Source organism: Candidatus Pristimantibacillus lignocellulolyticus, from assembly GCA_023639215.1.
GTDB lineage: Bacteria > Bacillota > Bacilli > Paenibacillales > Paenibacillaceae > Pristimantibacillus > Pristimantibacillus lignocellulolyticus.
On sequence record CP097899.1, the window covers coordinates 1,353,186 to 1,583,871 of the forward strand.

The window sequence follows — 230,686 nt, forward strand, 5'->3', positions numbered from 1 at the left end:
CCTTCATAATTAATTAATGTATTATTCAAATACCAAAGTTTTTTTGGGGCAGGATATACAGCTGTTTTCTCTCTTGTCTCTGGATTAACTGTGAATCCATGTCTAGCAAAATAACTACTTAAATCCATGCCAAGCACTTCTGAAGAAAACTCCACTAAATACTGTTGCTTAGAATTATCTCCGTTAGCAAGAGAAACCTTGCGTTCACGATACATTCTATTCAGCTCCGTCCAATATCCTGGATGAGCTAATTCTAACTGCCAATATGCTCCAAGGGCCGCGAAGAGAGGCTGATCATTCATTACTACTTTATTTTCTTCGATAACGTATTTATAGATAGTACTTTCATAAGGAATACGGTTATCTATTGCGACACGGTTATCTATAGAATTAGCATGAACCGACATTAACATGGATAGCATGTTATTCGTTATTTCTCCATATTCGCGTTCACCAACAGCTAAACGGTGCCCAATCTCGTGATTCAATCCCCAGCCAGGGTATGACTTATTAAAGTCAGCTAACATCGTGCTCACCGTTCCCATTTGGATACCGGTATGGTCACCTGCTGCATACATCGCTCCAAATGGTTGCATTAATCTAATATTTTCGCGAATCAATTTGGGATCATGAAGGATACTACTACCATCAAAACCGTAGAAGTCGAACATTGTCTTCATCCAGGCATCATAGCCAGTAATCGTATCCATAGGATTATTACCTTGCGTTATAAACGTGTTGTACGCTATTGTAGCTGTTCCTGTAAATATAACATGATCACTTACCATCTCTACGACATCGATTAATTGACGATCTTTAACGTTTGGATTTGCAGCTTTATCTGCATCTAATCTTTGTTTATAGTCAATTAAGAAAGTCTTAAATTCTTCTGGATCTGTATCTGCCGTCATAAATGGTATTTTCTCTAAACCTTCAAAGCGTATAAGCGGTGCTTTTCCTTGTTCCTCAGCCGTATATGGGTTAACAATATATACAGTACCACCTGGAGTTACATCATGAGCATAATAACTATTTTTTGCAAATCTAGGTACTGTAATTGTATTTTTACCTGGACGTAATTGTATTGATGTTGCCCAAACGTTCCAAGCAGCCTCTTGTTGAGAAAAGACGACTGAAGGCAGCTTATCTGTAGACTTTACATCTACATAGATATTAACTGTTTCTCCCGGCATAGCTACAAAGCCAGTCGGCTGATTATTCACGCCAAAATTCACTCTCAAATTTTGCTGTGCATGTTTTCGCATATCTCCACGTTGCTCAGCTGTTATGATTGTACCTTCAAGATCTACTTCACTGTTTACTAGCTTTTTAGCCAATTCTAGTTGATCTCTGAACATAGAATATAACGGATGAGCTTGCGCTTCCGTATCTAATGCATTAATTTTATCTACTTGATTGTATGCTGTTACAACTGAACTCATTGTGCCATCTGTGAAAATATCACTAATAGCATCTCTAACTTTATCTTCCATGTAGAAAGAAAATTCTGCAGCACTTGCCCAATCTTGATTCGCTTTTGTAAATACGAATTTAATTCGTTTGAATTCTGTCGCTGCAAATTTTATTTCAATAGTATGACCTGTTGATCCTTTGTACTCACCTGTCGATACAAGTGTAAAATCATCGCCATTATCTGTAGCAGAGCTATAAATTTCAAATTGCTGCGCAAAACCTTTGCCAGGAGCACCAGATTGTCTAGCAGCATAGACGATTCTATCTAATGATGTAGATTCATTAAGATTAAAAATGACTTCATTAGTAAATATTGCGCTATTTGGCTTGCCCGTTTCCCAATGGGTAGCCATATTTCCATCAATAGCTTTTTGAATCTGTGAATTAGGATAATTGCCACCGTTATTCGTAATTGATGCAATATTAGCGTTATCCATTTTGTACACTGCATTGTAATCCACTAGAACGTCTTTACCATAAAGATCAAATGGTGCTGTAGAAGCTTGGTTAACGTTATTCACGTTATTCTCTACTAGCGTTCTCACTTCGTAATTACTTTGAACTTGATTAGCAAATACTGGAACCGCGCCTATTGAAATATTAATTAACAGCGCTGCAGATGTCGCGATTGCGATCATTTTGTTCATGATTCTACCTCCCGATTAATGATTATGTATTGCCTCTCCACGAAAAAAAAGCTACCCCAGAGAGTAGCTAATCGTACGAAAAGTTAGACAATTAAGACGCCATAACATATGACGTCGGCTTTATTCAACTTTTAGAAACAAAAAGCATAATATACTCTTTGGCAACTGGCTGACATAGTTATTACATAACTTTAGTCCCTGTAGCTTTGCGTCCCTACATTTCTATAGGTTTGCCTATTAATAATACAAACAGTAACATAGCATGCCCGCATATTACATGAACAATTGGAATCAAATGAAAAGTAGGTATAATAACCTTTATTTTAATGATTTTTTATCGATAATCACGATATGATCACTTTTATCTATAACTTATCTCCTACACTTTTAAAAAATATGTTATTTTACCAATTAATTATTGTAAATAATGTATCTTTCGTACTGTATAGTTCATTAAGTTATACCTCAACTTCATATACATTTCACAATGACATCATGATATACAAATCAAAAACAGCATCCATTCGTTAGGATGCTGTTACTAAAGTAAATATTATTTTTTCATGTTCACTTTACGTCTAATTCTCAATCTCAATTACACTTTGAATTTATCTATTAATTTCCTCAAATCCTCTGCCATATGCCCTAAGTTAGCAGCAGATGTAGATACTTCTTCCATTGAAGCATTTTGCTCTTCCACGGACGCAGCTACACATTGTGTACTATATGAAGATTGTTGTGATATTGTAGATACCTGTTCCATAATACTAACCATCTCATGTGAATTAGCGTTAACTTCTTGTACGATAGCGGCAACTTCTTGACTTTGTGAAGAGATTTCAGCAATGGCTGTTACAATTTCATGGAATACAACACCCGTCTGATTAACTTGCTCCATCCCTTGCTTAACTACCTTCGTTCCGAGATTCATTGATTGAACTGCTTTATAAGATTCAGCTTGAACTTGTCCGATTAGTTCACTAACCTTGTCAGCTGACTTGCCTGATTGGTCAGCTAGTTTTCTTACTTCATCTGCAACAACAGCAAATCCTTTGCCGTGTTCACCTGCGCGTGCAGCTTCAATGGCTGCGTTAAGAGCTAATAAGTTCGTCTGACTAGCAATTTGTGTGATAACTTCAACCACTTCATCTATTTCTTTTGATTTCTCTTCTAACACATGAATTACTTTTGCCGTCTCATCAACCGTTCGATGTACTTGATTCATCTGAGCAATAGCTTGTGTGACCGTCTCCGTACCATATTGGGCATTATCATTAACGGTAGCAGAGTAATCTGCCATATTCTGAATTAATTGCGAAGCTTGATCCATGCCTCTAGAAATTTCTGCAACAGATTCATTAGCAAACGACAAATTCGTTAATTGTTTTTCTGAGCCTAATGCAATTTCTTGGATAGCAGTGCTTATTTGTTCAGATGCTTCACTCGTTTGTTCCGTGCTTGCCATTAGTTGTTCTGATGATGCCGCAACATGATGTGATGTATCTTGCACTCTAGTTAAAATAGCGTTAAGATCTTTCGTCACTTTATTAACAGATTTCATTAATACTCCTGTTTCATCGTTACTCTTAACTTCAACCTCTTTTTGAGAAAGATCGCCATTAGCGATAATTTCTAAACAATTAGCTGATGCTTTAATACGATTGATGATCGGTCGAGTAAGTAAGAAATAGAGTAACATTGCTATCGCAAGAATTATTATTGCTTCTATAATAACATCTCGAACAATCTCTTTAGATATATTTATAATTCTTTCATTCGCATCTGGAGCACCAACATACCATATTCCAATAACTGAACCCCCGTTATCTTTAATCGGCATATATGCTGCTTGATATGTATGGCCCACCACATTGGCTTGACCTAGATATATTTCCCCCTCTTTAAGCACTTTTTCCGCTACTGCATCCGAGACTTTTGTCCCAACTGCTCGCTTGCCATCTATCATAACATTGGTAGTAACACGTGTATCTCCAAGGAAAATAGTCGCTGTGTCTCCGTTAGTCAGCTCCCCAATTATATCCACAATATCATAGTTATCATTAATTAAAGTTTCACCTTTATATAACTTCCCTTCTTCGACATGCCAAGGCCCTGGGTGTCGAAGATCAATAATGGCATACCCTGTCTGCAAATCAGACTGTGCTTTCTCAAGCGCTTCTCCTTGAATCGTCTCCTTCATTCGGACCGACTCTTGATAACCCATCACAGCAAAAGATAAGATTAATATGAGTATAGATAGCGCAAAAAGCTTGGTACGGATCGAAAATGATGACATTTTCTTAAGTAATGGTTCCATTGTAATTCCCCTTTGAAATGATAGTTTCAGTTTTTAACCGTTATTGTAATGTAAGAGGTAAATATATTGATAATGATCAATAATTATTTGCAATATCAATAATTTACATATAACCCAATATCATAATGCAATTGATAGATAAGTCATATATGGATTGCATTATAAGTATACAATAAACTCCAAATCTTGCGAAGCAACCATAATGAATTACGTATAATTTCGAACTAAGTTAAGCATCTTATTAGTATAGTTTTTTCTAAATATTAACTACTAGGATGTGTTCAGATGAAGCCCCATTACTTTACATCGCCCCTAACAAATCGCGACAATAATGACATAGCTCAACAGTCTGAACCTATAATTACAACTGTTTTCCGTTCAATAGCAGAAAATATTAACTACCTTGAGATTAATTTTCTTAAATCACAGGACCTCAAAAACCGTCGCTTTGTATTTAATCAGAAAGAGTGTATTGCGTTTTATTTCGAAACACTTGTTGATCAAGATAAGCTACAACAAAACTTTTTTCTCCAGCTTTCTGAATTTACTAGCAAATTTAATGAAGCTAATTATCCTTTTAGAAATTTGTCAAATACAACAAGCCTAGATGAAGTAACACAAAAATTGCTTGCAGGATTTTCGGCTATCTATATCGATGGCGAACAACGTGTTTTTTTCATTGAAACAGCTGCTAATTTTGCAAGAAGTTCAAGTGAACCTGAGAACGAAAGAGTCATTAGAGGCTCGCATCAAGGCTTTGTAGAAAATTTAACAATTAATTTGAATCTGATTCGACATAGAATTGTTGATAAAAGTTTATATGTTGAATATATAACACTCGGTGATAGATCGAATACAAAGGTTGCCTTAACTTATATAAAAGGACTTGCTGATGAGAATATTGTAGAAACAGCGCTCACAAGATTAGAAAGCATTTCTACTGATATGGTGTTCAGCACAGAATTTTTAGAAGAGTTTATAGAAGATTCGACAGCTTCCCCATTTCCACAAATGTTAAATACGGAGCGCCCCGATCGAGTAGAAGCTAATCTGATGGAAGGTAAAATCGCGATATTGTCCGAAGGATCTCCTACAGCATTATTAATCCCTTCCACTTTCTTTGCGTTTTATCAATCTCCTGATGACTATAATAGCCGTGTTTATGTAGGTACTTTCATTCGTGTCATACGACTATTCAGCTTTGTCGTTGCCGTCACATTACCAGCTATCTATATTGCGGTGATCGGATTCCATTACGGAGTAATGCCGCAACAACTTGCTATTACTGTTAAAGGATCCATTGATAATATTCCTTATCCTCCATTGGTTGAAGCTTTTATTATGGAATTGACAATCGAGTTAATAAGAGAGGCTGGTATTCGGCTTCCTTCCGCAATCGGAACGACGATCAGTATTGTTGGAGGTCTTGTTATTGGCGATGCCATTGTGAAGGCCGGACTAGTTTCAAATACGATGATTGTCGTTGTTGCAATGACTGCTATTGCTTGCTATGTCGTTCCATCCAGTGAGATGAGTTCCGCTGTTCGATTGCTCAGATTCCCAATGATGCTTGCAGCATCCATATTAGGATTTGTTGGCATTGTATTTGGTTTGATGATTTTGTTAATCCATCTTTGTAAGCTAGAATCATTTGGTTCCCCATATTTCGCTCCTGTCGCGCCTTTTCGCTGGAATGGCTTAAAAGATGCCATTCTAAGAATGCCGATATTTTGGAACAAAAATAGACATATCAATCGTTACTCCAAAAAAATGAAGAAATAATCCGCATCGAGGAGCCCGATTCCAGTGATAAAAGCTGAAAATAAAATTTCTCAATTCCAACTTTTTTTTATCATCCTTCAATCTCAAATTGGCATTGGAGTCATATCCTTACCTTATAATGTGTATAGAACTTCAGGTAGTGATGCATGGATTTCAGTATTTATTGCAGGTCTGTTTATACAGTGTGCCATAGTTATTATATGGTTATTATGTAGTAAATACCCAGAACTTACCGTCTTTGAATTAATGGTTAATATTGTAGGAAAACCTGTAGCTTTTTTCTTGAAAATCGGATATATTATCTTCTTTTTTCTATCAGCAATATTAACTGCCTTTCAATTTGGCCAGAAGGTTAATTTATGGATACTTCCACGCACACCGATTTGGGTCATAACGGTTCTCCTTGTCGTAATTAGTGTATATTGCGTAAAAGAAAATTTGAAGGTAATGGCTCGCTTTTTTGTCGTGGTATCGCTATTGTTAGTAGTTCTACTCTCATTTACACTTTTTGTACTAAAGGATATTAACATTTTATATCTTTTCCCTATAGGAGAAAGCGGATTTTTCAATATGGTAAAAGGTTCGACGAAAGCTACATTCTCTTATCAAGGGTTTGAATTACTGTTAGTTGTATTCCCCTATTGCCTAGGAAAAAGTATCGGGAAATTGAAAGTTTCTCTTTCAGCTAATGGATTTGTTACTATCTTTTATACATACTTAACGTTTGTAACGATCACCTATTTTGGTCCCTCGGCACTAAAGTTTATACCTGAACCTATTCTATACCTTATGAAATTCAGATATTTCAATATTATTGATAGAGTAGACCTTCTGTTCTTTTCGATCTGGGTCGTATCTGTTTCCACTTCATTTATGATGTATCTATATTTGTCTTCGCTCGGTATCACTCATTTGTTCCGCAAAAAAGATCGTACGACCTTTGTATATTTCTCAGGAGCTGCAATGTTAATTGTTGTACTATTGATACCAGTTAATAGTAAGGTCATTCATATATTAGAAAATTTCATTAATTACTATGGAATTGTTTTCATCTTTATAGTACCTACTCTCCTTTTAATCGTGTCAGTAATTCGCAGTAAAAAAGAAAAGGAGGATACACCTGTATGAATCCATCTCGGAAGCTCCTACTCGTATGCTTCTATATTGTTTTGTTAACTGGTTGTTGGGATCAAAATTTACTTAAAGATACAAAATTAGTTATGACCTCAGGATTTGATGTGACTAAGGAAGGAAAGTTACTAGGTACAATTGTCATTCCTATATTTACTTCAAGTGAAGGAGGGGCTAAGGTTGCAGAGAGTCAAATCGTATCAGGAGAAGGCGATACAACGATGGATATCGAGAAAGAACTTGATCTTAAAATCTCAGGGCAATTCGATGCCTCAAAAATGATCGTCATTTTATTTGGTGAAGAGTACGCGAAGCAAGATATTCGGCCAGGGCTTGATCTATTTTATCGAGATTCCAAACGTACCCTCGTTTCTAATGCTGCTGTTGTAAAGGGGCGTGCAAATGACCTTCTCAATATTAAACTTAATGAAAAGGGTAGTATTAGCGCATATCTTGATGGTCTATTTGAAGGTGCTCAAACGGATAGCGTCATACCGCGACAAACTAGACCTATGTACTCTGATCTTTACGATCCAGCAACTGACATTATATTACCCTTCATTGAATCCAAGGGAAATGAAGCACAATTCATTGGATTGGCTTTGTTCGATGATGCAAAATATACCGGGCAAAACTTAGATACTACTGAGTCCACAATGTATATGTTATTAGCTGATATGAGGAATAAATACGCAGAAATTAAAGTCAAAGTACATGAGAACGAAGTTCCAGAAAGTAATAACTATATTTATATTAGTGTATTAAAATCAGATCGCAAATTAACTGTTAGGGGACAAGATCCTGACAACATTTCTGCCCACATTCAGTTAAATTTAAAAATCGAAATAATCGAAGATCCAAAAAATAATTTAGACTCTTTCAAAAAAATTGATGACTTAGAGAAGGTAACTACTGAAAAGTTAACGGAGCTAGCAAATACAGTTATTCAGAAACTTCAAGAAGCAAATTCAGATAGTCTCGCAATCGGAAGGAGATTAATTGCATATCATCATAATACTTGGGAAAAAATTAATTGGACCGAAAAGTATCCGACCATCGAGTTTGATACAAACGTTAAGGTGGAAATCGTGAAACACGGGATTTTCAATTAATCTAATTTCCGTAATTGAATAGATAATCGGAGTAGATGATAAGTGCCGCTTAACCTTGTTCAACGATTTATTGTTTAGATGAATTGCAAATAAATCGTTGAACAATAGTTTTATGAAGCATAAACACATGCTTGTAGTCGAAATAGAACTTACATTTATTCCGTTAATTCCAACTCTATCTTACACTTACACGCAGCTTTGCTATAAAACGATTTAGCTGCTCCGTACACAATAACATCGCTATTGCAAATATCGTAATAAATATAGGGAAAATTCCGATATTTATATTGGTTGCCAGCAATCCTAGTAGCGGAGGAACTAATGTACTACCCGTATAAGCAGCAGCCATCTGGAATCCCATAATTGACTGCGCATTCTTTTTCCCAAAGCGTGCAGGTGTCTCATGCAACATACATGGGAATATTGGTGCTAATCCTAACCCTACAATCATAAAGCCAATCAGAGAAATGATAGAAGGTAACGGTAATACAAGTAATATAGCACCTACTAAAGCAATCAACTGACCATATCTAATTAACATTCGGCTACTCATTGCGAATGTAATAAATCCAGTAATCATTCTGCCTACTGTAATGCCTATATAAAACCAAGATACCCACTGTGCTGCTGTTGCTGCAGGTAAGCCTTTCATATTTACAAGAAAACTACTACCCCATAATCCCATACTAGCTTCAATTCCACAGTAGAATAAGAAGGTTAACATTGCTAGTTTAACCCCTTTGATTTGCCATGGTTTTTTCGTCTTTGCATGTTGCTCAAGCTCTTCGTTTGTTCCTTCGCTTTGAGCTTCTGCCTTATTAGCCATACTTTTTTTCGCTACTTTATCCCACAGTGGCAAAGAAACGAATATTATAACAACAAGAATGAATTGAATACAAGCAACCGTGAAATAGCCTTGTCTCCAAACTTTATCTTCAGCAATAAACGAAGCCATAATAATTGGACCTAATGTCGCACCTACACCCCAAAAACAGTGCAACCAACTCATATGATGTGCCTTGTAATGGAGCGCTACATAGTTATTAAGACCAGCATCTACAGCACCCGCTCCAATACCAAGTGGAATCGCACAAATGATTAGCCAAATAAGCGAAGGTGACCATGAAAATCCGAGTAAAGCTACTGCTGTCAGTAGGCAACTCACTAATGTCACTTTACCTGTACCAAACCGCTCGATAATGACACCACTGAATAAACTAGATACAATCGTACTTCCTGCAATAACCATAGAAATAATGCCCGCTGTACCTAATGATGCATTGAGATCTCCTCGCATGACAGGCCATGCAGATCCTAGTAATGAATCGGGCAAACCCAAACTAATAAAAGCTAAATAAATAATAATAAGAAAAAACGTTGCCATTGGTATCTGTACTCCCCTGTGTTAGTCTTCTATTCGTTGCGACATCAATACACTTAATCCCAAACTCTGTAATCCACTCAAATAATCATGTTTCAAGTTACTTGAGGCTAATAATGGAAGATGTTCTTTCGGTACGTACACCGCACTTTGCTCAGTAATTTGTTGAAGCATAGAAGTGTCGATTTCCTCTTCACACAAAATAAAATAATGAGGATTTAAGATCGATGTAACTGTTCCTACTAATCGACTAATCGCATCTATTCGCTTATCTATGTGTAAGTTTTTTGTCGCTTCAGTTTCTTCGGTTATTAATGCTTCTAAGAAGGTTTGCTCATTATATTGTGGAATAAATTGAACTTCCCCCGAGAAGAACGTTTTCCCACGTACAATACGACCATTAACAACGATACCTGCCCCAGGTCCATTCTGCCCTAGATACAAATAAAACATTGATACATCTTCACTCGATTTTCGCTGTGCCATATAACCGATAACTGCAGCATTCATATCATTTTCAACGACAGTAGCTATCGATAATTGCTCCTCCACTAACTGCTTCAAATCAACATTTTGATAATGTTCATACCCTTGGATATAAAATGCTTTCCCATTATCAACCGCACCAGGAACTCCAATCGATACCGTCTGAATGGTTGGATGGAACTCTTTTTTATTGCTAATAAACGTTATTAAATGTGATACCTCTTTCATGAGAATACTATCTGTACTACCTTGCTCAATAACATCTCCTAAGCAATTAAAAACGGTATAACTCGTTTCGCTTTTCTCCAAAATGATAGCTAACCCTAGCATGTAATTCGAATTATAGGTGTATCGCTTTGCTCTTCTGCCCCCACTAGATGTATCAAATCCAACAGATACTACTTCACCTTTACTTTCCATTAGAGCGAGAAATTTGCTTATCGTCGGAAAACTAATGTCTAGCTTCTGGCTCAATTCAATCTTCGTAGCATTTCCTTGTGCTAACAATACAGACCGAATACCACCTACAATAGTTAATTTCGTATGTTGCGAAGTAAGTCGTTGATCGCTCACTGTACTCCCCACCTATTATCATAGTGACTTATTAAATGCGTTTAATAAGTCACTATGATAATATCAGCAATCTGTTTTGCTGACAAGAGAATAATTACATTTTTTAAGTCGGCGAATAATAAATAAAGGAGGTACCTATAAAGGCACCTCCTTTTTATTCACCTACAGCCATTGAACATTACTCAAAACTCTTGATGATCGCCATTGCATCTTCATTATCAGGCTCAAGTTCAAGTAATTTTCTCGTATATTCTAATCCCTCTTCAGCTAATTCCATTTCGAAGCAGCAAACTGCTAGACCGTAATATACCGTTGAGACAATCTCATCTTCGTCTGAGTTAACCGATATTTCTAAGAAATATTTCGACTGCTCATACATGTCCATCTCAAATAGTATTAATCCTGCATCGAGTGCCAAGTCGTACTTTTGCTCCATCACATAGTACGAAGACCACATAATTTGTATCCCACTTGCAAGATCAGCTAATTCTTCATCGTTGGCATCTGGCAATAAACTTGAAATCTGCCTAGCACTTTGAATGAAAAATTCCGCATCGTATCCACCCAAACGCCAGAAGCTTAAAATCTGCTGTATACCCATCGTATCAATTCGATGATCTACCCATTCTTTCAAACTGAAAAATTCTTCTGGACCAAATCGTTCAACAAATCTATGATACGCTAATCTTGTATTCGTATAACTCATTGGATTGTCCACATTAATAAAGCATCCAACATTTAAATTTTTATAGTGATGAGGAGGAAATAACACCATTGCTCCACTCTCTTCATAAGCTTGTACAAAAGCATGGTAGTTAGCTGTAAATGAAAATGCTCCATGGAGAACCAACTCTGGCGGTTCTGCAAATTTAAAGCTATCTAAGAGATTATCTCCTTTGTCCGCGGTTATTAATACAAATCCTGACTGAGTTAGATCGTTCAGACGTTCTAAACATTTGAAGCCAGATGATGGCCATAGAATATGTGAATCTTCTAATTGCTCCTGATATGTGGCAATGACATTACGATATGGGAAATCTTCTTGTTCATACTCCGGTGTGAGACGATACTCATAACGTAAAGATAGTTGATCCAATACTTCTGATGGTTTAAGTGAATCCGCCTGTTCTGGATAATCAACAAACACATCTGCTTCATATATATGACCGTCACCAACATAAAGCAATTCTTGTGGAATACCGTCAAAGAAGTAATTGGCCACAATAATTAATGGCTGCTGCAGTTCTCCTGCACTAATCGTAATGTTTGATGCAACTAAATTCAGCTCAGTGTCATTAACAGCATCGAATTTTGCGAAGTCCACAATACCTTCCGCAATGAAATCTTGCAGTGCAGGATGTTCCTTCCATGCTATAACGTTATTCATCGCCAAATCCGTCATAACATAGCGGAATGGTGGTAGTACTATCCCTGCAAAATCTCTTAACTTACATAGCTCTACAAGCACATGATACGCAAGTCGGCCAGCTCCTGCACCTAACTCAACGATCACAACTGGCTCAGTAATGTTTCCTTTATTCGCCTGATCTTGCAGTAAGCCAAAGATCATTTCTGCATATACGGTTGCGATCATAGGGTTACTCGTTATATATTGAGGAACTTGGTCATTATTCCATGCCTTAAGTCCTTCTTCTTCATAGTAACTTCGGTTAAGTCCCCATATTGGTGCTTCACTAAAGCGGTAACGCTGTTGCTGATTATCTGTCATTCCATTATATCCTGCTCTCTACCAGTTATTTATTAGATGAATGATACCTCATCTACCTTACTACAATCATAACCTTTTTTACACTCCCACACTAATCCGATTATGAAATTAGCTTAATATTATTTTGTTTTTATTTGCAACACAATCAAAATCAACTAACTCGCAACAACAATAAAAAGACCGCCTGCACTAGCTGATGCTGTAATAGCTTCAACTTTTGCAAGCGGTCTTTTTCAATTCAATACAAACTTTTATTTTTGTTCAAAGAAACCTTCATATACTTTCACTAACTCATCTGCTTTATCAGAAATAACCATCATGACATAATTACCTTTTGTAATCAGCTTATAGTTTTTAGCATTTTCATATTGATCAGGAAGATACATTTCAAATGGCTTTTGTGCAGCTTCAGCTCTTGCTTTAAACGCTGCTTCAATTTCAGCAATATCTTTAGCATCTTTTACTTTCACAATGGCAAGCTCATTTGAGTGTACATTCATCACTGGAATTCTAATCTGGTAATCTTCAAGCTTAGCAACGTCTACATTGTAAATCGTTTGAACATCTTCTGCTGTTAATTCCATTAGATTTGGTTGTTCAACTTCCTTAAACATTTCATCTGCCATTTCTTTCGCAGTTAACTTCGACTCCACCGTAGGTGCATTGTTTCCAGAACAAGCTGTTACAATTACACTTAACACTGTAATTAACATAATAAACATCATTTTTTTATTCATTATATACACTCCTATATTTTTATTTATTGAACTTCATAATTAATAAACGTAAATACATAATAAAATGTTTCATGAAACTAAATAAAATATTTTATAGTTGTACTTATTCATTATTTTATTCAGTAAATTATTAAGTAATATTTCATAGTAATATTATGTCGCTTTTCAGTGATTGCATGCAACAAAACCGCTTACCTTATTGAGGCAAGCGGTTTGCAGAAAAAATGTTATAATATAAATTAATTACTTATTACATAATAAATTCCCAATTTCGTTAATAATCAGTTCAGATCCTTCACCGGTAGCTATTACCGTAATTTCTTCCTTATATCTTACTCCCATGGATAGGATCATTAATAAGCTTTTCGCATTATACATTTGTCCACCTTTAACGAGATGAACTTCCTCTGCATACTTTTGTGCAACTTCAGCAATTTTTTGCGCAGGTCGAGCATGAATCCCCGACATACTCATTACCTGATATGTTTTTTGCAACTATAGCACTCCTTACAACTTTTTGTTTACCTTCTGAATAAACTTCTCCGTTAACAAAAAGTTCACCTCGAAAGCATAAACTATAATTTAGTTTTAATATAATCTTTAAGTTTTTCAGCTTCCATCCCAAACACAACTTGAATGGAGCCTCCACCTAGGTGAATGACTCCTGCTGCACCTAGTTCTTTCAATCTCTTATCATTAACACCTAGCTCACTACGTACTACGACCCTCAATCTGGTAATACATGCATCAATACTCTCTATATTCGTTACGGCTCCAAGAGCCTCTATCACTTTATTAGCATGTTCATTAAATGTCTTGTTTTTCGTACTTTTTGTCGCTGTTACAGTAGCAAATGCAGGTTGTATATTGTTATCAATCCCCAAGTTCGATTCCCTACCTGGCGTAATAATATTAAACCGCACAATCATAAAACGGAATAGTGTGTAATAGATGGCGCTAAACACTAATCCTATTGGTATAAGCAATAACGGCTTCTCGGCTAGCGGATAATTAAGCACGTAATCAATAAAACCTGCTGAGAAACCAAAGCCATGTCTAATTTCTAATTCCGTCACTACATAAGCGCTAATACCCGCTAATAAAGCATGCGCAGCATAAAGTAATGGGGCAGTAAACATAAAGGCAAACTCTAAAGGTTCTGTAATTCCAGTAAGAAATGAAGCCAACGCTGCACTAATAAATATAGAAGATACATACTTTTTATTTTCTTTTTTGGCTGTATGCACAATAGCTAATGCCGCAGCAGGAAGAGCAAACATCATAATCGGGAAGAATCCTGTCATATATAATCCTGCTTGCGGGTCTCCACCAAAGAAACGATCAATATCTCCTTGAAATACTTGTCCCGCTTCATTCACATATGTCCCTACTTGAAACCATGCGATATTATTAAGGACATGATGTAGACCAAACGGAATCAGTAAACGATTCAGTGTCGTGTAGATAAAAGCACTTATGCCACCCAAATCTGTAATGTTTTGCCCTATTGAATTAAATGTAGCTTGAACTGGTCCCCAGATTAAGCCTAATCCGATAGCAATAAATACCATAGCAATAGAAGTTACAATAGGGACAAAACGCTTCCCTGAGAAAAAACCGAGCCAATTGGGTAGTTGAATTTGATGAAATCGCTTGTAAATATACGAAGCTATAATACCCGCTATAATGCCCCCCATGACTCCCATATCAATTTCATCATTCAACATCGGCCAGTCACCAAAAACGATAATTACATTTTGAAAAACATAATCCATGACCAGAAATGCTATGACAGCTGATAATGCAGCTACAGCATCCCCACCAATTCCTATACCGATGCTTATAGCGAAAATAAGCGGCAAGTTGTCAAATATCGCAGAGCCTCCTGCATCTAAAAAGGGAGCAATATATGTATTTATCCACACGCCTACACTACCTAGATGAAAATCAGCTGCATAATCAATTTTACCAAATCGAAATAGAATAGCTGCCGCAGGTAGTACTGCCACCGGTAACATTAACGACCTTCCAATGCTTTGCAAATATTTAAACAACATTACGAATGCCTCCGCTCTGATTTAGCTCAATACAACCCGGAATGCATGGGGTTCAGCAATAATAACATTACGAAAATTACATTCTATATGATCAATATTCCTTTCTCCGATAACAACAACGAGTACATGGGGCTTATACCCTGCTGACTTAATATGATCGAGATCGAATGTAATCAGTAGTTCTCCCTCTGACACTTGATCTCCATATTTCACGAAAACTTCAAAGCCTTCACCTTGTAAATCGACGGTATCTATACCGACATGAATAAGAAACTGCAGTCCTGAGGCATGTTCTATTACTATCGCGTGCTTCGTCTCTACAACATAAGATATTCTACCGCTAATTGGTGCCTTAACCGTTCCTTCGATTGGATCAAAAGCCACTCCTTCTCCCATATATCCACGTGAAAAAGCTTCATCCTGTACTTCATCTATAGAAAACATATTCCCTGTAACTGGTGCAGTAATCGAAACGTAAGAAAGCAGATCTGAATCTCTTTTTATGCGCTTTACAAACATTCGAATCCCTCTCTCTCATCTAGTGAATAATTCAATCTGAAATAAACGATATAAATGAATCGCTATATAACCTATTTCATCTTCAGAAACGACCACATCTAATTCGTCACTTATAATTTCAGCTAACTCTACTGCGAATTCATAAATATCAGAGTGAAGGGTTCTAATTTCTGCCGTAAATGGATTAACAATATGTTGACCTTCTATAATACGTTCCACTGCACCTCTAAGATGTGTTATAAGCCTGACATAATCTGTACTTGTTCTTTGAAGTTTGAAGCCCATTTTATCTTCAATATAATCAACTATTTTATTAAGCAGTCCTCTTACTTTGACTAACTGTCCTACCGATACCGTTTCTGTACAGGTATGAATATGTAACGTTAAAAAGCCAATTTCATCTTCAGGAATTTGCAATTGAAAATGTTGGTTAATCATGTCTACTGCTTCTGTTGCAATTTCATATTCTTGAGGAAAGCTTAATCTGGTCTCTGATAAAAATGGATTGCTAATCTCCATCTCATTTTTTAAACGATAAATGACGAATTGAATATGATTGGGAAGCGCGAAATAAACTTTCGGCTGAACTGGAGTTCCTAACCGATCTTTTACTTTATCGATAATCTGTTCAGAAATTTGGATGACTTGAGGATCAATGTTTTCTATAAGTGCTTGGAACTGACTACTTGGCTGTTCTTCATCCAATCGATACCGTCTTTCTATTTGAGGGTCATTCATATGAATGCTTTGATTTCCTTTTGAGGTAAAACCTAGTCCTTTACCAAAAAGTACATATTCTTTGTTTGTGATTGCATGAGAAGTGAGGATTACATTGTTACCTACAATACGATCGATTTTAAGTAAACTATCTTTACTCAACTCCCAAGCCCCCCTGTGGAAATCAACATCGCTATTCCTTATATTTTTTCTCTTATTATAAAAAAGAGCCGAAAAAGCCAACAAAAAGAACAGTTGGTCTTTCTCGGCTCATGCCTAGTATACTAGTAACACGCCTTCTAACTACTAATTATCATTTTATTGTAAATTTTTTATGAAGTCAATTAATACATCTTATGTTTTAATATAATAAAAATTACATTCCTTATTGACAATGTAAATTTGTGGATGTATGCTATGATCAATCCAATAGATAAGAACACATAACGTGTAACCGAGAGGGCATTAGTTATGTAAGCAGTAGTATTATGCTTACACGACTTATGTCCTTTTTTGCTTGTACACCTACTTATCTATGAGATGTCGTTCAAAAAGCTGACTTTGATAATGAAGTAATGCAGGAAGCATAATCGGCATCGAATATGAAGCCAACTTTTTGAACATGGATTAAATGAAAATATTATAAAAAAGGGAGCTAACACAATGAAATTGAAAACATTATTGTTATGCAGCGTAATTTGTATCCTATTAACTACAGTAGCATGCGGTAACAACGCTACTAACACAAATGGTAACGGCACTAATACTGAAAAACCAGCTACTACAGACACTAATAAGGATCCGGAAGTTACTACTACTGGTCTAAAGGGCGATTTTGAAATTCAATACTTTGTAGGCGGATATGGAGATGCTTGGTGGTTAGAAGTAATTGAAGGCTTCCAAAAAGCAAATCCCGATTTGAAAATTACGCAAAGCGCTGGTCCAAAAATTAATGAGCAAATGCAACCTCGATGGATTTCAAATGATCCACCAGATGTTGTATACATTGATGGCGCTGGCTCCAATGAACGTCAAATGATTGTTGATGATCAATTAATGGATATTACTAGTTTCCTTGAAACGGCAGTAAATGTTGACGGCGAAAAAATTAAAGATATTCTAATTTCACAACCGTCCATATTTAACGGTGATAAAAATTATAACCTTCCACTAGTATTCGGTTCATGGGGACTATTCTACGATAAAGCACTATTTACGCAAAATAACTGGGCTGTACCAACAAACTGGGATGAGTTCATTGCTGTAAGCGAACAAATTAAAGCTTCTGGTATGCCTGCACTACTTCATACAGGCGTTTATCCTTATTATATTAATGGTGGTCTATTAGATTCAGCAATGGTTGCTGCTAACGGTGGCGATACTTCCATTCTGACAAGTCAAGTAAATCTTGAAGAAGGTAGCTTCTCTAACGATGCTGTTAAAAAAGCTTTAGCGCAATTTATGCAACTAGTTGACAAAAACTTAATCGATCCAGGTTCTGTGGCATTAAATCATACAGATTCACAAGCACAATGGCTACAACATAAAGCTGCTTTCATTCCTAACGGTCTATGGTTAGAAAATGAAATGAAAAACGATATTCCTGCAGGTTTTGACTTTGGATTTATTCCTTCTGTTGCACAAGCAGCTGGTGAAAATAACATCGTTATCCCGTACACAGCTACTATCGCTATCGCTAAAGATGCTAAAAACCCTGATGCAGCTAAAGCTTTCCTTCAATATGTATTCACGAAACAAAATGCTCTTCGTTGGGCAGAGATCACTGGTGCGATTATGAACGTTAAAGCTGATCTAAGTAACTCTTCAGCAAGTGGAGTTGTTAAAGATGCTATGGACTTCTTCAACTCTGATACTACAACAGTGGCTCCTGTAACTGTACTTAATGCAGACGTAGAAAAAGTGAAACAAGATTCTATTATCGCATTATCCATTGGTAAAATTACACCTGAAGAATGGATGACACGTCTAGAAGAGGCAGCAGCTAAAGCTCGTAAATAACTTAAATTAACCAAACATATGAAGCGCTACTTGTGGAAGAAGTTCGGTACTTGTGTACATATTTCATACACAAATACTTACCTTCCCAAGTGCGCTTCATATTCAATATTGAATCCAGATGAATGGCATGACAAAGAGGAGGAACAACATGTCTCCACGCCTTAAGCGAACAGGCTTTATTACTATATTTTTATTACCTACTTTTATATTTTTCTGTTTATTTACACTTTATCCGATTGTTAAGGGCATCCAGATCTCATTCTTTGATTGGTCTGGTAGAACGAAGGAAATGGATTTTATCGGTATACAAAATTTCCTCGATCTATTCTCTGACCCCATTATTTGGACTGCAATTAAAAATGACTATTTTTTAGTTGTAGGTAAAGTACTTGGAATTATGCTACTAGCTACCATCTTTGCAGTCAGCGTAACTCGATTAAAAGTTGTAGGTAGAAATATTTTTCGAGTTATATTTTTTATTCCAAATGTTATTTCTGTTGTCGTTATTGGCGTATTATTCCGATTTGTTTACAACCCTAACTTAGGGTTTATTAACAGTTTTTTGTCATTGTTCACTGAAAATCCGGTACAAATCTCTTGGCTTGGGTCTGAGAATCTAGCTATGTGGTCATTATTATGGCCATCGATATGGGCTGGTATAGGTTTTTATATGATTTTGTTAATTGCTGCGATTTTAAGTATACCGACTGAACTTTACGAGGCTGCAGACTTGGATGGCGCCACGCAAAGCCAACAATTTTGGAGTTTAACACTACCTCTCATCTGGGAGCAAATGAAGGTTAGTATTTTACATATTGTGATGACCACATTAAACGGTTCATTTATCATTGTATGGATTATGACTGAAGGTGGTCCAGATAATTCTACACAAGTTATGGGCTCTTACCTGTATCAAATGGGCTTCCGACAATATCATATGGGATATGCAGCTGCCATTGGCGTTCTTATTCTAGTATTATCTCTTATCACAACTATGGCACTTCAAAAATTATTAAGTAAAAATACAACTGAATTAGCCTAAGGGGTGAACGCTTCATGGTACTCAATAAGCAGCATCCGATTGCTCGGATATTGACCTATCTTATCTTAATTATATGGACTGTGGCCGTTGTTTATCCACTAGTCTGGACATTACTAGGAGCATTAAAAAACAATCAGCAATTTATGTTAGACAAACCGTGGGCTCTTCCTGATTTTCCATTATTATGGTCTAATTTCAGCTACGTATGGACCAAATATGGCTTTGGAGGATTTTTCACAAACTCTATCATTGTTACGGCAGGCAGTATTTTCGTCTCATTATTTCTATCAGCTACATCTTCATATATTTTAGCACGATTCACATTTAAAGTTGGGAAAGCACTATATTCACTATATTTATCGGCAATGATGATTCCGATGATACTAGGATTAATTCCACTCTTCTTCTTATTAAATGATCTTGGATTAATTAATAACTTATTCGGACTAATCATTGTCTATTCAGCAAGTTCTTTACCGTTTGGAATATTCGTCCTAGTAAGCTTTTTCAAAATGCTACCAAGGGAATTAGAAGAAGCTGCTTATATTGACGGCGCAGGTTACTCCAGAACATTCTTCTCAGTCATGCTTCCACTTGCTAAGTCAGGATTAATTTCAGTAGCCATTATGAACGGGTTAACGATTTGGAACGAGTATATTATGGGTACAGTATTTACGAATAAGCCTGATCTCTACACGCTGCCTGTTGGTATGGCAGTAATGCAGACAGAAATGCAATATCGAACGGAATGGGGTCCACTATTTGCTGGATTGTTTTTATCCATTGTCCCTGTGCTTATTTTATACATTATCTTTCAGAAGCAAATTGCAGAAGGCGTTACGGCAGGTGCTGTTAAATAGGCTGGGATGTATATACTGCCTATTCTTATTACAAAACAAAGGCATGAACCAAGGTTAGTCCTTGATTCATGCCTTTGTTTTTATATCAAATCATTAGTTACGTTTTGGCGATTTTACATTTAGATTAAGCACTTCTGCTGTTGAAGCATGAATTTCGTTGAAAAGCTCTCGGTTTTGCGCTAATGACTTTCCATAAGAAGGAATCATTTCTTTTATTTTCGGTTCCCACTCTTTCATATGCTGCGGGAAACATTTATTAAATAGATCTAGCATGACGTGAACAGCAGTAGAAGCACCTGGAGAAGCACCAAGCAATGCAGCTACTGAGCCATCGGCAGCACTAACCACTTCGGTACCAAACTGCAGTGTTCCTTTTCCACCGGCCACAGTATCTTTGATTACTTGCACGCGCTGACCTGCTACTACGATGCCCCAATCCTCGCTTTTCGCATTAGGGATAAACTCGCGTAAATCCTCCATACGCTTTTCATTCGATAACAACACTTGTTGGATCAAATATTTTGTTAACGACATTTCTTTCACACCTGCCGCTAACATCGTCAACACATTATTCGGTTTAACAGAACCAATTAAATCAAACATTGAACCTGTTTTTAAGAATTTCGGTGAGAAGCCAGCAAATGGTCCAAACAGCAATGATTTTTTATTATCGATGAATCTAGTATCAAGATGCGGAACGGACATTGGCGGAGCGCCAACTTTAGCTTTACCGTATACTTTAGCATGATGCTGCGCTATGACATCAGGATTGTTACATACCATGAATAGTCCACTAACCGGGAATCCACCAATATGTTTCGATTCTGGAATACCTGTTTTTTGTAATAACGGTAGACTTCCACCACCTCCGCCGATAAAGACGAATTTTGCAGTATGACGTTCTACTTTATTACTATTAAGATTTTTCACTTTCAATTCCCATGATCCGTCACTTGTACGATTAAGGTCACTTACACTATGGTTGTAATTTATTTGAACATTTTTACTCTTCAAGTGGTCAAACATCATGCGTGTTAAAGCTCCGAAGTTGACATCTGTGCCAGAGTCAATTTTAGTTGCTGCTATCGGTTCTTTAGATGTACGGCCTTCCATAATAAGTGGAATCCATTCCATCAATTTATCTGGGTCGTCGGAAAATTCCATACCTTGGAACAATGCATTGTCTGATAACGCTTCATAACGTTTTTTCAAAAACGATACATTTTTTTCGCCTTGTACCATACTCATATGAGGTATTGGCATAATAAAGTCCTGAGGATTACGGATCAGATTGTTATTAACTAGATAAGACCAAAACTGTCTTGAAAGCTGAAACTGTTCATTAATCTGGATAGCTTTGCTAATATCTATTGACCCATCCGATTTTTCGGAGGTATAGTTAAGCTCGCACAGTGCAGCATGCCCTGTTCCCGCATTATTCCATTCGTTAGAGCTTTCCTCTCCTGCGTCTGAGAGCTTTTCAAATACTTTAATTTCCCATTCTGGCGCTAATTGTTTCAGTAATGATCCTAAAGTAGCACTCATGACACCGGCACCAATTAAGATAACGTCTGTTTTTTGCTGTCTGTCGCTCATTTTAACCTTCCTTATCCCCTATAATTTTCAAAAAAGACGTAGGCGTTCCTTCATAGCAGTTACAACAAGCCGATTTCCGACCTAGTCACATACTTTATATGTATTCATTATAATCTTTTCAAAATTATTTAAGGATTAAAAATATCTATCACTACAATAATAATTATATATTGTTTAAACATTTCATTAATTCTATTTTACTTGATCTTACATCATTGTCCAAGTTACCTTCAACCTAATTTCGTTTGATACGACAACCAGCATTCTTGAAAAAGTTAAAACAAGGAGACCCCGCTTCCTTCCAACCAATTAAACTATGGAGAAATCATTACATCGAATGATATCCGAAGCTGGTTGTCTAAAGAAAAAAAGATAAGAAACTAGCCAATATGACTAGTCTCCTATCTTTTATAAAATTATATATTTCGTTTCTCATATTCAAACGGTTTTTCACACGAATAAATTTCATCGAAAAAACCCCGATAAGGGATATCGTCTTCTAGACATTTTATGCAATACGATAACTCCTCGTCACACTGGGGCTCTTCACCGTTGTTCCACATTACCTCGAATGTATCTACAATACCTTCCATGAGGGTTACTTTAATAAACAAATGCAACTTATCCAACATTGAATCTTCGATCATGGTCTCGGATCTATATCCCTCGAGGACTGTCTCAAAATAATCATCCATAAACTTTTTACGTTTATTAACGTCTGGTTCAAATTGTATCCAGCCCATTCCGCTTATCCAAAGATCTGCCAGGTCATACATATACCAACCGAAACATGAATTATCAAAATCATATACAGTAATTTGCCCAGTATCAAAATCTATCGAATAATTTCCATCATTATAATCAAAATGAATCATACCAAAATTGTCCTGATTGTTGTCTAATCCATTTAAAGTATCGAGAATCTCTATCAGCTTTTCCTTTAGCAGGAATAAGGAGTCGGGAATCAATCTATTGAGATATTCAGTATTAAATTTATCAAAAAAACTATACCGGCGATGGACAGGCGTATATCCTTTCGATATTTGGTGCAGTTTCCCCAGGACTTTACCGCAATTATAATAATATTCGGAAATCGGAACGCCTTCACGGTATCGATAATTATTTTCTACAAACATTTTTCCTCTGGCCTTTTTAAATAGGCAAACAAAAATGGTGTAATTATTATAAGTTATCTCTTCCAGCATATTTCCTTGCCTGGAAATGACTACATCTGAGACATTTCCACCATGCTCAAATAAATACCTGATATACTCAACTTCGCCTAGGATATCTTCTCGGCTCCTGTCAGATAAGTAAGAGATTCTGAGTATTTTAGCATCCTCACCCTCTTTCTCACAGATGTATACGACATTTCGCCCTCCATCATGTGCCGGAATCAGCCCAATTTCATAGCCCTCTAATTCGAATAAATTTAATACCAATGTAAGTAAATAGGTATCTCCGATTGAAACAACTTCGTTATAATTTATAACTATCTCTCCTTTTCGTACAAACATCTACTTATGAATACAAAAAAAGCATACCTTAATCGCGGCATGCTCAATGGACTTTTTTGATCATTTTAAGTATTTTTCAATCTAATAGGTGCAAACCATTCCATTTGACAATATTGCCCATCATATGCATCCGTGTCAATTTTTTCGAAGTAGAATTCTCTATCTAGAAGTTCATATTTCCCGTTGTGCTCCTTGGCAAGCCTATCGATGGCAGTATACAGCTCCTCTGCACGTAGTCCGCTAATCTCTTCATAATGATGATTTCCAATATAGCGAAATCCCACGCACATGGAAGCAGGGACAGTGTCGCTTGTAAAGCCATCAGGAATATCGTGTAGATTCTTTACACGCATAGACGGCAAATAGTACGTCCAACTAAACGATGGATCAGGTGTCCTCGTTAGACCGTAATAGATATTGGATTCCACCTGATTAGGCACAAGATGCCGCTTGTTCCACCAAAACTGTTTGGCAGCTTCGGGAGCTTTGGTCAGTGATTGAGCGATCTCAATTTGATATCTTTTCCCGATTACATGAAAGGATGGAATCATCACCAGATCCGGACCATATATCATATTTCCACAAACATCATTTTTGGGAAATAGATACAGAGGAGGCGTTAAGTGAATGTTTTTGCCAGATTCCCTGCATTCGCCGGGTGTTATTCCATATTCGCGTTTAAATGCACGTATATAAGTTTGCTCATGTTCATAACCGCATTCGATGGCAATGTCCAGGACCCTCTTCTCACTTTGTATCAAATTCTCTAAGCTAACGGCCAGCTTTCGAGAGCGGATATAGCTTTGTAGTGGCACACCGAAAACAAACTTGAAAAGCCGACGCAAATGAACCGTGGAGACCGGAAGATCATTCAGATATTCTGTCTCGCTCGTCCCAGAAATATTCTCTTCTATACGTGATAGTAATACAGATAGCAGCTTGTATGGTTCTATAGCCTATGTCACTCTCCTAGTATATTTTGCATCTTATCTTAACCATAACAACAAACTCAGTGTGTTACACATAATTGTTACTAGTTAAATGATACCACATTATGTAATTTTTTGTCGTTTTATACATAAAAAAGCCATAACCAATTCATTGGTTATGGCTTACAATATTAAGGCAAATCGTCCTTCGGTTTCGCCCTACCTCTCGAAACAGTCACCACTCTATAGCGGCTCCACTTACAAATCTGTACACGGCTAATTGTTCATTCATCCCTCAAGTGAGAGCGTATCATTCACCCAAAAAAGATTCAACAATTGTTCCTTGCCTTGATCTGTTAGATACATCCGGTTTCCCTCATTTACTGATTGTTGTAACTGTTCAGTAAACATCATTAACATAAAAATCTATAATTTCAGTAAGATTATATCGTAATATAACACACCATCATATTAGTTTTATATTCAAATTTCATTCGAAATTTTACAACAATTATTATCGATACATTATATTAATGTAATAATAGTTGCTTCAGTTACTATGGTATGTGATTCTCACAGCCGCATATTCACATATTTAAGTAGTTAATTTTCATATTAATCTTCAGTTTTATGTAAGCAACGACTTCCCATAAAACGTACATATATCTAACAGTAAATTATAATTATACCTTATTGTTGCAATTAAATCAAGTTATCGGATTTTTAACCAAAGATCAGTTCATTCTTAAGCTAATACAAATGATATACTGTAGTTGTCTATGCTACACTGAAATTATACATTCACTTACAAGTAGGTACATAAAATAAGTTTTAGAGGTGTTGCTTATGCCAGACTGGTCATATCATCCATTAAAAAAACTTTTTCTAAACAACTTAATTCCTTCATCAAGTAGAGAGTTTATTCATAAATCGATGAGTACAATCGCATCGATTCCTGGTGGGCGAGCACTTATTAACTTCTTAGGACATATGAACCCTCCATCGCAATTTAAGAAAGAAATTTCTAATACAACATTCCCTTCTCCTATAGGATTAAGTAGCCTCATTGATCCAAACCTATCGGGTATAAAGGCATTCCAAGAGTTAGGGTTCGGATTTATTGAAGTTGGCCCCATCGTCTTAAACGAACCTAAAAAACAATTCCCTCCAATTTTGCATAATAAGCAATTACAATTTGCTCATCATCAAGAAAAACTTCCACTTAAACTTGCACTCAAGCAATTTACAAATCTCAATAGTCGAGTACCCATATTTGCAAAGATCGACGAACAGGTGGACAGACAAGAATTGACGATCATTGCACAGCAATTAACACCGTATGTGGATGCTTTTGTTGCAACATGTGAGCAAATCAGCTTTTTCTATGAAACAAACACAATACCTACTCTTTATGCGTCATTTTCAGCTAATGAAATCAATTCAGAAGCATTCAAGCAGTTTCTAGAACAAACAAGTGTAGCTGGGATTGTTATCAATGCGCCTCGTCAAACGATAGATAATTACTGGCATGAGGAAGAAAAAGCGAATGAATGCTTAACCCGCTTAGTACGGCAAGTGAAAAACTTACATCCAGAGCTTGTCGTCATCACGTCAGGTGGCGTGGATAATCCAGATGATGCTTATGCTCTAGTTCATGCCGGCGCAGATCTTATGATGCTAACTGAAGGATATGTGATGACTGGACCGGGATTACCAAAGAGAACTCACGAACGATTATTATATGAAGAAGTCCAACCAACGAAAACTGTACCGTGGCACTGGTCATTATTATTTGGAATATCCATTTTTATTGGAGGATTAATCGCCTTATATTTCGCATTCACGAGTATCATCCTTCCCTATGATGAGTCATTTATTGGGCTAAGAAGAGCCGATATATTACAGATCAATCCACTCATCTTGTCGTTTATGTCTCATGACAGAATGGCTCTAGCTGGAACGATGATCTCTGGTGGCATATTGTATATTCAACTTGCACGCCACGGGCTGAAATACGGTATGCATTGGGCAAAGATTGCTTTTCATAGTGCTGCTATTATAGGGTTTCTTGGTATTTTCCTGTTTATTGGCTATGGTTATTTTGATTGGTTACACGGTTTATTTTGGCTAATTTTATTACCGATATATTATTTTAGCTATAAGGAAGGAAAAGCAGTAATAGGTACACCCTATTCCAATCATGGAAGTAATGATAGAGCTTGGCAACTTGGAAACTATGGACAGTTGATGTTCGTCCTACTCGGGTTTTCTATAGTAGTAGGAGGCATTGTAATTTCTATTATAGGTGTATCTAAAGTGTTTATCGCAACTGACTTAAGCTTTCTTTGTATGTCACCTGAAATGATAGAAAGTATTAATAATAAGTTGATTCCTGTTATTGCACATGACAGAGCAGGATTTGGCGGAGCCTTAGTAAGTGTAGGTCTGCTTGTTTTAATGCTTTCTTTATGGGGCTTCAGACAAGGGGAACGTTGGATTTGGAATACCCTTGCTATTGGTGCATTACCTGCTTTTATAACCGGAATTGGAACGCATATCTATATTGGATATACTACCTTTATCCATTTACTACCGGTTTATTTTTTAGTTATTTTATATTTGGTAGGATTAGTATTATCCTATCGTTATCTAAAACTACCTAGCACAAAACAGAGCTGATCTTCGATTACTTGAAGATCAGCTCTGTTTTTTATTTCTGTGTAGAAGTATTATCGATTTACTCATTTATTTTCAATAAGAAAATGCATATTTCTCGAATTGATTTCTTAGATTTGCTTCGAAAGGTATGACTACTCCTTTACTCCATATATTCATACAACGTAACACTCTCAATATAGTTTACAAAACGTCTTAACTCTTTTGCTTCTTCACTGCTAATCTCACCAGCTGCGAGCATACTATGAATTTCTTGGCGTTCGATGTCCATTACCATTAGACGAAGCGCTTCTTTTTGTTCTTCTCTTATCTCATAATTAGTCACTGCTTTTTCTTTGGAACGACTTAATATTCTTTTGTAATCTAATATGACTGCTTGGGCAATATCTGGCGTTTCACTTGTAACAGAATAGTCCTTAATTGTTGCAATAGCTGCTTGAATCGCTTTTAATTGAATATGCTTTCCTAGCCGTAATTTATCTGAATTAAGTCCTGTTTCTTTACGGTGCTTGCCATTAAACTGATACCAGCCTCTAATTGCTCGTCCAATAATATATTTCGCGCCACTACTAACATTAGTAGAAAGCATCTCTTCACGATGCTCTAGCGATTGTTCAAACGTATCAAACACTTCTTGATCGATTTGATTGTCTTCCATTAGATCATGGATGTATTTTCTCTCAGCTTTCAGCCCTAGTAATCTTATTTCCATAATTTTTTTACGATAGTGTTCTTTATCTTCTAAATGATCTAGATGCATACCCTCGAACATCATTCTATATTCACTCATAAGCTCATATACAACAGGTTCATTCTCTTCATTCATCTCATGTCTCATCTTCTTAATAGCTGCTAGTAAAATTTTCTGTTTTGCTTTAGCGATATTATTTTTATTGTTAACTCCTGCTTTTGACGAACTATCTTTACTTAATAACGGTAGAAAAACAGTGGCTACGATTAATGTGAATAAAATAACACCCGCTGCTATAAATAGTATCAACGAACGCTCGGGAAACAGTTCCCCGCTATTAATGATAAATGGAATCGATAGAACCCCTGCCATAGTTACTGCACCACGAACACCTGTCAAACTAATTAGTAAGCTTGTTCGGAAACTCGGTCGGTCTGCATCTGTTGTCTTAAGCAAATGAAATTGATAAAAGGAGAACACAAATGTCCATACAAAACGAATAGAAAGAATAACTACACCAATTGCAAGCACATATTCAATGGCCAACCAGTTATTTATGTTGGGATTAGCTACAGTGGCTAACATAGAGGAAGGAATATTAAGTCCTAGTAGCAGGAACACAACACCATTCAATACAAATAACACAATCGACCAAATATTTTCTGTCAGTACTTTCTCTTCTGCCACCAATTTCTCTGTTCGCGCTGAAGTTAAAGAGTGCGTTACCCCTGCTACGACAACGGCAATAACTCCCGATGCATGCAGTAACTCTTCAGTTACAATATAGATAATAAACGGCGTCAATACTTGGAGTAATGAATGGAAAGTTACATCGGTAATGCCTTTTTTACGCAAAACAAAAGTGATCCATGTAATTAATATTATTAATACCAAACCGATTATTGCACCTGCAATAAATACATATGTAAAATCAAAAAATGCTTCTTTAATCGAGAAATATCCTGTTACGACTGCAACTACTGCATAATTAAAGGCTACTAAGCCAGAAGCATCATTAATAAGAGATTCTCCTCTTACCAAATTCAATACTTTTTCGGGAATATGAATACGCTTCGCTATCCCGTTAACGGCTACAGGGTCAGTCGGTGAAAGAATCGCAGCTAATGCAAATGCTGCGGCAATCGGAATATCAGGAATCATCCAATGGATAAAGTATCCCCCACCGATCGTCGTAATAAGAACAAGGACAATAGCATTGCCTAGGATGGGTACTTTCATCTTCCACAACGCTTCACGTGGAAAGTGTCTACCGTCATTAAATAACAATGGCGCAATAAATAATAATAAGAACCATTCCGATTCTAGTTCAAATGAAATATCTTTAAAAATAAAAGTGAGGATAATGCCTAATGCAATTTGAATTAATGCAGTAGGTATAGAGGGGATATAATGACTAATTATATTTGAGACTAATAAGCAAACCAGCAGTAATAATACCATTACCAACAAATCCATACGGTTAACCCCTTATTCTCTAGTGTAAATATAGGTTAGTATTCTGTACTTTGTATATTATATGTATGATGAGAAGACCATTGTTCACACATCAATTGCGGTAAGTTAAGTTTATACTGTACGGAATAACTTGTATAGATTTTTATAAATGCTTTTAACCTACTTAATGGCTATAAAGCTTCAATGCGCAAAAAAAGACCTTCTAGTTATCGTTTTCTAACGACAATTAGAAGGTCTTTTAGTGTTAAAATCTGCATATTCGCTTGAGTGTAGCATGCAAATTAATCTATTTTGTATAGTTATCGAAGTACCCTTGAATGTAAACCATCGGAGTTCCTTTATCTCCACTACCTGAAGTTAGATCAGATAATGAACCGATAAGATCCGTTAATTTACGTGGTGTTGTACCTTGAGCTTCCATAGCACCTACAAGGTTCTCATTCTTGTTTATAATATATTCTGAAATTGCTTTTTGCAGCTCTTCTCCACGCAGGTGAGAGAAATTATTATCTGCTAAATATTTAAGTTTTATTTCATTTGGAGTACCGTCCAGACCCTTCGTGTAAGCTGGAGAAACAACTGGATCAGCAAGCTCCCATATTTTACCTACAGGATCTTTGAAAGCACCGTCTCCGTAAACCATAACTTCAACTAATTTACCTGTTTGCTCCAAGATTTTGGCTTGAATTCCATCGACAATCGGCTGACAGTTGTTAGGGAATAGCTTCACACTATCTTCTGTTGCTTTGTTTGAGCCGAGTAGACCGTAGGCTTCGTTGTATCCACTTCCGTTAATAGATTGAGACAGTATGTTATCAAGACCGTATACTTTCTCTGCTCCATTCGCTTCCAAAATACGTTTCGTACGGAATCTTGTATGGATATCACAAGTTAATACGCTTTTCGTATAATTTAGAATAGTTTTTGGGTTGTTGGAGAAGATCACTTCACAAGATGCACCTTCAGCTTCAATCAATGATTTATAGTAGTCTATATAATCCACGCCAGTGAATGTATGTTTTTTGTATCCAAAATGTTGACGGAATTCAGCTTCAGTTAATACATCAGTCCATGGATTAACGCCTTTTTCATCAAGTTCATCTAGATCGACAAGATGATTACCAACCTCATCAGAAGGGTAACTTAACATAAGTACAACTTTTTTTACGCCTTTTGCAATTCCTCTTAAACAGTTTGCAAAACGATTACGGCTAAGAATAGGGAATATAACCCCCACTGTATCCGTCCCGAATTTAGCACTCACATCAGCGGCAATTGCGTCTATCGTTGCATAGTTACCTTGTGCACGAGCTACAATTGATTCAGTTACGGTTACAATATCACGATCTTCAATAGAAAAACCTTCTACTTTAGAAGCATTCAATACAGTATCCACTACGATTTGCTCAATATTGTCACCATTATTAATGATCGGTCCACGAAGACCTCGAACTACTGTTCCAACTACTCTTTGCAATGTAAGTTCTCCTTTAACGGAATAATTATATATTTGCTAGTTATCTTTATTCATCTGTACAAGTTTACTATACCCTTATATCATGATATAAGTAAAATTAATATCTATAATATCCGCCATAAGGAGTACTAATGTGATTGGTAAATTAGATTTATATCGCGTATTTAAAGAAGTCGCTTTTCAAAAAAGCATCTCGAAAGCCGCAGAGCAATTATATTTAACACAATCGGCAGTTAGCCAAGCTATTCTAAAACTCGAGAAAGAGTTAGACATTATATTATTTTATCGGACAACGAAAGGTGTAACGTTAACAACGGAAGGTATACTCTTATACGAACATGTGAATTCTGCAATGAGTCTGTTAAGTATGGCAGAGGAGAAGATACTTGAATCCAAAAATTTATTAACAGGGGTATTAAATATAGGTGTAGGTGACACAATCTCTCGTTACTTTTTGTTGCCCTATTTAGAAGAGTTCTATACAAAATATCCTGGAATCAAACTTAATATTATAAACGGGACAACGATTGAAATATGTGATTTCATGAAAGAAGGCAAAGCAGATGTAGGCATTTGCAACTTACCTATTCAAGATACCAAATTCCGTTTCATCCCTTGCAAAGAAGTACGTGATATTTTCGTATGTGGTGAAAAATATAAATATTTAACAACAGAGCCGATTAGTTTAGATCAGCTCATAAGCATGCCATTAATTTTTCTCGAAAAAAATTCTAATTCCCGTAAATATGTAGAGCAATACTTAAAAGACCAAGGACATTTGCTTTCCCCAGATTTTGAATTAGGTTCCCATGAATTATTGTTAGAGTTTGCGAAAATTAATCTCGGTATAGCTTGTGTGACAAAAGAGTTTTCCGAACATTATTTGAGAAATGGCATTTTACATGAAATTCAACTCATAGAAGAAATTCCACGACGAAATATCGGTATCTGTTATTCAAAAATGTTCCCATTGTCACGCGCAACGAAAACATTTATTAAGATCATTGATCCCGCTACCAAGTTGTAAATTTAACGATATTAATTGAACAAATAATGCATATAAAAAACGGTTAGGTGTTTTTTCACCTAACCGTTTTTATTCATCTATATCATCGTACAGAAGTATTATTTTTCTTTAAACTGACTTAAAAACTGTTTCGGAATAGGTGTCTCAAAACGCATAATTTTCCCAGTGGTTGGATGCTCGAACGCAAGCACACGTGCATGAAGTCCAAGTCGGCCAATTGATTTTAACTTAGCTCCATACTTCTTATCACCAGCAATAGGATGTCCTAGATCCTGCATATGCACACGGATTTGATTTTTCCGTCCAGTCTCAAGATTCACTTCTAGCAAGGAGTAATCACGATTTGCATTCATAACTTTATAGTGAGTTACCGCGTGCAAGCCATCACCTGCATGTTGGCTAGAATACATCTTTAATGTTGATGTTTCCTTAAGATACGAAGATATTGTTCCTTGTTGTTTCTTAACAAAACCTTCAACTAAAGCGACATAAGTTCGTTCTTTCACGACATCTGTCCAAGCTGTTTGCATTTTCTGTTGAACTTTCTCACTCTTAGCAAACATCATTATCCCTGAAGTATCCCGATCTAGACGATGAAGGACAAATATACGACTATCTGGGTTAGTTGCACGAACATAAGCAGTTAGTTGACGATATGCAGTAAGTTCACCTTCTTGTTCAGAGGCTACAGACAGCAAACCAGTATCTTTATTAACAACGATTAAATCATCGTCCTCATGCACGATGCGTAAGCCGATAAGTTGTGGAGCAGCTGTAATTCTCTCTTTACTAACAGCAACCACTTGTCCAGCTTTAAGTGGATAGTTATAGAGTTTCTCTACACGATCATCTACAGATACTTGTCCACGCGCTAGTACAGACTTTATAGAATTTCTACCTTGACCAGCTATTTTATCAATCAAAAACACAAGTAACTCTGTATCTTCAGTTACCGTAAATTGTTTAAGTGGAGCAGTATTTCTTAAAGTACTTACATGGCGAACAGTTGGTTTCTTCGTACTCTTCACTGGTCCATCCTGACGGCGTGAAGGTTTTGGAGCAGATTTCTTATCAGACTTTTGGCGGAAAGAGGGCTTATTATTTTTCATATATTATTAATTTCTCCTCGGTTGTATCGAAATTTTGGCATCGATTATATTGTTCATTATAACCGTTATAGGATACATATTTATAGTATTCCATAACGATTATAATAAATTTATCTACTTTTTATTTCAGCTGTTATGTTATGTAATTTCCAGACAAAGAAAATTACCAATAAACTATTGGTAATTTTCTCATTATCTATGTAAATCCACTTATATATAATCTATTCCCTTGAAATTGGCTCTGGTCTACCGAAATAGTACCCTTGAAAAAGCTGATATCCCCTCTCTTTCAACCATTCAAAATCCTCTCTACACTCTACTCCTTCGGCTAGTGGTATCGATTGGATATTCATAGCTTTTTCTAGAAAGATGTTAGCAATTCGTTGTTTAGTAACATCTTGAGAGACACCTTGGACATATCTCATATCTAACTTCATATATTGAGGTTGAAGCTCAGATAACATCTCAATCGTACTATATCCCTCTCCCACATCATCTAATGCATATGAAAAACCTCGATTTTTATAGAAAGCCAATATTCTCTTCAAATGCTCAATATCTTCTACTTTTTCTGTTTCTACCACTTCAAAAACAAATATGGAGGGATCAATACCTAATTGCTCTGCTAATTGAACCGTTGACTGCAAACAAAATTCTGGTGAATAGATTGACGTAGGAATAAAGTTAATAAAGATCTTTTTATTTATTGTTGCTCCATGTTTTACTGCTGTCATTCTACATAATTTGTCCAGAGCATACAATCTGCCACGACTTCTTGCAGCAGAGAAAATTTCTTGTGGAAATATTAATGACCCATCAGTTCTTTGAAACCTTGCAAGACTTTCATAGGCATAGATTTCTTCTTTTACATTTACGATAGGTTGAAAATGACACAGTACTGTTTCGTTAAGTATGACTTCATCGATCCAATGAACATCCAGGATACGATTGATTTGCGATAATTCTATCCATTCTTTTCTATCGATACGAAAAGTAATATGATTAGCGTCCAGATGATCTTTACAAAAGTCTAGAAAATCTCGAACTCCGTTTTCTTTTATTGCTAATACAATTGACTCATTTGACTTAACTTTGATTAACGAATGTCCTCTCTCTAAATATTTTATTATTTCTGGTACAACTTTTAAGTTATTTTTACCGATTATTCTAAATTCGAAAGTCAACTCTTGCACTAAACAACTTTTACATTCCAAAGTCAACCCTCCAATCACTTTATTTATAGAGCTTGTTATATTAATTCACTAAGTACCTTAGCTTGATCATCTAGTGCTCTTGCTGCTTCACCAATCCCCGTAAATTCATCTACTGCCATTTGTGTACGAAGTTGACTATCGGAAATAACTATTTGAGCACGTTTCGTTCCTGTTGCAATTTCGGATACTTGGATTGCAATTCCCTCTAGATTAGCATTTACCTCTTTCGTTGCTTCTTCTGTTTGTTTCGCTAGTTTGCGAACTTCCGTTGCAACTACATTAAATCCTAATCCATACTCTCCAGCGTGAGCAGCTTCTATGGCTGCATTCAATGCTAACAAATTAGTCTGTGAAGAGATATCTCGGATAGCTTTCGTTGTTTGACGTACCAATTGAGCTTTTTGTTCTAATGATTGCAAAACTTGCATATTCCCATTGGACTCTTCAACTACCTTATTAATAGAGGATGCAACCTGATTACTACTAGCTATTCCTTCCTCTGCACGTTTTAGTAACTTTTGAGCCATATCCTGTAATTCGATAGTAACTTTAGCCGTCGTATTCTCTCTTTCCGTAATATCAGTGGCAATTTTAAGAACCGCTATGACTTTACCTTCATTATCAATAATAGGCGTATATGTCGCTTCAAACCAACGAATTTGTTTATTTTTTGTGATACGCATTATTTTTTCTTGAAAGGGTTTACCATTTTTCAGTTCATTCCATAACTTCGTATATTCAAAACTATTGACAAACTCGGGCGCACAAAACTGCTTATGTAGAAGACCTGGCATCTCCATTGCTTTATATTCCATAACTTTGGCAAAGTTTTCATTAGCCCAAAGAACCTTACCTTGGATGTCAAACTCTATCATTGCTAATGATTTTTCTATAGCTGACAACACAGCATTCTCATCCAGTACTTGAGTACTAGCTGTAATATAACTCATTATGATTCGCCTTCTTCCTATCATATGTATAGTTTTTGTATAACTTTATATTAAAAATATACATGTTTTGTATAACTTTATCAACATTTTCTTTTATTTTGTATAGGTTTAACCTATATCTAGCTACTTCACTTTCAATTTTGTATAGTTTATGTATAATAATATGTGAGGTGGACAAGACATGTATAGCATTAAAAAAGTTTCTGAAATACTAGACATTCCCACTGTAACGATTAGAGCTTGGGAAAATAGATACCAAATCATTACTCCAAAAAGGAGTAATGGAGGACATCGGATATATAGCGAAGCAGATATTAATATCCTTAGATGGGTTAAAAATCAAATAAATGAAAATGGGTTAAAAATTAGCGAGGCTGTTTATTTATTGAAGCAAGGCGTTTCTTCTAGTCCAGTCGAAGATACTGTAACAGCTGATATCAATCATAATTACTATGTTCTTATTAATAGGCTATACGAGGAATTAATCGACTTTAATACAACTGGTGCGCATGAAACAATCGACTTAGCATTTTCAATATATTATTATGAAGATGTTTTTCATCATCTATTTGTACCAATACTCATTCAATTAGGAACAGAGTGGGAAAATCATAATATAACTGTGGCTCAAGAACATTTCTCTTCACAGTTAATCATGCAACGGATTATTCAGTTTTTCAGGATTCTCCCTGTTCACCACCATCTCCCTAAAGCATTAGCGTTATGTCCTGAAGGAGAAAATCATTATATTGGCTTGATGTTATTTAGTTTATTTATGAGAAAAAAGGGAATGGAAGTAATATACTTAGGTCCCAATACACCATTAAACCAATTAGGTTCTATCATCAAAGAGAAGAATATTTCCGTTGTAGCTGTTTCTATTAATTCTCCTGAATATATTGGTATATTGGAAAAATGGATCGTAGAATGTCTTGCAGAATGTCCTAATCTACAATTTACACTGGGTGGACAAGGATTTAAGAACTGTACGTCATTCATTGCAACTTATGTTCAATCAGTAAATCAAGAACAGTGGGAACTATGGTATCAATCTTTACTTAAGAAGCTTAACATTTAGTTGCATCTATATTTATATATCATTTGGATATTCTCCTAGGCAAACACACATTTTATTCAGCGGTGCATAACCTATACCAATGAATATAAATTGTTTTAGGAGGAATTCTGTTGCTTATACATGTAGTAAGTGCTGGTGATACACTTTGGAAGCTTGCTCAAAACTATCATACGACTGTGAATGCTATTAATGAGCTGAATCAACTACCGAATCCCAATCAATTGCTGATTGGACAATCATTAGTTATACCTTCGCTTTATACCTCTCACAGGGTGAGAGCAGGAGAAAGTTTATGGTCTATTGCCGCGAAATATGGAGTTACGGTGGACGCTATCGTACAAACGAATCAAATCACGAATCCGAATTTACTTGAACTAGGTATGTCGCTCATCATTCCACCAATCCTACATGTTGTACAACCTGGCGAGACATTAATGGCGATCTCTAACCGATATGGTGTGTCTATTCAAACCATTATGAATGAAAATCATATTGACGATTCCAACAACATTACAATCGGAATGCACTTAATTATCCCTAGAAAAAAACCTGAGATTGAAGTCAATGCCTACACGTATCAATCCAACGAAGCTGCAGTTGAAACACTTGATAATATTAGTCATCTGCTTACTTACTTCAGTCCATTTGCCTACATGATTAAAGAAGACGGATCATTAGAGCCGTTTGACGACCAACAGATGGTTGAAGCAGCAATAGCCCACAATATCTCTCCGATGTTGTCGATTACGAATTTCACATCAACAGAAGCTGGTTCTAATCTATCTCATGTAGTGTTGTCTAATCCGGAGCTACGAGAAACGTTAATTAATAATGTCATCCAAGTCATGGAAGAGAAAGGTTACACTGTGCTTAATGTTGATTTTGAGAATGTATTGCCTGAAGATCGTGAGAACTACAATGAATTTCTGCAATTATGTGTAGAACGGCTTCATCCTAAAGGATATTTAGTGTCAACTGCCCTTGCTCCGAAAACGAGCGAACAACAAGGTGGGCTTCTTTATGAAGCGCATGATTACGAGGAACATGGGAGAATTGCTGATTTCGTAATTCTTATGACGTATGAATGGGGTTACCGCAAAGGACCTCCACAAGCAATATCTCCGATTAATAAAATGCGACAAGTGGTTGAATATGCGCTAACTGTAATCCCTGCTGAGAAAATATTTTTAGGATTCCAAATCTATGCTAGAGATTGGGTTGTTCCTCATATTCAAGGTCAAGAAGCAGAGACATTCAGCCCTCAGGAAGCAATTCGAAGAGCTTATCAATACGGTGCGCCCATCCTGTATAATGTGACAGCACAATCGCCATATTTTCGCTATGTGAATGAACAAGGGGTAAGTCATGAAGTGTGGTTTGAAGATGCACGTAGTGCGCAAGCTAAGTTTGATATGGTCAAACAATATAATCTTCGTGGCGTCAGTTATTGGGCACTTGGCTTCCCGTATCCACAAAATTGGGTACTACTGAATGATAACTTTACAATTAAGAAATTATAGCATTATAAACCATTACGATGTAAGTATTTCTAATCGCTCTTTCTTAGTGTTTAACGTGGAAATGCAGTCTACGGCGGGTACGTTATCATTATGAAAAAAAATATATATAGACGATTACGCTAACAGGGAACGATAGTGAGGGGCTCAAAATAGAGCTCCTCTTTTCCATTGAACTGGCTGAAATATTATCACAACAGTAAGCCTTGCATCTCTCTCAAAGAAATAGGTTATTATTGGAAAAATTACATAAGGAGAGATGCAGATGTCAGACATACAGGCAATTGTGTTAGACTTGAACGGAACATTACTGGGCAGTGAAAAATCCATATCACCTAGAAATTATGAGACAGTATGATTCAGGAATTCATATTATTGTTGCCACAGCGCGACCGCCTAGAGCGGTTAATCAACAGTTCATGGAGGGATGTTATCGAGCAATTCGGCGACCATGTGAACGTAATAGCAACCGATGGAGGAGTATTAATTCAAATCATGCACAGTTGCTGTTGCTCTTAAGAAATTTATGCTGTGAAGCACAAGCTGATAATGATTCAACTAACGGGACACGTTAGTTGAATCATTATCAGCCCTATGTGCAGTTTTTCTTCGGTCAAAAATCAATATAAAAATTTAACAGTAGCTTTTGGTTACCAACCGATATTTCCCCAGCCTTGCTGACGTTCTCTGCGGAATTTTTGTACCCACTCTTCAGCAACATCATCCGCTAATTTATCTAAAGAAGGTGGTGCTACGGCAACGTTGTCTGTTGGAATATCAAGATATTCTAATACGCTTCTGACCGTTCCCTCGTAATCTTGAATAAAGTCCTCGTAAACAATCGTTAGCGGTACAATTCCTTCTTCACTGAAAAATTGTTCCATACCCGCTTCACGAAAAGTAGCTTCTGTCAGTAAATGATTAATCGCATCAAAGTTATATTTATCTTCAATATCATGTTCTTGTGGCTTTTCACCATATTGTCTATGCCACTCGCCAGATACTATTGCACGCCACCAAGAAACAGCTAATCTTATTTTGTTTCTACGTGTCATCCATATATGCTTGTTGCTGTTTGGAAAAGCTGTACGCCATACTTCAGCCTGTGTTGTTGTAACTGGTAATTCATATAACTTTCTTAATCCTGTAATCCAGTTAGGTGAAAGAGCTGTTTTTATTCCGAATACTCCATTGGAAGTTGAACCGTAACTCCAGATAGACTCAATATCCTCTTTCATTATCGTATTTGGATCTCGGGATGTAATCCATTCTGCAGGATTACCCGCTACTCCAGTGGATGCAAGCGCATGATTAAGTAAAGTGCTTCCTGTACGTTGTGAAAACCATATTGTATAGCTTAATGTAGGTTTCATAGAACCTCTCCTCTATTATTTATTTACGTCATATTTCATATATTTTACTTTCTATCTTGTTTTGCTTCTCTATAAATTCTTTTTTAGTTAATCCAAATAGAATAAAGTCTTCTATCCCTATTACACGCAATCTTACTTGATCATCCTTCCTAAAATAATGACTATAATCTATATCTAGCATAGTATCCTCCAATAAGCTTTATTAGCTTTTAACTTTTACTTTAGACCGTATGTACGCTGTTAATCGATCCACACATTGTTGTAATGCTAACTGCTCTGTATCTAACTTGAGGTCTGGAGCAACTGGTGAATCGTATGGAGCAGATATTCCTGTAAAATTAGGAAGTTGGTCTGCTAGAGCGAGGGCGTACATCCCCTTTGGATCACGGCCTATACAAGTATCTAATGAACATTTTACATACAGTTCCGTATAATCTTCAGGCTGAAAGTGTTGTCTAATCATTGTTCTATAAGATTCTCTCGGCGTAATGAATGGTGCCAACACGAATATCCCTGCTTCTATGAACATACGCGTTACTTCAGCAGCACGACGAAGATTTTCCATTCGATCTTCTTCTGAAAATCCAAGATCACGGTTAAGTTTATGTCTTATGTCATCACCATCTATAATGACGCATCGTATATTGGATTGAAGTAATACATGTTGAACGTTATTAGCCAATGTAGTTTTACCCGATCCAGGCAACCCCGTAAACCAAATGACCCCGCCTTTATGTGTATTCATACTTTCAATCATCTGTCTTTGGATAACGCACTCCTCCTCTTGTTGGAGTAAAATTTATTACCGTTAATGCCATTATAGCTAAAGGAACACTAGATAAATATGTAAGAAATAACTCTAATAGTTTTATACATAAAAAGACACATCGGAAATTAATCCAATGTGTCTTCTATAAAACAATCTATACCAATTTCTTATACACTATTTTCTTAATGCTTTCGCAGGAAAGAAAATAGTGATCAGAGAGTTGATCAATATTAGTGCCTTGTAAGAAACGTTCACGAATTTGATCATTTCTTTGTGTTAAATATGTTCTATGTCCTGAATTTACACCCCATCCTTTTCTTGACCCTTTAGGCATAGGGATATAAATCATGCCACCATTAATATATTTTTGTACTTCTTTTAATAATTCTTCTGGCAAAATAGCGTCTGCATTAATATATTCCATAATTACTCTACCCCTTAAATAGTAAGAATTTTAAGGTAGCAAAGTCACATTATAAACATACCACGCCATTAAAGGCATTTAGGCGGTACTAATATCTTTCGCTCTATAAAAACAACCCGCCGTTGTTTATAGTGTAGACTTTGCATAGAGCGTGTTCTCTTTCATATTAAAATTCATGTACATAATGGTAACCTCCTTGGGTTAATGCATTACAATTCAACCAATACATGTAATAATATATAATACATTTCCATTATATTCAATTAGTTATTATTTATGTTTTCTTATGATTCAACAGTTTTAACTTGCTCCGAATTAGATTTATTAAGTATTGCAACGCCCACAATAATGAACAATAGCGCTGTTATTTTCAGTGCATTAATCTGCTCTTCAAATAGTAGAATGCCAATGCATGCGGTAAGCGCAGTACCAACTCCGGACCAGATTGCATAAGCGGTAGAAAGGGACATGCTTTTAAGTGCCAAGCCAAGACAAGTAAAGGATGTTAGAAAACCGATAACAACACCTATAGATGGCCAAAGTATAGTAAACCCTTCTGAATATTTCAACATGGTCGAACCGCAAACTTCAAATAATATAGCACATGTCAAATACATAGCGCCTTTTCTATTCATATCAATAGCCCTCTTCCTATAGGGATCAAAAAGTGTCAACTCAACTACAATGCATTACATCGTTATCAAAGTCCGCTTTTTGAACTACCCCTTATTTCGAAATATTAAGCAAAATAATGCCGATAAGCAGCAGCGTTATACCGAGTAATCCTTGGCGGTTGATCTTTTCACCAAACAAGATGACACCCATAACAGCAGTAAGTATGGTTCCGAGTCCACTCCATACCGCATAACTAAAACCTAACGGTAGTTCAAGTAATGTTAATGATAGTAGATAAAAACATAATCCATAACCAACAATAACACCTACTATCGGTAGTTTCTTTGTAAATCCGTTAGAGAGCTTCAACATCGTAGAAGCAAATACCTCAGTAATAATCGAAGTTAATAGAAGCAAATAAGCCATTATGTCGATTCCCCTTCCAATTGGTGCAATAGTTCCATAATAATTTTCTGCTCTTCATCTGCATCAATATGGGTCATGCTGAATAACCGTGAGAACCATAGACCGTCACATGTAGCTTGAATAAGTAAACAAAGCTCCCTACGGATTTGAGAATGATTAAAGTTTTCTTTAACCTGAGAGTAGTCTTCTTTCCATAGATCAAGTATCGCGTGGTTATTAGAGATTGCAGCTAACAAACTCGTACTTATATTAAGATACTCTGTGTCCTGCAAACTGCTTAATGAAGCGAGCAAGTAAGCTTTAGGATAAGATGCACCCGTAGCAAGTTCGCGATTAATACTCTCTCTAAATTGTTCCATCACACGTATGTTCATTGCTTTTATAAGCTCATCTTTCGTTCCATAGTGATATAACAATCCACCTTTGCTGATCCCAGCCTCTAACGCGACCGCTTCTAACGTTAAGCGATTGACTCCTTCTGCGAGTACAACTTTGGATGCTGCTTCTAGAATGAGCAGTTTTTTATGGTTAGGTTGTGAAACAGTACTATCCATCATCTAGGTTAACCCCCATTCATTTACTATACCGTCTGGATGGTTTTATATTAATATAAAAAGGAACTAATGTCTACATTACAGCAAATAGGAGTATATTCTCGAAAGAATATACTCCTATCCAACCTTATATATGTTCCCTATATAATACATATCGTAATTCCATAACTTATGCTGCTGATATAGTATCTTTACGTTTGTCAGGGGGAAGTAAGAAACCTATTAATCCTAGTAATGGCATGAAAGAACAAGCAATAATAACAGCTTGAATACTCGTTAAGTCAATAATAATACCTAACACCATTGAACCAAGTGCGCCCATACCAAATGCCAGACCAGTAATTAAACCTGATACCATCCCAACTTTACCAGGCACCATCTCTTGAACGTACACCACGGTAACAGAGAAGCTACTATGGTTAATTAGACCGAGCAAGAACAATAGTGGATATGCAGCAACAAGACCTGAGAAAGGTAATGCTATTGCAAATGGTACAGCTCCTAATAAGGAAAGTAGAATTACATTTCTGCGACCGACTTTATCCGATAACGGACCGCCAAGAAATGTTCCGATAATACCTGCTGCCATATACGTAAAGATATACATTTGAGCGTTCGGAATCGAAAGACCAAACTTATCCATTAGGAAGAAGACAAAGTAAGTCCCAATACTTGCACTAAACCATGAACGTGCAAACACTAGTACGATAACATAAAAGATAGATTTTCTTACTACTTTATCATTACTATCTGCAGTCTTTTTCTTTGCTTTTTTGCGTTCCAATGGAGGCAATAATTTCAACTGACTACTATACCATCTGGCAACAAAAGCTTGAATAACAAAACCTATACCCGCTAGAACGATGAACCAATAGGCTCCCTGTTGTCCAAATGGAAAGAAAATATATGCGGTCATAATTGGTGCAAGCGCACCACCCATATTTCCTCCAACCTGAAAGATAGATTGTGCAAGCCCACGCTTCGGGCCCGCAGCCATATAGGCAATTCTCGCTCCTTCAGGATGAAACATTGCTGATGCTATGCCCACGAGAAGAACAGCACCTAACACCGACCAATATCCGGGAGCGATACCAAGACCGAACATACCAAGTGCAGCCATAAGCATTCCTGCTGGTAATATCATTGGTGTCGGTCTTGCATCTGCAATCGCACCTACGAATGGTTGAATAACAGAAGAAGAAAAGTATAGAACAAATGTAATAAATCCTAGTTGCGTGAAAGACAAACCCAGTGCCTCTTGGAGTACTGGGTACGATGCTGGTATAACAGCTTGCATGGAATCATTAAGTAAATGAGCCATACTTACTAGGCCAAGAATTGGGAATAATGTTTTTGCCTGCTTTTTCGTAGCTTCTATTGCTGACAAGTTAATTCCCTACCATACCTTAGCTGCCCATAAGCCAGCTTGCTTAATCAATTGACGGAATGGCTTAACAGAGAAGCAGGAAAGCTGGTGACCGTTCATTAAGTATACAACTCTACCCATACCATACTCATGAGCCCAAGCCGCAGGCCACAGCTGGTTGTCATGCTCATATTGAGCCAGAATTGTCGTGTCAAAATGCGGAATCATGTCAAAGCGGTATGGCTCATCGTCTATCTCGAAAGGCTCAATACCTTTCATAATTGGGTGATCAGGCAATGTATTTTGGACAGGTAATGTTGTAAATTCCGGATGTCCTGTAAATTTCGCACCCATCATTGTCATTAATTCCTTATTTCGCTGAAGTGAAATTCCGTTATGAATAACAAGTAGACCACCACCATTTGCTACGTAATCTAGCAATGCTGCTACACGCTCTTGTGGTTCAGGTTGTTGAGAAAATTCAGTATACGAAATAAATAGATCATAACCTTCTAATGTTTCCTTGTTAAGCACACTGTAATCGCCTGTGCTCGTTACTTCTGCGACTTCTTCAAGACTACCTTCAATCTCACGATCTACTTTTTCAAATGGATGATATTTCACATCTGTATAGTTACCTAGTGCAAGTGCTTTAAATTTGCTCATCTCAATATCACTCCATTATCTCTATAGTATTATTTCTATTGAATTACCAAGGCCAAACTTGACCATCCATATCGAGGAAGATAGGTTCATCACCCATATATTGCTTATGATTTTCAATTAAACCAATAATTTTTAGCGCTGATTCATCCGGAGTTGTTGGCGCAATAGTACTTAATTGACCACTCATATAGGTTTGTAGCCATCCCGGATAGAATACCATCACTTGACCGCCTAGTTTTTTGAGATGCTCATGCACAATCGAGGATTGCATATTAAGCGCTGACTTTGACATACAGTAGCCATAGCCAGAAATGCGATGGTTACGAGCGACACTTCCTGCCTCCGAGGATATATTTATAACAAGTTTATCTTCACTTTGTAACAATAGCCCCATAATACTATTCGTTACTCGAAGAGACCCAAGAGTATTAACATTGAAGATAGTTTTCATATTTTCATAATCTAAATCTACTAATATATTGGAATGATCATCTCTTGTTCCAATAGCAGCATTATTGATTACCATGTCTAGATGTTCAGTTTTGGAAGCAATTTGGCGTGCAGCCTTCTTTACACTTTGATCATCACCAATATCTAACGGTACAATTTCAAGCGTGTCTGGATATTGCTCCTTCAGTTCACTTAGAAAATCCCAATCCGCGATAAATTGTCCCGCGAAAACTTTGTATTGCTTTTCAAGGAAAAATTTGGTGAATGAGAAACCTAATCCTCTATCTGCTCCTGTTACAAAAACTGTCTTAGTCATATTCTTCTCCACCTTACTTCATTAATTTGTTATTCCTTCACAGAACCTAATGTAATACCAGTAACAAAGTATCTTTGAAGGAATGGATATACAAGTAGAATTGGAATCATTGTTACTACAATTTTGGCTGCATTAAAGGTTTTCTCAGATAATTTCATAAGATCCTCTAGGCTTCCAGAACTCATATCTGCTAAAGCTGGTAAAACCACCAATGATCGAATATAAGTTTGTAAAGGTTGGCCAGACGGTGTATTAATTAGAATCATACCATCAAAGAACGCATTCCAATGATGAACAATACTAAACAACGTAACCGTAGCAATTGATGCCATGGACATCGGAATATATACTTTCCACATCGTAGTGAATATTCCTGCACCATCGATTTTGGCAGCTTCTCCAACTTCCTTAGGTATAGCACGGAAGAAGTTCATAAGCAATACCACGTTGAATACAGGTACTGCTCCCGGTAATACAAGTGCCCAAATACTATCCATAACACCCGTCATTTTAATAGTCATATACCACGGAATTAAACCTCCGTTGAACATCATTGTAAATATAAATATCCACATTATTTTATTACGAGCAGGAAACTCTGATGTTTCTTTCGATAGAGGGTATGCTGCTAGAATTGTCATTATAAAGTTAATAGCTCCACCTAGCAATACACGTTGTACCGAAACACCAAACGCTTGGAAGAATCTCTGATCTTGTAAAATAAATTCATAAGGTGTTAATGTAAATCCAACTGGAATAAATGTTACTTGCCCTGCTGAAACGGCAGAATTATCACTAAGTGATATGGCAACCATATGCCATATTGGTGCCAAACAAGCCAATGTAATTAGTATTAGAGCGATGAGAAGAAGCACATATGTTACTTTCTCACCAAAAGTTTGTTGCTTGCTAAACATTGATACTCCTCCTCATCAAAAGATACGGTAATTGGCCCATTTGTCTGCCAGCTTCCAAGAAAGTACAACTAAGATGAATCCTACAACTGACTTCAAAGTTCCTACGGCAGTAGCCAAACCATATTGATGTTGAGTAAGACCAATTCTGTATACATAAGTGTCAATAATGTCACCTGAAGCGTATACCGCTGGATTATATAGGTTAAAGATTTGTTCAAAGCCTGCATTCATGATTTTACCTACACCTAGACAAGCTAATAGTACAATCGTAGGAGCAATACCAGGTAAAGTTACGTAGCGTAGTTGATGGAATTTAGACGCACCATCAATTTTAGCCGCCTCATACAAACTTGGATTAATAGCTGTTAGTGCTGCCAAGAAAATAACCGCATTAAATCCAAATTCCTTCCATACATCACTTCCAATAATTACGATTGGAAACCATGTATTACTTCCTAAGAAGAAAATAGATTCAAAACCAAGTGCTGTAATAATATTGTTGAAAATCCCGTCCGAAGCTAATAGATTAGTTAGGACGCCCGCTAATATTACCCACGACATAAAATGTGGCAAATAAACAATGGTTTGAATCCAACGTTTTAACGTGTTTTGTAAAACTTCATTCAACATTAACGCAAAGATTAACGGTACAATCAAATTCAATACAATTTTACTCACAGCAATAAAGATTGTATTGTAAAAGATTTGGGAACTTTCCTTTAACTGGAACATGTAAATAAAATTGTCCAAACCGACAAAGGTAGAGCCAAACATTCCCTTGCCCGGCACAAAATCCTGAAAGGCAATGATTAAGCCGAACAAAGGGAATATCTCATAAATTAGCACTAGCAATATCGGTGGAGTAAGCATTAAATAATAGCCCCATACATTTCGTGATGTTCTCATATCGCTACTCCAATCCGCTCTTTACTGCATTACTTAACTGCTTCATTTACCTCGCTAGTAATTTCATCTCCGCCTTGTTTCTTCCAATCCGCTACGAATTGATCAAAAGCATCGATTGGTTTGTCACCCATAATAATTTGAATAAACGTTTCGTCTTCAAGCTTTTTCAGGTTAACCCATTTACGGTTCATCGTAGTTGTTTTCCCATAGAAAGCACCTGTTACTTTCTCAACGTTGCTTTGAATCATCCCTCTAGTTGTATCCACAGTTATCGAGCTTGCCCACGCAAGCAGATCTTTCTTAGGGTTTTCATTGTTGTATACGATGCGATCATATTGAATCTTCTCATGAGCTAGTAAAGTATCGTATTCTCTAGTACCAGCAAGTACTTCATCTACTTTAACAACCGCAATTTCCTTCTCATCGAATGGAGCCATCATATGACCGAATGGTAGATTAACACGGTTGTATCTCACGTTTTGATCAATGTAAAATTCATTTCCACGAGTTTGGTCAATAATGTATTCATGGTTCAAAATTCGGATAACTGCTTCTGGGTTAGCCATCTTTTTGCTGACAGCAAGATAGCTGGATGTCGGAGACATCGTGTGCGTTTTAAATTTACCTTCTTTGTCTAGTGGAACAGCTACTGTTACCCACTCTGCCTTCGGATCAAGCTTAAGGTTATCGATCATAATCCATGATGGCATCCAGAATGGTCCGAAGAACATACCCGCACGACCAGAAATAATCTTTTCACGACCACTTGAGCCAGTTTCAGCAACAAACTCTCTATGAATAACCCCATTAGCATACATATCGCGAAGTTTAGCAAGTGCTACCTTCGTCTCAGGCTGGATTGAGCCATATTCTACAGTACCATCGTCATTTTTAACCCATAGTTCCGGATAAGCATCAAAGTAACTGAATATCGTATCAAAACCAAATATACTGTTGCCTATATTAACAATATCTTGTTGGCCAACTAGACCAATCGTTTGATTGTTGCCGCCACCTAAGTTGTTATCAATAAATGCTCTCGCTGCCACTTCAATGTCTTCCAATGTTTTTGGAACTGGAAGACCTACTGCATCTAGCCAGTCTTTACGTATGAACAATGTATTCATAGCGTCAGCACCTGGAGATGAGTTAGGTACAGCCATCAATTTACCGTCAAACGTGGCAGATGCTAAACTTAGTTCCTTTGTTGATTCGAAAACTTCTCTAAGTTCAGGAGATATATTAGCCTCATATACGTCCGTCAGATCTGCAATTAGATCTGCGTCAACAAGAAGTTTCAATTGTGCTTCGTCAACGAGCATAACATCTGGAACGGATTCACTTACGATAACGAGATCCATTTTCTGTTTGTAAGGATCACCATCTGCTGTTTGCCAATCATAATTAAACTTTACGTTAAGCTCTTCCTCTATAAATCGAACATATTCATTGTTCTCTTGAGTATCACCAGGTGGCAATTCAATATCTACAGACATTGCCTTACCTAGACTTACAGTTATTGTCTCTTCAAAGCGACCAAATGGATCAGCTGCTACAACGGGAGTTTTTTCAACTACCTCTTTGTTTCCCTTACCATTCCCACCGCTTGAACAAGCTACTAACGTTGTACACATAGCAATTAATAAAACCGCTTTCATTTTTGTTCCAAATACCATGACTTGATCCCCTCCAAAGTCTGTAATTGATTTGTTCTCGTTAAGTATATCTTCAATAGCAGAAAACCCGACTTAGATTTCTGACCGCAAAGCGTATTATTCCTGTAAGCAAACAAATGCCGAAACGGACAAAATTCACCGTTTCGGCAACATTTTTCATAGGTTCATTGGATCTTGATTACGAAAATCAGAGGGTAGCATACCTACCTCTAATAAAAACTGACGACTGAAGTACTTCTCATCCTTAAATCCAGTTTGCTGAGCAATATCATATATGGGGCGATTCGTACTTAATAGTAATTGTTTCGACCTCATTAAACGCATATTTTTTAAATACTTATGAAAGCTCGTCCCCATAATATCCTTAAAGCATTGACTGAAATATCCTCTACTCATATTTGCAACCTTTGCGATGTGTTCCTGTGTAAAATTCATCTCATGCTGCTCCTGCATGTAGTTAACGGTTTTCTTAATTGATTGTACAATTTCTTCAGGATACTTCCCTCTGTACACAGTGTTTAGCTCCATAGGTTTAGATTGAGATATAGTGGAAAGGCGCTCATAATAGCGAGTGACAATTTGTTGAAGCATATCCTCCATCACGTCATTTTCCAACTGTGTTTTTAAAATATAATCGATAGCTCCGAGTCTCAGAGCCTCCTGCACGTATTCGAATTCTGGATGGCAAGTAAGAATAACAATTTGCACATTAGAATACTTTTCCTTTACTTCACGTATAAGTTGCATGCCGTCCATCTCCGGCATGTTCAAATCTGTAAATAGTAAATCTATCGGTTGTTCAGACATAATCTCTAAAGCACGTACCCCATTAGATGCCTCTGCTATGACCTCAATCGAAAACTTATCCCAAGGCATAATCGTGATAATACCTTTACGCACTAATTTTTCATCGTCAACAATACATGCTTTAATCATGATGTGTTCCCTCCTTGTTCAATGGCAATGTGACTTGAATAGATGTACCTTCACCCTTCTTACTCGTAATAATTAACTCTCCTTGTGCGCCATAATTACTTTTCACTGTTTTGTATACATAGTTAAGACCTATGCCAAACCCTGTCTTATTGACTCCATCGGAAAGTAACTGATCGATTTTCTGCTGATCAATACCAGCCCCATTATCCCGAACGATAATATTCAATCTATCGTGGTTTTTTTGTTCAATAATAACCTCAATCATCCCTCCAACATCACCAAGACCATGATATAGAGAATTTTCTACTAAAGGCTGCATAAGGAAACGTGGAACTTCAACATCTAGCATCGCTTCATCCACATGTAGACGAATATCATACTGATGGTCATATCGAACTTGCTGAAGAGCAATATAATCCTTTAAAGCTTCCAGCTCTTGATTTACAGTGACAATAATTCCATCCTTGCCCAAATTATAACTAAGTACTTTAGTAAAACTAACGATAAATTGATCAATCTCCTTCTGTCCATTCATTCGAGCTAGCCACTGTACCGTATTAAGTGTATTGTACAAAAAGTGAGGATTAATCTGGGCCATTAACTTGGCAACCTCTGTTTCCCTCTTCATTTTCTCTTCTACTTCAAGTTGTTTAATTAGCTCTTGAATTTTAAAGCCCATATTATTAAATTGGTCAATTAAATAATCAAATTCTAATAACCCACTATGCTCTAGCCTCGTATTAAAATTGTTAGCCGATACTAGGTACATTCCTTTTTTTATATTAATAAGCGGACGATATACATAATTACGAATCGTAATAGCAATAAGAATACTTGCCGTAATAGAAAGAATAATAACAATGATAAAGGACCCGATCCATTTATTAAACTCACTATTATAATCAGATCGATCTACAAAAACGACTAATCTTAGATCCTTTTGATCCATATCCTCAAATGCTACGTATTGTTCAAGCCCTTCACTATCATATAGACTACCAATGGGTAGTAAATCATTATTTTGCGAATAGGCAACATAACCCTGTTTGTCAACAAGTACGTGAAAAGCCCCCATGCCATACTGCGCTGAATTCAATATCTTTTCAAATACTTTAAAATTAGTTTCAACGTATATCTCTATATTCGAAGTTTGAGGAGTATGTAATCCTATATCAAATTTTCGAATAATGGATATCACCATATTCGTATTACTATACTTATAGTTAGAATAGTGTGGGCCATAATAACTTGCTCCGGAAATATTCGTTAACTTTGTCAAATCATTCAGTTTGAATTCTTTTACAAGTTGATTGGACATGACAACGCTTTCAGAATCTCGATTGTAATACATCGTAAGTCCAACAGTAGGATTGGTGAAATTAAATAAATTTATTTTTTTTTGGATATCACTACTTAATGTTAAGGAATCATGTAAATCTTCTATTTCAAGCCAATTAGCAAGATCGCTCCCAATTAAACCATTAATCGTAAACTGCTGTGACGAGTACTCCAAATTGTTCAGCATTGTAATCAAGTTTCCTCTAACTTGGTCTAAATGGTTCATTAATCCCTTGTCAATTTTATTGTCCAAAATAGATGAAATGGAATACATAGAAAGACTACCAATTAAAATGATTGGAATGGTGGAGCAAATAATCATTAGCGTATATAATCGAGATTTTAATGATGAAGTGAATAATCTATAGCTCATTTCTCTTAACTTCCTAGTTATTCCAGTTAGTATTTTCATATCCCTCTCCTTAACAAAACTGAATAAACAAACTTATCATACCATGGCTATATAATATTCTATATCTCCGGAAATGGCTGTTTCTTGTGCGATTTAGCGATATTCATTACCGTAACTAGATTTCATTGAAGGGGTAAATTTCATCTTATGACAACAATAAAAAGTCGTCGTAAAGTTATTGGAATAACTTTACGACGACTTTTTTAATATATTAAGTTATTGTTTATCAATGTAGGTGTAGTCTCTTGAAGTAGTGAATCTATCTTCTTGCACAACTTAACCCAGTCAAAATGTTCGCTAGCATCCCGCTGTGTACTATAGCAGACTGTTTCTAATCGCGTTTGATCATTGCATGTCTCGATCATTCTAAGCGCTAACTCATAGCTAAGACCAACCGTATGCAAAGAACCATACTCTAAATATCGATTTTGCAACTTATACTGATCATCAATGAAGTTTAATCTTAATTCATGTTTCGAGGCTGCATCTCGATTGGATTCAATATCTGAACCAATTAAATAGCAACCATGAACTTTTGCTTCAGACAAAACATTGGCATATCCTTCATAGGCTGAAGGAAAAACAAATATTTTCGCTTTTATGAACCAATCATTAAGTATTTCCCTATCACTCGTAAAACCTAAAAAAACAATTCTTTCATTTAATTCAGGGTTTTCTTGAGCAAACTTTTCAATATAAGGCTTAAATGATTCTTCAACGCTGCCTGCAAGAACGAGCCTCCAACTACTAGGTATGTGAGGGACTGCTAATCTGAATCCTTCTAGCAATACATCCGTCGCTTTCGCCGGATGTCCTAACCTGGCAGCAGTAAAAATAATATCTTCCTTTTCCTCGAAAGCAAATATTTTATCTAAACCATTCTCAGCATTACCCAATGAATAATATCCGTTAGGTATATAGTGAATAGGTACTGACCATTTTTGGCTAATATATTCCACCATTGTTTCACTCGAAATGATATCACAATTCCCCAGAAACTTGGTAAACTCATCCGTTAGTATCGTATTGTTAATCCAAATGATATTTGCATCAAGCTTCAAGTAAACTTTACCTGTTGGATTCAATTCTTTGTACTTATTAATAGCATTATAATAAAATTGATAAAACCCAAATATAAATAACACATTTATTTTTGATGCGTTACTTTCAATATATTGCTCCAAATCATTACCACAATCGTAAACGTTATTTGAGAAAACAGTATCCATAACATGTTCTGGATGGTACTCGAAACTCGGTTCGATATAATCAATTTCAATATCCTCAGAATACAACTGTAACGTAGGCCAAGTAACATTGCCATTAGGTGGTTTATATGTGGCGAATACTGCCTTATACCCTACATACTTTTGCATGATGTAAGGAATAATTCCTATATCTTTCGTTAGATGATTATCTGCCATATAAGGTGCTAGTAAGTAAAATGATTTTTTATTACTCATTAATTCACCTCTTCTAATCACCGAATAAATAAGCGTTTTTATGAAGCTTCTAATGAATACTATTCAAAATGGTCTGTCATTATACTTTTTACTCATATTGCCTTAAGCTACTTTCAAGCTGCTCCATTACTATATCCCTCAATTGTGGCGGGCTAATAACTTTGGCATCTGGTCCATATGCAAGTAGTTTCCTTGCTACAAATGGAAATTCCTCAAGCGGAATTTGACCACAATATCGGTTGTTCATAATAGATTTGAATAACGTATCCGATTGTGCGAGTCTTGCTCCAAACTCAGTAAATTGAATAATGACTTCGACACTTTGCCTACTATCCTTCGAATGAAGCCAATCATTCAGCGTGGGGACCGATTTCTCACTATGTTGAAGAATTTCCAATTGCCCCATCCGATCAACCCGATACAGCAACACGCTATCCCCTTTTTGGGCAGGCATATACCAATACCCATGCTCGTAGTAGACACCGAGCGGATAAGCTTGTACTTTCTTAGTGCCACTACGAGAGGCATAACTGAACTCAACTTCACGCTTTTCCACTGCCGCACTTAATATAAAAGTAGTCAATGGCTCTGGATGCATCCCATGATGTTGAACAAAGGCAATATGTTGCCTCATTCGCACAATCTCGTCCTGTACTTCTTGGGGTAAGCTTGTAAAATGTTGATCTGCTAATTGGGTACGTATAGAGCCGTACGGAAAGTCCGACACGTTCTCCAAATACTCAATCATCATAAACATCCCAAACGCCTCATGCTTTGTAAGCTGAAGCGGCGGCAAAATTCTGTTCGGCAGCACACGATAACCACCATTTGCACCAACTTCTGCATAGAGCGGAAAGCCCATTTTCTGTAAATGATCTAGATCACGCTGAATGGTACGAATCGAGACATTAAACCGATCTGCAAGCTCACGGGCAGTAAATTTTTTTCGTGAATCCAATAATCTCATCATGGTTAAAATTCTATTATTCAAGTTCATCACCTAATTACGTCATAATTTGTCATAATTATAATGTATCATAAGCGATACAAAGGAGGAAATGAATATGAACAATAATAAAGTCGTGCTTTATATTGCGACAAGTTTAGATGGTTATATCGCTAGACGAGATGGTTCGGTTGATTGGCTTGATCATGTAGAAGTGGGTGAAGGAGATGGCGGTTATAGTGAATTTTATAGTACTGTAGGTACGATTGTAATGGGTCGCATGACGTATGATGAAGTTCTCATACTGGCAGATGTATTTCCTTATGCGGACAAGCCATGCTACGTCCTTTCCAGATCGAAGCAAGCTTCTACTGCACATGTTACATTTACTGATGAATCAATTAACACGCTTATACCAAGATTAAAAGGTGACTCTAAGGGCGATATTTGGCTAGTAGGGGGAGGTCAGCTTGCTGCTGCCTTTTTGCAAGAGGGGCTGTTAGACGAACTGCACATCGCAATTATTCCAACCATACTCGGAGAAGGTATTCCGTTGTTCCAAGCAGGAGTTGCACCTACTAATCTTCATTTGATGAAAGTGGATAAGTTCGAACAAATGGTTTCACTCATATACAAAGTAAATAACAATTGATCACCCACAATTTTGTAACCACTGCCTATGTTCTATAACAAAATTAGCAATAAAAATGTATTCAAACTTAAAAAGGAGAGGCGTCTGCCAAGTACAGACGCCATCTCCTTAACTATATTTTCAAGAAGACTATCGTGGAGCTAATCACCATCACAATAATGATCTTTCTATTACTTACTCTTCACTTCTGGCGAGTTGTCCCAACATTCAACGTTTTCCACGCCTTTAATGCTATCTTTATAGAAAACAGGATCTTTACCCGCTCGTTTCTGTTGCTTGTAATCATGCAACGCTGCAAAGGCTACTTTTGATAACAGAAAAATCGCGATCAAATTCACGATGACCATTAAACCCATGAACAAATCAGCCAAATTCCATACCAATTGTACCTTGGCAACAGCACCAAACACTACCATTGCTAACACACTATAGCGATATAACCTCAACACTGACTTCTTGGAGTTTAAAAATTCAATATTTGTTTCACCATAATAGTAATTTCCGATTAGCGTACTGAAAGCGAATAAGAAAACCATAATAGCCAATGCTCCTGATGCCCATGACCCGATATGATCGCTTAAAGCAGCTTGTGTAAGTAATATACCGTCCAGTCCAGGCTGCTTGTATGCATCGGACAGTAATATAATAAAAGCAGTACTCGAACATATTAGTAAAGTATCCACCAGTACGCCAAGCGCTTGCATAAGTCCTTGCTTAACGGGATGACTTGTTGTAGCTGTTGCAGCCGCATTCGGCGCGCTACCCATCCCTGCTTCATTCGAGAACAGTCCTCGTTTTACACCTTGCAAAATAACGGCACCAAAAGTTCCACCAACCGCTTGATCAAATCCAAAAGCATTTTTCACAATAAGCGCTATCACTTCGGGCATTTTTTCAATATTAAGTAATACAATACAAAATGCTGCTCCTACATAGATAACAGCCATAACGACAACAATATATTCAGACATTCTAGCAATACGTTTTATACCACCAAAAATAACGATACCAAAGGCAACAGCCATGACTAAGCCAAGAATGACACGATTAGTGCCGAACGAATTTTCAAAAGCAACCGTTATCGTATTGGACTGTACAGCGTTAAATACAAGACCGAAAGACAACGTAATGAGTACCGCAAATATTGCTCCCATCCAACGTTTGTTTAAACCCTGTTCCATATAGTATGCAGGACCGCCACGGAATCCTGTCTTATCCTTGATTTTATATACTTGCGCTAATGTACTCTCGACAAAGCTAGATGCTGCACCAATAATCGCTATAACCCACATCCAGAAAATAGCCCCTGGTCCACCAATGGCAATGGCAATCGCAATACCCGTTATATTACCAGTTCCAACTCTTGCCGCCATACTAATACAAAATGCTTGAAACGATGAAATGTTATTAGGTGACTTTTCATTAGAACCTTTCAGAACGACAAACATCTCTTTGAACATGCCAAATTGTACGAATCTCGATCTAATTGTGAAATAAAGTCCACAAGCGATAAGTAGGATGATCAAAATCTTTGACCATAAAAAATCGTTTGTGACGTTAATTATATTATCTAAAACTTGTTGCATTAAATTCCGCCTCTCTTGCATGCTGTCGATACCCAGTTGCTAAACATTCTCCAACTTATTATTCTCAAATAAATCCGTCCTTATTTCAACAACCAAATAAAAACAATAATTTGTAAATATTTGAAGTAACTGATACTAATTTTCAATTCATGTATATGGACTATACCAGCAGTTCTGAATATAAACAAAAGAGATGGATAACCCTTTCGGTTATCCATCTCTTTTAAGTTCTTTTCTCTTATTTATAAAGGAGGTTATAAAGTACTTGTGCTACTTCAGCTCTTGTAGAAATCCCTTTTGGATCTAGTTTCGCGTTGTTACCTTTAATAGCACCGCTTTCTACAAAAACATTGAAAGCATCCTTAGCATATCCAGCAATTTGATCTGCATCACTAAAGCTTGATACGGAAGTATTTGTAGACTTAGTAGGAACTTCACCAAGCACATCAAGTGCACGATACAACAACGTGAACAAATCCTGACGTGAAATTTTGCTATTCGGATCAAACTTATTATCACCAATGCCAGTTGTAATGCCTAGAGACTTCGCTTTAGACAAGTATGGTGTGTAATACGTATTGCCTGCATCAGCGAAATTATTTGCAGAGTTCTCATCTGCCTCAATTCCATAAGCTCTTAGTAAGAATACAATAAACTGACCTCTTGTTACTTCAGCATTCGGACTATATTGATCAGCTGTAGTACCACTAGTAATATTTCTTGCAGCTAAGAAAGTAACTGCATCTTTATACCATGCTGACTGAGAAACATCCGCAAAGGATACCGGATTGTATCCAATGATATATTCAGAAAAATGTGTAGTAGTAAACTCTACAGATTTCGTTGATGCATGATATTGACCACGTATTGTTTCTAAATCACCTGATTCAGAAATATAGTACACAATAATTGCATTCGGATCTTCATTTGCTTGTAGGGTGTAAGGTAAACTAATGTGTACATTTCCTCCACCAAAGCTTGAAATAGCGGTCGTACCCGCAAATACAGAGAATGTATAAACAGGTCTGTCTCCCAATACTTGCTGGCCTTCCTCAGTTAGCGACGACTTTTCAATAATAATACTAATATCCCCCGGATCTGTGGAAGCTTGAATGGCGTCAATAGCCTTTGCGTCAAAGCTTACCGTTCCATAGCCAACATTAACTTGAACGTTAGCATCTGTGCTAGTAGCCAAACCTTTAAATGCATTTCTCGGTAACGTTAGTTGAGTATATTGCGAACCAGAATTACCTGCAACATTGAATACTACTACTGCAGAATCTCCTAGTTTCTCAACCTTTTTAGCGTGATCAATTAGATCTTGAACGCTTTTTTCAGTTACTACTGCTACAGCTTCACCTGTAGCTTTATCTATTGTTGCAGTGATTTGAACCTCTACCTTTGGATCAATATCACTATCAACAGGTGTAGTTGGCGTTGGTGTTGGTGTTACTGGTGCTGGCGTCGGTGTCACTGGTGTAGGAGTAGGTGTACTTCCTACATATGCAGGAACAACAATGTCAATAGATTGGCCAGGTTGATATGCTACTGCAACTGGAGCGATAGGTAATCTTGATGCTGTAACAGGACCTTGATATCCATTCTTAGCTCTATATCTAATCGTATACGTTCCAGCAGCCAAATTCGAAATCGAATCGCCATTTACAGGAACATACGTAGCATCATTTGCTCCAGCTAATTTGTACTCCAATGCTTTATTTGTAGTACCCGTAATTACTCCATTATTACCGTTAGATGAAGTTGGTGCTACCCCTACTAAGCCAGTTGGAATAGCTTCTAATCTTGAATAAAGTGAATGTAAAGCAGTGGCAAGCGCTTGATTATTATAACCATTTACAATGGTTCCACCGAATACATAATCAGGTGCAATATTTGATCCTGTACTGCTCGTTAATGAATACATTAATTCGACGTGTCCAAGAATCGGTGCACTACTATGATTTTCACCATATGAATTGTTTTTATTGTATGCAAATAAATATGGAACTTGCAGACGATCTGCTGTTACTGTATTACCACTACCATCTTGATAAGTAATTACAGTTGGCGTAGTAGCAGAATTGTTCTGAGTCTTAATATTTGTTAGATATTTAGATACCACATTTCCGTATAATTTAGCGTAGTCATGATTATTTGCTCTTACTTGAAGTTCCTCGTTATTATGAGGATGCAAATTACTTGCAACATCCACACCAGCAGTTAACTTCGTATCCCAAATGTAGATTTTATCGATATTATGCTCTTTCGCATATTTACCAATATATTTAATATCAGCTTGCGTATTTGGGCACCAAGAACCGCCGAATAAGATGAGATAATTACCGTCACTTTCAAGAATTTGAGTCAATTGATGATAAGTTACATGTTCAAATACATCGTAATAGCCATCAGCTTTATCAAAAATAGTCACTTTTGCATTTTCTTCTGTGTTAGAAGGATTATATTTGGGGTTCTCACTCCAAAATGTCTGATTGAACGCATTACCAATAAATTCCCAACTAGTTAGCGTGTTGTAATTAGCAGCAGGAACCTCGTTGAATACATCAAGAACTTGCGCTTTATATGCGTTCACCTTATCAGTATCCAGTGCATTTTCAGCTGTATTGAAATAACTCCAATCGTAGCTTCCTTCACCATTATGTTTTTCCAAAGACGCTATAATTGGTGCTGATTCCCCATCAACCACGTGGTCTTTATTATAAACGAATAAGAATGGGGATTGGAGCTTATTCGCTACAGTTGTAATCGTGTCTTTTGTATAACTAACATTCTCTTCAGCCACTTCATTCAGCGTCTCAATATTAGTCAAATATTTGTTGACTAAGTCAACATAGTAATGTGCATACTTGTTGCTGCTATCAGCAATTTGCAACTCGTTACCATCTAATTTTGTGTCAAAGTTATAAATCGTTTGAATACCGTATTCTTTGGCAACTTGATTAATAAAACCTATATCAGCTTGTGTCTCATTACTCCAAGCACCCCCGAATAGAATCGCATAGGTACCTTCACTTTTCAGAATTGTAACTAAGTCCTCATAAGGTATTGTTTTCAAAACATGGTTTGAATCGTTCAAATGCGGATATACCGCACTGAAGTAATCAAATTTAGTAACAGGAGTACTAGCTGAAGCTCCATTTGCGGCATAGGCACCATTAAGGTTGACGATTGGCAAGATAAGCACAGCTACTAATAGTAGTGCGACAATTTTCTGAATGGTATTATATTTCTTCATCGTTTTTCATCTCTCTTTCTTGGTCTAATTGCATAGCAGAATCTCTAGTCAACACACTTTCTTAGCTGTACTCTTTCTTAGCAATCCTCTTCATCAGATGTAGATGGCGTAGGTGCTGTTGGTGTAGAAGGAGCAGGTGCTGCTGGCGTAGAAGGCTCTGATGATGGAGCTGAAGGTATAGTTGTTGTAGTCTCCTTTGAAGAATTTGATGATGAAGTTGCTGGTTTATTTGTATCTGTTGTTGTTACTGCTTTAGGTTGTGAAGATGATTTATTTGTAAAAGTAACGGAGTTTGATTTTGTAGTTTCTGTTGTCGCTGGCTTAGTAGTTTCCGGTTGACTAGCTTCCTTTACTACCGGCGCTGCAGTCGGTGTTGCTACTAATTTTTCAGTTTCTTTAGATACTACTGGTGTGGAAGATTTTACAACTGGTTGTTGCTTTGTCTCTGTAGCTTTAACGTCTGTTGTAGAAGTCTTAATTTCTTTCGTTGTTGTCTTCACAGAATCATTCACTTGCTTAGTCACAGATTGCGTCCCTTCAGAACTTTGTGCTACTGGAGTTGTACTTTCCACTACTGCAACTTCCTCTCCAGAAGATAACGGCACTTCTACTTCGCTAGCCTCTGTAGTCACTTGTTCTACTGGTTGATCTACAGCGACCTCAGTTGCTTGCAATACTTCAGATGTCGTAGCCTCAGTAGTTACTTCAGTTGCTGTAGTCTGAACATTAGTAGGCGCAGCAGCTGAAGCTTCCTCCGTATTTTTATTTGCAGATACAGCTGCATAAGTCAAAATTCCAAAAGCAAGTGAAGCCGTAATAATTGTTGCTGTAATCTTTTTCATAATTAATCTTCCTTTCGCTCTTTGAGCTATTAATTAGTAGTACAATACAGCGTTATTGGCATAAAAAAAGAGACTTAACGCAGTGTATACTTACACACTCGCTAAATCTCTGGTCGTCCAGTTGACTTATGTCTTTTAATATCCAATACAACAGTTATTGTCCTTGGTTTATAATTCCATCTTATTCACTCGGGATTAAACTGTCAATACATTTTTAAATATTCCTATTGGTTTTATCGGAATTATTTTTAGAACCACTTTTTTCAAAAAAAAATCGATTGACTTTTATAACTAACGTATGTAAATTAAAGTTGTAATTCACATTAAACAACTTGGTTTAGGGGGAAATGTAATGGACACAATAAATAACAACTTTTTATTAGCAATCCAAACAAATTGGTATGGCTTTGTTACATCAATTTTTGTGTTTGGAATACTGTACTATTTGGCTCGTAAAAGGGTTAGTTTTGGTAAACGAGTACTAATAGGTTTAGGTATAGGTTTGGGAGTAGGTATCTTATTTCAAAGCCTGGGATCACTCGAATATAAAGCAATTAGTACATTCGGAAGCATCTATGTAAGTCTCATTCGGATGCTAGTTATCCCACTAGTTTTTGTTCTCGTATTAAATAGTATTTCATCCTTAACTAGTCTAGATTATTTACGTAAAATTGGTTTCAAAACGTTTGCTTGGTTCCTTGGCACAACCGGCGTTGCTTCGATAATCGGTTTATCTGTCGCTTTAATTATGAACCCTGGTAAAGGTATTCAAGAAGCAGCTCCAGCTGATTTCGTAGCACGCGAAATACCTACATTTTCACAGGTTATCTTAGATCTCGTTCCTTCGAATCCGTTCAACGAAGCAGCAACTGGTAAGGTTGTTCCTTTACTCATTTTCGCAATTTTCCTTGCAGTCGCTATTATTAAAGTTGGTTCTAAAAACGAAGAATCTGTAAAGCCGATTCGCGATATTATTCAATCAGCAACACTAGTACTACATCAAGTCGTTAAGTTTGTAATTCGCTTAACACCGTATGGTGTGTTTGCATTAATTGCTGGAATTACAGCTCGCTATGGATGGGACACACTACAAGAACTTGGTAGCATTATTGTCACTTCGTATGTAGCTATGATTATTCATTTCGTTCTTGTCTTTGGTGGTCTAGTATTCTTTGTTGCAAGAGTAAATCCGATTACATTTTTCAAGAAAATATATCCGACAATTGCGGTAGCATTTACAACTCGTAGTAGCTATGCGACGCTTCCTGTAAACCTTGAAGTTATTACGAAACGTTTGCATATTTCTCCACGAATCGCTAGTTTTGTAGCTCCGTTAGGGGCATCAGTTAACTTTAATGCTTGCGGTGGTATATGGCCAGCAATCGTTGCCGTATTTACAGCACAAGTTTACGGTATTACATTGACTGGAACAGACTACATTATTCTTGTTCTTGTAAGCATCATTTCTTCAATTGGTGTTGCCGGAGTACCTGGCCCTGCAGTTATTTCTACAACTGTTGTGCTAACCGCTCTTGGTTTACCACTAGAAGGAATTGGTATTGTCGCAGGTGTTGAGGCACTTATCGATATGGGTCGTACTGCTGTTAATGCAACGGGTACTACCGTTACATCTTTACTTGTAGCCAATTCAGAAGGTGAATTCGATCGCGAAGCCTTCAATCGTAATGACGATGAAGAGATTGAATTGCAAGCTGTATAATCATTTATACCCATATAAATGAACAAACTCTACCCTGTTTATAGCATTAAAAGCACTCAGAAGTTAGTTATAGCTAACTTTTGAGTGCTTTTTTCATGTATTAGAAAAATCCTATTCAAGGCGATTTATTGAATAGAGTTTTCTAGTAGGAGTGTCGTAGTTTCTCCTGTTTTATATTTAGTTTTCGTCTTTGTCTTCGCTATCAATAAATAACGTGAGAATGGAATCTAGTGGTTCATTTCCATTAGCTACCGCAATTACTTTATCAATATATTTCTCCTTAATTAAATATTTTAGCGGTTGCTCTACTGTATTGAAATACTCAAACGTTGTTTTTGCCATCTCATCCCATTCTGCATAACATATTACATAATCATTTGCCATTACTTTTGTTCTGGATGATCCTTCTTCAGGTATACATTCAAACTCTTCATCATCACCTAAAACTCCATAATCACATGTTAATTGATCGCCAGGTTGAATGTCTCTTGAAGCCAATTGAAAATCATAAGCTGTATCTACACAATTAGGATTGAAACTATGATTCATATATTTTGCGTGATCCCAATGAAGAAGATATAGACCGTCAGTATCTAAATAGGAGTATTTATAAATATACTCTTTTTGCAAATTATGCAGACTTTCAATATACTCCACTGTTAATATCATTTCTAATTTATCTTTAATCCAGACAATAGTTCCTTTAGGGATTAGTTTTGTTGCAAATACACCAACACCTATTTCATCACTTACAAACCGAATTTCTGTATCTGGATGAATCATTTATTATTCCTCCTTAAAAGTAATCCCCATTTAAATGATATGTTTCACTTCATGGGTAGGTGATGAATTTTTATTTGATAAACAAGTGCTACTATAGACTTGATGGATCACTTTTAAAAAGTTTTTATTTTAGTAATCTTCATAAAATAATCAATAAAAATTTCTTTTTTGGGAAAAGTAACGTTGTTGAAGAAATTACTTACTTTTAAGGATGGTGTATTAGTTGAAGAAATGGGATTCAATTTTTAGTTCTTTCAGAACAAGAACGATTACGAAAAAGGCTTTAGGAAAGTATATCGGAGGTTTTGCACTAGCCTTAATGCTCGTACTGTCGATGTCAAACGTAGCATTAGCTGTGGGGAAAGGTGCTCAAGGACCTGATGTATACGTTATTCAAGGGATGTTAAAATCTCTTGGTAGCTATGAAGGTAAAATTAATGGAAAGTTCGATAGAACTACTGCTCGTGGCGTAAAATACTATCAGAAACAACATGGTCTTCCTGTTACTGGTGCGGTTGATAACCTCACATTTCAATCAATCACATACTCTTATTCAACTTTGAAATTCCCCACATCTAAAGGTACTAGTAACGGTAAAGGTGCTGGACAAGGTCAAGGCGCTGGACAAGGTCAAGGTACTGGACAAGGTCAAGGTACTGGACAAGGTCAAGGTACTGGGCAAGGTCAAGGTGCTGGACAAGGTCAAGGCGCTGGACAAGGTCAAGGCGCTGGACAAGGTCAAGGCGCTGGACAAGGTCAAGGTACTGGACAAGGTCAAGGCGCTGGACAAGGTCAAGGCGCTGGACAAGGTCAAGGTGCTGGCAACGGTCAAGGCGCTGGACAAAATCAAGGTGCTGGACAAGGTCAAGGCGCTGGACAAGGTCAAGGTGCTGGACAAGGTCAAGGTACTGGCAACGGTAAAGGTGCTGGACAAGGTCAAGGTACTGGCAACGGTAAAGGTGCTGGACAAGGTCAAGGTACTGGCAACGGTAAAGGTGCTGGACAAGGTCAAGGTACTGGCAACGGTAAAGGTGCTGGACAAGGTCAAGGTACTGGCAACGGTAAAGGTGCTGGACAAGGTCAAGGTACTGGCAATGGTAATGGCGCTGGCAACGGTAATGGCGCTGGCAACGGTAATGGCGCTGGACAAGGTCAAGGTACTGGCAACGGTAAAGGTGCTGGACAAGGTCAAGGCGCTGGCAACGGTAATGGCGCTGGTAATAGCGCTGGACAAGGAAACAGCAACGCACCGAACAGTTCTCCATCGAAATTTAAGGTACAAGAATAAAATATTGATACAAGTAAGAGCCTTTCCCTTTGGAAAGGCTCTTGTCTATTTACTGCGCTACAATATGTACCCCTACAATTCCACCTACATATAATATAGCTATTCATTCTGATTATTTATCAACTAGATGGCAGAAAGGTGTATGTCCACAGCTATTCAGAATAATTCATTATTTACAATGTCGGATGAGAAATAAATGCCGAATACGAAAAAAAGAGGTCGACCATCCTTTTGGTCGGCCTCTAATTATTCTATTGTGCGGTCAGTATTTGTGGACCTTCTGCAGTGATCGCAATCGTATGCTCGTATTGGGCAGCTAGCTTGCGGTCAAGCGTCCGGGCAGTCCATCCGTCCGAATCGATTGTCATGTTGTAGGTACCTTCGGTAATCATGGGCTCGATCGTAAACACCATGCCTTCCTTAATTCGGAGACCTTTGCCTGGCTTTCCGACATGCACATAGTTCGGCGCCTCGTGCAGGTCCCGACCGATACCATGGGCGAGAAGATCGCGTACGACACCGAAGCCATTGGATTCGGCATGCCGCTGGATCGCACTCGTCACATCGCCGAGCCGATTGCCAGACTGTGCCTGCTCGATGCCGAGGTCAAGGCACTCCTTCGTGACGCGCATCAACTTCTCGGCCGTCGGCGATATTTTCCCGACCGCATAGCTCCAGGCTGAATCGCCGAGCCATCCGTCGAGCTCCGCGACAGTATCTATCGTCACAATATCGCCTTCCTCAAGTCGCTTATCTGTAGGGAAGCCATGTGCAATTACGTCGTTGACGGAGGCACAAGTCGCATATTGATAACCCTTGTAGCCCTTCGTGTATGGCTTGGCGCCGTGCTTCAAAATAATTTCCTCGAATATGCGCTCAATCTCGTTCGTCGTGATGCCCGGTTTGATGAGCGGGGCGATCGTACGATGGCATTCGGCCACCACTTGGCATGCCTTGCGGATAGCCTCGATTTCATGTTTGCTTTTTAAGATGATCATATTTGTATTAGGACTCCTTCGTAATAGCTTGCATCGCGAGCTGCGCAATTCGGTCGACGTCGAGCTCGGAAGTACTCGCATAGTAGTGAATCCCGCAACAGCCGACTAGCACGGCAAGCATATAGTCGACGCTATCGTCTTCGCGCTGGGTGATCGATTGGAGCGGAACGTATAGCCGTTCCATGAATCGCCTCTTGGCTGGGTACTGATCCTTTTCTGGCAAGCCTGCATAATGTTCTGCCGCCATCTTGTAGACTAGATATGCGCGGGTGTCTGACTGCCACAGCCTTAGCAGCACCTTGCAATATGCCAATAGCTGCCTGTTATCCGTAGCGCCATGGCTGATGTTCGCCCATTCTGCCAGTGCTTGCTCACATCGTTCGAAGCCGCTATCCAGCACATCTTCGATTAGTAAATGTCGGTTGGGGTAGTAATGGTATACCGTGCCGTAACCGAGCGCTGCCTCGCGGGCGACGTCACGAATATCAAAGCTGCCGCCCGTGAGAAAGTAGGCGCGCGCGGCGGAATCTAGAATCTGTTCTCTGCGCTGCATGCGTATGAGCTCATTTTGTTCTTTTGTACGGGGAGACATAGGCGAATGAACCTCCTTTTATAGACCTGCAAATTTGTCAATATAAAGAGTGTAACGCACGGGCCGGATAAATACAATTAAAGTATTGATATCGTCTCGTGGAATTTTACTCAATGTTGAACGCAATGTTGAATATCATAATTCGAAAGTCTGCATAATATTCTAGCGTACAATGCTTTCTAAATGCTATGCTAAAATAATTATTATTTGGGGGAATGAAGTTTGAAAGCAATGATTATTGATCAATATGGGAAAGTGCCTCTACGATTAGCAGAAATGCCTATGCCCGAAATGGGAGAATACGAGGTACTTACAGAAATTCATGCTGCTAGTATTAATCCAGTTGATTTTAAAATACGAGACGGAAAAGTGAAGCTATTACTCGCATATAAAATGCCATTGATTCTTGGAAATGACTTTTCAGGAGTTGTGACAAAGGTTGGTGCAAAGGTAACTCAATTTAAAGTGGGCGATGCTATTTATGGACGACCACGTAAAAATAAAATTGGTACTTTTGCTGAACATATCGCAGTTCATGAAGATGACATCGCGTTAAAACCTAAAAATCTAAGCTTTGAGGAAGCTGCCTCTATTCCATTAGTTGGCTTAACCTCTTATCAAGCGTTACATAACATACTGCACGTTCAAAAAGGCACAAAGGTTTTAATTCATGCTGGTGCCGGTGGTGTCGGAACATTTGCGATTCAACTCGCAAAAATAATGGGTGCCTATGTTGCAACAACTGCGAGTGAAGCTGGCGCAGACTTAGTAAAATCCCTCGGTGTAGATGAAGTTATTAATTACAAAACAGAACAATTTCAGGATAGACTACAAAATTACGATGGGGTATTTGATACACTTGGTGGTAAGTCACTCGAAACATCATTCCAGATTGTAAAAAATAATGGAAAAATTGTTTCTGTTTCAGGATTGCCTAATGCTCGTTTTGCTAAAAAATATGGATCAGGATTATTTAAAACGATGTTGTTTTCAGCTGCAAGCTATAAATTAACTAAACTTGAAAAAAAACATAATGTTCAATATACGTTTTTATTTATGGAGCCAAGCGGTGATCAATTACGTATTATTGCAGACTTTATTGAGACTGGCAAAATCAAACCTGTAATTGATCGCGTTTTTCCTTTTGAAGATGCTCAAAAAGCCATGGAGTATTCGGAAGAAGGAAGAGCTAAAGGGAAAATAGTATTGAAAATCCGGTAGTTATGCTAGTCAAGAAAAGGCGATAGGCCAGAGATAAAAGGCTGATCGTCTTTTTCGCGTTAATGTTTCTTATACCCTAACTTAGACTTAACCCAAAAATAAAATCCCATTCCCATTATCGCAAATAATCCTCCAATGATTTGCGAAGCATTAACAGATTCCCCCAAGATGAAGTATGCAAGGATTATTGCAAGGACTGGTTCACCAATAATACCAACAGAAACAGTAGTTGCGCCGATAGAATTCAGTAATATATTAAATATAAACTGACCAAAAATAGTTGGAATTAAGGCAAGTAATAAGAAATACATCCAGTCAGACGAACTATACTCTATCAAAGATGAGTTATTCATAACACTGTATATTAACATGACGCTACCACCAATGAAAAAAACAATAACGCTGTATATATTAGCTGGTATTTTATGACTCACTTTTTGCCCAACTAACATATAAGCAGCAATCGAGACAGTCCCCAATAATGAAAGTACATCTCCAAACAATGCTTCTCTTGAGACACCTATATCTCCCCAAGCAATAATAATAGAACCGAATAAAGCTGTTATCATGCTTACAATTACTAGTTTGTTCACTCTTTCCTTGAAAATAAAATATGAGCCAATCATTACGAACAGCGGTTGTAGTGTCAAAATAACCATTGAACTTGCTACTGAGGTGTAAGATAAAGATTCCATCCAAAACAAAAAATGTAACCCAAGAAAAATTCCTGCCGATGAAATAAGGCTCCAGTCATCCTTAGTTAATTGCATTAGTCTAAGCTTTTTCCAAGACACAAAAGGAAGCATGATTAATACAGTTATATATAATCTATACATTCCTGCAACGGACGGAGGAGTATTTGATGATTTAATTAAAATTGATGATATGGCAATCGCAAGTATACTAATACTTAGCAAAATATACGGATTAACTGCCATATTTGATTTGTTCGTATTCATGGGTAGTACCTTCTTAGATGTTTAAATTCTATGCTGATTATAATAGTGGAACTGCTAAAAAAATATAATAATATCATTATCGTGTATATAATTCCGTAAAAATATCTTTTAAATTTATGCACTAGGCTGGGAATATCGGTTTCTATTATGACCAGGCAGTTTTAAGAGGACTAGATTCTTCTAGTCCTCTTAAGTACGAAAAGTCATTCTCTAAACTAAACCACTTCAACTCTATTTTTGCTGATAAGTAGCTGTATAGGTAAGCACCATTTTTTGATCGTCTACTCGACGTAATTCATATCGGGCTGTAATGGTTTATTCTCTACCACTTGTGGCATAATCTTTTGCATATGCTCTAATGAGTCTTTTAGTTATGACCACACATGTTCGATTGGCGTATTTATTTCGATTTCGCTTGTCCATTTCTTCAATCTTGTTTCCCTCTAATTGTAACAATTACAATCATCTTCTAGCTGTCTCTTTGCATAAGATGCCCTGAAACATAATTTTTCATGATCTATTCATCTTCCTTGAGAAAGCTCTCTCTAACTGGTCGAAATCGGTATTTCTCCAGATCAATCAACCCATTTTCATCTGAAATAACACCTTCATCACGTAGATAGACTATCTGCTGAAATCGAGACTCATCATCCTTAATTGCAATTTCTCCTTTGGCATTAACGACTCTATGCCAAGGTAAATCATAAGATGTACTCATTGTATGTAGAATTCTTACTACCTGTCTTGCCCCTCTTGCACTTCCAGCTAGCTCCGCAATTTGCCCATAAGTCATTACATAACCTACTGGAATGCTTTTTATGATCTCAATTACTCTACTAGTAAATGGTTTCATTAATGAGATCACCTCCATGTTAAATTCGTAACCAATGAACAACTTATTATGAGTATATCATCATACCTGTTAAAATCCCTTCACATATCTAATTTATTCACTAAATTAGTGTATTGATTGCTTAAGGTAAATTGAGTAATATTAACACAATACTACAGTACGAGATAGGAGATTATTATGTTCAATTACTATAAGAAGCAAGATCGATTTGAAACTTATGTATTAGAAGATACCGCTAACGAAACGTATATTGAAGTGGTTCCTGAAAGAGGATCTATTATTAGTAAATATGTACATCATAATCAACCAATATTTTATTTAGAGCAAGAAACGTTAGACGACCAATCGCAACATGTACGTGGTGGAAATCCAATTTTGTTCCCTATTAGTAGTTACTTAGTTAATGAGACTTACGATTACAATGGAGTTGCTTATCAATTAAAGCAGCACGGATTTGCTCGTAATCTTGCAGGCAATGTCATTAATATCCATGCTGATGAGAATAGTGCTTCGATTACGCTTGAGATGGTTCATAATGATGAGACTTATGTCAGATATCCATTTCATTTTAGTCTAGTTATGCAATACACACTTAGTAACGATGGATTAAATATTCAAGCTACCGTCCATAATCATGACTCTAAAGTGATGCCTTTCTATTTGGGACATCATCCTTACTTCTATGTAGATGACAAAGACAACCTAGAGTTAAACATTCCATCTACTCATGTTAACGAATTGACCCCAAATAGTTTTGCTCAAAATAAATTTAACTTTAATCAATCAGAATCCAATACAATTCATTATGAATTGCAATCTAATGTATGTGAGATGATTGATCATACTAGACAACTCAAAATCTCGGTAACTTCAGATGAAATCTATCAGTATATTGTACTGTGGGCAATGGGAGAAAAACCGTTTGTCTGCATTGAGCCTTGGATGGCTCCTGTAGATGGCATGAATGTTGGCGAAGGTATCCAATACCTTGAAGCTAATCAAACTCATACGTCCACAATTCACATAAAAGCAGAATCAACTATTCAGTAATCTAGATGTATCCTCTATTACAGTTTACGATCATAGATATTAACAATGTCTAGGCATTGCGACACTCAAACGTCGCAGTGCCTTTTTCTACTTTGTCATATTGATGTAACATACGGGTACTATAATTGGCTTATTATCGTCACTCCGTTCAGCCAATTATAGGAGGTTCTAACCTTGAAAAAACTACCGAATGAAAATTTCACAATAAGTGTATTTTAATAAGAGATCATGCATCTCATTTTCTATAAGGAGCTCTTTATGAATATATTAATCGCAGATGATGAGCCCTACATGCTCAAAATACTACAAGCTTATTTAGAAAAAGAATCCTTTACAGTTTATCAAGCTCGAAATGGGGAAGAAGCACTCCATATTTTTTATACGAATAAAATTAATTTGGCTATCGTCGACTGGATGATGCCAAAGAGTAACGGCATACAAGTTTGCAAAGAGATTAAAAGCCAAAGTAAAACAACGAAAGTACTGCTGTTAACTGCAAAAGATGAGGCTGACGATGAACTGATCGCATTGCAATCAGGTGCGGATGAATATATTAGTAAACCCTTTGATCCGCGTGTACTAATAGTAAGAGTAAGAAAACTACTCCTGATGGAACGCCTCATTACGATTAGAGATCTACAAATCGATATGGACGGGCAACGTATTTATAGAAATCACGATGATGTACAAGCTACAAATACTGAGTTTCATCTTATGAAATATTTGATCGAAAATAGAGGAATCATCATATCTAGAAAAGCGTTGCTAGACCATGTATGGGGCTTTGATTATGTAGGTGAAGAAAGAACGGTCGATACGCATATCCGCAGATTGCGGTCGAAAATCGGTGACCATATCATTACAACACATAGAGGTATGGGGTACAGTCTGGATGAACCGCATGAATAAGCTGAATAAAAAACTCATATCACGCTTTTCACTTATGTTTTTGATCATTGTCATTTTATCGATTAGTATCAATACGTTTTTCTTACCTAAATATTTGTTATACGAGAAAAAGAATGAACTAGCAACCTTGACTACACAGCTTGAAACGATGGAAACGCAATATCTGATTGACCGTATTGAGTCTATAGAGAATGAGCACGATGTAACGATTGTACATACTTATCTAATTGACAATATAGATCTGCTTAATGATACGATTATCGATGAATTGCGAAAAAAAGGAATTACACTGAGTAAATTTTGGATAACTGATGAAAGCGTTGAAAAGCTTAATAACCATAAGATGGTTAGAAAAATTTATAACCAGCAAAAATTAAAGTCAAGCTTCCTTGTTACCTTTATGAAAAAGGATAATATAATTTTTGTAATTGGTGAATCGATCTCGCATTCCACAGAAACCGTTACCATCGTTAATACATTCAATCTTTATATTTTTACTGGCGAACTCCTGCTCTTAATTATACTGTCCGTACTGTTTGTGCGGCAGATTGTTCAACCGCTTGCCAAAATTCAAAAAGCAGCAGACGATATCTCCAAGCTCTCATTTGCAAAAGTTCATATTCAGACTGGTGACGAGATTGAGTCTTTAGCGGAGAGCATTAATGAGATGAGCGATAAATTAGAGCAAGCCCATCTAGAATTAGAAAGTAAAAATAAAAATCTAAGAACATTTATCGCAAATATTTCTCATGAATTGAAAACGCCACTTTCCTTAATTAAAGCCTATACTTCTGGAATACAAGATGGTATGGACGATGGGACTTATTTGGATGTCATTCAGAAACAGACTGATGATATCGCCAAATTGGTCAATGAACTGCTGGAACTGTCTAAGTTACAAATTGATATGTATCAGATGAGTTTATTTGACTTTGTAGCGTTGCTAGATGGAACTCTGAAGAAGTTTGAACTTGCAATTAAGCAGCAGGACATTGCTATGAACGTTCATAATAGTTCGCTCACCAACTCGTGGGTTATGGCAGATCAACAGAAAATCGAGATGGTACTTAACAATTTCATCTCCAATGCTATGAAATATACGACCAATGGACAAATTCAGATCACTCTTGAAAATAACGAACATCAGTTACTTTTTACCGTTAGCAATAGCATTACAGAAGTCGATCCCTTACAGTGGGACAACATCTGGGAACCATTCTTCGTAATGGAAAGCTCCCGCAGCAAGCAGCTAAGTGGAACCGGCTTAGGCCTCTCGATTGTTAGAACTATTTTGCAAAAACATAACTCGCCATATGGCTTCCAAGTTCAAAACGGTGAGATTTCTTTTCATTTCTCATTACCAACAACATCACAAAACTAATAAAAGGCATCGAAAAGATTAAAATTTTTCTGAAATATACCCAATAAGATAGACCCTTTAACGGAGTCTCTCTTATTGGGTCTTTTTTTCTATTGTCACCTTACTGTAACATTGAACGCCTATGATGGTCTTACTGTAATAAATAAGGACATCGGAGGTATTATGCTCTCAACATCTATGAGTAGACGTCAATTTTTGAAAAAGAGTATGCAACTTGGCATAGGTATAGTCGGTCTTGCTAGTCTATCCGGTGTATATACTCGCTATGTAGAACCTAACTGGATTGATACTAATGCGATAGCAGTGAAAATTGCTCATCTCCCTGCTTCTTTTGATCAGTTACGAATTGTTCATTTCAGTGATTTACATTTAGGCATTCATTCCAATTCGGATCATCTAAAGCATTTAATGGTGAAGATTCAGCGTTTGAAACCTGATCTTATTTGTTTTACTGGTGATTTATTAGATCATTCGTCAAGCTATATTTCAGAAGCAGTGTCACTCTTCTCGCAACTAGAAGCACCGTTAGGCCAATATGCTGTTATAGGCAATCATGACGCATTTGGTAATCGAAAAGCAGTTACGAAAGGACTAGCAAAAGCAGGCTTCCATCTCCTTCACAACGAACATATCGAACTCACTAGAGGAGAAGATCGACTATATATTGCTGGAATCGATGATCCTTGGGTTGGTAAGCCGGATATTAAGCAAGCATTGCTTCATATCCCTTCAAAGTCATGTACCATTCTACTTGCACACGAGCCTGATTTTGCAGATGAATATGGTCATCTACCAATCGATCTACAATTGTCAGGACATAGTCATGGAGGACAAGTTCGCATCCCATTCATTGGAGCATTATACACGCCTCCCTATGGTAGCAAATATCCGTATGGTCTATACCAGATTGAGAATAGCCGTTTGCAAGTTTACACGACGCGTGGTGTTGGTACGACTCGTCTACCTGTGCGATTCAATTGCCGACCTGAGATTAGCGTCATTACTTTGAATAAGGCTTAACTATATTTCATATCTTGAATACGTCTAATTTTTGAACATTTCCCAAAAAACTATACTTGACCTATAAGTGTGATATATTGGTAATTGAAACTATACATTGGGGTGAAGCAATGAGATCTCTTATTACTAAAATTAGTATCTTATTAACGCTAGTTATTATTGTAACGGCTTGTAGTTCACAAAACGAGGCAAACCATCAAGAACATACAAATGCAAATACCCACGAAGAGACGACCCCACATGAACATGTAAATGGAGATATCCAAGAAGAAACAGCTTCAGCAGATATATTACCTTCTTTTTTAGAGGGACAGGATGAACAGATTCGATTAGTATATGCGGCTGCTGGAAAGGCAACTGAAATTCTAAAGTGGATGCCATGTTATTGTGGTTGTGGTGAAAGCGCAGGACATAAAAGTAATTTGAACTGCTTTATTAAAGAAGTTAAAGCAGATGGAACTATTGTATGGGATGACCATGGAACGCGTTGTGGAGTATGCTTACAAATCGCAGTTAATTCTATAAGAATGACACAAGACGGTAAGTCACTGAAAGAAATTAGAACGATTATTGATGAGACATATGCAGATGGATATGCAGAACCTACCAAAACTGATTTCCCAGCATAATAATTTGCATCAATATGAGCACAGACCTCCCTTTCTCGGTTGAAAGGGAGGTTTTTTCTGTTTACAGGTACTTTTTAGTGCCTATATCACTTAAAAGTACGTACTATTCATTTACGCTTTAAGGTCTCATAATAGCAATTACTGGCCGGTAATACATTATGAAAGAAGCATTCACATGACACTAGATAAAAAAAGAAGTACGTTAGCACTGCTTGCATTAGCAATAAGTGCTTTTGCAATAGGGACAACAGAGTTTATCAGCGTAGGGCTACTACCACTCATCTCTGAAGACTTAAATATATCTGTTACAACATCTGCTTTAACTGTTACTCTATATGCTCTTGGCGTAACTTTTGGAGCTCCAATATTAACATCATTAACATCTAATATACCAAGGAAAACATTATTGTTCTGGATTATGATTGTGTTTATTATAGGAAATAGTCTAGCTGCTTCTGCAACTGGAATTGGTATGTTATTAGTCGCTCGTATTATTTCTGCGTTCGCTCACGGCGTATTTATGTCTATTGGTTCAACGATTGCCGCTGATCTGGTGCCTGAAAATCGAAGAGCTTCTGCCATTGCCATTATGTTCTCGGGACTTACCGTAGCTACGGTTACCGGAGTACCATTAGGTACTTGGATCGGGCAACATATGGGATGGCGAGCAGCCTTTATCGGAATTGTAATTATCGGCGTCATAGCCTTCATAGCTAATATGATATTGATTCCTTCTAATTTACGTAAAGGAACTCGAACATCGCTCAATAATCAATTGAAACTAATAACAAATGGACGATTACTGCTTGCATTCGCTATTACTGCTATTGGTTATGGGGGAACTTTTGTAGTCTTTACCTATTTATCTCCGCTATTGCAAGATATCACTGGATTTAGTGAAAGTACAGTGACCGTTATACTTCTTGTGTATGGTATTGCCATTGCTATCGGAAACGTCATTGGTGGTAAAGCAGCTAACCGTAAACCTGTATCTGCACTTTTCTATATGTTCATTCTTCAATTCATTGTACTGATCGTTCTAACATTTACGATCCCGTTCAAAGTTGCTGGTTTGATTACTATTCTCTTTATGGGATTGTTAGCTTTTATGAACGTACCTGGATTACAAGTATATGTCGTCTTGTTAGCCGAACGTTATACACCGAAGGCGGTAGACGTAGCTTCTGCTGTTAACATTGCCGCGTTCAATGCTGGCATCGCGATTGGAGCTTATTTGGGTGGCGTAGTAACTGACTCCATCGGTATCATTCATACACCATGGGTAGGTGCAATTATGGTACTTGGAGCAGTTATATTAACTGGATGGGCACGTGCTCTAGAAAGAAAAGATGTAGCAACTAGCGATAGCTCATCTACATTGTAACTATATTGTTCTGCTAGCCAGGAAGACAACTCCGCTTGATCAGAAATATTCGGTAACAATAAAATGGCGGTTAAGGAATTCTCTCCATAACCGCTGCAATTTATAGTGTTCTCCCCCGATTCACTTCTGCTGTCACAGCCACTTCCGGTAATATGGCAAAACGTGCGATAAAAACCTCCCTTTACTCTTCAAATTTTTACCGTTTACGATCTTAATTTACAAATCCCATAAGTAAATGATTTAGAAATAAATATTTTAGATTGAAACATAATGAGGTTTACTTATCAGTTATAAATAATGGATAATAACAATACATAGACTTAATTCGACGAATTACGACAATATGCGAGGATATGTGATGGATACATCTATACCGATTGATTTGTTCGAAACACTTTACTAAAAAGGGGGAGTACCACATGAAGAAATGGTTCGAAAAACTAAACCATTATAGATCTATACCGTCAAACGGAATTCAACATGTCCATGTGACAGAGACTTCCATTGAAGTTAATAGTGATCAGCTAACAACACAATTGAAGATGATTGATCTATCCGAAGATGATATTCGCATTGTTCAATCCATTCAACCACTGATTATTGATCACATAGATGAAATCATTGACACTTTTTACGCAACAATTATTGAAGTAACCGCTCTTAAAGAAATCATTACAGAGCATAGTACAATTGCTCGACTTAAAAGCACTTTGAAGCAGCATATTATTGAACTATTCAGTGGAAAAATCAACAGCGAGTATATACAGAAGAGGCTACGTATTGCAGAGGTCCATCAGCATATCGGACTAGAACCGAAATGGTATATCGGAAGCTTTCAAAATCTACAAAACATATTTATAACTATAATTCATCGCTATGCTCAAGATAGTCAAGCGAGCTTGACATATGTGAAGGCGATTTCAAAGTTGCTTAATTTCGAGCAACAGCTAGTCATTGAAGCATACGATAAGAAAAATAACGAACAAAAAGAACGATACAACAATGAAGTTCGAGAAGAAGTAAAACATAAAATCGGTCTCGTAAGTCAAGAACTCGCTGTTCTTACTGAACAGACAAGCAATTCAACCGAACATCTTATCATTAGTAGCAGCCAAGTCAATGAATCCTTCCTTCATAGCGCAAATATTGCTCTGAACTCTCGGTTACTTGCTCTTGCTGGTTCGCAAAAAATTAGTGAGCTTGAACGTAGAATTACATCTATTCATGAACGTTCCTTACAGATGGAAAACTCTGTAGCGCAACTTACCCTTTCTTCTGAGAAAATTAAAACAATTGTACATATCGTACAGGACCTCTCTAGTCAATCTAAGTTACTTTCCCTTAATGCAAGTATTGAAGCCGCAAGAGCAGGTCAGCATGGTGCTGGATTTGGTGTTGTAGCAAAAGAAATGAAGAAACTTTCTGAGGATACGAGAGAGGCTGTAAAGCAAATAAGTGAATTCATACAACTAGCTAGCACGCATACGCAGGAAGTTGTACATTCAATTCAAGAAGTTAAACACGATGTGGAGCTAGGGAAGCTAGAATCAACTCAGACAAGTGAAACGTTTAATCAAATTCTAATTTCCCTTGAAAGTAGCTCCGATGAACTCAACAAAGTAGAATCGGAATTGGAAGCTTTAGTTAGAGTGATCGAAGAAGTAAGTTCAGCATCAATCAAAGTCGCTAGCTCTGCAGAAGATTTAAATACTGTAACTCAAAACTTCTAAAAAGTAACACTTTCATACTTTAGCCTAAATATTTCTACCCCCTGTTTAATACCTTCCTTGCAGAAGTAACCCCGTACATTTCATAAAATGTATGGGGTTATTTACTACTGTAATAGATCTTCTGAAATATCCTGAACTCCACTCAATTGTTGCTTTAATAGATCTAATTGTTCTTTATTTTGCTGGACGATGTCCATATGCTCATTATATTGCTCTGCGTTACCAAGCGCATTTTCTGCATGAGATATTGCGTTATAGGCTTGCTCAACAACTTGCTCATCCGGGTGTGACATTGCTTGCTTCACCGCATGATTTACCTTTTGGACAGAATTACTTAATAAAGTGCTTGGATGATCCTGTTTCCAGCTTGTTTCTGAGTGCTTAGCCAAGTTGCTTCTTCCTCTCTTGCTAATTAGATTTATCCACACTATAGTTTTGTAACATACCCCCAAAAATATTCATGGATCGAGGTTAACTATTAACTAAGACTTATTATTCTCTAATTATCATTCGACTCTTTGTCATTCTCCGCAAACAACCTGCGTTTCCTAGCTGGAATACGTATATTGACAGAAGTACCGATGCCCCTCTTGCTAAATATTGACACGCCGTATTGTTCACCATATTGAAGTTGTACACGCTGATGGATATTTCGAATACCAAATCCAGTCTCGCTTTCGTTTGAAGCATTCAGTATCTCTGCAATACGTTCCTGCTTTACACCCATGCCATCATCAATTACACGATATATTATGTCGTTTCCCTCTAGCAGAGCGACTATCCGAATATGGATACGGTCCCCACCACTCCAAGCATGATTAAGCACATTCTCGATGAAAGGTTGTAAAATAAGCTTGATCGTCTCATACTTCCATACATCTACATCGACATCTAATGTTACTTCAAGTCGGTGACCGTATTTTACCTTTTGGATATTCAAATAGGCATTAGCCTGCTCAACTTCAGATGAGACAGGAATCAACGTTCTACCAGAATTTAGCGTTAATCGATAAAACTTAGCCAGTTCTACGACCATTTGCTGAAGCTTCTCATTTTCTCCGAACTTGGCCAACTGATTAATAGAAGAGAGTGTATTATATAGAAAGTGTGGATTAATTTGTGTCTGTAACATCTCCAGCTCCGCTTCCTTCTTCTCTAGCTGAGTTATGTATACCTTCTTGATCAAGGCTTCAAAATCTTCCCCCATACTATTAAGCGCTGTGGCAATTTGCGAGAATTCATCTTTCCCTTTGTAAGAAATACGTTTATGTAAATCTCCTTCGCGAAAAGCGTTTAGAACAAAGATAAATTTCATAATTCGTTTGGAGAAATAACCTGACATATATATTCCCAAAAAAATAAATAGAATTGAACACAAAATACATATAGCTATAATGTATGTCCGAACGCGTACCGCTTCTTGTTGAATCGTCGTTAATGGAACATATGCGACAAGCGTCCAATTTTGCTCAGGCAAATACTCATCAAGCTTCAAATATTCTCCATCCAGATCGAAATTCTGCTGGGATGCCAGCACATTCTGTTCGAGCTCTTGCTCCTTCGTAGCATCTGAAGCATAGATGATATTCCCGTTACGGTCTTGGACGATCAGTACCGCTCCTTCGCCAAGTTTTCGATGATCTACACTTTCAAAAAATTCATCTCTACTTACGCTAAACCTCATCACGCCCACTTCCGTAACATTCAAAGGGTTTTGTAAATCTACAATTCGGCGAATCATTGACATACGGTTGCTCTGCTTGTCATCCTCCACCTGAGTCCATAGCTTTGTAAAGCCGTATCTCTCATCTGGAAGCGAATCATACCATGATTTCTGCTCAATACGTGCCAAATGATATATATTGTACGTTTGAAGACTATTTTTCCAAGAGCCCCGTTCGTAGATATCATAATTGTTTATATCATAATTATAGTATTGCTCAGGTATCGTCTCATTCCCTACATACAAGAAAAGCCTCAAATTAATACCAATCGACTTCGATGCGCTCTCTAACTTCGGTGTGATAACTTCTTTAAAGTGTGTATTAATCATCATACTATTATCAGTTTTCAACTTTAAGCTCTCAATTAAATTTTCATCTTCATATAGAGTCGAAGAAATTCGCACCAAATCATCGCTTTTGTAGGCTACATTATCTCGAATTTGCACCAGTGTACTTTGAATATTACTCTTTATCTGCTTACGCATGGAAGAATCGTACATCGAATGAGAAACATAACCATTTACGGTTACAAGAACAAGTATAAATACAAGATAGGATAACATTAGCTTATACCCAATTGGAATATAGCCACGATGTTTTCCATTGTTCCAACCTAGTCTCATCTTTACCTCCACTGCTACTTCTCTTTCTTCCGATATTCAAGCGGCGTCACGCCGAACTTTTCTTTGAATTGCCTGCTGAAGTATGGTAGGTAACGGTAGCCTACTTGATCTGAAATCTCGTAAATTTTCAATCCAGGTAATTTAAGTAGTTCACATGCTTTCTCCATCCGTAGTTGCACAAGTAACTCGTTGAACGTATGTCCTGACTTCTCTCTGACTAGAAATCCAAAATAACTAGATGAGAACGAAAAATGCTGCGCAATATCCTTTACCGTAATATTTTCACTCATTCGTTCTTTAATTACCTTCGTTACATTGTGTATAAATTTACTGTCATTGGTACTGTTCTTCTGGTGCAGTTTCTCCGATATTTGAAATATATGTGTCAGCATCCATTTACGAATATCATTAATTGTCTCGAATTGTAACAAGATATCTAGTTTTCGGATATCGATATCAAGTAATTCGAATAGATCTTCGTCCATTGAGCTTAAATAATGATCTAACTTCCAAATCATATAACTGGTCAAGTTATGCACAGTGAATTTGGAACGCAAATTCGTAACGACACAAAATAAATTATCAAGCTCATCATAGATTTGAACAAGTTCATAATCTTTTAGCACTTTCATTAAAGCATTCATATGCTTATCCAGCAAACGGTAATCCAACATGGCTGGCTGGATACTTACTTCTTCAAAATGAATGATGCCTCCTTTACCAAAGAACATCTTCCCTTCAACGGCCTGAATGGCTTGCTGATACGATTCATATAATTGATCCGATGCATGCACAGGCAATCCTAATCCAGTTGTGATCGTAACAAACTGTTTCCGCTGCGCAAAATCGATCAACTGTGCTATTTTATCTTCTATTCCATTGGCCTCCAAAAGTAACGCAATTCGTTGTGGGCTCAACTTACAATAAGGAACGACGTCACCTCTATTGGCAGCTTCATGCAGCTGGTTCAATAATATTTTGAATCCTTCGAGCCTTGATCCAGCATTATTATCCACTCTCGACAGCAAATCTAATTCCATGACAGCAACGCGAATGGGCCAGTTTAAACGGTGCAACTCATGAGTTTTCATTAATTTATTCATAAATTCGCGATCCGTCGTATCTTCGCCCTCGAACAGTCGCAGTAACATATCGCTTTTCGCAATTGGAATCATATCCTGATATGCTTCTTCAACTTCACGATATTTAAGATCCTCGTCTAAGTCCCGCTTCACTTTCATTAATGAGGCGATAAGCTCACGATCCTCCATTGGTTTCAACACATAGCTATAAGCTTTGAGTGAAAGCGCTTGCTGAACATAGCTGAATTCCTGAAAACCGCTCACAAATATGATCCTTATATTTGGTTTACGCTGTAATGCGATCCGTGCCAACTCTAGCCCTGACATATAAGGCATATTTACATCGCTTACAAGAATATCAATGGCATGTTGATCCAGGACTTCACAAGCAGACAAAGCGTTATTCACAGAACCCTTTACTTCCATACCTAGTTCAGACCAAGGAATAAATCTCTTCATGCCTTCCAAATCTAGTTCATCATCATCTACCAACAACACATTATACATAGATTCTTCCCTCCAAAGTCGTAACAATGTGATATACTCGTTGCTACTCGTTATTCAGAACCCTCATATTCTCATGCCATCTATTCGTAATGTAGTCCAAATATTTTTGAAAACCGACTTCCATCGAACTAATATGAGCTTCATCCAAGATGGTTAACACCTCTTCATCAGTCTGACCGAACAGTGCATCTTCTCTTGCTTCAAGCCATATTTCTTCCAATTCGCGCATAATATATCCCTCTTCCGAGTTCGATGCTGGTCGAACATTAATGAAGGCCGTGGCATCCCCTTGTGATTTCCAAGTAATATTTTGCTGCCAGTAAGTCGCCCAGTTTCGCTGTTCTAATGGCAACGTTTGTTCATAATCGCTTTTAATTTTGTCCAAATAAGCTGTATTTCCTACCCATATTAATTGGTTAGATACCGCTTGGATTTCCGTTAATTGTTCCGGATCAGAACCATATCTCGTTGTAAAATTGGGTGTAATGCCGTCTTCCTTAAAGCCGTTCCAATATCCTTCGTCTCCTGGAGGTCCCCACATCTGTACAGCTGACCCCTCCGGTCCCGTCATCCAATCCAACATCGCGAAAACTGCTTCTGGATTTTTCGCATTTTTAGTAATTGCCGTGACGTTCCATCCCAGAATGTTATAAGTACCTGGAAAAATTTTTGATCGATCCAAGCCCTGCTTATAGATCGGTTCAATGAACATATAGCCATCATCTTTGTTCAACTTACGCAGTTCTGCATCTGCCTGCATGGCATCTAACATCGGATTTGCACTAGCGTAAATAGCTACATTTCCTCTCATCAACTTCTCGCTAACCTGGTCCTCTGTCTGTATCATCGCTCCCGCAGGCATAAGTCCTTCACGCATCAGCTTAGCTACAAACAACGCTGACTCTCGAAATTCTTTATCCAAATAGATGGACGTCATACGATTCTCTTTTGGAACTCCATATAAACGTGTGAATCCCAGATTATCTTCTTTAAATGCAGAAAAAAGCTGGTCGATTCCATGACCTTCCTTTGCTAGTCCTGTCTCAAAGGGGACAACACCTGGGTAACTTTCTTTCACCTTAATTAAATACATATATAAATCATCCGTAGTCTCTAGTTTCGGAGATCCTAGCTCCCTATATATTTTTTTATTTAATACATAACCAGCATTGCCGTACGGTTTATTCGTATAATAATTCGGGAAATAATATATTTTCCCATCTGAGGCTCGGAGTAAATCCAATACCTTCTCGCCTGCCCAATATTTTAAATTGGGGTACTTCTCTATGTATTCATCTAATGGAACGAGCAAACCCTCTGCCTGCAACTGTCCTAGATCGAAATCTCGCTCTCCCCATACGATGTCTGGCAACTGATTGCTTGCAATCATCTGCCGCAATGTAAATTTGGCATTTCCATTCGCGCTTATACTCCTAATATTTATTTTCAAGTTATCTTGAATCCACTTAGATGATGGGTCTGCACCCCATTGCGGCATAGTATAGTAACTATAATGAGCATAGAAACTGAAGTGAAGGGGTTCTACCCCTAATGGGTATAATTCTTCCTCGCTATTCATATTTTGTAAACCAGGTAGATTTTGATTGAGTAAGATCTCTTCTTCTTGAATTGGAAATTGAGAAGAGCTACATCCTGTAAGCAATGATACAACAACCCCTACTAGCACTATCCATAGGAATCTTGCTCTTTGTCCCCTCAAACTATAACACTCCCTTACAAATAAATTACATAAAGTCATATTTGTAAAATTATATCAATATTTCCAATAACAATATACAAAAATTTCAATACTTTTTCCTGTATTTCTCAATTACAAAGGTTAGCATCAAATATAGTCTTTGATACTAACCTATGTAATCGAAAGAGTCCATCCCATTGGATTCTTTCAACCACTTGGGATGGACTCTCTCTACCTATTAAAAATTACTCTCCAAGTAATTCTTTATTTTTCAGCCATTGTTCTGTACGCCATTCAAGAAGTTCACCGTAACCAACAGCTAAAGAATCTTCTTGTGCTTGGTCTAGAATTTTATCTACATCTGCATCACTTTTTGCGGTAGCTGATGCTGATAAAGCTTGAGCAAAGATTTCTCTCACGTTTACATCAATATCTGCTAGATCAGTCCCAGCTTGAGGGGTTAAGTTTGTTGCCAATGCTGTTGCGTCATTAGTCGTTCTCCATGTTACAGCTTCTTGATTTGTCAACAACCAACTTCTCTCCGCTTCAGGTTTCGCCATTTCATAATCCATTTTAATAGGATCAATATACGTTGTATTTCCTACGATAATAACAGGAACATTATCAGTTTCAAGCTTAGCAACTTCTGCTTTATTATAGGTATCTGTAAAGATCGGACGATCATTTTCGTCAAACCCGTTCCAGTTACCGCCTTCAGGTCCGAAGTACTGAGTAGCCATACCTTCAGGTCCAGTCATCCAATCTAGCCACGCAAAGATCTTTTCCGGTTCTTCCGCAGCAGTTGTAATAACGTTAACATTCCAACCTAATTTGTCCCAAGAACCAGTAAATATTTTGTTTTTATCTAATCCTGCCTTATGGATTGGCCAAGTTACAAAATAACCTGCATCTGGATCTTTTGCAGATAGTTCTGTATCTCCTTGCATAGCCCAAGTTAGAGGTGATGATGCAGCATAAATAGCTACCCTTCCTGTCAAAACTCTTTCTTGAATTCCTGCTCGATCAACCGCTGTAAACATATCTTGAGAAATTAATTTTTCGCGATATAGCTTAGAAACAAACTTTTGTGATTCGCGGAAAGCCGGATCTGTATATAGGGAGGACAATTTATTATTAGCATCGTCAACTACAGCGATTGTCCCTGAGCTTAACGATCTATAATAAGAATTTTCTTTGTGTCCAGTGTAAATAAGACCGATTCCATTCGCATTCGCTGCTTGATCTGGTTCAAAAGGAACGATTTCATTTCCATACTTCTCTTTAACCTTCACCAAGTAAGCATATAAATCATCCATCGTCTCTAAAGAAGGTGAACCTAATTCTTTGTATATCTTTTTATTCACAACATAACCTGCGGCACCATTAGGAATCGTTGTGTAATAGTTAGGGAATTGATATAGTTTACCATCCGGCGAGCGTAGCAGATCTGCTGCTTCCGAGCTCAACCACTTTTTAAGATTTGGATATTTCTCCATGTAGTCATCTAGTGCGACTAACTTGCCTTCTTTATACAACTTTAGAAAATCCGGATGATTACGGTCGCCATGAATAAGATCAGGAAGATTGTCATTCGCCATCATCGTCGCCATAAGTTGCAGATTATTACTACTACCAAGTACCGATTTAATATTAAGTTTTTTGTTTTCCTTTAAATATTTCCAGAATGGATTATCATCCATTGTAGCAGGGAAATCCTGCCAGTTATAAAGTTGAAAAGCTGAAAACGATAGTTCACTAGAACCGAATTCCCATATATCTGATGACTCTCCCTCTTCTGCATTGGTAGTCGTTCCGGGAGTTGGCGAGGTTTTTGTTGAACCTGAATTTGGATCGTTTGTTGATTTACTGCAGCCTGAAAGTGCAGTTGCCACAATTAATACTGCTGTAACCATCAACAATAGCATTTTTCTTTTTTTCATTTCCTTGTATTCCCCTCTCAATAGAAACTTTTATATGTTGAAAGCGCGAGCGCCTCAAACCATTGGGAGCATTACTCCTTTAATGAACCAATCATTACACCTTTAACAAAATACTTTTGAACAAATGGATAAACTGCAATAATCGGTAGCGAGACAACCATAATAGCAGCACTTATTATTGATTTGTTGGTAATACTCTTCTGTGCTAATCTCTCACCCATAGCACTATCGATATTGCCACTTCCAAATGCTTCATTAATCAGATTTGAATTCAAGATTCGTCTCAATATCGTTTGTATAGGCAACAATTTTTCATTGGTTATATAAATCGTTGGTGCGAACCAATCATTCCAATGGGCAATAGCAGTGAATAAACCAAGCGTCGCTATAACTGGACCAGATAAAGGGAGTACTATTCTCAGAAATACCCCCATATTACTACAACCATCAATCTGAGCGGATTCTTCAATTCCTACAGGTAAACTTTTGAAAAAAGTTCGGAATATAATCATATTCCATACGCTGATGAGCCCTGGAATAATGTAAACAAGAAAATTGTTCATCAAACCTAAAGAGTTGATAAGAAGGAACGTCGGAATTAGTCCCCCTCCAAAATACATTGTGAAGATAAAATAAAAGGTGTAATATTTACGACCCATTAATTGCGATCTACTCATGCTATAGGCCACTAAAGCTGTTACGAAAATTGCAGAAATGGAACCAATTATCGTTCGAAGTATCGTGATCATAAAGGCATTCAAGATACCTCTATTACTGAAAAAAACTTCATAATTGCTCCAAGTGAATTGTCTTGGCCAGAACGTAATACCACCCTTAGCTGTGTCAAGACCTACATTAAACGAGACGACAATTGTGTTCCAGAAAGGATACAAAGCAGAGAAAGATAATAGAATTAGCAACACATATATCGCTACAACCATGACTCGGTCGCTGTATCCCATACGCTTAAAATACAATATAGTCCAACTCCTTCCTTGTGAAATGTTCTACCATAGACTGTTGCCAGTTCTCCTCGCTAAATAGTTTGCAGAGGTTAATAATATAATGCTTACAACGGCTTTGAATAAACCGACAGCGACGCCATAATCATATCGTTGATTAAGAATACCTATCCGGTAAACATACGTATCAATGACATCAGATACTGGTCGTAAACTCGGATTCTGTGCCAAGATTAATATATCCTCAAAACCTGCGTTGAGTAGACTACCCATTTGTAAGATCATAAAGATGATAATGATAGGCATAATAGTCGGAATCGTTATGAGATACATTTGCTTAAACTTACTCGCTCCGTCCATTTCTGCTGCTTCATATAGACTCGGATTTACTCCCGCTATAGCAGCCAAATAGATAATAGAGTTGAATCCTATATCCTTCCAAACGTTCGTGGTTACGAGTATCCCCCAAAAATAATTTCTCTCTGAAAGGAAGTTGATCGGTTCGTCAATAATTCCTAATGTTTGGAGAAAAATATTGATACTCCCGTTATCTGTAGAAAGCAAGCTCATAACCATACTGCCCACGATGACCCATGACATGAAATAAGGTAGATAGGTAATCGTTTGAATCGTTCGTTTGAAAAAGCGTCGACGAACTTCATTTAACATGAGAGCTAGAATGATTGGGGCTGGAAAACCGATTAAAAATTTCAATAAACTTATAACAAGCGTATTTCTCATAATCGTGTCGAATTGTGGTGCATTAAAGAATGACTCGAAATGTTTGAATCCGACCCACGGGTTTTCAAATATTCTTGCTCCCGTAAAAATGCTATAATCCATAAATCCTGTAATTACGCCATACATCGGAATATATGAAAATACAAATATTAGTAAAACGCCTACCCAGACCATTAACTGGAGATCTATTTGTTTCCACAATCGCTGTAAAAAACTTTTTTCATTCACCGATCTACGTTTAGGCGGAATCGACTTAAAGTTTTCTTTGGCCTTTACTTGTGACATAATCATCCTCCCTGCTGAATTATTGAAAACCCTTTCAATTGAGTGTTTCAGTGTCCTGACTTATGTATGGTTAGGAACTTATCCTCTTCCTCTTACAAACATTTTACTTCCTTCAAATACTTGAATCGAGATAACAGATGCATGATTTTTTGCGCTTTCACATTAACTTTTTTTCGTAAAATGATAGAAAGCCATGATTCAATGTCGTTATTTTTATATTTTGTTAAAAATACAAGATCCAATTTCTTTATAACTATCCGCACAAAAAAAACACGCCTTAATTAGCGTGTTTTTCATAATTCTTGTAGGTCCATATATTTAATCGTAAATCCAAGCTACTCTCTTTTCGCTATTTGTTCTTGTGCAAGACGGATCATCTCTCGGATCATAGAACCACCAATTTTCCCACCCACCTGACCAACCTGTTCTGTAGTAAGATTACGATTTTCACCTGGATGAAGTGGAACACCTAGTTCCTTGGCTACCTCGTACTTCACATCTTCTGGTCGATTAGAATCAACAGTATAGCCTTCTTTTCTCATTACTTCTGCCTTGAATGTCTGCATCGCTTGTTCTACCTCAGGTACTGCATATCTACGCTTTCTTCTTGCCACTATGTTCAACTCCCTTTGTAGGTTTCTCCATAAGATGCCCCAAACGATATTTTTCATAATCATTAGATATTGATTTTTCGTTTATAGCATTACATACTGACTTCTTCATACTCATTTAGCTAGAGCAAAAAAAGACTGTAAACAAACTCAAGTTGGAGTTTGTCTACAGCCGAAACATACTGTCGGATGCTTTTTAATAACTTTATTTTATTGTAATCTTCTTACCTGTATATTTTTCTAAAGGCTTGTAAGCATTCGTTAATTGACCGATACGAACTAGTAATCCGAATAAGCTACGCTGTAACCATAAAGGTTTATCTGCCACTAAAGTATTTTGTAAAACTAACATAAGTGCTGTATGAAAAATATTGCTCGGAACACCGTTGTTATCCGTCAAACCATCATCCATTAAGCCATAATGAATACGTACAGATTCTTCAAATTGTTGCGGCGGTGTCAATTTTACTTGAAATACAACTGGCTCATCATGTCCATTACGAAAAGTGTGTGCTACACCTATTGGTGCTGTCAACATTTGCTCTACTTCTAAAACTTGTTCTACTTTATTAATATTGACTGTCAATTTCCCCTGTTTCACAACAAACTGTTCATCAAAGCGATCATGGCAGTGTAATGGCGGACCATCACCATTTGGAGGTAAAGATACTTCTATCAACAGATATTCCCCATTTGTTTCAAGTGATGTTTTTAGAAATGTAATCGACTCTCCGGTAATTTTATGGTGTACTTTGCGTGCTAATGTAGACATGAATTATCCCCCAACTCTTTCTCAATACATAATGTAGATTAATTTTATCAACTTATGTACAAGTATTAATGTAATCTCCATTACGAATAATATAAATTTATTGAGGATAATGATTATCTTTGCTGGCAATAAAGAGTAGTAGACACTTACAAGATATTTCACAGAGCGTTAGGAGCCATAAAATATGACTACTTCTAGTTCAGACCATTCTCATTCGAATAATATTGCCGATTCATCAAACTTGGCATCACAAACTGTGGATGCGATTGAAAATATCTCAGGCGTGCATTGCGGATATCGACGTGCACATGCTAAAGGTATATGTTGTAAGGCAGTCTTCCGACCGAGTGGTCTTGCAGCGCCGTTTACTTTTGCTCCCCATCTGCAAGAGCAAGAAGTAAGCGCTGTTGTCCGTTTTTCCGGTAGTTCTACTGATCCAGCAGTAGCTGACTTCATGTCTCCCGCCAAAGGAATAGCCGTTCAATTCAAACTCCCAGATGGAAGTATTACGAATCTTGTCGGTGTGACTATACCGGTATTTTTTGCACGGACACCGGAGTCATTTCTAGACATGATCCACGCTGTCCATCGGGCACAAGATGGCCTACTCGGACCAATTGATCTTATTCAAGAAATAACATCACATTTCTCTGAAAGCAAAGAAAGCTTACTAGCTATCAAAAAGCTAATGCCACCTGCTAGCTATGCTGAATGCAACTATTACTGCATTCATGCGTACTTCCTTAACGATAAAAAAGGAGATAAGTATCCTGTGAAGTTCGAATGGATTCCAGCTCGTGGTGTCCATACATTGTCTATTATAGATGCCGCACAACAACCAAAAGATTATTTAGAAGAAGAACTTAGCCAGAGATTGCAAGTTGAACCGATAGTCTTCCACCTTCATGCGATTTTTGGTGAGGAAGGTGATCCAACCAATGATCCAACTACAGTTTGGCCGGAAGATCGCCAGCGAATTGATTTTGGTCAACTCTACATATCTGATATTATCGAGGAGCCCGTCGATCTGCTCATGGATCCTACGATTATAACGGAAGGCATGGCCTTGTCTGATGATCCAATACTCAACCTTCGTCATGATACCTATTCCGTTTCTCATGACAGACGCCGCCAAGAACATTGATCTACCTATTTGATTACAATATGATTTGCCCCGTAATAATTAGTCATCCATCTAACTTTTACGGGGCAGTCCAGTTGACTTGATGTGTTTCATTTTTATCGATACTGATAAATCAGCTATTCACAGGCTCTGCAACGGTTGCACCATTAGAAAGGAGTAATTGTACTCCAATCATTAGTGCAATAATAACGAGCATTACGATAAGAGCAGGTGTAAAGCTACCGCTATAATCATGTATTACTCCTATTAACAGAGGCCCCATTGCTCCAATGATATAACCACCGCACTGTGACATTGCTGACCATGCCCCAGCCTCTTGAGCTGTTTTAGTCTCAATAATAGGTAGCATAAGTGCAAGTGGGAATAGCCCCCCTGCTCCAATTGCCAAACAAATAACAGCTGGCATCATCGGGAGATGTACTAACAGCATCACAACACCGACAAGCTCAAATATACTACAAGCAACTAAAAAGAACCGGCGTTTTCCGTATCGTGATACAAGACTTGGAACAATAATGGATATCGGAATTTGTACAATTGTAAATACTGTAAGTAGTAATGCGGAGCTTGCTTTGCTATAGCCTAAACTCTGTGCTATCGGAGTTATCCATGCTGTCATAGAATAAAACATACTTGCCATACACCCGAAAAAAAGTGTTAATAATATCGCACGCTTATTACGAAAAGGCAGCTTAGAGTTTACTGTGCCTACCGTCTTTTCCGAATGACCAATCAGACGCATCCATATTGCTAATGCAACAACACCAATTATTGCCCAACAAGATAAAGTCAGTGTAAGACTTTGATGATTGCGGTTATAGATTGGTATAGATAAAGCAGAAGCAATTGCTGCACCCACTGTCAAAGAAACAGAGTATACACTCACAATACCAGGATTTTTAGGAAAGTATTTTTTAATAAATGCGGATAACAACGGTCCGGCCAAACTAATGCCTATTCCGCCAATAAGAGCTGTGATAACCAGTATACTTACAGAGCCAACAACACCTCGTAATGCTGTTGCCCCGGTAATTAAAGCAAGAGCTATAAATATGGTTCGTTCAAGACCCCATCGATCTCGCATTATGGTTGCTATAGGGGCAAATATACCCATACACAATACGGGCAGTGTAGTTAACAGACTTGCTGTTAGACCATTCATTCCTAGATTCGATTGTATAGTACCAAGCAACGGAGCAACAGAAGTAATAATCGGTCGTAGATTCAACGCTGCAACAAAAATAGCTATCAATAAATAATATTTTTTCACTTATATTGCCTCCTGTACTTGAGTGTGTAACAAGAGTATAATCACTACTTCATCATTGATCAATTCTATAATTTCTATTATTATAATAGAAATTAACTATGATTTTAAGGAGACCTTATGGACACTCGTCATATTCAATATTTTATGGCTGTATACGAACAATTACATTTTACAAAAGCGGCCGAATTACTTGGAATCACGCAACCAACATTAAGTCACCAAATTCGTGTTCTCGAAGCAGAACTCGGTATGCCACTATTTGATCGTATTGGTAAACAGGTCGTAGCAACAGAAGCTGGACATTTGTTGCGAATGCATGGTGGTAAGATGCTACATGCAGAACAGGATGCTAAAAATGCAATAAGTGAACTGGTAGCAGGCCAGCGAGGAACAGTACGTCTTGGAGTACTGCCTTCTGACCTAGATTTCCAACTTGTACCTTTATTTATCCATTTCAAATCACAATATCCCAATATACAACTGCAAGCTCTCTCTACTCTCAACATTCAAGAAGAATTACTCAACAATCGAGTAGATATCGGTATTGGTTTAAAAAGTACTCCAGATAGAAGATTAATACAGATTCCACTCAGGTCGGAACCTTATCACTTATTCGTCAATGCAGCAAGTGAACTTGCTAGTAGAAAGGAAATTGCCCTTCATGAAGTAGAACATCTTCCACTGGTCATGTATCCTAAAGGTTATCTCGGTCGCAATATCGTAGATAAAATTTGCAGTGAACAAGGATTTCAATTAACAACAGTGATGGAGACTAGTTCTGCTACTTCTCTTCTACAACTGGTTCGTGGTGGGGTTGGTGTTACGATTCAACCCGATAGTTTACTCAGAGAAAAATCTTTACTTACAGATATCGTAGCTATCCCAATTACAGAACATACACCACAACGTCATCTTGAGCTAATGTATAGTTCTGAGCGATTTTTTAGCAACTCCCATAAACAGCTTACTAAATGGCTGATCGATTACTTTAATAGCAGAAATACCGAAAAGACTACAAAAAATGGGTAGCCAATTCTAACGTACACTTAAGAAGTATGCTTTAACAAAGTTGGAAGTAGATTAAGTAGCTTGCTTATTGTGATGGCGTCGACACAGTTCCATGTCAGCTCATCTACTAAATACACTAGTCCATTACGTACAGCTGGTATACTTTTCCACAAATTACTACTAATTGTTTCTTCCATTGCTCTTCTAGAAACAGGGTCACTAGGACAAAGCATAAAAATGCGATCTCCTGCGTATTCATGGATATTAGTTAATGTAATTTCCTTATAAGCTTGTTCTTCGCTAAGCATATCATTAACCTTCTCTACTGGGCGAAAACCAGATGGGTGATAAAGAACTGAAGTTAATCCAATCTTCCCCATCACAAATAAGCTCTTACCGCGATGATGTACAAACACTGATGCTGTCTCTCCAGGTCTTATGTAAGTCTGTAGCTGCTTCCACATTCGATCAGAGTTATTAGCATAATGATTAAGCCACTGCCTTGCTTCCTGCTCCTTGCCGAACCATTGGCCTAATATGAGTAATCGCTCTTCCAGTGAGTCATGCGAATTGTATTGCAGTGTTGGCGCAATTTGTGATACTTTTTTATATTCCTGTTCATCATCTTTATCGAATATAATTAAGTCCGGCTTAATGAGCGAAGCTTTCTCTCTATTGAAAGAACCTCCCTCATATCCTCCTTCAATTGGCTCAATACCTAGTGGCAATAAATCTTGCATAGAATTTCCATAGAAAATAATACGTGAAGGTTTAGATGGGATAGCTACCTCATGACCAGCCCAATCTTTTACGTTTATTTGGCGATCCATTGCTTTGGCATATTGTCTTGGAGATATTCCTGTCATTTGACGAAATCTACGATTGAAGTAATATTCATCGGTGAATCCTACTTTTTCGGCAATATGACGTAAAGATTCATTCGACTGAAGTAGCCAATTTTTAGACTGTTTAATTCGGAGCTCTGTTAGATAATCTAATGGTTTCTGCCCAGTCAACTCTTTAAAAATTGCTGAGTATTGTCCATTGGGATATCCCGCCAGTTGAGATAAAAATTTTACTGTTATTTTATCTGTATAGTGATCTTGTAAATATTGAATGGTTCGTTCTACAGCTTGTATTGAGCTAGATTTTCTATCCGAGACAATATTATGTTCTAACACAAAGCCAATTAATTTCATGAACCGTAAATTTTGATGGAACGCTTCTAAATACTCACCATTTTCTTTGTTCTCGTAGAGTTGCTCAGCCATATCTATTAATTGAGATAACGGATATACACGTAACTCACTACGACTAGGAAATAACTCCTGTGTATACACTTCTGGTTGGGCTAACCCGTTAATACGAGTAATTACAAAGGTAACTTTATAATAGTCAAGACACTCATCATCATTACTGACAATTTGATAGGAATGACCTGGATTCAATAGAAATGCGCTATGATTAGTAAATAATAATTTTACAGCATCTTTATACAATGAACCTGAACCACTCTTTATAATAAGAAGCGTATATGATTCTGCAGTCTCTTTAATGTGAACAGCTTCAGTGCCATATTCCAACAGTTCAATATCTAACAAATGAAAAGACAAATAACGTAATGTTTCTGGCATCGATTGAACTTGCATGTTGTGACCTCCTAAGTTCCGATTGAGAATCATTATCAATGATTTCATTTTAGCCGAAAAAAAGAAGCTTTTCAACCGTAGTTAAAGAGCTTCTAATAAAGATCATATATTATTGGAATTATAATTATTTCATTAACAGCTTCGGAAGTTCTTCGATCATCCAATCTCTAGAAAGTGCATCACTTCCAGCTTTCACAATATCAAAATTGTATACATATCCATTTTTAACTGCAGAAAGGTTTTTCCAAACTTCACTTTCCATCAATTCACTCGTTGATTGTTGTGCCGTAGGGTCTACAGGATTCAATATAAATATTCTGTCACCAGCATATTCATTCAATAGTTCTGCGGAGATTTCAACAAAACCAATCTCTTGATCAATAATTTCTTGAACTTTGTTCACTGGCTTAAAACCATTCTCTTCATACAAGAATTGTGGTAGTCCTGCACCAGCCATAATGAACAGTCGATTACCTGGATACATTGTAAATACCGATGCTGTCTCACCTTCCTTGACACCATTTTCGTGTACCAATGTCCACATTTCTTGCATTGTAGTGTTATATTTCGTTAACCACGCCTCTGCTTCAGCTTGTTTTCCTAGTAAATCCCCTAATGTATGCATTCTCTCGGTAATTGGAGCAAACGAATCAAATGTGACCGTTGGAGCAATTTTTGAAATCTGCTCGTATTGCGTTGCATCTGAATTAGAGAAAATAATCAGGTCCGGATTAAGTTCCAATGATTTTTCCAAACTTAATGGAAAACCAACATCTTCAACATTAGCAATCAAGTCATCATATACTGTTCCACCATTCTCATTCTTCATCACTCCTACTGGAACAACTCCAAGAGCAAGAACATCCCCTGTTACTTCTCCATGATAAATGACACGCTTAGGATTAACAGGTATCTCTACCTCATGACCTGTCCAGTCTGTAAACATTCTAGTTGTTTCTTCTGTTTGCTCAGGGGCCGGTGTAGCTGTTGCTTGTGTCTCTGATGATGGTGCGTTGTTCGAGCTATTATTTTTGTTTCCACATGCTATCAATGTAGAACCCATAATTGCTATACATACTAAAAGTATACCTACCTTTTTCGCTTGAAACATTGTTGTTCTCCCCCTGTATTATCTTTCATAATTGATAATGATAAGCATTATCAATTACAATATTAAATAATACGTTGCTACTAAACAATGGACAAATTTTTTTCCATCATTTTTTTGTACAAAAGTAGATTAATAATGCTCGGTATTTTGTATATTGGAAGATTAACAAATTAAAAAGCCTAAGTCCGAAAGAATTACGAACAAAGGCTAGTTAATTATTTAATTTTTTTTACATTATCTATTTAACTGCATACGGTTCTTGATCCTTTTTCCAAAACAATTAATTAGATTGTACGAATAACTCAATTTCATTAAAAGTATTACTCAACTGTAGCTTAAGTTCTTTTTTATCCGAGTTATAAGACCAAGCTCCGCCAACTTCTTCAATAGGTACTAATTGTTCTAGATTTTTCACCACAACTTGGGACGGATTAAAACTTAGTAATTTTATTATAATATCAAGTTTCTCTCGTTGATTAGGCATTTCCTTTGACAGATACGTGCACTTCAAACTAACGGAATCTTTGTTAAACGCCGCAGAAGTAGTTAATATATTATATACGCCTTGCTCATAGGCATACGTGCGAGCATCATCTTCATACCACTGGCTAGATGACGTACTTCCTACCTGACCCGCGTATAGGACTAATGCAACATCGTTTCTCTCATTCAACGTTGGTTTCCATTCATTATCTAACAATTCGGGAATCACCGCTCCAGCTTTCACATACAACGGAAGTACATCTAGCGGAGCATAAGCTAATATATATGTCCCTCCTACATAACGTTCTCCGCTCCAATAGTCAATCCATTCACCCTCAGGTAAATACACCGAACGTGTCTCAGTACTTGGACGAAGAATTGGTGCAACGAGTATATGTTGTCCCACTAAAAATTGATCACATAGATTGTATACGTTACGATCATTCGGATACTCCAAAATTAAAGGACGCATAATCGGTAATCCTGTTTTATGAGCGGTATAGAACTGGGTATATAAGTACGGCATCAAACGATAACGCAATCTAATGTATGTTCTACAAATTTCTTCTATCTGAGTACCAAAAACCCACGGTTCTTGACGGATAGATTCAAGCACACTATGATTTCTACAATATGGGAAAAACACACCTGCTTGCGTCCAACGTGCAAGTAATTCTGGCGTCGTATGATGGGCAAACCCACCAATATCTGGACCTGCAAATGGTTGTCCAGACAAACCAAGATTTAATACCATCGGTATAGACATCGCAAGATGTTCCCAGAAACTTCGATTATCTCCTGTCCATGTCGCTGCGTATTTTTGTATGCCCGCATACCCCGCCCTAGTTAATACAAAGGGACGATCTCCTGCTAATTCCTTTTTTAAACCTTGTTGTGTAGCCATCGACATTAGCATGCCGTACACATTATGAAGTTCGCGATGAGTCTTAGGATTACCATCATTGCCATGTACTACATCCAAATCCATTGTTTTTGATTTGTTAAATACAGCAGGTTCATTCATATCATTCCATATACCAGAAATACCAAGATCAGTATAGTAACGATGCTGTTCTCCCCACCATGTACGTACCTCTTCTTCTGTAAAATCAGGAAAAGCACTAGCTCCAGGCCATACGTCTCCTATAAATAGTTCACCTTCGATTTTTTTACAGAAATAATTATTACGAATACCATCTTGATACTGTACATATTCGGGATCCTTCTTAACACCTGGATCGACAATAGGCACGACACGAATACCCATATTTTTTAGCTCTTCAATCATTTGGCGCGGATTAGGGAAACGTACAGGATCAAATGTGAATACTCTATATTCATCCATATAATGAATATCTAAGTGAATGACGTCACATGGAATATTTTTTTCTTTAAAGTTTTTTGCAAGTGTCATTACTTCCTCTTGATTCATATAGCTATAGCGAGATTGATGATAGCCGATTGCCCAAGCAGGAGGAATGTCCATACGTCCTGTTAACTCACTATATCTCTCTACTACTTCATTCAGTGCAGGACCTAAGATGAAGTAATAATCAATTGTCCCTGAATTAACTTGAAACTTATAAGAATCTTTACTGGTACGCATATCAAATGAAGTACGGCCAGGATTATCTAAGAAAATACCATAGGTAGGTTTTTCATATTGAAAATGAATTAGAAATGGAATCGATACATATAAGCTCTCTATTTCGGGAACATGAGGATCAAATACGTCTGAATTCCACATATCATACTTCTCACCTATTTTGTCTAGGAAGCTCGTTTTTTCGCCCAAACCATAAATATGCGAATCAGCATCCATTTTCTTTTTACAAACGTACTCTCCTCTACCTGGGCTATAAATTTCTTCGTCACTAGAGACTAATTCTCCATCTTTGTTATAAAAATCTATACGAGTATCTGCTTTTTGCAAGACGACAGTGACTGCTGGTAACACCAGTCGGTACTCTTGCTCATTCTCTTCTAACTCCACTTTTACTTGAGTAAATACATCTTTTTGCACGGCAATTGTTGTACTCATATCCTGCACATGATCTATTAATAACTTCACTCGAACGATATATTCATTAACAGGCTGAACCATAATTGTTGCATTTTCAGACTTAAATAAATAAACTTCATCAGTAGAATGAATAACTGATTGAATTTTTCCTAAGTTCCAATGTTTTTCTATGATTGTTTTTAAATCCTTTTTATCAGGATGAATAGTTTCACTTGTTTGCATATATCTCTCTCCTATCTATAGTGTTAACCCTTTACAGAACCCAATGTAATCCCCTTAACAAAATACTTTTGAAAGAACGGGTAAATAACTAGTAGCGGAAGCATTGAAATGAATATTTTGGCAGCGTTTAAAGTCTGATTAGATAAACTTGTCAATCGCTTGACTGATTCTGCATCCAGTTTTGTTAAATCAACATTTGCTGTTACTTGTCGTATATAGGATTGCAATGGATAATTCTCATTTTTAGTCATCAAAATAAGTGCTTGAAAAAATTCATTCCAATGTCCAACAATCGTAAACACTAAAATCGTTGCTAACACTGGAGTTGAAAGGGGGAGAAATATACCGAATAAAATACGCCAAGGTCCCGCTCCATCAATCAATGCAGACTCTTCCATTTCCTTAGGTAAATTTCTGAAGAAATTCATCACTAATATAACATTGAATACAGGTAAGCCCCCACCAAGGACAAGTCCCCATATACTATTAATTAATCCTAATGATTTCATCGTCATAAACCATGGAACCATTCCACCGCTGAAAAGCATACAAAATATTAATAACCACATAAATATGTTTCTGGATTTGAAATCCTTTGTTGATTTGGATAATGGATAAGCCATAAGTAGCACAACAAAAAACGTAATTGCCGCACCATATATAACGCGCTGTACAGAAATAAAGAACGATCTAAAAAACTGACCATCATTAATAATCGTTTGATACGAAGCGAAGTTTATATCTTTTGGTATCAAAAAGACTTCTCCTGCAGCAACTGCCGCTCGATCGCTAATCGAAACAACTAACGTGTACCATACAGGCAATATACATAAGAGTGTAAGCAATAGAATTAACAATATATTAATCCCATTGTAAACCTTAGATATTAACGAACGTTCTTCAATCATATACGTCACACCTTTCTGCTAGAAGATTCTATAGTTTGCAAATCGATATGCTAACGTATAGGAAATAGAAATTAATACTAGGCCAACAACTGACTTAAGAAGCCCTACCGCAGTCGCTAGTCCATATTGCATGTCAATTAAGCCAGCTCTATACACCCATGTATCAATAATATCTCCTGTTGAATATACCGATGGATTATACAAATTAAATATCTGATCAAAACCTGCATTTAGAATGTTACCCAAACTTAACGTACCTAGTAATATAGCAACTGGTAAAATACTAGGCAAAGTAATACTCGTTAATCTTTTAAATTGGGAAGCACCATCTATTGCAGCTGCTTCGTACATTTCTGGATTAATAGATGTTAGTGCTGCGAAGAATATAATAGCTGCAAAACCAAATTCCTTCCAAATGTCACTTAAGACAATAATCCAAGGAAACATTTCAGCATTTGCAAAAAATAAGATCGGCTCTGAACCAAATAACGCTAATAGTTGGTTAACGGGTCCTGTATAAGATAAAATATCTAACATAATTCCAGCTACAATAACCCATGATAAAAAATGTGGTAAGTATACTATCGTTTGAACAGAACGAGAAAACAGTCTATTTTTCACCTCATTTAACATAAGTGCGAATACTAATGGAACAATGAGATTTCCTATCATTTTTAGAACTGCGATAAATACTGTATTTTGAAATACCTGCTTACTATCATCAAGCTCGAACATATACTTAAAATTTTCAAAACCAATCCATTCAGACTTGAATATCCCTAAGCCTGGGTTAAAGTCTTTAAATGCCATAAGAATTCCATACATGGGAAGTAAATTGAAAAAAAATAGCCATACTAATCCTGGCAGAAGCATTAAATAGTAATGTTTGTACGCGCTACGATTGAGCATATCAATTTCTCCTTAATTGGTTAATCAAGACGAGTATTTATCTACTCGTCTTGATTAGATACCCTTACTTTAATTCATTAACTTCCTCAGTAATTTGATCTCCACCTTGTTGCTTCCACTTTTCAACAAAAGTATCAAACTCTTCAATAGGTGCACTACCCATAATAATTTTTAATAATGTTTCATCTTCTAATTTTTTCAAATTAGACCATTTTGTTTGCATAGTTTTCGTTTGAGCTGTTGCTAAACTTTTCGTCCAATTAATTTTCGCATCTACAAACGTTGATCCACCATTTAGATGTGAGTATATATGGGAGAAGAAATCGGGGTCTGTCACTTGATCCCAATATTGAATATCATAGTTATCAAATGGTTCAGTTTTCACATTTTTCACATGAGAAGCAAGCTCATAAGTAAATCCATAGTTAAGTTTATCAACTTCTTCTAGTGGCATTTCACCAGTAAGAACCTTTTGTGTTGTTTTCACAGCATATTCTAGCTGATCTCCATGTCCCATAATTAGGAACAATGGAATTTCTTGTGATGTTAACTCTTTACCAACAGCTGTTTTGTAACTTTCTTGCTTTTCATTAACATGAATATTCAACATTTTAATAATCGCATCAGGATGTTTGTAAGATTTCTTCACAACAATGTAATTACTACCTGTCGCTTGGTTAGAGTTGAATTCCCCGGCATTATTCAATGGTGCTGCATACGGTCTCCAGTTGGCTTCAGGATCGTTTTTAATCGCATCCATCAGGTTATAAGCTGACCACCATGGACCGAAGAAAATACCTGTCTGGCCACTTGTAATGACTTCTTGTGTACTTTTTCTTAATCCAATCTCTTTATCTAAAATACCACTAGCATACCAATCTCTTAATGTTAATATTGCCTCTTTTGTTTCTTGTGTTGTCGTACCATATTGCGCATTTCCCTCTGAATCCGTTACCCAAATACCTGGGTATGCATCTTTTGCGAAAAAGACAGAAGAGAAGTTAAGGAAGTGGTCACCTGATGATAGAAATGTAGAATATAACGATCCACCTTGTTGCGTACCTACAATTCCAATTGTGTTGTCGCCACCCATCTTATTTTCAACAAATGCTTTTGCGATATTTTCCAAATCTTCTAGAGATTTCGGTTCTGGAAGACCTAGTTTATCTAACCAATCTTTGCGAATCCAAGTTAATGGAGCTGAAGGTAATGTTGTCTCAGGCAATGCATACAGTTTACCGTCAAATGTTACGCCTTCTAGTAGACCAGGATTTGATTCATAAATTTGTTTCAAACGTTCCGTACCATGTTGTTCGTATACAGCAGTCAAATCTGCTAGTTGATCGGCTTTTACCATTTGTCTCAATTGCGTTTCATCGACTAACATTGTGTCTGGCAGATCATTACTACCGATTGCCAAGCTAACTTTTTGTCCATAATCTGAACTGGATGCTTCCCACTCATGCTTTACTTCAATGTTATATGCATCTTTTAACCAACGGGTATACAAGTTGTCTTCAGCAGTATCGCTACCCTCGTATTTATAAGTTGGATCAATCGCTCTACCTAAGGAAACTACAACTGACTCCTCATACTTAGCAAATGGATCAACTGGTGTGCCTACTGCAGCGTTGTCCGTTGGTTGAGTGTTTGAATTATTTGGTGCACTATTGCTTGAACATGCTGTAACACTCAATGCCGCAATTAAGCTAATTGCCAAAACCTTAAAACTTTTCTTCACTGTACTTCCCCCTTTTATGTTAAAACCAATTTCTTATTACACACTTATTATAATTTCAGTAACGTATTTAGCGTGTTAGAGGAAAACATCGAATCAGGGAGATAATTTCATCAAAAAAATAAACATGTCTGAAAATTATCTACCTTGTTTTCAGACATGTTCATACCTCATCTATTTATTTTAACTTTTCTTGAGTAATGACTAGTCTATATTCGCTCGGTAACATCCCAATATGTTCTTTGAATAGACGACTAAAATACTTTTCATCGTTATATCCCACTTCTTCTGCAATCCATTGAATTGTTTTCGTTGTATTTAATAAATAGCTTTTTGCTCTCTCCATACGAATATCCCTTAAATAATCCGTGTAGGTTTGTCCAACAATTTGCTTAAAACATTGACTAAAGTAGCTTAAACTCATACTAACGCTTTTTGCCATTTCTCCTGCAGTCAAAGGCTTATTAAATGTATGCTGTGCCATAGTTTTCGCCTTAGCAATACTGCTTTGAATTTCAATAGAAAACTGTGGTTTTACATTTGATTCATGAATTCTTGTTCTCGTTTGAGTTAACCATGCAACAAATTCATAATAATGTGAGAATGAATCTTTCATAATAATTGAACTTTCTAACAATGTTCCGTAAAGTCGATTCCACTCATCAGTTAGCGAAAAAAATAACCGTGTTAATCGGATCGAAGGTAATCGAAGTCGTTTTATTTCCCCAATCATCTCTTCAAATAAATAATTATCATAAATCCAATCGGATAATAACCATTTTTGTTTCATCTCTTGCAAATCATACTCATCATTAGAAGAGCTTGTACGAATAGTATGCTCACTAACATATTGTAGTGTTTCGCTTGGGTCATAATCATAAAACAACCCATTTCTACGATAACTACGAATAAGTTTCAAAACGGCTTTTCGATCTAACTCTTTTAAATCTCGAATACAGAAATAAGCATAATGAGATCCTGACATACTTATTTGCTCCGGCTGATATGTCCAATACCATACGTCTGTTTCTACCTCGATCGCCCCTTGTAATGAAGGCGTTTCATCATTACACTCTCCGTTATGCTGAGTTAATGGATAAGCTACGAAGACTTGATCAACTACGCTATATTCCATCTGAGTTTGATTCTGATTCTTCAATTTCTTTGTATCAATTAATGATACAATTCTTCCTAAAAGATCCTCAAACTGCTCTTTTTCTAATTCCGTTTTTGCAATATAATCAATTGCTCCTAGACGAAGCGCTTCTTGTATATAATCAAAATCTTGATGTAACGTTAATACAACCATTTGAATATGAGGATACTTTTTGTTTACTTCTCTCATCAGCTCAACACCGGACATGACAGGCATAGATAAATCCGTAAAAAGTAAATCTACTTTGTTTTTTTCGAGAAATTTAAGCGCATTTTCTCCATTGTTAGCCTCACCAACAACGTTCATTCCAAACTGCTTCCACGGAATGAAGGTGACTAATCCTTTTCTCACAATTTTTTCATCATCTACAATTAATACATTCAACATTATAATTTATCACCTCGATAAACTGGCAAGCACATTGTCACAATTGTTCCCTTGCCGATTTCACTTTTAATATTAAATGTAGCCTGATCCCCATAGTTAGATTCAAGTATCCGAATAACGTATTTCATACCAATACCCATACCGACTTTTTGACTATCCAAAGAATCGTCATTTAGTAATTGATCGACTTTCTCTTCAGACATACCTGATCCATTATCTTGAATTGTTATATCTAACTTATCACCTAATCGAATGTCTACATGAATATATCCCTCATCACTAACCCCATGATATAATGCGTTTTCAACTAAAGGTTGCAAAATAAATCGAGGAATAGCTAGTAACATGGCGTCATCATCAACATCTATATCAACGTCAAACTGAAAATCATATCGTATTCTTTGAAGTTGTAAATATTCTTTTAATGCTTCAATTTCCCCACCAATAGTTGTTGCATCTCCCATTTTCCCAAGATTATATTGTAATAATCTATTCAAAGACAACACCAACTTATCAATGTCCTTCTGACCATTCATCATCGCCAGCCAATGAACAGTATCTAATGTATTCATCAGAAAATGAGGATTAATCTGATACAATAACTTTTCAACTTCAAGATCTGCTCTTCGTTTCTCTTTCTGTTCTATTTGCCCGTATAATTCCCATATCTTTTTTTTCATTTCCCTTGTTTTGAATAGTAAATAATCAAACTCTGGTATATTAATAAGATCTGTATTGTTTTTAACATTTGAATTAATTAATGTTTTTATTTCTGAATTAAACTTTTCAAGAGGTTTGTATACCATTCGAGATAGAAAAGTTCCGATGATAATGACTGCGGTACCAAAAATCAAGAAAAATATAGATATTTGAATATACCATTGATTTTTTTCTTGGTTCATTTCACCTTTGGGAAAGATAGATACAATACTCCATCCTTGATTACTTACTTCCTTATGCCATATATATTGTTCATATATACCTGATGTTACTTCGCCATCTGAAAAAGGAAAAACACTATTCACAGGGAATAGAGCTTCATTCTGACTGTATGTAATTTCTCCATTATTATTTAGAATAAGTATTTGGCGTGACTTCTTAATATCGTCTTCTGGTTCAAATATTGATTTCGTCGTGTTAAATCCCGTTTCTATATAAACGTATATATTATCGTGTGTGACATTCACTTTTCTCATCGTACTAAAAACAAGATTTTTATTGGAGCGGTTATTGCTAATATGAGGTCCATAATAAGTTATTTCAGGATAGGACTCCATCATTGGTAGTTTACTAATACTAAAATTGTCTCTTACCGGAAAATTCTCAAAGTCATACTCCTGTTTGTCGTTATAATAATAAAACGTTAATCCTACATTAGGATTTGAAAAAGTAATGACATTGAGATCACCCTTAAGGTCATTACGATAACGAGATTTAATAAATGGATCTTTTTCATAATAAAGTTGTTCTAATAATTTATTATTTCCGATACCGAAAGCAAGCTGCTGCGACACATGATTCAGGTTGTTCAATGTATTTTCTAAGCCTAGTATTTCTTGCTTAAGATTACTTTGAATTGAACTTTCAACTTTATTCGTTAATATGGAATTTATAGTATATAGCGAGATCCAACCTAAACAAATAAATGGAATTAACACGCTAAAAATAAATATTGCGATAATTCTTTTCTTAAATGTTATTTTTCTATATTTATTAATAAGAAACTGAAAATTCATTGATTCTCCCTCCTTTTTATATGGATTTTATCATATTCATTATAATAGTAGAAAAGTAATAACCCTATGAAATAATTGACACGAGATTATTACTTAACCAAATCCACGGTATAAATTAGGAAGCGATAATTGATCTTAAAAATATATGTCTACAATCCCTTTTAATATATCATTTCTAAAAATTATATAGGTTAGAGCATGTTATTGAAGAAGGTTGAATATTACACGAAATATAATTACCTTATAAAATTTACCTACCTAAATTTTATATAATTATCTAACTCATCTATATATCATTTTTGTATATTGCTCTTTTTCGTTTACAAAAGAGCCCATTAACCCACCTATGTGGATTAACAGGCTCTTAATCGTCGTTCTATTCCATCTTATAGCTTATTCAATAAGTTTAAGATAGCTTGCGCGGTTTCGGCGCGATTGGCGTGGGAAGCAGGATCAAAGATTCCGTTTCCTTTGCCTTGCAGTAGTCCTACAGTAATCGCTTTATTCACTCCTTCTACTGCCCATAAAGAAATGCTTGAGCCATCCTTGAGATTTGCGGTTTCTTGACCAGCCGCTACAATTCCGTTCTTGTTGTACTCATAGGCGCGAACGAGTAGTACCGCCATTTGTTCACGGGTGATCTTCGCGTTTGGATCGAATGTGGTATCCGATACGCCTGTGACAAGTCCTGCTTCATAAGCGATTGCCACTTCATTGGCATACCATTGACCCGCTTGAACATCTTCGAATGGAACCAGACTTGCAGCTTGCGTCAAGCCTAGCGCTCTCACCAGCAAAGATGTGAATTCAGCGCGAGTTGTATGTCCATTTGGTGTGAAGTGCGTATCGCTTGTGCCCTTAATGATATGCTTCGCTGCTAACACTTCCAGTGTCCGAGCAACCCAGTGGTTTGAAGGAACATCAGTGAATGACTTCGAGTATTCTAGCACCGCATAGTTGCTTAAATGCTCAAGAGTAACGGTCACCGTATTCTTGGTAGCGTCTACGCTGCCACCTACGTATTCCCACTCTTTACTTCCTGCATTGTAATAATAAATACCTAGCAGGTCTTCATCAGCCCCGTTGTTATAAGGCAAGGAGATTTCAACTCCTCCGCCTACATTGCTAATGTCAGTTACTTGATTGTTATGTTTCAACTTAATCGTAATATCGTAAATCACGCCTGCAACTTCTACATGCGCTTGACCACCTTTAGCTGGAGTATTTGCGATATCTCCAGCAGTCACTGGAGCAATGGTTACTTCAAGACTTGCCCCTGACGGATTGCCTGCCGCAGTTAGCCATTGCTTCAGCGCATCCGCTTGAACAGTCAGAACTACATCTGTTGCTTTTATTTGCAGGGATAGTCCGGCAATATCCTGTACAAGAATCGACTTCGACGTGATACCTCTGCCAAGCTCCACAATCGCTTTATTTCCATCCTTAATGACATCTGTTGGCGCTGGTGTCGGTTCTGGATAGCTAGGACTAGGTATAACTCCGTTTTCCAACGACCTGACGATTACCGTAAAGCTTTTCGTATCCGTCACTTGACCTTTCGTCAATGTTGCTGTCAAGGTAATGATAGCGTCTGCCGAACCTGCTAATGGACGAACTACGACACCACTTGTACTAAGGATCTCCGCATTATCACTTGACCATGAAACAGTGACATCTTCTATTCCTGCTGTTGGCAGTGTTACGTTTTGTGTGACATTATCTGCATTGTTGCCTGCAACGTAACCTACTTCGAGAGCTTCTAACGCTGCTGCTACACTGGAAATGTCGGGATTACCTGCAGTAGGAATCCAGTGAGCATAGAAGGTGCTACCTGACGCAGTCGACCACTCGCCCTTAAACTCTCTGACGCCATTACTGTTGTAATATTGTTGGCCCTCTCCGTCAGTATCTGCGTAGTAACCTCTGAAAGAATATCCAGATTTCTCAGGACGGGTAATTCCCAGTGGGAGTTTGCCGCCATACATAACCGTTACGATTGCCGTACCGCCTAACCCACTCTGAGGATCCAGCGTAATACTATAGGTATTTGCCGTAAAGCGGGCATAGAGAATCAAATCGCCGACAGAGTTAACTGCAACACTATTGAGCTTTGAGCTCGGTAAGAATTGCGGGTCGGTAAACCAGCCATTAAAGGTATAACCGTCCTTTGGACTCGGTGTGCTAAGGCTAAACGTCTCCGTTTCAACGTTATAGTTGTCGGGAACGCTACCAGGCATATTCGCGATTGCTCCACCGTCCATATAGATGATGTTGTAAGATACAATCTCCCACTTAGCGAAAAGTTTTGTCGGTGCCTTTACGGTGTCAGAGTCAAAGTTCCACTCATTTTCATAGTCCGAATCGTGAAACCATCCAGCAAAAGCATAACCATTTCTGACTGACTGTTCTGGTGCAGTGATACTAGTATCGCCCACCACGTTCGGGATCGACATGACCGAACTGCCGCCCTGAGCATCGAACTCGACTAAAAACTTATCATCTTCAAGCTCAATCCACCCAGCGTAGAGAGTCAACGCATAAATATGATCTCCGCCAAGATTGCTGACTACTGGAGTATCGAAATTATATTCATTCTCAAAATTCGAATCTGTGTACCATTTTCCGTCGAAGAGATAACCACTGCGAGTCGGATCAGTTGCAGGCCGAGTTGCTTTTTCTCCTTCTCGGACATATTGATTGTTGACCGAGCTACCGCCCGACGTGTTGAAAATCACGCCGTTGCGTCCCGGCGGGAATACATTGCTGGCTGCGAAGCCGATATTATTGCCTGCGGCAAAAGCCGTATCCCAGTTAGCGCCAGTGTTAATACCAAAGTTCGAGGCTCCGGTGCCATAAAAATATAATTGCTCATTATTGAGCATTGAAGCGCTAATCGCTGGTTGTCCAGTTTGTTGTCCATTCTGGTTGTTAAATATAATACCGCCTACGGCAGCTCGAGGCATTACAATCTTGTACCAATGGGTATCGACACCATTGTATTTCATTCTCGTCATCGTCCCACCAGGCCATCCACCAAATAGCTCTGGGTTAAACGTGTAAACCCTTATTCCAAGACTGTTATTACTCCATGCTTGGAAATCCGTATTATGGTTAATGGATAAATACACGTTGACGTGTGTTGGCTCTTCGATCGGCGGGGCAACCACTTCTTCAGACTCGATCCAATTGTAAGTAAATTCTCTTGTGATCCATTGCCCCCCGACTACCTGACCTACCAACGTAACAGTGATGGGACCGTTGTAGTTAGCGTCCACGATGATGATCTCGTCATCCTCAAATTCCACAGCGTCTCCGTTATTAATCGCGTACATCGCATTAGTCACATTGACGGCCGACATTCTGAGCTGTAGCTGATTGCTAGTAAAGTGGTTCCCTGCGATCACATCATCATTGCTCGGCAAAGCGGCAAGAATGGTGGGGTTGGCGTTGTCCCTCTCCATTAGAACCACAAGGCCAGGGTTTGTGTTAGTGTCGATGTTGTTTATGTTTGCAGAATTACCAGGTATGATCCCACTGATCCTGCCATTTGATACTGTAAAGACATTGGTCTGATCTAGTGCGTTAACATAATATCCATCCTTTAAGAAGTTGACTGGCACACTGCCCAGAACACGGTCGGTTGTGCTGGTATTGAGTAGCACTGCTCCGCCGCCGTCCGCGATTGTGCCGCGCTCAATCATGACTGCGTTGTTACCGAGACTTACCAAATTCTCGTCTCGTCCGGCCATTGCGTTATGGAACTTATTGATAGTCACGACTTCAGGATGGCTCCACTGAGGCCGGTTATTGTCCACGTTGTCTGCGGTCCTTACGCTAATTATCTGGTTCCCGGAGGCATTGATATTACGGGCAAAGAAAAGAGGTGAAGCGTCCTTGCGAGCGGCAATCATAGCCCAGCCCTGTCTGATCTGCTTCGGGCTGAAGCCCAAAGATTCCCCTTCATTGTTGTAGGTGTCATGCGATTCTACCCAAGGTACCAATTGCTCAGCCTTCAACCCTTCGGCGGCGTAATCAGTCCATTTATCGAGACGACCAATGTCCCCTACCTCAAGGACGCCACGCACATGATGCCCGTACATGGAAGCGGTCAGGTCAATATATTTGGCGTAACCAGCTACCCTGTCGTTGTTAGGGTCTCCCCCTTGCAGCACCTCGCCGTACTGGAAGTTCTCCTTGCCCTTCTCCTCAAAGTACGCTTTAGCAGCGCCCGTCACATTTTTTACATAATCACTTTTGAACTCCCCGTTGGGATATCTATTATTCGTTAAGCCAGCAGAAATACTTGCTGGGGAAGGCACGTCGTCGTCTAGCTCGATATGCTTGATGGCATCATAACGGAAGCCACTCGCCCCAGCGTCGATCATGTCCTTTAAGTAAGCGATAATAGATTCTTGAACAAACGAACTGTGCGTGTCCAGATCCCTCAGCCCAGAGATCATTTCTGGCTGAGTCAGAAGAAAACGGTCATTATAACCTACGTTGCCGCTCACATCATGGAAGTGTGTATTATCATTCCACGGGGCATGCGAATTACTTGTGCTGCCCATGTGGTTAGGCACAACGTCTACAATAACCTTAATGCCTAGTTTTTCTGCGGCGGAGGTCAGACTGACAAAGGCATCTCTATCGCCGTATCTATTGTCCTCGCCTCCAGCGACCATATTTCTGGGTTGGTAGGCAGCATACCATTGAGCTCCAGAACCAACGCCCATAATAGGCGAAGTCTGTATCGCCGTGTACCCAGCGTCAGCGATGGCTTGTAGGTTCTGCTCTATCACATTTAAATTCCAGTCGAAAGCATGCAGAATAACCCCATCACGGATACGTTCTGGGGTGGAGGACTCCGCCGTTACTGAAGCATTCGATAAAGATTCTGCCTGAACCGTCGGGGCGGTAAAGACGACCGAAGATATCAGCACCAGAGTGAGAAGCAGACTTAGGAAACGTTTCCGGTTTAGTTGATTTGTTTGTTTCATGGTAATGTTTACTCTCCTTTTTAATAAGATGATAATGATAAAATAGTGATGAGTTGCAAAGATGGCTTCACAGAAAACAATTTCACGAAAAATTAGACTGTTACTTAAATACTGTGCCTTGTACATCACCACTTTCGTAAAAAAACAACTAATTGTAACCGCATTCAAATGGAGCCGCGCTATCACTTCTGCATTATCGTGATGCTCCCAATTCTTCACCGACAATGACATACAATCTGTGGTGAATATATTCCTCCTTAAATATAACACTGCTAAATTTATTCCAAGTTAGAGATCGATTGCGAATGTAGACGATTATTATGGAAAAAATAATTTCTTTCCGAAAATTATCTATCTTCTTTTTAACCAAATGCCTAACTCAGCCTATCGCAAAAAAAGCCCGTTAACCCACTTAAGCGGATTAACAGGCTCTTCATCTTCGTTCTTCTTCATCTTATTGTTTTTGAATAAGTTTAAGATAGCTTGCGAGGTTTCGGCGCGATTGGCGTAGGAAGCAGGATCAAAGATTGCCTTTCCTTTGCGTTGCAGTAGTTTGATTGCTCTTTTCAGTCTAGAATTTCTTGTTCAATATATCCAACTGAAGCTTTATCACTCGAATCAAATGGTCATGATACCAACCCCATGTTCGGTTGTATATCATACCAAGTCTTCTAACCCCGATCCATAATGCCCAAATGTCAATTTCTATATGATCATCATATGATAGTCGCCTCACTTCGTTATATCCTTTTGCTAAAGATGGATAACCTAGATAACTCTGTCCATCATGCAATTTATAATGACCAAGATCATATAGCGGACTATTTCCTTGAATCTCTCCAAAATCAATAATCCCCGTAAATTTCCCTTGGTGAGCGAATATATGTGAATCATCAAAATCCCCATGGATCAGATGCGATTGGTGACGTAACATTAATGTTCTTCCGTTCTCCAATATTGTTCTAATTGATAATATTACATCTCTAAGAAGTACATTCTCTGATAATACTATCAAATCTGAATCTAAATGTTCATATATATGATCTTGAAATAATAATTTTTCCCCTTGTAGAACATGTTTATGCTGGTTGCTCCCCCTTACAATCCAACCATATCCTACAACTGGCAACTGATTGATAACCGCTAGTTGCTTTCCCGCATGATATAGTATATTTTCATATTGTTCAGCTGAAGGGCAATTCTCTATATTGTAACCTACGATTTCTTTCACAATCATAATAGACATACCTATTGCTTCATAATCATGGGCAAAGTATATAACCTCTGGAACTTGTACATTCCGTTGTCTGAGTAAATTAAGTAGATGTACTTCTACAGCAAAACTCATATTATGTTCTGGCAAAATTCGAAGATATAGGATTTCCTCTACGAATTCAATACGATACACATAAGTTGAAACACCACTTAATACTCTTTCAATTTTAAATTCGCTTAAATGAAGACATTCACTTACTATATCTTTTATTACATTAATATGTGGTGCTTCTTTTCTATTCAACAATTTATTCCTCTCTCATGTAAATTTACTTTGTTAAGCTTAAATTATACCTAAGATATCATGTATGGTAATATCTTACTATATATTCATCAGAATAATTTTGTTCACGGTTACTTTGTAATTCTATTTATTATGCTACACGATATTGTTCTTTAGTTTTCGCAATACATTTCTCATTCCTAGGAGGTAATTATGAAAATTGCAATTGCTGGTGGTAATGGTTTTGTCGGAAAAGCACTTCGAACTCATCTTCTAGATCAGCAACACGAAGTATTCATACTCTCGCGCAATACACAGCCATATACTCCTCTGGAAGGGGTCACTTATGTCAATTGGCTCAATAAAGGAGATCAACCAGAACTACAATTAGAAGGCATTGATGCCATTATTAATCTTGCAGGAGAGTCGCTCAATAGCGGTCGATGGTCAGCTGCAAGAAAAAGAAGAATCTTAGATAGCCGTCTCACTGCAACGAAGGAAATTAAGCGGATCATTGCAGTATTACAACATAAACCAAGCGTTTTACTTAATGCTAGTGCTGTTGGTTATTATGGTACTTCTCGTGCAGAAACGTTCACGGAGCAACATCGCATGCAACCTACAGATTTCTTATCGAGTACTGTAGAACAATGGGAGCAGGAAGCGATGAATAGCGGAATACGAACAGTATTCCTGCGTTTTGGCGTTATTCTAGGTAAACATGAAGGCGCACTACCTCGTATGGTGCTACCTTATAAGTTATTTGGAGGGGGGACTATTGGAAGTGGCCAGCAAATGTTATCTTGGGTTCATATTGAAGATGTCGTTCGTGCCGCTCTTTATTGTATAACCACCCCTTCATTAACAGGCCCCGTAAATATCACGGCACCGAATCCCGTAAATATGAAAGCATTCGGAAAAATGATTGGACACGTATTACATAGACCACATTGGATGCCTGTGCCTGCATTTATGCTAAAGCTTTTATTAGGAGAAATGAGCGTGCTTATCTTAGAAGGTCAAAAGGTTTTGCCTAATGCACTACTCGAGCATGGCTTTATCTTTTCTTATCCAACACTGGAGAGTGGGCTTCAAGATCTCTTGAAGTAAAATCAACCAAAATACCTTAATAAATATTTAAGTACTAATGTTGGTTTTGGACCAAAATTTTCATTAAAAACTAATCAATAAATAACAGCCTTGCTTCAATATCGTGAAGCAAGGCTGTTATTTAATATAACTATATGCTATTCCTTATCTTTAACTATTTAATTATTAAATGAAAAGAGCCTCTGTTACAATGAATAAGTAACGAGGCTCTTGTTCAACTGTTTTTAGTCTGGAGGTTATTTATGCTTTTACATAAAGGCGAAATCTTATTTCGACAAGGTGATTCTGGATCACTTTTTCATCTGAAAAGTGGTTTATTAAAAATTGTTAGAATTCATCCCGATGGTACTCAAATATTAGTCAACATTATTGTCCCAGATGAAACGATTCCGCATCACTCTCTAATTAGTGCTAATCCTTGTTATGGAACAGCCATCGCACTCAACACTTGCGAAGTTGATGTTATTCCAGCGAAGGAGTGGTATGAAGAGCTAGCAAATAACGCCGAGAAATGTCTTGCTATCGCAACACAGCTCCAAGATAAACTACGAATGATGCAGCAACGAATTGATCAACTAACCCAAGTAACTCCAGCCGAGAAGTTACAAAAGTTACAGTCTTGGTTTCACAATTATATTGCCCCTGACACCATTACGGATATATTAACACAAGATGAGATTGGACAGTTCATCGGCCTTCGACGCGAAACGATCAATCGACTGCTACGTAATCAAGTTAAGACAACAAAGCCAACGTAATCTTACGATAGTCTACAGCTATGTTCGGATGAACTCCTAATTCGAATTACAAGCTACCCGCTGGTCCAAAAAATTCATAATGAATATCCTCTGGGGCAACTCCCCATTGCTCCAATAAACTATTCACTTTACTCATAAATGGTACAGGTCCACAGAAGTAGAAATGTGCATCTTTAGTTGCTACGATCTGCTCTAGCCACGGTAGATCAATATAACCTTCATGAGTATACGCTTGTGACTGCTTATCTTGATCAGTAGGCTTTTCATAGCACCAATGAACAGATGCACTAGCAGATTTACTTGCAACTAGCTCGATTTCATCACGTAACGCATGAACTTCTCCATTACGAGCAGCATGAATAAATTTCATCTGGCGATTCGGATCAGTAACCGTTAAGCTACTGAACATACTAACTAGCGGCGTTAAACCTACCCCACCACTAATAAAGACAACTGGACGCTCATCTGCTAAATTCAAAGTAAATTCACCAGCAGGTGCTGACAACATTAACACATCGCCTTCATTCACTTGCTCATGTAAATAAACAGAAACTTTACCTGCAGGTTTTTCATCGTATGCATCTTCACACTTAACGGATATACGGTAGTAAGGTTTCCCAGGCGCATTAGATAGGCTGTATTGACGAATGTGCGTGTTCTTTTCGCCTGGTATATTATCTATTTTCACACTTACATATTGACCAGCTTCGAAATTAGCAATATCTTCTCCATCTGCTGGAACCAGATAGAATGATGTAATAACATTACTTTCTTTAATCTTCTTATCAACCTTGAATGCTCTAAATCCTTCCCAGCCACCTCGTTGTTGCTCAGTTTGTGCATACATTTCAGCTTCGATTGAGATAAACACATCAGCAATTACACCATAAGCATCTGCCCATGCTCCTATGATTTCATCGGTTGCAGCATCTCCTAAAACTTCTTTTATAGCGGCAAGAAGATTTTCTCCGACAATCGGATAATGCTCTGGACGAATACCAAGACTACGGTGTTTGTGTGCAATCTGCTTCACGACCGGTAAAATAGCTTCCAATTGATCAATATACTTTGCTGCCGCTAATACGGCGTTAGCAAGAGCATTTTGTTGTCTTCCTTGGCTTTGATTTGCATGATTAAAAATATTTAGTAATTCCGGATTGTTTTCGAACAATCGTTGATAAAATCTTTTTGTAATTGTCGTTCCGTGAACTTCTAATACTGGCACTGTGGATTTGATAACTTCTATTGTATGTTTACTTAGCATCTTAGTATCCTCGCTTTCACTATATGAAATTGACTTAAGTATATCGTTAAGATAAGCCTGACTTTGTGATTGCAATCACATGAAAAGCAAACAAAATGTGACATCTAGTTACGGTAGATTAGAACGAGTTATGCATATGAATCTATCCTATGTATTACATAATTTGAAGCTCAAGCTCAGTTAAAATTCCCACATTATATTCCCATCCTATTAAAAATTTATCACTTGAATTAAATGATCATGCAACCTTTAGTAATCACTCTACGTCTATTTACTGACATAAAATTACATAAAAATAATTAGGAAGCGGTGAAAAGATTGAGTAATGAAACGGAGACGGCTAAAGAAGCTACTTCAAGGACTTTAACTCACATCAATAAAAAGAAACGAAAAAAAATGATAGTATATATAAGCTTAGTAGTCGTATGTATCGCTGTAATATGTGGGCTAACATTCAAAAATCAAATTGCCTTTTATTTATTTAAAACAGTTTACTCTAAAGACATCGGTAAAGCATTCGATGAAGCTTATGTCCCTATCGATAATGTAGATCCACCAATAGTCATTAAAGATAAGGAACCATTTTCCTTATTATTACTGGGAGTGGATCAAAGAGAGCAGGAAGCTGCGCGATCAGATGCTATTATTTATGCCGTAGTCAGGCCAAAGGATAGTAAATTATTACTTGTATCCATACCGAGAGATACCTATGTAGATATTATAGGGAAGAATTACAAGGATAAAGTAAACGCTGCTTTCGCCTATGGCGGTGCGAAAATGAGCATCGATACGATCGGGAATTTTTTAGGGAGTCCTGCTCATTACTACGCAACCATTAACTTTCATGGATTGATAGATGTGGTAGACACGATCGGAGGAGTAAAGCTTCCTATTACAAAAGATATCGTTAATAAACATAGAGATCATGAGAAATTTACAATTGAAGCAAATAAGCCTAAATACTATGGCATCGATGCTCTAAACTATGTTCGCTATCGTGAAGATTCTGACTTCTATCGTACGGAAAGACAACGAATATTTATAGGTGCAATGATTAAGGAAATGATGAATATAGGAAACTTATCAAAAATAGATGATCTTATTGCAATAGGCGGAAAAAATTTCACAACAAATATGAAAGCCGAAGATATAACAGATTGGGCTGAAACTCTAGTAAAGACCTCTCCTCAAATATCTAACTACATGATTGATGGCTATGATGAAAGGATCAATGGAACATACTATTATATGCCCAGAGATAGTAGCCTAGAGGCAATACAATTAGTTATTAAATCATGGTTAGATCCTAATTCAGAATTAACAGATCTAGAGATTCCAACGGTATCGTAGTTACTATTATATTGAACCAAAATGAGCTAATCTTCATTTACTTGAAGGTCAGCTCTGTTTTTTTGTAATCTACGTAGTTGAACTACTACTCCTTGTAGGAAAGACTCCCCTATCGTAAAATAGGGAATAATTACAAATCTTTATGAAGTGAGGGAGTAAAGCTATGGAGGGAAACCTGCTTCTTATTGAAGATGATCCTGCAATCAGCACAATGGTAGCAGATTACTTGAGTAAAGAGGGCTACACAACCACTGTTGTTGATAACGGTGAACAAGCTATTAAACAATTCCAATCTAACAGCTATGATCTAGTGTTGCTTGATCTAATGCTCCCTAAGTTGAGTGGCTTAGAAGTTTTACAGCTCATTCGGGGAGAAAGTCGTGTTCCGATTCTTATTCTATCTGCAAAAGACAACGAAGTTGAGAAAGCGCTTGGTTTACGATTTGGTGCTGATGATTATATAACGAAACCATTTTCGCTCCTTGAATTGGCCGCTCGAGTGCAGGCATCCATTCGTAGGGCGACACAATATTCGAATGTTAAATCTGATCAGGAACCAACCTCACAGCTGCTTTCGGTTGGTGAATTACTGATTGATCCCGATAACTTTAAGGTATCGAAAAGAAATCAAGAAATTAAACTCACGGCAACTGAATTTCAAATTCTGAAACTGTTCATTCAAAACCCAACAAGAGTCTATACTAAGGCATTACTTTTCCAACTCATATGGAAAGAAGACTATTACCGTGATGACAATGTCATTAACGTGCACATGAGACGGTTACGCGAAAAGATTGAAGATGACCCCTCCAATCCACGTTATATTACTACACTGTGGGGAATTGGTTACCGACTGGGAGAGATATAAATGAACGGATACTGGTGGATTTTAATCATTCCTCTTGTCGGACTTTTATTTTTGTATGTGCGTGAGCGCATGACAAACCAGTCAACTCGAAAAGAACTAATTTACATAAGTAATAAACTAGAACATTTTATGGCGAGCAATAGCTCTCAAATTCAAGAACGTCTCCTTATTGTGACTGGTGACCGTCAGTTAAGAGAATTGCTTCAGGCGATCAATGCACTACTTGAACGTTCCAGTCAGTTAGCCGCTGATTACACAAGGACGGATCAGGCTATGAGGATGATGCTAGCTAACGTATCCCATGATTTGAAGACACCTCTCACCGTTATTATGGGCTACGCCGAAATGCTTACACGCAATACCGATTTACCACAGGATGAACGGCAAAGAATGCTCGATCAAGTATACAAAAAGACCGTTGAAGTGCATGAACTAATCAATGCATTCTTCGATCTTTCAAGGCTTGAAGCGGATGACTTTGATCTCCCTCTATCTGTTATTGATGCGTGTGAAGTATGCCGTCATCGTATTTTAGCCTACTACGATCTGCTTTCAGATCGAAACTTCAAGGTCGATATTAATCTCCCCGAACAAGCGGTATTGGTATATGCGAACGAAGAGGCTTTATCCAGAATTCTTGATAATCTGCTTTCAAATGCTGTTCGTTATGGAGCGGATGGTCGTTATCTTGGATTGTCACTTACACAGGAAGAAGGAAAGATACATATTGAGGTAATAGATCGAGGACGGGGAATACCTAAGGCAGATCTGAAAAGAGTTTTTGATCGAATGTATACAATGGAAGACTCGAGAAATCGTAACATGCAAGGAAGTGGACTTGGTCTTGCAATTGCCAAAAGACTCACTGAACGATTAGGGGGACGCATCAATCTTGAGAGCATCCCATATTCACAAACAAGCTTTTCCGTAACACTCCCACTACACTCAAAAAGGACTAACCAATAAAGTAAGAAATAAGTAAGGTTTACGACATGAATAAGTGAGATTTCCACGATATGATTACATCATGATCAAATCACGGGGAGTGAAAACAATGGCCGATATTATTCGAACGTTATTACTTAGTAAGAATTATGGCATGGCAGACGTTTTGTCTAGTGTTAATATGAATGTTCAACGCGGTGAAATATATGGTTTTCTAGGACCGAATGGTGCCGGTAAATCGACATTAATGAAAATACTGCTTGGACTGGTACAACCAACTGGTGGCGAAATTGAATTGTTTGAGCAAAGGTTACACTTTGATTCGAGAGATCATCTGAAACGAATTGGACACTTGATAGAAATACCTGCCTTCTATGAAAAGCTGACTGCAATGCAAAACTTGGAACTGCACACAGAATACATGGGATACTATAACAAGCAAGCTATTCGTGAGGCGTTAGAACTGGTGCAACTGGTTGGGGTAGACAATAAACCTGTAAAGCAATTTTCACTTGGTATGAGACAGCGACTGGGGATTGCAAGAGCAATTTCTACTCGTCCTGAATTACTATTGTTAGACGAACCTATTAATGGCTTAGATCCAGAAGGTATCCATGCCATGCGGAATTTGTTCCGAAGACTGCGCGATGAATGGGGAATAACACTTCTTATCTCCAGCCATGTACTGTCAGAAATTGAACAAGTGGCTGATAAAATTGGGGTAATCAATAAAGGAAGATTAATTCGTGAAGTATCGATGGAAACGGTGCGTGCCTCTACGACCGATTATGTAGAAATTACAACATCGGATACCAACTCAGCAGCATTTGTGTTGGAAGAGAAGCTTAAAATTAAAAACTTTAGAAAAATTAGTGATCATGTCATTCGTATTTATGATACTGGTATTACACAAGAGGCTTTATCTAAGGGACTCATCATGAACGATGTACCTATCGAATCCATGACTCGCCGTCATCATACATTAGAGGAATACTTCTTTGATATGATTAAAGGAGGTGTTGAACATGTTCCATCTCATCAAGCTAGAGCTTAAAAAGGGACGCTTCAATAGCTATCTTTGGGGTTCAATGATTGCCTATGGGGTTATTACTGGTTTTTTGATACTGCTATACTTTGTGGAAGGTAAAGCACAAGTGGATCCTATGTTTCAGAGCTACCCTGAGATGTTGCAAGTGATAGATATTATGATCAGAGCGACATTTATTATCTACTCATCAGTGCTATTATCCAAATTAATTATTTCGGAATTCAAAGATAAGACGATGGCACTTCTTTTCACTTATCCAATTAGCCGTAAGAAGCTCATCTTTGCTAAGCTGTCGATTGTATTCGTCTGGGTATTTGCCAATGTCATTATAGCGAACCTTATCATTGACGCTTTGTTTATCGCTATTAATTCTGGGTATGGTTACGTATCGGACACCTTAACAAGTGAGATTTTAGTTCAACATGCAATTCATGTCGTGATGCAAGCTTTCGGTGCTGCAGGTATGAGCCTACTGCCGCTTGCCTTTGGCATGCGTAAAAAATCAGTACCAGCAACTATTGTATCCTCTATCCTAATCGTGTCTATCGTATGCTCAAATAATATGGGCTTCTCCCTAAGCTCCATTATCGCTATTCCATTATCTCTTGCTGCTATTGGAATACTACTCTCTTATCTAAGCTTTAGAAACATAGATAGGGTAGATGTAAGCTAAGAAGCAGTAGAAGACGCTCAAAAAAAGCAGACCTTAATAACGAAATTCATTAATAAATAAAGGCGAATTTCCATTCAATCCGAATGAGAATTCGCCTTTAATTTCATTAAAACGCTGGAATTGCCGTTTCGTCATAATTTTTTTCTAAAAACTCACGTACTTCTGGACTAGTCATCGCTTCAGCTAGCTTTTGAATTAACTCAGAATCAGCGTTATCTTTGCGTGCAACTAACGTAATAGCAAAGTCATTTTCTACACCTTCTGTAAGTAGTGCATCACTTTTTGGTGTTAAGCCAAGTGGTTTTGCATAAGCAGGAGTCATCACGACTGCATCAGCGTCATCATACATTCTCGCTAGCATTAACAAATCAATTTCTTCGAACTTATAATTTTTCGGGTTTTCAATTATGTCCGCTTGCGTATAATATGTACCCGTTTTTTCTTGTAACTTGATGATATCATGTTGAGCTAACATCGCTAGAGAACGATCAACATTAGAAATATCATTGGCAATAGCAATGACCGCACCATCAGGCAGTTCATCCATAGATTTATATGCTTTAGAATATACACCATAATTGGCAAAGTATATTGGCTTAACTGGGACTAGCTCAGAATCATTGTTTCTATTGAATTCTTCCATGTAAGGTACATGTTGAAAGAAATTCGCATCAACTTCTTTTGCTGCAAGAGCGCTATTAGGTTGAACATTGTCACTTAATACAACCATTTCTAGATTAATACCTTGCTCAGCTAGCTTTGGCTTCACAAGATCAAGAATCTCTGTCATTGGAGCAATTAATGAAGCTACTTTCAATGTTACTTCTTCATTACCTGTTACATTTCCACTAGTATTGGGCTCGTTAGCATTATTCGCTTGACCACAACCAGCTACAATAAATGTAAATAACGTTAGTACTAAAATCAGTTTTTTCATGTTGTTTCTCTCCTTAAAACTTTTTGTGAACTTTCTAATTCGCTTCTTTGATAACAAAAAGTTACATCGGAAGCATAAACCTAACTTTTTGTGTACTTTCACATTTGCTTCTTCGATAACAAAAAGTTACTTCGAAAGCATAAACCTAACTTTTTGTTTACTTTCACATTTGCTTCTTCGATAACAAAAAGTTACTTCGGAAGCGTAAGCCTAACTTTTTGTGTACTTTCTAATTCACTTCTTAGATAACAAAAAGTTACTTCGGAAGCATACACTATCTTTTATCTATTATTCTTGATACAGTTGTTCCAATAAATTGAATGAGCTGTACCAGTATAACCATAATGATAATCATATACATCATCAAATCCGTCTTAAACTGCTGATAACCATACCTAATCGCAAAGTCTCCGATACCACCACCCCCGACAACACCCATAATCGTCGAGTATGAAATAAAACTAATTATCGAGGTCGTTAATCCAAGCACTAATCCAGAACGCGCCTCAACATAAAGGAACTTAAAAATAACTTGTTTAACCGATGCCCCCATCGAAATCGCTGCTTCCATTACTCCTTTAGGTACATCCAATAAAGATTGTTCGACTAACCTTGAATAATGCGCAATCGCGATTATCGCTAATGGAACAGTTGCAGCCGCAGTACCAATCGCAGTACCAATAATTATTCTTGTAAATGGTATTAGAAAAACGACTAATAGTAAAAACGGGAAAGAACGTATCGTATTAACTATTAAATTCAGCAGTTGAAAGCTAAATTGATTTTCTAGCAGTTGGCCTCTTCTGCAAAGAAACAAAAACGTCCCTACTGGGAGCCCGATGAGAACTGCAGCTAGAATAGAAACGCCCACCATGACAAAGGTTTCTCCGATAGCCTTTATAATTTCAGCTTGATATTGAACTAATATTTCAGGCATGATCATTCTCACCACCCTTTATTAGTTGTTCTACAAAGCTTTGAGGGCTATGATCTATCTTGTGAATTCCTTTTGGCTGGATATCTACGGTATCGTAAATTTCTCCAGCTGCCATTACAGTTACTCGGTTACATATACTTCGAATGACATCCATCTCATGACTGACAATAACGATCGTAACGCCAAGCCTTTTATTGATGTTTTCTAATACTGCTAAAATTTCAGCAGTTGTATTAGGATCAAGCGAAGAGGTAGGCTCGTCACATAATAATACTTGCGGATTATTAGCTAAAGCCCGTGCAATCGCAACTCGTTGCTTTTGTCCACCACTTAACTCCGCAGGATATTGATCTATATAACTTTCCAATCCAACAAATTGAAGACACTCCAACACACGGCTTCTACGTTCTTTACTCGGATAATTTGCCAGCTGTAGCGCTACCGCGATGTTCTCATAAACCGTCTTATTCGCAACTAGATTAAAATGCTGAAAGATCATCCCAATTGATTTGCGAGCTTGACGAAGACTAGCACTGTTCAAACTTGTTAACTGTAGACCATTAACTTCTACTTCCCCTTGATCAGGGGTTTCGAGCAAATTTATTAAACGAAGCAAAGTAGATTTACCTGCTCCACTTGCTCCAATGATTCCGTAAATTTCACCTTTACTTATCGTTAAGGAAATAGATTTAATAGCTTCAAACTGTGCAAAGTTTTTACTGACATTATGTACTTTAATCACAACAAAAACCCCTATCTATAAATTTAAAGGGTGTTTATAACGTTTCTAAGTATAACTCAATATGTAGGGGTTGTCATTTTAGTAAACAGCGTTAGCTGCTTACAATAAATTTATTTTCATAAGTTCACAAAAACGTCACTTATGAAGAAAAAATCTGTCCTATATAATCAACTTTATGTTATTAAAGGAAGGATGTTTTTATTTTGCCTAGCAATAAAAAAGAAGGTATTATTTTCGGACTATTTATGTGTTTTGGAATGGTTATTATTATGACCACCTATAACACCGCTCTACACGGGTTTTCAGATTTTACAATTGGAAGTGCATTAATTCAATTCGTCATAACTTTTGCCGTCGCTTTTATCGTGGAGTCCTTAGTTGAACCTAAAGCACGCAAACTTGCGTTATCGTTACCATATAACAAATCTAAGCAAATCAACATGATATTAGCGATTGCTTTTTGTATGGTTCCCTCAATGGTACTTATTATGTCAGTTTACGGAGTTATTCTGAAAGCGACATTGATGGGAATCGAAGGTTCATATTTGTTTGAGTACATTAAAACAGTCGGACTAAATATTATTGTGGCACTTCCAGCGCAATTACTAATTGTAGGACCAATCTCTCGTTGGTTATTAGTTCATTTCGTTAAAACATCGACTACTCATAAGCCTGAATTAAAAGTCTTATAACAAGAATTGAACGTATCTTTTTGATGTTATGATTACCCATTCGAATTGGAATGGGTAACTACATCGTCTCTTACTAATTCATTAACCTGAACTTCTCAGGAGTTAATTCCATCTGCTTTCGAAAGCTAGCTACAAAATGACTAACATCACGAAATCCTACACGACTTGCAATTTGAGTAATCGATATCTCTCTTTCAAGGAGTAACATCTCCTTAGACTTTCTAAGTCGTAATCGAATGAGATACGCATATGGAGATACATGAAATGCAGTTTGAAACAACGTATTCATTTGCCTTGGAGTTAGTTTCAGCACTGTTGCCATTTGTTCAATTCCAACGTTTGGATCAGCGTAATGAATTTCTAGCCAATCCAATACTGGCTGTAATTGTACGATATGACGCTGAATTGAAGTTCGATTATTCATCTGACCATGTTGCTTCAGCTGCATGAGGAAAAAGTATACGTCTGAAGACATATCGTAGCTAGAATAATATATATCATTGTTATTGTTTTCAAGCTTGTCTATTATGTTCGTAATCGTCATATGTAGTGGAGAATGTTCCTCCCAGCTGAAATAGGTGGATTGCTCTATGCCAAGTGTACGTAGAATGGTATCGACATTACTGCCACCAAACGTAATATATTGTGTGCACCATTGATCCGTAACAGTGTAATACGTATGGGCTACATCAGGATATAGTAAAACTCCGGTTCCTTTAGTAAGTCGATAGGTCTTATCCTCTATAATAAATTCACCCTCGCCCTCGTAAGTTTGTAACCAATGAAAGTATGAAAACCCATGAGGACGAAATATTTTTTCTTGATCTTCGTTATGCCCGATACTCTCGATAAATAAAGGAAAACTACTAATTGCAGAGGGTGTTAATTCATATCGCGTATGCATCATCACTTTCACTCCCGCCTCATTAAACTTCCATATTATTATACGTGTTTGTAAATATATTATATTTTAACACACTTTATATTGATATATACTGAACTTATTCTTATATCTAACTTTAATAAAATGAGGTGTAGAGATGATTAATAGCAAACTACCAAAAATATGGTACGGTGGAGATTACAATCCAGAGCAATGGGACCACGAAGTAATGCACGAAGATTTACGAATGTTCAAACTTGCCGGAATTGATGTAGCAACGATTAATGTATTTTCTTGGGCTTTATTACAACCGAATGAAGAAACTTATAATTTTGCACGACTAGATGAAATTATTGATCGTTTACATGCAGATGGTGTTTACGTATGTTTGGCAACAAGTACAGCTGCTCATCCGGCATGGATGGCTCGCCAATATCCAGATGTATTACGTGTAGACTTTGATGGTCGCAAACGTAAATTTGGTGGCAGACATAATTCTTGCCCTAACAGCCCAACGTATCGGAAATATTCTGAAAAGCTTGCGGAAAAGCTTGCTCACCGCTATAAAGATCATGAAGCACTACTCATTTGGCATGTTAGTAATGAGTATGGCGGATACTGTTATTGTGATAACTGTGCCGCTGGATTCCGCACATGGCTACAGCAACGTTATCGTACAATTGAACAAGTTAATAAAGTGTGGAATACAAACTTTTGGGGACATACTTTCTACGATTGGGAGGAAATTGTTCCACCTAATGCCTTATCGGAGGAATGGGGTACAAACCGTACTAGCTTCCAAGGAATATCATTAGATTATCGTAGATTTATGTCAGATAGTCTCCTTGATTGCTATAAGCTTGAGCACGCTGCTATCAAAAAACATACACCTAATATACCTATTACAACAAATATGATGGGATTGTACAAAGAGCTTGATTACTTTAAATGGGCAAAGGAAGTCGATATTGTATCATGGGATAATTACCCTTCACTTGATACGCCCGTTAGTTTAACTTCGATGACGCATGATTTAATGCGAGGTATTAAGCAAGGACAGCCGTTTATGTTGATGGAACAAACACCAAGTCAACAAAATTGGCAGCCTTACAACTCCTTAAAGCGCCCAGGTGTTATGAAACTTTGGAGCTATCAAGCTGTTGCGCATGGTGCAGATACTGTGCTGTTCTTCCAATTACGAAGATCAATTGGTGCATGTGAAAAGTACCATGGCGCTGTTATCGAGCATGTAGGCCATGAGCATACGAGAGTATTCCGCGAGTGTGCACAATTAGGGCAAGAACTATATACGTTATCGGATAAAATATTAGACAGTCGCATTAAAGCAAAAGTGGCTATTGTATTTGATTGGGAAAACCGATGGGCAATTGAGCTGTCAAGTGGACCAACTATAGCCTTAGATTATGTTAATGAAGTACACAAATATTATGATGCTTTATTCCAGCAAAATGTCCAAGTTGACATGATCGGCGTAGAAGATGATTTATCTGGATATGATGTCGTTATTGCTCCTGTACTGTATATGGTTAAGGAAGGTTATGCAGCTAGAATTGAGCAATTTGTACAATCCGGAGGTACTTTCTTAACGACGTTCTTTAGTGGAATTGTTAATGAGAACGATATTGTTACGCTAGGTGGATATCCTGGTGAGTTACGTAAAGTGCTAGGAATATGGGCCGAAGAAATTGATGCCTTATTCCCTGATCAAAGCAATCAAATGGTACTACAAGGTGAACTTGGAACATTATCGGGGGAATATAGCTGTAATATCGTTTGCGATCTCATTCATGCCGAAGGTGCCGAAGTAAAGGCAGTTTACGGCAGTGAGTTTTATAAAGGAATGCCTGCACTGACAGTCAATCAATTCGGAGCAGGTCATGCATGGTATGTCGCATCTAGCCCTGAGCCAGAATTTTTGCAGGGGCTACTAGCTCATATTGTTGAAACGAAAGGTATTAGTGCATCAATTACACCTATTTCAGGTGTTGAGGTATCAACAAGAGTAGCTCCGCAAGGACAGTCTTTACTATTTATACTCAATCATAATAACGAAGCTGTGCACGTTGATTTGGGTGAAGTGCAAGGAACAGAGTTGATTACAGGAAATGAAGTAAAGCAACAGCTTATGCTTGATGCTAAAGCAGTAGCGATTATTGAAACGAAGTAAAGAATTCTACTTCATTTCAGCATATACAGTTAAATAAATATTCAATTAGCCAAGCCACACTATTCAAATTTATACTTTTACTGCACAAAGGTGTAGGTAGTATAAATATAATTGTGGCTTGGCTAATTTTATGAACAATGCTTAAAATGTTCAATCTCGTATGCCTCAATATGAGTCTAGTTCAATAACAAAATTGAATGAAGTGCATGCCCCACTTGCCATACTCTTCGAGCTGCCAAGCCTATTCATCCATTTTGTGTACATTATGTTATTATAGAAAAAAAGTAGCTATATGGAGGGAGCATAATTATGAAGCATTCCATACTCATTGTCGAGGACGAGGAAAAAATTGCTAGATTGTTGGAAATTGAACTTGAAATGGAAGGCTATCATGTAAAACGCTGTCCGGATGGTCTGACAGCTTCAGAAGCATTCCACGGTGCCAAATGGGATCTAGTGTTGCTAGATATTATGCTTCCGGGAATGAGCGGTATTGAATTACTAAGACGCATTCGTGCACATGATTCCGTTACTCCCGTTATTTTGCTAACCGCGAAAGACTCTGTTGAAGATAAAATATCTGGACTTGATTATGGAGCCAACGATTACATAACAAAGCCTTTTCAAATTGAAGAACTACTAGCTCGAATTCGTGCTTCACTTCGTTTGCGTGCGGCGATGCCGCAGTTAGAACGTATTGAAGATGAATGGTTATACGCAGCTGATCTCAAAATAAATGAAAAGACGAGAGAAGTAATCCGCGAAGAAAAAGCGATTGAACTCACTCCGCGCGAATATGATTTACTCGTTTATTTACTGAAAAACAAACGACAAGTATTAGAGCGTGAGCAAATTCTCGAAGCAGTCTGGGGATTTGATTATTACGGCGAAACAAATATTGTAGACGTATATATTAGATATGTTCGTAAAAAGATCGATAATGGTCGACTCCCTGAGCTGATCCAAACTGTTCGAGGTGTCGGATATGTATTAAAGGATACGATATAAGATGAAACTAAAAAGTAAAATCCATCTATATTCATCGCTTTTGTTCGCTGTTCTTCTTATTGTTATGAACGTATCGATATACTTATTGTTTAATTATATGTCGCTTAATAGCGAGATCGAGCAAGCAAAAACTGAGACGACAGCTATCGCTCGTGGCTTACAGGATAATGCAACCATGCCACTGTCAGATTTGCTTCGTGCTTATGCCCCAATTGATGGAATGCTACAAATTGTCGCTCAAAATGGGGTAAGTTATCCCCCCGTTACTTCTCCATCACAGACGGAGCTAAGCAAAAAACCAGCGGTTTTCTATGCCCAGAAGAAGTCTGAAATTGTAAAGTATGATGGGCAAAGCTACGTACTCATTTCTATGCCTGTCATATGGCACAATGGAGAAGTTGTCAACATTCAAACGACAGAAAGCTTGCAAGATACGATAATTAAGCTACGATCATTGCGTTTTGTACTCATTGGCGTTACATTGCTTGCTCTCATTCCTGTCATTATTTCTGGACGATTACTAGGAGAACTAATTATGAAGCCGATTCGTTCAATGACAACTACGATGCGCGACATACAACAGAGCGGTCAATTTAAACAACTGACACTGGCAACCAATTCAAAAGACGAGCTGGTAGAAATGGGTGATACATTTAATCGGATGATCGAGTTACTTCAAAGCAACTTTGCCAAGCAGGAAAGCTTTGTTTCGAATGCCTCACATGAATTGCGCACTCCGCTTACCGTAATAGAAAGTTATGCTAATTTGCTAAAAAGAAAAGGGTTAGAACGCCCTGATCTCTTTCTTGAGTCAATCGAAGCCATTCATTCGGAAGCCATTCGGATGCGAGAAATGACTGAACAGCTGTTGCTGCTTGCCAGAAACAAGGAGCAATGGAAAATGAAAAAAGAGAAACTTGATGCGGTGGTATTAACAGCAAATACTGCTGCTGCATTTCAAAATGCATATCATCGCGATGTCTATGTAGAAGGAGTACCCTCTCTAGCTGTCTCCTCAGATGAACAGTTACTGAAGCAGTTATTGTATATTTTTCTAGACAATGCACGCAAATATAGTGATGAATCCATTACGATCACATTAGGGTCATCAAATATGAATGGCTGGATTCGCATTACGGACCGTGGAGTCGGTATCCCAAAGCAGGAGCTTGGTAAAGTATTTGATCGCTTCTATCGTATTGATCAGGCACGTAGCAGACAGAGTGGTGGTCTAGGACTCGGCTTATCACTAGCCAAGCAAATTGCTGACACGCTTGGAGCAAATATTGAGATGGATAGCTTAGAGGGTGTCGGGACAACTGTGACTATTACACTAGAGAAAATATAGCCAAAGCAAGCTTCGATTCTCATCATTTTCTCATTTTCATAAGATATAATAACGAAAAACACATTATGGAGTGATAGCTATGAATCAACGATGGCGATGGATATTAGGAAGCAGTGTTCTTGTAATTGCCGTCATTGTTACGACGCTAACTTGGAGGCCTTGGGCAGGAAAAGCCGAAATGTTAACTGGAGAAGCGGCTGAAGTGGCTCTACTCGCCCAATATCCTGGTGTTATAAACAGTAATGTTAAACTGAAAGATGTATATCTCATGGAATTACAAACCGACCAAGGACTATATAAGGTGGAGATTGGTGCGTACAGCGGGGAAGTTATGACACTTGAGCAGCTACAGGTTTTAGCGGAGGAAGATGACTCTTCTGTGGATCAGGGCAGCGAAGCGGAACCTACTCCAACAGTAAAGCCAACACCTTCACCAATCCCAACGGATAAGGCAGAACCGTCCCCTTCAAGTGTTCCGAATAGTTCTAATGGACCTGGTACAGGACAAGGATCAAGCAATGTAGATAGCGATAAGGAAATCGACCCTACTCCTAATAAAGAAAATGCAAAGCTGCTAACCTCAGATAAAGCAAGTAAACTAGCTGCTGCTCATATTAAAGGTGAAGTTGAAGATGTTTCGTTAAAAACAGCCAAGGACGGCAAAAAATATTATCTTATAGAAATTGATGTTAATGATGGCAGAGATGCAGTCGTACAAGTGAATGCAATCTCGGGAGCAATCATGTCGGTTGTTTGGGAAGAAGACGACGATGATAGCGATGAAAAAGATTAATAGTAGCTTCTCATCAATTTCTAATGTTTCTCTCTCCTTCTTCTCATTTTGGGGATGTAAAGTAATAACTGTACCCAATAATAATTAGAAGGAGTCGATTACAAATGAACAAACGAGTGAAAATTTTTGCACTATCAGCAGCTGTATTGATAGCAGGATTAGTTGGAACAAGCGCAGTATCGACAAACGTATCAGCGGATAGCAACAAAAAAATCAGTTCAGAGCGAGCACAACAGCTCGCACTTACAGCTGTGCAAGGGAAAGTAAAAAGCGTAGAGCTAGAGCACGATGACGGCATAACATATTATGATTTTGACATCGTCAAAAACAAACAGGAATACGACGTCCATATCGATGCCTACACTGGCGAAACTTTAAAGGTAAAAATAGATGACGACAAAGAAACTGTCCAACAACAAAAACCAGCTAATACAGCAACAAACAACACCACTAACAAAAAGATGATTTCCGCTAAAGAAGCAGCTACAATTGCAGCTAACCATGTCAAAGGAACAGTGCAAAGTACGGATAAAGATACTGATGACGGTATTCATTTGTATGAAGTTGAGCTAACAACGAGTCGTGGTGAGGTTGAAGTAGATGTAGATGCTTACACTGGAAAAATTTTGTCTGTCGATTATGACGATGATGACCATAATCAAGAAGATCACGATGATGATCATGACGACGATGATGATGACGATGACGATCGAGACTAATAATACGGCAAAAACCAGCGCAGCATCAACTCTGCGCTGGTTTTTTTTGAATCAACCATGTAATGCAATATTTCGGAATAAACGGTTAACAGTCACTCCAGAATTTATAATCTTTCTGATATACTATTTGATAAATGTGCATTAAAATATTCAGCTAAATGTATATAATCGAAATAATTTAAGGTGTGGTGAATCCATTGTTTAAACTGATGTTAATTGAAGATGATGAAACTCTGTTTAAAGAGATTAAAGATAGATTTACGCAATGGTCATATGATGTTTATGGCATTGAAGATTTTGGTTTGGTGATGGAACAATTTATAGCGATAAAACCCGATTTGGTTGTTATTGATATTCAGCTTCCAAAGTTCGATGGATTTCATTGGTGCCGAATGATTCGATCCCATTCGAATGTTCCAATTATTTTCTTATCTTCCCGAGACCATCCTACTGACATGGTGATGTCGATGCAACTCGGAGCTGATGATTTTATTCAAAAGCCTTTTCATTTTGAAGTATTGGTTGCTAAAGTACAAGCCATTCTTCGCCGTGTATATAATTACAATACGGAACCAATAACACTCAAAACTTGGCGCGGTGCAACGGTTGATTATGAAAAAAACATAGTTACCAATGAGGTAGGATCAATCGAATTAACGAAAAATGAAATCTATATTCTTAGACTATTGATTACGAAAAAGAATAAGATCGTTAGTCGCGAAGAATTAATAACAAGTTTATGGGATGATGAACGCTTTGTAAGTGATAACACGTTAACGGTCAATCTGAATCGTTTACGAAAAAAACTAGATGAGCTTGATTTAGGTCGGTTTATCGAAACAAAAACCGGGCAAGGTTATATTGCTGTGGAAGAGGCACACTAATGTTTATAACATTTCTACGTGAACGGTGGAGCTGGATTGCCCTATTCCTATTTCAGCAATTTCTTATCCTCATTATTGCTTATGTTGATACGTCGATCTCTTTCAAGCCTATTCTCTATATCGGATTTTTAACAACGATGATTTTTATCTTCTTCTTAATCATTCGTTACAATAAAGAAACGAAGTTTTATAGAAGCCTAAAGGAATGGGAGAACAATCTTGATTTATCAGCGATAAACCAATCTGATAGTCCTTTCGAAAAGATAGTTGAACAAAGTATAACTGATCAAACGGAGCACTTGAGACAGATAGCTATGCAAAATCGTATTCTGTTAGAGCAGGAACAAGACGAACTTTTATCTTGGATTCACGAAGTGAAAACACCGTTGACAGCTATGCATTTAATGATCGAACGATTAGATGATAAATCATTAAAAGCTCATCTAACTTACGAATGGCTCAGAATTCATTTGCTACTTGATCAACAGCTACATCAGAAGCGTCTATTATTTATAGAAAATGATTTATATATAGAAACTATTGATTTGAAATCGTTAATTTTCAAAGAGATTAAGTCATTACAATCATGGTGTATTCAAAAAGGAATTGGATTTGACATTCAGTTAGCAATAACGGAGGTTGTTAGTGATGCCAAATGGGTATCATTTATCATCAGACAAGTATTAACTAATGCAATTAAATATAGTGAGGCACATGATATTATTATTCAAAGCTATGAACACAACAATCAAATGCATTTACGAATTAAAGACTTTGGCCGTGGAATTGATGCTAAAGATATATCACGAATTTTTGATAAAGGATTTACTTCAACGACAACACATTATGACAATTCTTCAACAGGCATGGGCTTATATCTTACAAAGAAAGCAGCAAATTCATTACTAATACATATGGATGTGGAGTCACAACTACACTCAGGTACAACCTTTACTTTAACGTTTCCAAAAAACAATGATTTCGTTAATATTGTTAGCATGTGACAATAATGTCACATGCTTTTGTATTTTGTTAGGTGAATGAAAGGCAAAAAACGCGATCTCTTTTTATAATAAGGTTATTAAAGATAGCTTATGCTTCTGAGGTAACTTTTTACTATCGAAGAAGTAATTTTAGAAAGTATATAAAAAGTTTTAAGGAGATTTCGATATGAATATTTTAGAGGCAAATAAAATTGCTAAAAGCTTTGGTAATAAATCGAATAAAGAAGAAGTATTAAAGGGAATTGACATTACGATTAAAAAAGGTGAATTCGTTAGCATTATGGGTGCATCTGGATCGGGAAAAACAACACTACTTAATGTCCTTTCTTCCATTGATAAAGTTAGTTTCGGAACGATTAAAATTAATAACCTTGAAATGACAAAAATGAAAGAAAAACAGTTAGCTGAATTCCGCAAAAAATATTTAGGGTTTATCTTTCAAGAATATAATCTATTAGACACGCTAACGGTAAAAGAGAATATTCTGTTGCCATTATCGATAACGAAAACACCAAAAAAAGAAGCAGATCAAAAATTCAAGGAAGTCGCAACAGAACTCGGAATTTATGATCTGAAAGATAAGTACCCTAATGAAATTTCTGGTGGGCAAAAACAGCGTACATCAGCAGCTAGAGCATTTATTCATGAGCCAAGCATTATTTTCGCTGATGAGCCAACCGGTGCACTTGATTCAAAATCCGCTTCTGATTTATTAAACAAACTGAGTGATCTAAATCAAAAGCGTGACTCTACTATTATTATGGTCACTCATGATCCAATTGCTGCAAGCTATTGTAATCGAGTCATTTTTATTAAAGACGGGCAAATTTATACGCAGCTTACTAGAGGTGATCAAGAACGACAATCTTTTTTAACCGATATTATGAAAACGCAAGGTGTATTAGGTGGGGTGCACTATGAACATTAATCATCTCATCTTTCAAAATCTGAAAAAAAACCTTAAAAATTATTATCTTTATGTATTCGCACTAGTCTTTAGTGTTGCTCTTTATTTTGCTTTTGTGACGCTTCAATATGATCCATCCATGGATGAGGTTAAAGGATCCATTAAAGGTGGAGCAGCTATTAAAACCGCTTCAATATTACTTGTTCTAATTGTCTCCATCTTCCTGTTATATGCGAATAATATTTTCATTAAAAGACGAAGTAAAGAAGTTGGTCTCCTACAATTGATAGGGATGACCAAAAATAAAATTTTCCGCATTCTAAGTGTGGAGAATTTAATACTTTATTTCATTTCCTTATCGATAGGGATATTCGTTGGATTCTCGTTTTCAAAATTAATCATCATGATCTTATTTAAAACACTGGATGTCGAAGCCATTTCTCAGTTGTATTTTTCTAAACAAGCATTTATTCAAACACTTATTGTTTTCTGTATTATCTACCTGTTTATTATGATGATGAACTATACATTTATTAGAAGGCAGACGATATTGTCCCTTTTCAGAGTAACATCATCAACAGAAGGTAAAGTAAAAAAAATCTCTTTCTTTGAAATGCTGATTGGTATATTTGGAATTACATTAATTTTGTTAGGATATTATGTATCGTCCAAGTTATTTGGTGGAGACTTTACATCAATGAATGAATTATTTCTAGCTATGAGCTTTATTCTTGGCTCGGTCATTATCGGAACATTCTTTTTCTACAAAGGGTCCGTCCGCTTTATTGCGAACATCATTAGAAAAAGCAAAGGCGGATATCTAAATATTAATGAAGTACTATCCCTTTCATCCATCATGTTTCGAATGAAATCGAATGCCTTATTATTAACGATTATTACGACCGTTTCTGCACTTGCTATCGGTTTATTATCTTTAAGTTATATCGCTTATTATTCAGCTGAAAAATCAGCAGTGAAAAATGTACCCGCAAACTTTGCGATGACGAACATAGAAGATGCCGAGTTATTTAAATTAGCTTTACTTGATAATCATATTGCTTTTAATGAAATCGTAATTGATGTCATTCAAGTAAATATTGATGCACGACATATTATCGATTCAAACCTAAGTGAATTACAACTTGATCCAAATTCAATGACTATTTCTGTAATTAGTGATCAAACCTTCAAAGATATCGATGTGTCTGCTGATGAAACCATCCTTACCGGGTATGATGATTTCCTTTCAAAGTTTATGCCCTTGAAAAAATCTGGTCCCATCAAATTGTTAGGAGCGCATGAAGTTATTTCACAACAATATGTAGGGCTAAACACCGACTACGTTATTTCGTATAATTATACCGATGGAGGCCTGCCCGTCGCCATTGTAGACGAATCGGTATTTCAACGTTTACAGCAAGATATTAATCCGACTATACAAAAATCAACATCGTTATATATAGGAATTGATATTAAAGATGAGAATCAAATTAAAGCAGCAAATGAAATTTTTCTAGCTTCAAACTTCAGTAAAGATAATGTTTCACGCTTTGAAATGAGTAGCAATCAAAAGATAAATATGGGTCTAATTATGTTTATTGTTGGTTTCTTAGGACTAACTTTTCTCATTACTTCTGGATGTATTCTCTACTTTAAGCAAATGGATGAAAGCGAAGATGAAAAACCGAGTTACACCATTTTGCGGAAACTAGGTTATACCGAAGGAGACTTGCTGAGGGGTATTCGAGCAAAGCAACTTTACAATTTTGGAATTCCTTTAATCATCGGACTTTTCCATAGCTATTTTGCCGTGCAATCGGGTTGGTTCTTGTTTGGAACTGAAGTTTGGACACCAATGATTATGGTTATGGTACTATATACCTTTCTATATTCTATCTTCGGTATACTATCTGTTCTCTATTATAAAAGAGTAATAAAAGCTGCATTATAAAACTATACGTTTTCATTCGGTTATAGTGCAGTATGTGCATTCTTCAGCGGTAGTTAAAAATAGCGTTTCTAAAGCCACATGGCTTGGAAACGCTATTTCATTTAAAAAAATATTTGTTGTGAGTGCTGAACGATGGAACATCATACAACTATTTCAAGTATGTCCCACAGTAGATGCTTTTCTAACTTTAGAATTTGTCACTTTAAAATTCAATAGTATAATCCCCGCCACAAATATTAACGTACCTATAATAATGTAAATCGTAATTGGGTCATTAAAAAATAAATATGACCACGATATTCCAAATAGCACTGTACTATTGCCGACAATTGCAACAACTGTAAAAGGTACTTTCTTAATAGCTTCCGCATACCAGAAAAAGCTAAGTCCTGTAATGACACCAAGTAATACTAAAGCACCACATGCCCATACCGTTATCGGTCCAATAACACTATGAGATTGCAGCGGCATTGGAGCGGCAACCATTAATGTGCTCACCATGAAAACAGATAAATTCATATTCCCATTGTCCATAGTCTTTAACAGCATACGCTGGCTAAGTACGTGTACTGCAGCTCCGACACCAGCAAGTGTAAACAAGAGCGTCGTTAATGCACCTCCACTCATAAGCTCATCAAGCGGTGTACCATTCCAACCAACTACGATCACGCCAACTACGCAAAATGCTGCTGAAATCCAACCTTTAACTGATATTTTCTCCTTAAACATTAATCCCGCCGCAAACAAAAGCACAACGGTCATAACAGGCTGAACGAGAATATTACCATAGGAGTAGCCCATTTTAAGAGCTATATTTTCAAATATATAATTTACAGCTTTCGCAAGTGCTCCAATCCAAATCCATTTCATCCCTAACCTAATTTGTAGCTTACCGTCACGCATATAGAGAAAGATGACAAGACAGATAACACCGAAGAAAAAACGAGCGAATGAGATAATGGAGCTATCCACCATAGTAGATGCTGTTTTCACTAGAACTCCAACAAAGCTCCAAGCTAATGTAGCTAGTAAGAGTAGAAAATAACCCACGAAGTAACACCTTCTCTAAGATAGAATGATGAAAAAGAGATCGCCCCTAATATAGGGGCAACCTCCTATGAATCTATTACTTTCCAAGCTGCTCACGCCACTTGTATTTCGGCTCCCAGCCAAGTAACTTCATTGCTTTCTCACTGTTAAGTAACGCTTCATGTCCTTCAAGTGGAGCACGGAAGTCAGTTACCTCAGGATAACGTGCAGCCATTAGCTCACGGCTTGGTACATCCATACTCGTCTCATTCGATCCGAGATTAAGCGCTACAGAACCAAGTCCTTCTGCTTCTATTGCTAGACGACAAGCTTCTGCAGCATCACGAGTATCGATATAACTCCACAAAATTCGTTCGCGTTCCTCGGGATTATTAATCCATGATGGGAACTGTTCGTACCATTCTGGTGGAATGACATTTCCTAGGCGAAGTGAAACGACTTGTATACCCGATCTTCGGTGGAACATATCTGCAGTTAATTCACCTACAACCTTGGATAAACCGTAGCTATCCTGTGGCAGCTGTGGATGTTCTTCATCCATTGGTACATATTGAGGACCAAACGGATGAACAGCGAAACAAATGCCGTACGAAGATTCACTAGAAGCAACTACGACTTTCTTAATGCCTAGTCCTGAAGCCGCTTCCAAAACATTGTAAGTAGACATTACGTTATTACGGAATGTCACCTCTGGTGGCAACATTCCAGCTCTTGGAATTGCCGCCATATGAATAACAGCATAAGCATCAGCAAGTGCACCGTATGTTTGACCTAAATCTTCAAGATCGACGATTAGCGTAGGGCATATTGCCTCCTCCGGTTGACGTGTATCGACGTTCAGCACATTATATCCATGTTCCACCAAATGTTTAACTACCCATCGGCCCAACATACCACTTCCACCAGTTACAACTACTTTCTTAGCTTGATTAGTCATCTAAATTATTCCCTCCGTATGTTAGGTGATTGAAATAAACAATCCAATATGTTGATGTATTACTTGCTCCCCGTCCAAATAGAGCTAAACATGTTATTTGATCGAGTATCAAGTCTAGATTAACAGACTTTGTTTATTCAGTAAACTAAGAAGTGTAAAAATCCCATTCTATTATGTCAGAATGGGCTTAAAATCGTATCTAATCTATCGAACATAAACAATATAATCGGTACTAACGGGTTCAATTCCAGCTTGCCTGAGCCGCATATTAATTTGTCCTCGATGATATTGTCCATGAAGAGCTACATGAGTTAAAATTTCTCGGATAGAACTGTTAAACTGTTCCCCTTTACTATTGGAATATTGGATGATGTTATCTAGATCTGTATGTTCTAATTGATTGAGATACATGGTGTAGTTCTCTACATTTTGTTGACTAAGATTTATACAGTCTGTGAGATTACCGTCTGACCATATTGGTAGTTGAGAACTATCCATTCCATGTAATCTAGTTATCCATACTTGTTCTGCACATAGGATATGTAGAAATAAACGTATCTGTTGCTCATCTGCTTCACAGTTTTGTAAGGTTTCTAAAATACGTTGATTTGCCCAATATAAGTGTTCGAACATATGTTGTATTGTTTTCAATAATATAGCCTCCCACTTGATCAATTACCTATTAAATATGTATTCTATACAAGGGTTTCTATCCCTTGTAAAAGTTAACTACCGTTAACAACGAAATATGGAAAATTCAAACCATAGATTCTTAAAATGGATGTCGGATGGCTTCTATCTAGCATGGACATTTGTCACTTATATAGAATAAAACCGCAATAATGGTAATATTTCTACCGTTGTTGCGGTTTTATTCTGCTCGCTAATATATTCGATTAATGGAGTAATCAACTATTTACGTAGGAATAGTTATAAGGAAGGTTGTACCTTTTCCTTTCTCACTATCAACTTCAATGTTCCCTTTGACTTTATTGATGGTACTGTAGACCATAAGCATGCCAAGACCCGTTCCTTCTTCTTTCGTAGAATAATACGGTCTTCCTAGTCGTGAGATTTCTTCCTTCGACATTCCAATTCCTGTATCACGAATACTAATGATAATATTTTGCTTTCTTTCTGATATATCGATACTCAGCTTACCACCATCATTTTCTTTCATTGCTTCAATACCGTTTTTGTATAAATTAATTAGACATTGTTGGATTTGATTACGATCATAACTTTTGTTAAGAGAGTTATTAAAACTAAACTCAACCTCTACTTTATGTATGGAAGCATATGGCATAATAATATTTTTTGTATATTGTGATTCTTCACTCATATTTGAATATACCATATTTTCAGATTGTGGCTTGGCAAATAAGAGATAATCGCTAACGATTTTTTCTGCTCGTTGTAATTCTTGTAGAGATAGATCTACATACGATTTCTCTTCCTCGGTAATTGACTTAGACTTTTTCAATAATTGGAGAAAACCACTCGTCACCGTAAGTGGATTTCTTATCTCATGTGATACACTAGCCGCTAATTCACTCACCACATTTAATCTTTCCGATTGAATAATTCGATCACGGTTCTTAATGTTAGCGATAATTTTTTCTATTAATATCATTATGACTATCATTACTCCCACATGTGTCATAAAGGCATTTACGGTGAGCACCCAGAATTGATGACTTACTGCCCCATGAGCAAAACTTAAAGTAATTAGATAAAAACCCATAGTGAGAAAAGAACATACAGTTGCCGCTATAATTCGACCTTTCGATTGTAGTTTCAAGAATTTCTCACTAAAAAGTGGTATCAATATAAAAATGATTGTTGAGAAAAGTAAAGACTTAATATTACCTTCTCCACCTACATAGAAGCGGTGCACATTTAAGATTAAGTATAACGGTAGAACATTTTTATAACCTCCAAAAAGAGCTACGATAATAAACGGAATGTATCTCAGATCAAAAATATATCCAATATCGAGTTTAAATGGCTTGGCAATACATAGACTCATCGCGACTGCCGATAGCAAGACAATAATTATTCTATTATATGAATAAGCACTATTCTCAAAGAAAATTAAAAATATTAATACTGGGATTAGCAAGAATAAGAAGTTCAACAGTAAGGTTTCAAACAAGAGATGACTTCCTTTCGATCTTAGATGCTTAAAAATCATTATGTAGGATCCAGATCTTTATAATAAAGCATTAAACTAACATTATAAATAAAATTAACACTATTAACCATATACAATAACAAAAAAAAAGCATCCAAAGGATGCTTTATGGGTAAATCGGGCCAAACTATTTTCTCCTCTACGTCCTGCGCATATATGCACGTACTGTAATTGGAGCAAAGATCGCTACAATGACAGCAGCGCCGATAAGTGAAATATATAAGTCAACACCTATCGTGCCAGAGTTAGCAAGTTCCCTCACAGCAGTGACAAGATGAGAAATTGGGTTGATTTTCACGAACCATTGAAGAATATTCGGCAATGTATCCGCGGGAACAAAAGCATTAGATAGAAACGTAAGAGGAAACAACACAATCATCGAAATTCCTTGTACGCTTGAAGCGGTACGTGCAATAACACCGAAGAAGGCAAAAATCCAGCTAATAGCCCAAGCACATACAATAACTAGAAGTCCAGCAATAACGACGTAACCAAAGCCACCCTCAGGACGATATCCCATTACATATCCCATCGTGAATGTGAGTATTGTTGCAATTGTATAACGGATTGTATCTGCGAGCAGTGCCCCTGCGAGTGGTGCAATCCGGGCAATAGGCAGTGACTTGAATCGGTCGAATACACCTTTATCCATATCTTCACGTAACTGGACACCGGTAACAATGGAAGTTGTAATTACAGTCTGTACAAGAATTCCTGGAATAATGATCGGCAAATAACTAAGTACATCACCGGAGATCGCTCCTCCAAAAATATAAGTAAACATTAGCGTGAACAGAATCGGCTGGAGCGTGACATCAAACAACTGCTCAGGCGTACGTCGAATTTTGAGCAGGCCTCGATAAGCCATCGTTAACGAGTTGCGTACAGATTGGCTAAAGCTCGTATGGTTACGCAGTTGGCGTTCCGCAATCGACTTAATAGAAGTACTACTCATATGCTCACCTCCAACACTTTTTCTGACTCGTTAGACGTTGATGATACTTCCTGCGTAACATCATTGCCAGTAATAGTTAGAAACACCTCATCTAAAGTTGGTTTCTGTACACTTAACTCAGCAAGCTGAATTCCCGCTTCTCGAAGAGCAATTAGCAGATCAGTGACTCGGTCAGCATCCGCCATTGGAGCCGTAATTTTCCCTATTTCTGACGAAACTGTTGACCTAGCGTTAAGTACTTTTTCAACAATACGACGAGTTTCTAGCATATCATGTGAATGCTGAATACTTAGATGCAATGATGATGTACCAACTGAAGCTTTCAGTTCGTTCACCGTACCTTCTGCGACAACTCGGCCATGATCGATTACTGCGATCCGGTCGGCTAATTCATCTGCCTCTTGGAGGTACTGTGTTGTTAAGAGTACAGTTGAACCGGTCTGCACCAACCGGCGGATCGTATCCCACATTTGATTACGTGTTCGCGGATCTAGACCAGTAGTTGGCTCATCCAAGAAGATTAGTGGAGGCTGTGCAATAAGACTTGCCGCTAGATCTAGACGGCGACGCATACCACCTGAGAAATTTTTCAACGGTCGTTTCGCTGCTTCCGTTAAACTAAATTCTTCCAACAATTCCGCTGCCTTACGCTTTGCTTCTGCTCGCCCCAGTCCTAACAATCTTGAAAATATAATCAAATTTTCGGTAGCGCTAAGTGACTCATCGACTGAGGCATATTGACCAGTTACTCCAATCAATTGACGTACAATATTTGACTCTTTCACTACATCGTATCCGAAGATACGTGCTGACCCTGCATCCGCTCGTAGTAACGTAGCTAGCATGCTAATCGTAGTCGTCTTTCCCGCTCCGTTGGGACCAAGTACACCGTAGATTGTACCAGCACGTACATTCAAATCCACACCATCAACCGCACGATTATCACCAAAAGTTTTGACGAGTCCGCTCGCTTCAACTGCCCACTCCCCATTATTTCGAATGACTTGGCTTGTAATTACATTACTCATTGTCATTCCTCCCTCTTCGTATTACTATAAATTGGTTTTACAATTTTTGTAATTGATCTCAAGTTGGAAAAATTGCTCCGTCTTAAGGCGGATATTTACTTGTCTCTACCTCATTCATCTATAGATACGCCTTAATATATCTATATAGATTACTGTTGATTTAGCGATAATAAATGAAATATATGAACTGAATATGAACAATGAACGCTGAGCTGAAAAGAGGGACAAAATGCCAAATACATAGTCTATTCATAACTTAAAATAGGCACTTAACTAGTAATGAGTGTGAAGTATATAATGAGGGGTGCGTAACATTTGGAAAACGAAAAACGGAATGGAGATATACCACAACCGATAAGAAATGATGGAGCTGGTTGGTGGGATTTAGGACCTCGGGATATTATGCGCGATCTTGAGAACCCTGACATGCTAGTTTCGCCTGTTACCGATGCCGGATCACTTCCTAACCTAAAGTTCTCTTTCTCCGATACTAATATGCAATTAAATCACGGTGGATGGTCACGAGAAGTGACCGTTAGACAACTTCCGATTGCGACAACGATTGCTGGGGTGAATATGGCTCTAACTCCGGGTGGTGTGCGAGAGTTACATTGGCATCAGCAAGCGGAATGGGCGATTATGCTTGTGGGTCGAGCACGAATTACATCAGTAGATCAGAATGGGAGGAACTTCATTGCTGACATAGGTGTGGGGGATCTTTGGTACTTCCCTCCCGGACTTCCTCATTCTATTCAAGGACTTGAGGAAGGCAGTGAGTTTTTGCTTGTCTTCCCTGATGGTAGCTTCTCTGACCTCAATACTTTAAGTATTTCTGATTGGTTTGCTCATACGCCAAAGGACGTCCTATCGGCAAATTTTGGTGTTCCAACAAATGTTTTTGCCGAAATCCCAACCCATCAGTTATATATTTTTCAATCGAACGTTCCTGGCCCACTGGAAAGTCAGCAAGTAGCAGACCCACAAGGTACAGTACCAACCACATTTACACATCGACTACTTGCACAAGAGCCAATTGTAACTCCTGGCGGGAGTACAGTACGTATTGTGGATTCAACGAACTTTCCTATTTCGACTCAAATTGCCGCATCATTACTGGAGATCAAACCTGGCGCAATGAGAGAAATGCACTGGCATCCAAACAATGATGAATGGCAATATTATATTTCAGGTACAGCGAGAATGACGGTTATGGCACCTAATAGTACTGCTCGCACGTTCAATTATCGTGCTGGGGATGTTGGTTATGTACCGCGTGCTTTCGGACATTACATTCAAAACACGGGTAATAAGAGTGTGTGGGTTTTAGAAATATTTAAGAGTGATCGCTTTGAAGATATTTCACTTAATCAGTGGATGGCACTAACACCTCATCACATCGTTCAAGAGAACTTACACGTAGGACCAGAATTAATAAACGCTTTAACAAAGAAAAAGCAATTTATAGTAAAAAAACCTGGCTTTTCTTATTATCCGAGAACTGATAAGTAAGACATTTGTATACTGTTATATAGTTACAGCAGTATCGTATATGGCCTCAGCTCTATCGCTGCTTCCGTGTTACTAAATATACTTCTCGCTTCCATCTCTAGATGGGCTAAATCCTCTAGCTGATACCTGGAGCTAAAGTGAGTAATAAATAGTTTCTTTGCTTTTGCAGCATACGCAATTTCTGCCGCTTGTAGAGCAGTGGAATGTCCGTACTCATATGCCTTCTCTGCCAAATCATGAGCAAATGTTGCCTCGTGAATAAGAACATCTGCATCCTCACCGAGCTTCACTGCATTATCACATGGTCTTGTATCGCCAAGTATCGTAATGATGTGTCCAGGCAATGGCTTGCCAACGGCATCTGCGGAACGAATGACACGACCGTCCTCTAAAGTAATATCGTTACCAGCTTTTAATTGACCATAGGCAGGACCTGCTGGAACTCCCATCTCAGCAAGCCAACTAGCATTAAGTGCTCCCTTACGCTCATGTTCCATAATTCGATATCCAAAACAATCTATACGATGATCCAGTTTCGCCGCCTCCACCATCACTTCATCGTCCTCGAATAACATTCCTTCATTAATTTCCACGATGTGCAATGGATAGTTCAAGTGAGTTTCAGTTAACCGCAAATTTGTCTCCAGTAGTTCATGTAATCCCTGCGGTCCGTAAATGTGTAAAGCATCTGTACCGCCGAGCGATGAGCGGCTACTTAATAAACCTGGAAGACCATAGACATGATCGCCATGCAAATGAGTAATGAACAACTTATTCAGACGGGAAAGCTTTAAGGAAGTATGTAACAGTTGATGCTGGGTGCCCTCTCCGCAGTCGAACATCCAAAACGAGCCGTTATACTGGGATACTCGCAGCGCTATAGAGGTCACATTCCTCCCACGAATCGGCATACCAGCACTTGTACCGAGAAAGTAAAGTTCCATACTGCATCTCCTCTAAATGTAATACAACTTGTACAATATTCACTACATTATTTCACATCGCACTAACCGTTATACAAACTACTGGCTGTCACTAACAAAACTTTCTTTACAATATATACTCAAACCAAGCTAGATAATAGTTGATACAATAATCCTTTAAATATAATATCGAGCGCGCCAGCAATGATAATAACGACAATAATCAATACAATAATTGACTTTTTATTTTTTCCCTTAAACCACTTCAACAAGTTCGCCTCCTACTTGAAAACAACATAATTATTAGTAAATTAATTATATATGGATTAATAAAACATTGATATGACACTTTGATGACGATCGCAATAACTAAGGCAAACATAAACAAATAAGTCGTGCAATCCTAAAAGAATCGCACGACTTATTGTTTGTTTTACTTTATTAGCGTGGCAAATGAGTGCCGTATCTAGGGAGAATAACATCTTTAGTATAAACATCCGCTTGGCGTAGTGTTGCTACGATCGTTGGCATATCTAGTGCCTCTATAAGTTCATCTATTACTTTAATACCCACATCTGCATATACTTCTCTTTCGTCCGCTGTTTTCAAGAGCGGTGTTACCATATGATCGGATGGTTCATTAAAGTAAGATCCTACCGCAGCTGATTGATACGCGAATTTACCTAATGCATTACCAGGATTTTTATCCATCCCCGCTATCATATGCCCAACATCATAAGTAACAGAATGTGATTCTGGAACGTTCAATGGAACATCTTCTAATCTACCCAAAACTTTATAAGCACCAATACTTATATCATGGAATGACTCCATCAAATTGCAGTTGGCTGCTTCTGCTGCTTTCAACATATCGATATATAGAATGGGCACTTTCGTCTCGTCAAAGAAATCACGTACCATACCGCTTAATGTCATATGAGCTGGACCATGACTAGTAACATAAACTTGTCGTCTAAATCCTTGATTTAATAACGACTTTGCAATCTTGTCTAAATAAGCCATACCATCTTTTATACTCATTTGAATCGTACCGCGACCGATAATCGTTCCACCTGCGAAGAAATAAGGCAAGTTGTGCAAAACAAGTCCATCTGATGCTTCAGCCATTTTCAAAGCAATAGCTTCCGCTAAAACAGTTTCAGCGTCTAGCGGTAAGGCACCATGTGTTTCGGTTACTCCGACTGGAATATAAATAATATCATTACGATCTAAATATTGTTCGACTTCACCGTTTGTCATTTTTGAAAGAAATCTTGTACGCATGTAATACCCTCCTGCTTCTTTATTCATAACAATCTATTAGAAATCATACTTTCGCTTCATGAGATTGAGCTGCTCTTCTTTCTTTTAATACTGCATACATTTCATTTGTTTTCTTCGCATTCAGATTGTAGATGAAACCTACACCAATAATAATAAGAGCAAATGCAAGAATCGGCATACCTGTATACATTTTCAATACACCATTTGTCACTTCTGCTGTTTGTGATTTTGCACCAGAGACAAAACCTACCCAACCTAAGGAGTAACTAGCAACAGCAGCACCTAAACCCATTCCTACTTTACGTGCAAAGGAATATATAGAATAGTGTTCCTTCATAATGCTTACCAGTTTGAAGTTCAGCATAATCAATACAATCTGTTACTAGAGCCCAGACAACCATAACGAACACAGAGTTACCGATTGTAGACAAATTATATAACACCATAAATACATATACATTTTCAAAAGTAACGATCGTTAGTAAAATGGATGCCGCGAAACTGAAAATAGAAGTAGCAATAACCAAGTTACGTTTATTAAAACGTGCGACCAACTTAGGAATAATGGTGAACAGTAGAAGTGTAACAGCAATACTAAAAAATGAATTAATCGTAAAAGCTCCTGGCATATGATAACGCTCTGCAAAAACAATTGCAGCTAATTGGCTTACGCCATTAATCATAAGAAGTGAACCGATGGATGCAACCATCATTCCAATTAGTGGTCTATTCGTAATTGCGATCTTAAATGCATCTTTGAAACTGTAATCAGATTTAGCACCCTTTGGTTTATCATCACGAATACGTTCAGTTGTTAGTCGTACAAGTCCTGTATACGCTAATACAGACAAAATACTAAATACAATTGCAATTTGGAAAAACGCCTTCGGAACTACTGCACCAGAATCATCATAGATAAACATTGGTACAAAAGATAAGAAGCCAAGTCCAACAACCATGCCACCAATAGCACGTGCACAAGATAATTTCGTGCGTTCCACAGGATCATTCGTAATTACTGATGCAAGAGAACCGTAAGGAATTGAGTCCGCTGTGTAAGCAACGCAGAAGAATAAATAGACGAATACTACCCATATATGAGTTGCTGTAGATCCCCAGCTAGATACATCAGCAAAAGATAATAAACAAGACGCTGCTAATATCCATTTGGAAATAGTAATATACGGTAGAAATTTATCTCCAGATTTTCCGAGTTTCCATCGATCTGGAATCGTACCCATAATAATATTGCAAACTGCATCGAACACTTTAGCTAATAAAAACAACGTCCCCATAAAGTAAGGGCTTACATCTAATACATAGGTACAGAAGATTAAGAAAAATGAACCGATATATAAGTTAACGAAACTACCACCGATATCTCCTAATGCGTATCCTACTTGATCCTTTACTCCAAACTTCTTCATAAGTTAACCTCCCAGTGTATATTGAAGTAATTAATGTATTGCATTACGTTTTCTAACTCTATAAGTAAGCGCTTTATATATTGATTGATTACAAGTATACAGCGAAATTCAAAAGTAGTTTTGCACTACAATTGCATGTTTTTATAGTATAATTGCATGTTTTTGTATTCGGTTACAATTCAAATAATGATAAAAGGGCGACAACAAAAATAAGTGCATGATTACCATGCACCCTTAAAAATTATCTGCTCTGAAATTGTTGCTATATCACATCATTTATATCATTTATAGATCATTTCTTCATTTTCTTAAATTCTAGTGGTGTTACTCCTTCAACTTCTTTAAAAAATTTCGAAAAATACTGAGAGTTACTAAAACCAATGATAATCGCAATTTCGGTCATTGTTAGATTAGAGAAAAGAATAAGTTCCTTTGCTTCTTGTATTCTTCTCAAATTACGATAATAACTAATAGTTGTTCCTTTTTCTTTCTTAAATGATCGCATGAGATGTGAAGGATGAACATGTAATTTCCTTGCCATCTCCTCCATTGAAATATCCTCCGAAAAGTTCATTTCTATATATTTCTCTGCTTTCTCTACAATCGTTAAGTTTTCACTTGTAGATTTACGAATCGTTGGGTCACAATACTCCCTAAGCATATTTGAATGGATCTTATCTAGTTCAGACATCGTTGCTGTATGTTCGATCATGATGGCATACTTTTCTGATATAAAATGGCATTGCCATGCACTTAATCCCCCTCTTTCAGCTGAATAGCTATAGAGGGTGTTGTGCGATAGTAGTATATTTTTATAGGATCGAACCTTATCATTAGGAACTCGATTCAGAATATTTAATTGTACCTCTCCAAATAATTGATTGGAATCAATCTCATATTCTCTCATTAAATCTTTATCACCAATTTGTATAGCATGCAAAAGTTTTTCTCTTAATTTATGGACGCTCTCAATATATTCAGGTGTTGGTCTATGTAAATTGTCAGTTTCGGTTTGAAAATTTTCCGCCATCTAAGTTCCTACCTTTACAATGTAACTTTAATTCGTATCTTATTTATTACTGTAGGACATGTCAAACTAGAATAGATTTACTAGCCCAAAGTATCATTTACTTACATATTTCCTATATCTAATAAAAAAACTCACCCGCATTCGCATTTCTACGGGTGAGTAAGAATCATTATTTTTTCTTTACTGTAATCGTCCAAGAGGCTTCGCCTAACTGCTCATATGCAATAACATCGTGACCTTCTTCTGCCGCCCAACGGGGAATTGATTCTGTACCTTGCGTACAGTCGAATTGTACTTCTAATTCATCACCTGAGCTTAATTCTTTAATAGCTTCTTTAGCTTCAATTAACGGGAATGGACATACTAGCCCTAACACTTCTAATGTTTTTTTCATTATCATATCTCCTTATTATAAAGTTACAGAATTTGACGCTGTAGCACGTTGTTTTGCTGGCCGAACAAATACAAAGTAGGATGCTGTCCAAGTACCTAAGATCATAAACAATAATGCAACCCAACCTGACCATGTCATCATCGATGTCATAACTAATCCATTACCAATGGAACATCCACCTGCAATACTTGCACCGAAGCCCATTAATAACCCCCCGGATGCACTACGTACACATGTTTTTGCATCAGGAACACGTACGCGGAATTCGCCGCTCATTTTTGCACCGAACAGGGAACCTAAGAAAATTCCAAGTACTAAAAATACACCCCAATTAATGAAATCAACATCACCCGTCACTAAATATTGCAAAATATTTGCTGATGGAGTTGTTATTCCTAAGCCAAATATACGACCTGATAGTGCACTTAACGGCCAAGCTACTGTTGCAATTAAACCGATCAAAACTGCTGTAACAAATGGATGCCAACGTTTTTCAAATAAAATATGCGCTAAGCCTGTCTTCTTTGGCTTTAATTGTGGAATTTTAATTTTAGGCTTTTTCAGCTCGCGATAAATAATAAATGCCACTAAAGCAACAAATGGTACGACGATAAACCATACATTAATACCGAAAGTATCGGCAATGGAGTCTGTACCAACGACTGGCTCACGCACGTCCGTTGTAAATTTCGCTAACGGACCCGATTTCATGATTGCTGCCATTAACATATACATAGCTAACGCTATCCAACTACCAATTAATCCTTCTCCTGCTCGGTACCAAGTTCCTGTAGCACAGCCACCTGCAAAAATAATTCCAACTCCGAAAACAAACGCCCCTACAATTACTGCTACTAACGGAAACTGACCTGCTGTATATTGAAATACTCCAATATCAATTAGTGCATAGACACCAACACTTTGCACAGCAATTGCAATAAGCAGAGCATAAAACATGCGGTTGTCCTTGGCAATATACATATCTCGAAATCCGCCTGTTAAGCAGAAACGACCACGTTGCATTACAAATCCCAGTAAAAATCCACAAAAAACACCCGTAATAATCATCTGTATCATAGCTGCACCTTCTTATTCCTAGTTTTACGATAGGAATATAATACAATGAACTTCTATTACATTACAAGATACTTTATTTGGAATTAAATTATTACATTTATAAGGATTAGGCATATCATTATCTATTTTCATATTTGTTAGTGAAAATAGATAATGTAATATTCAGGAATTATAATTTCGTGTAAAATGAGAATGAACATAATCTTACTTACAAAGGGGAAAGTTAAATGTTTAAAAAAATTATGCTAGTATGTGCAGCGCTCATTCTACTATCTCAGCTTAATCTGGCTAATTCAGCTTCTGCTGCTAAAAAGTACGGAATTGTGCAAGAATCAGCAGGAAGATCATTCGTGCCCGTCCGCTTTGCTGCTGAAACTTTTGGCTTTAAAGTCAATTGGGATAGCGCTAATAATAAAGTACGAATTTCAAACAAATCAGATAGCGTTGAGTTAACGGTTAGTAAAACAACTGCTGTTGTAAATGGAAAATCACAAACACTCGATGCAGCTCCATTTAATTTGTCTGGAACCGTCTATGTACCTCTTCGTTTCGTTGGAGAAGCACTTGGAGTAAAAGTATCTTACTTAAAAGAAGGACGAATTGTCATTCAGAATGGTACAGTAAAAACAGAAATTGAAGCAGTTCCTCTGCGAAGAGTTGAGAAAGCATTGAATGAACCGGTACGCACAGGTAGTTCAAAAATAGCAACATCAACAAAAACAATCAGCGTCAACACCGTGTACATTGACCTTTATCATCCAAAAGTTAGATTTGATGCAGTGTATGCCAACAACAAGATTGGCAGTACAGAGACTTTCAAGAAAATGGTAGAGCGTTCCAAAGCTTCAGTAGCCGTAAACGGTACATTCTTCAACGCATATTCGGAAACTAGTACGAAAATTCCATACGGATATATCGTTAAGGATGGGAAAGTCATTAATAAAGCTTCAGGGGATGAGCGTTCCGTATTTGTATACACAAAAAGTGGTGAGGCACTAATTGCAAATGGAGAGAGTGAACTTAAAAAACTTCTCGATGAAGGTGTCGTAGAAACTGCATTACAAGCTGGACCAAGACTTGTAAGTAACGGCAAAGTGGATACAGATCCAGTAGGTGAAGGATTTAAAGACCCTAAAATTCTTACTAGTCGCGGCGCGCGTAGTGCAATAGGCGTTACAGCCGATGGCCAATTAATTATTGTAACAACTGCTGCAGCGTCTATTCCAGAGTTAGCACAAGTAATGGTTAAGCTAAAAGCAGTAGAAGCAATGAATTTAGACGGTGGAGCATCAAGTGCTTTATATGCAGGCGGCAAGTATATTACTCCTGCTGGTAGAGACTTGAGTAATGCACTTATTATGGTTTTCGATAAGTAATTAGGTGTTAGAGGTAATAGCTACGAAATGTAGCTATATTACAAATATAAAAAAGCAAAGGGAATTTCCCTTTGCTTTTTTTGTTTGTCATTTTAACTTTTTAATAAGTCATTGTTAGCTGCCCCACCGTCTGTACGCTGTGGCTGAGTATAACTAAATTTCTTAGTTAGACTTGTACTATTTGGGACCTTAGTCTTTTTTATTCAATGCCTTCCATAAACGCTCGGAGACTCTCAACGATTTCTTTGGATTTAGAATGATGTAAATAATGATCCCCTTCTAACAACACCATCTCTCCAAATTCCGAATCTTTCACTTGTTCTTCATGAAGTGGTATCCAACCTTCAACATCTGAATTATTTGCTTGTACAAATAACATTAGAGGAAGAGTTTTCGGGAATGATAAACTTTCAGCAGCTTGGAAATTTCGATTGAAATTTTTCATCTCATTCATAAGAGTTGAAGTATACAAGTTTTTATGTGTAATCATTCTTAATTGTTCTTTGGTCTCGTTATCAAATGGCAGAGTGGCATATGGGTCATCACTTAGTTTCATGATCAATCTAGCGATACCTGATTTTTGAAGTAGTTGAAAAGTATCTACTGGTAATTCAACATCCATACCCGGTTGGGTTGGAACGCTACTATCAATTCCGATAAATGCACTCACTTCATCTTCATATTTATTCACGTATTCTAGTCCGTAAATTCCTGCTATAGAGTGACCCATGAGAATATATTTATCAATGTTAAGACTTTGCAGAGCTTCATGAATTTCACTAGCAATATTCTCATTGGTTCTTTCCTTCGTAGTTTCATCACTTAATCCATAACCAAATGGCTCAACGACCACTACTTTGTAAAATGGTGTTAGTTCTTCAATTAGTGGCTTAAAATCAAGTGCTGGTGCTGCTGTTCCGTAACCCGTTAGTAGCACTACTGTTTCTTCTCCATTCCCTTCAATAAGAACATTCATATTTTTTCCATCTACAGGTACTAATTGACCATAAGCTTGTATTTTCCCTTGTTCCGATTTACTGCTAATCACATTAACGATAAAAACAGTCGCTAGAAAAACTACTACCGTAATAATAATGACCGCTAGTGAGATAAGTATTATTTTAAGCGGTTTATTCATCTTCTTTTTCTGTACCTCTTCAGTTGATTTCACTCGTATCGACTCCTGTCCTCATCTATATATTGAATTACCTTAATGGGCCACTAAGGCAATTTTATATGTTCAAGATGTACTGTTCATGACTTCAATATGAACGGAATATGAACTAACAAAAAAATGCTACCGTATCACATGTAAAGAAGCTTACACATGATGCTGTAGCATTTAGAACATGAATCTTCGTGGATGCATTTTGATTATCTCATTGATACGAAAGCAATATGATTACTCTGCCTGAGTTGTCATGGGTAAAGTAACAATGATCGTCGTCCCTTGACCTAGCTCGCTTTCCACTCGTATATCACCTTGATGTAGCGCTATAATTTGTTTCACAATGGCGAGTCCCATACCACTTCCATCATATTTACGACTGTGAGAACGATCTGCTTTAAAGAACCGTTCGAATATCCGCTTTTGATCCTCTGGCGAAATACCAATGCCCTCATCACATATTGTAACGGTCACGTTATGGTTTTCTTGTTTCATACTGACTTTAATTATGCCGCCATCCTTGGAGAATTTAATACTATTGCCGATGATATTGGTCCATACTTGATTAAGCTGATCATGATCAGCCGTTAGCATAACTGCTTTTAAATTTAGCTCAAAACGAATATCACGAGCTGACCATTGCGGCTGAATTGCGACGATCACTCTTCTGATCTGTTCATCAAGACTAAGTGTTACTAGCCGCATCTGTTGTGACTGTGATTCAAGTAAACTTAGCTTGAGCAGACTATCACTCATCTTAGACATCCGTGCTGCTTCATTAATAATAATATCAAGATAACGAATTCGCTCACTCCCTGTAATGTCTTCTCGCTTGAGCGCGATCGCATAACCAGATATTGAGGTAAGCGGCGACTGAACCTCATGCGACACGTTCGACACAAAATCTTTACGCATCTGCTCAAGTTGCTGCAGATCATGCATCATTTCTTCGAAGCTTCTAGCTAAAGTACCTAGCTCACTCGTTTGCTTAATGTTGAGCTTAACATTGAAATCACCAGCTGCTATACGTCTGGTCGCCTTGGTCAGCTTCTTAATCGGCCTTACGAGAAATATTGAGGCAACCAGAATTAATAAGCTTCCTGCAATCAACGAATAAGTTGCAAAATTTAATGCCCACTTTACAACGAAAGAGGTAGAAGGAGGGACAAGCATCTCCAAAAACATCGCCTTATTGCCCATTTCAGTTTCTATCGGCATTCCTAAGAGTACCGCAGCAATACCATTCGGATGGTCTTTAACAATCTCTCCATCTAACACTTTCTGTACTTGTTCCAACGTTACAGCGCTAGGCTTGTGTCCGTTAAGCTTGCCGTAAGACTGGAACTTGCCCAATTCATCGTAAATTCGAATATGATAGGAATTAAGCTGCTTCATGCCACTTACATATGATTCTGCTTCAATTAAAGGCAGTACCTTGTAAATCTCAACGATGTCCTGACCGAAATTACTTATGTTAATTTGAGCATTTTCATTCAATTTTTCTTGGAACACCCAAGTTGACACGAAAAAAGCAATTATTGTGCCCGCAATAACGGAAACTAAAAACGTTAAAACCACACGGATATATAGAGATCTAATCATTCGCTAACCTCTAGGCGGTAACCTAACCCACGCATGGTTTCGATACGAAAATCAGGTGTAGTCGCGAACCTTTCACGCAACCGTTTAATATGTACGTCTATCGTTCGATCATCACCTGCATAATCGATACCCCATATTTGATTGATCAATTGCTCACGTGTATAGACTTGTCCAGGTGTTCCAGCAAGCTTATATAGCAATTCGAACTCCTTAAGTGGTAACGTGAACGACTCCGTCCCTTCCGTTACTTTATAGGTTTGTCGATCAAGGATGATATTGCCGAACTGTATCGTCTGCGTGGAGCCAATCCGATATCGTTTCAGTAATGCCTTCACGCGAACCGTTAATTCCAACGGATCAAATGGTTTCGTCAAATAATCATCGGCTCCAAGTTCGAACCCTTTTACTTTCTCCCAAGTTTCGCCTCTCGCTGTTAGCATGAGTAAGGGAAGATCAGGATCAGCTCTTCGCAGTTCCTTACACAACGTCCAACCATCCATAATCGGCATCATAATATCAAGCACAACAAGATCGACTTTCTTTGATGTATAAACGGACAGTGCTTCTTGTCCATCTGCGGCTTCAACTGTTTCGAATCCGTCATTACGAAGAAATAAACAGACAAGTTCGCGAATGTTCGCATCATCGTCAGCAACTAGTATAGTAGGCATTCGTTCCCTCTTTTCTTGTTATACGTTCTAGCCATTATACTAATAAATTTACCTATAATAAACTTTCTACTAAACTTAATAAGCTTATAAATAGAATAAAGACCACCAAGATAGGTGGCCGTAATAGCTACAATGTCTTTCTCTAAACGGGAATGCACACATCAGACTATATCTAAATCATCTTCTTTACATTATCCACGATCGCCTTAGGATGCATATCAACTGTTTCTGTATACTCAATTAGTCCGATATGGCATCCTGGTCCAATATTCACTCGATTTCCGCTTACAAGGTGTACTATTACTAAACATTATTGAGATCCTCATCGTTCATTTTTCCGATATTCCTTTGGTGCCATTCCAGTCCATTTCTTAAATACTCTATTGAAATAGCTTTGATCATTAAAGTTAAGCCAAGCCGCAATGTCAGCAATCGGATAATCTGTTAGCGTGAGTAACCTCTTGGCCTCTTCAATCCGTTCACGTTGGACATACTTCGCAATTGTCAGACCTACTTCTTTCTTGAATAAGCTCGACAAGTAGTTCGGACTGAAATTAGTATACGTAGCTAACCGTTCAAGTGTAATCTCGCCGTATAAATGATTAGCTATCTCGTGAATACTAGTCTGTATTGCGTGTGAGTAGTGCCCTCGTCGAACTTCAGATACTCTATCCACGAAATCGAACAGTACTTTAGTCATAATAGCACTTATCGCTTGCAATGTTTCCTTTTCCTCCAGCTGTTGAATATAGAAATCACTCAGCGTAAGTGCATCCTCCTCGTGTACTCCTCCCTCAATTGCCGCTCGACAGATTAGAGCTATTCCAGTAATCATTAAGTTCTTCTCACTACGTATCCTACTTCGCTTGGATAGCACACCAAATTCATCTTCAGCAATAATGGATTCGGTGACGAATGTTCTTATTCGTTCCCTCTCTCCATTTCGAACGTAGTGCAGCATGACCCGCTCATGAGACAGATTGGAGTGCAACATACCATTGCGGCGTCTTCGAGAAAGTTCGGCATTCAGCTGTTTCTTCTCTGCATCTAATTCAGGAATTAGCATGCTCTCCAAGGGAAAGCTAGTTGATGAATCGACCAGTTTCTTGTGAACCGCATAGTATATCATTCGACTTAAGTCAACGGAGCGCTTCGAGGAGATGAGTGGTATTTCTTCAACCAATTGAAGAAACTCTCTCCGGTTATCTTGTGGGAGATACGTTATTATTTCATTCCATTTGTCGCCTTGTGGCTTTTCATGTATGTAAGGACCAACAACGAGTGTACCGGCAAGCTGGTTTTCGTCAAGCGCATTTACAAAAAAGTACGATAACCTAGATCGGGTAAAATGAACAGGATGCTCAGCAGGATAAAGCACATAAGCATAACCTGCTACCTGTTCGCGGATGGATGACCAATAAGGGTTAGTATGAAACGATTGATCTGTGTATTCCGCTTCAATTGCCCTTCCCGGTTGTATGATGAACACAGGCAGCCCAATAGCATCAAAAAGCAGACGTCCAAATACAACTAGTTCGAATAACTTATTCATGCAAACCTCCATTGTGCAAGATTAAAGTGATAAAGAATATGATAAAAAAGTACTACAAATCATTAAAAAACACAATTTTGAAATTTGAAAGCGCATTATAATTACATTGCAGAGTTACTCTGCTATAACTCTAAAGGGGATGAACAATAATGTTAGAAAATAAAATAGCACTTGTTACTGGAGCAGGAAGCGGCATCGGCCGTGCTACTAGCTTAAAAATGTCAAGTAATGGCGCAAAGATTGTTGTAGTCGATTATAATCAGGAATCTGGTCAAGAAACGGTTCGCATCATTAAGGAACAGGGCGGCGAAGCTATCTTTGTACAGGCAGATGTGTCAAAGAGTGAGGATGTTCAACGCTATGTACAAGAAGCCGTTGATACGTATGGTCGTATCGATATATTCTTCAACAATGCTGGCGTTGTACAAAAGTTCGCAAAACTTGCGGACATTGAAGAGAATGATTTTGACCGCATTATGAATGTCAATGTCAAGGGAGTCTTCCTTGGTATGAAATATGTGTTGAAAGTAATGGAGAAGCAAGAAAGTGGATCGATTATTAATACCTCTTCAACAGCAGGAGTTAAAAGTGAGCATAGTGCTTCAGCTTATTCTGCAAGTAAGCATGCAGTCGTTGGACTGACTAAAGCCGCAGCGATAGAGTATGTGAAAAAGGGAATTCGTGTTAACGGAATTTGTCCTGGTGGTGTGGAAACAGCTCTGACGAAGAGCGTAGAACAAGAATTCAGATCTGGGGGATACGTGCCAGAGGAAATCGGAAATATGCGTATGGGACGCTATGCTAAGCCGGACGAGCTTGCAGAAGTCGTAACATTCCTCGCCTCTGATCGTTCAAGCTATATGACGGGCTCCATCGTATTAATCGACGGCGGGTTAACGCTCTAAACTGCAGTATCTATAATACCACTAAAAGGTCCTTCAACCGGTTTAAAATGTACCCTATAAGATAGAATTGACCCCAATTGCTAGATGCGTCTAACAATTGGGGTCAATTCAGTCCTTTACAAAGGGTACATTTTAAATTACTATAAGTTCTTTCTCTGAACGGGAATCCACACTTCACATATAGATTCCGTTTGACTATCATCCGTCCAATAATATTTCTCAATGCATGGACCTTCAACTTGTTCAAAGTTTACTGAAGGAAACCACTCCGTATAGATACGCCTCCATACATTCACAATTTCCAAGCCAATCTCCACATCATCCGGTATTTTCTCCTTGCTATCGAACACGGCATAAGTCTGAGTTGGAATTTCGAGAACCGTTAAGTTCTGTGGGATTTCATTACCTTCCTTTACTTCTGCCCCCATGAGATAACGTTTCGTACCATCTTCGCTAAAATCATAATGATACCCATACAGAAGCGACCCCGTCTCATTTCCTACAACTTTATTGATTTGATCATGCGTGCCATTCTTCCATATCATTTCCACAAATACTGGTATTTCCTTAGAGGCATCCTTTTGAATAATAAAATTCTTACCAATCACTGTTGAAGCATTTTCTTCCACAATCCGATAATTCATTTCAACTACTCCTTTAATCTGAATTTGAAAGGAGATTCGAGGAAACGACTTGAGCTTCACATCCTTTTTCTTTGCTGAAGAAGGAGTAATCCCATGCAACCTCTGAAAAGCTTTAGTGAATGCTTCCGGACTTTCATAACCATACTTCAGCGCGACATCAATAACTTTAATGTCCGTACTTGCCAATTCTTCAGCAGAAAGCGTAAGTCGACGATTACGAATATATTCGGTAACAGTAAAGCCGGTCACAGCATGAAATATACGTTGAAAATGGTATTTAGAAGACATTGCCGATTTTGCAATATCCTCGATTTCAAGCTTTGTCTCTAGCCGATCCTCCATATAGTCGATAGCTTGGCGTAATAATACTAACGTCTCCATATAGTCATCTCCTTTCTTCTTCAGATTACAAGATGAAGAGCATTACTTCCTGTCTTGTAATGCTTCGTTTTGTCCAGAAAGGCGTCCTACTTATATTACCCTTCTATATTTATATTATCTTCTTTACATTATCCACGATCGCCTTAGGATGTATATTAACTGTTTCTGTGTATTCAATGAGTCCAATATTGCATCCTGGTCCAATATTCACTCGATTACCTCTAACGATGCCTACTTTACTCCATTCAAGAGAGACATCTGTTGCTTCTATTTGTTCGGATCTTAATCTCCAGCTATCAGCATATCCAAATTGATCAGCTAACAATCTAATAAGAGTGGATAGAATGTTCAGGCGACTGTATCGAACGGTAATTTGGTCGCCACCAATCTCATGTGCAAAACATCTGCCGCTCATATTAACATTAATCTTACTGGCATTTAACAAACCTTTAATATGAAAACCACCTGATGTATTGAAAGACTCTGCTTCGATATCACCATTAACATGCATACTACCATTATTCTTAATTTCTTCCGCACGGATATCTTGTTTACAGCTTAATGATCCATTAGAAGTAACTTCATGACAATGCAAATGACCTGCAATTCTAGATGAACCAGACGATAAATACCTACTAGTATTAATATGACCATCAAACTTTGCTGAGCCGCTTACAGTTACGGATTCGGATGACACATTTCCATAAAAATGTGCCGAGCCTGAAGTCTTTACGTTTAATGCATTAATATCACCATTAATATTGCCAGATCCTGAAATAGTAATATTTTCATACAAACCACCTGCCAATTGGCCACTTCCACTAATGACCCCATTTCCTGGGCGCGATTGTTCCATAGACTATCCCTCCATCACATTTTGTAATTTCTCACTTAAATCTTTCGACCGTTCCGATAAATCATACTTCTGTATAAATTGACAGTAATGATCAAGATAGTACTTACTATTATTATCCATCATTATATATTGAAGTACTGATCCTCTTCTGTAGATAACAACTTGCATATCCGTTCCTGTTAGATTTTGCGCCCATTGCTTTGCGGTCATAAGCCATTCCTTACTATCTTCCTCAGTAAATACAATATCTTGCTTCATCTTATCTAATAACTCTATTAACAATATCTCTTGAAAAGTGAATCGATGTTTCCCCCAAAGTTGGATACTTAGATTAGCAATATCAGGCTTTACATCAATAACCTCTATAATATCCAGCAGCAAGTATATTCGATTAGCACTGATTGGTGAGAAAAGTTCTGCCAAACCATCTAATGAGTGAGTGTCCTTCTTCGCTAAAATTGTACGAATTCGTTCAATCATTCTTCGCCTAGGAAAGAACGTTTCTTGACCGGTGAAAGACGATTGCTTCATAAACCAATCATCTGGAATTAGACCTTGCCGTTTCCAACGATACAATTGCCCATACGAAATGCCAGTCTCCATAAGCAGATCCTTCTTAGAAATCAAATCCTCCTGATTATCCATCAGATTTCCCTCGTCCCTCTTACGTAACAATGTTACACTGTATTGTATTTTTATCGTAACATAACATTGTTACGTTGTAAACTGCGAACGAGTCACCCTATAAATAAAAAGATGACCCCTATGTCCAGAGGTCACCTTATCCCTATCATTCTCTTTATCCTTGCGTTTCTTCGTCGCTTCTATATTCTAAAATATCTCCAGGCTGACATTCTAATGCCTTACAAATCGCCTCTAACGTTGATACTCGAATCGCTTTTGCCTTTCCATTTTTCAATATAGAAAGGTTAGCCATCGTTATTCCAACTCTCTCGGAAAGTTCAGTTACGCTCATTTTCCTTTTAGCCAACATCACATCAATATTGATAATTATCGCCATGTTATTCACCTCAGACTGTCAATTCATTTTCCGATTTTATATCAATAGCCTCTTGTAAAAGTTTCTGTAGAACACCAGCAAAAACAGCAATAACCATAGAAGCAAAAATGATGACCATTCCGATTACTATAAAACCCGGAGCATCATCTCTCTCCGCTACGAGGTAGAAAAGTGGCATTCCAACCACAAACAAACTACTAATAATTACTGCATAATATTTAATATTCTTTAAAGCTCTTACTGATAATTCCGAGAAAGCTTTGTTGTGATCAATATAAGTTAAAAGTTTAAAAGCTTGATGCAGAGCTAAGTAAAATGGGATCGCTGCTGCATATAAATCAATAAAAACGAGATATTTCAAATAATTGTGATCTGGATATAATTCAGCTATAAAATTCGCTATCTCCGGAACTATAAATATACACAATGCAAGCACTGGAATGCCAATAAGAATAACTGCTACCTTTAAAAAGAGTGTTGTTCCTCGTTTCATAAAATGCACCTCATTTAATTATTGTTAAAATGAATTTAACACATAATTTATCGTTTTACAATAAACTTTAGTTGTTACTTAATATAATTAAACTGTTTTACACGATTGGTCGAGCTTATAAACGAAGATAAAAAAGAGCATTTCTCATAAATAGGAAATACTCTTTCATCGTATAATATCATGTGTCTTGCGTAGCCGGTAAGCGAATAGTGACCGTTGTTCCATTGCCTTCAGAACTTATATAATGAATTTCTCCATCATATTTTTCTACAATATTAAAGCAAATCATTAATCCTAAACCTGTTCCATTACTTTTTAATGAGTAAAAAGGAGTACCTAGCGACTTAATTTCAGCCTCTGACATTCCTTTTCCTTCATCGATAATTTTTATCTCCATAAAATTTTTATTTCTATTTACTAAGATTGAGATAGATTGTCCTACATCCGAAGCATCTAATGCATTTTTAATAATATTGATTAGTAACTGCTTAAACTCAATTTTATTAATAGAAATAACGCAATCTTTCTCTACATTTATATTAATTTGATTATTAGATAACATGGCATAGGAATCTAGCATACTTGTAACACTTTCAATAACCTCCTTTACATTCACTTTTTCTGGTTGCTGATCACTAATCGGCTTGGATAGCATTAGAAATTGAGATGTAATCTGTTCCACTGTGTTTAATTCATCAATCATTAGTTTAAACTTTCTTTTTACGGGCTCACTAAATGAAGGATCTTCATTAAACAAATGCAAAAACCCGCTAACTACGGTTACAGGATTTCTAATTTCATGAGCTACAGCAGCTGTTAATTGTCCTACCATCTTTAATCGCTCAGATTGCTGTAAATGTTCATAATAAAGTTGCTGCTTTTTCATTCGCTTAAAAGATAAATGAGCAACAAGAAATAATACCGCTTGAATGGCTATTATATTAATAACATTTCCAAATATATCTTCATCTAAATATGAATATTTAACATCTCCATATATGGAGATGAGATAACTAAGTGTAATAATCATTAATACTCCATTTAAAACGAATGAAAAATAAAATAATTTCGAATCAAAAAAGAGTATCGATAGAATAGGAATAAGGCAAATAAAAATATATGTAGTCCATGTCTCCGGATATAAAAATAAAAGTGTATATAAATAAGCAAATCCAAATACAATAATGATTCTTCTAACAAAATGAGTCTCATACTTAGGATACATCCATAAGCATACAGACATAACGGTTACACACAAAAAATGTAAAATATACCCGAAATATATCTCCTGCAATTCTATGGTAGATAATATTAATCCCGAAACCATAAGAATAATAACCATTAACATAACAATATAATAAATTTTTCGATTAATCTGACTGTAAAATTCCCTCATGAATCCACCATTTCTACATTGTGCATATTATTTCCGCGTATCATTTTCATAAATTAATTATAACAGTCACTTTCCTAATATGGCAATATTGTACATAATTTCACCTTTTCTCCTTATTTATAATAGATTTACTCGGAATGTTGTTTCCCATATATGCATAATATTGATATGATTTAAAAAGGAATTATTAACCATCTAATAGTGAGAGGTAGATACTATGTCTATACTTATGATCAATCAACTGGTAAAGAGAAAAGGCAACACATTGTTACTCCCTGAAATTAATCTAGAAATTGTAAGTGGTCAATGTATCGTTATTCAATGTAATAGTGAACTTGGGCATTTGCTTATTGAACTACTTCTCGGTACTGTTCCAGCATCAAGCGGACAAGTACTATTTGAGGGCGATGAATTACGTCATGAATTTAAGAAAAAAACACATAAAATAGGTATTTCTCTTCTAAACGATGGCGTCTATGACCGCCTAACTGTGAAGGACTATTTTACTTTTTATAAAAATCTGTATGAGACAACAACTTCTATTGATGAAGTTCTACGAAGAATAGGTTTACTCGATCATCGCAACAGTAAACTATCTACGTTAAGTTTCTCCGAAAAGAAACGTTTGCAACTAGGCAGAGCTATTATTCATAATCCTTCATTTATTATATTGGAAGAACCTGAACAAAATGTTGATATTGAGAGCCATATTATTATTCGAACATTAATCGCTGAACTTCGGGATGAAGGAAAGGCTATTCTTATTACGACTTCCTACTTGGCTGATGCCATTTCTATTACTAATGAGGTATACAGATTGAATGAACATGAGCTCAAAAAAATAGAGATTATCGACGAACCTGAAACAGCTCATCAAGAGGATAACAAACTGATTGTACCGGATACTGGTATTGACGTTAGTAGTGAAACTAACATTGTCACTACTCATGCTACTCATATTGATAATGATATCGATGCTGCAATCGACCATACTGCCGAAGTAGAGAGTAATCAATCAACGTTAACCGAGCAGCAGATCGAACAGTCTGAAGTATCTATTCAGACAGAGGCATCTGCACCTGTTCATATCGAAGTACGACCTGTTCGTGTAGAGAAAATTCCTGCTAAGGTGGAAGATAAGATTATCTTATTCGATCCGACAGAAATTAATTTCATTGAAAGTAGCGATGGACTTTCCATGCTGCATGTAAAGGGAGAAACATTCCCTTGTATGCTTACCTTGAATGAGCTCGAACAAAAACTTAAAGCATTTGGCTTCTTCCGATGCCATCGCTCGTACATTGTCAACTTGCAAAAAGTACGTGAAGTTATTACTTGGACACGAAATAGCTTTAGCCTTATTTTAGATGATAATAAGAAAAGCTCAATTCCACTTTCCAAAGGCAAGCTTGATGAGTTAAAGACCATTTTAGGCATCTAACGGGACCAGATTATCGTACAAAATGCTGTATCATTCACCGTTAAATACGCATCATTCAACCCCTAATATACTCTTTTTATCGTTAAAATAATGCGTGGTTACGGGATTTCCTTTAATGTTGGTGTTGCAAGACGAGAACAACATTAAAGGAGCTAGCCAAAATGGAATATCAGATTGAAGTCAACCAATTAACTAAAGCATTTGCTCATAAGTCAGCGCTAAACGGAGTTAGTTTTCAAATTAACCGCGGTGAGATATTCGGATTACTTGGTCCAAGTGGCTCCGGTAAAACTACGATGGTCAAAATATTAACCTCTCAACTTGTACACACATCTGGTTCGGTAAACGTGTTTGGAAGCGACGTGGGAAATCTACAGAACTCCCAGCAAATGAAACGGATTGGTATTCTTACAGATAACAGTGGCTTATATGATCGACTTACTGTTTATGATAATTTAGAGCTTTTTTGTAATCTATACGATGTCGATGTCAAACGCATTGAAGAAGTGCTTCAAGAAGTTAATCTTATACAGGATAAGAAAACGATTGTTAAGCAGCTTTCCAAAGGTATGAAGCAAAGAGTAACATTAGCGCGTGCCATTTTACATAAGCCGGAGCTTTTGTTTCTAGACGAACCGACTTCAGCACTTGACCCTACGAATAAACAGCAAATTCATAATGTTTTAAGAAAACTAAATGATGCTGGAACGACAATCTTCCTAAGCACTCATGACATGCAAGAAGCTGAAGATTTATGTGATCGAATTGCATTTCTCCATAATGGAACCATTCTAGAGCTGGATACACCGCAAAGTCTGCGTATTAAACACGGTGACTCAACCATTAATATTGTATTAAAGGATGGTACATCAATTAACGTAGGGCAGGATGAGGCAGGATCTAAAACTATCGGAAATTATATGAAAAATGGAGAGTTGCTTACTATTCATTCTAATGAACCAACTTTAGGCGATATATTCATCAAACTAACTGGGAGGTCACTACAATGACATTTTCGATAAAGAGAGTACGTGCAATTATTACGAAGGATTGGAAAGATTTAATTAAAAATTACTATATATTAATTTCAATACTTTTACCTTTAGGCTTTGCATTCATGATATCTCGTTTAGGTACTAATGACGCTAGCATGCTAAGTATGCCGATTAATATTGCATTGGTTATGACCGGTGCCTTTGTTCAAGCATCCATGATGGCAGAAGAGAAGGAAAAAAGCACATTGCGCGTCTTATTACTCTCCCCTGCTACAACGCTAGAAATTATGATGGGCAAAAGTGTTTTATCTGCTGTAATTACTTCAATAGTTGTCGCAGGCTCTATTATAATTAGTGGAATTAAAGTTCCCGGTCTGTTTTTCTTATCTATTATGATTATATTATCACTAATAATTTTTATATCGTTAGGTACTATTATTGGACTTATCTCACGTACTGTAATGGAAACTTCCATCGTAGGATTGCCAATTCTCGTCATCTTTATCTATGGATCTGTTTTTGGTTCTATGTTTGATAGCTCTGTTGTTACAAAGATAATTACTTATCTACCTACAGAAAACTTCTCAGCCGCACTAATGAGTTTACAAGGCAATGGCGGTTTTTCAGAAGTTAAATGGAATATTGTTAATTTGCTTATCTGGGCAATTTTCTCGGTAATTTTAGCAATATTCATCTACGGTAAGCGTCGATTTGATAAATAATAATGGAATGTGAGGTAATACTACTATGAACTCCAAAACAACCAAATTCATATTTCAAATGTTAGTTGCTGCTGTAATTGCAATTATCATTGTCTCTGTTGTTAAAAACTTAGCTTAGTTCATCATACAATATAATAAAATATGAAATAAGCTCTTCGAGATTGAAGGGCTTATTGAACTTTAAACCTTACCTGCTTCCAAACTATCTGTAGAATTTTTAGCCATGATTTAATCAGCAATTCTTGTACCAACACTATTAACTATTGACAGAAAAACGATTACTAATTTATTGTAAAAATTGGAAGTAATAAGAAATAAATGAAAGGATTGAGCTCATGGAACTGGAACTCTATGCTGTTAAATTTGGAGAATCTTTGTTTCACTTAAGAAATATATACCGTGATACGAATAATTCGGAGGAACTAGTCAAGATTTCGTGGTCTTATTATATTGCAAAACATAATAATAAAACAATTTTTATTGATACAGGATTTCGCGAAGAAAATGTAGCGAAGCAATGGGGTATTACTTTTACAGACGTTGAATTCGAATTAGAGAGCATTATTAATAACCTAAGCGTAGTTGATACCGTAATTATTACTCACAGTCACTTTGACCATATTGAAAATCTTGACTTGTTTAATAACCCTGAAATTATTATTTCTAAAAATGAGTATGACATTGCACTACAACAATGCTCACAATCCATTAAAGAGAAACTGCTTCAATGCAACATTGTGACCGTTGAAAATGAATATGTTTACAATGACCTATTCAGATTTAAAGTTATTGGTGGTCATAGTAATGGTTCATCTGTCGTTTATTTCGAATCGAATAATAACAAATATATTATTACTGGCGATGAATGTTATTGGTGTGATAATATGCTAAGCAATCGACCAATCGGGATTTATTCGAGTACAGAAAATAACGAAAGGTTTTTAAACGATACTCATTCAAGTGGGTTAATACCACTCCCATTCCATGATCTAAAAATATTCGAACAATATTCAGCGATTTCTAAAAATATAGTCAGAATACTTTAATAATGTTTCGACTTTGCTCATTCTATTTCATATCAACTTGTCAGCAATTGAAAAAGTGCAAGCTTATAGCTTGCACTTTTTTGTAATATTACTATTAATATCATTTCATCAATTAATTAAAAGCCGGGACAACAGCGCCTTTATAAGTCTCATTAATAAAGCTCTCTACCTCAGATGATTTTAGAGCTTCAATAAGCTTAACAATGGCTTCATCTTTTTGGTTATCTGGACGAGTAACTAAAATATTTACATATGGTGAGTTCTTATCTTCAATAATCAATGCATCTTCTACTGGGTTTAAACCAGCCTCCAACGCATAGTTAGTATTAATAGCTGCAATATCTACTTCATCAAGAACGCGAGGAATTGTTGCTGCTTCCAGCTCAACAAATTCAAAGCCTCTTGGATTATTTTTAATATCAGAAACTGTTACTTCTAGTCCAGCATTTTCATCTAGTTCAATCAAGCCATTTTGTGCTAGAAGAATTAACGAGCGACCGCCATTAGACGGGTCATTTGGTATTGCAATTTTGGCACCATCTTTAATTTCAGAAATAGTTGTAAGACTATTGGAATACACTCCAAATGGCTCAACATGTACACCCGCTACACTAACTAGATCATAACCATTATCCGCATTGAATTGATCTAGGTACGGTACATGCTGGAAAAAGTTAGCGTCAAGTTCTTTTTCATACAATGTTTTATTAGGCAATACATAATCAGTAAATTCAATAACTTCAAGATTAATTCCTTGTTCTTTTAATACTGGAACTAATGAATTCAAAATTTCCGCGTGTGGAATTGGTGATGCTCCTACCTTAATTGTTACTTCTTCAACTTCTTCAGTAGCCCCTGTGTCAGCATTACTTGCATTGTTTGAGCCAGTTGCTTCATTTGTACTATTGTTAGTGTTGACCGTATTTCCTCCTTGATTTCCGCAAGCAGCAAGTAGCAATACTAATGCAAGTAAAATAATTGAAGTTAACTTTGTTTTTCTCATCCTAATTCCTCCATTATATTTATCTATTTTTTGTTTCATTACAACTGCTTTTTACTGAAATAACGCACTAGTCGATCACCAAACATCTGCATGAGCTGTACTAGAACGACAATCAGTACAACACTTACAATTAACATATCAATTCTATAGCGATGATGTCCGTAGCGAATGGCTAGATCACCGATTCCCCCGCCACCTACTATGCCAGCCATTGCGGTATATGATACTAAGGTAACCATCGTAATCGTTATTGCTGTAATTAGCCCTGCTCTTGATTCTCGTAGCATCACTCGCCAAACAATTTGCCACTTAGTAGCTCCCATTGCTTGTGCAGCCTCTACAACGCCATGATCAACTTCTCTAAGCGCGGATTCTACTAATCTAGCAAAAAACGGAGCCGCAGCTATAACAAGTGGTGGTATTGCCCCTTTAACTCCAATGCTTGTGCCTGCTATTATCTTGGTTAGTGGGAGCAGCACTATGATTAATATAACGAAGGGAACGGAGCGCATAACATTAACAACAAAGGATATTATGGCGTATATAACCTTGTTTTCTAGCATTTGCTTACTAGAAGTCAGGAAAAGTAGAATACCTATGACAAAGCCTATAGCAACAATATACGGTAGTGAAAATTCAAGCATAATTAACGTTTGCTTTGTTGCCTTATACACTTCATCCCATCTGACATTATCAAAATATGAGATGATATGATTAATAAAGAAAGGAGCATTGGAAACAAATGAAAGGTTAGTCATTGTATTTCATTTACCTCCAATCCTTGTGAACGCAAGCTCGTAATAATATAGTCTACATCACTGTCTGTACCCTGCAGCTCGATAAGCAGCTGTCCATATGGTACATGCTTCATTTTGGAAATCTTTCCTTGGAGAATAGTTAATTTCGCACTCGTACGATTAACCGTTTCGTAGATAATCGGCTCATAGGTTAAATGACCACTATACTGGATATAAATAAGACGTCCTGTAACTGGCCCGTTACGATCAATAACCAGTTCTATACTATCCTCCGATTCATGTAAAAATTGCTTCGTAATCGACTGCTTTGGATACAAAAAAACGTCAATTACGTTGCCAACTTCTACAATATTACCTTCATCCATAACAGCAACACGATCACAGATTTTGCGAATGACTCCCATCTCATGAGTAATAAGCAATATCGTAATACCTAACTGAGCATTAATATCTTTCAATAGCATTAAGATACTTTCTGTGGTTTGCGGATCTAACGCTGATGTTGCTTCATCACAGAGTAACACTTGAGGATTAGTAGCCAATGATCTAGCTATACCTACTCGTTGCTTTTGCCCACCTGATAATTGACTAGGATAATGATCTTTATGACCAGAAAGTCCGACAAGCTCTAACAATTGCTCAACTCTATCTGACACTGCCTGCTTGGATAGACGAGATAGCTTCAGTGGAAAAGCGATGTTTTGAGCTACGGTCATAGTAGCCATCAAATTAAAATGCTGAAAGATCATACCTATCTGTCTTCGCTGCTCCTGTAATTCCTTTTCTCCCATTGCCGTCAAATCTCTATGGTCAACTAACACCTTCCCACTAGTAGGAGTCTCGAGTAAATTTACACAGCGCAGTAATGTACTTTTTCCTGCACCTGATCTTCCGATAATGCCGAAAATTTCGCCCTTTTCTACTTTTAGGCTTACATTATTAAGTGCAGTGATACTTTTCTTTTTCTGTCTATATTCTTTATTGATGTCTAATAACTCAATCACACTAACACTCCTTCGGTACCACTAAAAAACTAATAAAAAGTAAACCCATTTAATCCTTAGTTATCCAGTAGGATTAGTATAGTATAAAATTTATGGATGTGCAATAACTTGTTAAATTTATTATTTCTGTAATTTTATCCCCTAAAGATTCTGACCATATGATAAATGAAAAGTGCTCATCAAACCTGCATTAGAACACAACAAACCCGTATCCAATAGATACGGGTTTGTTTAGGGAATCCAATCGATATCTTATTTATCTTTCATCATTGCTTTAAATGTTTTTAACTTCTGCTGGACTCGCCGATACATCATATAATCGAATAGATTTGCTATACATATAATACTCAGCACTATCGATAATATTGGTATAAATTCGCCTTGTTTGTCCATTTGACCGTCTGCGATTATAACTAAGGATAACATGATTAAAGTGGTTATAATTAATGCAATGAGGTTGTTTATAAAGAAGTAGATTTTGGAGTTTGCTATACTAATCGGGAGTATTGCTGTTAGCCATTCCGTAATAAAACCAATAATAAATCCGATACTTCCACTGGCTAATACCGTCACAATTTTATATTCGAAAAGCACATTTGTGTCATTGAAAAACTGTAGTAAAATACCTATAAAGAGACCCAGAAAAAATGACTTTATTATATTTTCCAAATGAATTTTATCCATTATGGTTCTCCTATATTTTGAGTGTGTGACGAAGCTTTTTTGAGTACATTTTTGACACTTCTAATTCAACATTATTATCCATTCTAAGCACATATCTAGAGTTAAACCAAGGGATAATTTCTTTTACATGTAGCAAATTAACAAGTTGTGATTTGTTGATTCTTAAGAAACCTTTTACCAGCCACAGGTTCTCATAGTATTGCAGCGTTTCCTTGATACTATAGCGATTGGACGTTGTGTACGCCATAATTCCTTCAGAACCTGCTTCTACATACAAGACATTCCTTGGTTCAATAACTACAAATTTATTGTCGCTTAAGCCAGTTAGCGTATTCATATAATGAATGTCTTCTCGAATGCCGGAGACCAAGAGCTTAATTACATCCATATAATCCATCGCATCAAACACTACACTAAGCTTTCCGCTTGGCAGATCATATCCTTTTTCAACTAGTACCAAATTACTTTCTTCCTTAATCTCTATTTGGTATTTTGCTAATTCTTGTTTTAATTTTTCATAAACTTTACTTGAACACAATAATTGAACCATCATGTGTCTCCTATTTACAACTTATGAAATATATTTACTTAACTATCATCCTATCATAAATCATTCTTATTTTGACTAATTGTTCTATACCTTTTTCCGCATAATCAATCGATCCAAAATTTGCGATAAAAAAGGTATCCTCTTCTTTATCATATAATGCATAAGTTCCTGTAGCCCCAACAGCACCATAAACATCACTCATTGAGCCCAGCAGAAATGATAACTCACTAAAGTCGAAATACATCATACCCATTCCATAATAAATACCTTTCTCATAGCGGTGATTAAAGTCGGTCATCTTACTATAAACTTCATCAGATAGTAAAGTCCCATTTTCTAGAGCCCTCATAAATGTTAACAGATCGTTCATAGTCGTAACTACACCACCGCCCGCCCAGTCAACTGATAACGCATTTCTATCACTATAGTCGATTCCATTAATATAAATCCCAATAATATCAGCCAGTTCATCGTTATAAAACATTAAATAACTATCGTTCATGTCTAATGGATTAAATATTCTTTCTTCTAAAATATTTGAATATGATTTATTCTCGATAGCTTCCAGCATAAGTCCAAGCAAAATATATCCCGTATCCGTATAATAAAATTGTTGACCCGGAAGTCCTATAGCATCTTGGTTTTCTGTAGTAAATGCAATTAACTCTTCTGGAGTAAATGAAAGATCCGGATTAGATGTAATCATTTCCAATAGAGGTTTCCCTTTTTTTACCGGACCAGCGAAATAATCACCAATTCCAGATGTATGACTCAGTAATTGTTGTACCGTTACCTGATCCTTATAATCTATGCCGTCTATTACAAATAATCCCTTAAGGATATCATCATCTAGCCAAGAACTGATTTTATCATCATAGCTGATTTTCCCTTCGTCAACTAACATACCATAGATAGCAGCACACATCGTTTTACCTATACTGGCTGAATGATATTGACTATCAAATTGAACCGATTGATCTGATAATTGATTTTGCGTACCTACTGCAAATTGTTCAAAGTAGCCTGTTAGGTTGGACTGAATGGTCAATAGTACACTAGATAACGTATCGTCTTTCTCTACAATTTTGGTTAAATGTTTTTCGATTTTTTCAGTTACCGCTTCTTCAGATATCGGTCTATTCATAATCGCTATAACACATAGTCCAATGACAACTACAATGATCACACAAACGATTACCCTCAATGCTATTTTCTTCATATAGACCACCTTTCGCTTCCTATACTTTTCATACATTAATCTAATCGGTGAGTGATGATTTAGATACGCTTTTAAGCTAAGCGGTCTAAATTAAAGGTTAAGACGACTTTCAAGTGGCCTATAAAACTGATGACCCATAGTATTAAGTCTGATGGCTTAACAGAAATTTTTATAACAAAAATTCGTTTTCTGAATAGAGTAGTAGTAATTGGGGAGGTTAATGTATAGTTCCTTATCCCAATGAGTTTCCAACTCTGTAAAAAAAAATTGCATGTTTTCAAAAAAATATGTTGCTCGCTCATCTCTATCCTGCTATTATGTAGAAGAATGATATTGGAAAGCTAATATTCAAAGCATTTAGGATCTTTCCAAGCAGATAACCTTTGACCACTTCTAACAAGAAGTTATGGCCATACGGACAGCCCGGTCAAATGCCGATTGGCAACTTTAGTTGCCTTATTGATTGAGTTAAAAGCTCAAATTTTATAAGTTGGTTACTTTACAACCAGTGCATATGCACATAACTTGTGAAACGGTCAATAAGAGTGGTAAAAGTAATTATTTGCTATATAGACTCTGATCCTAACATGATATATTTGAATATGAAGAACCTTTCCATGAAACTATACGTTTGATGGCTGACGAGCACGCAAGAAGTTTGTCCAGTCATATTTAATGGGACTATCTTTTTATTTATATATATCAGAGCAAGTGTGATGCGCATTGTGCGTGTTTCGCTTGCTTTTTTTGTTGCCGTTTTTGCAGTATTAAAAATTCACTTGTGATAGGAGATCGAATAATGGGAAAAGCACTAGTCATTGGCGCCGGAGGCGTAGCATCAGTAGCAATTCACAAATGTGTTCAAAACAGTGAGGTTTTTGAAGAAATCTGTATCGCAAGTCGCACAAAATCAAAATGCGATGATTTAAAAGCGAAATTGGACGGCGGCAAAACAAAAATTACAACTGCACAAGTAGATGCAGACAATGTAGATGAGCTAATTGCTCTAATCAATGAAGTTAAACCAGATATCGTTATGAATCTGGCTCTACCTTACCAAGATTTGACGATCATGGATGCTTGCCTAGCTACAAAAACGAACTATATGGATACGGCAAACTATGAGCCAGAAGATACTGCGAAATTCGAATATAAATGGCAATGGGATTACCGTGAGCGCTTTGAAAAAGCTGGAATCACAGCACTTTTGGGTAGCGGATTCGATCCAGGTGTAACTGGCGTATTCTCTGCTTATGCACTTAAACACTATTTTGATGAAATTGAATATATCGACATTTTGGATTGCAATGGCGGCGATCACGGTTATCCGTTCGCAACTAACTTCAACCCAGAAATCAACATTCGTGAAGTATCCGCTAATGGACGCTACTGGGAAAATGGAGAATGGATCGAGACGAAACCGATGGAAATTAAGCGCGAATATAATTTCGCTGAAGTCGGTCAAAAAGACATGTATTTGTTATACCATGAAGAGCTTGAATCTCTTGCACAAAACATGCCTGGACTAAAACGTATCCGTTTCTTTATGACTTTCGGACCAAGCTACCTTATGCACTTAAAAGCACTTGAAAACGTAGGAATGACTTCCATCGAACCAATCGAATACGAAGGAAAACAAATCATTCCTCTTCAATTCTTGAAAGCTGTACTACCAGACCCGGCTTCCCTAGGACCTCGTACAGTGGGCAAAACGAATATTGGTTGTATCTTCAAAGGTAAAAAAGACGGTCAAGACAAGACTTACTATGTATACAATGTTTGCGACCACCAAGAGTGCTATAAAGAAGTTGGCTCTCAAGCGATCTCTTATACAACTGGCGTTCCTGCCATGATCGGTGCAGCAATGGTCATGACTGGTAAATGGAATAAACCAGGCGTATTCAATATCGAAGAGTTCGATCCAGATCCATTCATGGAAGAACTGAACAAATGGGGCCTTCCATGGGTAGAAGACTTTAATCCTGTTCTAGTTGATGCATTGCCTGAGGAAGCTAAAAAGCCGGAGTTGGTTCGCTAACATGAGGTTCGAGGAATTACCGACACCCTGTTTTGTAGTAGATGAAGCACTCATCGAAAAAAACCTTAATATTCTAAGCGGAGTTATAGAGCGTACTGGAGCCAAAATTTTGCTTGCGCAAAAAGCTTTTTCCATGACTGCTATGTATCCGCTCATTGGAAAATATTTAAGCGGTACAACTGCGAGTGGTTTATTCGAAGCACGTCTAGGTCACGAGGAAATGGGCAAAGAAAATCACGTCTTTGCTCCTGCCTATCGTGAAGATGAAATTGAAGAAATTATTGCAATTTGTGATCATATCATCTTTAATTCTTTCTCCCAGCTGGAAAAGTATAAAGCTAAAGCTCTTGCTGCTGGTAGAAAAATAGGAGTTCGTATCAATCCAGAATGTTCGACACAAGAGGGGCATGAAATCTATGATCCTTGTGCGATCGGTTCAAGATTTGGCGTGAAGCTAGAGGATTTCCGTCCGGATCTACTTGATGGCGTTTCGGGATTGCACTTCCATACCCTTTGCCAACAGAACTCGGATGATTTGGAGACTACGCTTAATGCAGTCGAAGACAGATTCGGACCATGGTTATCTCAAATGGAATGGATCAACTTCGGTGGCGGTCATCATATCACTAGAGAAGACTATGATATCCCGAGACTTGAAGCTTGTATTGCACGAATGCAGCAAAAATACGACTTGGAAGTCTATCTTGAACCTGGAGAAGCCATCGCGCTTAATGCAGGTTATATGGTTACATCCGTTCTGGATATGAATAAGAACGGTATCGAAATCGCTATCGTGGATACATCGGCAACATGTCATATGCCAGATGTTCTCGAAATGCCTTATCGTCCGCCGCTGTTCGGTTCAGGCGAAGCTGGCGAGAAACCTTACACTTATCGACTTGGCGGTCCGACTTGTCTTACGGGCGATGTAATCGGAGACTACTCCTTCGATCAGCCGTTACAGATCGGTGACCGATTAGTATTTGGAGATATGGCGATTTACTCCATGGTGAAAACAAATACCTTCAACGGTATGCCACTGCCTGCTATTGCGTTGCAGGATAAAGACGGAAATTGCCGTGTCGTTCGTGAGTTCGGCTATGAAGATTTCAAGATGCGACTAGCATAATATATTAGTAAAGCCTTAACCCTACCTATTGGTAGGGTTAAGGCTTTTTTAGTAATGTTTTTGGGCTCAATTTAATCATGGAATCAACTGAGGTGTAGTCTAAGAATCTTAATATTTATGTGAAATACTCAATAGTAGATTGAGGGAAATAGTGGTTAATATAACCGCCAAGTGTTTCTTTAATATCTTCCTGCTCTTGGTCTGTATAAACATATTTTCCAATTCCATATCGTCCCCATTTCCATTTCCTTTTAGTTTCATCAAGCTCCAGTTTTGTCATCGGATAATTCTTCTCTATAACATTCTTCGCTGGTTTAGTAAATCGATGTTGAATTAATTCGAAGGTTAAATCTTTCTTCGCAGAATCGGAAAGTACCGATTCTAACCTCTCGAACATGACCTTATATCCCTCTTTCCATCCTTCGTGCAAATAGATTGGAGCAATTATGAAACCTAAAGGATATCCCGCCTCCCCCACTTTCCTAGCAGCTTCCATCCTCTCAGATTGTCTAGATGTCCCCGGTTCAAAATTTTTTATTATATAGTCGTCATTCATACTGAAGCGAAATCGTGTGCGACCATTATGCTTGGCATCAAGTAAATGATCAACATGAGCAAATTTGGTTACAAAACGTAATCGTCCTAATTCAGATTCGCCAAAAAATTCAATAGCCCTCTTTAGAGAATGTGTTAAATGATCAATACCAACGATATCTGACGTACAGGATGCTTCAAACCGTGTTATTTCTGGAGCTCTCTCCTTCATATATTGATTGGCGGCTTCAAAGATGTCATCAAGATTAACATATGTACGGATATACGGCTTACTACCCATAGTAGTTTGTAAATAACAATAATGACAATGACCCATACACCCCGTTGCAAATGGAATTGCATACTCTGCAGATGGTTTTGACGTATCAAATTTTAAAGTTTTTCTAACCCCAACGACTAGAGTTGACTTAGCATTTCTATATTTTTGAAAATCGTTGTCTCCAGGCAGGTTTCGTATTTGGTTATGTGAGGTAGTCTCTCTAATTTCAATCCCCATATTATCAAATTTTGTTATTAATTCTCTTCCTAAAGGATATTCTAGTGCTCTTGGTTCGACATAAACAAGTTGAGGTACGAAAGGCTTAACCATAATAACCCTCCATATCAGTAAACCCAAAAGAGTCTCTGTAGGCCTCTTCAGCCTCACTTGCTGATTGATATATGGCAAATTCATCGTTTAATGGATAGTATGTCTCATAAATAAATAGTGAAAGATTACCGGGAGAATTAGGATCCATCACAACTGCAGCTTCCTGAACATTAGCTACTCCCTGAACATGAGGGTTTCGAATAATTACATACACGATTTGTCCCGGCTGAATTACGTTTAACATTTTACCAACCCCATCCTTATGTTTTTGTTAGTATGACATGGAATTGTGTAGAATATCCTAACCTATAAAGATAATTTTATGTTAATGAAATGTAGCACGTTACAGCCACAATATTGTCATCCAATAACATATTCGAAAGCTATTGTTAGAAACTATAATCTTCATCATCATTAAGTTTGTGTCAGTCTCATCTGGATTCATTAAGTTTTTTTACTTCCATTTCCTTCTTACTAAACTGATACGTCACAATAACATCTTCAATAATTGCAGTATCTTCGTATGCAAGGGAACCCTCAAACTGTAAAGTATCATTGTCAGTCCACACTATGTCATTGACATAGCTATAATTCTCATGATCTATGCGAATCCATGTATCAAATTCTTTTTGTGCACCATAATTAACTCTTGCTGATTCTACTAATTCTGGACTTGTCATTCTATCTTCAACATTAATAATATCAATAAAGTCGCTTTTATTAGAGTTCATAACTACTGCAATGAGTTTTCGATCTGGTGAAGGAATTATTTTTCTAATATACATGGCTGTTCTGGAATAGTGAAAATACTCTTCAAGCACATTGTCTTTTATTCTCCATAGAACATTCTGACTTCCATAATCTGAATAGTTGTTAAACAACGTAAAGACGATACTACCATCTGCTAGCTTAACAATATAAGGACTTTCGTATGTTTTTGAAAGAATATCTACGGCAAAAGCTGCTGCATCTGCAATTTTTTGATTTTCACTTTCCACAAATGGCTGAATTTCTATTAATGCTTTTACTCTCAAACTTTCATCATTAAAACTTTCAACTAGACGATTAATTGCAATATAAACATATTCATTGTTGTCACTTTTTAAAGCTTTCAAAAATTTATCCGCATCATAATGAGTGACAGGTTGTAACTCCATGCTTTCAGCTGTTAAATAACGTATATATGGCTCAGTGTTTTGATTCTTAATATAGTCTGTTGCTAACAGAACAGTAGCAGTAGAACTATATAGAACAAGACATGCAACCAAAACAATCCACTTTTTTGAGAAGCTTTTTTTCCTATTTTCTATTCCACTATGCCCGGCAGAATCAATTAAGTTTTCATTAATTAACCCAATTTCCCGATATAAATCTTCACTTTTCATAAGTTAATCCCCTCTTTGAGTAGATAATCTCTAAGTTTATTTCTTGTTCGAAATAATGTTGATTTCACTTTACTATTACTCATATTGAACATTTTAGAAATATTCTTTATGGAATCAGAGTACCAATACCTCCTAATAAATAAATTTCTTGTTTGCTCATCTATCGTATATAAAAAGTGATTAATTAAGTGGGCAATCTCTCCAGCTTCATACTCTGTTTCTACAGTATTAGGAGAAGCTAAACATTCTTCTAATTCAGTTAGAATAACTTCAAACTCACGATTACGCTTTTTCGCTGTATTATAACCATATTTATCAAGTGCAATATTACGTGCGATTCTCCCTAGAAATACAGAGAACTTCCTAGGCATATTAGGTGGTATTGCATTCCATGCTGCTAAATATGTATCGTTCTCACACTCTTCAATATCTGAATAATTGGAAAGTATGTTTCTTGCAATTGCTTTGCAGTACGCCCCATATTTGTTTTTAGTTTCTAAAAGCGCTTGCTGCGAACGCTGCAAGTATAGATGAACTATTCCTTGGTCTTCCATTCGCTATTCTCCTTTGGCAAATCTTATCTCTTTATCATCTCATGGTTCATTGAATATGATCTTATCTATATAGTAGAAAGTTCGCAAGATTGGTTGCACTTGCAGTATGAATTTTACTACATGTTGCGATTACTAGTTTTTTATGTTCTAATCGGTTTTATTTCGTGGACGATTGTTTTGTTAGTATCGTTGACTCCTCAATTTAAGATATAGATCCCTTTTAATACAAAAAAAGACTGTAGGAAAACTAATCTTCACTAGTTTCCTACAGTCTGAAGCTCTTAATAAAATTTATATCTATGATTTCAATGTTTCTAGTAATCTAGCAATAACTGTTGCAAATTCTGCTCTAGTAATATCTTTTTCAGGCTTAAATGTGCTGTCTGCGTACCCTGTAATAATTTTATTGGATGCGAGTGCATCAATATACTCATAGAACCAGGCATTTCCATTGACGTCTTTGAATGACGTATTCCCAGTACCTGTTAACTTAAAGGCTCTAGTGATTAGTGCCGCTAATTCACCACGACTCATTTTCTCATCTGGTCGGAATGACCCATCACTATATCCATTCATCAAGCCTGATTGAGCAGCTGCACCAATATACGTATTAGCCCAGTGATTTGAAGTTACATCTGTAAAGCTACTTACTTGTCCTTCTAGTCCCAAGTAAGTTGTAATTACTTTAATCGCTTCAGCGCGAGTCAAACCTGAATCTGGACGGAATGTTCCATCTGAATAACCGTTTAGTAATCCCTCAGTAATAAGAACGTCAATGCTTGCTTTAGCCCAATGATCAGTTGTATCTACAAAACTAACAACTTCCGGCTTATCTGTTGGGACTGGTGTTGGTGTTGGTGTTGGTGTTGGTGTTGGAGGGGTTACTCCTCCATTATCTGTGCCTGGACCTGAAACGTATCGAAGTGCAGGAACAAATGTTGAATGTAATCTAGCTTGACTTTGTTGCTCTAGAGCATAGCCCATACCCAAAATTTTTGCATCATCCCAAGCTCTACCAACAAGTTGCATAGAAATTGAATATCCACTAGCGTTCGTCCCTACTGGTACAACTACGGTAGGTAGTCCAACATTAGACGTTAGTACACCCGTTCCACGGTCAGAACTTAATTGTGAAGCAGCTGCGTCATTGTTATATACGTCACTAATAAATCCTGCGTAAACAACAGCATCCACGCCATTCTCGTCCATCCATCCTTTAATAACATCCTTATAGTCAGTTCTATACTTAATATAATCTTGTACAGCCTGTTCTGTCATACGAATAGGAGTACTATATGTTCTTTGATTATAAATAAGCACTTCCTCTGAAGCTAGTACACTTGCTCCATCAATGTAAGGGAAATCTTTATGAAGCTCTATATAACGTGCCCAACCTTCTGTAGATCCATTGATACCTGATGGACGACTTGGTGCTGATGGTACTGCTGACATTTCAACCATTGTCGCACCAGCTGCTTCAAGCTCCGAGAATTTATTCATTACTGCTTGTCCAGTATCATCAGTCGCAAATGTTGATACGAAGGATGCAGGAATATATCCTATTTTCTTACCTTGCAATGCATTAGCATCTAGTGATTCCTTCCAGTCAGCTGGACGCTTATTATCTGCATCGGCAGTCACTGTGAAAATATCCTGTGGATCCGTACCCGTTGTAGCATTTAACAGAATAGCTAGATCAGTTACTGTTTTAGCTATTGGACCTGCATAATCTTGTCCCCAAGTGAGTGGCATTACACCAGTAGCACTTGCCATACCGTCTGTCCCGCGGAAGTTAGTTAAGCTCGCACCTGTACTTGGTGCATATAGAGACACTCCTGTTTGCGATCCCATTGCTGCTGCTGCAAAATCAGCGGCAACAGATACTGCTGATCCTCCACTTGAACCAAAAGATGTTTTTGATGGATATAGTGCATTCCATGTTTGCATCCAACCACTCTCACTAAAACTTCCGCTATTAGCGAACTCAGAAGTATTTACTTTACCAATAATTATAGCTCCAGCTTCTCTTAGCTTAGCCACTTGGAATGCATCAGAACTTGGTCGCCAGCCTTCAAGAGCTTTTGTACCACCTGTAGTAGGCATATCCTTTGTATCATAAATATCTTTAATTGCAATTGGAATACCTAGCAGATCACCTGTTGCACCTGATGCACGAGCATTATCAGCAGCTTTCGCTTGCACAAGTGCAGTTTCAGATTCATGTAAGAATGCATGGAATCCTAATTGACCCTTATCGTATGCATTAATTCTATCTAAATATGCTTGAGTAATTTCTACAGAAGTCGTTTTACCATTAATCATATCCTGCTGCATTTCTGCAATTGATTTATTCGTAACATCATATGGGGATGAAGTCACGAATTCTTTCATTGTAGGAGCATCTGGAATAGCTAGCTTATCTCCAGTATCAAGCCCCTCTATACCAGATATATCCCAGTTGCTAATGGAAAGGATTTGTGCGTTGGTTAAACCAGTTACATCTAGCTGACTATTAAGTTCATCTAGCATAGTAACCATTTTTACTAACCCTTCCTCACCAGCTTCTCCAACTTGTACATAATTTACTAGAGATTTTGACTCACCTGGCTCAATACTTAATGTATTAATGAAACCATAGAAATTTGCATCATTTCCAGACTTAACTAACGGTGTTGTAAATGGATCCTTTTGCTGATTACCTAGTCCAGTTAATCCATTATCAAATGGATCTGGAGATCCAATTGCAATACCTACTGGCTTATTATTTCTAGCATCGCTATCTACGACAATCCAAGAATCATCCGTAGTTACATCTAGATCGTCAGAGGAGGTTGCCTTTATTTTTGCAGCATTAGTAGTAGTACCATACCCTAAAGATCCGCCGAAAGATACATCAACCGTTACAGCTTCACTATTTATATTCGTGAATGTATCAAAGAATCTAGTTCTATTAGTTACTCTATCAATGTACACCTCACGTGTAATTAATATATTTCCTAGATTTACAGATTGAGTCGAAATGAATTTATTAGTGCCATCGTATTTCAAGTTAAACCCACGCATCATTTGACCATTCATTAGCGAAGCCGAAGGTGATGACACTTTAACAAATATATTACCAAAGCCTTGTACTTGTGTATTCCCGACTGTACGCAAGCTTCCAGTGTCTAAACTAGGGGCAAAATTATCGTGAATTTCCCATACTGTTCCACTTTCTGAAGTTACTCGAGTTAAAGCATCAGCTGTTTGAAAAGGAATTACACCAGAAGCAATAACAGATAACGCTATTGAAGTAGCTATAACCTGCTTTTTACCCCAATTATTTTTTGCTGATGAATATTCAGAGCGAGTGGAACTAGAATGATTACTTTTAGATTTACGCAGACGTTTTAATTTACTCATTACGACTCATCTCCTTTTATTGTATGTAAGGAAATATAACATTATAGTATTTTTTCGTCAATAATTATAATTAACTTTTCTCTTAAATATTAATTTTCAAAGAAATAAAGCATTAAGTGTGATGTAATATAACATAGACTATCTCTATTCTAATAATATACCTAACCTTTAATGTTATATAGTTATATAATCTCATTATATCGAGTTACATTACCTCACATTTTTTTCATACTCTCACAGACAAAAAAATCAGACAAGCTCTCTCATAAGAGAAAACTTGTCTGATTTATTATCAGATTTACTCTACTGTTCCTTGGGTTACTCCATGAATATACGTGAGTGTAGGGGTATCCAGTGCCCCTTGCCCCGGATTATAAGTAAAAAAATACTCAAGAGTATCGCCAGATTGCAGATTATTTACCGAATAGGTATAATTACCATTTCCAATCGGTACCATAGCTACGTTCTGCTGTTGACCGTTATTTAACTTATAGTGTAGATCGGCAAAAGTTGCCCCATTTACATAAAATGTTATGTCATTGCCAATCTTCTTGAGTCCCCTAACCGCATCCCCGATGACTATAATTGTAGATGCTCCCGGTAGAACAGTAATAGCGGCGGTAGCAATTTTATTTCCATCAATTGTTGTAGCCGTGACCGTTGCCGTTCCTGCAGTAATCCCCGTCACTAACCCATTCTGACTCACTGAAGCCACACCAGCATTGGAAACAGTCCAAACTACCTGTTTGTTTGTCGCATTAGACGGCGCAACACTAGCAGTTAACTGTACATTCTGTCCGACTTCCACCTGTGCAGTAGTTTGATTTAATGTTACATCGGTAACGGACACGTTTTCCGTGTTTCCGTCACTTTCCTTATATACGCGTACATAATCCACCTGCATTGTTGCAGGAATATCAGCTGGATCTGGAGACAGAAGTCCATCAAAATATCCACCGATAGCTAGATTCATAATAATGTAGAAAGGCTCGTCAAAAGGTGCATTCGGATTATTAGGTGCGGCTGCAGAGTACCATTGATCATTAGTAACCTTAAAGAAGAACTTTCCATCTACATACCATTTAATGTTGTCCTCTTCCCAAATCATCGTATACACATGAAAATCATTTGCAAAGGTCTCACCTTCAGGGAAGTGATATTCACCTGCCAAATATCTATTCACAGGCCATTGACCGCCATAGTGTATTGCACCACTGGTAGTGCCTGGCAAACGCCCTTTCGCTTCCATAATATCTATTTCTCCAGATGCTGCCCATGCGCCATAAATTGAATCTTCCGGAAGCATCCACAGTGCTGGCCATACGCCATTACCTGTAGGCAATTTTGCACGAATGTCCACTCTACCATAATGAAGGGAAAGATGTCCTTTTGTATTGAGTTTGCCAGAAGAATATTGTGCATATCGGCTAGGATCTTGTGGGAATGATTTTGGCTCATTCAGAGCTCTTATATTCAGCTTACCATCCTGAACAAATACATTTTGATTACTATCTGTATAATGCGCTAACTCAGCATTTCCCCAACCCCAGCTATGGATATCGTCACTAATATAATAACCTGTTTCATAATTCCATTTGTTCATATCGAGTTCTGTTCCGTTAAACTCATCCTGCCAATTAAGCGTCATTCCATCAATGGCTGGATTGCTCGGCGTTCCAATTGTAATATCGTCATGATCGGTTACATCAGGGCGAGGAGCATCTGGATTGCCGATAAAGGTATAGTAAACAAAATTGCTACCGACACTCCCGCCTGATTGTCCATTTAGTGGATATCCAATTCGAATCTGCATATCCTCCTGTACAGGCTGAAACCAAAGTCCATAGATATAGTCTGCCCAATATCCCCATTGATTGGCATCTGACATGTTATTATAGCCGCTACCAGAGTATAAAAATCCACTTTGGCTAGAGTTACTCATGTCTACCCATTGTCCGTTTATATTAATCTGGTATACAAAATTTCCAAGCTCAGTACCTATTGGTGCACCTCCGTCAATCTTAGGTAGAGGTACCCCTATGACGCCATTATTATCTGCCGTGAAGCTCGTTCCATCATACGGTGTAATGACATATGAGTTTCTTACTGGGACGTTAAAGTTAATTGTATAAATAACGCTAGCTGATGAAGTTTTTGATTCTAACTTTACATTCATAGACTCCGTTACTGTAAACCAGAAGCCGCCACCACCTTCAGTAAATTGACCAAAGTTGTTATCATAGATCCAGCCGCTAGCTGCGTTATTTTCTAAATCAATCCATGTGCTGCTGTTTACAGGTTTTATATACACTTTCAAATCCTCAGCTACAGCTGCATAAGGGATTGCAGGATCATTGTTGAACATCGGATAAGTAAAACCTGCTCCACCTGTAAAGCCGGCTGTAATCTGCGACCCTTGTGTAGATGTCATAGCAGTGATCGTTGTTTTGTTAATATTTTGGAACGCAAGTGTGTAATCAAGTTTAACTCCATTTGCCTTGGAGAAAAGCTGAATTTCTGTCGTTGTGGAGAGGGTAAACCAATAACCATTCATCCCTCCGTCGCTCCAGTGTCCCCAGTTTTGGTTGTAAATAAAGCCCCCAACACTGTCAATATCGACCCAGTTGCCATTGACCTTAACATTTACACCTAAGTCATTGGACACATCTTCCCATGTTGCGGAGCCCCCGTTGAAAATAGGCATTACAAAACCGTAACTAGCCGAACCAACCCCCGATTTTGAGATAACAGGTCCGTCTGCAGCTGAAAAGTAAGCCATAGAGGAAACCGTAGATGCTGCTGCCTCAGCTGTCTGAACCTTAGAAGTTGGTAACAGACCCACGCTAGACAACATCACTACTACTAAAAACAAACTTAATACCCTTTGCTTAAACCATTTGTCCGTATATTGCTCCCGTTTCAAATTCATAAATTACCCTCCCTCATTATAGAAACCGCTTACATTTTTATTCATCTTTATTCTAACTAAAATGTTAAATGACTGAAAAGGTACAATTGTTTTTGTTATGACCCAATTTTTTAGGTCTAGCTTCTATTTGTTCTCATTGCCAATAAAAAAACACTGCCATTGAAAATGACAGCGGACGATAAATGACATACTATACTTCTTAGTCAATCAAGGTAGTTGAGGCAATATAGCAAAAACTTAAATATCATTAAGTCGAAAATGTATAAGATAATTTACACTTTTGACTTTTTTACAACTCCATGAAATTCTATTAAACTTTCTTTTCCTCTTTTAGCCTTTGATCTATAACTTTATCCAGAAACTTATCAGCGTCACTATTAAACTTCCAAAAGACACCAAATTTATCTACCAACATTCCGAAACAGGAAGACCAAGGCATCTCTGATAATGGCATAATAACATAACCACCCACAGACAAGTTAGAAAAGTGATTTTTCATTATTTGTTTATCATCAATAATGATACTAATTAGTAAATTATTGCCTTTACCAACTCGCCAGTTACATTCTAATAAAAATTTAAGTATACAATAACTGACATGAAAAAAACCTCCTTCTTGTAATACATGACGTATAAGCTATAATAGGTGACAGCTAGGTTGTCACCTATTATAGCTTTATAAAATAATATTACCTAAAGAGAATTCAATCGAAGGGATAATATAGAAAAAATTGATGCGATGGTAGGATCAGCATCCTGGAGAGGTTCAATTCACTTATCATTTTATGATTGGGAGGGTCGTTCTGAGATTCTTCAAACCTTGAATATCTGTCAGGAATCAATATTAAGGAAAAAGTTAGTTACCTTTGATTATATTGATAAAGATGGTATGGCAACAAATCGAATAATTGAGCCATATCAGCTTCATTTTAGCGAAATGAGTTGGTATTTGAAGGGTTTCTGTCTACATCGTCAGAGCTATAGAACATTTAAATTGTCTAGAATTGATAATTTTACTATGGATGAACATACATTTAACCCTCGAGATTATTTATTAGAACAAAAACAAAAAACAATATATCAATCGCAACTGGTCACTATGAAGGCGTTAATTGCACCTAGCATAAAAGATCAATTTATTGAAAGGTACGGTCGAAAGAGTATTGAAAACTATAGCACCGAATACCTCTTAGCAACAATTTATGTTCCTCAAAACAGTACTGGGTTTCGATTTCTAGCAAGTTTCGGTACAAATCTAGAGATATTAGAGCCCAAAACATATGTTGAACAATTTCGGAGCTATTTAAATCTAATGATACATAAATATTCTTAATAAGGTCACTTTAACTCAACAAGTCTGAAAGCTAAGGTTCAATTATTAACAAACAATATTTTGAAATATAAGGAGCAATAATAATGAGTTTAATGAAAACATTAACACTAGCAGGATCCGATACTAGTGGTGGTAGCGGTATACAAGCAGATCTAAAAACATTTCAAGAACATGGTACATATGGAATGACCGCTCTAACATGTATAGTAGCAATGGACCCAGAGGCAGGCTGGAAGCATAATGTATTCCCGATCGATTCCGCAGCAGTTGAAGCTCAGCTCAAATGTGCCTTTTCCACCAATCTTGATGCCATGAAAACAGGTATGCTCGGTTCCGTTGAAATTGTGGAACTAGGGGCTAAATATATTGATAAATATCAATTAAAAAATGTGGTGATCGATCCTGTCATGATTTGTAAAGGAGAAGATGAGGTTTTGCTTCCGGAGACGGTTGATGCGGCACGCGAATTGCTACTAAGTAAAGCTATAATTACAACGCCGAATCTTTTTGAAGCAGGACAATTGTCGCAATTAGGCACACTAAGAACGATTGATGACATGAAAAACGCTGCTCAAAAGATATATGATCTAGGTGCCAAAAATGTCGTTATTAAGGGTGGACGAGCGTTGCAACACGACAAAGCTGTCGATCTTTTCTATGATGGCGATTCATTTGTCCAATTAGAAACCGAAAAGTTAAAAACGTCCTACAATCACGGAGCAGGTTGCACATTTGCCGCGGCTATCACAGCGAATCTTGCTAATGGCGAGGGTATTTTTGATGCCGTGCTTCATGCAAAAAAATTCGTTACCGCTGCCATTGCTCACGGCTGGAAGCTGAACGAATTTGTCGGTCCTGTCATGCATGGTGCGTTTAATCGTTATCCGGATAATATATCTGTCACAGCTTCCAAATAAACTCTTGATTAGCAAATAACTAAATTGATTATTTTTCTTGCCCAATGGTAACAAAAATCCTCAACGATGTTAAAAAGAAAACCGGACTATTACGAGATACAGAAAATAATTTCGTAATAGTCCGGTTTTTTGTCGGCTGATTATAGATTTCTAGATATACTCAAAAACTTAAAAAACTGTCTAGAATTCAATTGCCAACTTGAGTAGGTGTGAAGCCTTCTTAATATGTGAAGGCACTGCTAAGTTCACAACGCTGTATCATGATATTTTTCTTCCCGCTCATACTTCCGTCTCATTAGCTGGCGATACTCCGTCGGTTGCATATTCATCACGTCGCGAAATGCGCGTGTAAAGCTTTTATAACTTTCATACCCAACCATTGCAGCTACCTCGACAATTTTATGTTCGGTTTCGGCAAGTAATTTTCTTGCTTTATCTAGACGCACATCGCGTAAATATTCTGCAAAGCCTTTACCGATATTTTTCTTAAATAGGTTTGAAAAATAAGCATAATTAAGTGATACATGGTTAGATACCATCGCCAAATCCAGCGGCTTATGGTAACTTTCATGAATATAGCGGATTGCTTCGTTCAAGTCTTGCGAGTTGCGGTAGCTGCACTTATATTCATAATAAAACTGGTTCAGTCGAAGTAGCTGCTGTTGTAGTGCCTGAATATAATCACGAATTCCTGGATAATCGAAGAGATTACGCAAACATTCTATATCCAGCGCTTCTTCTCCCATATAGGGGCGAATAACACGTTCATATTCCTCCAACATCTGAACCGTAGCGCGGCAAAGTTGCTGTGTATAGCGGATATGGTAGCGTTGTAGTAAATCTTTGTGGAACATCATCGAGATTCCTTGGGTGATTTCACTACTATTTTTAGCTCCGATTAACTGGAACAAAGCATATAACTGCTCATGTGGAAGTTGCCATTGCTGCTCCAATCGCTCAATGTGGATAGGTAGGATGCAGTGCTTATCTGGAAACAAGTAGCTATGGCGGTATAACTCTAGCACTTGTGTATAACTGCCCGGTAGCGTCTTTAAACCTTGCTTCGGGTCAGTCATGGCAGTGATAGCATTAATTCGCCCAGCCTTGAGTGCATTGGGTAAAGCACTAATATCTACGTTTGCATCAACGGCAAGAATAATGTGTGGACCTTGTTGCAGACATATACATCCCTGTCTGCCATAGACGTTATAAGCAATCGATTCCATACTATGAGCACTAATTGCCCCAGGTTGGTTAATCCATAATTCCTCCCGTAGTAGACAAAGGCGGTAATTGCGCCACAGCTCTGGATTTTGCTGCTCGGTGTGTTGCACCCACATATCGTCATTGGCAGCACCCTGCATAAACATGCACAACTCTTTGAGATCAGTCTCTTGGGCGCGGCGGGATAAATGTATCATATTATGTGAGAGCTCCTGTTGGGTTTTTATCTCCTGCCATACATGCTCTACCGCGGTTTGCAGATCATCCTGCTTCACAGGTTTGAGCAAGTAACCCTTTGCCCCAAGCCCAATCGCTTTTTGCGCATAGGCAAAGTCGCTATAGCCACTAATAATTAGGTAATCCACTTTGATACGCTCATCTCTGGTGTGCGCCATTAGCGTAAGACCATCCATATCTGGCATCATAATATCGGTAATTACGAGCTGGATGCTAGTCTGACGCAATAATTGTAATGCCTCAATTCCGTTGGCCGCGCAGTAGATATCATTAATCTGCAATGGAAATTGGCGCAGCATAGCCTGCAGGCCATCGCGTATATGCTTCTGATCGTCCACGATTAAAATGTTGATCATGCCTACCACCCTCCAAGATTCACATTTTCCCAAGGCAAGCGAATGGTGATACAAGTATATTTGCCCTGCACACTATCAATCCAAAGACCGCATCCTTTGCCATAATGAAGTTGCAATCGCTTATGCACGTTTTCTAAACCAAGCCCATTTTTACTAGTTACGATTGGTGTATCTGAGTCACCCTGCAGTACATCCTGCAGACTAGCAAGCATGTTGGGTTCAACTCCCACACCGTCATCAAATATTTCGATTAGTAATAAGCTTTTGTTCTCTATTCGTACAGTAATTCCAATGTTCACACTACCACCGTGTGGTGCTGCGTGATGAACGACATTTTCAACTAAGGGCTGCATGCACATTTTAGGAATAGTATAACGAAGTACTTCCTCAGGGAGCTCCGCAGATAATACAATGTTTCTACCTTCCATAAAGTTCATGAATTGAATGTAGCTTTGTATGTTAGCAAGTTCCTCACTAAGCGTAACGGTATCACTTCTCCATTTCATACTGTAACGAAGCAATGAACCTAACGAGACTAGTGCATCAGCAATAGCAGGCTGCCGCTCAACTACCGCTAGCATACGGATAGATTCCAGTGCGTTATAAAGAAAATGTGAATTGATCTGCGAATGAAGTGAGTGCAACTGTGCGTTTTTGGCAATTAGCTGCTTATCTACCACCTGCGTCATTAGCCCTTTAACCTCATCCAACATTTTGTTATAGTTTATAGCCACCTCGTCAATTTCATCGCCAGTCTCATTGTCATCGAGACCAGTATCAATCTTCGCATCCAGTTGACCTTTTCTTACCTTACGCATAGAAGATAGCACGCTGTCCAACCGACGAAATATACGCCGAGTAGTATGCGATACTAGTATCATTATTAGTAGCAGCACACACAATGTAATCGCTACAACTAATAGGTACCAACTACGAGGCCCCTTCATTAGTGCTTGGTGCGAAGCAATATCCACCACATAGGCGTCAAGTGGAGCGATGTAACGGTATATCGCGTAGTAAGTGTTATCTCCTACACTGACCTTAACGGGGCTATTCTGTTCTAACACATCTAACTGCCCGTAAATACTAGCAAAAATTTCGCCGAGATTGTCCCCAGCATTTTGAGAAAACTCATGCTTGGGATTGTATACATACCTAGAAGGATTCGTTCCGTCCATCAAAACAGAAAAGAAATCTCCCCCGGTTTCCTCGAGCAGGTCGCTGAAAAACACACTGTGCTTAACTCGAATTTCCATAATACTTGGACGTTGCTGTTGCTGACCTTGAAGACGTACAAGCCTGTAGTAGGATAATGTATGCTCACCATCTTGAAAAGCAAAGATATTGTAAGTTGCGCCCCCTTCATCCCGAAGAGTTACCCAGTAATCCTGCGGCCAAAACTTGTCATAATGGTAGATTTCGGGCCAGATTTCATACAAATTCGGGTTATCTACATAAAAGCTAAGTTCGCTTATTAGCTCGTGACTTTCGATAATATTATGCATCTGCTCGAATTGATTTTGTCTAAATTTTACCAGCCGCAAGCCATCCTCACGCATATTGGAGTGAATAAAATCGACAAATGCTTTTTGAGTCAGAGCGGTAGAGGAAGCGTTTTCAACAATATCCATTTTGCTACGTAACTGTTCATTTAGTCGTGAAACATGGCTACTTCCTGTGGACATAGCGTCCTTATATAGCTGAGTTTCCTGAATGCGAATAAACAAAAAAGATACTACAATAGCAGGGATGACGATCAATATACTAAAGGATAGAAATAACTTTTGAGAGATGCGAGAATTACGATATATCTTTCTCATCTTGTTAAGCAGATACTTCATATAAGTACCCTCCCCATTTTTGTAATATACCATATATTACAACTATTGGGTCAGTTAACTATCTACTTCCGGAAAATTGTTAAGCTCGGTAAAGTAGATAATACCGGCCATCATATTGATGACCGGCATTTCTATTGATAAGTTATTCCGCCATTTTTGCTTTTCTTACATCGAGTTCAGCCTGTCTGAATTCCGTCACTAGATCAAAACCATAACTCGCACGACGTTCGATGAAATCCGCAAATATTTTATCAAATGCAGCTTCATCTTTGGCTGTAATAAGCTCAGGCATCACTTCCGCCCAACTTTGAGAGATCCGCGCCCATGCTACTGCAGCATCAGAATCACCTTGTGGATCTAAACCTTTGTATATACCACTATCAATATCGGCCTGGCTGTTAGCGAAGTCCTCCATTTGCTTAATTACAGCAACTTTCTCAGGTCTCCATTGGTTAATAATTACCGGATTTCTAACCATCCAGTAAGTATCCATAATGCCGTAATCCTTTTCCATTTTTACAACATCAGTTTCAAGCAGATCTACCATTTCAGGTTTAAACTTCGGCTTACCATCTACCATTTCCCATGTTTCGCCTTCCTTACCAAGGAATAAATCCATTTGGCCTTCTTCGCTAGCCAAGTATGTCAAAAAGCGAATAGCACGTTCAGGGTTTTTGTTAGATTTACTAATCATCGTTACCATCCAGCCATCCATGTTACCTGGGAACAGTTTGGCTTTGTCACCATTGCTATTCTGCGGTCCATCCACAGCAATGTAGTAAGAATCCGGATTTTCACTAGCAGCTAACAAAGGATTAACTGCCGTCATTCCGTTCCATTCGCGAATCATCATAAAGTAACGAGCATTGTTCGTTTTTTCTTCTACTTGACTATCTGAATCAACTAGAAAATCTACATTAAGTAGCCCACGCTCATAGGCTGTACGGAACGTTTTTAACCATGCGATATAATCCGGATCGGTCGTACGGTCGTATACCTTTCCGTCTTTTTCAAATGGAACAGCTAACAGGTTTTGTAGATACTCACTCATACCATATGGAACATTCCCTTGTGCAAAGAAGGGACTAATCGGTTGCCCCTTATACTCGGGATATTTATCCTTTATCAATTGAAGTGCGTTCAGGAAGCCTTCTGGTGTACTTAAGTCCGGGCTACCCATCTCTTCATATAGATCTTTACGCACGAGGAAGGTTTGGTTGGCAGCCGTCATCCCAGTTTCATGCATTAGGTTAGGGCTATATGAATCGTTAGGAACGCCATACGTATTGCCATTTTCTTGACGATACCACTTTAATGTACCGTCTCCTGCCACCTTGAAGAAGTATGGATCATATTGATCTGCCAATTCATTCAGAGCATATACATGATCGCCTTCCCATAACTTTTTGACAGCGTTTTCCCAAGAGCCCATAGTAATTAAGTCTGGCAGTTTACCAGAAGTCATCATCAACGTAATTTGCTCGTTGGCTTCGCCAGAAGGTACCTCTATCTTAACATTAACGCCTGTTTTCTCTGTTACATACTTGGAAGTTAAGCTTTCTCCCCAGCTGTTACCATACCAAGATGCTCCTACAAACCATGTCAAATCGACAGGGCTAGTATCAAGCTTCCATGCAGCCTCATCTGGGTTTAACGTTGATTCGCTAGGCGGGGTCTCCGACTTATCGTTAACGGTAGGCGACGGTGCAGGTTCAGTTTTCTCAGTCTTGCTACATGCTGCTATTGCCAGCATAAGTATTACGAATAGAATAAGAGCTAATCTTTGCTTCATAAGATTACGTTTCATTACATCAACACCCTTTCTTTTTTACGATTTTACTTTTTATATTTATATCACATGCTTCTCTACATAACAGCTTAGATTGGCATATGACATTTACCCTTTAATCGCACCAATCATTACACCTTTGACAAGATAGCGCTGAATAAAGGGATAAAACATAAGAATAGGTAATGTAGCCACCATCATTGATGCAAACTTAATGGAGTTACCTGGTAGTTTCGCTCCGAACTGAGCCATCGCTTGCTGCTGCATGAAGGACATAGAATTCTCTGCTACGATTTTGTATAGCATTGTTTGCAGTGGCACTTTATCCTGTGAGTAAATGTAAATTACTCCTTGATAATAATCGTTCCAATGATATACAGCTGAGAAAAGCGATATCGTAGCAATGACAGCCATACTGTTAGGCATGACAATTTTAAACAGCACGCCATAATCCGAAGCACCGTCTACCTTTGCCGATTCCTCTAAGCTGTCCGGGATCGTTCGAAAGAAGCTCATAAAAATAATCATATTGAAAAATGTGTACATTGCAGGAATGATGAATACTAAGAAGTTATCGTATAATCCTAACTTAGTCATTAGAATAAACGACGGAATCAATCCACCAGAAAACAACATCGTAATTAAAGCGATTTTCATATATACCTTGCGACCAATAAGATTAGTCTTGCTCAAGCCGTAAGCTATAATAGCAGTAAACAGCACATGCACCGCTGTCCCTATTACTGTACGCATTGTAGTAATGTAAAAACCGTTCATCAAACCTTTATCATTAAATACGATACTGTAACTATCGAGCGATAGATTCTTTGGAAACCAGTTAACTGTACCGAGTATGGCATGCTCCGGCGCATTAAGTGAGTTAATAAATACAAACCACATCGGGTACAGCGTTATAAAGCAAACAGCCAACATCAGCACAGCATTGCAGACATCAAATACTCCGATGCGCCGAAATCTTATGCTTTTTTTCATGTATCTGCCCTCCTAGTTAGAAAATACTATCGCCAGTTAGTTTTTTAGATGTGTGATTAGCCAAGAACAATAGCCCTAGCGCTACAATCGAGCGGGCAAACAAGACGGCGGTTGAGAACGAATAGCGCCCAGATACCAAGCCCATGTTATAAATATACAAATCCAGACTTTCAGCCATCTTCATATTCATGTTGTTCTTTAACATAAAGATCTGTTCAAAGTTGCTACCCAATATTCCAGCAACTGCGAGGATAAACAGTATTGCAATGGTAGGGCGGATACTCTGAATGGTAATATGCCACATGCGTTGCCAGCGGTTGGCACCGTCGAGCTCTGCCGCTTCATATAGCGCTGGATCTATACCAGATATTGCAGCTATATAGATGATAGCGCTCCATCCAGTTTCTTTGAGCGTATCGGAGAAATAAGTAATCCACCAAAAGTACTTTGGATCACTGTTATACAAAATTTCGCGATCTTGAAACCCTAATGCCATCATTAGTTGGTTGATTAATCCGCCTTCACCAAGCCAGTTGAGCATGATCCCGCCAAAAATCGTCCAAGCAATAAAGTGTGGCAAGTACGAAATGGTTTGAACAGTACGCTTAAATCGAATACTTCTTATTTCATTGAGCATTAAGGCAAATAGAATAGGGATTGGAAAGCCAAGCAATAACTTAATGCTGCTCATCCCTAGCGTATTGCGGATAGAACGCCAGAAACGGTCATCTGTCATAAAATCTTGGAAGTGTTTTAATCCGACAAATGGCGATTGCAGCATAGGTTTAGCAATGCTAAAGTCCATAAATGCAATAATTAGCCAAAACATTGGGATATAACAAAAGATTGCCATCCAGATAATACCGGGGATTACCATGCTTTGCAATTGCCACTGATTTAAGAATGTCTTCATTCGTCCATTTTTGTGTTGGATCATATTGTGCGCCCCCTTCCATTACATCGTATGAAAATGCGCATAGAAAAAAAAGGCCACCATTTTTGACCTTATCCCAATTTTTTAGATTCGATTGACCATATATTAAAATTAAGTATGCTATGAATAGATGAAAGGAGTGTGCAGGGATGAACAAGCTTATATGGCAGCAGGATTTTGTAGATAGTAATACTGATTTAAGTTCATGGAACATTCGCCTTGGTAATGACTTGCTTGATAGTCATGGTAATGTCGTATGCCCGGGTTGGGGTAACGGTGAACAGCAGTTTTATACGGGGAATTCGAACAACCTGTATTTCAATGAATTTGGCTTAAACCTATGCGCGCGCCGCGAAATTACCGAAGTAGACGGACGAAGCTTTGCTTATACCTCCGCTCGGTTAGACACTAAAAATCATCTTTCTTTTTGCTATGGAAAAATAGTTATCCGCGCAAAACTTCCAGTAGGACAGGGATTGTGGCCTGCCATCTGGTTGCTTCCACAGCAAGAGGTTTATGGACCTTGGCCTGCCTCAGGTGAGATTGATATTATGGAAGCGAAAGGACGCCTGCCTAAGCAAGTATCTGGTACGCTACACTACGGAAAAGATTGGGACCATAAAGTAACCGATGAATTCTCTCATCAGCTGAAAAATAGTACCATTAACGAGTTTCATGACTATGCGCTAGAATGGGATGCTAAATCGATTAGATGGCTAGTAGATGGACATTGCTACGCCAAGCGTCGCCAGCAACCGAACATTATGCCCTTTAACGAGTCTTTCTATCTAGTGCTCAATCTCGCAGTAGGTGGCTGGTATGACAATGTATCAGTGGACGAGGCTGCATTGCCAGGGGTAATGACAGTTTCGGGGATATGGTTGTATAAGTAAATAAGTAATTATATACATTGATATGCAGTCAATACGATACTACTTTCAGAAATTATTCAAAAGTATCAGTTGAATATACTATTATTTCTCTTCATTTAATGTTATTATTCTGCTGTATATTATTTTACTTATAAATATTAAGGAGGAATACTTGATGAAGAAGAGATCGATTAAATTTTTATCCTTTGGTATTGGGTATTCTACTGCTGTCTTTTTCTAAAATTGATATTGACGGGATAAGTCTGTCCAATATTAAGTGAAGTGAAAAAACAGTGAAAGTATATAACCTGTCAATAGTTATGTATTTTCTATTTATAAGGAGAATCTACTCAATGAATTTAATCAATAATGTAATTCATAGATATAATCCAGAAAATATTGCAAAACCAGTTGGAAGCTATAGTCATGTAACAAAAATAAGCAGAAATGCTGAAATGTTTGTTTTTTCTGGTCAAATTGGTATTGATCAAAACAATAATATTCCTTCAGATTTTAATCAACAAGTAACCAATACCATGAGTAATATTGTTAATATCCTTGCATCTCAAAAGTTGACTCCTGATCATGTCATTAAAATCAACATTTGGGCTACAGAAGAGATCGATTGGGATCATTTCTATGCTATTTGGGATAAGGTATTGGGTCCTACTCCTCCTTCCATGACAGTTGCTTATATTAGTGGGTTAGGTTTACCCGAATTAAAAATTGAATTAGATGTTTGGGCTGCAGGCTAAACCCTAACACTAAGCATCTAATAAACATTATTACAAAAATGGTTTTTTCAAAAAAATTAAGTATTATGTATGATAAATGTAAAGAGCCCTTCGTGATTGAAGGGCTCTTTGCATTTTATATCTTTGCTTAGGATACGGTTCAATGTAACATCTATTAAGCGATATAGAACATAACCAAACTACTTAATTACGACGTATTCCAAGTTAACTAGCTTGGCGTAGGTTATGATCTGATCTGTAGTCAGGTTCAAAGAAACAACGGTATGGTGGCCGCCGCCATTCTCGATCCAAGCTTTCACTCCATCCTGGAAATTCGGCTTCACTGTCCATAGGACGCGAGCAACAGGAAGATTAGGAGCCGGAACGGTCGGTTCGAATGCGGAAACCTCGTTAATTAGCAATTTATAATGAGTGCCGAGGTCAACCATGGATACAACGACGCCTTCGCCAGCTTTACCGTCAAATACCAGACGAGCCGGATCTTCGCGATCGCCGATTCCAAGAGGGGAAACAATAATTTTCGGCTTGTTGCTTGCCAAGGACGGATCTACCTCGAGCATATGGGATTGCAGAATGGCTTCCTGACCTACCGCCATTTCATAGGTGTAATCCTCCATAAAGCCCGTGTTCTGATTACGACTCATCACTTTCAGCAAACGATCAAGTGCAGCTGTTTTCCAGTCGCCCTCGCCAGCAAAGCCATAGCCTTGTGACATGAGACGTTGAACAGCAAGACCAGGAAGCTGTTTCATTCCATGCAAATCTTCAAAGTTTGTCGTGAAGGCATTATAACCTTTCTCTTCAAAGAATCTTTTAAGGGCGATTTCATAGCTTGCTTGAACTCTGACGCTCGCTTCCCAAGCATCTTTGCTGTTCATGCCGTAATCGAATTCATAGAGTTCCGCATATTCGGTCATCAAATGATCAACTTCCTGCTCCGTAACTTCATTAACGTATTGCACGAGGTCGCCAATGCCATAATAATCCACGGTCCATCCAAATTGAATTTGAGCTTCGACCTTGTCCCCTTCTGTTACTCCAACATTACGCATGTTGTCGCCAAAACGGGCCACTTTAATGTTGAAACTTTCGTTATAAGCAACCGCTACGTCCATCCAATCCGCAATCTGTTGCTGCACTTCGGAACGTTCCCAGTAGCCTACGATGATTTTATTTTGTTTTTTGAGACGGGCATTAATGAAGCCATATTCGCGGTCGCCGTGAGCAGCCTGGTTAAGGTTCATGAAGTCCATGTCGATCGTTCCCCAAGGAATACTTTCATTGAACTGGGTTGCCAAGTGAAGCAGGGGCTTCTGTAACAATTTCGTACCTTGAATCCACATTTTTGCAGGCGAGAACGTATGCATCCACGTAATGACACCCGCTACCTCGTCGCGATAATTGATCTCTTTCATAATGCTTGTAATTCTATCCGCACTTACAGCAAGGTCCTGCAAGACTAACGGATAAGCGAGTACACCGCTATTATTCAAGGCATCTGTCATCGTCTGCGCATGGGCTTTTACTTCAGCCAACGCTTCTTCCCCGTATAGGTGCTGCGAACCTACGACGAACCAAAACTGTTTAGCTACTGTTGTTGACATCTTAATCATCCTTTTTTCGTATTTTATAATGGCTATTACTTCTGTCCGTAATATGCATCTTTTCCGTGCTTCCGAAGATAATGCTTATCCAAAATGCCTTGCGGCAGTTCTTTGGCAAAATGGTTCAATTGCCGCGCGTACAAATTCATTTTGCACACTTCTTCTAGCACGACGCTATTCACGACTGCCGACTTTACGTCTTTCCCCCATGTAAAAGGCGCATGTCCTTGGAGTAGGACAGCTGGGATCGCCATAATATCCAATCCAAGCTTCTCAAACGTTTCGATAATAACGTGACCCGTCTCTGCTTCGTATCCCCGGTCAACTTCCGCTTGGTTCAAGAACCGTGCGCAAGGCACTGCACCGTAGAAGGTGTCCGCATGCGTCGTTCCCATAACGGGTACATCGAGTCCCGCTTGTGCCCAGATGGTTGCCCAAGTCGAGTGAGTATGCACGATGCCACCGATTTGCGGATAGTGTCTGTACAACACGGCGTGAGTTGCGGTATCTGAAGAAGGTCTCATCTCTCCTTCGACGACCTTTCCGTCTAGATCTACAACGACCATGTCGCTTGGTTTCATCTTCTCATAGCTGACTCCGCTTGGTTTGATTACAAACAGCCCACTTTCACGATCGATGGCGCTTGCATTGCCCCAAGTGAATTTCACGAGTCCGTGCTTGGGCAAATCCAAATTCGCTTGGTATACCTCTTCTTTCAGTTGTTCTAACAACTTTAATCCCTCCCATTCTCTAGCAGATGGTCTACTGCGGCTTGTTCAATGGCAAGCCCTGCTTTATATCGTTTGATAAATGTTTGGAACCCTTTAACATCCGCTTCTTCCGGAGCTATCTCTTGACCTTCGGCATCCTTAAACACTTTATACTCAAGGAAATCTGATAAATTCTCTTCTTGATCTTTATTGGTCATGTAAGAAGCCAGAAGTGCCATGCCCCATGCCCCGCCTTCGCCAGCCGTGGACATGACCGAGACCGGCACACTCAACGCAGCCGCCAAAGCTTTTTGTCCAACAACTGGGGTCTTGAATAGGCCGCCGTGAGCCAAGATGCTATCTATGGCCACCTGTTCGTTTTCCGTCAAAATATCCATTCCAAGCTTCAACGCTCCGAAAGCCGTGAATAGATGTGTCCGCATGAAGTTAGCTAGATTAAAATTGCTTTCAGGCGAGCGAACGAACAACGGCCGTCCTTTATCCAATCCCGTAATATTTTCGCCCGAGAGATAACCATAGCTAAGTAAACCACTCCCATCCGCATCAGCTTCGAGAGACTTGTTCAACAGTACGCTGAATAATTTGTCCGAAGTAACATTGAACCCCATCGCGTCGGAGAATTCACGAAACAATCCCATCCACGCGTTAAGATCGCTGGAGCAGTTGTTGGCATGCACCATGCCGACTGGACTACCGTCCGGCGTCGTGACCATATCGATCTCCGGATAAACCTTGGACAATTCTTTCTCCAACACAATCATCGCAAAAACGGAAGTGCCTACGGAAATATTGCCAGTACGCTTTTTAACACTATTCGTCGCTACCATGCCTGTACCGGCATCACCTTCTGGAGGACAGAGCAGAATACCGGATTGCAAATCGCCAGTCGGATCCAGAATTAAAGCCCCCTCCGCCGTAAGCTCACCAGCTTGCTCACCGGAGAGAGATACTTTAGGAAATAGATCATTAAACTTCCACGGATAACCTTTGTCCGCGATTAATGCATCGAATTGTTTAACCATCGTTGGATGGTAATTATGGGTTGACTCATCTATAGGAAAGATGCCAGAAGCATCTCCAATACCAATCACTTTATTGCCGGTCAGCAGCCAATGAATATATCCTGCCAGCGTCGTTACGAAATCAATGTGAGGCACATGCTCCTCTTGGTTCAATATGGCTTGGTATAAATGAGCGATACTCCAGCGCTCGGGAATATTAATTTGGAACAAGTCCGTTAATTCTTTTGCTGCCGCTCCGGTTGTTGCATTACGCCAAGTACGAAACGGAACTAACAGTTCCCCCATGCTGTCGAATGCCATATAGCCGTGCATCATACCGGAAAATCCGATTGAACCGACAGTCCGGACAGTGACTCCGTAACTACTTTCTACTCCCTGTTTCAGTTCACGATAAGCAGTTTGGAGACCTGTTATTATATCCTCCTGGTTGTACGTCCAATAGCCATCTTTTAACGAATTTTCCCACTCATAACTTCCTGTTGCGATGGTTTCGAAACGACGATCGATCAATACCGCTTTAATTCGGGTAGATCCAAATTCAATACCGAGTGAAGTTTCTCCTTTGGTTATCGCTTCTTTCAAGTCTACATGATTCATAATCACATATATCCCCTCTCTGTTCGCGGTTTGCACAGATATAAAATGGCTCATATCGCTATCTAACTTAAGGAACTTAACCCAACTGATGCGACTCATATACTAGCTACTTCCGATCATTTTGGTCACTGAATGAAACAACCGGAAGATTTTAACTAAAAGAATACGCTTTCTCTTACTAACAGCCTCAGTATATTTTATGTACGTACATCTGTCAATATATTATAAAAGTTATACTTACATAAATTATTGAATCTTCCTAATTCAATTTATTGCGTTATTTTTCTAAGGATAAAACCGAAACTTGTACCGTTAATACCTCAAAAATTGTCATTATATTTGCATTTCATGCATTTCATGCTAAAATGTGTACGTACAACTTTTTCGAACAAAGATGAAAGTAGTGGATTGCATGAAGCCAAAGTACCAGCTCATTATTGATGATATTAAAAGTTATATCCTCTCGGGAACATATAAAGCAGGCGAGAAAATCCCTTCAGAATATGAATTACAGGAAAATTATAACGTTAGTCGGCAGACAGTTCGAAAGGCCATTCTAGAATTATCGAACGAGGGATTCCTGCGGAGCGAGCGGGGATCTGGCACGTACGTCAGCAGCCAATATCGGTCCAGAACGGGTGCAAAAACAAATAATAAAACAATCGGCGTCATTACGACCTATATCTCGGATTACATCTTCCCCTCAATTATCCGCGGCATTGAAAGCCGATTAAATGAAGATAATTATTCATTACTGTTAGCCAGTACAAATAATGATATCTCTCAGGAAAAAAAAGCGTTGGAAATGATGTTGTCCTACGGAGTGGATGGACTGATTATAGAACCTACCAGAAGCAATGTATACAACCCTAATATCGCCTACTACCTGTCTTTTAAGGAGCAGGAGGTGCCATTGGTGATGATCAATGCCTATTATGAAGAGTTGGAAGTTCCTTACTTCTGTCTGGATGACGTGCAATCCAGCTATCTGGCAACTCAGGAGCTTATAAACAAAGGACATTCCCAGATCGGCATCATCGCGAAAATGGATGATTTGCAAGGGAAGTTTAGAATGAAGGGTTTTATCAAGGCACTTGGGGAAGCCAAATTACGGTTCCAGCAGGAGCATGTGCTTTCATTTGATACGTCGTCAAAGTCAGACCTATCTGCTAACTTGGAAGTGTATTTGAACAACAATCGAGATGAATTGACTGCACTTGTGTGTTACAACGACGAGGTAGGCTTGGAAGTTGTACATGTCTGTGGAAAACTGGGAATTTCCATTCCTGATGATCTATCAATCATTGGTCAGGACAATTCCTATATCTCCAAAAACGCGAATATCAAATTAACAACGCTAACACATCCCCAAGAACAAATGGGACGCGATGCAGCAGACTGGGTCATTAAAAATTTACAAGGCAAAAAAGACTTGCCTACCAACACCTACTACCAGCCCGTATTAATTGAGGGTGAAACAATTAAAGTGATCGAATTGGAATAGTTGTTGATTAGTATTTAGAAAAGAAGCCACTCCTTGATGGAGTGGCTTCTTTTCATTGAATTTATTCTACATAAATTATCAAAAACTAACTATTCAGGCCTATTTCTATCTTCTGAGCAATAAATTGTTTAAATCTTTCAAAATACCGCTCTGATGCCTCCCAGCGCCTAAGATCCAAAAAGGACATATCATGCTTACCATATTGCTCAGGCGGCTGATAATGCCGGGAAACATAAGTGTCATTTTCCAATGTATAAAAATAATACGCTTCATCCGGAGTCTTGATTTCTATCCGAGCATGTATGTAGTCTCCATCTTCATCTGTATGCCCTTCACGGAAGCTGTAATATTTTGAGCCGTCCCAGAACCCGTCATTCTCCTCATCTTCCGAACATAATTCTTGAATTACAGAGTGTTGTAAAATGTCTTGTACATACTGGACCTCAATGTTTCGTAAATAAAGTTCAGCCATATTAACGCAGGTAAGCAACATAGTCCAGCAATCGCTAATCTCCACTAGCTGTTCCTGAGACACTCCTGTAATGTCCTCCCACTGGGACCCCTCATCTATGGTTCTTCTTAACAAACCTAAAGAATGATCTTGCTCCAGCCAAATATAATAGTGATGTCGGTTATCTTGCATATAAACACTGAGATCCCGTTGATCCCCCTCGGTATCAACATGCTCTAGTTGAACTTTAAAAAATACTCCTTGTTCCTGAAAATCAAAAGATGGTTTGTCATTCGGGATTAAAATACATTGAGTCAATTTCAATATATTTTCCTCATTGATTGTATTATGGGTAAAATATATATGCTCCGTTTTCTTACTCGTGAGGGGTTCATTTAATTGTTTTAATGCGGAACGTCCTTCTAAAATAACAGACACCAGCGTGTAAAAGGAAATGCCTATGTCCTCCTCATCCATTTCCAGAAAAACTTCATCGATTAACACCTCATGAATGTCTATCGGAAGCTCCTGAAATACACCATCGCCCTCCCACACATTGACTAAGCATGTGATCGATTTCTGCCCTTCTACTTTAACTCTGTACTCGTCATCTTGAACTAAAACTGCAGTACTAAGATTACCTTTAACAATCGTTTCCCCATGATTGTATGAGCCACACAATATTTCCTCTATTAAGAGATTGCCCGAAACATAAATTTCCTGACCACCTACAATTATATTTTTTGCATTCAAATTACCGATTACCATAAGTCCTATGGCACCATCAGTTTCTTTATTATAAAGATTATCTACCGTGAAATTTCCATCTATAAAGATGATGATTACCTCTTTTTGTTGCGGAAAAGGCTGCTCCCAATCCAGATTGAGGAAAGGTAGTGTTAAATCTCCTTCATAATAAGCGGCAAGTTGCTCGTCACTGAAATCTTCATAGAACTTTGCCCACCAAGATCCTTCTGGAAATTTGGCTGCAAGTTGACTAATGGGAATGAATTGAAAAAGGTTGTTCATACATTATTTTCCCTTCATTTTACAGTTTTCATTATTTTCTCATATGTAAAAATTAGGGTCAATCTCAACTTTTCTATTCCGATCAAATCATTACCTCAATAAAAATAGGAAAAGTCCCTCATATGTTATCATTTGAGGGACATCTCCTATTCACCGTTCCGCTATATAAAATAGTTCTTTAACTTTTTAAAAACTCTGGTTTTGCGAAATTAGGATTAGGGTATTTATAAAATCCTTCTCCAGTTGCTCTTCCAAGCTTTCCTTTATCGATGTATTCTGATTTCAATAGATTAGCCACTTTTTCAAAATCTTGATTACCTGTTGCTGTCGCTTTTGCAAGTCCAATATTATAAGCAGTATTGATTCCTACAACATCCAAAATAGCAAAAGGACCAAGGGGTGCTTTTGTTGCTACCATCCAAGTTTTATCGATTGTTTCTACATCAGCAACTTCTTTTATCAAGAGGAGCTGGGCAGCTTCCAATAGAGGTACTAATAATGAATTCAAAATATAGCCCGGTTGCTCTTTGTGTAAAGGTAACGCAACCATCCCGATGGCTTTTGCAAATTCTACGACTTCATCAAAAACTTTCATATTCGTTCCCGGATGCTTCATAATTTCTGCCGTATTGTTTTTCCATATTTCATTCGCAAAGTGCAGCGCTAAAAATTTCTCAGGTCGTCCTGTTGCTTCCGCAAATTGACTTGGTAATAACGTCGAGGAGTTCGTTGCAAAATTAGTTTTCTCAGGAGCTGCTTTCCCTAACTCCTTGTAGAAATCTATTTTCATCTGAACAACCTCAGGAATTGCTTCAATTACAAGATCAGCTTCTGCAACTGCCTTTGATAAATTAGAGTTAAAAGAAATGCGATCATATGCTGCATTGACCTCTTCCTCCGTAACTCTTAAATCTTCTTGATAGCGTTGCTTCAAATCCACATATCTTTCTTTAGCACGTTGTAATGCTTCATCATTAATGTCATATACCGATACATTGAATCCTTTGAAAGCAATTTGGAATGCGATCTGACTCCCTAACACACCACTACCAGCAACACTAATATTTTTATAATTCATAACCTTTTCCCTTCAATATTTAATATCTAATCTTGATACTATAAGGTTCCTTTAATGACAAAAACTTATACCTTTATGTTGAAGTAAGCATAGCAGGCGGACCGGGTCTAGTCTGTTCCTCAAGGTGACTTCCCTCTTTTTTGATCTATAGTTGTGTCAGAAGTTATTTTCTAAACAATGAAATTCGCGTCTATAACTCAAGCTCGATCTGTCTAAGCTTACGAGTACAAAAAAGATCGCCGACAGCCTTGTGCCGCCGACGATCTATTCTTGACTCTAGTTTAGTATTCCACATGCTTCCTAGACTAATTACCATTCAAAAAAGTTTTCTTCAATCAATTTCTCGAAAGAATCCGCTAATAACTTGATCTCCCCGGTATCGTGATAACAGATAAACACCTTTCCTGCCTGATTCATAATAATTGGATCGCCGGACCCATCCATGGAAATGACATAACTATTTTGTAAAACCTCTGCCAAAGGAAGTTCCTTGAATTGCTCTCGAAACCCCAGTGTCAATTCAACAACCGTTTCATTTCCGAGACTAGAGCCGTTAGAGAATGCATGTATCGCAAGACCTGCATATGCTCCCCCAAACGTCTTGATAAAGTTTACGTAGTCCTCATGAAAGATTACATTCAGCAGTTGCTGGGCCTTAAAAATTTCCTCTTGGCTCGCCGGAATACCTACTAGAGTTCTATTGTCTTCACGATGGAGAAAAATCTTCAATCTCTCCATTAATGCATCTTTCATAGTTAATCTCCTCCCCAGTAATGATGAACTCGTGACTGCCGCCGCCAATTATCATCCCATTTTTATCAGTATTCGCGCGCTGCATCGAACCAGCGTTGAGCCATCTCCTCTGTTATAGTCTGACCAATTAGGTGATCAGATTGGCTCAGTTGCCATACCGCTTCACCAAGGTCTTCTCGTTCGGTCGTTTCAATACCTTTGACCGTGTTGAAGCGCATGGTGAAAGCGGTAATGGCTGACTCTGCCTCAGCAAAGCTGCGTGCTTCGCTCAATGTCGCCTTTGCAATATCGTAAGCTTCGTTAGCAAGCTTAGCCAGACGTTTAGGCCAAGACGAGAACGGGCGGCCGAACTCTGTCATCCACCACTCAGGCTTTCGTAATTGGCTCACTGAAGCATAGTTGGTCCACGGGCGGGTATTAGCGCGTGTTTTCATTTGCTGTTTTAGACGCTTGCCAGCAATCTCTTCCACATTGTAGGCGATAAATCTATCAAGTAATGGCCAAGTGTTCAATGTTGGCAAGTCCCCCAGATTAGGCATAAAGCGCAATTCCAGATTCGTTAACTGGACATGATGAGCTATTAAGTCCACATCGCAGAAATTTCCCCACAAACTCAATGAGTTAAGGTTTGGAAACCTATTTAGACACTCCAACGAGATGGGCTGCCCAAGTGGCGCGTTATGTAGCGTTAAACTCGTTACCTGATGTAATTTCCCAAGGTCTGGCAGCAAAAAAGGAGTATCATTCTTACGTCGGCTGGTGCGCGGGGCTAGAGTAAGAGAAGATGGCATATCACCAGTGGCTGAAAAGCGAGATAAATCGCCGGACACACTCAGGCGGAAATGATGCTTCGGAAGCTTCAAGCACAGAGGCTCCCTTGACTGGTCCAACTCGATATGCAAGCCATGCAAATTGGACTGACTGGCGTCCACTAGCGTAGCTGAAGATAGAATCGGAGTCCACGTCATCTCTTCAATGGGACGTTTCTGCGCCCAATTAAAGAAACCTGTATCACTACCTGTATAATAGAGAAATCTCGGCCAGGGAGAACCCGCCGGCGTGGCAAAGACATCAAATACGGTCCAATCGATATGTACATCAGGCTCAACATGAAGGTCTACCTTCTTTCCCAATTGCGGCGGTCCAATCGATAGACTGCCCACACCGGGCTTCATAACAAGAGTGTGACTGTGAGGACCTGTCAGGTTGATGGAATAACGACTGACTTTACTAACAGAACCATTAGAAAGACGGGATTGGTTATCATTTGTCATTTCTATCATCCTTTCTTTTATCCTTGGTTTAGATGCTCCATTTTTGAAAACCCAATTTGGATAAGCAATCTTGTATATTTTGATCCACTTTGTTTTTAGAGGTCGTGAATTCCAATTCGGATAATGTACTCGGTAGCTTTTTCCCGATAAAGGAATCAAAATCGATGGCTGTTTTAGCAATGCGGAGCTTACGCAGCGATGTTAACCGCTCCATTCCCGACAATCGATTCAATCCTTTACAATTCGATATGGTTAGCTCCTCCAACGCCTTCATTTCCCGGTCAAAGCCGATTTCCTGAAGTTGAGCTTGATCCTCGACCACAAGGCTCGTCAGCGCTCTGAATTTTGTAATATTGCTCAAGTCATGAAAACCACGGACTCTACAAATCTCCAGATGATCGATTTCATTCTCTTCGATTTCATGAATATGTTCTCGACCTCCAAGCAAAATGCGAAGATACTTCAACTTCTTCAAACGGTTAATAAAATATAGAGGTAAATTACTTATCGAATGTAACGCGAGGTAATTCAAACCTTCCAGATGCCCAATCGCATCCAGATTCTTCACCTTGCCCACAACATGTAATTGCTCCAGATGAGAGAATTCATTAAAATATTGCAAGTTGAGGAGCTTTTTATTCGAGATAATGACTAAATCCCTTAACGAGCGCAGCGATTCTAATCCCAAAATATCCGAATTCTCCAATTCATATATTTCTAAATTCAAACTAGACAAGTGTTCGAGCGTGTTCAAGGTTTCCGTGTTATGCGCCTGGATGAGACTATTGAGATGCAGCATTTTGACATGGGGAATTCTCAAGAGTGTACGACCATCGAATGAAAGGGAATGATGCCCGTAGAAACGTACTCCGAAGTTTTCATCGAATTGCGTGCAAAGCTCATCCACTTCATCCAGAAGGGAGTTATAAACATCCGGGTGAGAGAACTGAACGATCACTTGATTATCATCGCGCAAGTCCTGCTTGATCTGTACTCGGTCCAGTGCAATGGGATTATTAATTAGAATCTTTTTTTTCCATTTCTTGCGCATCCTTGAACCTCCTATTTGCCCTAGAGCAGAAGTCTACAGCACCCTGCTTTTTATTGGCGACAAGCTTATATTTCATAAAAATCCTAGAGTGCTTTATGCTCTTTATCTATATATTAACCCTATATAATATGTATCTTATTTCCATTATAGTGATTGTCTGTCCTAAATCTACCTACTAATTACCTGATTTCTGGAAATCAATACGATGACTCATTCGACCATCTCATTCAGAAATTTTTCGATATATTTAGTTCTTATCAAACGCGTGAAACCTGTTTCGTTGAGCGTCGTATCATTGAATATGCAGTATAAAAGGAGGAGTTTTACAAATATGTCAATGTTCAAACGGATGCTCGCTAGCGCCGGAATCGGTGCTGCAACGGTAGATCTCATGCTCCATCAAGATGTAGTGAACGCGGGTGATATTATTACTGGAGTCGTCCGAATTCAGGGTGGTCGTGTTGCTCAACAGGTCGATGACGTCTATGCGTTCGTCATGACACGTTACGTGAAGGAACAGAACGATACGAAGGTGAAAGTGGATGCAACTGTGGCCAAATTCCTATTGGCGGGTAAGTTTACAGTAGAGGCCGAGCAGGTTTATGAGTTCCCCGTGTCATTCCAGCTTCCGGTAAATACACCAGTTACAATGGGTCGAACGCCTGTATGGATACAAACCGGACTTGATATTAAAGAAGCGTTCGATCCACAGGATCGGGATCAACTTCAAGTAAATCCTCACCCGTATGTCAGTGTTATTCTAGATGCGGTCAACCAACTAGGATTCCGTACTCGTGAGGTAACTTGCGAATACTCACCTCGTTATAGTAGAAGTAGCGAATTGCCTTTCATTCAAGAATTTGAATTCGTCACTACCTCACAGTTCCGGAATCAACTGGACGAATTAGAAATTATTTTTTATCCAGATGATAATGGTGTTGACTTGCTCCTGCAAATCGATCGTAAGGCACGTGGGTTAGCTGGCTTGTTCTCTGAAGCGTTGGATACGGATGAGAGTTTTGTAAGGATGCGATTCAATCGTAATCAACTTGCTTACGGAGCTAACTCCGTTGCCGGCCTGCTCTCCGATACAATTCGCAAGTACGTGTAAACCAATGTACTCATATATATAACATTTATAATAGTTTAGACAAGAAGCCACTCCTTGATGGAGTGGCTTCTTATAATTGAACTTTTCTCCTAGAAGAAATAAAGTAAATCTTAAGGTCTCATTTCATAAAAACCATACTTAATAGAACTAACTAGCCAGTGATCGCCCTTTTTCACTAGTAGACTTTCCTCCGTATCGTATCCTACTCCGTTGAATACTTCTCTATAGATTTTCATAGTGGTGTCGCTTGGGTAGAAATACATAGGAGTATCAACGTCTTGAAAACGAACCGTTGAATTCAAGCCGCCTTCTCTAATGAGCGAGTTAATCATTATGTCTGTAAAATATGGCTTCAAGTAGGTTCTCTTTTGAGAAACGTTAGCCATATTCTCTGCTTTACTAATAGCCCCATTCAGCAGTGCAAACCCTTCCGTATCAATGATTGGCTGTGCGTAGACACCGATATAAGGCACCATATCCTCTAGGTAGGCAATCCGACTATTTTTGTACCAATTAACATGGTAACCGAAAGCCTCCCCAATATATCTTAATGGAAGGTAGGTTCTACCTTTCTCTACTTGTGGTATCACATCCATATGGATAGTTTTATCGCCTACAAGCATATCCTTTGAGCCAACCTTCACTACTATAGTTACATCATCTTTCGTCAAGGTCGCTGTTTTGTTCTGACTGCTCCAAGTAACCTTTGCATCTAACTTCTCACCGATCGAGCGAAGCGGAGCGAATACTCTTCCATCCTGTAGCTTACCGTCGTAAATATTGCGATCTACAGCCTCTGTACTTGCCGCATTCACGATATAACTTGGCGTCTGCAGAAACATCCCTGCTGCGACTAATCCAATGAATGATAATCTCAATTTATTTCCTATACTCATCATGCGATCTCCTTTCCTATGTATATATACTTTTACGCAAAATTTCTTCAAGAGTTGTCATATAATAGTTACATGTAATAGAAGGTAAAGAATAAAAGACGACCAGCCTATTTATCATTGGCCAGTCGTCTTTTCATGTTCAGCAGCTACTCTTAATAATATTACCGGCGGCGTCTAATAGCACTTGTAACGCGCGTCACTTGAAACCTATTTACCCCAACCTGTATTATGGCAAACTGACTGTAAGAAGTGCCAGAAGAAGTATAGGGTTCAGCTTGAATATTTCCACTCGGTGTTCTAACCGTTGCGGTAATTCTAGTCACCAAACAGACTCCACGGCTAGAAGCTCTCCAAGTCTCATCACGCTGTACACTATAATTGTCGTTGCTACAAAAAATGGATGCATATTCAACTGTCCCAAACGCATTAAACGAAGTGGAGTTAAATATTTGAACAGGATCATAACCGTTAGGTCTTCCAATTCCCATTTCTAAAACCTCCCTTAATGATATTGTTCAGTAAATGCATTATGAATCGTTTTGGTAAGGTATAAATGTGGACAAGAAAAAAAAGCGCGTTTGTCCGGTGATCGCTAGGATACGTAAGCTTATGATGCTGTACCCCAAACAAAAAAGAACCACCCTCGTAGGTGGTTCTTGAACTATAGCTCTAATGTAGAAACCCTCATCTAGGTGTCTTCATGATTTCCAAATCATCCACCAGCGAGTGTTATTACTATGCTTCGTAAGGCTTCTTGAAAAAAATTTCGCCCTACTTATGATACGGTTCAGCTTAACGGGTCTATCGGCGAAAAATACTAAAGGAGCTGTCGTGACAGCTCCTCTAGTTGCTTTGAAATAGACCGTAAATGCTGAATCGGGCATCATAGGCTATTTTCATTCCGCCAAATCTCCAATTTAACTGTAGTCGAGATCCATGCTTTCCTTATTCTTGTTCTACAACATCCCGCTATTCAACTTGTTATGTACATGAAAAGTTACCTTTGTCCCTGTACCTAACGTACTTGTGATATGAAGTCCTGTTCCGAAGTGCCGTTTTAATCGCTGATCCGTATTAATCAATCCGACGCCTGAATGACTATCTGCTTTTCTTTCTAATATTCGTTGCAATTGAGCCTCGTCTATTCCGTCCCCATCGTCTTCAACGTTTATCTCTGCATGCATCTCATAGACAAGAATCCGAATTAGAATCGTTCCTCCACGATTGCGCTTCATTATGCCATGTCTTATCGCATTTTCAACGAGAGGCTGGATCGTAAGAAATGGGACTTTTATGTCCCCGCTGCCATCTATCTCCCAAATAATCTGTAACCTTTCTTCAAACCGAGCCTTTTCAATATATAGATAAGAACGAACTAGACTTAACTCCTCTTCGATCGGAACAAGCCTATCCATATTTTGAAATTTAAATTTATTCCTCAAAAAATTGCTGAATTCATCGAGCAAATTACGCATCTTATCCAAATCAATATCGCTTAAAGCTGCTACAGCATTCAACGCATTAAATATAAAATGAGGCTGGATTTGCGCTTGCAGCCATGCAGCTTCTAATCGCAGTTGTTCCCTAACGGATTGTTTAATCGTAGTTAACGCCTCGATCCGCGATCTTATTTCTATTGCTTCCACTGGCTTCGTCACATAATCGTTTGCCCCCGCTATAAAACCGCTCTGAATATCTTTCGGTTGGCTTCTTGCGGTAAGGAGCAATACCGGGAGCTCCGTAAGTGTAAAACGCTCACGAATCATTCGTGTCAGTTCATAACCGGACATTTGCGGCATCATGATATCTGAGATGACCAGATCCCATTCCTTTGTATCTAGTACAGCCAACGCTTCTTTACCGCTCGTTACCATTATTACCTCATATTCGTCCGGTGGTAGTATGGCTTCAAGCACTTGAAGGTTGATAGGATCATCATCAACAATTAATAGGATCGGACGTTCACGATTCATTTCTAATAAAGTTGTTGGTTTCGCAGCTATCGGAATATCTGCCTTTTCCGCTTTTATCGAAACATTTTCTTGAATCGGCTTGAATTGTAATGGTAAAGAATCAAATGAGTTCATCACATCATTCTCTTCCTCCGTTCCCAAACCTGCTAGCTCTAATGAAAATGTAAATGTTGAGCCTTCTCCTAAAGCAGAAGACACATCTAACGTACCCCCATGAAGCTCAACCAGTTGCTTGCTTATGCTTAAACCTAACCCAAAGCCTCCTTCAATCATGGTCACACTCGTACTGCCTTGCTCATACGGACGGTATAAGCGCTTAAGCATGTGCTCATCCATTCCGATCCCCGTATCAGCAATCACAATATACGCTCTTCCGTCTTTGGCAAAAGCTTGAATCGAAATTGTCCCTTCATTCGTATATTTCACAGCATTATGAAGTAGATTGAACACGATTTGGATCACTCGATTCTCATCTGCAATTACTGGGGGAAAATCTTCCGAAATCTGATTTGCAATTTGGACAGACTTTACTTCTGCATTAAATTGCAGCATATCTATTACTCCGGTCACGATTGGCTGAATAAATATGACTTTTTTCTGAAGACGCGGATTGCCTTCCTGTAAGCTCATTACATCAATTAAGTCGTTTAATATCCATGTCAACCGACGTCCTACAGATAAGACCATTTCAAGCTCCTTGATGCTCCGTTCCTGCAATATATGCTGCTCCCTTTGTAACACAGATTGTGACATGTTAAGAATGCTATGCAGCGGATTTTTAAATTCATGCGAAGTGTTTGCCAGAAATTGATCCTTATGATCATTCATTCTTTGCAAGGTTGCAGCAAGCTCTTTGGTGTTCGCATGCATGATAAAGTAATCTTTAAACCATACAGAGGCTAAACAAGCCATCGCAATAATCATATCGAACGGATAGTAGACAAGACTCAAACCTCTATCCAGCAAGATTAACGACCAAAGAGCATGGTTCATCAACGCAAGAAAAGAGAAAAGCAGTAAAAAATTTCTCTTTAAATCTTTAATTACTTTTTTAAATATCGTAATCAGCGTTATAACTGCAGCAATACCACCTAATACATAATAAATAGGGAAGAGCATGATCACCTGAGTTGGATTTAAAAACAACGTGATGCCGGCAGTCCCTAGATTCATTATTTTATAGACAGGGTACATCCTACGCCAATATGGAAGCTCGCGATGATTCGTACACTGGAGCAAAGCATAGGCTGCAATAACGAAAGCAATATTAGTCAGCCTAAAATCCCAATTAATCCCAATGTAAAACAACTGATGGAACAACTTCTCATCCGTACTAAAGACACTCGTGATCGCTACACATAATGCAAGCAAACTAAAATAAAGTAGCTTCTTTTCCTTATTTCCTAGTAAATATAAAATAAGTGCATAGACAGCATGCATAATAAAAATAATCGCTGCCAAAAACTGCATAAAAATGGAAGCTTTCATATCTTTGGCAATGGCTTCTTCTGAACCAAATTTAATGGATCTGACAATGCCCCCGCTTCGACTATCGACATAATTTGCCGCCTGAATGACGAGTTCGATTACACCTTTGTCATCTGCTGTAAAGGTTGTAGAATAAGGTAGGTCCTTCGAGATATATTCATCCTTTGTTGTCGCCACCTGTCCGGATTTAGTAAGTAATCGACCGTTTACATATAATTCTGATGCAGTGCGTACGCTGGGTACACGAATACTATAATTAAGATGCTTCGCTGGGTCTACATAAAGAAGCAAACGATAAGAGCCATGCCCGTATGGAGATGGCTTGTCAGCATGCAAAACTTCACTCCATCCTCCCGGTACCTGAATATGCCTTGGCGCATTATCGCCTAACAATTGTTGCCGACTACCATCTATCAACCATTGCGAGGGATAAAACTCCCATTCCCCATCAAGTAAGAGAATGTTGCCATCTTCTGCATTCCAATTACGCAAATCGATTTGCCCATTATGAATTGACGCCTGTTTGGGAACATTAAACGTTTCCATCCATATAAAGCGCAAACCGGTTAAAACAACTAATATGAACACAAGCAATAATATAATATAGCTCTTTTTCATTTGATATTTGGATGAGTGAGTTTCCAAGAAGTATTTCTCCCCTAGTCATTTTCTTTTAAGACATCTAAATAAGCACTCTCCATAATTTACCACAGTTAATATAGCAGAGAAACGGAAGATAGAGACATCTTTATGTCTATTATGTAGAAATACCTACTTGGAATTTCGCGAGTTTGTTGTTCAAAGGTAATTTCAAGGTACAGTAAAGCTGAGGTCCTCGAGCACGCAAGCGAGCCCCCCGTATTGTACATTCCTTTTCACTACTAATGAAGTTCCTTATTGATTATATGTTGTGACTTCCTTTGTACAACACCCATCCGAGAATAGATATGCGACGGCCTTGCAATCTCCCCTGCATCACTCACTACTACTGCTGTTATGATAAGAATAACCACACGCCTTGGGGGATTAAGCTAATTAATTCTCCCTATTTATGATACGGTTCACCTTAACATCTGTGGAGCAAACGTTTGGGATTACATATTTAATTTATCTTATCATTTTCCACAGGTTCGATCACTTCGTATAAAAATGAATTACCGTTTAAATATTCTCTTATGTATGCTTGGGCATATTTTTGTTCATCGATTAAACTGGCTGCTTCTCTTGGATCAGAGGCATGATGGCAGTAGTTCTCGATCATGAACATGATGAAAAAACATTCCAGATCCCGAATATAGTCCATTTCTAACTTCCTAATACTCTCATAACCTTGGATAAGCATCCATCGATGCTTCGGCCAAAGCTCCAATAGGGTGCCTGCTATATCGTAGAGATAATATCCGTACCCACATCTTCCAAAATCAATCGGATAGGGTTGATTGTCCTTAAAAACCATATTACCGGTATGTAAATCAGCATGAATGAGCCCATAGTTATGTTCACATGGATCCATAGTGGTAAGTTGGGATACAACCTTCTCAGCTGCATCTTGATACAGCTTCCATCCCTCATCGGATAAAAAATGTTCATAATAACGTTCCAACTTAGCCATTTCACGTTTAAAACTTTCTACTCCCCAAGTAGGTCTTATAAAATCAGAAGGTGGATTGAAATCCTTTGCTGCTGCATGGAGCCTGCTTATCAACACACCCATATTATATGCTTGACTATCCGTAAATTCACCTGTTGCTTTTTCACCCTCTATCCATCGCATCATCGTTACATAAGGGTGCCTATATCCTATTTCAGTTTCAATGTCCAATACATAAATATCATCACAACTTGCGATCCCTTCTGGTACATTTAGATCTTTCGATTTGTTCAGTTCCTGTAACAGTAGGAGTTCCGAACGAATTTCCTCTCTACTCAACCTATCAGAATGAATCCGAAGTAAATAACGTTGCCCCTTACACGCTTCAATTTTATAGGTTATTGTATCCGATAGCTGAATAAATTGAATGCATTCCCATTCTATGTCGTAATGTTGTAACGCCAACAAAGCAACTTTCCTTGATCTATCTAGCAAAGAACGCCTTTTCTCATCCGTATCGTACGTATCATATTGAAAAAATTCATTCATATGCTGTCCTCCTTAAAACTATTATCTATTTAGCATTTATTTAGGTTTATAGATTAACTGGCAAAACATCTATAAACCCGCTCGAGTTATCTACAGAAACGAAAGACAAGTTTCTCACCGTCTTCGTAATAATGACCCAATTGTTCCGTATATTCGCCGTTCGTACATATATTTAGTGTCTTTCGCCAAAAATTTTGTGCACGCTTATTTCGGTTCGTAGGATTCGTCTGTAACTCCCAGTAGCCCGGCATTCTGTCAATCAACTGCCGGATTGCTTGTTCTCCTACTCCTTTTCCTCGATATGTGCGTAAAAGAAAGAATTCATTTAAATAGTAATTAATGTAGGATGGACTTGGTGTATAGGGTGGAGTGGCCACAAAGGCAAATCCAGCAGGGATATCATCGACCTTAATAAGGTAAGGAAATAGGACTCCTGGATGCTCCCACCATACATTAAAAACAAGATTTTGTTCCGCTAACGTCCGAATATCACTTTCTTCAAATATGCCATAACGATTAATTTGGTGCCCCCATATTTCAGATAAATCATGCAAATATAGAGGATAAATATTGTTAATAATAAATTTCTCTTCAATGCTACATAGCTGTAACTCCACCTTCATATGTAATCACTTCCTAGTCTTCAGTATTTATTTAAAAGTATACAAACACTCTATCTCAAAAAGTAGGCAAACAATGTTTATAACTTTCTTATACACATATGAAAAGGCTCGTATCAGATTTATTTCCAATACGAGCCGCTCTCTATTTATCCTTTTTATAAACAATTTTCCTTATACTATCTTCAGATAAGCAGTAAGAGCACATGAGCTGATCAATACTGTGACCCATTCTAAATAATTGCTTAATCTCTAGATTTCGTTTCTGAAAGTACTCTCTCTGCCCCGATACTTCCCCCCACTTTTTTCTACTGCCTTCTGGAGAAGGAACATAGACAATACTGCCGTGTACATACTTCTGAAGTTCATGGAGTAAATACTCGGGTAAGATTTGGCTTGCTGATATATATTTCATTGACTTTGCACCTTCCTCTGTAAATAGATGGATAGATTACAAAGCCCCTATGACAAACTTACTAACTTCAAAGATCTGTTCGGTTAGATAATCCTGCTCCATGCAAATAACCGCTTGTGTTTGTCACTTAGACTTTGCATGGAGCGAGTACTAAAACCTTGCATTGCGGATTTTTTCAAATACATACGGTTTTGGGTACTTATCATTACAACTTCCTCTCTTTCTATAACTATTGTCTTACTATAATTAATTCTGTATGACGGATGTTAATTCCTTGTTTTTTACAATTTATCCCTACTTATGATACGGTTCACCGTAATATATCTTAAGGAGATTTCGCAGAATAAACTACTTCAACTCATCTACACCATATTGTTTAAACATTTATTCTAACTTATTAATAATATAGTTTTTAGTCTTTTCAGTATTTCAAATATGTGATTTCTGTCGATACGTATAAATAATATTATTAAAGTTTCGTTTTGAAGTTGGGTACAAATCATTAAATAATTCTCTAGCAAGCTCCTTTAACGAAATACCATAAGCCTACAACTCTCCCTCAAGAAAAGATCAGGAAAACAATAGACCCAGATTTATGCAGTACCAAAAATCATTTTAACGATTCTTTTGTTATTTATATTTCCTTATTCTGTATTTTTTTGCAATGTTGAAATTTTAGCCCTTCTTCAGATGAAGCGATCAATATTCCAAGCCTTCTTAATCGTGTTTCTTTTTTCTTGGCGCTCATTACCCACCAGATAGAATCTCTTTTATAGGATGGTGATAAATTAGTGAAGAATAGCCAGGCTGTTTGATTTGCCTTGATTTGTTCTTCATATTCTTTGGCAAGTTCCACGTTTCTTTGTTCAGAAGAATAGCCTTGTGCATCGGTTCTGTTGTTAAAGACGTGCATTCCTTCTGGTCTCATCATTCCAAGCTGTATTAGTGCTTTTACCTTCTTTACGTTCACAGCACTCCATACACTATTTACTTTGCGCGGAGTAAAGCGAATCTTATAGCTTTGTTTATCAATGGTTTTTCGTATACCGTCAATCCACCCAAAACAAAGAGCGACATCTACTGATGCAGACCAAGTAAGGCTTGCACGCCCTGTACTTATCCCAAAATAGCCCACCCAAATTTCACTAGCTTTAGCATGATGTTCTTCTAACCAATCGTTAAGCTCTTCTTGGTTATTGAAAAAAACTACATCTCCCATTGTTCCAGCCATTTTAAAATCGCTTGGTTTGTTTCTTCCGGCTTTTCTTCCTGGATCCAATGACCGCAATCCAGATTGACCACTTCCACATTGGGCACGAACTTTGTCAGGTTTTCAGACTTCGCAACCATATCCCGATCGCCGTAGATCATGAGAGTCCGCTGCTGGATGATTGGGTTCACCTTCGCCAATAAGTTCCAGTTGCGATCAAGGTTCCTGTACCAGTTTATGCTGCCCGTAAACCCTGATGTTTCAAAAGCAGAAACGTAAACGGCCAGTTCGCTTTCGCTCATTACGGGCTCACCGAGCGGTGTTTCCGCGTTGGCGAGATTGATTAACGCCATACCTGGATCAGGTGCTCTGAGAGGCTCGTTCTTCCGGTACAGGTTACGAAGGAACCTGTACGTATTGTCTTCGAATACGGCGTCCGCGACACCTGGCTGTCGATTAAAGTGGACGAAATAAAAATCGCCGCCAAGTATTTCTTCCATGAACTCGATCCACGGTTTGTCTCCGCGCTCTTGGTAAGGCAAGCTCAGATTTATCACTTTATTGACGCGGTTTGGATGCAACAAGGTCAATCCCCAAACGACGAATGCACCCCAGTCATGGCCGACAAAGGTAGCGTCTTCGTATCCGTAGTGATCGAGAAGGGCGACGAGATCACCCGACAAGTGTTCAATGTCATAGTCTGTTACTTCGGTCGGACGGGATGAGTTGCCGTAACCCCGCTGGTTGGGGACGATGACATGGTAGCCCGCTGCAGCCAGTGCGCCCATCTGATGGCGCCAAGAAAAGGCATGCTCTGGCCAGCCGTGGCAGAGTACAATAGGTTTTCCTGCATTTTCTCGGCCTGCTTCAAACACTTCGAGTTCCACACCGTTGACTGAAATAAGGGTGGGTTTAGGAAAATTGGTTGAATTAAACATTGAATTAAAACCTCCTTCTTGTGATACATGTAGTATAATGGATAAACGGTGACATCTAGGTGTCACCTTTTTGAAATAATGAAAAAAAGAGGGCAATTATGGACAAAGCGGAGAGACTCATTTCTATTATCATGATATTGCTGAAAAAAGAGGTTGTTTCTACAACGGAATTCTCACAACTATTCAATGTTTCCAAAAGAACGATCCTTCGCGATATGGAAACATTGAGCTTATCGAACATCCCGATCTACTCTGTCATTGGGGTCAAAGGCGGCTTCGGCATCATGGATGAATACAAGGTGGATAAACGCCTATTAAGCAGCTCCGATTTACAGAATATATTAACTGCGCTCGGTGGATTGGAACAAATCATCCGTAATGAAGAAGTTGAAAGAACGATAAAAAAAATAGAGGCAATGGTTAGTCCATTGTCTCTTAATCGTTCCATTCAACTGTCGTTTTATGATTGGGAAGGTCGGTCAGAAATTCTTGAAACCGTAAAGACATGTCAAGAATCCATAACAAAGAAAAGACTGGTTTCGTTTGATTATACAGATAAAGAGGGGGCTGTAACGGATAGAATGGTTGAGCCCTATGAGCTGCATTTTAGCGAATCGAGTTGGTACTTGAAAGGATTCTGTTTACATCGACAGGGATCTCGAACATTCAAATTATCCCGCATTGATCATATTACTATGGATGAACGTGCGTTTCATCCTAGAGACGATTGGTCTGAGCAAGGACACGAAGCAAGTTATCTACCGCAATTCGTCACTATTAAAGCATGGATATCGCCTAGCATAAAAGATCAAATCATTGAAAGGTATGGTCGAAAAAGTATTGAAGACCATGGTTCTGGACTTTTATTAGCAACCATATATGTGCCTCAAAATCGTATGGGATTTCAACTTTTAGCAAGCTTCGGTACTTATCTAAAAGTTGTAGAGCCCAAAACCTATGTTGAAGACTTTCGAAATTATTTATCTCAAGTGATGGAGAACTATTCCTGATCAAGGTCTCGTCTCGGCCTATATGACCGACTCCACATGAGTTGGGTCTTTACGCGCTTCTTCATAGGTTTAGCATCGAAGCCTCAACCTTCAACTCAACTTTTCGCCCTACTTATGATACGGTTCGCCGTTGTGTATTTAAATGAGATTAAAAATTCTATATACTCCGTTATTTTGCTTCAGGTAAACTTAACTTAAACTCGCTTGACAATTTCTTATAAAAATCTCTTTTAAATAATTTATCCGCGTTAACAAGCCTAAATCTCTTTTTAGTTACATCCTCCTTAATACACCTTATTTGCTTATTAAATATAATATTATATTCATTATATTTTATGTTGCTCAAAAAACTATCTACTGAAGTTTCATGGTGTTTATATATTTTTGAAAAATAGCGAGATAATGTATAGACAAGAACATCACCTCTTGCAATATAATTCTGATCTTCAAGTATCTTAGTTCTAAACGCCGTTTCTAAAATTATGGAAGCTATTAACTCTTCTCTATAATACACACATAAATCTGTAAAAAAATTGGGGAATTCAACTATTTTGTTGAATATTACAACTAATTTATCAATTTGACTTGATTCACACTTTAATAATAATTTGTGGTTATTAAAAATAATTTCACAGAATTGTGTTAATAAATAATGTTCGTCACTTGGTTAGTTTTTCTCTTTTCCTCCCATACTTCCTCCTTTTATTCTCAATAAGAATAGCTAATCTATTTACCCAATCGCTTCCTAAATGAGCGTTGAAAAGAACATTAATATCTTCAAACGTCCATATTTGAATTCTTTTGTCGAAATTTCTGATGTTATCATTTACATAACCTGTACAGAAAATCACTCCCCTGTTTACTTTATTTTCGAGGATAACATCTCTGAACGCTCTGACAGTATTTAACTCTAGCTTTGTTGTTTTATACAACTTGCATTCAACATATACTTGTTCTTCGCCATCTGTCCTTTCAATAGTTGCAATGACATCCTTACCTCCATCACGAGTTGCAGTTGTCCATACCGTTTCATAACCCATGCTCTCATATAGATTCTCAATTAACCACTCGAACTCCACAGGCTTCAGCTTAGTCAAATGCTCTAAAGAATTTTCAAAATTAATGAACTTAGCAACTATTATTTGAATACACTGGTCTCCCCCATAAATTCTGTCATCTGGCAAGCTTGGCTGTGAATAGATATAGCTTTCAAGTGCCCTAATTGCTTTGTAAGGACTATGTGGCAATAACTCTATTATCCACGTCAAACCTTCCCAAGCGTCCTGTCCATTTGCTAGTCTTTTATACCTCTCACTATAGAACATATCTTTCGCAAAGTCCTTGTGAGCTTCATTGTCTGAATCCTTCAAAAGCAAGTAAGTCTTGTAATCTGATACGTCAATACCTCGAGTAATAGGACATAGTAAGCACCTTAATATATCCTTAACATAGTCAGTCGACCTATTCTCAATTCCCTCAATAAGCTCCTCAACCCACTCATCACAAGGAATTCTTAAAGAAGGATATACTTCTTTGCCAGAAAGAACTAGATTTACCCATTCATCAAGTGTATTGTAATTATCTGTATAATACATATATTTTGACCCCGATCTTTAAACGATAATATATCACTTATTCAGCTTCCGCAGCTGCTACCTTCGCATTAACAATCTCCTGGTCTTGTGGCAACAAATTAAATGACTCTCTAAAAACATCAGATATTATTAATCGCCACATAGGGGCTATCGAGTCCCATTCATCAGTCCAATTCATGGTAATGTTAGCAAATGCTTTATAAGGCTTTTCATTAGGAGGAGGGGTGTACCCAAGCACATCCTCTATACAATTCGCAAGCATTATTCTCCTGGATTCATCACCCACAGCCTCAAGAATCGGATCGTTAAATATTTCCGCCCGTTCCTTTCCTTCATCTTTATCATGAATAACAATAGGATTGATGCCCATAGCCCTTAAGTACTTTACAAGAGCAATTATTGTCGCTTTTCCCCTTGCCTTAACAATTTGCCAATTACACTCTATATCTTTCCTTACTACCTCGGGCATTCGACTTATCGTTTCCCTAAGTACGATATCCTCTGTATCTCCCTCAACCACCAACACATGCTTAGAGAAAAATACTCTGGATATATAATCATCTAATTTCAACAACATTTTAACATATGTTTTGTCGTCATTTTGAAGCCTCAAGAACTCCTCACTGGCGTTAAACGCATTACATTTCAGTCTCTCTATTTTAATCTGACCATTATCGCTTGCGTACTCGTCATTTTCTCTAGATAGAGAATTTAAAATCTGCAAAGGCTTTTTGCTCAAATCAATCATATAAGGAGAATGAGTTGTACAAACAATTTGATTGTTATGAGTTCCTGCCAACTCGTATATTGTATCTCTCATTTGCTTCGCAGCATTGGGGTGTAAATATATCTCAGGTTCTTCAAAACCTATAATTAAAGGTCTATGCTCTTGTCCAGCTGTTTTTCTATTATTACGTAAATTTCGATACCTTAGCAGGGCAAAAACTGCGGATCGAATCATTCCTGTGCCTTGCAGATTTACTGGCGTATTGATGTTACTGAACATGGAAATAGTAAACTGTGGTTTAATTACTTTATCCGCATCAGCTAGGTTAGTAAGCGCTCTTAATCCAGTATTAGGGAAGACATCTTTCATAACTCCATTTAATTCTGTCATCATTTGCCCAAACTCACTTTGGGCATTCGTTGGATCAAGTTCCTCAGCGAGCTGATTCAAAAATAACTGGGCTTGTTTATAATTATTTGATGAGTCTCTTACATCATTAAATAGCTCAACTAAAGTGGAAACTAACGCACCTGAATTACCTGAAAGTTCTTCTGCCTTATCCTGAGCAGGAATCAGTAAAAATTTAGGAAGCTTAATTAACACGTTTGCAGGAATGCCTCCTGGATTCTTAAACCACTCTTCAGCCTCCTCATCATACTCGTATAACTCTTCAACTTCTTCAATAACTGTCTTTACTTTAGCAGTTAATTTCTTGTCGCGATCTACTTCCGAGATTTTTGTTTCTATAGAAGTTAAATCAAGCCCCGCATCTATGTACTGTCCAACTGTACTGCAATTTTCAAACTGTGTTTTTAGTTTCTTCACCTGCTGACGCAATTCGACAGTACAATCTGTACCGGGAGTAAACGTCTTCCTATAAACCACTTTTAGCCCGCTCTCTCCATCGTCTTTATTATACTGTAATACTCTTCCTTTAAAACCTACCCACTGCTTGGCTTCTTCCGGTAAATTCCTAAACTCGGCAGTTAATACTATCTTGTCTGATCCACGTCTGGTCAGTTCTCCATCCATATAAGAGAAAAACTCTTCATCAGATATTCTTTTCACATCATTCAAAAGTATGTTAAGTGCTGCCAATACTGAGCTTTTACCTACATTATTTTCCCCTATGAGAAAAGTTGCATCTGAAAATAATACAATTGTATCTGTATGTCTCCTAAATCCCTCAATCTCCAACTTATACAACCGCATTGGTAGTTCCTCCTCTTCAGCTTTATATATCTATATTTCACCAATAAATGTCAAAATCCTCCTTTGGCAATAAAGATTTAGAACTGAAATAGGGGCATTTTAGCTCAATGCTGCACATTTCCCAGTAATCGCTATGGAATCCAAAAATTAAAGCTCAGGCACGGTAGGTGCCTGAGCTTCGTATAATAGATAAATGTGGCTCAAAAAAGCTATTTCTTCAAATGCAACATACACTACACATGTGTGGGATAAGCTTACCCAGTTTGTTGCATGGACAACAGGGAATATCCTAACTAAGCACTTGTTAATTCCTTAATTACTTTTTTATAGAATTCAACAATGTGATTGCTTCTTGACTTAAATTATATGTTTTTGAATTTTCATAATCAGTTACCGGAAAAACATTTACAATATCATCAATATTAATATAATGCATATGACATTGCTCGATTCTATTGTCGATTTCTTCAATAATAAATCCCCTACTGCCTGATAATTTATAATCATTTTCAAAAGATGTATAGGATAGATCAACAAACTCCGTATTACAATAGTCTTTCCACTCTCCTCCGGTCTTTCTCATTGCAATCACAATAAAATCTTGAAAATTTATTGGAACTAAATTCAAGTTTTTATCTACTTCGAGTTCTAGAATTGAGTAATCTTCCCCTAGAAAAGATACAGAATCGGAAAACATAGGGTTAGATTCAAAGAAATCGCGATAATCATTGTAATTCGTTACTAGCTTATTGTTAAGTGAAGAAATTGCAAAAATTAAACCTTTACATTTAAGATTATTAACGGTTGAATACATATTCAACAAATCAGGATATATTGCTTTCATCCCTTCACTTGCCATTCCATTTGCAAATTGAAAGTCAGGGTAGTACATTCCATGCTGTATTATTTGCTTAAGTGTAGAATTGCGCTGAGCTGTCCATATTCGCATATTAACCTCTCCAGTAGAATTTATTTAACTATAAGATTTAAAAGACATTAAATTGATTATACCCCAAAAAAGACACAGAACTTTACATGTATCAAGTTTAGGCTATACATCTAAGCCCTACTCTACGACTTAGAATTGAAGCATCTACATGTAACTCAACTCTCCAATTTACCACTATTTACAATACGCTTCTCCGTTAATACCATAACCATAACTATATATTTTTCGCCGTCACTTGTGGTACGGTTCCCCACGATTAATCTTCACACCACGATAAATCTGCTCGATCAACACCAAGCGCATCAATTGATGTGGCAATGTCATTCTGCCGAAGCTCAAACGTTGATTCGCCCGCTTCAATACATTACTCGACAATCCATTACTTCCACCTATAACAAAAGCCACGTGGCTTTTTCCATACGTGGCTAGTTTGTCTAGTTGCTGGGCAAGATCCTCACTTGACCATAACTCTCCATCAATTGCGAGAGCGACCACATGAGCTTCTTGCTTTATTTGAGCGAGGATTTTATCACCCTCGCGATCTCTTACTTGTTCTTCTTCTGCAGCACTCATCGTTTCTGGTGCTTTCTCATCTGGCACTTCAGAAAGGGTTAATTTAATATATGGACCTAGTCGCTTCGCATACTCTGCCATACCCATAACGAGATACTTTTCCTTCAACTTACCTACTGCAATGATCTGTATATGCATCTAGACCACCAACACTACAGCAGCTTCCTCACATAGATCGCATTTACGCGGTGGGTCCCAGTCTGCAAATTCTGTTTCGTTCAAATCTACCATATCTGGTGCATCCTCGTATTCATCTACAAAACGTTCAATTGCTTCTTCAACACATTCTTTACATACACAATACATAGCGTCTCTTCCTATCTGTGAGGTTGTTATTCATTATGCTTACAATATACCACATATTCCGCAATTGTTCTCGTTCTTACAACAAAACCGTAGCGTAACAAAGATAGTATATAGCATGCTTCTCTTAAGCTGCTAACTATATCTTTGCTTCACTACGGTTTCTATATGTTTCATCAATATTCCTGCTTAGTTCGGCTTATTTTCTCCAAGTATAGCAGTCGTCTTCACCAATTCTTTGCCACGATAGTAATGAATGACAATTTCATCTCCAACTTGCTTATGCTCGTATAAGTATTTGCGAAGTTGGCGTACACTATTCACTTTCGTATTATCCAATTGTACGATGACATCATTATGTTGTAATTCGGCTTTGAGTGCAGGACCTTGCACCTCTGTAATAAATACACCTTCATACACACCTTTTGGCAAGCTAAGCTGTGACTCGCCTTCAGTACCTTCCTCATCCTTTTCTGCTTCTTGATCTAACTCCTGCTGCGCCCAATACTGCTGCAGATCAAGCATACTTATTCCAAGAAACGGTCTAGTCACATAACCTTGCTCGATCAATTGATCAATAATCGGCATCACATTGTTGATCGGAATCGCATAACCAATGCTTTCAACGCCATAATTCGATATTTTCATACTATTAATACCGATCACTCGACCACTCAGATCAATAAGCGGTCCACCGCTATTTCCTTGGTTAATCGCTGCATCAACGCGGATAACTTCCTGCTCCCAATCCAAATTACCATTCTGATTCAGTGACACTGCGATAGTCTCATTCGTTACACTAACAACACCAAGCGTAATAGATTCACCCATACCTAGTGGATTCCCAATAGCTAATACAAACTCTGCTGCCCGCAAGCTTGATGAATCGCCTATCTCAGCTACATCATCAATACCTTTAGCATCTATTTTCAAGACGGCAAGATCCGTAAGCTGATCTAATCCAACTACTTCTGCCTCACGTTTCTCACCAGTCGTTAATACCGCTTGCACGCGTGCTGCACTGTTAACGACATGAAAGTTTGTAATGATATAAGCGTGCGTATCATTCTTCTTAATAATAACGCCAGAGCCTACGCCCGCTTCCTTGTACACAGTACTTTCATCACTTTCAGGATCGACGGCTTTACTATCTAAGCCCAGTGTAAACTTTTGCTCATTAATAATACTTACGACGGCAGGTCGTACCTTATCTGATGCTTGAACGGCACGTTGTGATGGATCAAGACCGGCTATTTCACGATTTGATGGAGAGCCACTACCAAAACCAAATATAACTCCAAATAGTAAGCAAACGACTATAGCGCTTGTAAATGATGAGATTAGTGCAATTTGCAATGTCGATAGCTTACCTACTTTCCAATCACTCAAGAAAGACCCATTCCTGCGCGACTGCTTCCTTACTCCAAAATGCTCCCGTAACGTTTTACGTGAAACTTTAGATGAGTAAAAATCATCATCAAACAAGCTCATACTATAATCGCCCCTCTCCTCTATTCTATATCATACCTACATTTTCCATTAAATAGGAATGTTTTTACGAGATTAGACTACACTAATAATAGACTACTTATCCAACTACATCATTAAATAATAAAATTCCGATAGGGGGCTTATCTCATGCCTACTTCTTATTCACTTGAACATATTCAGTTAGCTGCTCAATTAGCTGACTTGAAGCAAGAACACTACCATACTCTACTTACGATGAATGCATTAATTGCTATTCTAACTTCCAAAGGACTGGTTAACGATGCTGAGCTACAACGAACAATGAGTCGAATCGATCGAACACTTGAACAACTTATTGCAAACCTAGCCCATCCCAAGGCGTCGGTCGATCAGCAAAGGTAGGTCTAAGCGGAAACTCCTCCCGCTTATAAAATATTCCGTTACTCTCAAATATAGAATTAACGGTTAACATTGCTAGATCCATCTGATTATGATCCTGGCTAAGATGCGCCAAATATACACGCTTTGTTCGATCCGTCATTAGTTCTATTAACGCTTCTCCTGCAGCTACATTGGATAAATGACCAACATCGCTAAGTATACGACGCTTAGTATTCCAAGGATAACGACCTACGCGTAGTAATTCAGTATCATGGTTAGATTCTAATACAAGGCAATCGCAGTCAATAATTTGTTGCTTCACCTTTTCACTTACATAGCCTAGGTCAGTAGCAACACCTAATCGTTGTCCATTTTGTTCAAATGTGTAACCTACTGGCTCGGCCGCATCATGAGAAATATTGTACGTATGCACATCCATAGAACCGAACTTTAAACTCTCTCCACTTTCGAACACATTACGTTTCTCTGGACTTATTTTTCCGACATGGCGTTCCAATGCTCCCCATGTCGCTTGGTTTGCATAAATCGGTAGATTATACTTTCTAGCAAATGCACCTAAACCTTTAATATGATCAGAATGCTCATGGGTAACAAGCAGTGCATCAATAGACTGACCACTAATCCCTTGTTGTTTCATTAATTCATCAAGTTTCTTGGCGCTTAAACCGGCATCAATCATTACCGTCTTGTCATTACCTTCTATAATTGTCGCGTTTCCCGTAGATCCGCTCGCTAGTACTGTAAATCGTAATCCCATTGTGCTTAGTTCATATCCCTTCTCCTGGCTGACAGGAGCCTCTATAGCTTGTCCTCCGTATTGTCAGTTAATACCTCTCCACTAATGGCATCAACATAATAAACTTTACTATCATCTAGCATAACACGCCACGCTGGTGTTGCAACCTGAACTTCTGAATCAAATATTTGTCCATAATATCCTAACTGAATATCTACGATAACTGAACCGTTCTCTAGATACGATTCTATTAAGCTAGATACGATTTTTGAAGCAGATAATACTTGCTGTGCTTCACCTGTACCAGTAATTTCTACCCGATCTTGCAAGAACGCCGTAATCTTCAAGTTGCTATTGTATAACTCTAGCTTTGTCTGGAACATTGGACGTCCGTCCACCATCCGCTGTAAGACGAATACACCGTCACGACTACTATGCACATCATAAGAGTATTGTTCTAGATCAGCAATAAGATGGCCTAGTGCAGGAATCAACTGTTTACTAGTGAAAACCACTGAGCTATCTACCGGAGGAATAATAGATGTCGGCTTACGATTCTCCATACTATCAGACTGCAATAGATACGTGAGGTCACCCATTCGCGGCGTTTCCGAAGGTAGATTAAGATTAGTCGACAGTGTAATTTTCTTCTGTTGCATGATTTGAAGCTTATCCGCAGGCAATTCTGCCGTATTCGTATTAGCATTCACTTCTGTACGTACTTCACTCCACAACTGATAACCAAGTAATAGATTAAGCAATAAAAAAGAGAAGATCAATGCACTCTTTGCCCTACTCCAGTCCACGAATGTTCACCTCCTAAAAACTTTTCGTTAACTTCCTCGAATCACTTCTCGCAAACAAAAAGTTACTTCGTAAGCACAAACCAAACTTTTTGTTATCTCACCAGAGTAACTTCCTGTAAACAAAAAGTTACCCGTTAAGCATAAACCATACTTTTCGTTAACTTCCTCGAATCACTTCTCGCAAACAAAAAGTTACTTCTTAAGCATAAGCCATACTTTTTGTTATCTTCTCCGAGTAACTTCCTGTAAACAAAAGTTACCCAGTAAGCATATGATCTTTCCGATAGCTTCCTAAACCAATTTTTCAGATGAAACATGCAGCAACTGTAGAAATTAACTAAATAATTTACCATATTGCTACACAATTGGCTGCCACCGCGCTCATTTATTACTTTGAACGATCTAGAATACTCGGATCAATGCCTGCCAACATAGCATCCATTAACACTTCTTCTGTACCATCTCGCAATTGAACAGCCCATACAGGGATGAATTTGAGGACATTATCCCCTTGAGGAACTGCCGTTAGTGCAGGATAAATCGCAACAACATCTTGTTTGTTACTATACGATTCAAGCTGCGCTTTAAGCTGTTGACCTCCGTACAACCAACGAATTTCTTTGGAATCTGCTGCGCTTGGCAATGATATCAGTGTACGTTCATATTCGACAACGTTAGCTTGCTGTAATCCCAATTGGATATAACCATAATTAAATGGATTAATATCAATAACCGGATACTGCTCAATATATTTACGGAATCGAACATATTTCTCATCGGCCTGAGGGACATTGGCTAATTGATAGCTAGAGTCCCATCCACCATGCTGGTTAACAAAATCAACGGCAACATATACGTTTTCACTCGCTGGTGCTGTATTGGTCTGTGATGCCGTTGAATTCGAATAATTTATCCATAATCCATTTTGCTCAACTTTTAGACCACGTTTTCCATCCGTATAGATTTGAGAACCTGAACGATTCACTATGGCTCTAGTCGTACTAGAATCAAAAAACAGACTGCGTTGCATTTGCTCTGGTGTAATGACATCATAAGCAAAACTATATTCTGTTGCCTGAATAGGCTCAACGGCAACATATAGATTTTTATTAATATACTCGTAAGAAGGTAAATACTCTCCGAAACCTATATAATCTTGAATATCTTTCACCGTTAGATCGACTCGCACTGCTTCATACACAGTTGTCCCATTTTTCTCAAAGAAAAAGGCGCGTACTTCCTCAGATTCAGCAATCGCATAAATATAGATGCGATCGATTTGCGTTACATCTTGAGTGCTAACTGTCTCAATCTTCAACAGTTTCTTCAATAGTTCAAAAGAAATCCCATTGCGAAATGATAATTCTATCCCTTGCTGATCTCTCTTTAACTTCGTCCAATCCATTGTACTATTCGTTAATACTTGAAGATCCTTTAATTCGCGATTCGCAAGACGTTGGCGGACAATAAGATCATAAAACTGTGTATTGGGATATATGATTGTATGCTTGTCCTCTCCAAGATGAAGTATCAATTCCTCTGGATAGATAACACTCTCTACACTACTTGGCTTACCGATTAATTCCGTATTCACATAATCTTGATCACTTCTTGTGGTCGTACCAAGCCAAGGCATCCGGTAAGCTAGAAAATACGTCTGCAGCAAGCTGAGTATAACGAGAAAGATTAATAAACCTGTCTTAATACGCTCCATCATTTGGATTTGCCTCCATCCTGTAGCAAGGGCAAACTAAATGTAACTTTTGAGCCTACATTCAATTCAGATTCAAGCGAGATCTTGCCTCCATGCTTCTTAACAATTTCCCGGGCAATAGATAATCCTAGCCCTGTTCCGCCCATATTACGAGATCTCGCCTTATCTACACGATAAAAACGATCAAAAATTTTCGATAAATCTTTCGCGGGAATACCAATACCTGAATCTTGCACACTAATATCGATATAGGCATTCTCTCTAGATTTCACAGCAGATAATGTGATTTTTCCGCCATCTAACGTATATTTTACCGCATTGGATACTAGATTATCTAACACTTGATCGATTTGATCTCGATCAAGCCATAGATTACGAATCCCTTTCCCTACTTTAACGGTTGCTTTAATTCGTTTCTGGCGTAACTGGAACGAGAAGCGATCTGCTACTTCATCTAGCATATCTTGAATATTAGTCTGTTGGCGACGAAGCGGCGCTTGATTTGAATCTAGTCTCGATAAATGCAATAGATCACTAACTAGACGTATCATTCGCTCTGTCTCATTACTAATAACACCAACAAAACGTTCCGATAATTCACGTTCCTCTAATGCTCCATCATTGAGCGCTTCGGCATAGCTTTTAATCGTAGTCAGCGGAGTCCGTAACTCATGAGATACGTTAGCTACAAATTGACGACGAGATATTTCAAGTTTCTCTTGATCGGTAACATCTTGTATTACGGCAATCGCACCAGTAATGCCTCGGTCACGACGATGAATCGGAGATAATGTGACTTTCAGAATGCTATCTTCTTCCGAAGAGGTATCATAATCTGGACTATCGCGCCTAATGATAAAAATTTGCGTACGCCCTTGTTGTAAAAATTCTACTTGTTCCTCATTCAGTTCTAATACTTCTGGCAATATTTTATCTTGCAATGTACCGAACTCTAGTAGTTCAAGTGCACGCTTATTCCAGACGATAACTTGATTATTCTCATCAACTGCTAATACGCCATCACTCATATTGGAAAGAACGGAGATCAGCTTCTCATTCTCTTCCTCATTGACAGAAAGTGCTTCCTTTAAGCGAATGGTCATCTCATTAAAAGCCATACTTAGTCGACCAATCTCATCATTACCTAACACTGGAGCTTTCATATCGAAATGTCCTTCGGCTACTAGCTCAGCTTGACGAGTTAATCCTTGTATTGGATGTGTAATCGTATGAGCAAGCACAACTCCTAGCACACCCGTCAAACCAAGTGCAATGATTGTGCCTGAGAAAAATATTTGGTTCACTCGATTCATTGTGTCATATACTTCCGTCATTGATGCAACAATATGCACAGCCCCGACGATTTTATCATTATGAGTCACAGGCACCGCAATCATCTTCTTACGTGAGCCATCTTCCTCAATATATTCTTCTTCATTATCAGATATATTTTGCAATGCGCGACTTACTGCTAACGACTTGTTTTTCTGCCCGATGTACGATTGATGAAGTTGCAGAGAAGTCGCGACTATTTTACCATTCGCATCAAGCACCTGCACTTCTGCTCCGCTAATACTGAACAAATTACGTACAACAAGATTCAAATCCTCCGTTGTATTATCCGAAGGATCTGCATCATTATCGATAGTAGGCGATAAACTCGGTGCCGCAAACTTAGCAAGAATATCCGCTTGTTCCTTTAAATTATTCGTAAAGTTATTCACTAGGGATGCTTTTACTGTACTTATAAAGTACACACCAATCAATTGCATCGCTACTAGAATAAGTAACAAATAAATAATAACGAGCTTTACTTGTATCGTTTGGAAATATTGTCTCAGTTTCATTATATACTCCCGAATTTCGGATTGCGCATCATATACCCAAGTCCACGACGAGTCAAAATATATTCTGGGCGACTTGGATCATTTTCGATTTTTTCACGCAAACGACGAATCGTAACATCGACTGTTCGTACATCTCCGAAATATTCAAATCCCCATACTGCCTGCAATAAATGTTCGCGGGTCATAACTTTTCCACAATGTTTTGCCAAATAATGAACAAGTTCAAATTCTCGATGTGTTAGCTCAATAGCCTCTCCATCTTTATATAGTGCATACATATCTGTATCGATAAATAAATTAAACAGACTAAACCCTTGTTGTTCAAAATTATCTTGATCTTGACCGTCTTCAGCTAATAACTCCTGTGCAAGCAACGTTGACTTCTTCTGTCTACGCAAATGTGCTTTAACTCGTGCAAGTAATTCACGAGTACTAAATGGCTTCGTTACGTAATCATCTGCACCTAGCTCTAATCCTAATACTTTATCAATTTCTGTATCCTTAGCGGTTAGCATAATAATCGGCATATGTAGCTTTGCTCTTACTTCGCGACATACATCCATTCCATCCTTAATAGGAAGCATAAGATCAAGTAGCATAAGATCTGGTTGCTCTTCAAAAGCAAGACGGATCGCTTCTTCACCATCGAAAGCGCAAATCACTTCATATCCTTCTTTTTCTAAACTGAATTTCAAAATATCTGCTATCGGCTGCTCATCGTCTACCACTAATATTTTTCCGTACATGCGCAATCACCGCCTTATTTATCCTTCATATAAGTACTATTTTACCATAGCATTACCGCTTGTACCCCATCATTGCAATACTGTTCCATAATAAATTTTGGAAGCTAAAAACATATGAAAAAGGCGAGTACAAAAGTATCACTACTTTTATGCTCGCCCTCTAATATATATGAGATTATAAATAGCTTAGTGGATTAACATTGCTACCATTTTTCAAAATTTCGAAGTGAAGATGTACGCCTGTCGAGCGACCAGTGTTACCCATAACACCGATACTATCGCCTTGACTTAACTTATCGCCTTTGCTTACACCAATAGATTTAAGATGACCGTACAATGTTTTGTAGCCATTCTGATGATCGATAATTATTGTGTTTCCGTAACCGTTCTTCGTTCCTACAAATTCAACGATACCTGCATCAGCAGCTTTTATGTTCTTATCGCCTGTAAGATCGATTCCTTTATGGGTTCTACCCCATCGTGAACCATATTTACTAGAAAGGCGAGAATTAGATACTGGATATGCAAATTGACCAGAACCTATACCTGCAATAACCATTGTTCCTTTTTCAATAATAGTAGGAACTGCTTCGACAATAACTTCCTTAGATATTAATTCTTCTGTAAGAATATATCCATTCTCTTTGTAAATACTATACGTTAACTTTTGCGAACCTACTGATCCGGTTTGAATCGTTTTCGTTTCGCCTTCACGGATTTCATCATTCTTTACATATTGAATAGGAATAGCAATTTCTTCAATCTCTACCGTTTCTTCAGTAGATTTCACTGTAATCTCCGGCATACGAACCGTTAAGTCTAGCTCATCGCCTGCAGTGATTTTGTCACCTACAATAGATGGGTTATTCTCATAAATTACTTGTTCTGAGATTCCAAATTTAAAAGCAATACATCCCACACAGTCGCCCTTTTGCACAATATATTTCGTTGGCTTCGTGCTACCATCAACAATAGTAGAATATAAAGCTTCTTCATCTAATATTTTGGCTGGATCTGTATTTACATTCTCGACATCAACCGCTTCAACAAAGCCAATTTCAGTAACGACTGTCGAAGGTTCATCAGAATCTTCTTTCGCTGTCTCGTCTTTTTTTGCATCATTAGCATTAAAAGATAACGATTCAATTGTTCTAGTCGTTGACGCCGCACTAGCTAGTGAAGGAGCGTATTCGCTTTGTAATCTACTTAAAATATTTACTGCTGCTGCTTCATCCTTGACGATACCTAATGTCTTTCCGTCAACTACAACAGCTACACCAACAGCATGTGATGTAAATGATTGTTCAAGTGCACTAAGTGTTGCATCAGTTTCTGCATACAATTTAAAAGCTGTTTCACTTTCATATGTAAGCTCGCCTGTTTCTAGTACCATATTAATTCCTGGATTATTATTCGCTAATTCTAATTGTTCATCTGCAATTAATTTTTCTACTAAATCTTTAGAATCTACTGAACCTATTATCGTTCCATTTTGATAAACATGAAAAATTTCAAAAGTATTATTAGCTCTGTATTCATTATATTGTTGAACGCCTATAACGCCCGCAGTTGTTAGTAGTATGATGGCTCCACCTATAAGAAGGGTGGTTTTTTTACGCCAAAGTGGTGTTGTTGGTATCACTGCATCGGTCTGTATATCTGGTTCAGCGTTTACTGCTTTAGAGTCTACTGGTCGAATCTTACTCACTAGCTTGTCTACTAATTTCGTAACTGATTCTTTCATACGACTCATGTCCCCGAATCCGGCCATGATATTCTCCTTTTAGCACTTTTGCTATTATTAAAGTATCCTCACAGAAAAAAAGACAAACGCTCCTGATAGGATCATCCGCCTTTAACTTTAACATAGGGTTAACAAATCGAGCAACCTTTGGGGGTTTTTAGGTACATTAATATTTCTTAAGAATTATCATTAACTCTTCATATTCCGCATCGTTTAAGTGCTGCGCCATAATTTGTTGGATGTCAATTAACTCTTGATCAGTTAATCCATCTTCTAGATATGTTGAGAATGTTTGCCAAGAATCTGCTGGTAATTTCGTCATTAACAGCTCTAGCATTCTATCTTTATCTTCCACTGAAACGGTATCTTTGGCAGCTGCAATCTCCTCTGGAGTCATCGCTACTTCCGTATCATCAACTTCAATAGGCGCTAATACCTCTTGAGCTTCATCGTCAGGTTCAGTATTAAGATCACTCGGTATTTGTTCCTTATTTGTGTCTGGTTGCTCTGTGGGCTGCGGAGTGTCTACTACAACTTCTTTGTCTTTGCTTAATGTATCTACTTCACTTCCCCACAGCACGCCCCACACACCGGACATAGCCATCGGAGGAATTTCTATAGGAATCTCGTATTGCTTCAAAATAGATTCTACATAACTAGTTATAATATAACCCGTCGTCCATATGGATAGCATACACACAATTAATACTACCGAAATTGCTTTACCCACCCACATTAAAACCTTCAATACCATATCACTCACTCCTACCACTCTTCATAGTCTCTATCATTATGGACAGAAAGGGTAGGACTCATTCTCTTAGAAAATAGTTATTTCCTAAATTTGTATAAATTTTCTCTCACAGTTCATGAAGTCATATAGACTTTAAGTTGCCTAGCAAGGATGATTCAAGGGCTGTGGGTTGCGCTACGAGAACAATCCTTGTTCCAATCGCTATCCAATCGCCGTTGGGCTCCGATTTATTGTAATAAACAATAGCGGTATAAATCCGAGAACAAAAAAAGACTCAATTATGAGCGAGAATCGCTCACAATTGAGTCTTTAATCTATATTTTCATCAGTAAACTTGTGAGTATCACGAAGTGATCACAAGTACCCTCACCGAACTTTCTAGCAGCCTCATCTAGGCATACTCACAAAGAGGGCATCCTCGAGGATCCGCTTGTCAGCACCGAGAAGATGACATGAAGCTAGTGAAGCGAAGCGCGGAATGTACGTTATTGGTACATGAGCACTGGAGCGAGCGATGAATGACATATTCGAAGTCGAATAACCTTCGTTAGCTTACTCATCGTGATCACAAGCGGATCACTCTTAGTAGATTGGTAGTACTTGGTTCGTTTGCTCTCTATTACGACCCACAGAGAAGATCGCAATTG

192 protein-coding genes, 4 pseudogenes and 1 riboswitch (2 of these 197 only partly in view) are annotated in these 230,686 nt (G+C 37.9%); of the genes and pseudogenes, 57 read left to right on the plus strand and 139 right to left on the minus strand.

Features of this window, described 5'->3' with window-relative positions; all coding sequences use genetic code 11:
* Together NAG76_05590 and NAG76_05595 are read right to left on the minus strand one after the other, a co-directional pair.
* Nucleotides 1-2,120, minus strand: partial view of an NPCBM/NEW2 domain-containing protein gene (locus NAG76_05590; protein ID URN95719.1) — the start only. Its footprint begins 3,046 nt before the window's first position; the window shows 2,120 of its 5,166 coding nt (coding positions 1-2,120); its start codon is at nt 2,118-2,120; its stop codon lies off the left edge, out of view.
* A 157-nt stretch (nt 2,121-2,277) separates the two neighbouring features.
* Nucleotides 2,278-2,365, minus strand: a riboswitch (cyclic di-GMP riboswitch).
* 350 nt (nt 2,366-2,715) lie between these two features.
* On the minus strand, nt 2,716-4,437 hold the full coding sequence (locus NAG76_05595; GenBank protein ID URN95720.1) for a methyl-accepting chemotaxis protein: 1,722 nt from the start codon (nt 4,435-4,437) through the stop codon (nt 2,716-2,718).
* Nucleotides 4,438-4,722: 285 nt separating this feature from the next.
* On the opposite strand from NAG76_05595, the gene NAG76_05600 reads away from it, so the two are divergent.
* Genes NAG76_05600 through NAG76_05610 form a run of 3 tightly spaced genes read left to right on the plus strand, consistent with a single transcriptional unit; the run spans nt 4,723 to nt 8,462 of the window.
* Complete coding sequence (locus NAG76_05600) at nt 4,723-6,219, plus strand: spore germination protein (GenBank protein URN95721.1); 1,497 nt, start codon at nt 4,723-4,725, stop codon at nt 6,217-6,219.
* A gap of 24 nt (nt 6,220-6,243) precedes the next feature.
* Nucleotides 6,244-7,347 (plus strand): spore germination protein, encoded by a 1,104-nt coding sequence (locus NAG76_05605; GenBank protein URN95722.1) that lies wholly within the window; start codon nt 6,244-6,246, stop codon nt 7,345-7,347.
* On the plus strand, nt 7,344-8,462 hold the full coding sequence (locus NAG76_05610) for a Ger(x)C family spore germination protein (GenBank protein URN95723.1): 1,119 nt from the start codon (nt 7,344-7,346) through the stop codon (nt 8,460-8,462). The genes NAG76_05605 and NAG76_05610 overlap by 4 nt, the downstream gene beginning before the upstream one ends.
* 175 nt (nt 8,463-8,637) lie before the next feature.
* On the opposite strand, the gene NAG76_05615 is transcribed toward NAG76_05610, so the two are convergent.
* The 8 genes from NAG76_05615 to NAG76_05650 all read right to left on the minus strand — a co-directional run bounded on the left by NAG76_05615 (nt 8,638) and on the right by NAG76_05650 (nt 16,823).
* Entirely contained in the window at nt 8,638-9,846 is a 1,209-nt protein-coding gene (locus NAG76_05615) for an MFS transporter (protein URN95724.1), read from the minus strand.
* A gap of 21 nt (nt 9,847-9,867) precedes the next feature.
* On the minus strand, nt 9,868-10,902 hold the full coding sequence (locus tag NAG76_05620) for an ROK family protein (GenBank protein ID URN95725.1): 1,035 nt from the start codon (nt 10,900-10,902) through the stop codon (nt 9,868-9,870).
* A 178-nt stretch (nt 10,903-11,080) separates the two neighbouring features.
* Nucleotides 11,081-12,631, minus strand: a complete 1,551-nt coding sequence (locus tag NAG76_05625; protein ID URN95726.1) for a tetratricopeptide repeat protein — start codon at nt 12,629-12,631, stop codon at nt 11,081-11,083.
* Nucleotides 12,632-12,882: 251 nt separating this feature from the next.
* The gene (locus tag NAG76_05630) at nt 12,883-13,368 is read right to left on the minus strand and encodes a DUF4358 domain-containing protein (protein URN95727.1); all 486 of its coding nucleotides are present in this window, start codon (nt 13,366-13,368) and stop codon (nt 12,883-12,885) included.
* A gap of 243 nt (nt 13,369-13,611) precedes the next feature.
* Entirely contained in the window at nt 13,612-13,863 is a 252-nt protein-coding gene (locus tag NAG76_05635; protein URN95728.1) for an HPr family phosphocarrier protein, read from the minus strand.
* Nucleotides 13,864-13,943: 80 nt separating this feature from the next.
* Nucleotides 13,944-15,422 carry a PTS transporter subunit EIIC gene (locus NAG76_05640; protein URN96772.1) on the minus strand — a complete coding sequence of 493 codons (1,479 nt, stop codon included), beginning with the start codon at nt 15,420-15,422 and terminating at the stop codon, nt 13,944-13,946.
* Nucleotides 15,423-15,446: 24 nt separating this feature from the next.
* A complete protein-coding gene (locus NAG76_05645; protein URN95729.1) occupies nt 15,447-15,944 on the minus strand; it encodes a PTS glucose transporter subunit IIA in 498 nt (165 codons plus the stop codon).
* A 15-nt stretch (nt 15,945-15,959) separates the two neighbouring features.
* Complete coding sequence (locus NAG76_05650) at nt 15,960-16,823, minus strand: PRD domain-containing protein (GenBank protein ID URN95730.1); 864 nt, start codon at nt 16,821-16,823, stop codon at nt 15,960-15,962.
* Nucleotides 16,824-17,324: 501 nt separating this feature from the next.
* Here NAG76_05650 and NAG76_05655 point away from each other — a divergent pair.
* The 3 genes from NAG76_05655 (at nt 17,325) to NAG76_05665 (ending at nt 20,582) form a co-directional block, all read left to right on the plus strand.
* A complete protein-coding gene (locus NAG76_05655; protein URN95731.1) occupies nt 17,325-18,680 on the plus strand; it encodes an extracellular solute-binding protein in 1,356 nt (451 codons plus the stop codon).
* A gap of 148 nt (nt 18,681-18,828) precedes the next feature.
* A complete protein-coding gene (locus NAG76_05660) occupies nt 18,829-19,722 on the plus strand; it encodes a sugar ABC transporter permease (GenBank protein ID URN95732.1) in 894 nt (297 codons plus the stop codon).
* 14 nt (nt 19,723-19,736) lie between these two features.
* Nucleotides 19,737-20,582 carry a carbohydrate ABC transporter permease gene (locus tag NAG76_05665; GenBank protein URN95733.1) on the plus strand — a complete coding sequence of 282 codons (846 nt, stop codon included), beginning with the start codon at nt 19,737-19,739 and terminating at the stop codon, nt 20,580-20,582.
* Between the two features lie 93 nt (nt 20,583-20,675).
* On the opposite strand, the gene NAG76_05670 is transcribed toward NAG76_05665, so the two are convergent.
* The 3 genes from NAG76_05670 to NAG76_05680 all read right to left on the minus strand — a co-directional run bounded on the left by NAG76_05670 (nt 20,676) and on the right by NAG76_05680 (nt 24,270).
* Entirely contained in the window at nt 20,676-22,178 is a 1,503-nt protein-coding gene (locus NAG76_05670) for a malate:quinone oxidoreductase (GenBank protein URN95734.1), read from the minus strand.
* A gap of 416 nt (nt 22,179-22,594) precedes the next feature.
* Nucleotides 22,595-23,695, minus strand: coding sequence for a phosphotransferase (locus NAG76_05675; protein ID URN95735.1), 1,101 nt, complete (start codon nt 23,693-23,695; stop codon nt 22,595-22,597).
* 65 nt (nt 23,696-23,760) lie between these two features.
* Complete coding sequence (locus NAG76_05680) at nt 23,761-24,270, minus strand: GyrI-like domain-containing protein (protein URN95736.1); 510 nt, start codon at nt 24,268-24,270, stop codon at nt 23,761-23,763.
* Between the two features lie 1,200 nt (nt 24,271-25,470).
* Between NAG76_05680 and NAG76_05685 the strand changes: the two genes are divergently transcribed.
* A complete protein-coding gene (locus NAG76_05685; protein ID URN95737.1) occupies nt 25,471-27,303 on the plus strand; it encodes a dihydroorotate dehydrogenase in 1,833 nt (610 codons plus the stop codon).
* Between the two features lie 139 nt (nt 27,304-27,442).
* On the opposite strand, the gene NAG76_05690 is transcribed toward NAG76_05685, so the two are convergent.
* Nucleotides 27,443-29,467 (minus strand): Na+/H+ antiporter, encoded by a 2,025-nt coding sequence (locus tag NAG76_05690; protein URN95738.1) that lies wholly within the window; start codon nt 29,465-29,467, stop codon nt 27,443-27,445.
* Nucleotides 29,468-29,753: 286 nt separating this feature from the next.
* A complete protein-coding gene (locus NAG76_05695; protein ID URN95739.1) occupies nt 29,754-30,944 on the minus strand; it encodes a coenzyme F420-0:L-glutamate ligase in 1,191 nt (396 codons plus the stop codon).
* A 133-nt stretch (nt 30,945-31,077) separates the two neighbouring features.
* Here NAG76_05695 and NAG76_05700 point away from each other — a divergent pair, with 133 nt between their 5' ends.
* Complete coding sequence (locus tag NAG76_05700) at nt 31,078-31,971, plus strand: LysR family transcriptional regulator (GenBank protein URN95740.1); 894 nt, start codon at nt 31,078-31,080, stop codon at nt 31,969-31,971.
* Between the two features lie 98 nt (nt 31,972-32,069).
* On the opposite strand, the gene NAG76_05705 is transcribed toward NAG76_05700, so the two are convergent.
* The 4 genes and pseudogenes from NAG76_05705 to NAG76_05720 all read right to left on the minus strand — a co-directional run bounded on the left by NAG76_05705 (nt 32,070) and on the right by NAG76_05720 (nt 35,169).
* Complete coding sequence (locus tag NAG76_05705) at nt 32,070-33,080, minus strand: RluA family pseudouridine synthase (protein URN95741.1); 1,011 nt, start codon at nt 33,078-33,080, stop codon at nt 32,070-32,072.
* A 221-nt stretch (nt 33,081-33,301) separates the two neighbouring features.
* On the minus strand, nt 33,302-34,294 hold the full coding sequence (locus NAG76_05710; GenBank protein URN95742.1) for an EAL domain-containing protein: 993 nt from the start codon (nt 34,292-34,294) through the stop codon (nt 33,302-33,304).
* A 35-nt stretch (nt 34,295-34,329) separates the two neighbouring features.
* Nucleotides 34,330-34,722: a methyl-accepting chemotaxis protein gene (locus NAG76_05715; protein ID URN96773.1), complete on the minus strand. Its 393-nt coding sequence runs from the start codon at nt 34,720-34,722 to the stop codon at nt 34,330-34,332.
* A 183-nt stretch (nt 34,723-34,905) separates the two neighbouring features.
* A pseudogene (locus NAG76_05720) lies at nt 34,906-35,169 on the minus strand (PAS domain-containing protein).
* A 256-nt stretch (nt 35,170-35,425) separates the two neighbouring features.
* On the opposite strand from NAG76_05720, the gene NAG76_05725 reads away from it, so the two are divergent.
* Both NAG76_05725 and NAG76_05730 read left to right on the plus strand, forming a co-directional pair.
* Nucleotides 35,426-36,322: a MerR family transcriptional regulator gene (locus NAG76_05725; GenBank protein URN95743.1), complete on the plus strand. Its 897-nt coding sequence runs from the start codon at nt 35,426-35,428 to the stop codon at nt 36,320-36,322.
* Between the two features lie 110 nt (nt 36,323-36,432).
* A complete protein-coding gene (locus tag NAG76_05730; protein URN95744.1) occupies nt 36,433-37,842 on the plus strand; it encodes a LysM peptidoglycan-binding domain-containing protein in 1,410 nt (469 codons plus the stop codon).
* A 647-nt stretch (nt 37,843-38,489) separates the two neighbouring features.
* Here NAG76_05730 and NAG76_05735 read toward each other — a convergent pair.
* From NAG76_05735 to NAG76_05810, 16 genes are all read right to left on the minus strand, one after another.
* Entirely contained in the window at nt 38,490-39,212 is a 723-nt protein-coding gene (locus tag NAG76_05735; protein ID URN95745.1) for a Stf0 family sulfotransferase, read from the minus strand.
* A 202-nt stretch (nt 39,213-39,414) separates the two neighbouring features.
* Nucleotides 39,415-39,957, minus strand: coding sequence for an adenylyl-sulfate kinase (gene cysC / locus NAG76_05740; GenBank protein URN95746.1), 543 nt, complete (start codon nt 39,955-39,957; stop codon nt 39,415-39,417).
* A 178-nt stretch (nt 39,958-40,135) separates the two neighbouring features.
* Nucleotides 40,136-40,405 carry a CD3324 family protein gene (locus NAG76_05745; GenBank protein URN95747.1) on the minus strand — a complete coding sequence of 90 codons (270 nt, stop codon included), beginning with the start codon at nt 40,403-40,405 and terminating at the stop codon, nt 40,136-40,138.
* Between the two features lie 284 nt (nt 40,406-40,689).
* Nucleotides 40,690-41,040, minus strand: a complete 351-nt coding sequence (locus NAG76_05750; GenBank protein ID URN95748.1) for a multidrug efflux SMR transporter — start codon at nt 41,038-41,040, stop codon at nt 40,690-40,692.
* A 91-nt stretch (nt 41,041-41,131) separates the two neighbouring features.
* Nucleotides 41,132-41,446, minus strand: coding sequence for an SMR family transporter (locus NAG76_05755; GenBank protein ID URN95749.1), 315 nt, complete (start codon nt 41,444-41,446; stop codon nt 41,132-41,134).
* The gene (locus NAG76_05760; GenBank protein ID URN95750.1) at nt 41,446-42,003 is read right to left on the minus strand and encodes a TetR/AcrR family transcriptional regulator; all 558 of its coding nucleotides are present in this window, start codon (nt 42,001-42,003) and stop codon (nt 41,446-41,448) included. Before NAG76_05760 ends, NAG76_05755 begins: the two co-directional genes overlap by 1 nt.
* Nucleotides 42,004-42,169: 166 nt before the next feature.
* On the minus strand, nt 42,170-43,387 hold the full coding sequence (locus NAG76_05765; GenBank protein URN95751.1) for an MFS transporter: 1,218 nt from the start codon (nt 43,385-43,387) through the stop codon (nt 42,170-42,172).
* Between the two features lie 9 nt (nt 43,388-43,396).
* Nucleotides 43,397-44,032: a ThuA domain-containing protein gene (locus NAG76_05770; protein ID URN95752.1), complete on the minus strand. Its 636-nt coding sequence runs from the start codon at nt 44,030-44,032 to the stop codon at nt 43,397-43,399.
* A gap of 43 nt (nt 44,033-44,075) precedes the next feature.
* Entirely contained in the window at nt 44,076-44,798 is a 723-nt protein-coding gene (locus NAG76_05775; GenBank protein ID URN95753.1) for an SDR family NAD(P)-dependent oxidoreductase, read from the minus strand.
* Nucleotides 44,799-44,827: 29 nt separating this feature from the next.
* The gene (locus NAG76_05780) at nt 44,828-45,715 is read right to left on the minus strand and encodes a carbohydrate ABC transporter permease (protein ID URN95754.1); all 888 of its coding nucleotides are present in this window, start codon (nt 45,713-45,715) and stop codon (nt 44,828-44,830) included.
* A 15-nt stretch (nt 45,716-45,730) separates the two neighbouring features.
* Nucleotides 45,731-46,621, minus strand: coding sequence for an ABC transporter permease subunit (locus NAG76_05785; GenBank protein ID URN95755.1), 891 nt, complete (start codon nt 46,619-46,621; stop codon nt 45,731-45,733).
* A 29-nt stretch (nt 46,622-46,650) separates the two neighbouring features.
* Nucleotides 46,651-48,297 carry an extracellular solute-binding protein gene (locus NAG76_05790; protein ID URN95756.1) on the minus strand — a complete coding sequence of 549 codons (1,647 nt, stop codon included), beginning with the start codon at nt 48,295-48,297 and terminating at the stop codon, nt 46,651-46,653.
* 156 nt (nt 48,298-48,453) lie between these two features.
* Entirely contained in the window at nt 48,454-49,233 is a 780-nt protein-coding gene (locus tag NAG76_05795; protein ID URN95757.1) for a response regulator, read from the minus strand.
* On the minus strand, nt 49,226-50,944 hold the full coding sequence (locus NAG76_05800; protein ID URN95758.1) for a histidine kinase: 1,719 nt from the start codon (nt 50,942-50,944) through the stop codon (nt 49,226-49,228). Before NAG76_05800 ends, NAG76_05795 begins: the two co-directional genes overlap by 8 nt.
* Nucleotides 50,945-51,186: 242 nt before the next feature.
* Nucleotides 51,187-52,446, minus strand: coding sequence for a glycosyltransferase family 4 protein (locus NAG76_05805; GenBank protein URN95759.1), 1,260 nt, complete (start codon nt 52,444-52,446; stop codon nt 51,187-51,189).
* A gap of 88 nt (nt 52,447-52,534) precedes the next feature.
* On the minus strand, nt 52,535-53,437 hold the full coding sequence (locus NAG76_05810; GenBank protein ID URN95760.1) for a YafY family transcriptional regulator: 903 nt from the start codon (nt 53,435-53,437) through the stop codon (nt 52,535-52,537).
* A 67-nt stretch (nt 53,438-53,504) separates the two neighbouring features.
* On the opposite strand from NAG76_05810, the gene NAG76_05815 reads away from it, so the two are divergent.
* Nucleotides 53,505-54,044: a dihydrofolate reductase family protein gene (locus NAG76_05815; protein ID URN95761.1), complete on the plus strand. Its 540-nt coding sequence runs from the start codon at nt 53,505-53,507 to the stop codon at nt 54,042-54,044.
* 170 nt (nt 54,045-54,214) lie between these two features.
* Here NAG76_05815 and NAG76_05820 read toward each other — a convergent pair whose 3' ends face one another.
* The 3 genes from NAG76_05820 to NAG76_05830 all read right to left on the minus strand — a co-directional run bounded on the left by NAG76_05820 (nt 54,215) and on the right by NAG76_05830 (nt 59,728).
* Complete coding sequence (locus NAG76_05820) at nt 54,215-55,630, minus strand: alanine:cation symporter family protein (GenBank protein URN95762.1); 1,416 nt, start codon at nt 55,628-55,630, stop codon at nt 54,215-54,217.
* A gap of 238 nt (nt 55,631-55,868) precedes the next feature.
* Nucleotides 55,869-58,886, minus strand: coding sequence for an S-layer homology domain-containing protein (locus NAG76_05825; protein ID URN95763.1), 3,018 nt, complete (start codon nt 58,884-58,886; stop codon nt 55,869-55,871).
* Between the two features lie 77 nt (nt 58,887-58,963).
* Complete coding sequence (locus NAG76_05830) at nt 58,964-59,728, minus strand: hypothetical protein (GenBank protein URN95764.1); 765 nt, start codon at nt 59,726-59,728, stop codon at nt 58,964-58,966.
* Nucleotides 59,729-60,080: 352 nt separating this feature from the next.
* Between NAG76_05830 and NAG76_05835 the strand changes: the two genes are divergently transcribed.
* Complete coding sequence (locus NAG76_05835) at nt 60,081-61,448, plus strand: dicarboxylate/amino acid:cation symporter (GenBank protein ID URN95765.1); 1,368 nt, start codon at nt 60,081-60,083, stop codon at nt 61,446-61,448.
* A gap of 177 nt (nt 61,449-61,625) precedes the next feature.
* On the opposite strand, the gene NAG76_05840 is transcribed toward NAG76_05835, so the two are convergent.
* Nucleotides 61,626-62,231, minus strand: a complete 606-nt coding sequence (locus NAG76_05840; GenBank protein ID URN95766.1) for an SET domain-containing protein — start codon at nt 62,229-62,231, stop codon at nt 61,626-61,628.
* A gap of 400 nt (nt 62,232-62,631) precedes the next feature.
* Between NAG76_05840 and NAG76_05845 the strand changes: the two are divergent.
* A pseudogene (locus tag NAG76_05845) lies at nt 62,632-62,709 on the plus strand (hypothetical protein).
* Between the two features lie 1,061 nt (nt 62,710-63,770).
* Here the strand turns inward: NAG76_05845 and map are convergent.
* Together map and NAG76_05855 are read right to left on the minus strand one after the other, a co-directional pair.
* Entirely contained in the window at nt 63,771-64,517 is a 747-nt protein-coding gene (gene map, locus NAG76_05850) for a type I methionyl aminopeptidase (protein URN95767.1), read from the minus strand.
* Between the two features lie 7 nt (nt 64,518-64,524).
* A complete protein-coding gene (locus tag NAG76_05855) occupies nt 64,525-65,109 on the minus strand; it encodes a TetR/AcrR family transcriptional regulator (protein ID URN95768.1) in 585 nt (194 codons plus the stop codon).
* A 222-nt stretch (nt 65,110-65,331) separates the two neighbouring features.
* Between NAG76_05855 and NAG76_05860 the strand changes: the two genes are divergently transcribed.
* Nucleotides 65,332-66,330, plus strand: coding sequence for an NADP-dependent oxidoreductase (locus NAG76_05860; GenBank protein ID URN95769.1), 999 nt, complete (start codon nt 65,332-65,334; stop codon nt 66,328-66,330).
* A 59-nt stretch (nt 66,331-66,389) separates the two neighbouring features.
* On the opposite strand, the gene NAG76_05865 is transcribed toward NAG76_05860, so the two are convergent.
* Both NAG76_05865 and NAG76_05870 read right to left on the minus strand, forming a co-directional pair.
* The gene (locus NAG76_05865) at nt 66,390-67,289 is read right to left on the minus strand and encodes a DMT family transporter (protein URN95770.1); all 900 of its coding nucleotides are present in this window, start codon (nt 67,287-67,289) and stop codon (nt 66,390-66,392) included.
* A 517-nt stretch (nt 67,290-67,806) separates the two neighbouring features.
* Nucleotides 67,807-68,142 (minus strand): MGMT family protein, encoded by a 336-nt coding sequence (locus NAG76_05870; protein ID URN95771.1) that lies wholly within the window; start codon nt 68,140-68,142, stop codon nt 67,807-67,809.
* A gap of 177 nt (nt 68,143-68,319) precedes the next feature.
* On the opposite strand from NAG76_05870, the gene NAG76_05875 reads away from it, so the two are divergent.
* From NAG76_05875 to NAG76_05905, 7 genes are all read left to right on the plus strand, one after another.
* A complete protein-coding gene (locus NAG76_05875) occupies nt 68,320-69,192 on the plus strand; it encodes a hypothetical protein (protein URN95772.1) in 873 nt (290 codons plus the stop codon).
* 258 nt (nt 69,193-69,450) lie between these two features.
* A complete protein-coding gene (locus tag NAG76_05880; GenBank protein URN95773.1) occupies nt 69,451-70,101 on the plus strand; it encodes a response regulator transcription factor in 651 nt (216 codons plus the stop codon).
* Nucleotides 70,094-71,482, plus strand: coding sequence for a HAMP domain-containing histidine kinase (locus NAG76_05885; protein URN95774.1), 1,389 nt, complete (start codon nt 70,094-70,096; stop codon nt 71,480-71,482). The genes NAG76_05880 and NAG76_05885 overlap by 8 nt, the downstream gene beginning before the upstream one ends.
* Nucleotides 71,483-71,557: 75 nt before the next feature.
* Complete coding sequence (locus NAG76_05890; GenBank protein ID URN95775.1) at nt 71,558-72,502, plus strand: metallophosphoesterase; 945 nt, start codon at nt 71,558-71,560, stop codon at nt 72,500-72,502.
* A gap of 110 nt (nt 72,503-72,612) precedes the next feature.
* Nucleotides 72,613-73,131: a PCYCGC domain-containing protein gene (locus tag NAG76_05895; protein URN95776.1), complete on the plus strand. Its 519-nt coding sequence runs from the start codon at nt 72,613-72,615 to the stop codon at nt 73,129-73,131.
* 175 nt (nt 73,132-73,306) lie between these two features.
* A complete protein-coding gene (locus tag NAG76_05900) occupies nt 73,307-74,515 on the plus strand; it encodes an MFS transporter (protein URN95777.1) in 1,209 nt (402 codons plus the stop codon).
* A 419-nt stretch (nt 74,516-74,934) separates the two neighbouring features.
* Nucleotides 74,935-76,245, plus strand: coding sequence for a globin-coupled sensor protein (locus NAG76_05905; protein ID URN95778.1), 1,311 nt, complete (start codon nt 74,935-74,937; stop codon nt 76,243-76,245).
* Nucleotides 76,246-76,349: 104 nt separating this feature from the next.
* Here the strand turns inward: NAG76_05905 and NAG76_05910 are convergent, their stop codons facing one another.
* The 9 genes from NAG76_05910 to NAG76_05950 form a co-directional block, all read right to left on the minus strand.
* A complete protein-coding gene (locus tag NAG76_05910; protein ID URN95779.1) occupies nt 76,350-76,634 on the minus strand; it encodes a hypothetical protein in 285 nt (94 codons plus the stop codon).
* Between the two features lie 110 nt (nt 76,635-76,744).
* Nucleotides 76,745-78,592 carry a sensor histidine kinase gene (locus NAG76_05915; GenBank protein ID URN95780.1) on the minus strand — a complete coding sequence of 616 codons (1,848 nt, stop codon included), beginning with the start codon at nt 78,590-78,592 and terminating at the stop codon, nt 76,745-76,747.
* Between the two features lie 14 nt (nt 78,593-78,606).
* Nucleotides 78,607-80,181, minus strand: coding sequence for a response regulator (locus NAG76_05920; GenBank protein ID URN95781.1), 1,575 nt, complete (start codon nt 80,179-80,181; stop codon nt 78,607-78,609).
* Between the two features lie 43 nt (nt 80,182-80,224).
* Nucleotides 80,225-81,901: an extracellular solute-binding protein gene (locus NAG76_05925; protein URN95782.1), complete on the minus strand. Its 1,677-nt coding sequence runs from the start codon at nt 81,899-81,901 to the stop codon at nt 80,225-80,227.
* A 224-nt stretch (nt 81,902-82,125) separates the two neighbouring features.
* Nucleotides 82,126-83,820 (minus strand): extracellular solute-binding protein, encoded by a 1,695-nt coding sequence (locus tag NAG76_05930; GenBank protein URN95783.1) that lies wholly within the window; start codon nt 83,818-83,820, stop codon nt 82,126-82,128.
* Nucleotides 83,821-83,891: 71 nt separating this feature from the next.
* A complete protein-coding gene (locus tag NAG76_05935) occupies nt 83,892-84,782 on the minus strand; it encodes a carbohydrate ABC transporter permease (protein ID URN96774.1) in 891 nt (296 codons plus the stop codon).
* A 45-nt stretch (nt 84,783-84,827) separates the two neighbouring features.
* Nucleotides 84,828-85,808 (minus strand): ABC transporter permease subunit, encoded by a 981-nt coding sequence (locus tag NAG76_05940; GenBank protein URN95784.1) that lies wholly within the window; start codon nt 85,806-85,808, stop codon nt 84,828-84,830.
* Between the two features lie 335 nt (nt 85,809-86,143).
* On the minus strand, nt 86,144-86,422 hold the full coding sequence (locus NAG76_05945) for an alpha/beta-type small acid-soluble spore protein (protein URN95785.1): 279 nt from the start codon (nt 86,420-86,422) through the stop codon (nt 86,144-86,146).
* Between the two features lie 202 nt (nt 86,423-86,624).
* Nucleotides 86,625-87,191, minus strand: a complete 567-nt coding sequence (locus tag NAG76_05950) for a cupin domain-containing protein (GenBank protein URN95786.1) — start codon at nt 87,189-87,191, stop codon at nt 86,625-86,627.
* Between the two features lie 184 nt (nt 87,192-87,375).
* Here NAG76_05950 and NAG76_05955 point away from each other — a divergent pair, with 184 nt between their 5' ends.
* Nucleotides 87,376-88,335, plus strand: a complete 960-nt coding sequence (locus NAG76_05955; GenBank protein ID URN95787.1) for a catalase family peroxidase — start codon at nt 87,376-87,378, stop codon at nt 88,333-88,335.
* A 112-nt stretch (nt 88,336-88,447) separates the two neighbouring features.
* On the opposite strand, the gene NAG76_05960 is transcribed toward NAG76_05955, so the two are convergent.
* Nucleotides 88,448-89,605: an MFS transporter gene (locus NAG76_05960; GenBank protein URN95788.1), complete on the minus strand. Its 1,158-nt coding sequence runs from the start codon at nt 89,603-89,605 to the stop codon at nt 88,448-88,450.
* A 117-nt stretch (nt 89,606-89,722) separates the two neighbouring features.
* Here NAG76_05960 and NAG76_05965 point away from each other — a divergent pair, with 117 nt between their 5' ends.
* Nucleotides 89,723-90,634, plus strand: a complete 912-nt coding sequence (locus NAG76_05965; GenBank protein ID URN95789.1) for a LysR family transcriptional regulator — start codon at nt 89,723-89,725, stop codon at nt 90,632-90,634.
* A 17-nt stretch (nt 90,635-90,651) separates the two neighbouring features.
* Here the strand turns inward: NAG76_05965 and NAG76_05970 are convergent, their stop codons facing one another.
* From NAG76_05970 to NAG76_06015, 10 genes are all read right to left on the minus strand, one after another.
* Complete coding sequence (locus NAG76_05970; protein URN95790.1) at nt 90,652-92,262, minus strand: AraC family transcriptional regulator; 1,611 nt, start codon at nt 92,260-92,262, stop codon at nt 90,652-90,654.
* A 124-nt stretch (nt 92,263-92,386) separates the two neighbouring features.
* Complete coding sequence (locus NAG76_05975) at nt 92,387-93,373, minus strand: ABC transporter substrate-binding protein (GenBank protein ID URN95791.1); 987 nt, start codon at nt 93,371-93,373, stop codon at nt 92,387-92,389.
* 280 nt (nt 93,374-93,653) lie between these two features.
* On the minus strand, nt 93,654-96,101 hold the full coding sequence (locus NAG76_05980) for a glycoside hydrolase family 31 protein (GenBank protein ID URN95792.1): 2,448 nt from the start codon (nt 96,099-96,101) through the stop codon (nt 93,654-93,656).
* 23 nt (nt 96,102-96,124) lie between these two features.
* Complete coding sequence (locus NAG76_05985) at nt 96,125-97,009, minus strand: carbohydrate ABC transporter permease (GenBank protein ID URN95793.1); 885 nt, start codon at nt 97,007-97,009, stop codon at nt 96,125-96,127.
* 18 nt (nt 97,010-97,027) lie between these two features.
* A complete protein-coding gene (locus tag NAG76_05990; GenBank protein URN95794.1) occupies nt 97,028-97,918 on the minus strand; it encodes an ABC transporter permease subunit in 891 nt (296 codons plus the stop codon).
* A gap of 64 nt (nt 97,919-97,982) precedes the next feature.
* A complete protein-coding gene (locus NAG76_05995; GenBank protein ID URN95795.1) occupies nt 97,983-99,659 on the minus strand; it encodes an extracellular solute-binding protein in 1,677 nt (558 codons plus the stop codon).
* A gap of 175 nt (nt 99,660-99,834) precedes the next feature.
* Nucleotides 99,835-101,199: a response regulator gene (locus NAG76_06000; GenBank protein URN95796.1), complete on the minus strand. Its 1,365-nt coding sequence runs from the start codon at nt 101,197-101,199 to the stop codon at nt 99,835-99,837.
* On the minus strand, nt 101,199-102,935 hold the full coding sequence (locus tag NAG76_06005) for a histidine kinase (protein ID URN95797.1): 1,737 nt from the start codon (nt 102,933-102,935) through the stop codon (nt 101,199-101,201). Before NAG76_06005 ends, NAG76_06000 begins: the two co-directional genes overlap by 1 nt.
* A 386-nt stretch (nt 102,936-103,321) precedes the next feature.
* Nucleotides 103,322-108,151 carry an InlB B-repeat-containing protein gene (locus NAG76_06010; protein ID URN95798.1) on the minus strand — a complete coding sequence of 1,610 codons (4,830 nt, stop codon included), beginning with the start codon at nt 108,149-108,151 and terminating at the stop codon, nt 103,322-103,324.
* A 352-nt stretch (nt 108,152-108,503) separates the two neighbouring features.
* Entirely contained in the window at nt 108,504-109,451 is a 948-nt protein-coding gene (locus NAG76_06015) for an aminoglycoside phosphotransferase family protein (protein ID URN95799.1), read from the minus strand.
* 192 nt (nt 109,452-109,643) lie between these two features.
* Here NAG76_06015 and NAG76_06020 point away from each other — a divergent pair, with 192 nt between their 5' ends.
* Complete coding sequence (locus NAG76_06020) at nt 109,644-110,540, plus strand: TIGR01777 family oxidoreductase (protein URN95800.1); 897 nt, start codon at nt 109,644-109,646, stop codon at nt 110,538-110,540.
* 242 nt (nt 110,541-110,782) lie between these two features.
* Nucleotides 110,783-111,298, plus strand: coding sequence for a Crp/Fnr family transcriptional regulator (locus NAG76_06025; protein ID URN95801.1), 516 nt, complete (start codon nt 110,783-110,785; stop codon nt 111,296-111,298).
* A gap of 46 nt (nt 111,299-111,344) precedes the next feature.
* Here NAG76_06025 and hmpA read toward each other — a convergent pair whose 3' ends face one another.
* Nucleotides 111,345-112,562, minus strand: coding sequence for an NO-inducible flavohemoprotein (hmpA, locus tag NAG76_06030; protein URN95802.1), 1,218 nt, complete (start codon nt 112,560-112,562; stop codon nt 111,345-111,347).
* A gap of 318 nt (nt 112,563-112,880) precedes the next feature.
* Between hmpA and NAG76_06035 the strand changes: the two genes are divergently transcribed.
* From NAG76_06035 to NAG76_06055, 5 genes are all read left to right on the plus strand, one after another.
* Nucleotides 112,881-113,912: an LCP family protein gene (locus NAG76_06035; protein ID URN95803.1), complete on the plus strand. Its 1,032-nt coding sequence runs from the start codon at nt 112,881-112,883 to the stop codon at nt 113,910-113,912.
* A gap of 163 nt (nt 113,913-114,075) precedes the next feature.
* Nucleotides 114,076-114,780 (plus strand): response regulator transcription factor, encoded by a 705-nt coding sequence (locus NAG76_06040; GenBank protein URN95804.1) that lies wholly within the window; start codon nt 114,076-114,078, stop codon nt 114,778-114,780.
* Complete coding sequence (locus NAG76_06045; protein URN95805.1) at nt 114,781-115,746, plus strand: sensor histidine kinase; 966 nt, start codon at nt 114,781-114,783, stop codon at nt 115,744-115,746.
* Between the two features lie 88 nt (nt 115,747-115,834).
* Nucleotides 115,835-116,779 (plus strand): ATP-binding cassette domain-containing protein, encoded by a 945-nt coding sequence (locus tag NAG76_06050; GenBank protein URN95806.1) that lies wholly within the window; start codon nt 115,835-115,837, stop codon nt 116,777-116,779.
* Nucleotides 116,751-117,446 (plus strand): ABC transporter permease, encoded by a 696-nt coding sequence (locus tag NAG76_06055; protein ID URN95807.1) that lies wholly within the window; start codon nt 116,751-116,753, stop codon nt 117,444-117,446. The genes NAG76_06050 and NAG76_06055 overlap by 29 nt, the downstream gene beginning before the upstream one ends.
* A gap of 106 nt (nt 117,447-117,552) precedes the next feature.
* On the opposite strand, the gene NAG76_06060 is transcribed toward NAG76_06055, so the two are convergent.
* The 3 genes from NAG76_06060 to NAG76_06070 form a co-directional block, all read right to left on the minus strand.
* Nucleotides 117,553-118,383 (minus strand): MetQ/NlpA family ABC transporter substrate-binding protein, encoded by an 831-nt coding sequence (locus NAG76_06060; GenBank protein ID URN95808.1) that lies wholly within the window; start codon nt 118,381-118,383, stop codon nt 117,553-117,555.
* A gap of 274 nt (nt 118,384-118,657) precedes the next feature.
* On the minus strand, nt 118,658-119,320 hold the full coding sequence (locus NAG76_06065) for an ABC transporter permease (protein URN95809.1): 663 nt from the start codon (nt 119,318-119,320) through the stop codon (nt 118,658-118,660).
* On the minus strand, nt 119,313-120,062 hold the full coding sequence (locus NAG76_06070) for a methionine ABC transporter ATP-binding protein (protein URN95810.1): 750 nt from the start codon (nt 120,060-120,062) through the stop codon (nt 119,313-119,315). Before NAG76_06070 ends, NAG76_06065 begins: the two co-directional genes overlap by 8 nt.
* A gap of 203 nt (nt 120,063-120,265) precedes the next feature.
* On the opposite strand from NAG76_06070, the gene NAG76_06075 reads away from it, so the two are divergent.
* A complete protein-coding gene (locus NAG76_06075; protein URN95811.1) occupies nt 120,266-120,754 on the plus strand; it encodes a DUF2798 domain-containing protein in 489 nt (162 codons plus the stop codon).
* A gap of 73 nt (nt 120,755-120,827) precedes the next feature.
* Here the strand turns inward: NAG76_06075 and NAG76_06080 are convergent, their stop codons facing one another.
* Entirely contained in the window at nt 120,828-121,661 is an 834-nt protein-coding gene (locus NAG76_06080; GenBank protein URN95812.1) for an AraC family transcriptional regulator, read from the minus strand.
* Nucleotides 121,662-121,794: 133 nt separating this feature from the next.
* Here NAG76_06080 and NAG76_06085 point away from each other — a divergent pair, with 133 nt between their 5' ends.
* From NAG76_06085 to NAG76_06125, 9 genes are all read left to right on the plus strand, one after another.
* Nucleotides 121,795-123,825, plus strand: coding sequence for a beta-galactosidase (locus NAG76_06085; protein URN95813.1), 2,031 nt, complete (start codon nt 121,795-121,797; stop codon nt 123,823-123,825).
* 306 nt (nt 123,826-124,131) lie between these two features.
* Nucleotides 124,132-124,833 carry a response regulator transcription factor gene (locus NAG76_06090; GenBank protein URN96775.1) on the plus strand — a complete coding sequence of 234 codons (702 nt, stop codon included), beginning with the start codon at nt 124,132-124,134 and terminating at the stop codon, nt 124,831-124,833.
* A 1-nt stretch (nt 124,834) separates the two neighbouring features.
* Nucleotides 124,835-126,181: a HAMP domain-containing histidine kinase gene (locus NAG76_06095; protein ID URN95814.1), complete on the plus strand. Its 1,347-nt coding sequence runs from the start codon at nt 124,835-124,837 to the stop codon at nt 126,179-126,181.
* 79 nt (nt 126,182-126,260) lie between these two features.
* A complete protein-coding gene (locus NAG76_06100) occupies nt 126,261-126,974 on the plus strand; it encodes a PepSY domain-containing protein (protein ID URN95815.1) in 714 nt (237 codons plus the stop codon).
* A 104-nt stretch (nt 126,975-127,078) separates the two neighbouring features.
* Nucleotides 127,079-127,693 carry a PepSY domain-containing protein gene (locus tag NAG76_06105; protein ID URN95816.1) on the plus strand — a complete coding sequence of 205 codons (615 nt, stop codon included), beginning with the start codon at nt 127,079-127,081 and terminating at the stop codon, nt 127,691-127,693.
* Between the two features lie 197 nt (nt 127,694-127,890).
* The gene (locus NAG76_06110; protein ID URN95817.1) at nt 127,891-128,577 is read left to right on the plus strand and encodes a response regulator transcription factor; all 687 of its coding nucleotides are present in this window, start codon (nt 127,891-127,893) and stop codon (nt 128,575-128,577) included.
* Complete coding sequence (locus NAG76_06115; GenBank protein ID URN95818.1) at nt 128,577-129,581, plus strand: sensor histidine kinase; 1,005 nt, start codon at nt 128,577-128,579, stop codon at nt 129,579-129,581. The genes NAG76_06110 and NAG76_06115 overlap by 1 nt, the downstream gene beginning before the upstream one ends.
* A 166-nt stretch (nt 129,582-129,747) precedes the next feature.
* On the plus strand, nt 129,748-130,509 hold the full coding sequence (locus tag NAG76_06120; GenBank protein URN95819.1) for an ABC transporter ATP-binding protein: 762 nt from the start codon (nt 129,748-129,750) through the stop codon (nt 130,507-130,509).
* Complete coding sequence (locus NAG76_06125) at nt 130,499-132,439, plus strand: ABC transporter permease (GenBank protein URN95820.1); 1,941 nt, start codon at nt 130,499-130,501, stop codon at nt 132,437-132,439. Before NAG76_06120 ends, NAG76_06125 begins: the two co-directional genes overlap by 11 nt.
* Before the next feature lie 153 nt (nt 132,440-132,592).
* On the opposite strand, the gene NAG76_06130 is transcribed toward NAG76_06125, so the two are convergent.
* The 6 genes from NAG76_06130 to NAG76_06155 form a co-directional block, all read right to left on the minus strand.
* Entirely contained in the window at nt 132,593-133,489 is an 897-nt protein-coding gene (locus NAG76_06130) for a DMT family transporter (GenBank protein URN95821.1), read from the minus strand.
* Nucleotides 133,490-133,565: 76 nt separating this feature from the next.
* Complete coding sequence (locus tag NAG76_06135) at nt 133,566-134,426, minus strand: NAD(P)-dependent oxidoreductase (protein ID URN95822.1); 861 nt, start codon at nt 134,424-134,426, stop codon at nt 133,566-133,568.
* Between the two features lie 204 nt (nt 134,427-134,630).
* A complete protein-coding gene (locus NAG76_06140) occupies nt 134,631-135,077 on the minus strand; it encodes a damage-inducible protein DinB (protein URN95823.1) in 447 nt (148 codons plus the stop codon).
* A gap of 265 nt (nt 135,078-135,342) precedes the next feature.
* Entirely contained in the window at nt 135,343-136,581 is a 1,239-nt protein-coding gene (locus tag NAG76_06145) for an ATP-binding protein (protein URN95824.1), read from the minus strand.
* Nucleotides 136,582-136,759: 178 nt separating this feature from the next.
* Nucleotides 136,760-137,575 carry an ABC transporter permease gene (locus tag NAG76_06150; GenBank protein URN95825.1) on the minus strand — a complete coding sequence of 272 codons (816 nt, stop codon included), beginning with the start codon at nt 137,573-137,575 and terminating at the stop codon, nt 136,760-136,762.
* Complete coding sequence (locus NAG76_06155) at nt 137,572-138,603, minus strand: ATP-binding cassette domain-containing protein (protein URN95826.1); 1,032 nt, start codon at nt 138,601-138,603, stop codon at nt 137,572-137,574. Before NAG76_06155 ends, NAG76_06150 begins: the two co-directional genes overlap by 4 nt.
* A gap of 315 nt (nt 138,604-138,918) precedes the next feature.
* Between NAG76_06155 and NAG76_06160 the strand changes: the two genes are divergently transcribed.
* The gene (locus NAG76_06160) at nt 138,919-140,112 is read left to right on the plus strand and encodes an oxalate decarboxylase family bicupin (GenBank protein URN95827.1); all 1,194 of its coding nucleotides are present in this window, start codon (nt 138,919-138,921) and stop codon (nt 140,110-140,112) included.
* Nucleotides 140,113-140,135: 23 nt separating this feature from the next.
* On the opposite strand, the gene rnz is transcribed toward NAG76_06160, so the two are convergent.
* The 7 genes from rnz to NAG76_06195 all read right to left on the minus strand — a co-directional run bounded on the left by rnz (nt 140,136) and on the right by NAG76_06195 (nt 146,247).
* Nucleotides 140,136-141,056: a ribonuclease Z gene (gene rnz, locus NAG76_06165; protein URN95828.1), complete on the minus strand. Its 921-nt coding sequence runs from the start codon at nt 141,054-141,056 to the stop codon at nt 140,136-140,138.
* A 420-nt stretch (nt 141,057-141,476) separates the two neighbouring features.
* The gene (locus tag NAG76_06170) at nt 141,477-142,319 is read right to left on the minus strand and encodes a creatininase family protein (GenBank protein ID URN95829.1); all 843 of its coding nucleotides are present in this window, start codon (nt 142,317-142,319) and stop codon (nt 141,477-141,479) included.
* A 43-nt stretch (nt 142,320-142,362) separates the two neighbouring features.
* Complete coding sequence (locus tag NAG76_06175; protein URN95830.1) at nt 142,363-142,656, minus strand: MFS transporter; 294 nt, start codon at nt 142,654-142,656, stop codon at nt 142,363-142,365.
* Entirely contained in the window at nt 142,619-143,746 is a 1,128-nt protein-coding gene (locus tag NAG76_06180) for an MFS transporter (protein ID URN95831.1), read from the minus strand. The genes NAG76_06175 and NAG76_06180 overlap by 38 nt, the downstream gene beginning before the upstream one ends.
* Nucleotides 143,747-144,038: 292 nt before the next feature.
* Nucleotides 144,039-144,776 carry an AraC family transcriptional regulator gene (locus NAG76_06185; protein URN95832.1) on the minus strand — a complete coding sequence of 246 codons (738 nt, stop codon included), beginning with the start codon at nt 144,774-144,776 and terminating at the stop codon, nt 144,039-144,041.
* 169 nt (nt 144,777-144,945) lie between these two features.
* Entirely contained in the window at nt 144,946-145,170 is a 225-nt protein-coding gene (locus NAG76_06190; GenBank protein URN95833.1) for a sulfurtransferase TusA family protein, read from the minus strand.
* Between the two features lie 15 nt (nt 145,171-145,185).
* Entirely contained in the window at nt 145,186-146,247 is a 1,062-nt protein-coding gene (locus tag NAG76_06195) for a YeeE/YedE family protein (protein URN95834.1), read from the minus strand.
* A gap of 227 nt (nt 146,248-146,474) precedes the next feature.
* Here NAG76_06195 and NAG76_06200 point away from each other — a divergent pair, with 227 nt between their 5' ends.
* Nucleotides 146,475-147,623, plus strand: a complete 1,149-nt coding sequence (locus tag NAG76_06200; GenBank protein URN95835.1) for a phosphodiester glycosidase family protein — start codon at nt 146,475-146,477, stop codon at nt 147,621-147,623.
* Between the two features lie 199 nt (nt 147,624-147,822).
* On the opposite strand, the gene NAG76_06205 is transcribed toward NAG76_06200, so the two are convergent.
* The 4 genes from NAG76_06205 to NAG76_06220 form a co-directional block, all read right to left on the minus strand.
* Nucleotides 147,823-148,761, minus strand: a complete 939-nt coding sequence (locus NAG76_06205; protein ID URN96776.1) for an alpha/beta hydrolase — start codon at nt 148,759-148,761, stop codon at nt 147,823-147,825.
* Nucleotides 148,762-149,025: 264 nt separating this feature from the next.
* Nucleotides 149,026-150,393 (minus strand): HAMP domain-containing histidine kinase, encoded by a 1,368-nt coding sequence (locus tag NAG76_06210; protein URN95836.1) that lies wholly within the window; start codon nt 150,391-150,393, stop codon nt 149,026-149,028.
* Nucleotides 150,390-151,064 carry a response regulator transcription factor gene (locus NAG76_06215; protein URN95837.1) on the minus strand — a complete coding sequence of 225 codons (675 nt, stop codon included), beginning with the start codon at nt 151,062-151,064 and terminating at the stop codon, nt 150,390-150,392. Before NAG76_06215 ends, NAG76_06210 begins: the two co-directional genes overlap by 4 nt.
* Before the next feature lie 322 nt (nt 151,065-151,386).
* On the minus strand, nt 151,387-152,616 hold the full coding sequence (locus NAG76_06220; protein ID URN95838.1) for an AraC family transcriptional regulator: 1,230 nt from the start codon (nt 152,614-152,616) through the stop codon (nt 151,387-151,389).
* A gap of 149 nt (nt 152,617-152,765) precedes the next feature.
* Here NAG76_06220 and NAG76_06225 point away from each other — a divergent pair, with 149 nt between their 5' ends.
* A complete protein-coding gene (locus NAG76_06225) occupies nt 152,766-153,521 on the plus strand; it encodes a glucose 1-dehydrogenase (GenBank protein ID URN95839.1) in 756 nt (251 codons plus the stop codon).
* A 140-nt stretch (nt 153,522-153,661) separates the two neighbouring features.
* Here NAG76_06225 and NAG76_06230 read toward each other — a convergent pair whose 3' ends face one another.
* From NAG76_06230 to NAG76_06255, 6 genes are all read right to left on the minus strand, one after another.
* The gene (locus tag NAG76_06230; protein URN95840.1) at nt 153,662-154,546 is read right to left on the minus strand and encodes an AraC family transcriptional regulator; all 885 of its coding nucleotides are present in this window, start codon (nt 154,544-154,546) and stop codon (nt 153,662-153,664) included.
* Nucleotides 154,547-154,655: 109 nt separating this feature from the next.
* Nucleotides 154,656-155,402, minus strand: a complete 747-nt coding sequence (locus NAG76_06235; GenBank protein ID URN95841.1) for a polymer-forming cytoskeletal protein — start codon at nt 155,400-155,402, stop codon at nt 154,656-154,658.
* 3 nt (nt 155,403-155,405) lie between these two features.
* On the minus strand, nt 155,406-156,047 hold the full coding sequence (locus tag NAG76_06240; protein ID URN95842.1) for a YhbD family protein: 642 nt from the start codon (nt 156,045-156,047) through the stop codon (nt 155,406-155,408).
* A gap of 154 nt (nt 156,048-156,201) precedes the next feature.
* On the minus strand, nt 156,202-156,423 hold the full coding sequence (locus tag NAG76_06245) for a helix-turn-helix transcriptional regulator (GenBank protein ID URN95843.1): 222 nt from the start codon (nt 156,421-156,423) through the stop codon (nt 156,202-156,204).
* 10 nt (nt 156,424-156,433) lie between these two features.
* Complete coding sequence (locus tag NAG76_06250) at nt 156,434-156,916, minus strand: DUF2975 domain-containing protein (GenBank protein ID URN95844.1); 483 nt, start codon at nt 156,914-156,916, stop codon at nt 156,434-156,436.
* Nucleotides 156,917-157,094: 178 nt separating this feature from the next.
* The gene (locus tag NAG76_06255) at nt 157,095-157,946 is read right to left on the minus strand and encodes a HAMP domain-containing histidine kinase (GenBank protein ID URN95845.1); all 852 of its coding nucleotides are present in this window, start codon (nt 157,944-157,946) and stop codon (nt 157,095-157,097) included.
* 583 nt (nt 157,947-158,529) lie between these two features.
* Between NAG76_06255 and NAG76_06260 the strand changes: the two genes are divergently transcribed.
* The 4 genes from NAG76_06260 (at nt 158,530) to NAG76_06275 (ending at nt 162,516) form a co-directional block, all read left to right on the plus strand.
* On the plus strand, nt 158,530-159,753 hold the full coding sequence (locus NAG76_06260; GenBank protein URN95846.1) for a LytTR family transcriptional regulator DNA-binding domain-containing protein: 1,224 nt from the start codon (nt 158,530-158,532) through the stop codon (nt 159,751-159,753).
* A 161-nt stretch (nt 159,754-159,914) separates the two neighbouring features.
* On the plus strand, nt 159,915-160,763 hold the full coding sequence (locus tag NAG76_06265; protein URN95847.1) for an ABC transporter ATP-binding protein: 849 nt from the start codon (nt 159,915-159,917) through the stop codon (nt 160,761-160,763).
* Complete coding sequence (locus NAG76_06270; protein URN95848.1) at nt 160,760-161,470, plus strand: ABC transporter permease; 711 nt, start codon at nt 160,760-160,762, stop codon at nt 161,468-161,470. The genes NAG76_06265 and NAG76_06270 overlap by 4 nt, the downstream gene beginning before the upstream one ends.
* 335 nt (nt 161,471-161,805) lie before the next feature.
* On the plus strand, nt 161,806-162,516 hold the full coding sequence (locus NAG76_06275; protein URN95849.1) for an MBL fold metallo-hydrolase: 711 nt from the start codon (nt 161,806-161,808) through the stop codon (nt 162,514-162,516).
* 112 nt (nt 162,517-162,628) lie between these two features.
* On the opposite strand, the gene NAG76_06280 is transcribed toward NAG76_06275, so the two are convergent.
* The 6 genes from NAG76_06280 to NAG76_06305 form a co-directional block, all read right to left on the minus strand.
* Nucleotides 162,629-163,519: a MetQ/NlpA family ABC transporter substrate-binding protein gene (locus NAG76_06280; protein ID URN95850.1), complete on the minus strand. Its 891-nt coding sequence runs from the start codon at nt 163,517-163,519 to the stop codon at nt 162,629-162,631.
* Between the two features lie 38 nt (nt 163,520-163,557).
* The gene (locus NAG76_06285) at nt 163,558-164,229 is read right to left on the minus strand and encodes an ABC transporter permease (protein ID URN96777.1); all 672 of its coding nucleotides are present in this window, start codon (nt 164,227-164,229) and stop codon (nt 163,558-163,560) included.
* Nucleotides 164,230-164,273: 44 nt separating this feature from the next.
* Nucleotides 164,274-165,281 carry an ATP-binding cassette domain-containing protein gene (locus NAG76_06290; GenBank protein ID URN95851.1) on the minus strand — a complete coding sequence of 336 codons (1,008 nt, stop codon included), beginning with the start codon at nt 165,279-165,281 and terminating at the stop codon, nt 164,274-164,276.
* A gap of 252 nt (nt 165,282-165,533) precedes the next feature.
* Entirely contained in the window at nt 165,534-165,965 is a 432-nt protein-coding gene (locus NAG76_06295; GenBank protein URN95852.1) for a hypothetical protein, read from the minus strand.
* 10 nt (nt 165,966-165,975) lie between these two features.
* Nucleotides 165,976-166,515, minus strand: coding sequence for a LytTR family transcriptional regulator DNA-binding domain-containing protein (locus NAG76_06300; protein URN95853.1), 540 nt, complete (start codon nt 166,513-166,515; stop codon nt 165,976-165,978).
* Between the two features lie 34 nt (nt 166,516-166,549).
* Nucleotides 166,550-167,734 (minus strand): beta-lactamase family protein, encoded by a 1,185-nt coding sequence (locus tag NAG76_06305; GenBank protein URN95854.1) that lies wholly within the window; start codon nt 167,732-167,734, stop codon nt 166,550-166,552.
* A 799-nt stretch (nt 167,735-168,533) separates the two neighbouring features.
* Here NAG76_06305 and NAG76_06310 point away from each other — a divergent pair.
* Nucleotides 168,534-169,772, plus strand: coding sequence for a saccharopine dehydrogenase family protein (locus tag NAG76_06310; protein ID URN95855.1), 1,239 nt, complete (start codon nt 168,534-168,536; stop codon nt 169,770-169,772).
* 1 nt (nt 169,773) lies between these two features.
* A complete protein-coding gene (gene nspC, locus NAG76_06315; GenBank protein ID URN95856.1) occupies nt 169,774-170,901 on the plus strand; it encodes a carboxynorspermidine decarboxylase in 1,128 nt (375 codons plus the stop codon).
* 115 nt (nt 170,902-171,016) lie between these two features.
* On the opposite strand, the gene splB is transcribed toward nspC, so the two are convergent.
* From splB to NAG76_06350, 7 genes and pseudogenes are all read right to left on the minus strand, one after another.
* The gene (gene splB / locus NAG76_06320) at nt 171,017-172,045 is read right to left on the minus strand and encodes a spore photoproduct lyase (GenBank protein URN95857.1); all 1,029 of its coding nucleotides are present in this window, start codon (nt 172,043-172,045) and stop codon (nt 171,017-171,019) included.
* Nucleotides 172,038-172,289, minus strand: a complete 252-nt coding sequence (locus NAG76_06325; GenBank protein ID URN95858.1) for a transcriptional regulator — start codon at nt 172,287-172,289, stop codon at nt 172,038-172,040. The genes splB and NAG76_06325 overlap by 8 nt, the downstream gene beginning before the upstream one ends.
* Before the next feature lie 187 nt (nt 172,290-172,476).
* On the minus strand, nt 172,477-173,430 hold the full coding sequence (locus NAG76_06330) for a hypothetical protein (protein URN95859.1): 954 nt from the start codon (nt 173,428-173,430) through the stop codon (nt 172,477-172,479).
* Complete coding sequence (locus NAG76_06335; protein ID URN95860.1) at nt 173,427-173,984, minus strand: sigma-70 family RNA polymerase sigma factor; 558 nt, start codon at nt 173,982-173,984, stop codon at nt 173,427-173,429. Before NAG76_06335 ends, NAG76_06330 begins: the two co-directional genes overlap by 4 nt.
* Nucleotides 173,985-174,281: 297 nt before the next feature.
* Complete coding sequence (locus tag NAG76_06340) at nt 174,282-177,386, minus strand: amidase family protein (protein URN95861.1); 3,105 nt, start codon at nt 177,384-177,386, stop codon at nt 174,282-174,284.
* A gap of 298 nt (nt 177,387-177,684) precedes the next feature.
* The gene (locus NAG76_06345; protein ID URN95862.1) at nt 177,685-180,315 is read right to left on the minus strand and encodes a family 16 glycosylhydrolase; all 2,631 of its coding nucleotides are present in this window, start codon (nt 180,313-180,315) and stop codon (nt 177,685-177,687) included.
* A 310-nt stretch (nt 180,316-180,625) separates the two neighbouring features.
* A pseudogene (locus NAG76_06350) lies at nt 180,626-180,862 on the minus strand (VOC family protein).
* A gap of 174 nt (nt 180,863-181,036) precedes the next feature.
* On the opposite strand from NAG76_06350, the pseudogene NAG76_06355 reads away from it, so the two are divergent.
* Nucleotides 181,037-181,648: pseudogene (locus tag NAG76_06355) on the plus strand (WYL domain-containing protein).
* Between the two features lie 83 nt (nt 181,649-181,731).
* Nucleotides 181,732-182,565 (plus strand): pyridoxine/pyridoxal/pyridoxamine kinase, encoded by an 834-nt coding sequence (gene pdxK / locus NAG76_06360; protein ID URN95863.1) that lies wholly within the window; start codon nt 181,732-181,734, stop codon nt 182,563-182,565.
* A gap of 245 nt (nt 182,566-182,810) precedes the next feature.
* On the opposite strand, the gene NAG76_06365 is transcribed toward pdxK, so the two are convergent.
* The 5 genes from NAG76_06365 to NAG76_06385 all read right to left on the minus strand — a co-directional run bounded on the left by NAG76_06365 (nt 182,811) and on the right by NAG76_06385 (nt 189,942).
* Entirely contained in the window at nt 182,811-184,382 is a 1,572-nt protein-coding gene (locus NAG76_06365; protein URN95864.1) for a response regulator, read from the minus strand.
* 2 nt (nt 184,383-184,384) lie between these two features.
* Entirely contained in the window at nt 184,385-186,223 is a 1,839-nt protein-coding gene (locus NAG76_06370) for a histidine kinase (GenBank protein URN95865.1), read from the minus strand.
* A gap of 142 nt (nt 186,224-186,365) precedes the next feature.
* Nucleotides 186,366-188,030: an extracellular solute-binding protein gene (locus NAG76_06375; GenBank protein URN95866.1), complete on the minus strand. Its 1,665-nt coding sequence runs from the start codon at nt 188,028-188,030 to the stop codon at nt 186,366-186,368.
* 90 nt (nt 188,031-188,120) lie between these two features.
* Entirely contained in the window at nt 188,121-189,005 is an 885-nt protein-coding gene (locus NAG76_06380) for a carbohydrate ABC transporter permease (GenBank protein URN95867.1), read from the minus strand.
* Nucleotides 189,006-189,021: 16 nt separating this feature from the next.
* Nucleotides 189,022-189,942 (minus strand): ABC transporter permease subunit, encoded by a 921-nt coding sequence (locus tag NAG76_06385; GenBank protein ID URN95868.1) that lies wholly within the window; start codon nt 189,940-189,942, stop codon nt 189,022-189,024.
* A gap of 146 nt (nt 189,943-190,088) precedes the next feature.
* On the opposite strand from NAG76_06385, the gene NAG76_06390 reads away from it, so the two are divergent.
* Both NAG76_06390 and NAG76_06395 read left to right on the plus strand, forming a co-directional pair.
* A complete protein-coding gene (locus NAG76_06390) occupies nt 190,089-190,832 on the plus strand; it encodes a glycoside hydrolase family 16 protein (protein URN95869.1) in 744 nt (247 codons plus the stop codon).
* Between the two features lie 332 nt (nt 190,833-191,164).
* Nucleotides 191,165-191,566 carry a RidA family protein gene (locus NAG76_06395; protein URN95870.1) on the plus strand — a complete coding sequence of 134 codons (402 nt, stop codon included), beginning with the start codon at nt 191,165-191,167 and terminating at the stop codon, nt 191,564-191,566.
* A gap of 179 nt (nt 191,567-191,745) precedes the next feature.
* On the opposite strand, the gene araA is transcribed toward NAG76_06395, so the two are convergent.
* The 3 genes from araA to NAG76_06410 are packed head-to-tail and all read right to left on the minus strand — an operon-like array spanning nt 191,746 to nt 195,520.
* On the minus strand, nt 191,746-193,170 hold the full coding sequence (araA, locus tag NAG76_06400) for an L-arabinose isomerase (protein URN95871.1): 1,425 nt from the start codon (nt 193,168-193,170) through the stop codon (nt 191,746-191,748).
* 35 nt (nt 193,171-193,205) lie between these two features.
* Complete coding sequence (locus NAG76_06405; GenBank protein ID URN95872.1) at nt 193,206-193,901, minus strand: L-ribulose-5-phosphate 4-epimerase; 696 nt, start codon at nt 193,899-193,901, stop codon at nt 193,206-193,208.
* A 2-nt stretch (nt 193,902-193,903) separates the two neighbouring features.
* Complete coding sequence (locus tag NAG76_06410) at nt 193,904-195,520, minus strand: FGGY-family carbohydrate kinase (protein URN95873.1); 1,617 nt, start codon at nt 195,518-195,520, stop codon at nt 193,904-193,906.
* 412 nt (nt 195,521-195,932) lie between these two features.
* Between NAG76_06410 and NAG76_06415 the strand changes: the two genes are divergently transcribed.
* Nucleotides 195,933-197,024 (plus strand): GntR family transcriptional regulator, encoded by a 1,092-nt coding sequence (locus NAG76_06415; protein ID URN95874.1) that lies wholly within the window; start codon nt 195,933-195,935, stop codon nt 197,022-197,024.
* Between the two features lie 85 nt (nt 197,025-197,109).
* Here the strand turns inward: NAG76_06415 and NAG76_06420 are convergent, their stop codons facing one another.
* The 5 genes from NAG76_06420 to NAG76_06440 all read right to left on the minus strand — a co-directional run bounded on the left by NAG76_06420 (nt 197,110) and on the right by NAG76_06440 (nt 202,660).
* Nucleotides 197,110-198,504 carry a hypothetical protein gene (locus tag NAG76_06420; GenBank protein ID URN95875.1) on the minus strand — a complete coding sequence of 465 codons (1,395 nt, stop codon included), beginning with the start codon at nt 198,502-198,504 and terminating at the stop codon, nt 197,110-197,112.
* Nucleotides 198,505-198,682: 178 nt separating this feature from the next.
* Complete coding sequence (locus tag NAG76_06425) at nt 198,683-199,582, minus strand: 3-hydroxyacyl-CoA dehydrogenase (protein URN95876.1); 900 nt, start codon at nt 199,580-199,582, stop codon at nt 198,683-198,685.
* A gap of 309 nt (nt 199,583-199,891) precedes the next feature.
* On the minus strand, nt 199,892-200,335 hold the full coding sequence (locus NAG76_06430; GenBank protein URN95877.1) for an SMI1/KNR4 family protein: 444 nt from the start codon (nt 200,333-200,335) through the stop codon (nt 199,892-199,894).
* A gap of 65 nt (nt 200,336-200,400) precedes the next feature.
* Nucleotides 200,401-201,609, minus strand: a complete 1,209-nt coding sequence (locus NAG76_06435) for a hypothetical protein (protein URN95878.1) — start codon at nt 201,607-201,609, stop codon at nt 200,401-200,403.
* Between the two features lie 28 nt (nt 201,610-201,637).
* Nucleotides 201,638-202,660, minus strand: a complete 1,023-nt coding sequence (locus NAG76_06440; protein ID URN95879.1) for a hypothetical protein — start codon at nt 202,658-202,660, stop codon at nt 201,638-201,640.
* Nucleotides 202,661-202,991: 331 nt separating this feature from the next.
* On the opposite strand from NAG76_06440, the gene NAG76_06445 reads away from it, so the two are divergent.
* Complete coding sequence (locus tag NAG76_06445) at nt 202,992-203,771, plus strand: sporulation protein (GenBank protein URN95880.1); 780 nt, start codon at nt 202,992-202,994, stop codon at nt 203,769-203,771.
* A gap of 110 nt (nt 203,772-203,881) precedes the next feature.
* On the opposite strand, the gene NAG76_06450 is transcribed toward NAG76_06445, so the two are convergent.
* From NAG76_06450 to NAG76_06485, 8 genes are all read right to left on the minus strand, one after another.
* A complete protein-coding gene (locus NAG76_06450) occupies nt 203,882-204,667 on the minus strand; it encodes a copper amine oxidase N-terminal domain-containing protein (protein URN95881.1) in 786 nt (261 codons plus the stop codon).
* A gap of 161 nt (nt 204,668-204,828) precedes the next feature.
* Nucleotides 204,829-205,155, minus strand: a complete 327-nt coding sequence (locus tag NAG76_06455) for a hypothetical protein (protein ID URN95882.1) — start codon at nt 205,153-205,155, stop codon at nt 204,829-204,831.
* A 468-nt stretch (nt 205,156-205,623) separates the two neighbouring features.
* A complete protein-coding gene (locus NAG76_06460) occupies nt 205,624-208,773 on the minus strand; it encodes an ATP-binding protein (GenBank protein ID URN95883.1) in 3,150 nt (1,049 codons plus the stop codon).
* Nucleotides 208,774-209,230: 457 nt separating this feature from the next.
* Nucleotides 209,231-210,268 (minus strand): phosphotransferase, encoded by a 1,038-nt coding sequence (locus tag NAG76_06465; GenBank protein ID URN95884.1) that lies wholly within the window; start codon nt 210,266-210,268, stop codon nt 209,231-209,233.
* An 86-nt stretch (nt 210,269-210,354) separates the two neighbouring features.
* Nucleotides 210,355-210,891, minus strand: coding sequence for a GNAT family N-acetyltransferase (locus NAG76_06470; protein ID URN95885.1), 537 nt, complete (start codon nt 210,889-210,891; stop codon nt 210,355-210,357).
* Between the two features lie 142 nt (nt 210,892-211,033).
* Nucleotides 211,034-211,303: a CD3324 family protein gene (locus NAG76_06475; protein URN95886.1), complete on the minus strand. Its 270-nt coding sequence runs from the start codon at nt 211,301-211,303 to the stop codon at nt 211,034-211,036.
* A 634-nt stretch (nt 211,304-211,937) separates the two neighbouring features.
* On the minus strand, nt 211,938-212,582 hold the full coding sequence (locus tag NAG76_06480; protein ID URN95887.1) for a YdeI/OmpD-associated family protein: 645 nt from the start codon (nt 212,580-212,582) through the stop codon (nt 211,938-211,940).
* Nucleotides 212,510-213,451 (minus strand): alpha/beta hydrolase, encoded by a 942-nt coding sequence (locus NAG76_06485; GenBank protein URN95888.1) that lies wholly within the window; start codon nt 213,449-213,451, stop codon nt 212,510-212,512. The genes NAG76_06480 and NAG76_06485 overlap by 73 nt, the downstream gene beginning before the upstream one ends.
* 98 nt (nt 213,452-213,549) lie before the next feature.
* Here NAG76_06485 and NAG76_06490 point away from each other — a divergent pair, with 98 nt between their 5' ends.
* Complete coding sequence (locus NAG76_06490) at nt 213,550-214,461, plus strand: YafY family transcriptional regulator (GenBank protein ID URN95889.1); 912 nt, start codon at nt 213,550-213,552, stop codon at nt 214,459-214,461.
* 659 nt (nt 214,462-215,120) lie between these two features.
* Here NAG76_06490 and NAG76_06495 read toward each other — a convergent pair.
* The 6 genes from NAG76_06495 to NAG76_06520 form a co-directional block, all read right to left on the minus strand.
* Nucleotides 215,121-216,056 carry a restriction endonuclease gene (locus NAG76_06495; protein ID URN95890.1) on the minus strand — a complete coding sequence of 312 codons (936 nt, stop codon included), beginning with the start codon at nt 216,054-216,056 and terminating at the stop codon, nt 215,121-215,123.
* 37 nt (nt 216,057-216,093) lie between these two features.
* A complete protein-coding gene (locus NAG76_06500; protein URN95891.1) occupies nt 216,094-217,995 on the minus strand; it encodes an AAA family ATPase in 1,902 nt (633 codons plus the stop codon).
* Nucleotides 217,996-218,311: 316 nt separating this feature from the next.
* Nucleotides 218,312-218,944, minus strand: a complete 633-nt coding sequence (locus tag NAG76_06505; protein URN95892.1) for a hypothetical protein — start codon at nt 218,942-218,944, stop codon at nt 218,312-218,314.
* A 231-nt stretch (nt 218,945-219,175) separates the two neighbouring features.
* Nucleotides 219,176-219,655, minus strand: a complete 480-nt coding sequence (rlmH, locus tag NAG76_06510; GenBank protein URN95893.1) for a 23S rRNA (pseudouridine(1915)-N(3))-methyltransferase RlmH — start codon at nt 219,653-219,655, stop codon at nt 219,176-219,178.
* Nucleotides 219,656-219,823, minus strand: coding sequence for a CxxH/CxxC protein (locus tag NAG76_06515; GenBank protein ID URN95894.1), 168 nt, complete (start codon nt 219,821-219,823; stop codon nt 219,656-219,658).
* 186 nt (nt 219,824-220,009) lie between these two features.
* On the minus strand, nt 220,010-221,311 hold the full coding sequence (locus tag NAG76_06520; protein URN95895.1) for a trypsin-like peptidase domain-containing protein: 1,302 nt from the start codon (nt 221,309-221,311) through the stop codon (nt 220,010-220,012).
* 147 nt (nt 221,312-221,458) lie between these two features.
* Here NAG76_06520 and NAG76_06525 point away from each other — a divergent pair, with 147 nt between their 5' ends.
* Nucleotides 221,459-221,692 (plus strand): hypothetical protein, encoded by a 234-nt coding sequence (locus tag NAG76_06525; protein URN95896.1) that lies wholly within the window; start codon nt 221,459-221,461, stop codon nt 221,690-221,692.
* Here NAG76_06525 and NAG76_06530 read toward each other — a convergent pair.
* From NAG76_06530 to NAG76_06565, 8 genes are all read right to left on the minus strand, one after another.
* Nucleotides 221,643-222,449, minus strand: a complete 807-nt coding sequence (locus tag NAG76_06530) for an MBL fold metallo-hydrolase (protein ID URN95897.1) — start codon at nt 222,447-222,449, stop codon at nt 221,643-221,645. The two genes, NAG76_06525 and NAG76_06530, sit on opposite strands and share 50 nt — an antisense overlap.
* Before the next feature lie 41 nt (nt 222,450-222,490).
* Nucleotides 222,491-223,234, minus strand: a complete 744-nt coding sequence (locus tag NAG76_06535) for a two-component system regulatory protein YycI (GenBank protein URN95898.1) — start codon at nt 223,232-223,234, stop codon at nt 222,491-222,493.
* Nucleotides 223,235-223,622: 388 nt separating this feature from the next.
* Entirely contained in the window at nt 223,623-224,951 is a 1,329-nt protein-coding gene (gene yycH / locus NAG76_06540) for a two-component system activity regulator YycH (GenBank protein ID URN95899.1), read from the minus strand.
* Entirely contained in the window at nt 224,948-226,795 is a 1,848-nt protein-coding gene (gene walK, locus NAG76_06545; protein ID URN95900.1) for a cell wall metabolism sensor histidine kinase WalK, read from the minus strand. The genes yycH and walK overlap by 4 nt, the downstream gene beginning before the upstream one ends.
* The gene (gene yycF, locus NAG76_06550; GenBank protein URN95901.1) at nt 226,795-227,541 is read right to left on the minus strand and encodes a response regulator YycF; all 747 of its coding nucleotides are present in this window, start codon (nt 227,539-227,541) and stop codon (nt 226,795-226,797) included. The genes walK and yycF overlap by 1 nt, the downstream gene beginning before the upstream one ends.
* 175 nt (nt 227,542-227,716) lie before the next feature.
* Nucleotides 227,717-229,312, minus strand: coding sequence for a peptidoglycan DD-metalloendopeptidase family protein (locus tag NAG76_06555; protein ID URN95902.1), 1,596 nt, complete (start codon nt 229,310-229,312; stop codon nt 227,717-227,719).
* Nucleotides 229,313-229,451: 139 nt separating this feature from the next.
* A complete protein-coding gene (locus NAG76_06560) occupies nt 229,452-230,039 on the minus strand; it encodes a hypothetical protein (protein URN95903.1) in 588 nt (195 codons plus the stop codon).
* Nucleotides 230,040-230,621: 582 nt separating this feature from the next.
* A protein-coding gene (locus tag NAG76_06565; protein URN95904.1) for an adenylosuccinate synthase crosses the window boundary here: on the minus strand, nt 230,622-230,686 show its end. The gene runs 1,219 nt beyond the window's last position; 65 of the gene's 1,284 nt are visible here — the last part of the coding sequence; the start codon falls outside the window, past its right edge — the gene reads right to left on this strand; its stop codon occupies nt 230,622-230,624.

Excerpts from the sequence above, each read along its gene's own strand:
- NAG76_05595 (URN95720.1), bottom strand. The coding sequence starts at position 4,437 with ATGGAACCATTACTTAAGAAAATGTCATCATTTTCGATCCGTACCAAG.
- NAG76_05600 (URN95721.1), top strand. The coding sequence starts at position 4,723 with ATGAAGCCCCATTACTTTACATCGCCCCTAACAAATCGCGACAATAAT.
- NAG76_05610 (URN95723.1), top strand. The coding sequence starts at position 7,344 with ATGAATCCATCTCGGAAGCTCCTACTCGTATGCTTCTATATTGTTTTG.
- NAG76_05615 (URN95724.1), bottom strand. The coding sequence starts at position 9,846 with ATGGCAACGTTTTTTCTTATTATTATTTATTTAGCTTTTATTAGTTTG.
- NAG76_05625 (URN95726.1), bottom strand. The coding sequence starts at position 12,631 with ATGACAGATAATCAGCAACAGCGTTACCGCTTTAGTGAAGCACCAATA.
- NAG76_05630 (URN95727.1), bottom strand. The coding sequence starts at position 13,368 with ATGAATAAAAAAATGATGTTTATTATGTTAATTACAGTGTTAAGTGTA.
- NAG76_05645 (URN95729.1), bottom strand. The coding sequence starts at position 15,944 with ATGTTTGTAAAGCGCATAAAAAGAGATTCAGATCTGCTTTCTTACGTT.
- NAG76_05655 (URN95731.1), top strand. The coding sequence starts at position 17,325 with ATGAAATTGAAAACATTATTGTTATGCAGCGTAATTTGTATCCTATTA.
- NAG76_05660 (URN95732.1), top strand. The coding sequence starts at position 18,829 with ATGTCTCCACGCCTTAAGCGAACAGGCTTTATTACTATATTTTTATTA.
- NAG76_05665 (URN95733.1), top strand. The coding sequence starts at position 19,737 with ATGGTACTCAATAAGCAGCATCCGATTGCTCGGATATTGACCTATCTT.
- NAG76_05670 (URN95734.1), bottom strand. The coding sequence starts at position 22,178 with ATGAGCGACAGACAGCAAAAAACAGACGTTATCTTAATTGGTGCCGGT.
- NAG76_05675 (URN95735.1), bottom strand. The coding sequence starts at position 23,695 with ATGTTTGTACGAAAAGGAGAGATAGTTATAAATTATAACGAAGTTGTT.
- NAG76_05680 (URN95736.1), bottom strand. The coding sequence starts at position 24,270 with ATGATATATGGTCCGGATCTGGTGATGATTCCATCCTTTCATGTAATC.
- NAG76_05685 (URN95737.1), top strand. The coding sequence starts at position 25,471 with ATGCCAGACTGGTCATATCATCCATTAAAAAAACTTTTTCTAAACAAC.
- NAG76_05690 (URN95738.1), bottom strand. The coding sequence starts at position 29,467 with ATGGATTTGTTGGTAATGGTATTATTACTGCTGGTTTGCTTATTAGTC.
- NAG76_05705 (URN95741.1), bottom strand. The coding sequence starts at position 33,080 with ATGAAAAATAATAAGCCCTCTTTCCGCCAAAAGTCTGATAAGAAATCT.
- NAG76_05715 (URN96773.1), bottom strand. The coding sequence starts at position 34,722 with ATGCAAGTTTTGCAATCATTAGAACAAAAAGCTCAATTGGTACGTCAA.
- NAG76_05725 (URN95743.1), top strand. The coding sequence starts at position 35,426 with ATGTATAGCATTAAAAAAGTTTCTGAAATACTAGACATTCCCACTGTA.
- NAG76_05735 (URN95745.1), bottom strand. The coding sequence starts at position 39,212 with ATGAAACCTACATTAAGCTATACAATATGGTTTTCACAACGTACAGGA.
- cysC (URN95746.1), bottom strand. The coding sequence starts at position 39,957 with ATGAATACACATAAAGGCGGGGTCATTTGGTTTACGGGGTTGCCTGGA.
- NAG76_05745 (URN95747.1), bottom strand. The coding sequence starts at position 40,405 with ATGGAATATATTAATGCAGACGCTATTTTGCCAGAAGAATTATTAAAA.
- NAG76_05750 (URN95748.1), bottom strand. The coding sequence starts at position 41,040 with ATGAATAGAAAAGGCGCTATGTATTTGACATGTGCTATATTATTTGAA.
- NAG76_05755 (URN95749.1), bottom strand. The coding sequence starts at position 41,446 with ATGGCTTATTTGCTTCTATTAACTTCGATTATTACTGAGGTATTTGCT.
- NAG76_05760 (URN95750.1), bottom strand. The coding sequence starts at position 42,003 with ATGATGGATAGTACTGTTTCACAACCTAACCATAAAAAACTGCTCATT.
- NAG76_05770 (URN95752.1), bottom strand. The coding sequence starts at position 44,032 with ATGAGCAAATTTAAAGCACTTGCACTAGGTAACTATACAGATGTGAAA.
- NAG76_05775 (URN95753.1), bottom strand. The coding sequence starts at position 44,798 with ATGACTAAGACAGTTTTTGTAACAGGAGCAGATAGAGGATTAGGTTTC.
- NAG76_05780 (URN95754.1), bottom strand. The coding sequence starts at position 45,715 with ATGTTTAGCAAGCAACAAACTTTTGGTGAGAAAGTAACATATGTGCTT.
- NAG76_05785 (URN95755.1), bottom strand. The coding sequence starts at position 46,621 with ATGAGAACATCACGAAATGTATGGGGCTATTATTTAATGCTTACTCCA.
- NAG76_05790 (URN95756.1), bottom strand. The coding sequence starts at position 48,297 with ATGGTATTTGGAACAAAAATGAAAGCGGTTTTATTAATTGCTATGTGT.
- NAG76_05795 (URN95757.1), bottom strand. The coding sequence starts at position 49,233 with ATGATTAAAGCATGTATTGTTGACGATGAAAAATTAGTGCGTAAAGGT.
- NAG76_05800 (URN95758.1), bottom strand. The coding sequence starts at position 50,944 with ATGAGCTATAGATTATTCACTTCATCATTAAAATCTCGATTATATACG.
- NAG76_05805 (URN95759.1), bottom strand. The coding sequence starts at position 52,446 with ATGAGTAATAAAAAATCATTTTACTTACTAGCACCTTATATGGCAGAT.
- NAG76_05815 (URN95761.1), top strand. The coding sequence starts at position 53,505 with ATGAATATGAACAATAATAAAGTCGTGCTTTATATTGCGACAAGTTTA.
- NAG76_05820 (URN95762.1), bottom strand. The coding sequence starts at position 55,630 with ATGCAACAAGTTTTAGATAATATAATTAACGTCACAAACGATTTTTTA.
- NAG76_05825 (URN95763.1), bottom strand. The coding sequence starts at position 58,886 with ATGAAGAAATATAATACCATTCAGAAAATTGTCGCACTACTATTAGTA.
- NAG76_05830 (URN95764.1), bottom strand. The coding sequence starts at position 59,728 with ATGAAAAAGATTACAGCAACAATTATTACGGCTTCACTTGCTTTTGGA.
- NAG76_05835 (URN95765.1), top strand. The coding sequence starts at position 60,081 with ATGGACACAATAAATAACAACTTTTTATTAGCAATCCAAACAAATTGG.
- NAG76_05840 (URN95766.1), bottom strand. The coding sequence starts at position 62,231 with ATGATTCATCCAGATACAGAAATTCGGTTTGTAAGTGATGAAATAGGT.
- map (URN95767.1), bottom strand. The coding sequence starts at position 64,517 with ATGATCATCTTAAAAAGCAAACATGAAATCGAGGCTATCCGCAAGGCA.
- NAG76_05855 (URN95768.1), bottom strand. The coding sequence starts at position 65,109 with ATGTCTCCCCGTACAAAAGAACAAAATGAGCTCATACGCATGCAGCGC.
- NAG76_05865 (URN95770.1), bottom strand. The coding sequence starts at position 67,289 with ATGAATACGAACAAATCAAATATGGCAGTTAATCCGTATATTTTGCTA.
- NAG76_05870 (URN95771.1), bottom strand. The coding sequence starts at position 68,142 with ATGAAACCATTTACTAGTAGAGTAATTGAGATCATAAAAAGCATTCCA.
- NAG76_05875 (URN95772.1), top strand. The coding sequence starts at position 68,320 with ATGTTCAATTACTATAAGAAGCAAGATCGATTTGAAACTTATGTATTA.
- NAG76_05880 (URN95773.1), top strand. The coding sequence starts at position 69,451 with ATGAATATATTAATCGCAGATGATGAGCCCTACATGCTCAAAATACTA.
- NAG76_05885 (URN95774.1), top strand. The coding sequence starts at position 70,094 with ATGAATAAGCTGAATAAAAAACTCATATCACGCTTTTCACTTATGTTT.
- NAG76_05895 (URN95776.1), top strand. The coding sequence starts at position 72,613 with ATGAGATCTCTTATTACTAAAATTAGTATCTTATTAACGCTAGTTATT.
- NAG76_05900 (URN95777.1), top strand. The coding sequence starts at position 73,307 with ATGACACTAGATAAAAAAAGAAGTACGTTAGCACTGCTTGCATTAGCA.
- NAG76_05905 (URN95778.1), top strand. The coding sequence starts at position 74,935 with ATGAAGAAATGGTTCGAAAAACTAAACCATTATAGATCTATACCGTCA.
- NAG76_05915 (URN95780.1), bottom strand. The coding sequence starts at position 78,592 with ATGAGACTAGGTTGGAACAATGGAAAACATCGTGGCTATATTCCAATT.
- NAG76_05920 (URN95781.1), bottom strand. The coding sequence starts at position 80,181 with ATGTATAATGTGTTGTTGGTAGATGATGATGAACTAGATTTGGAAGGC.
- NAG76_05930 (URN95783.1), bottom strand. The coding sequence starts at position 83,820 with ATGAAAAAAAGAAAAATGCTATTGTTGATGGTTACAGCAGTATTAATT.
- NAG76_05935 (URN96774.1), bottom strand. The coding sequence starts at position 84,782 with ATGGGATACAGCGACCGAGTCATGGTTGTAGCGATATATGTGTTGCTA.
- NAG76_05940 (URN95784.1), bottom strand. The coding sequence starts at position 85,808 with ATGTCACAAGTAAAGGCCAAAGAAAACTTTAAGTCGATTCCGCCTAAA.
- NAG76_05950 (URN95786.1), bottom strand. The coding sequence starts at position 87,191 with ATGTCTACATTAGCACGCAAAGTACACCATAAAATTACCGGAGAGTCG.
- NAG76_05955 (URN95787.1), top strand. The coding sequence starts at position 87,376 with ATGACTACTTCTAGTTCAGACCATTCTCATTCGAATAATATTGCCGAT.
- NAG76_05965 (URN95789.1), top strand. The coding sequence starts at position 89,723 with ATGGACACTCGTCATATTCAATATTTTATGGCTGTATACGAACAATTA.
- NAG76_05970 (URN95790.1), bottom strand. The coding sequence starts at position 92,262 with ATGCAAGTTCAATCGATGCCAGAAACATTACGTTATTTGTCTTTTCAT.
- NAG76_05975 (URN95791.1), bottom strand. The coding sequence starts at position 93,373 with ATGTTTCAAGCGAAAAAGGTAGGTATACTTTTAGTATGTATAGCAATT.
- NAG76_05980 (URN95792.1), bottom strand. The coding sequence starts at position 96,101 with ATGCAAACAAGTGAAACTATTCATCCTGATAAAAAGGATTTAAAAACA.
- NAG76_05985 (URN95793.1), bottom strand. The coding sequence starts at position 97,009 with ATGATTGAAGAACGTTCGTTAATATCTAAGGTTTACAATGGGATTAAT.
- NAG76_05990 (URN95794.1), bottom strand. The coding sequence starts at position 97,918 with ATGCTCAATCGTAGCGCGTACAAACATTACTATTTAATGCTTCTGCCA.
- NAG76_06000 (URN95796.1), bottom strand. The coding sequence starts at position 101,199 with ATGTTGAATGTATTAATTGTAGATGATGAAAAAATTGTGAGAAAAGGA.
- NAG76_06005 (URN95797.1), bottom strand. The coding sequence starts at position 102,935 with ATGAATTTTCAGTTTCTTATTAATAAATATAGAAAAATAACATTTAAG.
- NAG76_06020 (URN95800.1), top strand. The coding sequence starts at position 109,644 with ATGAAAATTGCAATTGCTGGTGGTAATGGTTTTGTCGGAAAAGCACTT.
- NAG76_06025 (URN95801.1), top strand. The coding sequence starts at position 110,783 with ATGCTTTTACATAAAGGCGAAATCTTATTTCGACAAGGTGATTCTGGA.
- hmpA (URN95802.1), bottom strand. The coding sequence starts at position 112,562 with ATGCTAAGTAAACATACAATAGAAGTTATCAAATCCACAGTGCCAGTA.
- NAG76_06040 (URN95804.1), top strand. The coding sequence starts at position 114,076 with ATGGAGGGAAACCTGCTTCTTATTGAAGATGATCCTGCAATCAGCACA.
- NAG76_06045 (URN95805.1), top strand. The coding sequence starts at position 114,781 with ATGAACGGATACTGGTGGATTTTAATCATTCCTCTTGTCGGACTTTTA.
- NAG76_06050 (URN95806.1), top strand. The coding sequence starts at position 115,835 with ATGGCCGATATTATTCGAACGTTATTACTTAGTAAGAATTATGGCATG.
- NAG76_06055 (URN95807.1), top strand. The coding sequence starts at position 116,751 with ATGTTCCATCTCATCAAGCTAGAGCTTAAAAAGGGACGCTTCAATAGC.
- NAG76_06060 (URN95808.1), bottom strand. The coding sequence starts at position 118,383 with ATGAAAAAACTGATTTTAGTACTAACGTTATTTACATTTATTGTAGCT.
- NAG76_06065 (URN95809.1), bottom strand. The coding sequence starts at position 119,320 with ATGCCTGAAATATTAGTTCAATATCAAGCTGAAATTATAAAGGCTATC.
- NAG76_06080 (URN95812.1), bottom strand. The coding sequence starts at position 121,661 with ATGATGCATACGCGATATGAATTAACACCCTCTGCAATTAGTAGTTTT.
- NAG76_06085 (URN95813.1), top strand. The coding sequence starts at position 121,795 with ATGATTAATAGCAAACTACCAAAAATATGGTACGGTGGAGATTACAAT.
- NAG76_06095 (URN95814.1), top strand. The coding sequence starts at position 124,835 with ATGAAACTAAAAAGTAAAATCCATCTATATTCATCGCTTTTGTTCGCT.
- NAG76_06100 (URN95815.1), top strand. The coding sequence starts at position 126,261 with ATGAATCAACGATGGCGATGGATATTAGGAAGCAGTGTTCTTGTAATT.
- NAG76_06105 (URN95816.1), top strand. The coding sequence starts at position 127,079 with ATGAACAAACGAGTGAAAATTTTTGCACTATCAGCAGCTGTATTGATA.
- NAG76_06115 (URN95818.1), top strand. The coding sequence starts at position 128,577 with ATGTTTATAACATTTCTACGTGAACGGTGGAGCTGGATTGCCCTATTC.
- NAG76_06120 (URN95819.1), top strand. The coding sequence starts at position 129,748 with ATGAATATTTTAGAGGCAAATAAAATTGCTAAAAGCTTTGGTAATAAA.
- NAG76_06125 (URN95820.1), top strand. The coding sequence starts at position 130,499 with ATGAACATTAATCATCTCATCTTTCAAAATCTGAAAAAAAACCTTAAA.
- NAG76_06135 (URN95822.1), bottom strand. The coding sequence starts at position 134,426 with ATGACTAATCAAGCTAAGAAAGTAGTTGTAACTGGTGGAAGTGGTATG.
- NAG76_06150 (URN95825.1), bottom strand. The coding sequence starts at position 137,575 with ATGAGTAGTACTTCTATTAAGTCGATTGCGGAACGCCAACTGCGTAAC.
- NAG76_06155 (URN95826.1), bottom strand. The coding sequence starts at position 138,603 with ATGAGTAATGTAATTACAAGCCAAGTCATTCGAAATAATGGGGAGTGG.
- rnz (URN95828.1), bottom strand. The coding sequence starts at position 141,056 with ATGGAACTTTACTTTCTCGGTACAAGTGCTGGTATGCCGATTCGTGGG.
- NAG76_06170 (URN95829.1), bottom strand. The coding sequence starts at position 142,319 with ATGCGTACAAGATTTCTTTCAAAAATGACAAACGGTGAAGTCGAACAA.
- NAG76_06175 (URN95830.1), bottom strand. The coding sequence starts at position 142,656 with ATGAAGGAACACTATTCTATATATTCCTTTGCACGTAAAGTAGGAATG.
- NAG76_06180 (URN95831.1), bottom strand. The coding sequence starts at position 143,746 with ATGAAGAAGTTTGGAGTAAAGGATCAAGTAGGATACGCATTAGGAGAT.
- NAG76_06185 (URN95832.1), bottom strand. The coding sequence starts at position 144,776 with ATGGCGGAAAATTTTCAAACCGAAACTGACAATTTACATAGACCAACA.
- NAG76_06190 (URN95833.1), bottom strand. The coding sequence starts at position 145,170 with ATGAAAAAAACATTAGAAGTGTTAGGGCTAGTATGTCCATTCCCGTTA.
- NAG76_06195 (URN95834.1), bottom strand. The coding sequence starts at position 146,247 with ATGATACAGATGATTATTACGGGTGTTTTTTGTGGATTTTTACTGGGA.
- NAG76_06200 (URN95835.1), top strand. The coding sequence starts at position 146,475 with ATGTTTAAAAAAATTATGCTAGTATGTGCAGCGCTCATTCTACTATCT.
- NAG76_06205 (URN96776.1), bottom strand. The coding sequence starts at position 148,761 with ATGAATAAACCGCTTAAAATAATACTTATCTCACTAGCGGTCATTATT.
- NAG76_06210 (URN95836.1), bottom strand. The coding sequence starts at position 150,393 with ATGATTAGATCTCTATATATCCGTGTGGTTTTAACGTTTTTAGTTTCC.
- NAG76_06215 (URN95837.1), bottom strand. The coding sequence starts at position 151,064 with ATGCCTACTATACTAGTTGCTGACGATGATGCGAACATTCGCGAACTT.
- NAG76_06220 (URN95838.1), bottom strand. The coding sequence starts at position 152,616 with ATGAATAAGTTATTCGAACTAGTTGTATTTGGACGTCTGCTTTTTGAT.
- NAG76_06225 (URN95839.1), top strand. The coding sequence starts at position 152,766 with ATGTTAGAAAATAAAATAGCACTTGTTACTGGAGCAGGAAGCGGCATC.
- NAG76_06230 (URN95840.1), bottom strand. The coding sequence starts at position 154,546 with ATGGAGACGTTAGTATTATTACGCCAAGCTATCGACTATATGGAGGAT.
- NAG76_06235 (URN95841.1), bottom strand. The coding sequence starts at position 155,402 with ATGGAACAATCGCGCCCAGGAAATGGGGTCATTAGTGGAAGTGGCCAA.
- NAG76_06240 (URN95842.1), bottom strand. The coding sequence starts at position 156,047 with ATGGATAATCAGGAGGATTTGATTTCTAAGAAGGATCTGCTTATGGAG.
- NAG76_06245 (URN95843.1), bottom strand. The coding sequence starts at position 156,423 with ATGGCGATAATTATCAATATTGATGTGATGTTGGCTAAAAGGAAAATG.
- NAG76_06250 (URN95844.1), bottom strand. The coding sequence starts at position 156,916 with ATGAAACGAGGAACAACACTCTTTTTAAAGGTAGCAGTTATTCTTATT.
- NAG76_06255 (URN95845.1), bottom strand. The coding sequence starts at position 157,946 with ATGATTATTACACTTAGTTATCTCATCTCCATATATGGAGATGTTAAA.
- NAG76_06260 (URN95846.1), top strand. The coding sequence starts at position 158,530 with ATGTCTATACTTATGATCAATCAACTGGTAAAGAGAAAAGGCAACACA.
- NAG76_06265 (URN95847.1), top strand. The coding sequence starts at position 159,915 with ATGGAATATCAGATTGAAGTCAACCAATTAACTAAAGCATTTGCTCAT.
- NAG76_06270 (URN95848.1), top strand. The coding sequence starts at position 160,760 with ATGACATTTTCGATAAAGAGAGTACGTGCAATTATTACGAAGGATTGG.
- NAG76_06275 (URN95849.1), top strand. The coding sequence starts at position 161,806 with ATGGAACTGGAACTCTATGCTGTTAAATTTGGAGAATCTTTGTTTCAC.
- NAG76_06280 (URN95850.1), bottom strand. The coding sequence starts at position 163,519 with ATGAGAAAAACAAAGTTAACTTCAATTATTTTACTTGCATTAGTATTG.
- NAG76_06295 (URN95852.1), bottom strand. The coding sequence starts at position 165,965 with ATGGATAAAATTCATTTGGAAAATATAATAAAGTCATTTTTTCTGGGT.
- NAG76_06300 (URN95853.1), bottom strand. The coding sequence starts at position 166,515 with ATGGTTCAATTATTGTGTTCAAGTAAAGTTTATGAAAAATTAAAACAA.
- NAG76_06305 (URN95854.1), bottom strand. The coding sequence starts at position 167,734 with ATGAAGAAAATAGCATTGAGGGTAATCGTTTGTGTGATCATTGTAGTT.
- NAG76_06310 (URN95855.1), top strand. The coding sequence starts at position 168,534 with ATGGGAAAAGCACTAGTCATTGGCGCCGGAGGCGTAGCATCAGTAGCA.
- nspC (URN95856.1), top strand. The coding sequence starts at position 169,774 with ATGAGGTTCGAGGAATTACCGACACCCTGTTTTGTAGTAGATGAAGCA.
- splB (URN95857.1), bottom strand. The coding sequence starts at position 172,045 with ATGGTTAAGCCTTTCGTACCTCAACTTGTTTATGTCGAACCAAGAGCA.
- NAG76_06325 (URN95858.1), bottom strand. The coding sequence starts at position 172,289 with ATGTTAAACGTAATTCAGCCGGGACAAATCGTGTATGTAATTATTCGA.
- NAG76_06330 (URN95859.1), bottom strand. The coding sequence starts at position 173,430 with ATGAAAAGTGAAGATTTATATCGGGAAATTGGGTTAATTAATGAAAAC.
- NAG76_06335 (URN95860.1), bottom strand. The coding sequence starts at position 173,984 with ATGGAAGACCAAGGAATAGTTCATCTATACTTGCAGCGTTCGCAGCAA.
- NAG76_06340 (URN95861.1), bottom strand. The coding sequence starts at position 177,386 with ATGAGTAAATTAAAACGTCTGCGTAAATCTAAAAGTAATCATTCTAGT.
- NAG76_06345 (URN95862.1), bottom strand. The coding sequence starts at position 180,315 with ATGAATTTGAAACGGGAGCAATATACGGACAAATGGTTTAAGCAAAGG.
- pdxK (URN95863.1), top strand. The coding sequence starts at position 181,732 with ATGAGTTTAATGAAAACATTAACACTAGCAGGATCCGATACTAGTGGT.
- NAG76_06365 (URN95864.1), bottom strand. The coding sequence starts at position 184,382 with ATGATCAACATTTTAATCGTGGACGATCAGAAGCATATACGCGATGGC.
- NAG76_06370 (URN95865.1), bottom strand. The coding sequence starts at position 186,223 with ATGAAGTATCTGCTTAACAAGATGAGAAAGATATATCGTAATTCTCGC.
- NAG76_06375 (URN95866.1), bottom strand. The coding sequence starts at position 188,030 with ATGAAACGTAATCTTATGAAGCAAAGATTAGCTCTTATTCTATTCGTA.
- NAG76_06380 (URN95867.1), bottom strand. The coding sequence starts at position 189,005 with ATGAAAAAAAGCATAAGATTTCGGCGCATCGGAGTATTTGATGTCTGC.
- NAG76_06385 (URN95868.1), bottom strand. The coding sequence starts at position 189,942 with ATGATCCAACACAAAAATGGACGAATGAAGACATTCTTAAATCAGTGG.
- NAG76_06390 (URN95869.1), top strand. The coding sequence starts at position 190,089 with ATGAACAAGCTTATATGGCAGCAGGATTTTGTAGATAGTAATACTGAT.
- NAG76_06395 (URN95870.1), top strand. The coding sequence starts at position 191,165 with ATGAATTTAATCAATAATGTAATTCATAGATATAATCCAGAAAATATT.
- araA (URN95871.1), bottom strand. The coding sequence starts at position 193,170 with ATGTCAACAACAGTAGCTAAACAGTTTTGGTTCGTCGTAGGTTCGCAG.
- NAG76_06410 (URN95873.1), bottom strand. The coding sequence starts at position 195,520 with ATGAATCATGTAGACTTGAAAGAAGCGATAACCAAAGGAGAAACTTCA.
- NAG76_06415 (URN95874.1), top strand. The coding sequence starts at position 195,933 with ATGAAGCCAAAGTACCAGCTCATTATTGATGATATTAAAAGTTATATC.
- NAG76_06420 (URN95875.1), bottom strand. The coding sequence starts at position 198,504 with ATGAACAACCTTTTTCAATTCATTCCCATTAGTCAACTTGCAGCCAAA.
- NAG76_06425 (URN95876.1), bottom strand. The coding sequence starts at position 199,582 with ATGAATTATAAAAATATTAGTGTTGCTGGTAGTGGTGTGTTAGGGAGT.
- NAG76_06430 (URN95877.1), bottom strand. The coding sequence starts at position 200,335 with ATGAAAGATGCATTAATGGAGAGATTGAAGATTTTTCTCCATCGTGAA.
- NAG76_06435 (URN95878.1), bottom strand. The coding sequence starts at position 201,609 with ATGACAAATGATAACCAATCCCGTCTTTCTAATGGTTCTGTTAGTAAA.
- NAG76_06440 (URN95879.1), bottom strand. The coding sequence starts at position 202,660 with ATGCGCAAGAAATGGAAAAAAAAGATTCTAATTAATAATCCCATTGCA.
- NAG76_06445 (URN95880.1), top strand. The coding sequence starts at position 202,992 with ATGTCAATGTTCAAACGGATGCTCGCTAGCGCCGGAATCGGTGCTGCA.
- NAG76_06450 (URN95881.1), bottom strand. The coding sequence starts at position 204,667 with ATGAGTATAGGAAATAAATTGAGATTATCATTCATTGGATTAGTCGCA.
- NAG76_06455 (URN95882.1), bottom strand. The coding sequence starts at position 205,155 with ATGGGAATTGGAAGACCTAACGGTTATGATCCTGTTCAAATATTTAAC.
- NAG76_06465 (URN95884.1), bottom strand. The coding sequence starts at position 210,268 with ATGAATGAATTTTTTCAATATGATACGTACGATACGGATGAGAAAAGG.
- NAG76_06470 (URN95885.1), bottom strand. The coding sequence starts at position 210,891 with ATGAAGGTGGAGTTACAGCTATGTAGCATTGAAGAGAAATTTATTATT.
- NAG76_06475 (URN95886.1), bottom strand. The coding sequence starts at position 211,303 with ATGAAATATATATCAGCAAGCCAAATCTTACCCGAGTATTTACTCCAT.
- NAG76_06485 (URN95888.1), bottom strand. The coding sequence starts at position 213,451 with ATGTTTAATTCAACCAATTTTCCTAAACCCACCCTTATTTCAGTCAAC.
- NAG76_06490 (URN95889.1), top strand. The coding sequence starts at position 213,550 with ATGGACAAAGCGGAGAGACTCATTTCTATTATCATGATATTGCTGAAA.
- NAG76_06495 (URN95890.1), bottom strand. The coding sequence starts at position 216,056 with ATGTATTATACAGATAATTACAATACACTTGATGAATGGGTAAATCTA.
- NAG76_06500 (URN95891.1), bottom strand. The coding sequence starts at position 217,995 with ATGCGGTTGTATAAGTTGGAGATTGAGGGATTTAGGAGACATACAGAT.
- NAG76_06505 (URN95892.1), bottom strand. The coding sequence starts at position 218,944 with ATGCGAATATGGACAGCTCAGCGCAATTCTACACTTAAGCAAATAATA.
- rlmH (URN95893.1), bottom strand. The coding sequence starts at position 219,655 with ATGCATATACAGATCATTGCAGTAGGTAAGTTGAAGGAAAAGTATCTC.
- NAG76_06515 (URN95894.1), bottom strand. The coding sequence starts at position 219,823 with ATGTATTGTGTATGTAAAGAATGTGTTGAAGAAGCAATTGAACGTTTT.
- NAG76_06520 (URN95895.1), bottom strand. The coding sequence starts at position 221,311 with ATGAGCTTGTTTGATGATGATTTTTACTCATCTAAAGTTTCACGTAAA.
- NAG76_06525 (URN95896.1), top strand. The coding sequence starts at position 221,459 with ATGCCTACTTCTTATTCACTTGAACATATTCAGTTAGCTGCTCAATTA.
- NAG76_06530 (URN95897.1), bottom strand. The coding sequence starts at position 222,449 with ATGGGATTACGATTTACAGTACTAGCGAGCGGATCTACGGGAAACGCG.
- yycH (URN95899.1), bottom strand. The coding sequence starts at position 224,951 with ATGATGGAGCGTATTAAGACAGGTTTATTAATCTTTCTCGTTATACTC.
- walK (URN95900.1), bottom strand. The coding sequence starts at position 226,795 with ATGAAACTGAGACAATATTTCCAAACGATACAAGTAAAGCTCGTTATT.
- yycF (URN95901.1), bottom strand. The coding sequence starts at position 227,541 with ATGTACGGAAAAATATTAGTGGTAGACGATGAGCAGCCGATAGCAGAT.
- NAG76_06555 (URN95902.1), bottom strand. The coding sequence starts at position 229,312 with ATGGCCGGATTCGGGGACATGAGTCGTATGAAAGAATCAGTTACGAAA.
- NAG76_06560 (URN95903.1), bottom strand. The coding sequence starts at position 230,039 with ATGGTATTGAAGGTTTTAATGTGGGTGGGTAAAGCAATTTCGGTAGTA.